A 230,686-nucleotide genomic window follows, 5' to 3' on the forward strand; every position below is an offset into this window, starting at 1 on the left:
CTATGCCTACGTGCGGCGATACTTGCAGCCCTATCCATACGAGCCAACAATTCACCTCCAAAAAGATTGTTCAAGGGGTTGGTTTCTCCGGGAAGGACCATATCGGTCATCACAGTTTTGGAATCCTTCGGGTTTTTAGGCGCCATACTTTTTTTGGCAAAGATAAATCAGTGGATAGACTTAATCGAAGAGGGAACAGGATTATTTTTCCGAGAGCAACCAGGCATCTCTGGATTCTGTATTTCTTATTTTTCGAAGAAAGGTAAGAGCTTCCTTTGGGTCTTCAAAACTGGAATAGCAAACTTGGTGGAGGCCATATTTGTTCACTCCTAAATAACGTGCGTTGTAACCTTTTTTCTTCAATTGGGCCACCTTTTTCTCAGCATTTTCCTCAATTCGGAAGGCTCCTGCAACAACATGATGTTTACCTTGCGACTTTTTGTTCAATGTAAGATTGACTGATGGAAGTTCGATGGGTTTTCCACTAAAAAAGGTAGCTTCTTGAATCCTCTGTGAAACCACTTTTTGTGCTTCTTCTTGAGCAACAACCTGTTTGTTTTGAAAACCCTCATACGCTCTAAAACCAGTGAAACCAGCAGAAATCATCAACAGGATAACCGCAGCATAGGACAACCATGGTCTAAATGAAGTGCTTTCCCTTTTCTCGGGGGTAATAATGAATGGGATGTTGTTTTCAAGCTCTTCTACTTCTTCTTTTAGGATTTCGCGTTGTATTGGGATAGCGCTTACTGAGGCCATACCAAATGAAGAAGTGAGATAGTTGGTCTTGTTTTCAGGTTGAAACTGTATTTTCCCTCCAGCACTTAGCCATAATTTTCCAACACCAAACAATTCAATTTGTTCCCCATTGCTCATTCTATCCTTCCAATCTTGCCCCACGGATTCAATTTCTCCCAAAAGGGAATCATAATCCAGTTTTTTCTCTTTGGCTATATGGGAAACTAAAACACCATCGTTGGTGGTCAATTGAGAATTAAAGGAAACCGTTTTTAAGGGTGGAATCAATCGGTTGGATGAAGAATCAATTTCTGCAGATTTTGTGTGGGCCAGAAAGGCACCAAAACCAGGTACGATCACACAATTGTAATCAAACAACAAACTTGATATGTACCCCTCAATACGCATTCCCGCAAATATTAAAAAAAAACTAAAAGAGGAAAATAAGGCTTATCACTTTTTATTAACATCTAAAAAACCGTAATTTCGGAAACATCCCAAATCTAAAATTAAGTGACTGAAAACGAAATAATTGCACTCCTTCGTTTGCAATCTGCCCGAAACGTTGGCAATATAACTGCAAAGAAACTTATTGCCCATTGTGGAAGCCCAAAAGCTGTTTTTTACGATAAAATAAAGCAACTTTCCCGTTTGCATGGAGTCGGGCACACTATTGTAAAAGAGCTTTCCGATATAAAACACCTACATAAAGCCGAAAAAGAATTACAGTTTATTCAAAAGGAGAATATTCATATCACCTATTTTGAAGATGAGGACTATCCCCACTTTTTAAAGCATTGTGTGGATGCCCCGATAGCTCTTTTCAGCAAAGGAAAAATCAACTGGGATAGAAGAAGAATTATAAGTGTTGTTGGCACTCGAAATATCACTAGTTATGGAAAAGCCTTCTGCGAACAATTCATTTCAGGTATTGCCCCTTTGGACCCAATCATCGTAAGTGGGTTTGCATATGGGGTGGATATCACCATTCAAAAATTGGCTGTTGAGCATGGTTTGCAAACTATAGGTTGTTTGGCACATGGATTAAATCAAATGTATCCAAAAAACCACCTCAAATATGCCAAGAAGGTTATGGAAAATGGAGGCTTTGTTACTGAGTTTTGGAGCAGTAGTAACCCGGATAGGGAGAATTTCTTGAAACGGAATCGAATTATCGCTGGAATCAGTGAGGCTACAATAGTGATAGAGTCTGCTGAAAAAGGAGGAAGCTTGGTTACTGCTGACCTTGCCAATGGTTATAATCGCGAGGTTTTTGCAGTTCCAGGGAGATATACCGATAAGTATAGTAAGGGTTGTAATGATCTGATACAAAAACAAAAGGCCCATATGCTCACCTCAGCAGCGGAATTGGTCTATTTTCTAGGATGGAACTGGGAAGAAACAAATCAGAAATCACCATCTTCGGCCCAGAAGCAACTTTTTGTGGAATTGGAACCTACCGAACAATCCATTTACGACTTTCTACAATCTAAAGGGAAACAAGAACTGGATTCAGTGGCACTGGAATGCCAATTGCCCATTTTCAAGGCTTCGTCCACCCTTTTGGCCATGGAAATGAAGGGCGTTGTTCGGAATCTACCTGGAAAATTATTCGAAGCGATTTAATACCCTACTTTTTCTCTTACTCTTTGTAATACTTCACTAGCTACTTTCTTGGCTTTTTCCGCTCCAATTGCTAACGCTTCATCAATCTCGTTCAAATGCTCCATGTAGTAGGCAAACTTTTCTCGAGGTTCTTCAAATTTTTTCACAATCACTTCGTACAAAGCTTGTTTTGCATGCCCATACCCATAATTTCCTGCAAGATAGTTGGCACTCATTTCTTCAATTTGTTCCTCAGAGGCCAATACTTTGTATAATGCAAAAACATTGTCTTTGCTTGGGTCCTTTGGCTCTTCCATGGGAGTGCTGTCCGTGACAATGCCCATAACCTGTTTGCGCAGTTTTTTGTCAGTTTGGAAGATATCGATAATATTTCCCTTGCTCTTGCTCATTTTTTGTCCATCCGTGCCAGGAACATACATGGTTTCCTGTTGAACTTTGGCCTGTGGAAACACGAAAGTTTCTCCCATTTGATGATGAAACCGTGAGGCAACGTCTCGGGTCATTTCCAAATGCTGTAGTTGGTCTTTGCCTACAGGTACGATATCCGCATCGTACAACAAAATATCTGCAGCCATCAACATAGGATAGTTGAACAAACCTGCATTTACATCTTCAAGACGGTCTGCCTTATCTTTAAACGAGTGTGCCAGAGTAAGACGCTGATAGGGAAAAAAGCAACTCAGGTACCAGGCTAGTTCCGTTACCTGCGGCACATCACTCTGTCTGTAAAAAACCGTTTCTTCAATATCCAAACCGAATGCCAACCAAGCTGCTGCTGTGGCGTAGGTGTTTTCACGAAGTTGTTTCCCATCCTTTATCTGAGTAAGAGAATGCATATCTGCAATAAATAGGAAAGACTCGTTGTTTGGGTCCTTTGCCATTTGAATAGCTGGCATTATAGCTCCCAAAATATTTCCCAAATGTGGTGTTCCCGTACTTTGAACCCCTGTTAAAATTCGCGCCATGCTTTTGTTTTGTGAAGCGACAAAGGTAAAAGAATTCAAAAAATATAAAGTGATATCATTACATTTGAAACGGTGCTGAAACTACTAAAAAATATAGGTCATGTCTTGTATCGAATATGGTTCTATTTTTTGGTTGCTATCTTGATTTTTCTTTTCCTTCCTCTACTTTTAGCTACTACGTTTTCAGAAAGGACATACCCTCAGTTTTTTTGGTTGGCCAGAAATTTTTGGGCAAGGCCCATTATTTATGGAATGGGTTGTTTGCCAAGAATTGAATATCAAGAAAAATTGGAAAAGGGCAAGAGCTATATGTTGGTTGCTAATCATACTAGCATGCTAGACATTATGTTGATGCTTCTCGTGAGTCAAAACCCCTTTGTTTTTGTAGGAAAAAAAGAGTTGGTAAAAATACCGGTCTTTGGTTTTTTTTATAAACGTGTGTGCATCATGGTTGATAGAGATGATGTGAAAAGCAGAACAGGAGTGTATCGTCGCGCCCAACGAAGACTAAATCAGGGCTTAAGTATTTGTATTTTTCCGGAGGGAGGTGTTCCAGATGAATCCGTATTACTCGACACCTTCAAAGACGGAGCTTTTAAAATGGCTATTGCGCATAAGATTCCGGTTGTCCCCATTGTTTTCTTGGATAACAAAAAACGATTTTCTTTCACCTTTCTAAGCGGGGGTCCAGGTAGAATGCGAGCCAAAATGCTTCATTTTTTTAATACCGATAAGCTAAACGAAGAAGATAAGAAAAAGTTGAATGAAGAAGTTAGACAAGGAATTTTGAGTGAACTTGAGGAGGCAACTCGCTAGTCGGAAATTAGGTTTGGTAGCCTAACCGTAATTTCACCGATTTCTTTGCCTTTGTTTTTTGAAGAGGTAATCTCTTTTTTGATGTTGTAATTTTTTGCCGCATTCAGTAAATCAATTTGATCTTCCCACTTCATTACATGGGTTCTATACTTAGGCTTGTATTCGACTGCCGATATGATGGCATCGTGGATATATTGTATTTTCAGATGGACATATAATTCGGAAATCGTAAAGGCGACGTTCAATTTTTCATTTTTGTGCTGATTGTACATTGCAAATTCAATGAGATTTTCAAATAGAGTGAGTGTAACTGAAGCAGGAATAACGGCGTTCAGTTTTTTTGAATCCTCATCTACTGTGATTTCATATTCAAACTGGTTGTCATATCGAAGCATCTGCAGTTTGAGATACCAATTCAGCATCTCTATTTCATCTTTCAATGAAACAGTGTCCAATTCGAGATACTTTAAATTAAAGCGAAGAAGCTTACTAAATAGGGAAAGATAATCCAATGCAGACTTTTTATTCTCAGAAGTCACGAAATACTGAATGGCGTTAATAACGTTGAAAACAAAATGAGGATGAAGCTGGGAGTTTAGGGCCTTCAACTTCAGCTCAACCATTTCCTCCTTTATCCTCAGAAGATTTTGTTGTTTTTCAATAAGCGCAACATTGGCCCTAACACTCTTGATTTTTATAGCACAAATGGAAGCTATAACAGAAAGCATTTTAAGGTGCTGCTCATTGAAAAAGGATTTTTCTGGATGTTCACAGTCTATTACACCGTATATTACTTTTTCGTAACTAATGGGAACACATATTTCGGAAAGCCTTAAAGCATCATCCACTATATAACGTGAATCTATTGACGTATCCGAAACAATCTCCGGAACCCCGGTCAAAGCCACAGTTCCCGTTATCCCTTCACCTAAGGGAATTTTAACAGGATTATGGAGTTTTTGGTCCCTAGGATTCTTTGGACCGTAAGCGGATTTTTGTACCAGCAGATTGTTCTTTTCATCAACTAAGTAAATGACACAGTCCACAAAACCTAGTTTCGAAATACAATTCTTTGCTAAATCCCAAAGAATGTCTTCCTCGTTTTCTTTTCCCATTAAGGACTTGGAAAAGTAAACAAGGATATCCTCGAAGCTCTCAGTTTCCAAAATTATTGATGATTAGGTTGCACAGTCAATTTACTAAAAAATTGATGTATAGGGATTCAAAAACGAAAACACCCCACCATAACAGGTGGGGCGCTTAGTGATTGTCTAAAGGGACAATCTTCCTAACCAACTTCTTTAATGCCTAAAACTTTAAGCTGACGCCACTGTAAACACCAACAGAGAATGGTCTGAATGGCCCTGCGGTCTCTGAAAAGGTGTTCAGCTGATATTTAAACATAGGTTCTAGATTTAATTGCACTTTTGGAGAAACTTTGTAGTTGAAGCCTAAACCTACATTGGTGCTAAAATTGATGGAATTGGCATTGTTAGCCTCTCCTACTTCGGTGACCAATTCATCAGACTCCAATAAAATGGTATCGTCCACAAGGAATAGGGAACTGAACCCGCCAATAATATCAACTCCAAATTTTTTATCAATAAGGGCATAGTTAAGCTCCAAAGGAACTTCTATATATCCTAGCTGCTGCACCATTTCTCCACTCAAGGCAGAAGTCTCATTGGATTGTATTTCGGAGAAATTATCCACAGCTGCCCTGTCAGGAACACTTTTACTGCTTTGAATCACTAAATTCCTGGATGTTTCTGTATAATTAATATTATCAATAAGCTCATTGGTAGAACCCTCCAAAGAGGAAGAGAACAAAACTTCGTTGGTATCATAACCGTAATCCACCCGATGTACTCCAGACCTGACCTTTAAGCGTTTTCCCAAATTATAAGTCACGGTGAGCCCATAACTTAAATTTACATTGCCTGATTTGGAATTAGAACTAAAATTGGAATGTATTGGCGAGCCTTCTCCTGTTCCTGTAAAGTACACAGGTGCTACGGAAGGACCTACTGCCCATTTGCTCTCTCTATTTTCAGCTAAAAGCTCTTCTTCATCCTCAGCATTTTTTTCAGCAATAGCATCATAAATGGATTTTTTCTCGGGCAACTCTTTTTCAACTTTCTTTTCAATGTCTGCCTGTGCCACTTCACTTTCTTGGCTATTCAAACTTTCTTTACCATCCTTTTCAAGTATACCCAAGCTTTCCTCTTCTTGCATTTGTTTATCTACTGCAACCACCGCATCTTGGGTTTTGTTTTCAGGATCATCCAAGATTTGATTAACGGGATTTTGCGTATTGTTAGCTTCAGAAGTCGAATTAGTGTTTTGGGCAACTGCGGTTTCCAAACTGGAACTGGGGTTTGATTGTTCCTTGCCCTCAGTCACTTTAGCTTCCTTAACAGATTCATCGGAACTCGCAAGACCGTTTGAGTTGGATTTGTTCAAATTAAGATTTGAGGAACCTTCTTCATCTTCACTTACAGATTCATTTACAGAATCTCCTTCTTCCGAAGCAACTGTTGTCTGAGGAGAATTCTTTATTGAATCAATGACTTTGGTTTCAGGAAGAGATTCGTCTTTGTTTTCTGTATCAACAACCTGAATTTGGTTGTTATTATCCGTTTCTTTTGAGCTATCCAAGGGATTGATGGCAAAGAACAAAATGGCAAAGAGTGCAGCGACACCACCCAATTGCCACCAAATGGGAATGACCCGTTTTTTGTTTTTCTTTTTGTCCAACGTGGCCTCAATAGACTTCCAGACGTTATCGTCTGGAGACTCATGAAAGTCCTGGAAAGTATCCTTGAACAATTGCTCTAAATTCTTTTTCCCCATTCTTAAATCATTTAAGCAATGTTTATATTTTCTTTTCTAATTTTTTCTCTCAAAATCATTTTGGCTCTAGCCAAGTTTGATTTTGACGTTCCAGTGGATGTCCCCAACATCTCACTGATTTCCTTATGACTGTAACCGTCCAGTACATATAGGTTGAATGTGATTCTGTATTTATTGGGAAGTTGTTGTATATGACTCAATAGTGCAGATAAGCTCACATCCAACTCCTCCGTATCCAATTCCATCGAATCCTCACTAATGTTCTCCGAAACCACATCCATAAACTGTTCTTTTCTATATTTCTGAAGAACCGTATTTACGGTAACACGCTTAATCCAACCTTCAAAAGAACCTTTAAAATTGTACTGTCCAATTTTGTCAAAAATGGTGATGAAACTGTCGTGCAAATTGTCTTCAGCTTCAATTTTATTTCTAGAATACTTAAGGCACATACCGAAAAGAATACCGGAATATTTCCGGTATAATTCAGCCTGGGCCTTACGTTTTCCGTTTTTACAGTTATGTATTAGTTCCTCAAGATCCAAATGTTGGTCAATTTTGGATTATTGATGTTGTCAATTTGTGTCTTCCACCACAGGTACTGTATATTCAATAAAAGCGGCATCTCCAGATTCATTCTCTCCAGTGTAGAACCTAAATGTATAGGTTCCAGTAAAGATAACATTGAATTCAAAGCTGGCGGTTACTTCTTCCGCCAACTGTGTGCAAGTCTCGTTATCAGTAATTACGGAACCGATAACAGTAACATTCCTTTGTGTTTCGGCCACCGTAGCTACATCAAACCCCTCAAAAAAAGTACAGCTATCCGGTCGTAGATAAGTGACTTCTACTGTGTAGGTCTGATTAAGTTGGAAAGATTCAGGAAGGCTTGCCTCCACTACAGAAAGTGTGGTAAAATGAAAGTTTGGGCCATCATCACTCAAATCACATGAAGAGAATGACAATAACAAAAAACCCAAAAGACATCCTAATACTACCTTTTTCATCATTAAAATCTTTGTTTTATAGATGTTAAAGGAGAACAAGGGTTGCGTTTTGTTCCCTATGGTTTAGAGAAAGCAGTAAAAACTATGAATTTACAGTGGCAATTGCCTCTTTGATTTTTCCTTCCAGTTCTTCCGAAAGTTCCGGATTATCTACCAAAAGTGCCTTTACGGCATCTCTACCTTGCCCAAGTTTAGTATCGCCGTAGCTGAACCATGAACCGCTTTTTTTCACAATTTCATAAGCTACACCCAAGTCTAAGACCTCACCTACCTTGGATACTCCTTCTCCATACATAATGTCAAATTCTGCAGTTTTAAAAGGTGGAGCCACTTTGTTTTTCACCACCTTAACTCGGGTCTTGTTCCCCTGTACGTTTCCATCGGTATCTTTGATTTGGGTAGATCTTCGGATATCCAATCGGACGGAAGCATAAAACTTGAGTGCATTACCTCCGGTTGTAGTTTCCGGATTGCCGAACATTACTCCAATTTTCTCTCTCAACTGATTGATAAAAATCACGGTACAGTTGGTCTTGCTAATTGTTGATGTAAGCTTACGAAGTGCTTGGGACATTAGTCTTGCATGAAGCCCCATCTTTGAATCCCCCATCTCTCCCTCAATTTCACTTTTTGGGGTAAGAGCTGCTACAGAATCTACAATAACAATATCAATTGCTCCAGAGCGAATAAGGTTATCGGCAATTTCCAGTGCCTGTTCCCCATGGTCAGGCTGCGAAATGATTAGATTGTCAATATCCACTCCAAGTTTTTGGGCATAAAACCTATCAAAAGCATGTTCTGCATCAATAAAAGCGGCAATTCCACCATTTTTTTGGGCTTCCGCAATGGCATGTAGCGTAAGGGTAGTTTTACCTGAAGATTCTGGGCCATAAATTTCAATGACACGACCTCTGGGATAACCTCCCACGCCTAAAGCGATGTCCAAACCTAAAGATCCCGATGGAATTACTTCTACATCTTCTACAACACTATCTCCCATCTTCATAACGGCACCCTTTCCATAGGTTTTGTCCAACTTGTCAAGGGTTAGTTTAAGTGCTTTAAGTTTCGCTTCTTTTTCGCTGCTCATTGTTCTCGTATTTGACGAGCTAAATTACCATTTCTTTTTTCATGGACAATGGAGACGCAACCTTTTTGAATTTAAAACATCTTTAGTGTACTAACTCGAATAAACAATATAACGAAGACTTACTTCGGGCAGCACATTTTGAACCGCAACTGGGAAATTTGCGCTATGAAAAGAAACCATGTGTAGAGACTCCTTAGCATTATTTAGGGAGTCTTTTTTCTTTTATACCTTTGCCCTCACTTTGTAACATCTCTTTAACTTAAATTATTAGTATAGCATGCAACTGTACAATACGTTAAGTGCAAGGGAGAGAGAGAAACTCATAGAAGACGCCGGTAAGGATAGGCTTACCATCTCTTTCTACCAATATGCGCATATAGGAAACACCCAGATTTTTAGAAACCACTTATTCATCCAATGGAATGACTTGGACGTTCTCGGGCGGATTTATGTGGCTCATGAAGGAATTAACGCGCAACTTTCGGTGCCCGCAGAAAACTTTCAAGCGTTCAAGGCACATTTGGATAGCATCTCTTTTTTGGAGAACGTGAGGTTGAATATTGCCATTGAACAGGATAACAAATCCTTTCTGAAGTTAAAGGTTAAGGTCCGAAACAAAATTGTGGCGGATGGCCTAAACGATGACACCTTTGATGTTACCAACAAGGGTATCCATGTTGGCGCTTCGGAATTCAACAATTTGATTGAAGACCCTAATGTGGTTTTAGTGGATATGCGGAATCATTATGAAAGTGAGATAGGGCATTTTAAAAATGCCGTAACCCCAGATGTGGATACCTTCCGGGATTCTTTGGACATTATTGAAAACGATTTGGCGGAGCACAAGGAAGATAAAAAACTGGTTATGTATTGCACAGGTGGAATCCGTTGTGAGAAGGCCAGCGCCTATTACAAACACAAAGGATTCAAAAATGTATACCAGCTCGAAGGGGGGATTATCGAATATACGCGTCAGGTGAAAGAGCAGAACTTAGAGAATAAATTTTTGGGAAAAAACTTCGTGTTTGACCACAGACGAGGAGAACGTATTTCCGATGATGTGATTTCCAATTGTCACCAATGTGGAAAACCATGTGATACTCATGTAAACTGTGCCAATGAAGCATGTCACCTTCTTTTTATTCAATGTGAAGAGTGTGCAAAAGCCATGAACAATTGCTGTTCAACAGATTGTATGGAAGTTCATGCATTACCTTACGAAGAACAAAAGGCGCTGAGAAAAGGAAAACACGCAAGCAATAAAATATTTAGAAAAGGACGTTCAGAGGCCCTGATTTACAAGAAATAACATTTCCATGCTGTGTCAAATTGTCCTATATTTACATGAAATATTTTTATGAACCCTTTTTAAAGAAGCTTGTTAAGTTTCTTTAAATCCAGATATTAAATATGGCGTGTAGCAGTTGTTCAACCGGTAAGGATGGACAACCGCGTGGCTGCAAGAACAACGGAACTTGTGGCACTGATGGTTGTAACAAGCTTACAGTTTTTGATTGGCTTTCCAATATGTCGTTGCCCAACGGACAAAAACCTTTTGAGTTCGTTGAGGTGCGTTTCAAGAACAGCAGAAAAGAGTTTTTTAGGAATGTAGATAACCTTCCTTTGGTTATTGGTGATATTGTGGCCACCCAAGCAAAGTCTGGCCATGATGTGGGAATGGTGACTTTGACCGGCGAGTTGGTTCGGGTGCAAATGAAGAAAAAAAAGGTAGACCCTGAGGATAAGAACTTACCTAAAATCTATCGAAAGGCTTCCCAACGCGATATTGATATTTGGCAAAAATGTCGGGATAAAGAAGAAGAAATTAAGAAGCGCTCCCGGGAAATCGCCATTTCTTTAAAGCTTCAAATGAAGTTGAGCGATGTAGAGTTTCAAGGTGATGGTTCCAAAGCAACATTCTATTACACTGCTGAAGATAGAGTTGATTTTCGACAATTGATAAAGGATATGGCCAAAGCCTTTGGCATCCGAATTGAGATGCGCCAAATTGGGTATCGACAGGAAGCACAGCGATTAGGAGGAATCGGCTCTTGTGGAAGAGAACTCTGTTGCTCAACCTGGCTCACCGACTTTAGATCGGTAAGTACGGCATCTGCAAGGTATCAGCAATTAGCGTTGAATCCACAGAAATTAGCAGGACAGTGCGGTAAGCTGAAGTGCTGTTTGAACTACGAGTTGGACATGTATTTGGAGGCATTGAAAGATTTCCCATCTCAGGACAGTAAACTTCAAACCAAAAAGGGAATTGCCTTTTGTCAAAAAGCAGACATCTTCAAAGAAACTCTTTGGTTTTCTTATAAGGATGACCCAGCTACTTGGCATGCCTTGCATAAAGAACAGGTACATGAAATTTTGGAACTCAACAAGAAAAACCAAAAAATCGCCAGTCTAGAGGAATATGCCCAAGATAATGTGAGCGAAGAGAAGCTGGTATTTGAAAACGTTGTTGGTCAAGACAGTCTTACTCGGTTTGATAGGCCCAAAAAGAAGAAAAAGAGAAGTAAAAAGAATAGAAAAAGCAAACCCAAAGCCCCTTCCAATGCTTAATCGAATTCTAATTTGTCTTTGTTTGCTGCTTAGTTTGGTCTCTTGTAACTCTAAACTGGAGTTTTCAAAATTTGAAACTTTAAAAGAAGGGAGCTGGGCTATGGACAGACCCGTGAATTTTGAGTTTTCTGATTTGGATTCTTTGCAAACACACAATATGTACATAAACATCAGAAATGATAATAATTTCGAGTTTAGCAATCTTTTCCTCATTACGGAGTTAGAATATCCAGATGGTAATACACAGAAGGATACCTTGGAATATGCTATGGCGAAACCTACTGGAGAATGGCTAGGGAAGGGACTTGGAAGTGTCAAGGAAAGCAAATTATGGTATAGGGAAGGCATCGTTTTTCCGGATTCTGGCGTATATAAAGTAAAAGTTACCCATGCCATGAGAAAAAATGGGGATATCGATGGCATCCCCGTTTTGGAAGGCATTACAGATATAGGTCTGGAAATTGAAAAAATCTCCCAATAAAATGGCGAAAAAAACAAAGAAAAATCAACCACAAGGCTTTGGAAAGTACATCAAGTGGTTCTGGATTCTTTTTGGGGCCGGAATGTTTGCAGTACTCTTACTGTTCTTGTTGGCTTCATGGGGTGCATTTGGCACCATGCCCACCTTTGAGCATTTGGAAAATCCAAATACCAACCTGGCCACTGAAATAATCTCCTCAGATGGAGAGACTCTGGGAAAGTTTTATTTGGATGACAATAGAACACCGGTGCCTTTTAGCGAACTTCCAGAAAACCTGGTCAACGCATTGGTGGCCACTGAAGATGCCCGTTATTTTGAACATTCTGGTATCGACGCCAGAGGGACGATAAGAGCGGTAGCTTTTTTAGGAAGTAAAGGTGGTGCCAGTACAATATCTCAGCAACTATCCAAATTGCTCTTTACCAAAAAACCTTCTGGAGGTTTTGGAAGAATAGTACAGAAAATCAAGGAATGGGTGATTGCCACCCGTCTTGAAAGACAATACACCAAAGAGGAGATTGTTCAAATGTATCTGAACCAATATGATTTTGGGTATGCAGCTGATGGTATACGTTCGGCAGCCCGGATTTATTTTGGCAAGGAACCCAACGAGTTAAAAACAGAGGAATCTGCTGTGTTGGTAGGGATGTTGAAAAACTCTTCCCTGTACAATCCTATTCGAAGAGAAGAACTCGTATTAAATAGAAGGAATACGGTTTTGGGGCAAATGGCCAAATACGGGTACATCACTGAAATGGAAAAAGATTCTTTGCAGGCATTGGAAATGGATTTGAATTTTAGTCCAGAGTCACACCGTGAAGGACTGGCCACCTATTTTAGAATGTACCTGCAGCGTTACTTGAACAAATGGATTGACGAAAATCCAAAGCCTGATGGAGAAAAGTATAACATTTATCTGGACGGATTAAAGGTGTACACCACCGTGGATTCAAGAATGCAGAAAAACGCAGAAGATGCTGTTCAAGAACACATGAAACGACTTCAAGCCGAGTTTTTTCATCAGAACACACCGGACAGAAATCCAACAGCTCCTTTCTTGGAACTGGAATCTTTCGAGATTGATAATATAATGGAAAGGGCCATGAAAGTTTCTGCGCGATGGAAGGCTATGAAACGGCAGGGCGTATCTGAAAATGAAATTCGAGCTTCATTCCGCAAAAAAACGGAAATGACCGTTTTTGATTGGAACAGTGATTCCTTCGAAAAAGACACCATAATGACCCCTATGGATTCTATCCGGTATTACAAGACCTTTTTGCGTACCGCAATGATGTCCATGGAACCCCAAACTGGTCATGTTAAAGCCTGGGTTGGAGGAATAGACTATAAGCACTTTCAATATGACAATGTGATTCAAGGGGCAAGACAGGCAGGGTCAACATTCAAGCCTTTTGTGTATGCAGCCGCTATTGACCAGCTGAGGTATTCTCCTTGTGATTCTCTGCCAGATAATCAATATTGTATAGAACCGCTTAAGCATGGTAACCCAGAGGCATGGTGCCCTAAAAATTCGGACGGTAAATATTCTGGTGAAAACTTGACATTAAAAAAGGCTTTAGCAAACTCCATTAATACAATTACCGCGCAGTTAATTGATAAAGTGGGTCCATCATCAGTAGCTAGTATTGCCAAAAACATGGGATTAACACGAGAAATTCCGGAAGTCCCATCAATAGCTTTGGGAACACCGGATTTTAATGTGTATGAAATGGTGGGGGCCTATGGCACTTTTGCGAATCAAGGGGTTTATGTGAAGCCGGTAATGGTAACCAGAATTGAAGATAAAAATGGAACGGTGCTTTATGAATATATGCCGGAGACCAAGGATGTTCTGAGCAAGGATGTTGCCTATGCTATGGTCAATCTTATGGAAGGGGTAACACGATATGGCTCTGGAGGAAGACTAAGACATTCCTTTGCTAAAAATCAAAGTGTGTACAAAGAGATAATCACAGGATATCCCTATGAGCTCACCAATCCAATCGCAGGAAAAACGGGAACTACTCAGAACCAGAGTGATGGTTGGTTTATGGGCATGGTGCCAAACTTGGTGACAGGAGTTTGGGTTGGTGGCGAAGACAGAGCTGCGCATTTTTCTAGATTGGCTTATGGACAGGGGGCATCGATGGCTTTACCTATTTGGGCGCTGTATATGAAGAAGAATTACGCGAACGAAGAACTAGGAGTTTCCCAAGGCGAGTTCGAAGAACCGGAGGATTTATCAATAAATGTGGACTGCACCAAGGTCTTGGAAGAAATCCAAAAAGAACTGGATACCGAGGACGATCTTGAACTGGATTTCTAGTTATATCAGCTAAAAAACTTGAGCCCTAAGAAACTTTAATCTTGGGGCTTTTTTATTTATATCGTATTTTGAAAAACCTTTAAAAAGAAATGGAAATATGATAAAAAAAACAGTCCCAAATGTTGAGGAAGCCTTGAAAGGGGTAGCAAATGGAATGACATTTATGCTGGGGGGCTTTGGCCTCTGTGGCATCCCCGAAAATGCCATTGCGGAGTTGGTAAAACTGGGCGTAAAGGATATTACATGCATTTCAAACAATGCCGGGGTTGATGATTTTGGATTGGGATTGTTGCTACATAATAAACAAATCAAAAAAATGGTGTCTTCCTATGTGGGCGAAAACGACGAATTTGAGAGACAAATGCTTAGTGGAGAGCTGGAGGTGGAATTAACCCCTCAAGGTACATTGGCAGAAAAATGTAGAGCGGCTCAAGCAGGATTTCCTGCATTCTACACACCTGCGGGGTATGGAACGGAGGTCGCAGAAGGAAAGGAAACCCGAGAGTTTGATGGGAAGATGTATGTATTGGAGCCAGCATTTAAGGCGGATTTTTCTTTTGTAAAGGCCTGGAAAGGTGATGAGGCAGGGAACCTTATTTTCAAAGGAACAGCAAGAAACTTTAATCCTTGTATGTGCGGAGCGGCCAAAATTACGGTGGCAGAAGTGGAAGAACTGCTTCCAGCAGGTAGTTTGGACCCCAATGAAATCCATATACCGGGAATATTTGTGCAACGTATTTTTCAAGGAGAGCACTACGAAAAACGAATTGAACAACGAACCGTTAGGGCCAAAGCATAAAATATGTTAGATAAAAACGGAATAGCACAGCGTATTGCAAAAGAAGTAAAGGACGGATATTATGTCAATTTAGGGATTGGCATACCCACTTTGGTGGCGAATTTTGTACGAGAGGACATTAGTGTGGAGTTTCAAAGCGAGAACGGCGTTTTGGGCATGGGTCCTTTCCCTTTCGAAGGAGAGGAAGATGCAGACATCATCAATGCGGGGAAGCAGACCATAACCACCTTGCCAGGGGCTTCTTTTTTTGATTCTGCATTAAGTTTTGGAATGATTCGTGGCCAACATGTGGACCTTACCATCTTGGGAGCCATGGAAGTTGCAGAGAATGGTGACATTGCCAATTGGAAGATACCTGGCAAAATGGTAAAAGGTATGGGAGGTGCTATGGATTTGGTGGCCTCCGCAGAAAACATCATTGTAGCCATGATGCACACCAACAAGGCGGGAAAATCAAAACTGCTTAAAAGATGTACCTTGCCTTTAACTGGTGTGGGATGTGTGAAAAAGATAGTTACAAATTTGGCCGTTCTGGAAGTCACTCCGGATGGTTTTAAACTCTTGGAGCGTGCACCTGGAATAAGCACCCAAGAAATCGAAAGGGCAACGGAAGGAAACCTGATTATTGAAGGAAATATACCAGAAATGGTGCTATAAGGGCCTTAACACCGTTCACAACAAAAACTTTGGGTTACACAACATTCATTTCGTTAGGAAAAAAACAAAAAATACCTTTGAATTGTTCGATTTTTTCGACAAATTGTAATCCTAAATTTTTACCATGGCATCCAAATTAAACACCACTGCAACGGAAGACACTGTACAAGTGTACCGAAACGATTTTCTAACCGGTTTTGTGTTATTGATAAGAAAGCTTTTTATGCTTTAAGAACTGAACTAGATAAGAAATTTTGAAGCTGACTGTAGAGTCGGCTTTTTTTTTGCATTATTTTGAGGTCTATGGAGCTTGAACTTAGAAAATGTAACCTATCCGATTTGGAAATGCTTTTGTGGATTTCAAAAAAGACTTTTGAAGACACATTTGAAACAGATAATGATCCCCATGAGTTTCGTAAATATGTAGCACATGCCTTTACCCGGAAAAAATTGAAAAATGAACTTCAGAACAAAGCTTCGGATTTCTATTTTGTATTGGAAAAAGATGAGTTGGTCGGATATTTAAAATTGAATCAAGCTGGAGCACAAACTGATGTAAAAGATAAGAATTCAATAGAATTGGAACGTATTTATGTTCTGGTAGAACACCAAGGTAAAAAGTTCGGACGTTGGATGCTCGATAAGGCAATCCAATTATCTAAGGACCAAAAAGGGGTTTATTTTATGTGGTTAGGGGTTTGGGAACATAATACCAAGGCTATTCGGTTTTACGAAAGAAATGGCTTCCACAAGTTTGGAGAGCATTCATTTTTTATGGGAAAAGACGAACAAACAGACTGGTTGATGCGATTAGATTTTGAGTAATCCATCCAAAAACAAAATATCGCCATCTGCTTGAAGTTTTAAGGCTATCGAATTTTCAAATGCGGTATGAATGAGCAGGGAAATGGCCTTCGCATTGGTCTTTGTTAGACTATTCGTTCTATAGACAACGTCTCTAATTGTGGAAAAGCTAACGTTTACTCTTGAGGCGATGTTGGCGTAATCATTCTTGGTAACATTTCTACGAAGAATGGTGGAAAGTTGTTCGCTAATGGGTTTTCCGTAGTCTTCTTTGGAAAAAATAGCATCGCTTTTAATAACTAGATCAAGTTTTTTGATTGAACCCATATTGATGTTTTAGTGGTTTATCAATTCATATGTTGGGGTCAAATCCTAGTTTTCTATATTTGGTCTGTAACCCAATTACAGAAATGTAAGGTCTAGCTGCGCAGAATCAAATATATGAAAATAATTGCGGATTCTATAGAATATGCAGATAATTAAAGAGTTTAGAAAAAAGAAGGGGGCGACCCAAACAGATTTGGCAAAAGCGGTAGGGGTAAGTCTCCGTACCATCCAGACGTATGAACAGGAAAACGCAAATATTCCAACGAAAAATCTAAATAAAATTGCGGCTTTTTTTGATTTAAACGTCGCGGATTTATACATCCACAAAATAAATGACGAAGAGGCCACTTATGCTAAACGAAAGCCATTTGATCATTTTGGAAGTAGGTGCTATCCTTTAGATTTTGGTAAATACTTTGTTGTAGTACCATTGCTCTTAGCCGAAATCCAGCCCGAATATGTAAAGAACGTAGAGGATCAAGAGAATGCCAAGGGTAAAATGAAGTCAGGTTTTGTAGTGGAAACGCTATCTGAAAGTTCATATAAAGCATTCGAAATTACCGGAGATTCTATGGATGATGGGACTATTGATTCCATCCCGAACAAATCCATTGTTCTTGGTGTGGAGTATTCCAAGAAGGAGATATTCAAAGAACCGGAATCCTTCATTGATACCGTTATGGTATTGGTATTGCCCGAAAGAATTACTTGTAAAAAAATCATTGGGGTTGATATGAATCAAAAAACAATAAGTTGTACCCATTTAAATGGTTCTCCCGAGTTTAGTGATTTTGAGTTACCGATAAGTAATGTGCAGCAGCTCTTTAAGGTGGTCAAAAAGCAGCTTTAATGTCACTTAAATGATCCAATACTTCGTCTAGACATTCACTAAGATGTTTTTTGACATCATTTTCCCAAAAACGAAAAACGGTATAGCCCATCTGTTTTAATTGTTCATTCACTTCTAGGTCCCTTTGGATGTTCCGTTCTATTTTTGGAATCCAGAACTCTCTATTACTTTTTATCTTATGTTTTCTCTCATCCCAGTTATGTCCATGCCAGAATTCGCCATCGATAAAAATCACAGTTTTGTATTTTTTTAAAGCGATATCAGGTTTCCCTATTAACTTTTTATAATCAATACGGTATCTGTATCCTGCCTCCCAAAGGGCCTTTCTAAATAGTAACTCAGGTTTGGTATTCTTTCCACGAATCTTGCTCATAATTTTAGAACGCTCAGGTGTAGTGTAAAACCCAGATTCCTCATTGAAACGAGGAACTTTAATACGCTCTTTGGAATTATAATCGGCCATCGGAAAGATTTAAAAATAGTTGAACTTTAGGGGTTGTCTGGTAGAGCAAAGGCAATAATCTTGTTTCCTTTTGGGGTTCCCAGTTTTTCTCCCCCACAAGCCAAGGCTATATATTGTTTGTTGTTTACCTGATAGGTGGCAGGCGTAGCAAAAGAGGCAGCTGGTAATTTATACTGCCATAGCAGTTTTCCATTATGACGATCAAATATCCTGAAAAAACCATCTTTGGTTCCAGCTATAAAAAGGAGGCCATTTTCAGTTATAATGGGTCCTCCATAACTTTCACATCCTGTATGTTCTCCTGTTTTATTTTCCAGTCCGGGAGTATCCCCAAGGGTAATGGACCATACATAGTCTCCAGTGTTCATATTGATGGCATGTAAGGTTCCCCATGGAGGGTCAATTGCCGGAAGGCCATTGCTGTCCAAGAATTTGGTATAGCCCAAATGGCGATAAGGCAGTTTTGGGTATTCATCCCTATTGTTTGAAGTAACCTCCATCTTATCTGGTTCATCATACAGGAAAGCAATAAGACCATCTACTTCCTCATCACTTAGCTGCGGAAAACCAACCATCATGCCCTTTCCTTTTTGGATGATTTGTTTTGTTTCCAATTCTGATAGTTTTGTTTTAAGCCCAACTAGGGAGGGATACCCACTTTGAATAGCACCTTCGCGATTTCGCTGATGGCATACACTACAATATTTGGCATACAGACTTTTTCCTGTAATGGCATCGTTTTCAGCTGGAGTTAGTGAATCTTTACCCATTCGCAGTATAAATGGCATTTCATTGGAGTTGACATAAAGTATTCCGTTTTCGGGGTCTACACCTGCACCTCCCCATTCTGCGCCTCCATCGTACCCAGGAAGCAGCAAAACTGGGTCAAGCGAAGGCGGCGCATAAACAGCATTGTTGGCTTGCTCCAGCATCCTTTTGAGTTCTTCTTTGTTTGGCGCAAAAGGGCTAATGTTTTCTAAGGAGATTTCATTGGATTGCCTAGCAAAAGGTTTGGGCTTTACTGGAAATGGTTGGGTAGGCCATGTTTCTTCGCCTGTTAAAGAGGATTGGGGAACTTTACGTTCCTCAACATTAAATAGGGGTTCACCCGTTAATCTATTAAAAGCAAAAACATATCCTTGTTTGGTTACTTGAACAACGGCAGGTATCGATTTTCCATTATTGCTTAACATCATCAAATTGGGAGGAGCAGGTGGGTCGCGGTCCCAAACATCATGATGTGTAAATTGGAAGTGCCATAGGAGGTTACCAGTGTTTACATCCAAGGCTAATAAAGAATTGGCATAAAGATTTTCTCCTTTTCGAATGCCTCCGTAAAAATCTGGGGCAGCAGAACCCGTAGGAACATAAAGAATTTCGTTTTCAGCATCAAGGGCCATTCCAGCCCAGTTATTGGCTCCACCTACGTGTCCTTTTTGAATTGACTCTTCATCTTTCCAGGTTTTGTATGCGGGATCTTCAGGTAAGGGAATGGTATGGAAGACCCAGGCTAGAGCACCGGTCTCCACATTAAGGGCCATAAGGTTACCGGGAGCAGCGCCGATATCTTCCGAAACACGCAAGGGCATGATAATCTTATCCTCGTGGATGATACCTGGAGTATTGGATATGACAAATTTCTCTTTGGCTGAATCTGGAAGTCCTGACCTCAAATCTATGGAACCCTTATTCCCGAAGGAAGAAATAGGCTCTCCGGTTAGGGCATTAAGTGCCCAAAGTTGTGAGCCTCGAGTAAATAAAATCCGTTTGTCCTCTCCTTTTGACCAATAGGTTACCCCTCTGCTTGTAGAATGCCAAGCTTCCAATTTTTCACCAAATTGCCAGACCTGTTCTCCAGTCGCTGCATGTAACGCCACAACGCGTAAAGCTGCCGTAACACCATAAAGCAGGGTATCCACAACAATTGGATTCATTTGCATCTGTCCAAAATCTTCAGATTCGTATTCCCAGGCTATTTTTAAGGAGGAAACGTTTGTCGAATCGATTTCGTTAAGTGTGGTAAAGTGAGTGTTGGCTTTATCACCGAGATACGTGCTCCATGTCTCGTATGTAGATGTTTCCTTTTGTTTTGAACAACCAGCAATAAAAGCCAACGAAAGTAGGAGTGGCAAAAGCAAGCCTCTTATGAGAGGACGATGAATAAGCATAAAGTGTTTTGGTTTAGTATGTAAGATAAAAAAAACCCAAACTCCATTTGGAATTTGGGCTTTGTTATTTGAACTCCTGGATTACAGGAATAAATGTTATCCTTTCACACTAGCAGAAAGATACTCCCGATTCATACGGGCGATATTCTCTAAGGAAATTCCTTTAGGACACTCCACTTCACAAGCACCTGTGTTGGTACAGTTGCCAAATCCTTCCAAGTCCATTTGGCGAACCATATTCTGTACACGTTCTGCAGCTTCTACTTGTCCTTGAGGTAGCAAAGCGAATTGAGAAACCTTAGCTGAGGTAAATAGCATAGCACTGGCATTTTTACATGCGGCGACACAAGCACCACAGCCAATACAAGTCGCTGCATTAAACGACTTATCAGCCATTTCTTTTTCAATAGGGATGGCATTTGCATCTACAGGTCTACCTGAAGTGTTCACAGAAATGTAACCACCAGCTTGTTGAATTCTATCAAAAGCGCTTCGGTCAACAATGAGGTCCTTGATGATAGGAAAAGCTGTGGCTCTCCATGGCTCAATTACAATTTCATCCCCATCGTTAAAACTTCGCATGTGCAATTGACATACGGTAATTCTTGAATCCGGTCCATGAGGTTGTCCATTAATCATTAATGAACAAGTACCACAAATACCTTCGCGACAATCGTGGTCAAATTCAACCGGTTCTTCACCTTTTGAAATCAATTCCTCATTCAATATATCCAGCATTTCAAGAAAGGACATGTCGCTTTCCACACCATCTAGAGTGTAGTCCACCATGGAACCTTTGGAATCTGCATTCTTTTGGCGCCAAATTTTTAAATATAGTTTCATAGCAATTTATTTATAAGACCTTGTCTTTACTTTAATGTTTTCATATTTCAAATCTTCCTTATGCAACTTGGACTTACTAGGTTCTCCTGTATATTCCCAAGCAGAAACAAATTTGAAGTTTTCGTCATCACGCAGCGCTTCACCCTCTTCGGTTTGATATTCCTCTCTAAAGTGTCCACCACAGGATTCATTACGCTCAAGCGCATCCATAGCGAAAAGTTCACCAAGCTCTAAGAAATCAGCTACTCTACCTGCTTTTTCAAGCTCTTGATTTTTGGAATATGCAGTTCCTGGAATTTTTACGTTTTCCCAGAAATCTTTACGTAATTCCGCAATCTCTTTCATGGCCTCTTTCAACTCTTTTTCGTTTCTGGACATACCACATTTGTTCCACATGATTTTACCCAGTTTTTTATGATAATAATCTACCGAGTGGATGCCACTTCCAGACATTAACTTTTCAATACGCTCACGAACTGCTTTTTCGGCTTCATCAAATTCAGTAGTTTCGGTAGAAATTGGTCCGGTACGGATATCATCAGAAAGGTAATCTCCAATGGTGTATGGCAAAACAAAATAACCATCCGCCAAACCTTGCATCAATGCAGATGCCCCCAATCGGTTTGCACCGTGGTCGCTAAAGTTGGCTTCACCAGCTGCATAACAACCTGGGATAGTAGTTTGTAGGTTGTAATCCACCCAAAGACCACCCATGGTATAGTGAACCGCTGGATAAATCTTCATTGGAGTTTTATATGGATTCTCATCCACGATTTTTTCATACATCTGGAAAAGGTTCCCGTATTTTGCTTCTACGATTTCCTCTCCTAGTTTTCGTACGGTAGCATCATCAGGATTTTTCATCCCTGAGGTTAACGCTTTTTCACGGCCGTAACGCATGATGGCCGCATCAAAATCTAGATAAACCGCTTCACCGGTTTTGTTCACACCGTAGCCAGCATCGCAACGTTCTTTGGCAGCTCTTGAAGCCACATCACGAGGTACCAAGTTTCCGAAAGCTGGGTAACGTCTTTCCAGATAGTAATCTCTGTCCTCTTCGGCAATCTCGGTGGGTTTAAGTTTCCCAGCTCTAATCGCTTCAGCATCTTCTATTTTAGCAGGCACCCAAATTCTTCCATCGTTACGAAGTGACTCTGACATCAAAGTCAACTTAGATTGATGGTCTCCTGAAACCGGAATACAAGTTGGGTGAATCTGAGTAAAACAAGGATTCGCAAAATATGCTCCTTTTCGGTGCGCCCTCCAGGCAGCCATCACGTTTGCTCCCATACAATAGGTGGATAAGAAGAACAAGTTTCCATAACCGCCTGTGGCCAAAACTACGGCGTGAGCGGAATGTCTTTCAATCTCACCGCTTACCAAATCCCTAGCTATTATTCCACGGGCTTTGCCATCGACAAGAACCAAATCCAACATTTCGTGACGTGTATAGGATTTGATTTTTCCTCTTTGAATTTGACGGTTCATGGCGGAATAAGCTCCTAAAAGCAACTGCTGTCCCGTTTGTCCTTTGGCATAGAACGTTCTGGAAACCAAAACCCCTCCAAAGGAACGATTATCCAGGAGGCCTCCATATTCGCGCGCAAAAGGAACACCTTGTGCTACACATTGGTCAATAATATTAGTGGAAACTTCGGCTAATCGATGCACATTAGCTTCACGGGAGCGATAATCCCCACCTTTAATTGTGTCATAAAACAGGCGATAAACACTATCGCCATCTCCTTGATAATTCTTTGCTGCATTTACTCCACCTTGAGCTGCAATGGAGTGTGCTCGTCTGGGAGAATCTTGATAGCAAAATGTTTTCACATTATAACCAAGTTCTGCTAAAGTAGCAGCGGCAGAACCTCCTGCCAAACCTGTGCCCACTACAATGATATCAATGTTTCTTTTGTTGGCAGGGTTCACCAAGTCTATTTCATTCTTATGTTTGGTCCATTTGTCCGCTAAGGGACCAGAGGGAACCTTTGAATCCAATTTGCCCATGATTAATGTGTTAATGGGTTAAGGTGGTGAAACAAGGCTATAAAAACGAAGCCCAATGGAATAGCCACCGAAAATATTTTAGTAAATGTTTTGATTCCTTCAGAGTACTTATTGTTGACTCCCATGGTTTGGAAGGATGAAGAAAAGCCATGCCATAAGTGAAGACTTAACAGCACAAAGGAGATCACGTAGAGAACGGTCCTCCAAAATGGTTCGAATTTATGTACGGTCTCTTCATGATATCTTGTTGGCATTTCAGGGTTGACCTCTACATATTTGTAGACCATTTCCGGTACCCAAAAATCATAAAAGTGAAGTGCTAGAAAAGCGAGTACCACCAAACCTGAGTAAATCATATTTCTTGAAACCCATGAAGCATTGGCGCTACCTTTGAATTTGGCATATCCTATGTTTCGTGCCTTTTTGTTTTGGATTTCCAAGGCAAACCCCATCACAAAGTGAATGATTACCCCAGCAATCAAAATAGGTTGTAAAAGATATTGTACCAAAGGGTTGTATCCCATAAAATGGGACCAGGTGTTAAAGGTTTCGGGATCAATGACAGAAGTAATGTTGATGACGAAATGCTGCGTTAAGAAAACAACCAAAAAAAGACCCGAAAGTGCCATCACTACTTTACGGGCTATCGAAGATTTTACAAATCCACTCATTAGTGCTGATTTTACAGTCAAATTTACGGCACGGATGAGTTTTTAACAAGTTTTCAACTTTTCAAAGCAGCTAATTTAGAATCAATATAAACGGATTGTTAGGATAAAAAAGTAGGTTGAGCATTTTAAGTGGGATTTAAAAAAAAGGGGAACTTTTTGGTTTGGACCATTTGAAGACCAATTAATCTTCTATGTTGAACAAATCCGCAATTTCTTCGTACGACATTTTGGAGTAGTCGTACTCCGAAGATTTGGAGGTTATTATGATTCCTCCACCGTCATCGTCAGGTTGTCCACCAGGAATTAGGACATAGCGATAATCTTCAATAACAGGAGACCCTACATTACTACCATCCAGGGATGCAATGGTAAGCCGAATGTTTCCAACCCCATTAATTCTAAAGCCATGGTTATCGTTGACAATGACCTGTGGCAAAGGAAAAATTTCGGGAGATGGAATTACAATGTTCCTACCAAAAACTAAAACTGTTCCTTGATCTATAATTTCTTGGGTAAGGCCTGGGGCTGATAAATCGACACCAGCTGCTGGATCAGTGATATTGGCATCAAACTCAGAATCAATCCAATTAGAGTAAATTACATTGGCTGTTCCAGTTTCTCCCTGTTCTCCCTGTGCACCGTCGGCTCCATCTGCACCGTCGGCTCCATCAGCTCCAGCGGGCCCCGCTACTCCTTGTTCACCTTGAGGACCCTGAGGACCTGCTGGCCCAGTTTCGCCGTCCTCTGCGGAGCATGAGGTCAAAAAGAAGACCCCAAGGAATAAGATTGTTATTCCATAAATTACATTTGCTTTTGTTTGCATAACAGATTTAAATTTAAAATTGAAAGGGTAAAGCTAAAATGCATGATAAAGAGCCCATCATGCTGGGTTATATGATGAGGGAACTACTTTGTATTGAACAGGTTAAAGTGTATACATTGCTTTTCTTGGCCAATAAAACTCCAAATGCACTCTATAAGTTAAAAAAGCGGTTTATACACTGTAGTGAACCATCCATAAGAAAATAGGATCTGGAGGTTAAAAGCTGATGTAATTTGCTGAAAAGTATAACCCCATGATAAAAGCAGTCATTGTAGATGATGAATCTGGAGCAATCAATGGACTTACTTATGAATTGCAGAAGTTTCCAGATAAAATACGCGTTGTGGACACCTTCTCTTCAGCAATCGATGCTATATCTGGAATTAACTACCTAAAACCAGATTGTGTTTTTCTTGATATAGAAATGCCTGAAATGAATGGCTTTTCCCTATTGCAAAAACTGACCTATCGAGACTTTGCCATTGTATTCACCACAGCTTATGATCAGTATGCCATAAAAGCATTTAAGGAAAGCGCTCTTGACTATCTACTAAAACCTGTGGATGAAGAAGACATAAGGTCCATTATTGTAAAATTGGAAAAGCAAAACCTATCCAGTAGTTTTCATAATCGGTTTCAGGAAACCCTTGATGCATTCACTAAATCCAATGCGAAACAAATGGTTCAATTTCCTGTGAATGGAAAAATACTATTTGCAAAAACTGATGAGATAGTCTACTGCGAGTCAGATGGGAATTATACCAACATCTTTTTGGATTCTTCAAAGAGTTTTTGTGTTTCCAAAAAATTAAAGGAAGTAGAGGCATTACTTCCTGAGCGTACCTTTTTTAGAGTTCACAACTCTTTTGTTATAAACACCTTGAAAGTTGTAGAGTATATAAGAGCGGAAGGGTATGTGGTATTATCGAACGACAAAAAAATCTCGGTATCTCGAATAAAGAAAGATGCGTTTTTACGAAAAATGGTTCATTGCTAGCGCCTTATGAAGGGTAGTGCAACTATACTGCAATTTTTAGAAAACAGTAGTGAGAACGGATTGGGCTTTATGGTGGTGGTGGTCCTTTTTTATCTTTTTATATTTTTTCTGATACAATATTTTCAGCATAAAAAACTCTTTTTTCTTCTTTACAGTCTGTACACACTGGTAAGCGGCATAGGTCTTCTCAGATACATAAAGGGTGTCTTTTTTACTGGATTTTTTGAATCTGATTCGGGAAGGAGTTTCTCTATGTGGATTCATTACCCTACTCAGCTATTGGGCACACTTCTCTTTACATATTTCATTATCCATATTATGAGACTCAAAGAGAAACATCCTAAAGCAATACGAATTATTGGGTATTACTATTTAATTGTTTCCCCTGTATACTTAATGCTCTATGGGTTACAGATGGCAAACCCCAGATCCTATTTGATAGATTATTTTCATGGAATGGTCTACATCCCAACGGGTTATATCATATTCTTTTGGGTGTTTCACATGGTATACAAGCAGAAAATGATGATAAAAAAATACATTTTCACAGGAATGTTTGTGTTGGGGACCACCTATCTGCTGTTGTTCATTTCCACCATCAAAAACGTTAGGGTCAACGACCAATACCTCTACATTCTCTATCTAGGTATTTTAGTGGAAAGCCTCCTATTTGCCTTGGCCATCGGTTTGGAACAAAAGCTTGTCTACATGGAAAATGATGAGATTCAGAAAAAGTATATTTCCCAATTGGAGGAGAATCAGATTATTACGGATAGTATGAATAGAACACTTTCCGAAGAACTGGAACAAACCAAATCCAACGTTGTTGAACTTACCGCCGAAGCCCATAGGGAACGCACGGAGAAACTTACCATAGCATTTGAAAACAAATTCTCCCAATTAAAATTGGATGCACTTCGTAGTCAAATGAGTCCTCACTTTATTTTTAATGCAATCAACTCCATAAAATCCTATTTTATTGAAAATGATAGGGAAAAGGCGATATATTTTCTCACCAAGTTTTCAAAGTTGATACGAAATATTTTAGAGAGCTCAAGAAAGGAACAAATTTCGCTTGAGGAAGAATTGGACATCTTGAAAGTTTACGTAGAAATTGAAAATAATAGATTCAAGAATGATATTCATTTTAAAATTGAAGTAGAGGAAGACCTTCGGATAAATAAGATTATGGTCCCTCCCCTTTTTTTGCAACCCTTTGTGGAAAATGCAATTTGGCATGGTCTTTTGACTAAAAAAGGAGAAAAAAATCTCACTATTAGAATCCATAAAAACAGCGATTCAAAAATGATAAAAATTGAAATTGAGGACAATGGTATAGGTAGGGAGGCAGTCAAACTGCGCAACACCAAAAACGTTTTAAGAAAAGAATCTTTAGGGTTATCCTTGACCAAAGACCGAATGGAACTGTTTAGCAAAAAATTGGGAAAGCCACTCACGTACTGCATAAAAGACCTCTACAGTGCCGTTGACAAAAAAGCGACCGGCACTTTAGTAGAAGTAAACATTCCAAGAGCAGCTTAAATTTCAATGATTATTTACTCCCTTCACACCAAATGGATAGTAAACTCTTGCGAGGTTTAATTTTTTTAAGCGATATTACAATAGTTTAAGATTAGGGTTCCGTTCCAATGGACATTGCAATTTTATCGGTCAGCTTAAATGTGCATTCTACTCGTAGAATTGTGGAAGAGGCCCAAAAAGCTGGCCACTATGTTGAATTGATAGACCATACAAAATGTTCTGTCAAATTAGGCGAGGGCAAGCCTCAAATTTACTTAGGTGAGGAAAATGTAACAGACGAGTTCGATGCCATTATCCCGCGCATTGGAGCAAAAGTTACCCGACATGGTGCCGCAATAGTGAAGCAATTTGAGATGAACCATGTTTTTAGCACAGCAAGGTCTTTGGGGATTACCCGTGCTAGAAATAAGGTTAGAACATTACAAATTATGGCCCGAAAAGGCATTCCTATACCCCAAACCCTTTTTTCCATTAATCCAGACAACATCGAGGAACAGATTAGGCTGTTGGGAGGTCCCCCCGTGATCATTAAACTTCAGGAAGGAACACATGGGTTGGGTGTGATTTTGGCGGAAACCAGAAAATCGGCAAAGTCAATTATAGATACGCTCTATAAAATGGATACCAGTATTCTGCTCCAGCAATTTATTGAAGAAGCGGAAGGAGAGGATATTCGATTAATTGTTGTGGGGAATAAAGTAGTTGCGAGCATGAAGCGAAAAAGCGATATAGACGAGTTTAGGTCAAATGTCCATCGAGGTGCCGATACAGAAGCAATCACACCTACATCCAAAGAAATATACATTGCATTAAATGCAACAAAATATCTAGGACTTGGGGTTGCCGGGGTAGATTTGATCAGGTCAAAAAAGGGCCCTCTTTTGTTGGAGGTAAACGCTTCGCCCGGATTAAAAGGAATAGAGGCAGCTACAAACGTCAATGTGGCAAAACATATAATTCAGTTTGTTGAAAGAAATGCACTCAGAAAAAGAAAATAAGACTATTGTAATCAACGACAACACTATCGCTCGTGGTGAAAACAAGTTGGTACAGATAAAGATTGCTCGACTCCCCACAGGCACATTGATAGATATTCCTGTTCATGTTTTCAACTCGAAGAAACCGGGTCCCACTGTCCTGGTTCAGGCCGGATTACATGGTGACGAAATCAATGGTGTTGAAACCTTAAGGCGTATGTTGGAGCAGAACATGTTTCAAGTAAAACGAGGGGCGGCTATTGTGGTACCCATTTTAAATGTGTTTGGGTTTATTCATTTTTCAAGGGATGTACCTGACGGAAAGGATGTAAATCGCAGTTTTCCGGGAAGCAGAACAGGTTCTTTGGCAAGCAGGATTGCACATAACTATACCACTCAAATATTGCCTCATGTAGATTTTGCCATTGACTTGCACACGGGAGGAGCGCAACGGAACAATTATCCACAAGTACGCTATACCGAAGCGGATGAAAACAGTAAGTCATTAGCAGAAATGTTCAATGCCCCATATTATTTTCCTTCGCGACTAATTGCGGGAACGTTTAGAAAGGTCACATTTAAAATGGGGATTCCCACTATTGTCTTTGAGGGAGGGGAAAGCATGCGGTTTGATGAGGGTGCCATCGTTGCTGGAATGGAAGGAATTCAAAGGGTGTTGGCCATGCACAAAATGCTTCCAAAAGAAGCCAAACCAAAAAAGAGACAATCCAAACAATTGGAAAAACGAAGATGGATTAGAGCACCTAGGTCCGGTATGTTTGTCCCATCAATCACGAATGGTGCTTACGTAAGCAAAGGACAAGAGTTAGGTGTAATTACGGACACTTTTGCCAAAAAAAACAGAAAAATCAGTGCTCCTTTTGAAGGGTATATTTTTTGTGTGAACCACCAAGCGGTGGTCAATCAAGGTGACGCACTTTTTCACCTAGGGCGCTAGGCGTAATTACCCTGTTGGGACGTGGTTTGTTCTTCAATTTTTGACAGACTCCAATCAATGGCCTCTTCCAAATCCGAAAACTGTTTGATATTATTCCTAAAGAACATGCGCTCCATGACCAAACTAGCAAAACTTCCATGAGTGCTGCCTACCACAGAGTAGAGATTGAGTTGATGTCTATTGAAATAAAACTTTCTCCAATCTGCGGGAACTACTGAGTAATGGTTCACCCTATTGGAAATATAAGCAATAGGTTTATCACGCCCAATGACCTCATAAGCAGCCTCCACTGCTTTCGTTGCCATTTCCCAACCAAAAAGTACGCCTTCGTTGATTTCCGAAATCACTAGATTGTCGAAGAAATAAAAAACACCAAATTCGTATTCTCTGATTTCTCGAATGTTTTTAAAGAATTCTATTTCTCTTACCCGTTTCATTATTTTCAACCGATGAAAAGTAGAACCCCAATTAGTGGGGGAGACTCAAAAGTAAGAAAACTAGAATACCAAACCCATTTTATCAGTCAGATATTGGGGAAGTTATTGTTAAATTTTATGATTTTTATCAAAATGTATTATGGAAAACACCCATTTTCGATATAGAAAAACCATAATTACCTTTCCATATTGCTCAATTGAATCCCTAAAGCCTTGGTTGAAAGTTGAACTTCAATCAATGAAAGAATCAAAGAGACCATTAAGAAGACCAAACTGATACCAAAAACGATATTGGCCCAAACCATGAGTTCAACATAGATTAAGAACATGGTGATGGCGGCAAGCAAAAAACTGATAATGGCCGTTGCCTGCATGTTTTTGATAATATCCAGCCTTTTTCTAAGTGAATCGATTTGTCTTTTCAAAGGGGAATCTTCAGTTTCCACAAACTGTTTGTGCAACTGACGAATAAGACCGGCAATGGCCAAGTATCTGGCATTGTACGCCAACATGGTCAGGGAGATTGCCGGAAAAAGAAGGGCAGGGATGCTAAGACTTAATTCCACTATTCAATTTTAAATTCAATTTTTTCGTTGCTTCCATTACCTGAAAAAACAGCCATATAGGTTCCTTTGGGTAAATAGGTTTTGCCATTTTTGGATTCTTCCAATTTCATTTTGTTCTTTTTTAAGAAGTTGCTCTTTCCTTTTTTGGAAAAGGCCAAATCATATGACAAAATGTTGATTCCCTTATCCGCTTCGATAGTTGTAGAACTTACTTCTATGCCGTTCAAGGTTTGTATGCTGGCATCGAAGGGACCCGCAGTTGAAGTATAAAAGTGTATATCCAATCCAGGAGTACTTGGTTTTATCCAAGAACTCCAAGCATTGCCCCAATTTTTGGAATGTTTTATGTCCTTCACTTCAAAAACGGTCAACTTTACGTCCATGACTTGTGAAGTGACTTTTTGTAAAGACGAAATATCAGCTTTATAGATACTTCTTCCATGAGTGCCGACTAAAAGATGGTTGGCTTCTGGCTGAATCACCAAATCATGTACGGCCACATTGGGCATCTCGTTTTGCATCAACTCCCAAGATTCACCACGATTGAATGACACATAGAGGCCATTATCTGTACCGGCAAAAATCAAATTTTCATTTTTTGTGTCTTCTACCAAGGTATTAACTGGAGATGCTGGAATGTTGGACGAAATGTTCTTCCACGATTTTCCATAATCCTCACTTACATATATATAAGGTGTAAAATCATCCCATCGATATCCGTTGAGCGCAACATAGACTCTTTCTTTTTTATGCTTGGAGGCTGTGACCTCGCTTACCCATAAATCTTTGGGAAGGGTGTTGGACACATTCTCCCAGTCAGCGCCTCCGCTTTTGGAAACATGAACCAACCCGTCATCACTTCCCACGTAAAGCAATCCAAACGCAAAAGGTGATTCAGAGATGGTGGTCAATGTGCCATAGGCCACATTCCCCTTTTTGCCACCTTGGGTCAAGTCTTGAGAGATGGCCTCCCAATCATCACCTTGGTTGAGAGAACGGTGCAGTTTGTTTCCACCCAAATACAAAATATCTTGATTATGTTCTGAAAGCAGAATAGGGGTTTGCCAATTGAATCGATACGGTGATTCCCCTAACTCGTGTTTGGGTTGGATGTATTTTCGCTTTCCATTTTCGAGATTCAGGCGGTAGTAGTTGCCAAATTGAAATCCAGTGTAGACTATGTTCGAGTTTCGGCTATCGATTTGAACCTGCATACCATCACCTCCCATAATCATCTCCCAAGGATTTTTCCCAGTCTGGTGCCAGCGACTGTCTTCCGTATTGTTATGAGCTCCTTTCCAGACCCCATTGTCCTGAAGCCCTCCGTACACATTGTATGGTTTTTCATGGTCAATATTTATAGCATAGAACTGTCCTACTTTGGGCGAGTTGTTCTTCATCCAATTTCCGCCATCATTATAAGTGATATTGACTCCGCCATCGTTTCCATTTATCAAATGTCCTGGTCTATTGGGGTTAATCCAGAGTGCATGGTGATCTGCATGCACGTTTTCCTTGCTTATGGAAGTGTATGTTTTTCCACCATCATCAGATTTTATCAATGGAACACCAGCTAGGTAAATTCTATCCTTGTTGCTCGGGTCCACTCGTATTTGGGCAAAATAGTATCCATAGCTATAAAAAAGGTCATCAATGTAATTCTCGTTCATTTTTTTCCAAGTCATACCGGCATCATCGCTTCGGTACACTTCGGCACCGATGACCGGGGTATCAAAAAGCAGTGAATTTGCATTTTCCAAGTACTTTGCTAAATCTATGGGTTGCACCGCACCACTTCGAACCATTTGTTTTACATTTTCGGCGCGATACTTTTCTTGAAAACCATTGTTTTTCAGATAATCATTGAGTTTTTTATCATCCAAGGCCAAAAAAGCATCTCGGTTCATGGATTTGAAATCCTCTTTGGTAAGCTCATCCTTTTTTTCCTCTTCTTTTTTCTCCCTTCGGAACTGACTATCGTGTACCGCGTAAACGGTATTATCATCAAAAACGGCCAAACCGATTCTTCCGACACCATCACCTGTGGGGAAACCACTTTCAGTTGCTGAAACCAAATTCCATGTACTCCCCCCATCTGTACTTTTATAGATACCTGAAGCGGTTCCATTCCCTGAGAAGTTCCATGCTTTTCGGTCCTTTTGCCAAGCCGCGGCATATTGAATACTAAAGTTATTTGGGGAGTGGGCCACATCTATGATTCCCGTGGCATCGTCAACAAAGAGAGTGCGTTGCCATGTTTTTCCACCGTCTGTAGTTTTGTAAACGCCGCGTTCCTCATTTAGCGAATATAAATGCCCGGTAACTCCTACTACCAATTCGTTGGGATTTTGAGGATTGATTAAAATGCGACCAATATGATGGGAATCTGGAAGGCCCATATTTTCCCACGTTTTTCCTCCATCTGAAGATTTCAAGATTCCAATTCCGGCGTAAGAAGAGCGTGAGGAATTGTTTTCTCCGGTACCCACCCAAAGGTTTCCGTTGGTCCAATCCACAGCAATATCACCTATATTTTGAGTTTCCGAAGTATCCATAATGGGAGTAAAGGAAATCCCGTTGTTTTTTGTATGCCATAGACCACCTGAGGCATAGGCCACATAAAACTCTGTAGGGTCATTTGGATTTACTTCAAGGTCTACCACTCTTCCGCTCATTACCGAAGGGCCAATGTTTTTTAAGGCAACATTCTTCACCAAGGAGGTCTGGTTCATTTTGGTTTTTTCTTTCAGCGCATCCATAACCACATTGGCAGGTGTTGCTGGTTTTTGGGCCACGGAAATTTGAAAAACAAGAAAGAGTAACGGAAGTAATAGAGGTCTCATTAAGTGTTATTTTATTTTAGGTGGTTGAAGGTATGAATTTGTCTTCGGTAACGCAATTGGCTACATTTGATAAAACCGTGTTTTTCAAATGAAATATCATCCAATAGAGAATCAGCTCTTTATAAAGAACCGCAAAAAATTCATGGCAAAGATGCAGCCCAAAAGTATCGCTGTGTTCAATTCCAACGATATTTATCCCATAAGTGCGGATAGCACTATGCCCTTTGAACAGCATCGGGATATTTTTTATCTGAGTGGGGCTGACCAAGAAGAAACCATACTCTTGCTTTTTCCAGATGCTATGGATAAAAAACACCGTGAGGTTTTGTTTGTTCGCGAAACGAATGAGCATATCGCAGTTTGGGAAGGGGCCAAGTTGACCAAAGAACAAGCAACTAAGGTTTCAGGGATTGAAACAATATATTGGTTATCTGATTTTGACAAGGTCTTTTTTGATTTAATGACCGAAGCTGACGTTGTTTATTTCAATACAAATGAGCACTATAGACAAGCGGTGCAGACCCAAACTCGCGAGGACCGATTTATTGTAAAATGTAAAAAAGATTTTCCTGCACACCAGTGGGCAAAGAGCAATCCAATTTTGCAACAAATTAGAGGGGTAAAAGAGCCGGAAGAAATCAAACTTATGCAGCGAGCTTGTGACATCACTGAAAAAGGATTTCGAAGAATTTTGGAATTCACTAAGCCCGGGGTTTGGGAATACGAAATGGAAGCTGAATACTTGCATGAGTTTATTCGGAATCGCTCTAAAGGATTCGCATATACCCCTATCATTGCTGCCGGGAACAACGCCAATGTACTTCATTATATAGAAAACAATCAACAGGTGAAGGATGGCGATTTGATTTTGATGGATGTGGGAGCTGAATATGCCAACTACTCCAGTGATATGACCCGCACCATTCCTGCAAACGGACGATTTACTGACCGACAAAAAGAGGTTTATAATGCAGTACTTCGCGTGAAAAATGAGGCTACAAAAATCTTGGTGCCCGGTACTATTTGGGCTGAGTACCACAAAGAAGTGGGTAAGGTCATGACCTCTGAATTATTGGGTTTGGGACTTTTGGATAAAGCCGATATTCAAAATGAAAACAAAGATTGGCCAGCTTACAAAAAGTATTTTATGCACGGTACTAGTCATCATATTGGGTTGGATACCCATGATTATGGAGAACTGAAAACCCCTATGAAACCGAACATGGTCTTTACCGTTGAACCTGGTATTTATGTTCCTGACGAAGGCTTTGGAATCCGCATTGAAGATGATGTAGTAATTCAAGAAAATGGAGCGGCACTAAACCTAATGAAGAACATCCCAATCGAAGTAGAGGAGATTGAAGCATTGATGAATGCATGATGCATCCGCTACGAAAACATATTGAGGAGCTGATTGATCTCACCGATGAGGAATTTGAGTTTGTTCTACAACATTTTGAACCCGTTAAAAAACGAAAACACCAACATATCGTTCAGGAAGGGGATTTTGTAAGGAAGGAATATTGGGTAGTTAAGGGATGTTTGAAGAGTTGTTTTTTTGATGATGAAGGAAAGGAACACATTCTACAGTTCGGAATGGAAAATTGGTGGATTACGGATTATGAATCCTTTATAAAGAAAACCAAATCCGAAATCAATATTGATTGCATTGAGGACAGTGACCTGCTTTACATAACGTATGAAAATCGGGAGAGGTTGACGGCCCAAATGCACAAAATGGAACGGTTTTGGGCCAAAAAAAGCAAATATGGCAGAATAGCACTTCAAAAGAGAATTCTTTCCCTCTTAAAAAATTCGGCCAAAGAACGCTATGACCTACTCCTTGAAGAATACCCCCAACTTTTTCAACGCGTACCCAAAAAATTAATAGCCGCTTATCTAGGAGTTTCAAGGGAAACTTTGAGCAGATTATCTTCCTAACAAACGTCTTTCTTACTGCTCATGTGATGTATGTCACACAGAATCTGTGACATAGCTCCTTTCTGGCCATAGGCCAACCCCAGACCTTTGTCTTATGTAACATTTAAAATTTAAAAAGATGCCATACATCAACATTAAGGTTACTGACGAAGGGGTAACCAAAACACAGAAAAAAGAATTGATTGAAGGGGTAACACAGGTATTGGTGAATGTTTTGGACAAAGATCCACAGACCACCCATATTGTTATCGATGAGGTCCCCAAAGAAAATTGGGGTTACAACGGAAAGCAGTACACAGGAACAAAAAAACAGCAATCATGAAAAACAAAACAGCAATTATTACAGGTGCCTCTACAGGCATAGGGAAAGAAACGGCCAAATACTTTTTGGAGCGGGGCTACAATGTGGTGATGAACTCATCGAGTGAGGCCAACCTTAAAAAGGCATTTGAGGATTTGGGTGCTCCCTCAAATGCGGCATATGTTCCGGGAGATATCAGCGAACGTAAAACGGCACAGCAGCTAGTGAATTTGGCTTTGGAAAGGTTTGGCAGCATAGATGTATTGATTAACAACGCAGGCGTATTTTCACCCAAACCTTTTTTGGAAGTTACGAAGGAAGATTTGGAGCGTTTCTGGAAAATTAATTTGTTGGGAACCTATATTACTTCACAAGAAGTTATTCCGCAGATGGTAAAGCAGCAGGCAGGTGCTATCATTAACATTGGTACTGTATTGGTGGATCACGCTATAGGCGGATTCCCAGCTACCGCACCACTTACCAGTAAGGGTGCAGTCCATGCGTTTACACGGCAGTTGGCTGCTGAGTTTGGGAAGGATAACATCAAAGTGAACACCATTGCTCCCGGAATCATCAGAAGTCCGTTGCAAGGTAAAATGGGCATTGAAAATGCAGATAGTTTATCTGGACTTCATTTGCTCAACCGAATAGGCGAGGCAGAAGAGGTGGCAGAGGCAGCCTACTATTTGGCCACAGCTGATTTTGTGACCGGAGAGACCATAAATATTGCGGGAGGACATACCGTAGGACATTCAATCTAAAAAATATGAAGATGTACAAGGAAAACAGAGAAGCTATAGAACAATTGATCACCGATTATTTTGAAGGGATTTTCAATGGTGAGGTAGATAAGCTTGAAAGAAGTTTCCATGATGATGTGCACCTTTATGGGGACATTAAGGGAGTGGACTATCTAAAAAGCAAGTACGACTACCTTGAAGGTGTCAAAAATAGAAAAAGCCCTAAGGCGCTAGGAGAAGAATTCAACATGAGCATTGTAGGACTTGATGTTTTGGGGAAAGTGGCCATGGCCAAATTGCATGTTCCTTTTTCGGGGTACAATTATTACGATTATCTATCCTTTGCCAAGATTGATGGACAATGGATTATTGTCAACAAGGTGTTTACCCACGTAGAATAGATGAACTTTTTTCTAAAATTCAAAGCGGTCTGGAGTATTCCAGACCGCTTTGCTAATTTGTGGTCTTGATGGATATTGTCTAAACTATCCATTGCTATCGAGAGAGGGAAAACAGCAATATACCTTATGACCAAAAGAAATGTCCCGTTTTCGAGGAATTGTCAACGGTTATTTGATGTTTTAATCAAAAGGAACAAGCGCTTCAGCGTTATTTACAAGCACCAAAACATCAAAATTGAAAATGAATTTTTTAAGACTCTCCGAGAACTGTTTTCCATAGGATTTTTCGCGTAAGGGCTCTAGATGTACTACTACATATTTCTTACTGTAATCAGGCATGAGTTCTTGTAACTCTTTTGGTAATTGGTTTGTGTTGTCGAATTTCTTTACCGGATTTTCGGCAAAAGGATTTCCCTGAAGTTCTTCTCCAGAGATTCCTGCAACCATAAAGTGAAGCGAACGCATGTCGTTGAAAGCAGCGAGTTCGGAGACATAGTTGGAGACATCATAAATCTGCATCATACTTAACCCTCGAGTAGCATGGGTAGCACCAAGTTTAAAAACCACCTTGGGTGTAGCATTAGTCTTTAATGCTTCTTTATAGTAGGCATTAAAGTTCGACTTCATCAATTCACCACGGACATTATTGTTTTTATAGTATTCTTTAGAATAATAATACCCATAGATTTCTTTGGTCTTTTTCAGTTGCTCAAGAATTTCCGTTTCTTCTGGATTGCGATTTGTTGCCATCAAACTGTCATGAAGCTCATCAGTATAACTATTGATGAACATATCCTGAAAAGATTTGTTTTCAAGTGATTTGGCGTATGCCTTTTCGGCTCTATCTCTTAAATCTTGTGTTGCAGTTTTAAGTGATGCGTTGGTGGTATTTCTTGTTAGATGATCAAAGCTCAACCTGAACTGAGCCATAAACGTCTGATCAATTCCCCATAGGTACCCTCCCTTTGAAAGCACATTGGTAAAAAGATCATAGTCTGAAGCATTGTTATAAAAAGGAATGGCCAGGGGAAATTTTTGATATAGGGTTTGAGCGGATTTTAGGGGTTCCTTTGAAGAGGCCATTTCTTCAATTTTCTTGGCTACCAAAGCATCGGTTTCTATGCAAAGGATATTAAAACCATCTTTGTGAACAAGGTCAAAGATTGCATTGGTGAAGGAACCAACTTCCTTTATACCATGCTGCTCCCCGATCAATATGAATTGATTGTTAGGGCTTACCGTATTTATAAACCCAACAAATTGCTTGTCCGTCAGGGCATCCACCTCGAAAATGTGTTTTTTTAAAGGAGAATCTGTTTGGGCAATCATAAGATTTGCGAAAAACAAAACTGATAAAAAACGAAGTTTCATAGTATATGGTTTGCTTTCAAAGTTAGATGCCCAAGAGGGGGTTGTCACTACCGTATTTCATGAAGTCGAAAATTACCGGCATGAAACCCGAAGAAACCTTCAACAGCACCGATTTTAGACTGATAAAGCCTTGTTAAATAAGGCTTTCCAAGAAAAAAATTTAACCTTGAATGCCAACGAATGGCTACATTTAAGTGAAATCTGAAGAAAGCAGGTCCGATATGCAGGCACAAAAACTAAAATGGCATATGAGGCTAGCCATTGCTCTAGTGACCTCATCAATTTTGTTTTTGATGATATGGGTTTTTTCGCAGTTCAGGGAACCCCCAGGGTTCAACATTTTGATGAATACCTTACTGGTTTTTATGGCTTTTGTTTGTTTAGAAAGTATTAGAGTTACGCAAAGAAGTATATCGAAATGGAATCTTGAAAGCATTCCTTACGTTAAGAACATATTGGTTTTTGTGCTTCCAGTTCTAGTGGGAACCTTGGTCTATTCTGTTCTGTTTTATTTCTTTAAGTGGTTTGATTATTATCTTCTCGGCAGCGAACCCCCTCTACCACCCCATATGATTTCGGCAGGTTTGATAGGTTTGGTGCTCTCCCTGATTTTCGGACTCGTTCTTTGGGTGGTTACATGGAAAGACTCGTACTATAATGCCCTTATTAAAACTGAGACCTATAGGACAGAGATGATAAATGCGAACCTTCATACACTTCGTAACCAAATGGACCCTCATTTTTTGTTCAATAATTTCAATACCGTTTACTATTTGATTGATGAGAACCCCAGCGTGGCCAAAAAGTTTCTAAAGAATGTTTCCAATATCTATCGTCATGTTCTGAATCATTCCAATGAAAACCTGATAGAGGCGAAGGAGGAATATGAAGTAATGCTACAACATGTTGAGGTGCTAAAGGAGCGTTTTGGTCGGGCCCTTGAATTGAAAAATGAAGTCAACGGAAATCATCTAAAGGAAAAGCATCTTCCTCCTTTGGTATTGCATGAATTGGTGGAAAATGTAGTGAAGCACAATCGAATTGATGATGAAAACCATATTGTTCTGAAGCTTATGTCGACCCCGGACAACTTGATGCTTTCCAACAATAGAAATCCGAAAAAGGTAGCATACAGCACTAAGAATGGATTGCGCAATATAATTGCACGTTATGATCTTTTGACCGAATCCAAGGTATTGGTGGAAAAGGATGTTGATTGCTTTCAAGTGAAAATCCCCTTAATTGTTGCGGGCCATGAAAGCTAAAGTCATTATTGTAGAAGATGAGCCTAAGGCACAAAAACACCTAGAGAATCTTTTAGGTTTGTCTGGCTTTGATATTGTCGTAGAGGCACGTTTGTCAAGTGTGGAGTCGGCAGTAAAATGGCTGGAAGAAAATTCACATCCCGACATCTTGTTTTTAGATATTCATTTGTCTGACGGTATTTCTTTCGAGATTATGGAAAAAACAAGCCTCGAAGCCCCTATAATTTTTACGACCGCCTATGATGAATATGCAATAAAAGCGTTTAAGACAACAGGGATTGACTACTTACTTAAGCCATTGACCCATAAAGATGTCAATGAAGCGCTGGTGAAATTCTTTCGAACCAAGAATCAGTATTTTAAAGAGTGGATGGCAAAAAGCATGGAGTTAAAAAAGTACTTTCCAAATACTGCTTCACACAGCAATAAAGACCGGTTTCTGTTAAGGTCAGGGAATGAGATGCTGCCCTTTCATGTAGATGAGATTGCTTACTTTTTTAGAAGCGAAATTGTATTTGCCAAGACCTATGAGGGCTCCCAATTCTCAATCAATACATCATTGAATCAATTAGAAACTGCCCTTGATCCCAACAAATTTGTGCGGTTGAACAGACAACTTTTGACCAACATCGAAGCTATCGCGAAAATAAAACCGGGTAAAGGAGGTCAACTACTTGTAGAACTAAATCCGCAATACCACGAAACCGTTATTGTGAGTCAAGAACGCGCCAGTTGGCTTAAGAATCTGTTGGGTCAGATTTGATACATTTCAATAGTGCAAATACAGGTGTAACAATTTAATAAGAATCCAATCCTTTAGTAGTAATTAAAAAAACTGACAATGACCACTAAATTCAAAATACTCCTCTTTTTAGTAATTACAATCAATCTGTCTTGTAGCAATAACGAAACGAAATCCAATAAGAACAGTACAGATGTCATTCAATTGGTTTCCGATTCCTATGGTGCTCCTGTCTTTCTAAATGACAATAGGATTGAAAAAATAAAAGGAATCACAGATACACTACAGAAATTATTTAACGACCACTCGATTGAAAAGAAAATTCCTGGAATAGCCTATGGTATTGTCGTAGATGACACTCTGCTTATAGCTTCCACAACTGGAGTACTGAATATAGAGAATAAGAATCCAGTTAAACTGAACTCCTCTTTTCGTATAGCGTCCATGACAAAAAGCTTTACCGCAATGGCAATATTGAAACTAAGGGATGAAGGTTTGTTATCACTTAATGACCCTGTAAAGGATTTTATTCCTGAGTTGGAAGAGTTGCATTATTTAACAAGCGACTCCCCAATAATAGATATAGAAAACCTTTTAACGATGACGGCCGGATTTCCTGAGGACAATCCCTGGGGCGACCGTCAACTTGCACTGTCGGATGAAGCATTTACGGACCTTTTAGCCGATGGATTGTCAATGTCCAAGATACCATCGCATCAATATGAGTACAGTAATACTGGTTATGCCATGCTGGGACGAATTATCACAGTGGTCTCGGGAATGTCTTATCAAGAATATATTAGAAAGCAAATATTGCTTCCCTTGGGAATGAACAATACATATTGGGAATATTCAAATGTGCCTGATGGACAACTGGCAAATGGGTATAGATGGGAAGATGAAAAATGGAAAGAAGAACCCATACTACATGATGGCTCTTACGGGGCAATGGGTGGGCTGATAACATCAATAGAGGATTTTAGCAAATATGTCAGTTTCCACCTATCGGCATGGCCCGCGAGAAGTGAGAAAGAAAAAGGGCCTTTAAAACGGAGTACCCTTAGAGAAATGCATACGCCCCAATTCAATTTCCTAAATTCATGGAGCAGAGACTGGAATGGTGAAGCATGCGCCAGTATGATAGGCTATGGGTACGGGCTCGGAATTTCCATGGATTGTAAACGAATAACCCGTGTTTCCCACGGAGGGGCCTTACCCGGCTTTGGAAGCAACTATGCTTTTTTTCCAAAGTACGGTATTGGTCTTATGGCCTTTGGAAATCTAACTTATACCAGACCAATTCCCTATGATAAGATTGAGAAGTTACTTTTCGAAACTTTGGACTTAGAGGCCCGTACTCTTCCAACATCCAATATTTTGAGACAACGAAAAAATGAAATCGCAGATTTACTAAATAAGGATGAGTTTAGTTTTGAAAAAGACATTTTTGCAGAAAACCTCTTTTTGGATAGGTCTGAGGAAAAGCACAGGAAAGAAATCCAAGAAATATTGGATAAGGCCGGAGCAATTGAAAGTATTCAAAAATTACGACCAAGAAATCAATTGCGGGGAGATTTTAAAATACAATGTCAACATGGTGAGATTGATATTTTCTTCACTCTTACTCCGGAAAAAACGCCAATGATACAACGGTTAGATGTTTCATTTAAAGCTAATAACCAATAGGACGTATCAAAGAAATACACTTACGAAGACATATGTGCCTAACAGTATATAATTTAAAACTGGTAAGGGACGGTTTAAGAGACCGATAAGTGCAATACTAAACTATTTTCTTTTTCCAAAATTTCCAATTATAAAAACCACCATGGCTGGCACTACCCAACCCATATGAAAATTCTTTAAAGGAATCCAAGAAGTAAAGGGTGCTATTGCATCGCCATATCCGATGCTTCCCAAAAAATCTGGGACACTAAATAGTATGGTAATCAATACCACCCAACGGAACACTTTCCGTGAGGTGTATTTAACGGGTATAGCATTTAGCAATATCAAAACAATGGTTATGGGATAAATGAACATAAGTGCAGGTAGGGCTACGGCGATAATATATCCTACATTGAACTGCCCCATCAAAACTCCGAGTACACACCCAAGTATCGCGGTAGCCGTGTACGCTTTTTGCGATTCACCAAAACGACCTTTGATAAAATCTGCGGTTCCCGTAACAATACCCACTGCTGTTGTAAAACACGCTAAACTTACCAAAACAGTCAAAAATCCGTGCGCCACATTTCCCAAAGTGGCTAAACTGATACCACGCAATAAGGCGGTTCGCGAAATATCTGCCTCAAAGTTATCTTGAAACAAAGCTCCGGTAAACATCAATCCTGCATAAATAAGAAAAAGACCTAATCCGGCCAGAATTCCAGCCTTGGCAATTAATCGTTTCTTAGCCTCATAGTCTGCTTGTTTGTGTTTAAGATTGATGGAAATTATGATAACACCACCTACCACAACAGCACCTATGGCATCAAAGGTTTGGTAGCCTTCCAATATGGCATAAGAAAAAGGGCTATCAAATGTAGAAGGACCAAAAGAAAGGTCAAGGGTAACGGTTGCAATTCCCAATACCAAGAGTAATACAAATAAGATAGCAGGGGTAAGGAACTTTCCAATAATATCCAGAATCTTGGAGCGATTGATTACAAACACAAAGACCAATGCAAAGTAAACCAGACTGGTAATCAAAGAGGAAGTATCAGAAACAGGTTGGATAGCCATTTCGTGGGTTACCGAAGCGGTTCTAGGAGAGGGAAGGGCAATGGAAATGGCATAAACAATGTAACAGTATACTAAGCTGAATGTTGGCGAAACTTTTTCCGCAAAATTGAACATGGTACCTTGCAGTTTGGAATGAGCTACAATTCCAAGAATAGGAATTAACACGGCGGAAAGGCAAAACCCCAGGGCGACCAGCCACCACAGTTCTCCAGCTTTGAAACCAAGTTGAGGGGGTAGAATCAAGTTTCCGGCACCAAAAAAAAGAGAGAAAAGAGCAAAGGCTACTACAGCAATGGATTTTTTGTCCATACAGTGTTGATAATTTTTTGTGAAAGTAAATCAAATTGTTAACTTTCAAACATGTAGTTAGACGACGATTTTAAGCTATTGGCCGAGTATTGTGTATTTCATCGAAAAAACACCTTTTGGATTTTTTTCACAAAATAAAAAGTTATCAACAATCGTTGCACTATTATAAACCCAACAAAAACGAAAAACGTACCATAACTAATCAGCAACTAGCGATCCCAAATCGCGAAGCCTGCCCCCAAAATCCGACTTATGAAAAAAACCACTACCCAACATGGCAAAAAATTCTCTTCTTTCTTCTGCAATCTTTTTGGACATCATTATGTGGTTTCCAAAAAAGTAACAGAGCATATAAAAGAGTACAAATGTCTTCATTGTGCAAAACAAGTTACCACAGATGTAAGTGGGAGCCTGTCCCTGCTTACTCCTCAAATGCAGGAAATCAATAATACCTTAGAAGACATGTATCAAAAAAGAAAGAACAGAACAGTGCAGAGCGTCGCTTAATCCTGTTTACTCTTTATAAGAACAATTTTCGGATTTATTCCCGGAGATTAAGAAGGCGTCATTATTTGCAGTCGCGTGCCCCAAGACTGTTGAGTTGGAAATGCCCTTGGTTTTCGGGATTTTTTTATTTCTACTATTCCGAAAAAGAATTCCAACCCTGGGCTTGAATCGGGATTTTCGTATTGGCCCGAGTTACTAAATGAGCCCCTTCTTTCTTTTCCGTCATATGCCCGATTACCGTTAAATCTGGATTGCCTTTTATTTTGTCAAAGTCCTTTTGGTCAATGGTGAAGAGCAATTCATATTCTTCACCCCCGCTTAAAGCAATCATGGTGGAGTCCATTTTAAATTCTTCCGCGGTGGAAATTACCGTCGGGTCCAACGGAATCTTATCCTCAAAAAGATTACAGCCTACCTCACTTTGTTCACATAAATGCAAAATCTCTGACGAAAGACCATCGCTGATGTCAATCATGGCAGTAGGTTTCACGTCCAATTTTTCCAATAGCGCTATAATATCCTTACGGGCCTCGGGTTTCAATTGGCGTTCCACAATATATTGATAGGGTTCAAGATCGGGTTGGCTGGCAGGATTTACCTTGAAGACTTCCTTTTCGCGTTCCAAAACCTGAAGACCTAAATAAGGTCCTCCCAAATCACCACTCACCACGAGCAGGTCGTTAGGTTTTGCACCTTTTCGGTATATAATGTCTTTTTCTTCGGCAACACCGATGGCAGTAACACTGATGAGCATTCCTTTGGTAGATGAAGTTGTGTCGCCTCCAACCAAATCCACTTCATATAACTTACAAGCCATGGCCACACCGGCATAGAATTCTTCTAAGGCTTCAAGACCAAATCGATTGGATACCGCTACCGAAACCGTTATCTGTGTTGCCTTTGCATTCATGGCGTATATGTCGGATAGATTTACAATTACCGACTTGTACCCTAAGTGCTTGAGCGGAACATAGCTCAAATCAAAATGGACCCCTTCTACCAAAAGATCAGTGGAAATTACTGTCTTGAGCCCCTTGAAATCCAAAACAGCAGCATCATCACCAATCCCCTTTAGCGAAGAGTCGTGTATCAACTCAAAGTGTTGGGTCAAATGTTTTATTAAGGCAAATTCGCCTAGTGACTCCAGTGAGGTCCGTTGGGTATTTTTATCTTCAAGCATTGGGCAAAAGTAAACAGGAATGTAATAAGTTGTATCTTTAAGTAAACTTGAACCAGTAATGAAACAGCTCAGATGCTTACCCCATTTGCTGTACCTTCTTTTTATAGTTTGGGCATGTTCTTCAGATGACTCTAATTTTGGTGACCCCGGCTCAAATCAAAATCCTCCCCCGACTACAGGAGGTGATGAACCAGATATTGGGGACGGTGCTGTAAATCGTGGATTTGCCCCTTGTGAAGGTGGGAGTGCCGACATATATTCTTGCGATGGATATGACCTATTGCTTCAAATTAACCCTGCGGCTTTTGGAGCTGGAAGAGCGAATGATATTTGGGGCTGGACGGATACTACCACAAGTAGGGAATATGCTCTGTTGGGACTTGATAACGGGACCGCATTTATCGATATTACGGATACCGAAAATCCCGTCTACTTGGGAAAGATGCTCACAGCAACGACGGAAAGCATTTGGAGAGATCTAAAGGTTTATCAAGATTTTGTCTATGTCGTCGCAGAATCCGCAATGCACGGAATGCAAGTTTTTGATTTAAAACGTCTGAGAAATGTCCCCAACCCACCCGTTGTTTTCGAAGCAGATGCCAGATATACCCTTATTGGGAATTGCCACAACGTGGTAATCAATGAAGAAATGGGATTTGCTTATCCTGTAGGTACAGCAAGAAATGACGCATTTAATGGGGGTGTTCATTTTGTGGATATTCAGAATCCAACCGCCCCAAATGGAGTTGGGGGATATGCTGATGATGGATATACCCATGATGCCCAGGTTGTTACCTATAATGGACCGGATACGGATTATACAGGAAGAGAGATTTTTGTCGGTTCAAATGAAGATCAAATCGTTATTGTTGACATAACCGACAAGGCTAGCCCTTCACGGATAGAGACTCTGACGTATCCCAATATTGGGTATACTCATCAAGGCTGGTTTACTGAAGATCATCGTTTTTTTATTTTGGGAGATGAGCTGGATGAAACGGATTTTGGATTTAATTCCCGCACCTTGGTTTTTGATTTTGCGGATTTGGATAATCCCCAATTGCATATGACGTATTTGGGACCTACAGGAGCCATTGACCATAATGGATATGTTTTAGGGAACCAGTTTTTCTTGGCCAACTATACTGCAGGGGTTCGGATTTTGGATATTTCCCAAATAGAAAATGAGGTAATTACCGAAGAAGCTTTTTTTGATACCTTTCCTCAAAGCAATGTTGCACAATTTAATGGGGTTTGGAGTGTGTACCCTTATTTTCAGAGCGGGAAGATTATCTTAAGTGATACCAATTCTGGCCTGTTTGTTATTCAAAGTTCAAACTAGAAGATAATGAGAAGAATTTTTTTGTTCTTAATGATTTTGGTACTTGGGGCTTGTAATGATTCTGACGATAATGGAACAACAGTGGTGCCTGTTGAATTTTTAGGCGAATTAGACTGGGTCAAAAGTTTTGGAGGTTCGGGCGAGGATACTGCGCAATCCGTAATTCAAACTTCGGATGGTGGGTATGCCGTTCTAGGATATACCAATAGTACAGATGGAGACCTAGTAGAAAAGGCATTAAATGTAAATGATTATTGGCTGCTCAAGTTTGACTTGGATGGGAATCTGGAGTGGCATAAAACCTACGGAGGAAGCAAAGATGATAGGGGTCAGTCCGTCATCCAAACAAACGATAGAGGCTACGCTATTGTGGGCTACGCCATGAGTGACGATGGAGATGGAAGTAATAATGAAGGTTTCCATGACAATTGGATTTTGAGATTGGATGCCTCTGGAAACATTCTTTGGGAAAAGAGTTTTGGTTTTTCCGGTCATGATCATTCCTATGATGTCGTACAGACTTCGGATGGTGGTTTTTTCTTTTCCGGTTTTTTGGATGTAACCTCTTCAGGGGGAGAAGGGAATACGGGTAAAAATCCTTATTTAACAAGACACGGTGTTGGTGAGTTTTGGGGCACGCGACTGGATGCCAATGGGGACTTGATTTGGAGGCGGTACTTTGGTGGAACCAATAACGACCGTTCTTTTGGCGTGGTTGAAGCAAATGATGGAGGACTGGTTATGGTAGGCGCTTCGGAAAGTGACGATTTTGATATTTCCAATTCGAAAGGAAGCTACGACTTTTGGGTAGTTAAAGTGACTGCCAAGGGAGAAATGCTTTGGGAGAAATCATTTGGTGGAACAGGAATAGACAAAGCCTATGCCATCGTAAAAACTCAGGACAACGCCTACGCCATAGTTGGAAATACCTTCAGCATTGACACGGATATCTCGAAAAACAATGGTGAATCTGATGTTTGGCTGATAAAGGTTTCAGATATGGGAGAGTTACTTTGGGAGAAAACTTTTGGAGGGACTGCATTTGACGCTGCTCGTGGGCTAGGGAATACTTCGGATGGAGGTTTTGTTATAGCGGGAAATTCCAAAAGCTTGGATGGTAATGCCACCCAAAATATGGGAGAAAACGATCTTTGGATTATCAAAACCGATTCTGAAGGGAATGTTCTTTTTGAAAAATCCTTTGGAGGTGCCGATTTGGATTTTGGATTTGATGCCCTTGAGGACAAAAGTGGAAACTTAGTGCTGGTGGGCGAATCTTCAACCGCATTTTCACCCGAAATGGAACACCAAGGTTCCACAGACCTTGTAATTTTAAGAATAAAATAGCTGCTTACTCTGAAGCTTTCCCACTAATTGTTGCCAAAGCACCGGAAATTTTTTCAGCTATAGGGTCTTTGTCGGTTATGCCATGGCGCTTCAATAAATACTCAGGGTCATTATAGGTCAAAAACACTTTTCCGTCTGCTTCCCATATCAAAATCTTCTGGGGCAAATCAATGGCGATTGTTCTTGATGATTGCATTAATGGAGTGCCCAATTTGGGATTGCCGAATAGAATAAGTTTGGTTTTTGGTAGTTCTAAATCCACTCTTTTTGCGTTGCCAGTATGGTCCACTTCAGCTAGAATTCCAATATTCGGATTCGCATCCAAAGTCTTTTTGATGATTTCATAGGTGGACTCAAAGGAGTGATTGCTTGTTACTTGTATTAGTCCGTTGTTTGTTTCTTGACCGCTCATTTTACTTAAAATTAGTATTGAAAATAGGAGAACAAAGTTTCTCATGGGATATAAGTTAAAACCGTTTCAATTTGTTTAAAGATTGAATATTCATTGTAAAACAAAGCAGTAGTCGTAGAAAATAGAGAAACCTTATTGAAAGATTCGTTATTATAATGTTAGGAAACCTTGTAGAACCCTACTTATACAGTATATTTGTAAGCTATTTAGAATGAATCCAAGCGATTATGATTAAAGTTTCGGAAACAGCAAAGCGGAAAGTTGTAGCACTTATGACCGAAGAAGGTTTTGATTCAGACACGGATTTTGTTCGTGTAGGAGTCAAAAGCGGAGGTTGTAGTGGCTTATCATATGAACTAAAATTTGACAAAGCAGTCGGAGATACGGATAAATTGTTCGAGGACAATCAAGTGCGTATCATCGTGGACAAAAAGAGTTTCCTGTACCTAGTGGGTACCACTTTGGAGTATTCAGGAGGCCTTAATGGAAAAGGTTTTGTGTTCAATAATCCCAATGCCCAGCGCACTTGTGGATGTGGCGAGAGTTTTTCACTATAAAATGTTGATTGATTTCAATCGATTGACAAACAAATAAAACATGGCTTACACAGAAGAAGAGTTAAAAAAAGAACTGGAAACCAAAGAATACGAGTATGGTTTCTACACAGATATAGAATCCGATACCTTCCCCAAAGGTTTGAACGAAGAAATCGTCGTCGGAATTTCCAAGAAAAAAGAGGAGCCTGAATGGATGACAGAATGGCGTCTTGAAGCGTTTCGTGTTTGGAAGGAAATGGAAGAACCGGAATGGGCGAATGTCCATTATGAAAAACCCAACTTCCAGGATATATCCTATTATTCTGCTCCCAACAAGAAGCCAAAATATAACAGTTTGGATGAGGTAGACCCTGAGCTCTTGGAGACCTTCAAGAAACTGGGTATTTCCTTGGATGAACAGAAAAAGTTGGCGGGCGTTGCCGTTGACATTGTTATGGATTCCGTATCCGTGGCCACAACCTTCAAGAAGACATTGGCGGAAAAAGGAATTATTTTCTGTTCCATTTCTGAAGCCATTCAAGAGCATCCAGAACTGGTAAAAAAATATATTGGGACAGTTGTTCCACAAAAAGATAACTTTTATGCTGCCTTGAATTCAGCGGTTTTCTCTGATGGATCGTTCTGTTATATTCCAAAAGGAGTGAGATGCCCTATGGAGCTGTCCACTTATTTCCGTATCAATCAGGCGGGGACGGGACAGTTTGAAAGGACTCTTGTAATTGCTGACGAAGGAAGCTACGTGAGTTATTTGGAAGGTTGCACAGCTCCTTCGAGGGATGAAAACCAACTACATGCTGCGGTGGTTGAGCTTATTGCCTTGGATGATGCAGAAATAAAATATTCTACGGTGCAAAACTGGTTCCCTGGAGACAAGGAAGGAAAAGGAGGCGTTTTCAATTTTGTGACAAAACGAGGCCTTTGCGAGAAGAATGCCAAAATTTCGTGGACGCAAGTAGAAACAGGTTCCGCAGTAACCTGGAAATATCCTTCGTGTGTGTTGAAGGGTGACAATTCAATTGGTGAATTCTATTCCATTGCGGTCACGAACAATTTCCAGCAAGCGGATACAGGTACTAAAATGATTCACTTGGGTAAGAATACCAAGAGTACTATAATTTCAAAAGGTATTTCTGCAGGACAATCCCAAAACAGTTATCGTGGACTGGTTCAGGTGAACAGCAGGGCGGAAAATGCTCGTAATTTCTCGCAGTGCGATTCCTTATTGATGGGTAATCGTTGTGGTGCGCACACTTTCCCCTATATCGAGACTAAAAATAAATCGGCCCAAATAGAACATGAGGCGACCACCAGTAAAATTGGTGAGGACCAAATTTTCTATTGCAATCAAAGGGGCATCGACACGGAGAAGGCCATTGCACTTATTGTAAATGGCTTTAGCAAGGAAGTACTCAACAAATTACCTATGGAATTTGCTGTAGAGGCACAAAAACTATTGGAAATAAGCCTTGAAGGTTCAGTAGGATAATTAAAAAAACAGGTAAAATCAGCATCTCAATAGAGTTGCCAATCATAGAACAATGTTAGAAATAAAAGATTTACACGCAAGCATAGAGGATAAGAAAATCCTTAAGGGAATCAATTTAGAGGTGAATCCAGGTGAAGTGCACGCCATCATGGGACCAAACGGTTCAGGTAAAAGTACTTTGGCTTCGGTAATTGCAGGAAAAGAAGAGTTTGAAATAAAGAAAGGAAGCATTTCTTTGGATGGAGAAGATTTAGAAGAATTGGCCCCAGAAGAAAGAGCACACAACGGTATATTCATGTCATTTCAATACCCTGTGGAGATTCCAGGAGTTTCGGTCACAAACTTTATCAAAACTGCCATAAACGAATCCAGAAAAGCGAGAGGTTTAGAGGACATGCCCGCCAATGAGATGTTGAAGCTTATCCGTGAAAAGTCTGAACTTTTGGAAATAGACCGCAAGTTTTTGTCCCGTTCGCTGAACGAAGGTTTTTCTGGAGGTGAGAAAAAGCGTAACGAAATCTTCCAAATGGCCATGATGGAACCCAAGTTGGCCATTTTGGATGAAACGGATTCTGGATTGGATATAGATGCCCTTCGCATCGTGGCCAATGGAGTCAACAAATTGCGTAGCAAGGATAACGCTATTATAGTTATTACACATTACCAAAGATTGTTGGAATACATCGTTCCAGACTACGTACATGTTTTGCATGATGGAAAAATAGTGAAGTCAGGTTCAAAAGAACTGGCTCTTGAATTGGAAGAGAAAGGGTACGATTGGCTAAAACAAGAAGCCGTTTTATAGGAAAAAGATGGATTTAAAAGATAAATTACTCTCTTCTTTTTTAGCCTTTGAAAGTAATGTGGATTTGGATAACCCAGTCCATGAGGTTCGTTCGGAGGCCATAAAGAATTTTGAGAACAAAGGCTTTCCTTCCAAGAGGGAAGAAGCTTGGAAATACACATCCTTAAACAATCTTCAAAAGATAGATTTCAGCATTTTTCCCAAACAGGAAACTGCATTGGAATACAAGGATATCAAGAAATATTTCATTCATGAAATAGATACCTATAAGATTGTATTCATTGATGGAGTATACAGCTCCTACCTTTCCGAAACCACACATGACGGGGTTGATGTTTGTTTGATGAGTGCAGCGCTTACCAAACCTCAATACCGTCAGGTTATTGACGTCTACTTTAATAAAGTAGCTTCAAAAGATGAGTCTTTGACCAGTTTGAATACCGCTTTTAGCAAGGAAGGTGCGTATATCTATATTCCAAAAAATAAAATGCCCAAAAAGCCTATTCAAATTTTACACTTGGCCACTGGGAATGAGGCAGCTTTGTTGTTGCAACCTAGAAATTTGGTCATTGCAGAAGAGAATGCAGAGGTTCAAGTTATTGAGCGTCACCAGAGCTTAACAGGGAATGAGGTTCTTACCAATTCGGTTACCGAAATATTTGCTGCCCAGGATGCGATTGTGGATTATTACAAGGTTCAGAATGATGTGAGTACAGCATCATTGATTGACAACACGTATATCTCCCAGAAAGATAAAAGTGTAGTTCGTGTACATACTTTCTCGTTTGGAGGAAAACTGACCCGAAATAACCTGAACTTTTATCAAAACGGGGAGCGAATCGACTCTACCTTGAAGGGAGTGACCATTTTGGGTGAAAAACAGCATGTAGATCATCATACCTTGGTACACCACGCGCAGCCCAACTGTGAAAGTCACCAGGATTATAAAGGCATTTTTGGAGAGCAGTCAACGGGAGTCTTCAATGGTAAAATCATTGTGGACAAAATTGCTCAAAAGACCAACGCTTTTCAGCAGAATAACAATGTTTTGATTAGCGATAGGGCAACGGTGAACACCAAACCGCAGTTGGAAATCTTCGCGGATGATGTTAAGTGTTCCCACGGCTGTACAGTAGGTCAGTTGGATGAAGAAGCTCTTTTCTATTTGCAATCCCGAGGAATCCCAAAGAAAGAAGCTCAAGCTTTATTGATGTATGCTTTTGCCAATAATGTATTGGAAAGTGTACGTATCCCTGAATTAAAAACTCGTATCAATACGTTGATTGCGAATAAATTAGGGGTAAACCTTGGGTTCGACCTGTAATCCGTAAATTTTAGAGCTATGGGAATGGTGCGGACGAGTTTGGATGTAGCTACTATCAGAAAGGATTTCCCAATTCTAAATAGGGAGGTAAATGGAAGGCCTTTGGTCTATTTGGACAATGCGGCCACTTCCCAGACTCCTCAACAAGTCATTGATGTTATTGTGGACTACTACCATAACTACAATGCCAATATTCATAGGGGAGTGCATGCGCTTTCGCAAGAAGCTACAGATGCTTACGAGGAAGCAAGACAAAAAATCCAAAAGCATTTTAATATTGCCAAAGCCGATGAAGTAATATTCACTTCCGGGACGACACATGCCATCAATTTGGTCGCCAACGGTTTCTCTTCGTTCCTAAAGACAGGAGATGAGATTCTGGTATCGGCTATGGAGCACCATTCGAATATTGTTCCCTGGCAGATGTTGGCTGAAAGAACTGGGGCGGTATTAAAAGTTATCCCAATGAACCAGAATGGGGAGTTGGTCATGGAACAGTTTCATGAATTGCTTTCTGAAAAGACCCAATTGGTTTTCTGTAACCATATTTCCAATGCTTTGGGAACCATCAATCCTATTAAGGAAATTATTGATGCATCGCATGAGGTAGGTGCTGCTGTTTTGATAGATGGTGCTCAGGCTGCTCCTCATATTAAAGCGGATATGCAGGCTTTGGATGTTGATTTTTATACCGTTTCAGCACACAAGTTATGTGGGCCAACAGGAGTGGGTATGCTTTATGGTAAGGAGGAATGGCTGAAAAAACTGCCACCCTATCAAGGTGGTGGTGAGATGATTGCCGAAGTAACCTTTGAAAAAACTACCTATGCAGATTTACCTCATAAGTTTGAAGCTGGGACTCCGAATATTGCTGGTGGTATAGCCTTTGGGGCTGCTTTAGACTATCTGAACCAAATTGGTCTGGAAGCCATAGCACAGTATGAAGAAGAACTGTTGAAGTATGCTACCAAAAAGCTTTTGGACATTGAAGGATTAAAAATCTACGGTACTGCTGAAAAGAAAACCTCGGTGATATCATTCAATATTAAAGGGATACACCCTTATGATATTGGTACAATTCTGGACAAGTTAGGGATCGCAGTGCGTACGGGTCACCATTGCGCACAACCCATTATGGATTTTTACCAAATCCCAGGCACGGTGCGAGCCAGTTTCAGTTTTTATAACACTAAGGAAGAAGTGGATACACTCGTGGAAGGGGTTAAAAGGGCCAGAAACATGTTGCTCTAAAGTGGAGTTATCTTTCCCTTAAAAGATTGATTCGCTCTTACTCGAGTTGTACTTTTGAACAAAACTTATAAATGGGCATAGCAGAAATTCAAGAAGAAATTATAGATGAGTTTTCCATGTTTGATGACTGGATGCAACGGTACGAGTACATGATTGAGCTTGGCAAATCACTTCCTCTAATCGATGAAGCTTACAAGACTGATGATAATATCATCAAAGGATGTCAAAGCAAGGTTTGGGTACATGCCGAATTGGACGAAGACAAGCTTGTTTTTACTGCGGATAGTGATGCTATTATTACCAAAGGCATTATTGCCATTTTGATACGTGCTTTTAGTCACCAAAAGCCACAGGATATTATTGATGCCAACACCGATTTTATTGATGAAATCGGATTAAAGGAACATTTATCCCCAACTAGGGCCAATGGGTTGGTAAGTATGATAAAGCAGCTGAAATTGTATGCCATTGCCTATCAAACCCAGTTAAACTGAGAAGAAAAATGAGCGAAGAAATTGTAATAGATACCCAAGAATTGGGCGAAAAAATTGTCAAGGTCCTTAAAACTATTTATGACCCAGAAATTCCTGTGGATATTTATGAATTGGGACTTATTTATGACGTTTTCGTAAATGAGGATAATGATGTTAAGATTCTAATGACCTTAACATCTCCTAATTGCCCCGTGGCAGAAACTTTACCTGTTGAGGTTGAGGAAAAGGTAAAATCTTTGGATGTTCTTAATGATGTAGAGGTCGAGATTACTTTTGACCCACCTTGGACCCAAGATTTGATGAGCGAGGAAGCGAAGTTGGAACTTGGACTTTTGTAAAGTCATTCCGAACTTGTTTCGGAATCCGTTTAATTAAAAAGATTCCTGTTTTCACAGGAATGACAATATGGAAGAAGAAATAATAAATAGAGTAGCCCAAAGCAAATTAATCACCTTTGACCTTGAAGAACTTTATCAAGAGGGGGAACGTGTAACCCTCGATATCTCCCAATGGCTTTATGAAGGGTTAATTTTGCGGGAAAAAGAGTTCCGTGCGCAATTGGAAGAAATGGATTGGACCACCTATCAGGATAAATATGTGGCGCTTACCTGTTCTTCGGATGCCATTGTACCCGGATGGGCCTTTATGTTGGTAACCTCCAAATTGGCTCCCTTTGCCAAAAAAGTGGTTCAAGGTAATTTGGAAACCTTGGAAACTACTCTATATCAAGAACAGCTTACCCAGTATAACTTTTCTGATTTTAAGGATAAGCCTATTATAATAAAAGGTTGCGCTAATAAACCTGTTCCTCAAAATGCTTATCTCATGGCCATTACCAAAATTCAACAACTAGCCAAAAGCGTTATGTATGGGGAGGCTTGCTCCGCTGTGCCTCTTTTCAAAAAGAAATAGTCTTCTGACCTGTTATTTCCTGGAATGATTAATTGATGTTCGATTAAATAGTCGTTAAAGTAAGGCATGTAGGCAAAAACTGTATTTTACGTGTGACATTTTTTATTTTTGGGGTCTTAACACTAAACTCCATACTATGAAACACATTTTATTTACTTGTTTGCTATGCCTGTCCCTAGTTCCCGTATTTGGGCAAAAGACAGCTGAGGAAATTAAAGCTGAAATGGGACCAAAAAAGGATTCAATTGCCGCAATTCAGGGTAGAGTCAATGCCCTTCAAGCCGAACTGGATGCCCTACCAGGTTGGAAAATTGGCGCTTTTGGAACCATAGGCGGAAGCATTTCAGAGTTCAATAACTGGTTTGCCCAAGGGATTCCCAACAACTCTTCGGGGAATATTGGGTTCACCGTAAATGCCTTTGCCAATCTGCAGCAGGAAAAGTTCTTTTGGCGCAATGCAGCCAATGTCAATTTGGCTTGGGTAAAACTGGATGATGAGGACGACCCCACCGACGACAGTGGCTTTCGTGAGGCAACGGATGTCTTTAATATCTCTTCGCTTTATGGAAGAAAGTTGAGTGAAAAGTTTGCGATATCGGCCTTGGCCGAATACCGGACTACGCTTTTGAGCAATGTGAACAATCCAGGGTATTTGGATTTAGGTATTGGTGCCACCTGGACGCCCATTCCCGATTTGGTTGTTGTGATTCATCCTCTTAACTACAACTTTGTATTCAGTGATGAGGATACCATCTTTGAATCGTCTGCCGGTGCAAAAATTGTTGCAGACTATACCCGAAAAATTGGTGCAATCAGTTTTAAGAGTAATCTATCCATGTTCCAAAGTTATGAGGATGGTGATTTAAGTAACTGGACCTGGACCAATTCTTTTGCTTACACATTATGGAAAGTGATTGGTGTAGGATTTGATTTTGGACTGAGAAACAACCGACAGGAAACCTTGAACTTTGTTCAGAATTTGGCACCCACTCCTGACCCGGATGCCACGTTCGACTCCATTGATAATGAGCTACAAACGTATTGGACATTGGGTCTAAGCTATACCTTTTAATTGAAACAAAATAAAAAGAAAAGCCCTCCTTTTGGAGGGCTTTTTATGTGGGGCGAATTTGGGGTTTTAAGCTTTTTATACCACAGTCTAAAGTAGGTTAAGCGTATGGAAGACTTGCGGCAACACTATCACTTAAAAACAATATGAAAATAGTTTTTCTGTGGTTTGTGCTTAAATTTTTGTTGTGAACCGCAAGAAAGTTGTGGTGGGAGAACCTAGAGCGGGTCGTTCGTCGAAGAAGTGAACCGATGGCCTGAATTAAGAATGGTACTCATCCAAATGCTCTGGATATAAAAAATTATTATACGGGAATCGGGTCACATGGATATCACGAACTTCCTGGTACACCCGTTTTCTAAATTCATCCAGATTTTCTTTGTTCAGAGCTGAAATAAAAAGGGCTCGGTCTCCAATTTTGTTGAACCATGTTTTTTTCCATTCCTCTAAAGTGAAATGTGATGAGTTTCGCTCTGTGACCAAGTCGTCTTCAGGAATGGTTTCCGGGATATACTGGTCGATTTTATTGAAGACCATTATGGCTTTCTTATCAGAACTTCCGATTTCATCCAAAATTTGATTTACGGAAGCAATGTGCTCCTCAAAATTAGGATGGGAAATATCCACCACATGAAGCAGTAGGTCTGCTTCGCGAACTTCATCCAAGGTGCTCTTAAAACTTTCTACCAATTGTGTGGGTAACTTTCGGATGAATCCTACAGTATCACTCAATAAAAAAGGTAGGTTTCCAATCACAACTTTACGTACCGTGGTATCCAAAGTGGCAAAAAGCTTGTTTTCGGCAAAGACCTCACTCTTGCTAATAACATTCATTAAGGTAGATTTCCCCACGTTGGTATATCCTACCAAAGCAACTCTAACCAAGGCACCACGATTGCCACGCTGGGTTTCCATTTGACGGTCAATTTTTACCAGCTTCTTTTTAAGAAGTGCAATGCGGTCCCTAACAATACGACGGTCCGTTTCTATCTCGGTTTCCCCAGGACCGCGCATACCTATACCCCCTCGTTGCCGTTCCAAGTGTGTCCAAAGGCCAGTAAGGCGTGGCAACAAATACTCATATTGCGCCAGTTCTACTTGGGTTCTTGCATAGCTAGTTTGGGCTCTCTGGGCAAAAATGTCCAAAATGAGACTGGTACGGTCCAGGATTTTACAACGCAAAAGCTTTTCAATGTTGTTTTGCTGTGCAGGGGAAAGCTCATCATCAAATATGACTGAACCAATTTCGTTGTCCTTTACATATTGTTGTACCTCTTCCATTTTCCCGCTACCGATATAGGTTTTTGGATTCGGGGTCTCTACCCGTTGCACAAAGCGCTTGGACACCTCGCCGCCTGCTGTGTAGGTCAAAAACTCCAACTCATCCAAATACTCCCGTACCTTTTCTTCATTTTGGTTCTGATTGATGACCCCAATCAGTACCGCCTTTTCATACGCAATGGCCTTTTTTTCTAGCATAAGTCGTGGTAAAGTGCAAATCTACGTAATGTTTTGAAAGCGTTTTTTGTATTTTGTGATGAATAACTTCAAGCTTAACCCCAACATTTTGGAAGACCATTTTACCCTTGCATTCTATAATCTGGAGAATTTTTTTGATACGAAAGATGATGCCTATGTACTTGATGATGATTTCACTCCCGAAGGTTTTAAAAAATGGGATGAATCCAAGTTTCGAAGGAAAACCAAAAAATTGGCAAAAACTATTTCTAGGATAGGGGAAGGAGACAGTACTCTGCATCCCATTTTGGTCGGTATGGCCGAAGTAGAGAACAAAACGGTTATCAATGAATTGCTTTCCACTAAATCCCTAAAGGATTTAGACTACGCTTATGTACACTTCAACTCACCTGACGAACGAGGAATCGATACCGCTTTGGTATATGACCCAAAACACTTTTCAGTAATTGAAGCTGAGACCATTCCCTTATTGGTAGATAATGGTAATGGGGAACGTGATTTAACGCGAGACATATTATATGTGCATGGCAAATTACATGAGGAGGAGGTTCATGTATTTGTGAATCATTGGCCCTCAAGAAGGGATGGAGCTGAGAAAACAAGCCCTAAAAGAATAAAGGCCGCCGATACAATCATTCAGAAATTGGCAAGTATTCCGGAAGAGAATCCTAATTGTATCATTATGGGCGATTTCAATGACGACCCAAAATCAGAAAGTATCCAACGCTTAATGGACACCGGTAAGTTCATCAATCCCATGCAATCCTTATTATCTCCAAATTCGGGAAGCGCCAATTACAAAGGAGAATGGAGTTTATTTGATCAAATATTACTATCGCATAGCTTTTTGAACTTTGAAAAGGGGACCCACAGTTTTAAAAAAGCTAAGATTTTCGCGCCTAAATTTCTAAAAGAGTGGAAAGGAAAATATAAAGGGAATCCGTTTAGAACGTATGCGGGGAAGAAGTATTTGGGCGGCTATAGCGATCATTTTCCAGTATATGTAGTTTTAAAAGAAAATTAGAAGAAGGAAAAATACTACACAACACTATTTAAAACTTTCACAACAGCCCATCGAAAAAATCTATGTAATTCGTCGAAATAAAAAGGTTTTTTAACGATGATTCCTGCCACATAAAATAGTATTGTAGTCCAAATCTTACTCAACCACGATTATGGACTTTAAAATACCTACTTGGGCAACTAGGCTTTTTACACCGACTCTTCTACTCTTTTTTGGAGTGTTTTCCAGTTTTGGGCAAACCATTTTAGAGAGGCAAGAAATTCTTTTGGAATACAATCAACAAAAAATCACTTCTCTTATTTCAGAATTTGAAGAAGAAGCAAAGAATACAGCTTTGCGATTGGATGAAGTGAGCAAGACGACCCGCTGGAACAAAACGGAGAAATTAAGGGATGGAACCGAAGTCTCTTTAAACGATGTTGGCGAAGATGGCACACTGTTGTACTACACTACCCTAAATGACCCAACCAACCAGGTTTCAAGAGCGCAATCCCTATATTCTAATGGTACTTTAAATCTAGGTTTGGATGGAAGTGGAATGCAGGTTGGGGTTTGGGATAGTGGTATCGCCTTAAATTCCCATCAAGAGTTTGATACAAGAGCAAGTGCTGGAGACACCTCGCAAGAAGTGAGTCCGCATGCTACATTGGTCACGGGTAATATCATTTCTTCTGGGATGAAGCCAAAAGCAAGAGGCGTTGCATTTGGGGCAGAAGCCGTTACACATAATTGGACTAGAGATAAGATTGAGGTTGCGGAAGCAGCAGCTTCAGGCTTGCTTTTAAGTAACCATTCGTACGGGATTAAATCGGATCGTGTACCTGATTGGTATTTTGGGGCCTACATCAAAGTTTCACAAGATTGGGATAAAATCATGTATAATGCGCCCTACTATTTGATGGTCAATGCAGCTGGGAATTCACAAAGATCACAAGACAATGCATCACCAATTTATGGCAAAACGGCTGACGGATTTGATTTATTGCTAGGATTTACAACTTCAAAAAATGCATTAACGGTCGCAGGCGCAAATACCAAGCTAAATGGGAAGGGCGAGTTGTTGGAAGCCGAAGTTGCTGCCTATAGTAGCTTAGGACCTATTGATGATGGTAGAATCAAACCGGATTTAGCAGGCGATGGATCATCCATTTTTTCTACAACTTCACAAAGTAATTCCAGTTACGGAACCTCAACAGGAACTTCAATGGCAGCTCCTGGAGTAACGGGGTCTTTACTTCTACTTCAACAATATCATAATGAGCTTTTTGGTCATTTCATGAAGTCGGCCACCCTAAAGGGTCTTGCAATACACACTGCTGACGATGTTGGAACCCCTGGACCGGATTACAAAATGGGATGGGGTGTGCTTAATGCAAAAACTGCTGCAGAGACACTTCAGAATGAAGGATTCACAACTTTGATTGATGAAAGCCAATTAATGCAGGGAGAAACCTATTCGTTAGAAGTAGAAGCTTTGGGTACCGAAGATTTAATTATATCGGTTTCTTGGACAGATGTTGAAGGACAGTACATCAATAGAGGGGATCTCAACAGTACTACAAAAGCTTTGGTAAACGATTTAGATATTCGAGTGATACAGAACAATGAGACGAATTTACCCTGGAAGCTAAATCCTCATCGAGCGAATGATACAGCGACAAAAGCTGATAATTCGGTTGATCCCTTTGAGCGAGTCGATATTAAAAATGCAAAGGGATCGTATACCATTGTCATCAGTCATAAAGGAGAATTGAAAAATGGCTTTCAAGATTTTTCTTTGATTGTGTCTGGAGCAAAAATCTCAAACTGCTCGCTTCGAGCTCCTGAAAATATCGAGTTAGGTTCTTTGAATGAGGATTCATTGGTTGTTAATTGGTCAGAAGCAGAAGAAACCCTTTTTGAAGTTCGATACAAATCCAGTTCAGAAGCGAGTTGGAAATCTGATTTGATTACAGAAAACAACATTCAACTAGCTAACCTTATCATTGGCGAGGATTATGAGATTAAAGTTCGTACGATATGCACCGAAAGCAAAACTTCTGAGTTTTCTGAAGTGCTACGATTTACTTTTAATGGGACAGAGACCCAGATTTTGGAAAATGAAACTTTCAGTTTCAGTGGCTCACTGGGGATTAGTGTGTACCCTAATCCAGCGGTAAATGAATTGAAAATCGATGGTGAATTGTCTCAAGACGCGGTGTATTCCATTGTAACTTCATCTGGAACTATTGTTAAGAAAGGAAGCGCTGTTGAAAAAGTATCTGTCACAGATTTATCCTCCGGACTGTACATTCTGGTTGTACAAGACTATTCAGGCATACAAAGCACCAAGTTTTACAAGAATTAGTAACTCTTAGTTGAAAAAAGTTGGGGATTTTCAATCCCTGTTATAGAACCTTTTCGATTTCCTGTTCACTTAAAAGCTCTTCATTTCTGAGTCGTAAAAAAACTTGCGCCGTGGTAACTACATCCAATTCACAGTAGGAAACGATTCGGTCTAAATCATTATCTACGTAATAGACCGATTGAACCATGCTCCCGTCCATATCCTCTTTGGGCGAAGGAATACCTAGTACATGCGCCAGTAATTTTAAAGAAGTATAATGTTTATAATCCCCAAATTTCCAGAGCTCCATAGTATCCAAATGTGATACTTCCCAAGGCTTTTTACCAAACAAATCCAATTTGTAAGGAAGATTTAGGCCGTTGATTACCATCCTACGAGCAATATAAGGGAAGTCAAACTCCTTTCCGTTGTGCGCGCAAAGTAGGTGCTTAGCTTGGCTAAAATGCTCTTGAAGTAGCTGTTTAAATCTTTTAAGCAATTCCACTTCATCTCCATGGAAGGAAGTGACCCTAAAGCTCCGCGCATCATTTTTCAAATGGAAATAACCAACCGAAATGCAGATGATTTTTCCAAATTCGGCCCAAATACCGGCTCGTTCATAAAAGTCTTCAGGGGTTATTTCATCTTTTCGTTGGTATTGGGTTTTTTGTGCCCATAGGTCTTGGACACTTTCTTCCAAGGCAGAAAAATTGGGATGTTGGGGTACAGTTTCAATATCCAAAAACAGGATATGTTCAAGATTAAGTTTATAAAGCATGATTTGGAATTTTTATGGGCTGGAAGATATAAATTTTAGGAGATTTCTCACAGTTCCCTCACCAGTTCGGGACAAGGCTCGAAACGACTTTGGATTGTGCAAACTAAAAAAGTGAAGTCTGTTTTACAGGGCTTTCGTGCTCTAATAACCACTTTTTTCGGGAAAGTCCGCCGGCATAGCCAACCAAATCACCATTGCTTCCTATAACTCGATGACATGGAACCACTATCCAAAGCGGATTTTTTCCGTTGGCGGCAGCTACAGCTCTAATTGCTTTTACATCTCCAAGCTGTTTGGAAAGCTCAAGGTACGATATGGTTTTTCCGAAAGGGATGTTTTGGAGCTTTTCCCATACTTTTTTCTGAAAATCTGTTCCCTCAGGATTTAGTTTTAGAGTAAAATGTTGGCGTTTCCCCTCAAAATATTCTTGAAATTGATACACAGCATCCTCCAAAACCTCAGGAATTATACCTTTTGGTTTTTCTTCATCAAGAACACTAACATTGCATAGGCCATTTTCATCGCCTTTTATCTCCGCAAAACCTATAGGTGTCTCAATATAAGCGGTTTCCATTACTCAATTTCACTTTCTTCTTCAATAATTCCTAAACGCTTCGCTCGAGTTTCCCAGTTCTTTCTAGCCAATACTTGGAGGTCTTCCACATTGTCACTTTCGTCCATTATCTCCAAACCTAATAGAGTTTCGATTACATCTTCCATAGTTACCAGACCACTAACCGAACCATACTCATCCACAACCAAGGAAATATGGTCTCGTTGCTCCACAAACTTTTCAAAAAGCTCAGGAATGGGTTTGTTTCTTCGAGTTACCAATATCTCTCGCTTTAGAGTCGCCAGCGTCTCTTTTCCTTTTTTATTGATTATGGCTTCCAGCATTTCATCCTTAAGGACAAAGCCGGTGATATTGTCCGCTCGGTCCTTAAAAATTGGGATACGGGAGAAGCGTAAGGGTCTATTGTTTTCAAAGAATTCTTGAATGCTAGTATCTTCAGAGGCTATCTTCATAACGGTTCTTGGGGTCATGACGTCCTTAGCTTGAATTTCATCAAAAGTCAATAGGTTTTTTATCACCTTGGACTCAGATTCTTGAAAAACCCCTTCTTCTTCAGCGATATCGGTCATTGCCGTAAAATCTTCTCGGCTAAGTACGCTGCCATGGTGTCCTTTTCCGCCTACAAGCCTAGTAAACAATTGTAACAACCATAACAAACCTGTATACTTAAGAATCAACACCATAATTTTTAAGGACTTGGCTGTAAAATTGGCCAACTGTTTCCAATAAGTAGCGCCTATGGTTTTGGGAATAATCTCGGATGCCACTAAAATCAAAATCGTCATTATAGTTGACACGACACCGACCATCAAATCCTCAGTAAATTCCACACCAAAAATGGAACGGGTTTGGGTCCCATAAAGCTCGGCATAAGCCACCTTTGCTTGAACTCCAACCAAAATGGCACCTACTGTGTGGGCAATGGTATTTAGGGTGAGGATGGCAATAAGAGGTTTGTCCACATCTTTTTTTAATCCCTCCAATTGAATCGCGTATTCTTTGCCTTCTTGTTTTTTTACGTTGATGAAAGTTGGGGTTATGCTCAATAGCACCGCCTCCAAAATAGAGCATAAAAAAGAAAAGAAAATTGAAATGAAAGCGTAAAAGAGTAAAAGTCCCATAGTATTAAGTGCTTTTTAAAAGTAGGGATATTTTTTTTGAACTACCCCAACAATCGTACGACATCCTTGGCAAAATAACTTGCAACTATATTGGCCCCCGCCCTTTTTAAGGCAATAAGTTGTTCCATCATTACCGTATCATGGTCCAACCAACCTTTTTCAGCAGCTGCTTTGAGCATCGCATATTCTCCTGAAACCTGATAGACAGCAACGGGTACATCCACTTCGTTTTTAATCTCTCGAACAATGTCCAAATAGGGAAGTCCAGGTTTGACCATTACAATATCGGCACCCTCATCTACATCCATTTGGGTTTCCCTAATGGCTTCAAACCGGTTGGCTGGGTCCATTTGATAGGTTTTTTTGTCCTTGGGTACATTTTCAATATCGACAGGTGCAGAATCCAGAGCATCCCTGAACGGTCCGTAAAAAGCACTGGCATATTTGGCTGAATAACTCATTATCCCCGTATTCTGAAAGCCCTCTTCTTCCAAAGCCTCGCGGATGGTAAGGATTCTCCCATCCATCATATCGCTGGGAGCGACAAAATCTGCACCAGCTTGTGCATGGGAAACACTCATTTCGGCCAAAACCTCACTGGTTTCGTCATTCAAAATCTCTCCTGCTGCAACTATTCCGTCATGTCCATAAGAAGAATACGGGTCCAACGCCACATCTGTCATAACCAACATATCAGGGCACGCGTCTTTTACTGTTTTAATGGCTCGTTGCATTAATCCCTCGGGATTCAACGCCTCGGTTCCTTGATTATCCTTCAAACCATCAGGAACTTTTACAAAAAGTAGAACAGCGCATAATCCCATTTGCCATAAATCCTTAACTTCAGTATGAAGCAAATCCAGGCTCATCCTGTGATAGTTGGGCATGGATGGAATTTCTTCTTTAATCCCTTTTCCTTCCACCACAAATAAGGGCACTAAAAAATCATCTGGGGTAATTATTGTTTCACGAACCAACCTGCGAACGGATTCGTTTTGACGGAGTCTTCTATTTCTGATTAATGGATACATAGGTTATAATTCTATTTCGCCAACCAAATAAGGTACGGCTCGTCCTGATATTTTTACTCGGTTTCCCAAATCTTCGCACTTCAAATCACCTCCGCGATGAGAAAGCTGCTTTGCGGAAAGTATCTCTTTTCCCAACTTCTTTGACCAATACGGAGTCATTGTGGTATGGGCCGAACCTGTGACTGGATCTTCAGGGATACCACACTTTGGGGCGAAAAAACGAGAAACAAAATCCACTTCGTCTCCGGGAGCCGTGGCAATTACACCTCTGCAGTCTATTTGATCTAAAAGGAAATAATTTGGATTTAAGCTTTCAATTTCCTTCTGCGAACCATAAACCAACATGTAATCCGTTTTTCCTTTGAAAGTTTCTAGAGGAGATTGACCAATAGCTTGATTGATAGCACTAACCGATTCTATTTTCGCAATTTCATCCGTGGGAAAATCAAGTGAAATAAGGCCACTACCAGCATTAGTAACTATCAGTTCGCCACTTCTTGGCGAGTAAAACCGAATGGTATTTTCTTGATGATCATAGTAATTGAACAAAACGTAAGCCGTGGCAAGAGTAGCATGTCCGCATAGGTCCACTTCGGTTTCTGGAGTAAACCAACGGAGGGTGTAGCTGCCATTTTCAAGAACTGTGAAAGCGGTTTCGGCCAAATTGTTTTCTTCGGCAATACTCTGCATTATATCATCGGGCAACCATTCATCCATAACACAAACAGCAGCAGGATTACCCTTGAATAAATCGGATGCAAAAGCATCTATTTGATAGATTTTTTGTTTCATATCGTGTTATTTACAAAACTACAGATTAAACCCATTCTTTTGGTTCCTGCAAAACCTGAATCAATTTTTCTTCTTCGCTTCCTTTTTCAGGATGATGATCATAACGCCATTGCACGTGTGGGGGCAAACTCATAAGGATGCTTTCTATTCTTCCATTGGTTTTTAAACCGAATAAAGTGCCTTTATCATGAACCAAATTAAATTCCACATAACGACCTCTTCGTATTTCCTGCCAATCCCTATGTCTTTCTTTATGACCCATACTTTTTCTACGTTCAACAATAGGTACATAAGCTTCCAAAAAGCTATCTCCAACTTCCATGACAAACCTATACCAATCCTCTATGGTCTTTTCTTCCGATGCTTTGCAATAATCAAAAAATAGACCACCAACCCCTCTGGCTTCATTTCTATGACTGTTCCAGAAGTATTCGTCACACTTTTTTTTGTAGGCTGGATAAAACTCTGAATCATGTGCGTCGCATGCACGTTTACAGATTGTATGAAAATGTCTGGCATCTTCATCAAAAAGATAATAGGGAGTCAAATCTTGTCCACCACCAAACCACTGGTCCACAATAACACCTGTTATGTCATACATCTCAAAATATCGCCAATTGGCGTGAACCGTAGGAACCATAGGACTCTTTGGATGGATAACCAGACTGAGTCCACAAGCGAAAAAATCCACATCATCCACACCAAAATACTGTTGCATGCTTTTGGGCAGTGGTCCGTGAACCGCTGAAATGTTCACACCGCCTTTTTCAAATACATCACCATTTTCAATAACTCGAGTCCTTCCACCGCCACCTTCAGGTCGTTTCCAAATATCTTCTTGGAAAGTGGCCTTGCCATCAACTTTTTCCAATTTGGATGTTATGCCATCTTGAAGGTTCTGAATGTATTTGTAAAACTGGTCTTTCATTTTGTATCGATTATGTGTACTAAACTCATTTGACTCGGGTCAATCTCTTTTTCAGATTTGACAAGCTTTGAATCTTTTGTCATGTCAATAAGGATGGCAACTATTTTTTCCTGCGAAGCAGAGGCATGATTTAAAAATAGATGGCGTCCTATCGAGTTGTTGTGTAAATCCATTGCTCGGGCCAAAGGGCTGTTTACAAACGCTTCCTCATGCCAATCCGTGGCTTTTTTTGCCCAACTATTCAATTTGTCCTTATTGGAACTCCAACGCAAACAAAAACGGGCAATCAAAATATTCCAGAGCGCATGTCTAAAAGCGTTGGCAGGGCCATTTTCATAGTGGGCCTTTCCAAAATACTCAGTTGACAATTTCAAACACTTTTTTGTTGCGGAAATCGTAGGGATAACAAAAAGAGGATGCGTAACGGCAAGAATAAAAACTCGCCAGATATTTTTGGCACCTACATTTCGTAAAGCCCTAGCTATGTTCACTCCTGATATTCCTTTACAGTTTCAATAAAGGCTTGAGCGTTTTCCAAGGGAATATTGGGTAAAATTCCGTGACCTAAATTCACTATGTACTTGTCCTTGCCAAACTCATTGATCATTTGGTGAACCATTCTTTTGATTGTCTCAGGTGGAGATAGTAAACGGGCAGGGTCAAAATTTCCCTGTAGGGTGATGTTCCCCCCCGTTAGATAGCGAGCATTCATTGGAGAACATGTCCAATCCACTCCCACTGCAGAAGCGCCAGAGTTGGCCATTTCCTTGAGGGCAAACCAGCATCCTTTTCCAAAAACGATTACAGGGGCATCTTCTTTTAAGGCATCAACAATTTGCTGAATATATTTCCATGAGAATTCTTGATAATCCACAGGGGACAACATTCCACCCCAAGAGTCAAATACTTGTACCGCATTTACCCCTGCTTTCACTTTGGCCTTTAAATATGCAATGGTTGTATCTGTTATCTTTTGGAGTAATGCGTGAGCGGCTTCGGGTTGGGTAAAACAAAATCCTCGAGCTTTATCGAAGCTTTTGCTTCCTTGTCCTTCAACGCAATAACAAAGAATGGTCCAAGGAGACCCTGCAAAACCAATTAAAGGAATTTCATCTTCCAATTTTTCTTTAGTCATTTTAATGGCATCCAACACATAACCCAAAGCAGATTCTACCTCAGGAACTATAACGCTATCCAAATCAGAACCCTTTCTGATGGGATTAGGTAGATAAGGACCAAAGTTGGGTTTCATTTGAACCTCAATGTTCATAGCCTGTGGGATCACCAGAATATCACTGAAAAGAATCGCGGCGTCCATTCCATAACGGCGAATGGGCTGCACGGTAATTTCCGAAGCCAATTCGGGAGTTTGACAACGTGTGAAAAAATCGTACTTCTCCTTTAATTCCATAAATTCCGGCAGGTATCTTCCTGCTTGCCGCATCATCCATACAGGAGGTCTGTCCACAGTTTCTCCCTTAAGGGCCCTTAGAAATAAATCGTTTTTTATCATTTTCTTTTAAAGTGTTTAACGACCTGCACCAATACATTTTCCACCGTAGGCTTATTGGCTATGATAATATTGTCACTGTACTTTTTTGCTTCTTGAGCGGTAGTTTCTCCAATACAGAAAAGAGGGGTTTTTGGCAAGCTATTTAATCTTAAAAAGCTTTTTATGCCACTTGGGCTATAAAAAAGATAGCCGTCAAAATTTGTGTTGAAATTCTTTTCTTTCAATAAGGTGTTGTATCCTTGAATTTCTTGATACTGAACGTTATATTTTGAAAGTAGGTCTGGAATATCATTTCGCCTTAAATTTCCAGAAATAAAAATAAACCGATTGGTCTTATATTTTGAAATTATTAAACTTCCTAATAATGAAGCGCTTAAAGTCATTTCTGCAACTAAAAATCCTGAATCTTCAAGAAATCGTTTGGTTTTCTCTCCAACACAATAAAAACGAAATACATTCTTAGGTTGGTTATTGGTGTTAGCGTTGAATGCTTTCAAAAACGACTTTGCTCCGTTCTTGCTTGTAACGATAACATGGGTGGAATAATTTGGAATTTCAAAATCCAGCAATGAAATATTTAGGGCATCATATTCCACAAATCCAATTCCTGAATTTAGTAGTAATTCCTTTTGTGGGAGAGTCAATATTCTAGTGGATAGCACTGTTTTCATCTCTAATGGCCTGCATTAAGGCATCTCCACCTTTATTTAAAATATCCTTTGCGCAATTTTTCCCAAAATCTTCGATGTCATCTAGGGATATCGACTTTTCTATTTCGAGTTTTTGTTTACCATCCAAAGAAAAAAGAACCCCTTTAAAGGCCAAAGTACTATCTTGAATTTGAGCCAAAGCACCTATAGGTGCGGTACAGCCACCTTCGAGTGTGCGCAAAAACTCCCGTTCTACTTTAGTTTCCATCTCGGAAGGAGCATGATTGATTTGGGACAGGATTTGTCGGCAATGGGTGTCTTTTTCCAAAGTCACAACTACCATGGCGCCTTGCGCTGGAGCAGGAATCATCCAATCGAGAATTACGGCATCTTTTGGCATTAATTTGATACGCTCCAAACCCGCTTGTGCGAAGATAGCACCTTGCCAATCGTTTTCAATAAGTTTCAATAAACGGGTGTTTACATTACCTCGTAAATCAACCACATTATGGTTCGGGTATTTATGGAGCCATTGCGCTTTTCTTCGTAAACTCCCCGTAGCGATGGTAAAGCTATTCTCGTGGTTTTCTAAAAAATCGGCTCCTTTATGTACCAAAATATCATGAGCAACCGCACGCTCTAGAACGGCACTTTGCACGATGCCTTTAGGCAATTGCGTAGGTACATCTTTCATGGAATGGACCGCTATGTCAATCTGACCCTTTAAAAGAGCAACGTCTAAAGTTTTGGTAAAAATTCCCGTAATCCCCAATTCATAAAGCGGCTTATCCAAAACTTGATCACCGGTTGAGGTAATGGGTACCAAGATAGTGTCATGGCCAAGAGCCTCTAGTTTGGCTTGTACAGTTTTTGCCTGCCAAAGGGCCAATTCGCTTTCGCGAGTACCAATTCTTATGATTTTACCCATTCAGAATCAATTTCTAATTGAAATATTTCTTGGATTAGGGCTAAGCTGTTCTCTGGGTCGGACTCTGATTTTCGCAGATGATTGGCAAATTGTTTGGTGATTTTTTGAATAATGCGATCAGAGATGATTTCAGCCTGATTTTGATCAAAATCGTTCAATTTTTTGGAATGAAAATCAATTTCCTCTGCCTTCATGACCTTTAGTTTCTCTTTTAAGGCATTGATGACAGGAGCAAATTTGCGAGATTCCAACCATTTTAGAAAATCACTTTTGACGTGGGAAATGATTTCCTCCGCATGGGGGATAAACTCTTTTCTTCTTTCCAAAGTCTCGTCCGTTACTTGGGATAACTGGTCCAAATGAACCAAGGATACATTTTCCAAGTCAAGAACATCATCCGAAACATTTTTAGGAACGGATAAGTCCAAAATGAGCAAAGGTTTCTTTGGGTGAATCAAGGCCTTTGACACTGTTGGTAATTGTGCTCCTGTGGCAACCACCAAAACATCCGCTTTTCTGATTTCAGGTTGGAGCTCAGCATAATCCTTAACAGTCAATTTAAATTTGCCCGCTACAGCCTCCGCCTTTTGACGTGTTCTATTGATTAAGGTGATATGGGAATTTTCAGAATGCTTTATAAGATTCTCGCAGGTATTCCTTCCAATTTTGCCGGTTCCAAAAAGGAGAATGTTCTTTTCAGAGATATTTGGAACGTTGTCCAAGATGTATCTGACCGATGCAAATGCCACCGAGGTGGCTCCGGAAGAAAGCTCGGTTTCGTTTTTAATGCGTTTGCTGGCTTGAATCACCGAATTGCACAACCTTTCCAAAAAAGGATTGGTCATATCATGTTTTTTGGCTCTGTAGAATCCTTGTTTAATCTGACTTATGATTTCGAAATCACCCAAAATCTGACTGTCCAACCCAGTGCCTACCTTAAAAAGATGACTTATGGCGTTGTGATTCTTGTAGATATATGCGACTTCCTGAAATTCTTCTACAGTGCCCTGGGTTTGGTCACAAAGAATTTTGATAAGTTGATAAGGATGTTGGGCAAAGCCGAAGAGTTCTGTACGGTTACAGGTAGAAATTGCCAATAATCCATCGGTTCCTTGTGCCTTGGCATTTTTCATTATCTCATCTATGGCTGGAACATCCAAGCTGAATTTACCACGGGTGTGGGCATCCGCTTTTTTGTAGCTTAACCCTATGGCGTAGAAAGAGCTATGTTTGGAAACGTGATAATTTCTCATACCTGAGTAAAACTCGCCACAAAAATATATGGTGTATATTTGAAAAAATAACGCTGAAAGAACTAATAATAACAGTTCCTGTTCAATTCATTCCTTTTTCCGCTGAAAATTTTGGAAGTATAATAATTAAGGGCTTTTTAAAGAATTATTGAATTAATTTAGAGTGATTCTAAATAGATTTTCAAAGTAAAAATACTATATCGTTAAAATGAAAAATGTCGCTAAAGGTACCTATGAGGAAATCTTGATTGAAGATGGATTTTATGTCCTGAAAATTCAAAATGAGACCGAAGATAAAGCCTTGGTGGAAAGGGAGATAGACAGTTCTTTCATCCAATTTCATTTTTGTTTGAAAGGGAGTTCCCAGTTTTTGTTCAATCAAGGAAATTATCACTTGGAAGTGAATGAAGAAAACTCATTGTTGCTCTACAATACCCAAAAGGATTTACCCTTAAACTTGATAATGCAGCCAAATTCGTGGTTATTATCCGTGGTTATGACCATTCGAAAGTTTCATTCCCTTTTTTCCAGTGAAGCCGGATACATTCCTTTTCTCAGCGATGAATTTGCTGAAAAGAAATATTACTCCCAAGAAGTGGTCTCGCCAGCGATAGCCGTTGTATTGAGCCAGTTGATGAGCTACAACCTCCATCCTTTCATGAAAGAACTTTATGTAAAGGGAAAAGTGTATGAGCTTATTTCGCTATACTTCAATAAAGCTCAAGATGCAGATTTGGAACAGTGTCCTTTTTTGGCCGATGAAGATAATGTTCGACGTATAAAAATGGCGAAGGAAATCATCATAGCGCGCATGTCGGAACCTCCAACACTGGCAGAACTTTCGGAAGAAATTGGATTAAGCTTGAAAAAACTCAAAGAAGGTTTCAAACAGATTTATGGAGACTCTGTTTTTGGTTTTCTGTTCGATTATAAAATGGATTACGCCAGGAAAATGTTGGAAACGGGCAAGCATAATGTAAACGAAGTGGGATTAAAGGTGGGCTATAGCACGGCGAGTCATTTCATTGCTTCCTTTAAAAAGAAGTATGGAACCACGCCTAAAAAATATTTATCTTCATCAGTCTAAACCTAATTCTGATGAAACAGGCTTCCATTTTTTTTGCATTTCTTTTTGTTCTTTCTCTTTTTGTAACTGCTCAAAACAATCCAGAGAATGATGGGGATCAAGGTATAAAAACACCAGATTTTGTGCTTGCTTTTACAAAAACCACCGGATATCGGCATAAATCTATCGAAAAGGGGGTCCATACATTACGGCAGTTGGGAAGGAAAAACAATTTCATCGTTCTTCAAACGGAGACTTCGGAAGATTTTAACGCACAAAACTTAAAAAATTACAAACTGGTTGTTTTTTTGAGCACTACCCAAGATGTCTTGAACAATCAACAACAAAGGGTATTTGAAAACTATATCAAATCAGGAGGTAGTTTCTTGGGAATTCATGCAGCTGCCGACACGGAATACGATTGGGCGTGGTATGGCAAATTGGTCGGGGGTTATTTTGAAAGTCATCCTAACGACCCCAATGTACGTAGTGCGAAGATTGATGTACTTTCCAAAGAACACGCTTCAACCGCACATTTAGATGATTCTTGGAGCAGAAACGATGAATGGTACAATTACAAAAACATTAATCCTAATATTTCTGTGCTGCTAAACTTGGATGAGACCAGCTATGAAGGGGGAACTAATGGTGAAAATCATCCTATAGCCTGGTACCATGAATTTGATGGAGGAAGGGCCTACTATACGGGAGGTGGCCATACGGAAGAATCCTTTGATGAACCTGATTTTAGACAACACCTATTGGGCGCTATTTTATGGTGTTTGGGAAGAGAGTAGGGTAGGTCTTGCTACAATTATTCCGGTATTGCTTTTTATTTTTTTGAGATAGTCCACCAAGGGTTCTTTGGTAATGGTAACGCTTCCTGAAGTTGAAGCGTGAAGTAAATGGACTCTACCATCAACTCGAATGGCGAATCCGGTATGGGTCACATCCAAACCCTTAATGGAAGTTGCCAAGGCAATGATATCGCCATCTTGGATATGTGCTTCTTGGGCTTCAATTTGATTTTGAGGCAAAATGCATAGCGATTCTTTTGCCAAGTCCGATTCAACTTTAAGTATATTTTCATAATTGGTGTCATCAGCCAGAAAAGGGTAAAGATTCCTGTGTGTACCCATAAAATTGATGGGTTTTTGAATGATTTCACCTCCAAGTTCAGGAGTGATGTCTTCTACCAGACCAATAGATTCGTTATTTCTTATCCAATCCGTAAAGTAGTGCAAACGAGAGGAGTACCCATTCATTTCTCCATTTCTATACCGAACGGTTTCTAATTTTTTTGCAAAATCTAGAAACAAATGCTTATCTCCTTTAATTTGAAGACCAAAAGCCAAAACATTTTCCACAAAAGTGGTGCAATCCAATCCTCTCAAATTAATGACCAAGGTTTCCTTTGTTCCAACTTCCAAAGTTTTTTCCACATAAGGAGTACCCAAAAAGGATTTCCCAATGGCCACTATGCTGTCGCCAAGAGATGAGGTTCGGATATGCTTTATCTGATTCAACTTCTTTTCAAAAAGGATGGAATCTTCAGTGGCACATGTAATTTGGCCCATCAATGGGTTTAAAAAGAGACCGGACAAAAGAAGGAAAAAACAAAAACGGACCATATTCAAGTTGCAATGAAAGCTAAATTAAAGTTATCTATGGAATTATAAGGAAACTAATTCACCCTTTCCCATACATTTTGAGCTTCAAGCCCTATTTTTGCGGGACAATACAAAAATTGATTTTCTTGCTATGAAAGGTGTATTATTGGTCAATTTGGGATCACCGGATAGTCCCACTCCAAAGGATGTTAAACCCTATTTGGATGAATTTCTGATGGACGAACGGGTTATTGATGTTCCCAAACTATTTAGAAATCTGCTAGTAAGGGGCATAATTCTTCAAACAAGACCAAAAAAGTCAGCAGAAGCCTACTCCAAGATATGGTGGGATGAGGGTTCTCCACTTATCGTAATTTCTGAACGATTTACTGAAAAAGTTCGTAAACATACCAAAATGCCTGTCGCCTTGGGCATGCGTTATGGCTCAATGAGTATCAAAAATGCATTGCAAGAGTTAAAGGATAAAGGAGTGGATGAGGTATTGCTGGTGCCGCTTTATCCGCACTACGCCATGTCTTCTTATGAGACAGTGGTTGTAAAAGCTATGGAAGTGCAGCAAACATTTTTTCCTGAAATGCACTTGACCACGCTTCCCGCATTTTATAAAAACTCAGATTACATCAAAGTGTTGAGCGAAAGTATTGCTGAAGGATTGAAGGATTTTGAATATGACCATATTCTGTTTTCCTATCACGGTATCCCAGAAAGACATATCCGGAAATCTGACCCAACAAAATTCCATTGTAAAATAGATGGAAATTGTTGTAAGGTAAATTCAGTGGCGCACCATACCTGTTACAGACACCAGTGTTATGATACTACGGAGTTGGTAAAAGAACATCTGGATTTACCTGAAGATAAAGTCAGTTCTTCGTTTCAATCCCGCTTGGCGGGTGATCCGTGGTTGAAACCATACACCGATTTTGAGTTTGAACGTCTGGCTAAAGAAGGCAAAAAAAGACTTGCGGTCATTACTCCGGCATTTGTAAGTGACTGCCTGGAAACTCTAGAAGAAATTGCCATGGAAGGCAAAGAGCAGTTTGAAGAAGCTGGAGGGGAACACTACATACACATACCATGTTTGAACGATAGTGATGCTTGGGTATCCCTTATGGCCCAGTGGGTCAACGAATGGGAGGCCAAGAAAACGTTGCCCGTTTAGATGGCAAAAGTCTCATCAGAACAACTAGGAACAGAACCGATTGGAAGATTGCTTATTAAGCAGGCCGTTCCTGCTTCCATAGGTATCTTGGTCATGTCCTTAAACGTTCTGGTGGACTCCATTTTTGTCGGGAATTGGATAGGTTCCATTGCCATTGCGGCCATTAACGTAGTACTCCCTGTTTCCTTTTTTATTGCCGCTTTAGGTATGGCAATCGGCATTGGAGGTTCAAGTATTATTTCCCGCGCTTTGGGTTCTGGCGATAAGGGAAAAGCACTTCAGACTTTTGGAAATCAAATTACCCTAACCTTGATGGTAACTATTTCCATGGTCGTTCTTGGGTTGTGTTTTGTCAATGAGCTGATTCCAGCATTCGGAGGCAAGGGTAGCATTTTTGAACCCGCAAAAATCTATTATACCATTGTGCTTTACGGAGTACCTTTTCTTGCACTCTGTATGATGGGCAATACCGTAATTCGAGCGGAAGGAAAACCCAAGTTTGCCATGATAGCGATGATAATCCCTTCTGTCGGTAATTTGCTCATGGACTACATTTTCATCTATATATTTGATTGGGGAATGCACGGAGCCGCTTGGGCCACAACCACGGGTTATTTGCTTTGTTTTGCATACATATTCTACTTCTTTCTTTCTAAAAATTCAGAACTTAAAATTGGACTTTCACATTTTGTGTTAAAGAGTAATATTTTAAGGGAGATTGGATCTTTGGGATTTGTTACTTTGGCACGACAGGCGGTCACCAGTATCATTTATTTGTTGTTGAACAACATCCTTTTCAATTTGGGAGGCGAAGCACTGGTTGCGATTTACGGCATTATAGGAAGAATGCTGATGTTTGCTTTATTCCCAGTTTTTGGTGTAACCCAAGGGTTTCTTCCCATTGCTGGATTTAATTACGGGGCTGCTCAATATGATCGGGTTAAAGAATCTATCTATACAGCAATAAAATATGCCGCGTTGGTTGCAAGTATAGTGTTCGTTGGGCTTATGGTTTTTCCAGAGTTTTTAACGAATCTCTTTTTAAGTGATAGATTAGATTTGCCCGAGGAAGAAATTCGTACCAACGCATTTGTCATGCGACATGCACCAACTGCTATGCGTTTGGTATTTGCCGCCACTCCGATCATAGCGCTCCAACTGATTGGGGCAGCCTATTTTCAGGCAGTGGGCAAAGCGGTGCCCGCTTTACTGCTGACACTCACACGCCAAGGCTTCTTTTTCATTCCTTTGATTCTCTTACTACCTAATTTTTTAGGAGAACTTGGAGTTTGGTTTTCCTTTCCAATTGCAGATGTTTTGTCGACCATAGTAACCGGATTATATCTGCGAAATGAAATTAAAACCAATTTGGAAATTAACTAACCTCATTCTTTACTCGGGCATCAGGGTAGCTGCTTTGCTGATAATTTTCCATTGACCTTCCAATTTTTTCAGCAGAAAAATATCTATGAAATGCATTCCTCTAGCAGGAATCCTAATCTCAGCTTTGGCCATGGCAATGTTATTGGATTTGTCGATGGTCAAAATCTTTCCTTCTCTACCATTGAATTTTCCTTTTTCCCTTCTTTTGAATAAATCGGCATACTCCTTTGGGGACAGCACCCATAATTCTTGGTCTTTTTTGGACAAGAACAGCTCAGCTTCTTCATAAAAGGCAGACTCTATCTGTTCGGTATTGTTGTATGAAGAACCATCCAAATAGTCTTGAAGTGTTTTTCGTATGCTTTCTTCTTCAGACTGGGCATGTAAAGAGAGAGACATTGCTGAAAGGATAAAGATTAAAACTCTTGTTTTCATAATTTAGAGTTTATATTGTTTTTTGATTTCGATTATTTTTCCGTTGTCTTCGTCCGTAAGGATATACAATTTGCCGTCTGGACTCTGTCTTGCCTTTCTAATACGAACCCTATCATCCAAAAAAAGCTCTTCTGCACTTTTTATAGTTTCGTTATCAATTTGAAACCGCCATAAACTTCCTCTTGAAAGCCCAGGGACAATTAGATTGTTTTTCCACTGTGGGAATTCGGTTCCAGTGTAAAAAGTTAGTCCGGTAGGAGCTACAGTATGCTGCCAAAACCAAACAGGTGGGGTGAAATCTACACCTTCAAGTTTTGGAGGGGTATAATCCGAACTTCTTAATTTTCCAGAAGTCACATTGGGCCAACCATAATTGGCGCCAGGGTGAAGAATATTGATTTCATCTCCTTGAATGGTACCATGCTCGCTGAACCAAATTGTGTTGGTATCAGGTTGGACCGTAATTCCTTGAGCGGCCCTAATACCCATGGCATATATGCCAGGAATGGCATTTGGACCCAAATCGGGATTGTCATCTGGAATGCTTCCATCCGGATTGATTCGGTATATTTTTCCTCGTTTATCAGTGACATCCTGTGCAATTGGGAGAGGTGGTTCATCCCGTTCCCAAAACAATCGTTCTCCTATGGTGACATATAATTTATCATCTGCCCCAAAAGTCATGCCTCCGCCGTAGTGATAGTATTCCCTCGTGTATGGAGCAGCTTCAATCAAAGTTTCATGGTTAATCAATGAGTCGTTGTTGAGTTGGGCTCGTACTACTTTAGTCGTGGTTCCAAAATCCTTTTTGGCCGCGTACGATATATATACCCACTTGTTTTTTTTAAAATTTGGGTCTACCAAGACTTCAAATATTCCTGAATTATCTCCAAAATGGATTGCACGGATACTGTCTGTCAAATCACTTGGGAACCCCTTTACGGTTCGTTTTTCTTTTGTTGAAAGATTTACGCTCAAAAGGTTTCCATCCTTTTCTGAGACCAAAGCTTCATTGTTGGAGATGAAAGCGATGCTCCAGGGGTGATTTAGGCTATCCAAAACCACTTCCTTAATGGGATGGAAAGGTTGGAATTCTTCAGCAACCGATTTTTTATGATTTTCGGCGCACCCAATGCAAAGTAGGATAATGGGAAAAATCAATTTGTTCATTTTTGGAAGTTTTCCCCAAATGACCTCAAAACAGTCCAGTTACTCTTTAAAAAACATGATTTTTAAAACGAAAAAGTTCACACTTTTCCGAACTCTCTCCGATATTGGGATGGTGTGCGTTTTGTTTTGGCCTTAAAGGCTAGATTAAACGAAGTGATATTCCCAAAACCACAATCGTAGGCTACTGCAATGATTTTCTCATTTCTGTAATTTGGATCTATCAATAAAGACTTTGCTTTCTCCACTCGATGACTCGCCACAAAGTCGGAGAAATTCTTTTCTTCATTTTCATTGATTGCCTGTGACAATTTTCGAGGAGACACCTTCAAGCGTTCAGAGACACTTTCGAGAGATAGGGAATTGTCCAGATAGATTTCTTCTTCTGAAAACAGCTGTTTTAACGACTCCATTAGGAGTTTGGATGTAGATTTATCCAAGGTCGAAGAATTATATTTTCCCAATTGAAAGGCATGTTTTTGAAGAAAGAGGAAAGAGAAGACATAAATCAGCAAAGAGAAAAATAGAGCACCCCCAATGTAGAAAGAAAATAAACCTGCCAAATGGCCCATATAAAACAACCATATCAAAGCGGTTCCAATGACCAGATTTCTAAACCAATTGCCTAGTTGTTTTCTAATTTCAGTTCGGTTTCCAACAAGCAAACCAAAAGAAAGAAAAACGTAAACCGCCAAATGGGAAAAAACCAAAATGTAAATTACATATGATATTGGGTTTGCATTGTTGGGTATAACTGTTGAAAATGTGACAAAAAGGATGAAAGGCAAAAAATGAAGAACATCTTTTGATAAGAAGTCTTTTTTGGATAAAAGCAAAGCTTTTCCATAAAACCATAAAGAGGGTCCGGTAAGCAATATTCCGGAAAGGCCCAAATTGCGTTGCCAGGGCTCCAAATCCAAATAAACGTTAAGCACAGACTTGCCGATTCTGATAGTGAGTCCTAATATGGCAAGACCCAAAAAAAGATTGGCTCTTCTACTTCCTTTATTTAATGTGAAAAGGTAAAACGAAAGGAACAAGGCTTGTACAATTCCCAAGCAACTTAAAGCCAATATTACCATATCCTTGCTCATACATCAAAAATAGGAAGAAGAGGACAAATGGAAATCTATGTCATTTTAAGTTGTTACTTTTAACAAAAGACCTTTAACTAATGAAATTTTCACATTGGAGTTTTGGCATTTTTTTATTGATTTCAATAGGATGTACTGAGAAAAAGCAAATGGAAGAAACCTATTCTTTGTTCGTGGGCACCTATACAAATGGTGAGAGTGAAGGAATCTACAAATTGGATTTTAACCCCAGTTCTGGAAGTTTGGATAGTATTCAACTCATGGCCAAATTACCTAATCCTTCTTTTTTGACCTTCTCGTCTGATAAGCAATACCTCTATGCAGTTCAGGAAACCGCAGATTTTGACAGTTTAGGTGGAGGTGTGACTTCCTTCGTTTTGGAAAATGGACAATTGAAAGCACTTAATAGTAAAGGTACAGGCGGAGCCCATCCATGTCACGTGGCCTTTTCCAAAATGAACCAAATAGCGGTGTCCAATTACACAGGCGGTAATTTTGCGGTTTTCGATGTAGAATCAGATGGAAGTCTGGGTAAAAGACAACTCATTGACCATAAGGTTTTGGACACCACAAAAGCTTCACATGTGCATAAGGCCCATTTTAATGAAGATGGACTATTTACCTCCGATTTGGGGTTGGATGGAATTAAAAGATATTACGAAAAGGACAACATATGGGAATCCGGGCATCAAGCATCCATTGACCTTCCCGAAGGGGCGGGGCCAAGACACTTTGTATTTAATACCGATAGGTCTTTTCTGTATGTCATCAATGAGTTGAACGCTACGATTACTGTTTTCCAACGGGACGATGAAGGCAGTTTCAATCCGATTCAAACGGAAGATACTTTAGCTCCTGACTGGGAAGGGGGCAAGTCATGCGCCGATATTCATTTATCTCCAGATGGAAGATTTCTATATGGGTCAAATCGTGGAGAGAATACCATAGTTATTTTTTCTATTGATGATAGCACCGGAAAAATTACTTTGGTAGGGCGTGAATCCGTTCGTGGGGATTGGCCCCGTAATTTTACAATTGACCCCAGTGGAAACTTTTTGTTGGTAGCCAATGAGCGAAGTAACAATATTACCGTTTTTGAACGCAACACGGAGAAAGGTACACTAAGGTTTTTGAATGAAACCAAACTGTCAAGCCCAGTCTGCCTAGAGTTTATGAACGATTAATTTATAGTTCTTCAATTTTGAAGGGTCTATAATCATATTGGTTTGTTGATTTAGCATGTCCATTTGTGAGTCGGAAAGAAAATAGATTTTGTCCTCAACCAAGTCAAAAGTGGTAGGGATATCCGTAGGGTTTTCAAAATCCATTAATTTTTCATGTGTGATTATCTCCGTTTTTTCGTCGTTCAGGTAATATTGATAAATACCATTCTCACTTATATCCCTTCTTGAGTTTACAATGGCAATCAAGCTGTTTTTGTAAAATTTCATCCCGTCAATTCCCTTGTGATTATTAGGTTCGTTGATCAATGTTTGACTGGCAATATCCAAAATGCGAATTCCGCTCGTATAGGTGGCAAAGTAGAGATATCTGTTATCGTTTGAGATGGTTATTCCATTGGTATGCTTTATTGCCTCATTGGAGTAAAAAACCTCTAGGCTATTTTTGGATTCATTGATGGTATAGATGTTTTCCGATTCTGAATCAGAAATGAAAACCTTCCCATTGTGGTCAATGGCAATATCATTTAGATAGATGAATTTAGAATTGTTCAACGTATAGGATTTGATAAGGTCACCTGAAATGATGTCCAATAAAATAAGAATGGATTTATTGTTCTCTTTTGTAAGGGTATTGCCCAATGCGTAGAGTATATCTCTCTTAATCGTCATTCCAAATCCGGATAAATAACCGTGTTCATTGGATTGAATAAAACTAGTAGCATTCTCACCATCAAGATTGCTTTGTACAATTTTATTGTGTTTAAGACTGTTTATAAAAAGTTTTCCTGATTTGGAATCCACAGCAATCCCTTCGGGAATGAGGTCTTTTTCAAATGACAGTGTTATTGTTTTTTGATACGGTTGTGCGCTGACCAGACAGGTCATTAGAAGAAAGGTCCATAGAAAAAGCCTCATTCCAAATTAATTCAAATTACATCTATAAAATATAAAGTACCATTGGTCAATTCCTACTAAATAAAGGGACAGGGGTTTCATTTGAATCATCTTTGGCGAACCAGGTCATGATATGCTTTTGAGGCCACCTTCTAATTAGGGTATCTGCCTTTTTATCATACCAAACGGCATCAAAATCCCCTTTGGTAGTGAGTACTACACGCCATTCCTTTTGTAGTAAAGAAACATCTTCATAGCTGGCGTTCAAGCCGTCCCAATCAATTCCTGAAAGCACCTGAGGGTCTAAGTGGGCCATGACCTCTTTTTCACTTAAAACGGCCAACCAAATAGGTTTGGATAAATGCTCTATGGACAAATCTTCGCGTTTTGCACCCCAACCGATTTTTATGTCTGCCCCACCTCGAATGGCAGCCATTAATGCGTCTTTGCTACCTTCCAAAACAGCACCTTCCTTATCCGTTTTAAGAACGACCTTCCAACTATTGTTGGTTGAAGGATTTGGTGAACATCCAAAAAGCAAAAACAATAGGACAATACTTATTAGTCTTTTCATGACTCGAATTTTTGATGTGAACCTGTACAAGTTACGGAAAGACTTAGTTAGAAAAAGCAACAAGTTCGATTCTTTTCTTGGGAGACTACCCAAAAAAGAACTCATGTAAAAACCGTCCAGGAGCTAGGGTAAAACCTCCGGCAATACCAATGGCCCCGATATAGAGCAAAACCATCTTTCGCTGATGGGCCTTTATCTTGCCTTTTTTAATGGCAGTATAGGCCGTGGGAACTGTCCACAAGGTTAGAAAACTGAATAAATGTATCCATCCGAAATGGTTTAAGAATCTTCCCCCAACATCAGCAGGCATAAAAAGGGTAAGAATGGCTGTAATTAACATGAGAAACATATATATTTTGCCCAAACTTTTGTGGATAGAAGTCCCTTTTTTACCTAAAAGACCATAGGCTCCAAGAAAAATACAGGGTGCTACGGTAATAAGGTGGGCATACATTAAAGTTTCATAGCCCATGGTTAGCTTTTTGATACTAATATGATTATACCAATAATGACTAGACTAAAAAGAATAGTGAAAAAAATCTTCCAAAAACTGTACGGTCTTGTTCCCGAAATAGAACCATTTTCTCCATTTACAAAAAAATTATACTCTTTGCCATTGTATCGATAGGAACTCACGTAAACGGGAAGTAGAATATGTTTGAAGGTTTCTTCACTAAGCTGCATATTCATATGACTAATTCGCTGTGTGTCTCCACCAATATCTTGTCTACACCATCTTTTGGCAATTTGTTCTGCTTCCCCTTTTGCTGCCAAATGGCCTTGTTTTAATGGAATGGTATATTTTTCTGTAACAAACCCACGAAGAAAACTACTGTTGAAGGGTTGAAGTAATTGTAGATTCCACCTAGCAATTTTTGATGGAACACGACCTTTTCGTTGTTTGGAAGCTTCCACCAAAGTGTCATCTACAAAACCCGAAACCTGACCAGAGGCTGGGTACCACCTAGTTTTTCTAACCCTTTGGGTCACCATTTTACCTTGTGAATTACGCACTCTTTTGGTTTCGTAATAATACTCTCCTCTTTGACCCCTGTATGTAGCGCTTAATTGCGCATCAAAAGTCCAATAAGGTAGATATAGTCCTTTGGTGAACTGTGGGTCCAAAGCAGCTTTTTTAAGGTTATTTGGAGCAAACCATAGCCTTTGCACCCAGCGTTTAAAAATTTGATATGATTTCTGTTGGTCTACCTGAAAAGGGAGCACCGCGCCTGGCAAAATCCACTCTTCTTTATACTGGTCTTCCAAAACCAAGGGCATACTGCAATACACACAATGAAGAGATTTATAGTTTTCTTCAACATGCTGATTGGCACCACAATTTTTACAATGCAACATGCTGATTTCCTCACTATGGCGTTGTGCACCCATTTCACTCAAGTAAGGGTAAAGTTCCAGTTCTTCGAATCCGTTTGGGTCTACTGAAATAGTTTCTTGATGACCACAGTACTCGCAACTAACGTTTGTAGTGCCGGGCTTGTATTTTAATTCGGCACCGCAGTTAATGCAGGACTTTTTGAGCTCAGTTTTTTGAATGGACTCTTCCAAATGAATATGAAAACAATTACTAGTATCTAGTTGCTGGGTAAAGGTGGGGGTGTGCTTCCTCCTAAAAATGATTTCAGTTCCTCTACTTCTTGCAAAGCTGACCAATTAGACATCCCTTGTTTCCAAACCAAACTTTCACGATTAATGGTTCTATTGGCAAAAAGTGCTTTAAGCTGATCAAACGAAACCGGTCCTTGTTGAGTGCCATTTACCGCATAAAAGTATTGAACTTGAACGGGCATTGGTGGAGGAACGGGTGTTTGAGCTTGCTGCATTTGCGGTTGTCCTCCCATTTGTGGACTCATCATTCCTCCCATTTGTTGGGCAAGTACAAATCCCATTCCCATTCCCATTCCTGCACCAGCAGTTCCGCCTTCATTTTTGGCAGCGGCCTCAATTGCTTTGGCAGTTTTGAATTTTGTCAACTTATCTAAATCCAACTTATCTATTCTACTGTATTCAAAGATTTCTTTCTTTAAATCTTCAGGCATGGACACATTTTCGATGTAGAATTTCTCCAATGAGATACCCACACTTTCGAACTCGGGGGCCATTACCTCCCTGCAGGTATCCGAAAGTTCAGACGTGTTGGCTGCATACAGTTCTATGGGCAAATTAGCCTCACCTACAGTATCGGTAAAACGAGTAGCAATCAAACTCTTTAAATGCTCATTGATTTCATAATTGGTAAAATTGCTATCTGTACCAACGATGTCCACAATAAACTTTCCAGCATCTGAAATTCGAAAAGCATAGGTTCCAAAAGCTCTTATCTCCACCAATCCAAATCGTTCATCACTTAAGGTAATTGGACTTTTTGTTCCCCATTTCTCATCGGTGAACAGGTGTGTGTTCACAAAATACACTTCGGCCTTGAAAGGAGAATTGAATCCATATTTCCAACCCTTGAGAGTTGCTAAAATGGGTAAGTTCTGTGTGGTTAGGTCATAAGTTCCTGGTTCAAAAACATCAGCAAGTTGCCCTTCATTCACAAAGACTGCCGTTTGTCCTTCGCGGACAATAAGCTTAGCTCCGTTTTTAATTTCATTTTGATATCGTTCAAAGCGATGTGCAATGGTATCATCCGTGTAGTCAAGCCACTCAACAATATCGATAAACTCATTACTGAGCTTCTCCTTAATTTTTCCAAAAATATCCATGGTTATGTGTTTTCGAGTTTTGATTAAAGCTAGTAAAAAAGTATGTAGCCTTTTCTAAATTTGTTTAAAATAGAGACAAGTTGTTACATTTTACAATTATAAAATTCCATGAAGGAAATATTATGCATGTTATTTGGAATTTTACTCTTAGGGGTGAGCAGCTGTAAGCCTGAAAAATCTGAAACGGCAGCGCAAGCAAAACCTGAAGAAGAGAAAATTGAAATCATTGAATTGACCTTGGACCAAGCTAATACTTTGGCAACATTACCTATTGCTTGTGTAACCCAAGAATATCCTAATAAATTGGGTCACGTTTTGGGGAGTGAAGAGGATTTAGGGACACCAAAAAAACACCATCCTGCCTTTTATGGTTGTTTTGATTGGCATTCTGCAGTACATGGGCATTGGTCAATGGTTAGATTGCTCAAATCTTTTCCCAATTTGAAGGAGGCGGAAAGAATCAGAAATATTCTTTCTGAGAATCTGTCACAAGAAAACATAGCTATTGAAGTTGCCTATTTTGATAATGTGCATAATAGAAACTATGAGCGCACTTATGGATGGGCTTGGCTTCTCAAACTTGCCGAAGAACTGCATAGTTTTGATGACCCATTAGCAAGGGAATTGGAAAAAAATTTACTGCCCTTAACCGAGCTGATAACTCGAAAATTTATGGACTATTTACCTAAGTTGCAATATCCGGTGCGAGTGGGGACACATACCAATACTGCTTTCGGACTTGCATTTGCTTGGGATTACGCAGAAGCTTTACAAAATCAGGGACTAAAAGAAGCGATTCTTAATCGGTCTTTGGCATTTTATAAAGGAGATGCGGGATGTCCTCTGAGTTGGGAGCCAAGCGGTGCAGATTTTTTATCTCCATGTTTCGAAGAATTGGATTTAATGCGAAGGATTTTAAGTAAAGAAGATTTTTTAAGTTGGATGGACAGTTTTATGCCTGTTTTGAAGCAGGGAGACTTTAGTTTATCCGAAGCGGTTGTTGGAGACCGTGAGGATGGTCAGCTTGTTCATTTAGATGGGTTGAATTTCAGTAGGGCATGGGTGTTATATGGTTTGGCGAAGCAATATCCTCAAGAGTTTGGCCATCTCTTGCCATTGGCACATAAGCATTTTGCGTATTCTTTTCCAAACTTAATAGGGGACGACTATGAAGGAGGTCATTGGTTAGGTTCCTTTGCCATTTATGCCCTGGGCGAACGTTGATGATTTTTGTAACAGTTTGAATTTGGTTAGGTAATTTTAGGGTCTATGGATAGAAATGTATTAGGGTCTGAACTAAAGGCCTGTTGTTTTGAACCAAAAACAGGATATTATCGTGACGGTTTTTGCAAGACAGGGGCAGAGGATATAGGGACACACGTGGTTTGCGCAATAATGACCAATGAATTCTTGGAGTTCACACGAAGTAGGGGCAATGATTTGATAACCCCTATTCCCTATTATCAATTTCCTGGTATAAAGGCTGGTGACAAATGGTGTCTTTGCGTTTCGCGTTGGAAGGAAGCGTATTTGGAAGGTTTGGCGCCATCGGTTATACTGGAAGCAACACATGAAAAAACTTTGGATTACGTCACCTTCGAGGAACTACTGGAGCATAAGTATTTGGAAGAATGAGAACCTAGTTAGGATTTACACGGTATGTAATTTTCCTATTTGTAATTACAGTTGACCTTACATTTAGTGTAACATCACCCTCATCACAAAGAACGCTGTTATCTACAAATTCCATACTACATAGGGATGGAGAAGAAGAGCCTGAACCATCCATGCGTTCACCAATTACAATATCCGAAGCCAAACTGGTGTCCAAAGGAGAGTTTGGTGGGGCTACTGTATATACCGTTGTTGTTCCGTTGGCGGTATAAGATACCTCACCCGTGGTTTCGTCATAGGCAACTGTGTAAGGGTTATTGCCGCCCAAGAAATTGCCGAAGTCCTGTGTAAATGTTTCTGTAAGTCCAGTAGATGAGTTAATAACATCAATTTCCAGACCCATTTCGTTGGGCCGAAAATGATATATGCGAAAGTTGCCCGCAGTCACTATGTCGGCTTGACTTTCTTGATCTTGATATTCAAATGAAACAGCAAAACTGGTGAAATCGAAAATACCGCTCGAATTTGGAACCACAATATCAAAACCCGCAGAGCCACCTGCCCCAGAAGGGAAATGGATGCCGCAACCTATTTGTGCCGCATTTGGATTGACCGATGTAGCATTGGGACCAATGGTGGCATCGGTAATCGTGGGAGTATCAAAATCAAATCTCGAAACGACCACGCTAGGTGTTCCATCGTCACATACCCTATAGGTGAAATTGTCCGTACCTGTAAAACCGGAGTTCGGGATATAGGTAAAACTTCCATCCGAATTCAAGGTCAAGGAGCCGGAAGATGGTCCAACCACAGGATTGGTCTGTACGCTCATAGTAGCATTACCGTTAGCGTCACTGTCATTGGAAAGAACCCCGCTTGAGGCAGCAACTACTAAATTGGTATTGACTCCCAGAATGTAGGAATCGTCAATGGCGATTGGAGCCGATTTTTGCCCAAATATTCCAGTAATGGACAAAGCACAGATTGAAAGTAAAAGATAGAATGGTCTAACCCCTTGATTCAAAGCAACATATTTCTTAAACCTAAAATTATGATGGGATGGCCAAAATGGTAAATATTTGTTGTGATTTTAGGGATTATCGGGGCAAACGAAGGAAAACAAGTGTTGTTTAATGGTTTCTTTAGGTTTTTATCAGTAAAATACTCATTTTGAACCCTACCCAACCTCATGGTTTTTCATTACATTTAGTACGACTAATTCAACACGAAACGAAAATGAAAACTCGCTTTATTCAAGCCAGTATGGTTTTGCTGGCGCTGCTTCTATTGCCTTTCACCACAGATGCACAAAGAAGAAGAAAATCCACAAGTCCATCACCAGAATATCCTTCAGAACTCTATTCCAGTTTGGAATACCGTTTGGTAGGCCCCTTTAGGGGTGGTCGCTCCGCCGCAGTTACTGGAGTACCTGGAGAACCCAATCTGTTTTACTTTGGAGCCACAGGTGGAGGTGTCTGGAAAACCCTGGATGGAGGGCGTAGTTGGAAAAACATTTCTGACGGTTATTTTGGCGGAAGTATTGGAGCAGTGGAAGTAGCCAAAAGTGACCCCAATGTAATTTATGTTGGTGGAGGTGAAAAAACGCTTCGGGGGAATGTTTCCAGTGGTTACGGAGTTTGGAAAACTGAAGATGCGGGAAAGACTTGGCAAAAAGCAGGGCTTGAAAAAAGCAGACATGTACCAAGGATTCGGGTGCACCCAACCGACTACAATACGGTATATGCAGCAGTCCTTGGGAACATTTATAAACCCACAAGAGAACGCGGAGTATATAAAAGTACAGATGGTGGAAAAAGTTGGAGACAAGTTCTTTTTGTGAACGACCAATCTGGGGCCGTTGATTTGACTTTCGACCCAAATAACCCTCGCATTCTATATGCTTCAACTTGGCGAGCGCAGCGAACTCCATATTCCCTGAGCAGTGGTGGAGATGGTTCTGCCCTTTGGAAAAGTACCGATAGCGGTGAAACATGGACCGAAATATCCAAAAATGAAGGTTTCCCAAAGGACACTCTTGGGATAATGGGAGTTTCGGTTTCCCCAGTGAATTCAGAAAGAGTGTTTGCCATTGTTGAGAACAAGGAAAAAGGAGGTCTTTATCGGTCAGATGATGGTGGCAAAAAATGGACTCAAGTAAATAGTGAAAGAAAATTGCGTCAGCGTGCTTGGTATTACACTAGAGTGTATGCAGATACCGAAGATGAAGATGTAGTTTATGTAATGAATGTGCGCTACCATAAAAGCACTGACGGAGGTAAAACTTTTAACACATTCAATGCGCCTCATGGAGACCATCATGATTTGTGGATTGCTCCAGAAAATTCAAAACGGATGATCATTGGAGATGATGGTGGTGCCCAGGTGAGCTATGATGGCGGGGAAACCTGGAGTACCTATTACAACCAACCTACCGCACAGTTTTATAGGGTAACCACGGACAATGCTTTCCCATATCGCATTTATGTTGCCCAACAAGATAACAGCACGGTTCGGATTAATCACCGCTCCAATGGTGGAAGCATCGGAGAGGACGACTGGGAACCTACAGCAGGTGGGGAAAGTGCCCATATTGCTGTAGACCCAACCAACAACGATATTGTGTATGGAGGAAGCTACGGAGGTTTCTTGACAAGGGTAAACCATAAAAACAAAACGGTTCGTGGCATCAATGTTTGGCCAGACAATCCGATGGGTTATGGCGCTGAGGGAATGAAATATCGTTTCCAATGGAATTTCCCGATTATTTTTAGCAAACATGACCCTAAAAAGCTGTACACCTTCTCCAATCATGTGCACATGAGCACTAACGAAGGACAGAGCTGGGATTTGCTGAGTGGGGATTTGACAAGAAATGACCCGTCTAAACTGGTGTCCAGTGGTGGTCCTATTACTCAAGACAATACGGGAGTTGAATACTACTGTACCATTTTCGCTGCCAATGAAAGTCCTTTAAAAGAAGGATTGATGTGGGTCGGTAGTGATGATGGATTGATTCATATCACACAAGATGGTGGACAAAATTGGGAGGATATCACCCCAACAGGAATGCCAGAATGGATGATGATAAATAGCATAGAACCTTCCAATTTTGATGAGGGAACATGCTATGTTGCTGGAACACGATATAAGTTGGGGGATTTTCAGCCCTATCTGTATAAGACCACAGATTATGGAAAAACTTGGACTAAAATCACCAACGGAATAGAAAGTGAGCACTTTACCCGGGTAGTTCGCGAAGACCCCAAGCAAAAAGGGTTGCTCTATGCAGGTACCGAAACTGGAATGTACATTTCATTCAATGATGGTCAAAGTTGGGAAAAGTTCCAATTGAATTTGCCCATAGTTCCTATTACTGATTTGACCATCAAAGAAAATAATCTGGTGGTTGCAACACAAGGACGTTCTGTTTGGATTATTGATGACCTTACTGTGCTTCATCAATTGGAAGCATCATCAAAATCAGCGAGCACTAAACTTTTTGCTCCAAAAGATTCGTATCGAACAAAAGGAAGAGCGGCAAAAAAACCTAGTTTGACAGAAGGACAAAATCATCCGAACGGTGTGGTCAGCCATTTCTACTTGAAGAATTATTCCGAAAAGGATACGATTCAACTGACTTATTTAAGTAAATCAGGAGATACTTTATCCAATTTCAGTACACATGCTAAGGATAAAAAGAAAAAACTTGAAGCCAAAAAAGGAGGGAATACCCATGTCTGGGATACCCGAGGCAAGGGAGCCGAGCTTTTGAAAGGCATGATTCTTTGGGCAGCCAGTTTAAATGGTGCCAAAGCGGTTCCTGGGGACTATCAAGTTTCTTTAAATGTGAATGGGGTCACAGAATCTCAATCCTTTAAAATCTTGCCTGATCCGAGGGCCGAAGTTTCTGTTTCGGATATGCAAAAACAGTATGATTTTATCACAGATATTAATACCACTATTGATAAAGCACATCAATCCATCAAAAAGATTCGAAAGATCAATGAAAAATTGGACGCATTTACCAAACAGTATAAGGACAATGACACCACAAAAGAGCTAGTGGAAAAGGCCAAGAAAATGAAAGAAGGATTCAGTGAGGTGGAAAAAGCACTATATCAAACCAAAAACCGCAGCAATCAAGACCCTCTTAATTTTCCAATTAAATTGACCAATAAGTTAGGTCATTTGAATCGTCTGGTTAGTATAGATGATTTCCCTCCAACGGCTCAGGATATTGCAGTGAAGAATGAAATGACTACAAAAATCAATACGCAATTAACTGCTTTTGATAAGTTGGTGGATGAAGAGATGAAGGCTTTTAATGCGGAGTTTAACCAACTTGGTTTGGAGTATTTAAGTATAGAAGAATAACCAACACTATGAAAAATATAATGTATTTGGTAGCCCTGGTTCTTGGGGCTACTTCTTTTGCACAAACCGCTGAAGAATATTTTAAACCTGTAAAGTACAGAAACATCGGCCCTTTCAGAGGTGGACGTTCTGTCTCTGCCACTGGGGTTGTGGGCGATCCAATGACCTATTATATGGGCATAACTGGTGGCGGTGTTTGGAAAACTACTGATGCTGGTCAACATTGGAACAATATTTCCGATGGTTTTTTTGAAATGGGTTCAGTTGGAGCTGTTGCCGTCTCTCAATCCAGTTCCAACATTGTTTATGTGGGAATGGGAGAACATGCCCCAAGAGGTGTCATGACTTCGTATGGAGATGGGGTCTATAAATCGATAGATGCCGGAAAAACTTGGGAGCACATAGGTCTAAAAGAAACGCAGCATATTGCTAGGATTGTGATTCACCCAAACAATCCGGATGTTGTATTTGTAGCCGCTCAAGGAGCACTATATGGGCCAAATCAAGAACGTGGAATTTTTAAATCTGTTGATGGCGGGAAAACATGGAAAAACGTCTTGTTTGTGAATAATTTAACCGGATGTTCTGAACTTTCCATGGATGCCAATTTCCCCGATATACTTTATGCCACAATGTGGGAACATCAGCGCAAACCTGAAGTTGTAATAAGTGGAGGTGAAGGTAGTGGGGTTTACAAATCAGTCGATGGTGGGGAAACTTGGAAAAAGATTGAAAAAGGACTTCCCAAAGAAAAAGGAAAGATGGCCATTTCCGTAAGTCCGGCCAATTCCAATAAAGTGTATGCACTTGTGGAAAGTGATTCAAATGCGGACAAAGGTGGGCTTTTTGTTTCCAATAATGCAGGAGAGAGCTGGAGCATGGTAAGTGGGGATAATCGTTTGACGCAAAGAGCTTGGTACTATACAGAAGTGTTTACGGACCCTAACAATGAAAATGTGGTCTACGTATTGAGTGCTCCGGCCCTTCGTTCCATTGATGGTGGTAAGACATGGAGTAGACTTTCGGGCACTCATGGCGATTATCATGACCTATGGATCAATCCTGATAACTCAAACAATATGGTTATCGCAAATGACGGAGGTGCTGCCATTAGTTTCAATTACGGAAAAAGCTGGTCAACCCAGGCCATAATGCCTACGGCTCAATTCTATCGTATTAATGCGGACAACCTTTTCCCATATAATATTTATGGAGGTCAGCAGGATAACACTTCGGTAAAGATTGCCAGCCTTTCTGTAGGGAGACGAAATATTAGTAGGGAAGATTGGAGCTATTCCGCAGGAGGTGAGAGTGCTTTCTTAGCATTTGACCCCGATAACCCTAGATACGTTATGGGTGGCAGCTATTTGGGGACCATCAATTTATTGGATACCCACACCAAGGCCTCTACCAAAGTTATGGCTTCCCCTATTCAATATTTAGGGCGTGCCGCAAGGGATATGAAATACCTCTACAATTGGAATGCACCCATTATTTGGTCAAAGCATGAACCTGGCACCTTTTATCATTGCGCACAATTGGTACTTCGAACTAGGGATAATGGAGTGACATGGGAAGAAATCTCTCCGGATTTGACACGAGACCAGGACGACAAGCAAGGAAAAGGAGGCAGACCCTATACCAATGAGGCCGTAGGTGCAGAAAATTATGGAACCATAGCCTACATGATAGAATCACCTCATGAAAAGGGAGTGTTCTATACAGGGAGCGATGATGGATTGGTGCACGTTACTAAGAATGGAGGGGAAACCTGGGAGAATGTCACTCCAAAAGGCCTTCAAGAATGTTTGGTGAATGCGATAGAGATATCCCCTCATGACCCAGCAACGGTTTACATTGCAACAACACGTTATAAGTTCAATGATTATACTCCCGCTATCTACAAATCCACCAATTATGGAAAAAGTTGGACCAACATCAGCTCTGGAATTCCAGGCGGTTCATTTACCAGAGTGGTTCGCGAGGACAAGGATAGAAGGAATCTATTGTACGCCGGAACAGAAAAAGGAATGTACATTTCTTGGAATGGAGGCCAAAATTGGGAATCGTTCCAATTGAATCTTCCCAAAACCCCAGTATTGGATTTAACGGTCCACCAAGGGGATTTAATCGTGGCTACTTCGGGTCGTTCTTTTTGGATTCTGGATGATTTAGGATTGCTTAAAGGTTATGATGAACCTCGGAAAGCGGCAAAGCTGTATGAGCCTGAACCAGCCTATAACGGATTTTGGGGAAGCGCATTGAGTGGTAATTCTGCCAAATTTAAAGGTAGTCAAGCTTTTACTGGAGTAAATCCGGCCAATGGATTGGTATTGTATTATGAGTTGCCCAAAATGGATTCTACCGAAATTAGCATGGAGATTTTTGATGCTAACGGAAAACTGGTCAATTCATTTTCATCAAAAAAGGATGCATCCTATAAACGATATGATGGTGGGCCCCCACCTGCACCTAAGCTTTACAAAAAAGAAGGACTCAATCGTTTTGTGTGGAATATGGGGCACAAAATAATGCCTGGGGTGAAGGACACCTATATTGAAGCAAACTATAGAGGGCATCGTGCTATTCCGGGTACCTATACGATTAAGCTCAAAGTTGACAACACCGTTTTGGAAACAAAGGGGATAATCAAGGAGCTACCAAAATACAATATCAAACCAGAGCAATATGAAGCGTTTGATGTTTTCATGACGGAAACTGAGGCCAACTTGACCGAAATGCATAACATGGTTAATACACTTCATAACGCCAAAAATCAATTGAAACAGGTCCTGAAAAAGGTAAAGGATGAATCAATCAAGAAGGAAGGCAAGGCATTAGCGGATGAGCTTGATATTTGGGACAAGGAAATGGTACAGCGGAAATCAAAGGCTTATGATGATGTGGAGAATTTTCCAAATAAGTTTACTGCGGAATACATGTATTTGATAAATGCGACAGATAGCTCAATTCCGAGAGTAAACCAATCCTCAATAGACCGAAGAAATGAGTTGGAAGAGCAATGGAAAGGATTTAAACAAAGAGGAAAAGCATTTGAAAATGTAAAGATTCCAGCCTTTAACAAAAGGCTATGGGAAGCTGGAGTTGGAGCTATACAGCTTTGAAAGCACAATACGTTTTTTGGATAAAGGTAAAAGGTCTTGCTTCTCAACTTCTTACCTTTATCCCTTAACTCCTTTTACCTATAAGTGGAATATTACAATTACATAAAAGCCCTGCATCTTATTTTTGTGGTAACCTGGTTTGCTGGGCTTTTTTACATTCCGCGCTTGTTCATTTATCACATTGAGGCGTGGGGAAAACCATCACCCGAAAAGGAAATCCTTACCAATCAACTAAAGTTGATGACTAAGAGGCTTTGGTATATCATCACATGGCCGTCCGCTGTATTGTGTACCCTATTCGCCATTTGGTTGTTGTATTTGATGCCGGGATGGCTTCAGCAAGGATGGATGCACGTGAAGTTGGCATTTGTTCTGCTACTATTTATCTATCATGGTAAATGCCATCAAATCTTCAGACAATTACAACGGGATGAGGTGAAATATACCTCTCGTTTCATGCGTATTTGGAACGAAGGGGCCACGCTGATTCTTTTTGCCGTGGTTTTTTTGGTCATTTTGAAAAATGCATTCAATTGGATTTATGGAGTGATTGGAATTTTTGTATTGGCCATTCTTCTCATGTTGGGGATTCGATTGTATAAACGGATACGGGAGAAAAACCCAAACGCTTAATGTTTTCAAATACCAATTTTCAATTTCCAAACTTCAAGAAAGAGATAAGGAAAATTGGAATTTGTATTTTGGAGTTTGAGCAAACTTTGGTGTGATTATTGCGTAATTTTATCTCAAATCCAAAACGAATTGTTCAAAAAGTTATCCCTACGCTCGCGCATCTTTGTCACCATGATTCTATTGGTGCTTATTGCCTCCGTTCTCATTGCTGGGGTAACCGTATATCAATATAGAGAACAGAGTAGGGATTATCACGAACAGCGGTTACAACGTAAGGAAGAACAGATTCTTCAGAGTATTTCCTATACGCTTCGTGAAACCACTTATACGCCTACTTCAGAAAATCTGCAGTACATTTTTATGGATGAAATTTACAAGATTGCAGATGTGCAAAATGTAAACTTCAATATCTACGATTTGGAGGGAACTTTAATCAAAAGTTCAAGGCCTAGCTTCGAGGCTGACTCCATTTCCAATTGCCTAGATGCGGAAATATTGAATAATTTATTGGTTAGTAGCGATAGACGCCATGTCGAGGAGAAAATTGCGGTTGGGGGTAAGTTTAAGGCTTCGTATTCCTATATCACGGACAATAAATTTAAACCAATTGGCATCATGAATCTTCCATATTTTGAGGATAATTCCTTTAGCAATATGGAGTTGAGGGAATTCCTTTTTCGTTTGGCCGGGGTTTATGTGCTCATGTTGTTGTCTGCAATTATCTTGGCCTATTTTATCTCAAAATACATTACCAGGTCATTGCAGACCCTTGCCGATAAGATGAACCAGACCGATTTAACCAGACGAAACGAAAAGATTTATATAGAAGATACTAGTGAAGAAATAAAAAAGTTAGTGGATTCATACAACAGTAAAATTGATGAACTTGAGGAGAGTGCAACCAAGCTGGCGCGAAGCGAAAGAGAACAGGCATGGCGGGAAATGGCCAAACAAGTGGCACACGAAATTAAAAACCCTTTGACCCCAATGCGTTTATCAGTACAAAGCTTTCTTCGCAAATTTGACCCTAAGGATGCAGACGCATCAGTGAAGGTCAAGGAGTTTTCAGATTCCATGATTCAGCAGATAGACACGATGAGCAACATAGCCTCTGCATTCTCCAATTTTGCCAAAATGCCCGCACAACAGAATGAAACTTTAAATGTGGTTAATATTGTAAAATTGGCTTTGGATATTTTTAATGAGGATTATATCCATTTTATTTGTGATGAGGAAGAAATAGTGGCCAAATTGGACAGAACGCAACTGATTCGTGTTGTTACCAATTTGGTTATGAATGCTACACAGGCAATGAACGACGTGGAATCCCCTAGAATTCTAGTTACTGTTGTTTCTGAAGAGGAAAAGGTAAAGATTTCAGTGGCGGATAACGGAATTGGCATAGCCGATGAGGTTAAGGAAAAAATATTTGAACCTAAATTTACCACAAAGACTAGCGGTATGGGGCTTGGTCTGGGTATGGTAAAAAACATAGTGGAAAATTATAAGGGAACCATCGATTTTACCTCACAGGTAGGAAAGGGAACAGTGTTTTCTGTTAGATTTCCAAAAGCTTCTAAAAACTCTTGAAACAACAACCCAAATGAATTACGAGAACATTTACATTGAAGAAGACAATCAAATCGCGACAATAACCATCAACCGTCCAAAAAAACTTAATGCACTCAACAAACAGACCATTGCCGAGTTACATGAGGCATTTAAGGAATTGGATGAAGATAAAGACACTAAGGTCATCATCGTTACTGGAAGTGGGGAAAAAGCCTTTGTGGCGGGAGCTGATATTTCGGAGTTTGCCGACTTCTCCGTGGAACAAGGAGGGGAATTGGCGGCTAAGGGGCAAGAATTGCTTTTCAGCTTTGTTGAAAATTTATCTACACCGGTGATAGCAGCAGTAAACGGCTTTGCATTGGGTGGAGGACTAGAGCTAGCCATGTCATGTCACTTTAGGGTTGCCAGTACCAATGCCAAAATGGGGTTGCCCGAGGTTTCTTTGGGTGTTATACCCGGTTATGGTGGAACTCAAAGACTACCACAACTTATAGGAAAGGGTAGGGCCATGGAATTGATAATGACGGCTGGAATGATGGATGCTTCCAAAGCATTGGAATGCGGATTAGTCAATTATATGGTTCCTCAGGAAGAACTTTTGCCGTTATGTGTTAAGATTGCGAGCAAGATATCGAATAATTCCTCTGTGGCCATTAAATACGCAATAAATGCGGTAAATGCGGGTTATAGCTATGATACGGACGGTTATGCCGTTGAAATCGATGCGTTCGGAACCTGTTTTGGAACTGATGATTTTAAAGAAGGTACTTCTGCCTTTTTGGAAAAACGCAAAGCTGATTTCCCTGGGTCATAGCCGTTGGTTCAACCAAACCGGACTATGATGAGAAATACAATACTTTTCTTTTGCGTTGTTATTTTTGGTGCTTGGGTTTCCGCACAGAAAATGCCTGTTTCCTATGATTTTGGCGAGAAATTTGGGGATAGATATCGATATTCCAACTTGCTGACGATTGACAATGATGGAAACGGTGGATATATTCTGGTCCGGGCCTACTTTCAAGGACTTATTTTAAAACCCAAAGGTTATTTTATTGAGCATTACAACAGCGATCTTGAGTTGGTGGATGAGTTCAACTATAAGTTAAAGGGAAGGAATTTTGTGGATGGCTTCCTGAAAGATGGAAAAATCAATCTACTCTTTTTGGACTATAACTATGAACGTGGACAATATGAATATTGGGTACATCAAAGTCCTATAAATGGATTTGATTTTACTTCCAAAAGATTATTGTCACTGTCATCTGAAGCAGTTAACAACCCTGTGGGAAAGAACTACTACAATCGAAACTTCTCTAAAGGATTTACGACAGCCATCCTTTTTAACAAGGAAAAAACTGGCTTTGTCATTAGTACGCACCATAAAAAAGGAAAGCAGAACAAACATATCATCCATTTGTATGATACCAACTTGAACAAGCGCTTTGAGCATGACTTTTCCTATGGGGTTGAAGAGAAAAATTATGCATTTGAGAATTTGGCTATATCCGAGGATTTGGAAACGGCCTATATAGTGGGTAAGGCCTATTTTAAAAAGAAACGTTTTCGGGTAGAGGAAAGAAGATTCCAGTATGAGCTTATCAAAGTTTCCAAGAACGGAAGTCAAATACAATCTTTTGATGATCCTGGAAAATATTCAGAGGCACTTTATCCAATAGTTTTTCAAGACAGACTGGTCTGTACAGGATTTTATGCCGATAGAAAAGACAATAGATACAATGGGGTTGCCTTTTTTGACGTAAATCCAATCTCATTGGAAATTAAATCTAAAAAATACAATCCATTTTCGCAGCAGTTTATGGAAGACAAGTTTGGTAGGGAAGATGACAAGGTGATAAAGAACTTGGTTTTTAAGAGTGTAGAAGTAAGTCCGAACAACGAGATATTCTTTAACGCTGAGGAATACTTTGTAACCAATAGTCTTCAGTCCACAGGAGCAGGCCAACGTGTAAAAATAGAGCGCTTTCACCATAATGATATTGTAAGTGCCAAATTGGACAGCGACGGAAATTCTGTCTGGATACGAAATATCAACAAGGCCGAAGTTACCCAAGGTGATGGAGCCTATGCTTCCTACAGCTCTTATATTAAAGATGGAAAAACCTATTTCTTCATTTGCACCGCAGCGGAAAACCCGCAATTAATCAATAATGAGCGCTTGATTTTTAAACAAGGCTTAAGCAGAAATCGCAACGTGTTTCTTATTTCCTTGGATGAGGCCGGAAAAATGGACTACGAGAAAATCATAGACGACAAGGAAGCCCGTTTGCCTCTCATGGTTTCCAAGCCTTTAAAGAATGCTGACCACAGCAATATGCTTTTCTATGCCAAAAGAGGAACAAAAAAGCAGTTGGTGAAAGTCTCGTTTCTGTAGTTTAACGCAACATTTTCTAAGGTCGTACATCTTCTACAAAACGACCTGTTATGATAAACAAATTTTTTTACGTAGCCTTTGCCCTTTTGGGGTGTACTATATTGTTGGCATGCAACAATGACGATTCAGATTCTATTGAAAATAGATTAACTGGGCAATGGAGTATTGTGGCCATAAGTATTTCAGACAGCCCCATAGGCCCCGTTATAGAGCCAGAAGACGGCGAGGTAATATCGGTGACCTTTATGAAGAACGGAGAATTTTCGGGTAATACCTCTATAAACTCCTTCGGCGGAAGAGGTACTACAAACAATGATACTTTACGAATCAATGAATTGGTATCCACGGATGCATTGGACACTTTTTTTGGTCAAGCTTTCTACGACGCAATGTCAGAGAGTAACAATGAAAATCAACAGGCGTCGGTGTTTACTATGATTTTTGTCGATGAAAACACATTGAACTTGATTTATAATGAATTCAAGTTTTTGAGTTTAGAACGTATGTAGTTATTGGATAAATTCCATAAATTTGGAATAAATCCAATAAATTGAATTCAGACAACCTACAAAAAGGCCGTGGCGCCCAAAAAAATACACCCAACAGGTTTCTACAGCATGTGTATGAAATGCGGGAAGATTTTTTGGAATTCTGTCGCTTAGAAGGAGAAGAACCCGAGAATACGAAGACGGAGTACCTTCCCATATTTCCCAAAACCATTGTCAACAAAGTGGATAGCCCAGATGTTGGCATGTCCTATTCGCTGAATCCCTACCAGGGGTGTGAGCATGGTTGCATTTACTGTTATGCACGCAATGCCCATGAATATTGGGGATATAGTGCTGGTCTTGATTTTGAGCGAAAGATTTTGGTGAAGAAATCAGCTCCAGAATTGTTGGAAGCGAAACTTAAAAGCAAACGTTGGAAAGCTCAAACCATCGTAATGTCTGGCAACACGGATTGCTATCAACCTGCTGAAAAAAAGTTTGAAATCACCAGAGCTTGCCTAAAGGTCTTTTTAAAGTATCGACATCCAGTGGGCATCATCACAAAAAACGCGTTGATTCTTAGGGATTTGGATATTCTAAGGGAGTTGAATGCCCATCAATTGGTCGGGGTTAACATCTCGGTCACCTCACTTTCGGAAAAAACCCGAAGAAAACTGGAGCCAAGAACGGCGTCCATCAAAAAAAGACTGAACACCATCAAAGTACTGTCAGAGCATAAAATTCCTGTAAACGCCATGTTGGCTCCTATGATTCCTGGAATAAACAGCCACGAGTTATTGAAATTGGCTAAGGCAACCTCAGATAATGGAGCTGTCTCTTTTGCCTTTACAGTAGTTAGACTAAATGGTGCTATTGGGCAAATCTTCACGGACTGGATTAAAAAGGCTATGCCGGATAGGGCCGATAAAGTACTGCATTTGATTCAAGAATGTCATGCTGGAAGCATCAATGACAGTAGATTTGGACTACGTAACCGAGGTGAAGGCCATGTGGCCAAACAGATTCATGATATGGCCAACTTGGCCAGAAAAAAGTATTTTCAAGACAAGCAGTTTCCTGCGCTTAGAAAAGATTTACACGCTGAATATAAAGACGGACAAATGAAATTGTTTTAGTGACAGTTTTTTAAATAAATTTAGAGGACTGTCCAATTTGTCTACTCGCTTTCGTCAATATGATGAAACAAAGTATAAACCGGTCCATTCAAGGATGGACGAAAAATTTAGACCAATGAGTAATTTTTTGTATTTGTTTAGAGGCGGGGACGAAGCCTATGCGAAACTGTCCCAAGAGGAAAAACAGGCCCATATGGAAGTTTGGGGAAAGTGGATGGGAGGCCTCCAAGAAAAAGGCCATCTATTGGACGGTCTCCCATTGGATGGGGATGGAAGAGTAGTGCATAATGGAGGAGAACTCGTTACCAATGGCCCACATGCTGAGGGAGCTGAATTGGTTGGAGGGTATTTGATTATTTCCGCAAAGAGCTTGGACGAAGCTACTGAGATTTCCAGAAGCTGTCCTATTTTCGATTATGAGGGAAGTACAGTAGAGGTAAGACAAATATTGGACATGGAAGATCATGTATGACCTTCCCAATACCTAACCTTTTAGATTATGCTGGGAAACACGGTTAATAAGGCCATTTGTTTTTCAGCATAACATTTGTTCCAAAATGACCAACAGCAACCTAAACCATACCATAGACCATCTTTTTCGTAATGAATATGGAAAGCTCATATCATTACTTACCCATAAATATGGCGTTTCCTTTTTGGAGCAAATTGAAGACGCCGCACAAGACACCTTTTTAAAAGCAATGCAGGTTTGGGGATATCAATCTATTCCGGATAATCCTACCGCATGGTTGTTTAGGGTAGCACAGAACAGACTTATCGATGTGCTTCGCAGAGATAAGAAATCGGATTTGATGGGGGATAAGCCTTTTCCAAAGGAAAAAACGAACAAGGAAAGTAAAGTTATATTGGAAGATGCGCTTGAGGATAGCCAGTTGAATATGATTTTTGCCTGTTGTCACCCTACACTTTCCCAAGAATATCAGATTGTTTTGAGCCTTAAACTGATGGGGGGATTCAGTAACAAAGAACTTGCGGATGCTTTATTGAAAAAAGAAGATGCTATTGCGAAATCCTTTACTCGGGCAAAAAAACAGTTTCGGGAAAAGGTACAGTTCCTTCAGATTCCGGTACAGATGGGTTTGCAATCTCGATTGTTCCAGGTACTCCGTGTTATCTATTTGTTGTTTTCTGAAGGATATGCTGCCACTACTGGAGCGCAACTTTTAAAAAGGGATATTTGTTATGAGGCGCTTAGGCTGGCGTTGTTGTTACGTAAAAATAAATATTGTTTTCACCCAAATCTGGAAGCTTTGATCGCTTTGATGTGTTTCCACGTTTCCCGTTTTGAAGCGAGGTTGGACAAAGAAGGGAACCTGGTGTCTTTAGAACATCATGATAGAAGTCTGTACGACCAAGAATTGATTCAAATTGGGATTTATCATTTGCAGCAGGCAGGCACAAAAGACCAAACCCCATCCCACTATCATTTGGAAGCTGCCCGTTCTTACTACCATTGTACTGCATTATCTTTCAGCGAAACGGATTGGAAAAATATTCTGTATTTGTACGATGTACAGCTTAAACAACAATACTCCCCAATGGTTGCTCTAAATAGAATTGTTCCTTTTGGAAAGGTGCATGGTCCCAAAGCTGCGTTAAAAGAATTAAGGCTTTTGGAACAGCAAACCGATTTCTCAAATTCAGGCCTTTTTTATGCAATATGGGCAGAGCTTCTTAAAGAGGACAATGATGTAACCTTTGAAACTTTTTTGAAAAAGGCAATAGCACTATCCGAAAATGATTTGGTAAAACAACATTTGATGAAAAAGTTGAGATAGTCTTAAGATTAGCCTAAGCCCCATCCTTCTCTGTATTCTCTACTTACCCACTCGTTGGCCTTGTCATAATTGGTAATCTTCATGTTGGCACCATCCCATTGAAGTTTTCGGCGGCCTGGATATACAAATCCTTTCCTGCCAGGTCGTATTTCCTCCATTACCTTATATTGATAGGCCTTTACTGCTAGGTTGCCCATAAGAACGGATTCGGTCAAAGGACCTGATTTGGAAAAATCTGATGAGGCCTTTGAATTACCCAAACAAGCATCTACCCAGTTTTTGATATGCCCATTCATACCCTCCTCAATTCTTGGCAAAGTAGGTTGCGGTTCGTTAAAAATACCCATCAAACTGGAAGGTAGAAGCCTAGCATTACGCGAATAGGTATCACAAACTATGATCCCTTTGCTTCCATAGATTACAGAACCTCCCCCACGATCTCCAACTGTTTCACCATCCTTTAACTCATCAGGTAGATCGGGCATTATTCCGCCATCATACCAATTCAGAGCTATATTGCCATGTTCGACATGCTCAAATTTCAAATGGATTTTAGATGAAGGAGGACATGAGGCACTGTAATCAGCCTCAACAAAATCGTCTACCCAAACAGTAGTGCAACTCGCCTCGGCTTCTTTTGGATAGCCCAAATCCAAAACAGAAAAAGGAGTTTCCATAATATGACATCCCATATCACCAAGAGCTCCTGTACCAAAATCCCACCAACCTCGCCATTTGAACGGTAAATAGGCCTCATTATAGGGTCGCATGGATGCTGGCCCCAACCAAAGATCCCAATCCAGCCCTTTCGGAATTCGTTCTTTGGTGGTTGGCATAGGGACACCCTGAGGCCATACGGGCCTATTGGTCCAACAATCAACAGTATGAACTTTTCCGATGAGCCCAGCTTTCACCCATTCTTTGGCTTTTCTACTTCCTTCACTCGATGCACCTTGGTTCCCCATTTGCGTTACTATGCCATTTTCTGCAGCCACTTGGGTCATCAATCGTGCTTCACGTATGTTGTGTGTCAACGGTTTCTCCACGTAAGCATGTTTTTTGGCCCTCATGAACGGAAGTGAAATTACTGCGTGGGTATGGTCTGGAGTAGCGACCATAATTGCATCGATATCATCTAAATGCGAATCATATACTTTGCGAAAATCCTTAAATCGTTTTACATCTGGGAAAAGCTGATAGGTGCCTTTGGCCCTTCTGTCATCTACATCACATAATGCCACAAATTTCACTTTTTGGGTAGCGGCCAAACCTTCAATCACACCTCTACCACGACCGCCTACTCCAAAGGCGGCTACGTATAGCGTATCGCTTGGAGCAACATGGTTTTTGCCCAATACAAAACTTGGAACAATAGTAAAAGCAGCAGAAGCTGCCGAAGCATTTTTAAGGAATTTGCGTCTTTGCATGGTATGGTTCTTTGGAGGAAATTAAGATACGAAAAAGAACCAAGTATACACTCCCCGTTCTTAGAATCATTATGCTGGAAAAAAAACTATAAATTCTAAATGTTGATGAAGCAGAAGGCTTAGGGATTCCACTCTTTATAGAACCTGTCCAGAAAATCAAGCATAAATTGATGCCGTTCCTTGGCCATTTTCTTGCCCGTTTTGGTGTTCATTTTATCCTTGAGCAAAAGCAGCTTTTCATAAAAATGATTGATTGTGGGAGCGTTGGACTTTTTGTATTCCTCTTTGGTCATGTTCAGATTAGGGGAAATCTCAGGATTGTATAGTTCTCGTTTTTTGAATCCCCCATAATTGAAGGTCCTGGCAATGCCAATGGCGCCAATTGCATCCAATCTATCTGCATCTTGCACCACCTTGAATTCGTTGGATGAAAAAGAAGGGTTTCCATCCAAACTGTTTTTGTATGACATGTATCGGATTATGTTGGAAACATGTTCTATGGTTTGCTCGTCTACATCTATGGACTTCAGAAATTTGGTGGCCATTTCAGGACCGATTTCTTCGTTGCCATCGTGAAATTTAGGGTCTGCGATATCGTGAAGCAGCGCAGCCAATTCTACAGTAAGAGAATCCACTTTCTCTTCCAAGGCAATTTTTTTTGCAGTTTTGAAAACGCGTTCTATGTGAAACCAATCATGTCCGCCTTCAGCTCCATTCAATGTTTCCTTAACGTATGAAATGGTCTTGTCTATGAACTGCTCTCGATTCATTAAGGTTTGTTTATGCCCTTTTTAATTAGGGTTTCGGTTTCATTGATCAAGAACTCTGAATCATCATTGTTTTGAATAGGTTGATGCACTTCAAATGTAAGATGGCTTCCCAAACCCATCGGAAACTTTCCATACCTTAAGAGCTTCCAAGAATTGTTTATACTTATTGGTACAATCCAAGCAGATGGAGCATTGGCCATTAGTACCTTAAGTCCAGTGGTATGGAATTTTTTGGGTGACCCATCTCGACTACGTGTACCCTCCGGAAAAATAACCGCGCTACGATGATGTTTTTCAATATATTTTCCCAATTTCTCAAGCTGTTCTACGGATTGCTTCGCGTCCTTCCTATTGATAAGTACGGAACCCCCATGTCTCAAATTGAAGGATACACTTGGAATCCCTTTTCCCAATTCAATCTTGCTCACAAATTTGGGATGATACTCTCGCATATGCCAAATTATAGGAGGAATATCATACATGCTCTGGTGATTGGAAACTATGATCAAGGGAACGTTTTTGGGGATGTCATATTGGTTCTTGAAGGTATATCGGGTGCCTAGGATGTTGGTACATCGCATAAGGAACCAATTCAGGATAGAAACACTTCGTTTGTGCATTTCATAACCAAATACTCTAAGACAAAACCACTGTATTGGATGAAAAACGACCAATGTAAGCCCGAAAAGAATAAAAAAGAAAACCGTCAGGGGATAAGAAAGTAGCTTTTTCACTTTTGGATTAGGTTAGGTGTAAAAATAAAAAAACCACCCGTTGAGGTGGTTCTTTCCATTGATTTTTTAAACCAACTAGCAGAATTCGTTATAAGCTTCCATCAAGTTGTCGGCAATCAGTTCTGCGGGTCTTCCCTCAATATGGTGTCTTTCAATCATGTGTACCAATTCACCATCCTTGAATAAGGCCATACTAGGTGAAGAGGGTGGAAAAGGAACCATAAGGTTTCTTGCCGTATCAACAGCTTCGGTATCAACACCAGCAAAAACAGTAACTAAATTGTCAGGTGTTTTTGAGTTCTGGAGGCTTAGTTTGGCACCAGGTCTTGCATTGGCCGCAGCGCAACCACAAACCGAATTTACAACCACTAAAGTGGTACCTTCTTGCTTTAAAGCCTCTTCTACGGCCTCACTTGTATATAGTTCTTGGAACCCGGCGGTAGCTAAGTCCGCTCTCATTGGTTTTACTAATTCTTCGGGATACATAGTCTTATTTTTTATTCGAATTTCAAAGATAGGGGTTTTGTCGGTTTTTTTCACGGCCCTTAACATGGAGTAAAGAATTCTTACTGGTCAAAAAACTATCTTTGCCCCTTACTCGGTTTGGAATGATTAAATGGGTTGCAGCCTTTTTGGGATATTTTGTACTTCGGTTTCCGGGAGCTATTCTTGGCTTCTTGATTGGAAGTTTTTTAGACAATTTGAATGGAGGGGGGTCGCGTGATGCAAGAACCATTTTTAGGGAGTATACCCAACCCAATGTCTCCCCGGCGGATTTTGAACTGAATCTGCTTTCGCTCTGCTCAATCATCATCAAGGCAGATGGACAGGTAAGCCAAAAGGAACTGGATTATGTACGTCAGTATTTTTTGAGTACTTATGGAAAGGAAAAGGCCAATGCTATTTTTAGAACATTCAATGAGGTCATTAAGAAGAGGGAGATTTCTGCACAGCGCATTTGTTCCTATCTAACTCAGCGAACCAGGTACGAGGTTCGTTTACAATTGCTCCACTTTCTTTTTGGGATTGCCCAAGCTGATGGTCAAATCAGCAAGGCAGAAGTAAACAAGTTAAGGGAAATAGCAGGTTATTTAAGGCTAGGAGCCCATGATTTTGAGAGTATCATGGCGATGTTCATAAAATCGGCTGACAACTCGTACAAGATTTTGGAAATCGATAAGAACGCTTCGGATGATGAAGTAAAAAAAGCCTATAGAAAGATGGCTAAAAAGTACCACCCCGATCGTGTGGTAACCGAAGATGAAGCAATTAAAAGGGGAGCTGAAGAAAAATTTAAGGAAGTGCAAAAGGCCTACGAAACTATTCAAAGAGAAAGAGGGATTTCTTAACTTAGGCAATTCTTGAGTTTTTAACTCTTGATATTTATTAACCCCCAATCTTTAAACTATGCAGGAATTTTGGTTTTATGTCAACTTGGGCTTCAAGCATGTCCTTGATTTCGGAGCTTATGACCATATTTTATTCTTGGCCGCCTTGGCTACCCCATTTACTTTTAAGCATTGGAAGAGAGTCATAATTTTGGCTACGATTTTTACCATTGCACATTGTACTTCCTTGGCTCTTTCTGCTTTTGATGTCCTAACGGTTGATGTAGGACTAATCGAATTTCTAATTCCTGTTACCATCTTTCTCACCGCCCTTCTTAACCTGATTTATGTGAACAGGGATGCTGTGAATATTGGAATGTACCTACATAGTTTGGCCACGGCATTTTTTGGATTGATACATGGATTTGGTTTTTCCAATTACTTCAAACTTTTAATGGCCGAGGAAGAAGATAAGGTTACACCTCTTTTGGGTTTTGCTACGGGGATTGAATTTTCCCAAATTGCCATTATCTTGGTTGTTTTGGGTCTAGCATTCTTAATGCAAAGCATTTTCAAAGTGAAACGAAAGTATTTTATCACTTTTCTATCCGTTTTAATCATGGCTATTACAATACCTTTATTGATTGCAACGTTCCCCAAATAAGGGATTGTTAAATTTCATCGAATAAGATTGTAAGGGTCTTTCAAAGCAGGTATCTTTAAATCAATAGTAACTTCTGGAATCTATGAAGGAAAGCAAACAACTGAAGTACGATAAGGCATATCTGCGTATGGCCAAAGAATGGGGTAAGCTTTCCTATTGCAAAAGAAAACAGGTCGGTGCTATTATAGTCAAAGACCGAATGATTATTTCGGACGGATATAATGGAACGCCTACGGGATTTGAAAACTTTTGTGAGGATGAAGAGGGGTATACCAAGTGGTATGTTTTACATGCTGAGGCTAATGCTATTCTCAAAGTAGCGGCTTCAACCCAGTCTTGTGAAGGGGCCACTTTGTACATCACCCTTTCTCCATGTCGTGAATGCAGCAAGCTTATCCATCAGTCTGGCATAAAACGTGTAGTTTACAGTACGGCTTATAAGGATGATTCGGGATTGAGATTTTTGGAACGAGCAGGAGTGGTTATTGAACATATACCACTTGTTGAAGAAATGGTTTAGGATCCACTAGAGTAAATTAGTTAATGGAAAAAAAGTTCAACTATATATGGCCTACCTTACTTGCTTTGGCAGTGGCCATTGGTATTTTTATAGGAGGGAAACTTCACTTTGATGATACTCCGGAGAAACTCTTCTCCACCAATTCAAAAAAGGATAAGCTTAATCGGCTTATTGATTATATCGATTACGAATATGTTGACGAAATTGATACCGATAGCATAGTTGACGTAACAGTTAACAATATTCTTGGAAAACTGGATCCTCATTCGGTTTACATCCCTAGAAGTGAGATGCAGGAAGTATCTGAAAACATGAAGGGGGATTTTGTGGGTATTGGGATTAGCTTTTACATGTATCGAGATACCATTACGGTAATACGAACAATAAAAAATGGCCCGAGCTATATCAGTGGTATAAAACCCGGAGATCGCATCCTAATGGCAAACAATGATACTCTTTTTGGTAAGCGTATAGCCAACAATGAAATTGTTTCCAGGCTTAAGGGGAAGGCAGGCACCAAGGTTGATTTGAAAGTATATAGAAAATCTGAGGACAAGTTGATGGCCATGACGGTTACTCGTGACCGTGTGCCGATTAAAAGTGTAGAGTCCTATTACATGCTTACGCGAGATATGGGCTTTATCAAAATCAATCGGTTTGCGGAATCTACATTTGATGAGTTCAAGGATGCCCTCAGAAAGTTGAAATTGCGAGGGGCGCAAAAATTGGTTCTGGACCTCAGGGATAATCCGGGAGGATATTTGGGCATCGCAGAAAAACTAGCCGATGAATTTTTGGTGGATGATAAACTCATCCTGTTTACAAAAAACAAAAAAGGAAGAGTAAAGAAAGCATATGCCACCAAAAAAGGAGATTTTGAGGACAAGCCAGTTTACGTACTGATCAATGAACGTTCCGCATCAGCTAGCGAAATTATTGCTGGAGCACTTCAGGATAATGATGTGGGCACCATAGTTGGGAGACGCTCCTTTGGAAAAGGATTGGTGCAAAGGGAGATGGATTTGGGTGATGGGTCCGCTGTCCGTTTGACCGTTTCCCGCTATTACACCCCGACAGGGCGCTCTATTCAAAAATCGTATAAGAACGGGAATAAGGATTATTACCAGAAGTTTATCGATAGGTACCGAAGCGGAGAACTTGTTTCTGTAGACAGCATCAAAGTGGCGGACTCACTAAAATTTAGAACCCCGAAGGGTAAAATTGTCTATGGCGGTGGGGGTATTATACCTGATGTATTTGTTCCTATTGGTAGTAATGAAGAAGAGGCGATTGAAAGCATGGACGATACCTACGAATTCTTTTCACGATTTGTGTTCGAGCATTTGGAAAAGGACAGAAAACAGTACGAAGGCTATACTAGGAACCAATTTTTGGACGACTTCCAAGTAGATGACATTCTATTTGATGAGTTCATTCAATTCGTGCTGAATAGAAAAATCAAGTTGGATTTTTACGCACAGGAAGAAAAAATCAAAGATTATCTAAAGGCTAATATCGCCGAACAGATTTTTTCTCCCAATGTAGCTGCACAAATAAAGGGAGAGCACGACCAAATGCTTCAAAAAGTTAAGGAATTGGATGCTGAATCTCTATACGACAAGAAGGAAATAGGTGCACTCGACCCAAAGAATTAGTCTTCTTTGATTTTTTTGTCAATCTTCTTCGAGGTCATATATATCAACAATAATACAATGGCACACAATGGAGCCAGAACACCTATCAAGGCAATGGTGCTTTCTCCTTGAAAAGGGTCTGAAAAATCCACTAGGGTAACATTATATGATATAAGGCCTACAGCCATTAGAATCAAGAAAACCGTCAGTACTTTATTCATTTCGAATCTGGGTGTTATTGCGTCAATAAGAGGTTAATGTTCGTGGCAAAAAGCTTCACTGAAATCGCCAAAAGAATAACCCCGAAGACTTTTCTAATTATATTAAGTCCATTTTTTCCCAAAAGACGTTCAATCTTAGAACTAGACTTTAATACAATATATACAAAGATAATGTTTAGTATTATGGCCACTACAATATTTTCCACGGCGTACTCAGCTCGCAAAGAGAGAATGGAAGTCATGGTTCCCGCGCCTGCAATAATTGGAAAGGCAATGGGCACTATGGAAGCACTTTCAGGTTCATCATCTCTATAGAGGGTAATTCCCAAAATCATTTCTATGGCCAAAAAGAAGATGACAAAAGCACCTGCCACGGCAAAAGAATTTACGTCGATACCAATCAAGTTCAAGATGCTTTCCCCAACAAAAAGAAAGGCTACCATAATAAAAGCCGCCACAATGGATGCTTTTTCCGATTGAATATGCCCAACCTTTTTTCGTAGGGATATTATAATGGGGATACTTCCCAAAATATCGATCACAGCAAAAAGAACCATAGTTGCGGTAACAATCTGTTTTATGTCAAAATTCATGGTCGCAAAAATTAAGTCTGCAAATTTACGAGTAAAAAGCACTTTTAGATGCCATAAATAGGTGCAGAAAACTTCAATTTTCTAGTTTGGATTATTTTTGATAAAAAATTCGTGTTTTATCATGTTCCAAATAGGCAATACCATAGTTTCTGAAGATATCATGGACAACGATTTTGTCTGCAATCTGAATGCTTGTAAAGGCGCTTGTTGCGTAGATGGTGAATATGGCGCGCCTTTGGAGGATGAGGAAACCAAGACTCTATCTGATATTTTTGAAAAGATCAAACCCTACTTAAGGCCAGAAGGAATTAAGGCAATAGAAGAACAAGGAACCTTTGTAAAAGGGGAAGACGGTGAATGGGAGACTCCATTGGTGGATAAAAGTGAATGTGCTTACGTGGTTTTTTCAGATACGGGTATTGCCAAGTGCGGTCTGGAAGAAGCTTACAATGCTGGGGTGACAGAATGGAAAAAGCCTATCTCCTGCCATTTGTACCCCATTCGTACTCGTGAATACACAGAATTTACTGCTGTAAATTACCACAAATGGGAGATTTGCGACCCAGCTTGTAGCTTGGGTAAGGAATTGGAGGTTCCCATATATAAATTTGTCAAAGAAGCGTTGGTCCGAAAGTTTGGTGAAGCATGGTATCAAGAACTGGAACTTGTGGCGGCGGAACGTGCTAAACTGTAGGAATTTCCAAAATGACCTTGGTACCTTTGGGTTGTCCCCCATCGTCAAAAAGGTCTACAATATGCACATCGAACTTGTTCTGGTAGTCTTTTGCGAAATTGGCCAAACGCTCTTTGGTAATCCGAATACCAACTGATTTTCTTTTTAAAACCCTTTTTTCCTTGTTGGTTTGAGCTGCGGTCCTTCCTATACCGTTGTCTACAATTTCAATGTTGATATGATGCTCTCCTTTCTTTTTAATGTTCAAATGAATCATTTTTTCGCCCTCTTTAGGAGAAAGTCCATGCCATAAGGAATTTTCCAAAAAAGGCTGAAGGGTGAGTGAAGGAATTTTAATACTGTCTGGGCAGATATCCTTATCTATGGTGATATTGAAATCAATTTCGTTGGAGAATCTTATGTTCTCTATGTTCATATAGAGTTCTACAGTTTCCAGTTCTTCGGATAGAGGAATCTCCTTTACCGATGAAGCTTCAAGTATTTTTCGAACGAGCTTTGAGAACTTGTTTAGGTAGTGAACGGCATTTTTTTGCTCGTTGTTGATGATATAGAGCTTAATGGAGTTTAGGGAGTTGAACAAAAAGTGAGGATTCATCTGACTACGCAGTATATTTTGCTCCAGACTCAAAACACGTTTTTCGTTTTTACTTTGGTACTGCCTGTATAAAATGTATAGAATGGAAGATATTAGCCCAACAATAAGAGAGCTGACCAATAAAGTAGTTTGATTTTTTCTAAGACGAAGGCGAACAATCTCATTCTCTTTAGCAAGAACAGAAATCTCATTGGTCTTTTTTTCAGCTTCATAGCGAACAATTATATCCGTCATATAACGCAAGTTAGTTGCGTTGCTGATTTGGGTTTCATAATCATCCGCACGCTTATAATACTCGTAGGCCTTTTGATAGTTGCCCTTGGCTAGCTGATAATCTGATAGTTTTTGATACCCGTAGAGTACATTGCTTGGCATGTTATGGTTTTGGGCCATAGCAATGCCTTCGTTGATAAATGCTTCGGCTTTATCATAATTGCCCAAGACAGTATGTGCCCATCCTGTATTGATAAAAATCGCTGATGTTATAAAGTAATCTCCAATATTCTTGGAGGTCTCATGAAGGGGCTCCAAAAGTACGAGAGCGGCATGGGGCATGTTTTGTTTCATGTAGATTTGGGCCAAACTATTTTTACAAATGGTACGTCCATAGTCTGAATCAATCTCTTCATTATAGGCCAGGGATTTTCTGTAGTTTTCCAGTGCGCCTTCCAAATCCCCTTTAAGCTCTAAACAATCCCCTATATTTTGATGGTTAATGGCCAGACCTAACTTGTTCCCCAAATCCCCTTCAAGCTTTAAAGCTCTTTTGAATTGTGTTATCGCCAAATCATATTGATTTAGACTCTTATATAAGTGGCCAATGGAGTTTAAGGAAATATTTATATGTCGTTGTATATGATGGGATGGGTTTTGAACGGCTTCAGCCAGTGCAAGGGCCCGTTGATGATGATCCAGACCGGTTTTTATGGCATCTGTTCTGCGATATACCACACCCAGCATGTTTAGACTGAGCACTTTGAATTCGGTATTGTTTATTCCTTCAGATATCTCCAGCGCTTCTTGGTGCAGGTCCGCCGCTTTCTTGAATTGGGAAGTATTCCGATACCTAGCTCCTAATTGATTGAGTCCATAGGCTTCTCCTTCCTTGTAATTTTCCTCATTACAACGAATGGAAAAATAACGCATTAGTGTAGTATCCTCTCGAACCGTTTTCAGTTCAGAATTCAGCTTCAGATAAGTTTTTGGCTTTAGTTTCACCAACGTTTCCGTCTTGTTTTTGAAATCCTGAGGGATAGTTTGTGAACGGACATGGGAAGTGGACCAAAAAAAAACTTGGGTCAGGAAAAAGGCTTTTAGGGTTAGCCGAAATGATTTGGTATTGTTCAACAAATAAATAATAGTCTCCTCTTGCTTTTACAGCAAATCCAAAAAATCGGATTTTTTCTGCCGTGAGACGGGTATTTTGTGATTGGATTCCAATACTACGTACCCATCCGTTTTTAGAAATTCCTTTATCTTGTTGAGGTTGATTATGTATGAATTATGTATCCTAAAAAAACTATGATTTGGCAAAAGAGCATTTACCTCTTTCAGTTTTTTTGTCAACAGTATCTTCTGCCCATCGCTTAAATAAATGGTACTGTAATTCCCATCAGATTCGGCATAAAGAATATCATCACTATGTAAAAATACCAATTTACCATCAGTATTGATTGTTATTTTCTTGCTTGGTGATTCAGCATTGAAGTTCAGAAGGATTTTTTCCAGTTTTTCTGCCGTGTAATTTCTGGCGTTGAACTTTTTGATTTTGGAAATGGTAACTTTCAAATCATCTGAATCTATTGGTTTCAACAAGTAGTCAATCGCTTCATTTTTTAAAGCTTGCAGCGCATATTGATTATAAGCTGTTGTAATGACCACAGGAAAATTCTTGTTCTTGAGGGTTTTTATAAACTGGAATCCATCCATCGCCGGCATTTCAATATCCAAAAACAGACAGTCCGGTGTATTGCGCTCCAAATAGTTCAAAGCTTCGTGGGCATCAGTGAAAGAAGCTATGATATCTACCTCGTCACTCAAATTGGTCAACTCCCAGCTTAAACTTTGGAGTGCTTTGACTTCATCGTCTACGATTACTGCTTCTAACATGGGTCGGGGTTATTGCTTATAATCAAATGTATAATATTCTGTTTAATCATTTTAAAATTATGTGCTAATGGACATTTTATGCTTATAAATGGAGCAAAACGCAGCATAAGGGGAAATCATAGGTTTTTTCCTTCAATTTATGGACATTTTCTTTTCACACTTTCATTGCTCTATGGTTAAACAAAGCCATTTATACAATAATCCGTGTCGTCCATACATACCAAGAGCAGAACTTTGATTTGTATTTCTACTTTAGCTTCCATAACCTCACCAAACAGATATGAAAAAGTGTATAATTCTCTTTTTAATTCTAGTTGTAACGTTAATTCTAGCTTCAATATCCGAACAACAAGAATTGAAGATTGAACCAGAATGGAAGGAATTGGCGGTTAAAGAGTAGAATCGCATTTCAAAATAAGATCTTTGATATTACCAGAAAACGTACGGCCAAAGCAACCAACCTCATGAGTGGAACTGCTTAAAAAATCACTTCTTGATTTTTTCAACGTTCAAATTTGGTTTTAGGTTTTGGGGGAACTACCTAAAAACTATAAAGAGAAGGCTTGAAAGATTGAGAACGGCCGTACACTTTGGTAATTGAACATATAAGTAAACACGTTAAGCAATTTTCATAAGTAAGTTAGACCAAAGAAGTATATTCATTTATACTCTTTGGTCTTTTTTTTATTGTTCAAGTCTGGTCAAAAAATATGTACAACTGTTGATTTTCACGAAGCCAACAAACATCACTTGCGAACCTAGATTTCAACAAGTTGTGTTAAAAACTTTGGCTTCTATTTCCTAAAACAAACTTTACAATCTGATCACATTTTTGAATCTTTGTTAGCCCTATTCGCAGGGAGATTTTCGTCCAGTATTACTAATTTTTATTAAGAAACTATGTCAGCAGCAGTAGAACCTATTTTGCAAGAAAATGAAGACCGATTTGTTATTTTCCCAATTCAACACCATGATTTATGGGACTGGTACAAAAAATGTGAGGCTTGTTTTTGGACTGCTGAGGAGATAGACCTTCATCAAGATTTGACGGACTGGAACACCAAATTGAGTGATGACGAGCGTTACTTCATCAAGCACATCTTGGCCTTTTTTGCTGCGTCCGATGGTATAGTTAATGAGAACTTGGCCGAAAACTTCGTGAACGAAGTTCAATATTCCGAAGCCAAGTTTTTCTATGGTTTTCAGATAATGATGGAGAACATCCATTCTGAAACATATTCCTTGTTGATTGATACATACGTGAAAGATGAAAAGGAAAAAGGCATTTTATTCAAGGCCATTGAAAATTTCCCGGCCATCAAAAAGAAAGCGGATTGGGCTTTGAGATGGATTGATTCTCCAAGTTTTGCAGAACGCCTTATTGCTTTTGCAGCGGTAGAAGGAATTTTCTTTTCAGGAGCCTTTTGTTCCATTTTCTGGTTGAAGAAAAGAGGTCTTATGCCAGGACTTACCTTCTCCAACGAACTGATTTCAAGGGACGAAGGAATGCATTGTGATTATGCTGTGCATTTACACAACAATCACTTGATAAATAAAGTGCCAAAAGAGCGTATCACCGAAATTATAGTTGATGCACTAAACATTGAAAGGGAATTTATAACCGAATCCCTTCCAGTGAGCCTTATCGGGATGAACGCAAAATTGATGACGCAATATTTAGAATTTGTAACGGACAGACTTCTAGTAGAATTGCAGTGCGAGAAAGTCTACAATGCTACTAATCCGTTCGATTTTATGGACATGATTTCTCTTCAAGGAAAAACCAATTTCTTTGAAAAAAGAGTTTCAGAATATCAGAAAGCAGGTGTTCTTAATAAAGAGAAGGACGCCGATTCACAGAAAATAAGCTTTGATGCTGATTTTTAGATAACCCACCAAAAAAAGCCCTCGGTCGCCCATCGAGGGTTTTTATGATCTTAACCTCAAGTGTTAAAAATTTAACACAAAAACGTTCTTTGGTAAAACCAATTAAGTATCATTATTAAAAATAATCGTAGCGCATGTATGTAGTAAAAAGAGATGGAAGAAAAGAGCCGATGATGTTCGATAAAATCACGGCCAGAGTTAGAAAACTTTGTTATGGCCTCAATGGTCTTGTGGACCCCGTTAAGGTTGCCATGAGGGTGATTGAGGGATTGTATGATGGCGTGACCACATCGGAATTGGACAATTTGGCTGCCGAGATAGCGGCAACAATGACCACAACACACCCCGATTATGCAAAGTTAGCGGCGCGCATTTCCGTTTCCAACCTGCATAAGAACACCAAAAAATCTTTCTCGGAAACTATGAAAGATTTATATGAGTATGTAAATCCACGAACTGGTAAAAAGGCTCCTCTTTTGTCAGACGAGGTTTATAAGGTAATTTCTGAGAATGCGGAGACCTTGGATTCCACTATTATTTACAACCGTGATTTTGGCTACGATTATTTCGGTTTTAAAACACTGGAACGTTCATACCTGCTAAAACTGAACGGCAAGATCGCGGAACGTCCGCAACACATGCTCATGAGAGTAGCTGTGGGCATCCATTTGGAAGACTTGGATGCGGCCATTGAGACCTACGAGCTGATGTCCAAGAAGTACTTTACGCATGCTACTCCTACACTTTTTAATTCTGGCACTCCAAAACCCCAAATGTCATCCTGCTTTCTATTGACCATGAAAGATGATAGTATAGATGGTATTTACGATACTCTGAAGCAAACTGCCAAGATTTCCCAATCTGCAGGAGGGATTGGTCTATCCATTCATAATATCAGGGCTACTGGGTCGTATATTGCGGGAACAAATGGAACTTCCAACGGAATCGTGCCAATGTTACGAGTATTTAATGATACTGCCCGCTACGTAGATCAAGGAGGAGGAAAACGAAAGGGAAGTTTTGCCATTTACGTGGAGCCGTGGCATGCGGATATTTTTGACTTTCTGGATTTAAAGAAAAATCATGGAAAGGAAGAAATGAGAGCACGGGATTTATTCTATGCCATGTGGATTCCAGATTTGTTTATGAAAAGAGTAGAGGCAGATGCAGAATGGACCCTGATGTGTCCAAACGAGTGCCCAGACCTTTTCAATACCCATAGTGAGGATTTTGATACATTGTACCTTAAGTACGAGTCGGAAGGAAAGGGAAGGAAGACCATTAAGGCAAGGGAGTTATGGGAGAAAATCCTTGAATCTCAAATAGAAACTGGGACACCTTATATGTTGTATAAGGATGCTGCCAATAGAAAGAGCAACCAGAAGAATCTGGGAACTATTCGTTCTTCCAACTTGTGCACAGAGATTTTGGAATATACCTCGCCAGATGAAGTAGCTGTTTGTAATCTGGCTTCCATTGCATTGCCGATGTTCGTAAAGAACGGGAAGTTTGATCACAAGGAACTGTTTAAGGTAACAAAAAGAGTTACCAAAAACCTGAACAGGGTTATTGACCGTAACTACTACCCAGTTAAAGAAGCAGAAAACTCCAATATGCGACACAGACCAATCGGTTTGGGAGTTCAAGGACTGGCTGATGCTTTTATCATGCTCAGATTACCTTTTACCAGTGATGAGGCAAAACAATTGAATCAAGATATTTTTGAGACCCTGTACTTCGCAGCTGTCACAGCTTCCATGGAACAAGCCAAAGAAGAAGGACCGTATTCCAGCTACGAGGGCTCCCCAATCTCAAAAGGAGAATTCCAGCACAATCTTTGGGGAATTAAAGATGAGGAGCTTTCTGGAAGATGGGATTGGGCCAAGCTTAGAAAAGATGTTTTGAAAAATGGTGTGAGAAATTCCCTTTTGGTAGCGCCAATGCCTACAGCTTCCACCTCTCAAATTTTAGGTAACAACGAATGCTTCGAACCTTATACTTCCAACATTTACACCCGAAGAGTATTGTCTGGGGAATTTATTGTGGTGAACAAGCACCTTTTGGAAGATTTGGTGAAACTGGGTCTTTGGAATGAGAATTTGAAGCAAGAATTGATGCGTGCCAACGGTTCAATTCAACATATCGACGTAATTCCAGAGGATATCAAGGAACTGTACCAGACAGTTTGGGAACTTAGTATGAAAGATATTATAGACATGAGCCGTCAACGCGGATATTTCATCGACCAGAGCCAGTCGTTGAACCTGTTCATGGAGAACGCCAACTATGCTAAACTTACTTCCATGCACTTTTATGCTTGGAAGAGTGGTCTGAAGACAGGAATGTATTACTTGAGAACGAAAGCGGCTGTAGATGCCATTAAATTCACTTTGGATAACACGAAAAAGAAAGAAGTTCCGGTTAGTGTGGCAGCGGAAGCAGAAGTAACCGCAGCTACCGCGAAAGGAGCTGAGACTATTCAGGTGGAGACTACTCCGGTAAGTCAACAGGAAGTGGACATTCAGCCAATGTCACCTGAAGAAATGAAAGAGATGATTGCACGCGCCAAAGAAGGCCAAGCTGATGATGATTGCTTAATGTGCGGTTCATAGTTTATACTGAACTTATCAGTATGTGATAGTGTTTATTGATCAAAGCGCCTCGGAAAGTTTTACCCCAAGAAACAAACTTCTGAGGTGTTTTTATGTTCAGGCATAAAAAATGGCCTTCATATGAAGGCCATTTTTGTATTAAGAAGAATATCAATTTATTATAAGGACCATGCTTTTCCTTCAGTAAGTGCCTCGATAGTATCACAGGGCACATATTGGCCTGGAATAGGCAGATAGGCCAAGACCTGCTCACCAACAAACTCGGAGTTTTTATAGGCCCAAATGGAAATGTCCCTAATTGAGTTGGCAAACATATATCGGGCAATCTCATCGTCCAATACAGCACTACCATTTTGCTCAATGGCCATAAAATACTCTCCTATAGCCTTATTATGGGCTTCTTCCACATCTTTGGTGCGCTTTTTTAAATAGGTGCTCAAAGCCGGAGTGAAGTCCTCTTCATTTAATTCTGCCAAGCTTTCTTTTTGAGCATCAGAAAGAACTTTGCCAAAAAACTTGTCCATTCCCAAATTTAAAAAATCCTGATGTTCCGGAGGTAATACCTCTTTCGCAAACTGATCTATAAAGACATGAACATTGACTTCAGTTGCAGAAGGAGTATCCGTTTTTGGGAGGATGATATCCACCAAGGTATGAATGGCAACGCCCTCATCCTTAGTCAAAAAATTAGGTGTCCAGTCCAGAACTTTTTTGGAGTTGCAACTTTGAACCAATCCTATTAAAGTGGGAGCCGCTACCGTATACCCGAAGGCCATTCCCATATTTTTAAGTGCTGTTCTTCTTTCCATCAGATATTTCCTTTTTTAAGTTCTTTTACAGCATGGTCTACTGCTCTTGCGGTAAATGCCATATATGTCAAAGATGGATTTACACAGCTGGCCGATGTCATAAATGCTCCATCCGTAACATACACATTTTTACAAGCATGCACTTGATTAAATCCATTCAGTACTGAGGTCTTCGGGTTGCGACCCATTCGCGCCGTACCCATTTCATGGATACCAAGTCCAAGAGCATAGGTTTCGTCATAGGTCTCTATATCCCTTGCCCCTGATTTCTCCAACATAGCGGCAGCCTGTTCCTGCATATCTTTTCGCATTTCAAGCTCGTTTTCCTTAATCTCGGCATCAAAGGTTACAGTAGGAAGGCCCCATTGATCTTTTTTCTCATAATCAAGGGTCATCTTATTTTCATGATATGGAAGAATTTCTCCGAAGCCTAACATATTCATGGTCCAACCTCCTGGCTTTAGAATACCTTCTTTCAACTCTTTTCCAAAAGAAGCTTCGGCAACCAAATCTTCATAATTACCTCTTCCAGCTCCCCCTTGGTAACCGTATCCTCTGGTAAAATTCTTCATATCACTTGAACCTCCTAAATTTCGGAATCTAGGAACATAAATGCCATTCGGTTTTCTGCCTTTATAATATTTGTCTTCAAATCCATCCATTTTTCCTTGGGCTCCAGCTTTAAAATGATGGTCCATTAAATTATGGCCCAATTCTCCGCTATCGTTGCCCAATCCATCTGGGAAACGGTCCGATTTGGATTGCATGAGTATTGAAGTTGATGCCACCGCTGAGGCGCACAAGAAAATCACTTTAGCCTTAAATTCATATTCCTCTTTGGTGAGCCGATCTATAACTTTTACTCCAGTAGCTTTTTTAGTATTTGGATCATAAATGACTTCGTGAACAATGGAGTCAGGTCTTAATGTCATATTTCCGGTCCTTTCCGCAGCAGGCAAAGTCGAGGAAACACTACTGAAATAAGCTCCAAAGGGACATCCTCGGACACAACGGTTTCTAAACTGACAACGTACTCGACCATCTCCCTCAAAACGTTTGTCACTATTTATATGAGCAACTCTTCCTGCTGTTATCACTCGGCCATCAAAGTGCTCTGCAACTTTTCCACGAACAAAATCTTCCACACAGTTGAGCTCCATCATGGGCTCAAATTTGCCATCAGGAAGTTGGGGAAGTCCCAACAACTCACCAGATACCCCAATGTATGACTCTACTTTATCGTACCATGGAGCTATGTCCTTATACCGAACGGGCCAATCCACAGCAACACCTTCTTTAGCATTCGCCTCAAAGTCCATTTCACTCCAACGGTAACTGTGACGCCCCCACATGATGGAACGTCCACCTACATGATATCCTCGCATCCAATCGAAGCGCTTAACTTCATTATAGGGATGTTCCAAATCGTTTACAAACCAATGTTGGGAATCTTTCCTGACAGTATATCCGGTTCTGGCTTGTTTTTCCTGTTTTGCAAGATCTTCCAAGGTAGCCTCTCCTGCATTTGGAAAGTCCCATGGGTCCATATTAGCAGTGGGATAATCCTCCCTGTGTTTTACCATTCTTCCACGCTCCAGCACCAAAGTCTTCAATCCATTTTCGCAGAGTTCTTTTGCTGCCCAGCCTCCGCTAATCCCAGTTCCTACGACAATGGCATCATAAGATTCCTGTTCTTCATTGTAATAAAACTTACTCATGTATTCCGAATTGTTTATTTTATAAATGTATTAATTATTAAATTAATTTTCTACATTTAAACCCTATGTTTATTGAGAATATGATACTATAACGTTGTAGTTTTTCTATTCCTTTAAATAATCAATAATCAAGCTATAATGAAGAGAAGAAGTTTTGTTCAAGGTACCCTTCAAGCTGGGGTTGCCTTATCGGTTTTTGGACTACATTCCTGTAAGCCCAAGCAAAAAGAGAAAGAAGTCATGAAAACGGAAGAAGAGAAAAAGACTTCACCGGTATTAAAACTGTCTTTGGCTCAATGGTCCATTCATAGAATGATAAATGAAGAAGGAATGGATCCGTATTTGTTTGCCGAAAAAGCAAAGGAGTGGGGTTTTACTGGCTTGGAGTACGTAAATCAGCTGTACGAGAACGAACCCAATACCAAAGGTTTTTCGGAAGAGGCTATGGGATACTTCGTGAAAAGATCCAAAGCCGAAAGCGAAAAGCACGGTTTGGAAAACTTGATTATTATGATTGACCATGAGGGGGACCTTTCCGCTGCTGATGAGAATGAAAGAAAAGAGGCAGTGGAAAACCATTTTAAGTGGGTAGATGCAGCTGCTGAACTAGGATGTCATTCAGTTAGAGTGAATCTAATGGGGAGCAAAGTAGCGGAAGAATGGACTGCTGCTTCTGTAGATGGGCTCACCCAATTATCCAATTACGCCAAAACCAAAAATATCAATGTGATTGTTGAGAACCACGGAGGTTTTTCTTCAAATGCGCAGATGCTGGTAGAGGTCATTGAAAAGGTAGGTCTACCCAATTGTGGCACACTGCCGGATTTTGGAAACTTCTGTGTAAAACGGGAGGATGGTTCTTATTTTTCCTCACCTTGTATTGAGGAATATGATAGATACAAAGGTATTGAGGAGCTAATGCCTTATGCGAAAGCCGTTAGTGCTAAATCGCACGATTTTGATGAACAAGGAAATGAAACCCATACAGATTATTCCAAAATGATGAATATTGTTAACGAAGCTGGGTATTCTGGATATGTTGGTGTGGAATATGAAGGAGATGTTTTGGGAGAAAAGGAAGGTATTTTAGCAACTAAAGAACTACTTTTAAAGGTAACGGGGCAATCCATGTGAAACACTCCAAATAAGGATGAAGGGATTTTTACAACAGCTTTTTGATTACAATTTTTACTGTAACAAACAATTGATGGACCAATTTGGACAAATGGACAAGTTGCCCAAAAAAAGCGTTAAGTTATTCAGTCATGTTTTGAGTGCGCATCATATTTGGAATCATAGGATACTTGAAAAGGTGCCCGAATTTGAGGTTTGGCAAAAACACGATGCAAAGGAGTGGTATGATATTCATTACGATAACCAAAGAACATCATTTGAGATTATTACCAATTCTGAAGATTTTGGCAGAAGGATAGACTATACTACCACTGAAGGAAGAGCATATTCCAATGAATTAAAGGATATCCTTTTTCACATCATCAATCACGCTACACACCACCGCGGGCAAATTTTAATGGATATGCGATCTTCCAAAATAGAGCCCATACCCATGGATTACATTTTTTACAAGAGATAATAAATCAACTAACGCAATATTTATATGAATTCAATAGCAAAATTTCAGCTGTCCTTTATGATGTTTCTTGAGTTTTTCATTTGGGGAGGATGGTTTGTCACCATGGGTATTTATCTGCCGAATACCTTAAATGCAAGTGGGGTTGAAATTGCAAGTGCTTACTCTAGTCAATCTTGGGGAGCCATAATCGCTCCATTCATTATAGGACTGATATGCGACCGATATTTTAACGCGGAAAAAGTTTTGGGAATATTGCATTTGATTGGGGCGTTCATCATGTATCAATTGGCAAACGCTTCAGATATTTCTGTTTTCATCCCTTATGTCTACGGATATATGATTGCTTACATGCCTACTTTGGCCTTGGTAAACTCTGTGGCATTCAACCAAATGAAGGACCCCTCCAAAGAGTTTGCTTTTGTTCGTGTATTTGGAACCATAGGTTGGATAGTTGCCGGACTCGCTATTAGTTTCTTTGGATGGGACAGTGAAGCGGGGGTACAAGAAGGATTGTTGAAAAATACCTTTTTAATGGTTGCGGGAGCATCGGCCTTATTGGGAGTGTTCAGTTTTACTTTACCTAAAACCCCACCAAAAACTTCCAAGGATGACAAAGTAACAGTTTCTGATATTCTTGGACTGGAAGCCTTAAAGCTCTTAAAGAATAGAAACTTTCTGATATTTTTTATAGCCTCCGTATTAATATGTATTCCTTTGGCTTTTTACTATCAGCACGCGGGACAGTTTTTAGGGGAAATTGGGGTCGCGAATCCAGCAGGTAAAATGACTATTGGGCAGGTTTCTGAGGTTCTTTTTATGCTGCTATTGCCTTTCTTTTTCAAAAAGTTTGGTTTTAAGATGACTATTTTGGCGGGTATGCTGGCATGGACCATTAGGTATCTACTTTTCGCTTTCGGAGACGCTGGTGAGCTTGCCTTTATGTTGATTATCGGGATAGCGCTCCATGGTATCTGCTATGATTTCTTTTTCGTATCGGGTCAGATTTATACAGATTCCAAAGCTGGGGAAAAGTACAAAAGTGCGGCTCAAGGTTTAATAACATTGGCGACTTACGGTGTGGGTATGCTTATTGGTTTCTGGGTTGCTGGGAAGATAACAGATTCTTATCTGGTTTCTGAAAATGTACATGAATGGACCAATATTTGGACATTCCCAGCTATTTTTGCCTTTGTGGTCTTGATACTTTTCATGCTACTGTTCAAAAACGAAAAAATAGAATATAAAGATTGATCATATGCCTAAAAGAATTAAGCTTGGAATACTAGGAGGAGGGGGTGATTCCTTGATTGGTGTACTGCACCGAGTAGCTGCTTACATCAATGATAATTATGAAATCACCGGAGGGGTATTCAATGCCAATCATGAAGAAAGCTTAGCATTTGCCAAGGAGATTGATATTCCCACAAATCGAATTTATGCAGATTTGGATGCGTTGATTGAAGCTGAGCTCAAGCTCCCAGAAGAAGAACGTATTCAGGTGTGCTCTGTACTTACACCCAACTTCCTTCATTTTCCTATGGCCAAAAAGTTGTTGGAAAATGGTTTTCATGTCATTTGTGAAAAACCAATGACGACCAATTATGAAGAAGCAAAAATCCTGCAAGAAACTTTGGCCAAAGCTAAAAAGGTATTTGCAGTGACCCACACGTATACGGGCTATCCTATGGTTCGCCAAATGCGTGAAATGATAAAGGCTGGAGAGTTGGGCAAAATCCATAAAGTGGATGCTAGATATTACCAGGGATGGATTAATGGTATTATTCATGATAAAGAAAAACGATCCACTGTTTGGCGATTGGATCCTAAGAAGGCAGGAATCAGTTCGTGTATGGGAGATATTGGAGTCCATGCCTTTAATATGATTGAGTTTACCACCAGCCTTCAGGTAAAATCCCTTCTTTGCGACTTCAATTATCTCTATGATGACAATCAAATGGATGTGGATGGCACGGTTTTAATACGAATGGATAAACATGTTAAGGGGGTAATTCGAAGCAGTCAGGTTGCGACTGGAGAAGAAAATGGATTGGCTATTGCCATTTATGGTGATAAAGCAGCCTTTAGATGGGAACAGGAAAATCCAAATTATCTCTACAAGTTGAGCGATACGGAACCTTTGCAGGTGTACAAACCAGGGCATGCCTATAATTCCGAATTGTCTTTGGACGGGACTAAACTTCCTCCAGGGCACCCAGAGGGAATATTTGATGCGATGGCCAATATTTATTTAGGGGTGGCCAAAGCCATTAGAGGAGAAGCCTACAATGATGGCGAATTTCCAACAATGTTGGATGGCGTTCGAGGTCTAAATTTTATCGAAAGCACCGTTGAATCAAACAAGCAAGGAAATATTTGGGTAGATCTGGATTGAGAAATACGGTTATAGGGTGAGACCAAAGAGGCTATTTAGAACAAGTGAAAGTCGTCATTCTGAATTCATTTCAGAATCTTACTATTATGAATACAAATGTTCAAGAGAACCTGAAACAAGTTCAGGTTGACAAAACCATACTTTTTTGAAAGGGTTTTTTATTTTGAATACAGTTTTTCAAACTGCTCGAACACCACAATCATACTCTCTCTGGGTTTTCTGCCAAATTCGGCGAGTTCCCGAGTATAATAATCCCAGTGCACTTTTTTCCAGTACGCTAGACTTTTATCTCCCTCACCTTCCATTCTGGCATGTTCTTCTCGAATGGCAAAATAAGGGATGAGTTTAACTCCGGTAGTGCGAATAACTGTTTTGGCCTTTCCATTCCAATCCGTGACAATAGCAAGATCACCTATTTTGGGAAGTGGTTCCTTTCTCAATTGTAAACCCAGAAGGGAGTGTGAAGAAGCACGTTTTACTTCTTTGTTAACCAACTCTGAACAGACATTGGCATCTTTTTCATTGTCGCAAAAGTGTATGACTTTTGGAACGTTTTCTGAAACGTCATTTGGTTTAGCATTCAAAAAGTCGGTCCACAATTCTTGAGCAGAAGCATTTTCCATGAAAGTTAAAATTTTGAAACGGATAAAATTTGGGTTGATTATGTTAAAGGTCCTAAGATAACCATTTGAAGTTTTAAGAAACAACACTGGGAAACAAAATTTCATATGTCCTGGGAGTCTTTTAATTCTAATCGAATACCTATATTTATATTTCCTGACAAATAATCGTATAACAATCTAATTTCCTGAGCAGAGAATCCAACAAGCCTCTGATTTTTAATTTAACCAACATGAAAACAATAAAAGGACCTGCCGTATTTCTTGCCCAATTTGTGGATAGTGAACCACCATTCAATAGTTTGGATGGTCTTTGTAAATGGGCTTCCGATTTAGGGTACAAAGGAATTCAAATTCCTACTTGGGAATCGTTCCTTATCGATTTGGATAAGGCAGCAGAAAGTCAGGACTACTGTGACGAGCTCAAAGGAAAAATCAATTCGTATGGGTTGGAGATTACGGAACTTTCCACGCACTTGCAGGGGCAATTGGTAGCTGTACATCCCGCTTACGATATCATGTTCGACAATTTTGCGCCGGACCACTTGAAGGGAAAGCCTAAGGAAAGAACCCAGTGGGCCATTGAAACGGTAAAAAAAGCGGCTACGGCAAGTAGAAGATTGGGTATTGGGGCGCATGCCACATTCTCTGGGGCATTGCTTTGGCATACGGCACATCCATGGCCACAAAGACCTCCAGGGCTGGTAGAAATGGGGTTTGAGGAATTGGCAAAACGTTGGATGCCTATTTTAAATCACTTTGACGAAGAAGGTGTGGATGTTTGTTATGAAATACATCCTGGTGAGGATTTGCATGATGGTGATACTTTTGAGCGCTTCTTGGAAGCTACCGGCAATCACAAACGAGTCAATATATTATATGATCCCAGTCATTTTGTTTTACAGCAACTGGACTACATCACTTACATTGATCATTATCATGAATTCATTAAGTCGTTCCACGTAAAGGATTCCGAGTTTAACCCCACGGGCAAAAAAGGAGCTTTTGGTGGATACAACGATTGGGGTGACAGAGCAGGCCGTTATCGTTCTTTGGGCGATGGACAAATAGACTTCAAGACCATTTTCTCCAAATTGACTCAATATGGCTGTGATGTTTGGGCGGTTATGGAATGGGAATGTTGCATTAAGAGTCCGGAGCAAGGCGCCCGAGAAGGAGCTAAATTTATCGCTGATCACATCATTGAGGCCACTACCAAAACCTTCGATGATTTCGCAGGTGCGGACACAGATACGGATAAGCTTAAAAGAATACTTGGATTATGAAGAAATTAAGCCTTTTGTTGTTACTAACTTTGACCTTTGCGTGTAAGGAAAAACCGAAGGAAGAACCTACAGAAGAACCGGAAATGTCTATAACTTCTACAGAAAAAGAGTCGGAATGGACCGTTTTATTTGATGGTACTTCATGGGACGGATGGCATGTGTACTCAGGGAGGGAAATAGAGGAAGCATGGTCACTCCAAGATGGGGCAATGCTCCTAAATAAGATTACCGAAGCTCGTAAAGATGGGGAACGGTTCAATATGGTAACCGATAAGGAGTATACCAATTTTGTGCTTTCCATTGAATGGATGGTGAACAGCGGAGCTAATAGTGGTATCATGTGGGGAGTGGTCGAAGATGAAAAATACAATGAACCCTATATCACAGGACCCGAAATACAAGTGTTGGATAACACTTCACATCCAGATGCAAAGAATGGCACAACTCATCAAGCTGGAGCTCTTTACGATATGGTATCTCCAACTCAAGATGTTGTGAAACCCGTCGGGGAATGGAATCATTACCTGATTACCGTGAATCACGATACCAATGTAGGAAATGTGGTATTGAACGGAACAAAGATTACCGAATTTCCAGTAAATGGAGAAGCATGGGACGCCATGGTGGCCAAGTCAAAGTTTGCTACCTGGGAAGTTTTTGGAAAATCTAAAACCGGAAAAATTGTTTTGCAAGATCATGGAGAACCCATTGTAATAGGGTATAGAAATATTAAGATTAAAGAATTATAAGATGTCCAAACAAGTATTCACTTTTTTTACTGCATTGATTTTGACTACTGGTTTTGTAATGGGTCAAGAAAAAGAACCCACTACGCCAGAAGCGACAGAATTTTATGAACCTGTACCTCCAAAAGTTGTTCCTGGTAAGAACGGGGCACCTCCCAGTGACGCCATTGTCCTTTTTGATGGAAGCGATTTTGATGAATGGATCAGTTCCGAGGATAGCACTGCGGTCAAGTGGCATTTGAACAAGGATGGCAGTATGACCGTGAAGGACAAAACGGGAAATATTCAAACCAAAAGGAATTTTGGGAGCTTTCAGTTGCATTTGGAATGGAAATCCCCTGCAGAAATCCAAAGGGAAGGACAGAATAGGGCGAACAGCGGAGTATTTATACAACAACGGTATGAAGTTCAGATTTTGGACAATAATGATAATCCAACCTACGTGAATGGTCAAGTAGGGTCCGTTTATAAACAGGGCGTTCCATTGGCCATGGCATCCGTACCCACAGGAGAGTGGAACAGTTACGATATTATTTTCCACGCTCCAAAGTTTTCTAAAGGAGGCAATATTAAGAAACCTGCAACAGTAACCGTAATCCATAATGGAGTATTGGTCCAAGACCATTTTATAATTGAGGGAACCATTAAGTACATTGGCTGGCCCAAATATGAAGCACATGGGAAAGCTCCTCTGATGTTACAAGATCATAGAGACAACAGCAGAGTGAGTTATCGCAATATTTGGCTAAGAGAATTGAAGTAAAAACTTCAATGTTCGCAGGCGCCAATTCTTGTCTTAGGCCCTTCGCTATTTTGGTTACCTTTGTCAAAATTCAATACTCCACATGATTCAATCCATGACCGGCTTTGGAAAGCACGTGGTACAGCTTCCTTCCAAAAAAATTACCGTAGAAATAAAATCCCTGAACAGTAAAAATCTGGATATTAACGCCAGAATTCCTCAATTGTATAGGGAAAAGGAACTGGAGCTAAGGAAAATGATTGCCGATAGCCTTTCAAGGGGCAAGGTAGACCTTGGGCTTTATGTAGAAATCACCGGTGAAGAGACCACTTCAGAAATCAATACAGGGGTGGTAAAAAAGTATATGGAGCAGTTGGGGTCCATAACTGAGGGAGAACCTATCAAGCTTTTGGAATTGGCTCTGCGCATGCCCGACACCCTTCGTAGTGATAAGGATGATTTGGATGAAGAGGAATACGTTTCAATCAAGGAAGCCATGAAAGAAGCACTTTTAAAGATAAAGAGCTTTCGCGAAAAGGAAGGTAGTGTTTTGGAGGCCGACTTTAAGCTTCGATTGAAGACCTTGGGCAATCTTCTCGATGATATAAAAGAAATTGACCCAGAACGTTTGAATACCATTAGGGAACGTTTAAATAGGGCACTGTCGGAGCTAAAAGTTGAAGTGGATGCCAATCGATTTGAACAGGAGCTCATCTATTATCTTGAGAAATACGACATTACAGAAGAGAAAGTGCGCTTGGCCAACCATTTGGAATATTTTGATTCGACACTGAGTTCTGGAGATTCCAATGGAAAAAAATTGGGCTTTATTGCGCAAGAAATAGGAAGGGAAATCAATACCATAGGCTCAAAAGCAAACTATGCTCCCATGCAACAATTGGTGGTGCAAATGAAAGATGAGCTTGAGAAAATCAAGGAACAAATGCTAAATGTACTATGAGCAAGGGCGGAAAACTCATTATTTTTTCGGCACCTTCAGGCAGTGGAAAAACTACCATTGTAAGATACCTCTTAAAACAACCAGAACTAAATTTGGCCTTTTCCGTTTCGGCCACTTCCCGACCTCCAAGAGGGGAAGAGAAAGATGGGGTCAATTATTACTTCATATCCACCAAGGAGTTCAAACAACACATCAGGAATGATGATTTTTTGGAATGGGAAGAAGTCTATCGAGATAATTTTTACGGCACGCTTAAAAGTGAAGTCGAACGTCTTTGGGCCGAAGGGAAGAATGTGATTTTTGATATTGATGTGGTTGGGGGATTGCGAATCAAGAAAAAGTTTCCCAAGGAGACATTGGCCGTTTTTGTAAAACCGCCAAGTGTGGATGAATTGAAAATACGACTTAAAAAGCGGAGTACTGAGAGCGAGGACAAAATCAATATGAGGGTAGCTAAAGCCTCGGTGGAATTAGCAACAGCTCCCCAATTTGATAAAGTCATCAAAAACTACGACTTGGAAAAAGCTTTGGAGGAATCCCATAAGTTGGTAGCCGAATTTGTGGAGGCCCAATCGGAAGAAGATTAAATGGTATGAAACGAATCGGATTGTTTTTTGGAACTTTCAATCCTATTCATATAGGTCATTTGGTCTTGGCTAATCATATGGTAGAATTCTCGGATTTGGATGAGGTCTGGTTCGTGATTACCCCACAAAGTCCTTTTAAAACCAATCAATCCTTGTTGGACAACCACCATCGCTACCAAATGGTGTATGAGGCTGTGGAAGATTATCCAAAACTAAAACCCAGTAAAATAGAATTTGACCTCCCACAACCTAATTATACCGTCAATACTTTGACACATTTATACGAACAATATGGAGATTCACACGAGTTTGCCTTAATAATGGGGGAGGATAATCTTAAGGGATTTCATAAATGGAAGAATTATGAAGTTATTCTGGAGAATCATACCATTTACGTGTATCCCAGAATATCTGATGGCAAAGCAGTGGCGGAATTAATGAAACATCCCAAGATACATCGAATAGATGCCCCAATCATGGAGATTTCATCTTCCTTTATTCGAAAAGAACATGGTTTGGGCAAAAATGTTCGACCCCTACTTCCAGACCGGGTATGGAAGTATATGGATGAGATGAACTTTTATAGATAGTTTTATTCTGCTTTTGAGAGAATATCCGTCCCAAGATATGTATCATCAGAATTGTAATACCATGCGCGGGTCTTGGGCATTTTTATACCATTGATTTCTTCTATATCCTTCAATAAGATGTATTCGCCATCTCCTTTCTGCTCATCATGGTAAAACTGATAGACTTCCATCGCAAAAGTGATTGGATCAAAATAGAAGTACCAAATATCATCACCCACATCTTTATCATAATTGACCTTTAGCACCAGATATTCCTTACCCTTGAAAACTTTTCTTTCAACTGTATTGTCCAAGTTTGTGCCGGGGTCTTTAAGTTTCATGGGAAGGCCATACAAGTATGTATAGTAGTTTTTCATTAAACGGCCACGCTCACATGTCAATCGATATTTTTTTCTATCATCATCAGAAACCGTATCACTCCCGTTCAAAGAAGTGGTACAGTTCTCTTTTTCGAATCGATAAGCATATCGCACCCCGTCTTTTTCCACTTCCAATTCAAAAAATTCCTTGGGGATATTCAAATGAATTGAACTTTTTCTATCACTTGATTTTGGAGTCTCCATCACTACATGGAAAGTAGTATTGAAACCCTTCCATTGGTTATTTGGGTCATGATAGCTGATTGCCTTGTCCAATAGTTGGGTAGCCGTAATGTCTTGGGAAAACGTTTGTATTGCCCCAAGAAAGAGTAGAGCAATTGCAATATGACGCATAGTTTTTGAATTTAGTTCTGTCTTTGAACGCGAGCAGGTTCCACAGTGCTATCGTGTTCGCTATAATAAAGCTCCAGTAACTTTAAGGTAGATTTGACCAAGTCTTTGCTTTCAGTAAGAAGGGAAAAATACAAAGTGGTATTCTTTGGGCTTGATTCTTCCGTTCTAGTTCGGGCCACCTGTTTTTCCAACTTGTCCGAAACCATATTGAAGAGCTCTTCGCGTTGTCTCAGAATGGATTCTATCTCCTCAAAATTTCTAGATTGAAAAATCTCTTGTGTGTTACTAAAGAGGTCCTCTAGAGTGATATCCAATTCCTTAAGCTCCTTGATTTGGGTATATTTTAATTTCTTATGGTTGTTATGCACATGCTTGTGACCTAGTGTGGAAATATATTCCAAGGATTGTGATATGTCCTGCAAAAGCCCCAAAAGGTTTATGTAAAAGTTACTGGCACCACCTACGCTGGACTCGTCTAGATTTTTGATAAAATAGAAAACATTGTTCTTCAAGTCCTCTATTTCTCGCGACATTTTCTCGACCCCTTTTCGATTCTTTTTCAACATTTCTATGTCATGCTTGGCAAGACCATTTATGGAATTGGTATATATTCTGTTGCTACGCTTTATCATATTGCCGATGTTATCGGCACTTTCTTCAATAACCCCTTGTATAGAACTACTCTCCGCTCTCCTTAAGCTATCCTCAGCTTTGATTACCTTGGTCTTTCTATTATGGGACATGTAGTTTCGAAGCAAAATGAATGCCGTAGCCACAAGTAGAAGTATTAAGGAAACAAGTTTGCCCAAGTGCAAAAGGTAGGCAATGATAGCCGCAGCGGTAAAAGCACATAGAGCTGTGAAAAACCAACCCCCAATTACATTCAATACACCAGCAACCCGATACACTGCACTTTCTGCACCCCACGCCCTATCGGCCAACGAAGTTCCCATCGCCACCATGAAAGTCACATAAGTTGTGGAAAGTGGTAGTTTCATAGAAGTTGCTATGGATATGAGTACACTGGCCACCATGAGGTTCACCGATGCCCTGACCATATCAAAAGCAGGCATATCCTGAACCTTGCTTTTAGGTACATATTCGTAAGGAACCGTAAATTGTTTATCGGTTATTTTCCGGATGGATGGAGGAATAATCTTGACTAAATTTTCCGAAGCCGCTATACTGAATTTTACAATTTGTCTAGAAAGAAAATTAGGCTGAAAGCGTTCCTCACCTTCATCTTGTCTAGCTAAATCAACACTGGTTTTTACAACACTTTTCGCCTTTGATGAGAACCAAAGGGTCACCACCATAATTCCCCCGGACAATAGGAGTAGTAGGGTAGGCGTACGAACAGCTGCAGCCAAACCACTCATTCCAAATTGAGAAGGGTCTATACCTGATACACTCCAATCTTGGAAGGACTGCAGGGCCGCAATAGGGACACCAATGAAGTTTACCAAATCGTTTCCTGCAAAGGCCATAGCCAAAGCAAAAGTCCCAAGACCTATAACTATTCTGTAAATATTCTTATTGAAAAAATGGGCCAGAACCCATGATAGAAGGGTCCAAACAATGAAATTGATTAAAGTGAACAAACCTGTTCGGCTAGCAGCAAAGTCAGTCAAGGCCCCGTTGAACAAATCAGCACTTTTCAAACCCTTTACCAATATAAAATATTCGATGGCAGAAATGGCCAGACCGCCAAAGACGGCCTCTACCCATTTGGATTTATTCTTATAATCAAAAGAGATAAGTAAACGGGAAACAAATTGCACTATGGCCCCTATAGTGAAAGCTATAAAGACAGAAAGCAGAATTCCGAAGATTATCTGTGCCGCCTTATCCGTATTAATGTATGCCCCCAAGTCAGAGAAGCCCCCATCTATCTTTATAATTTTAATCAAGGAAATGGCAACAGAAGCGCCCAATAATTCAAAAACAATGGATACTGTGGTTGAGGTGGGCATTCCAAGCGTGTTGAAAAAATCCAACAGCAGGATGTCCGTTATCATGACTGCCATAAAAATGAACATGATTTCTGCAAACACAAATTCCCCTGGATTGAAAATACCTTTTCTGGCAACTTCCATCATTCCACTGGAAGACATTGCACCAAAGGCGATACCCACACTGGCCACTATCATAATGGTACGGAATGAAATGGCCTTGGACCCAATTGCGGAATTCAAAAAATTAACGGCATCGTTGCTTACCCCCACAACTAAATCAGTTATGGCCAATACGGCAAGGGCAATTACCATGAAAATGTAGATGTTTTCCCCCATCCTAAACTTGAAATATGGCAAAAATGCCACTATATATCTGGACAAAGGTTAATAAAATGTTACCAAATACTTCCAGGAATCATGGATTTATTTTACTGTGACCCTAGCACATTTATCTTTTAATATATCTTCGCCAAAATTCAAAGAATCTATGGATTGGGAACGATTGCTCTCTTTAAAGCGGTATGGGGATACTGTTAAGCGAGAAAGGAAGAATCAAGATGAAACGCGTTTAGGGTTTGAAGTGGATTATGACCGAATCATTTTTTCATCTCCTTTTCGAAGTCTTCAGGATAAAACGCAAGTTATTCCGCTACCTATATCTGTTGGCTCCAAAAGAAACTTTGTACATACTCGATTGACCCATAGTCTTGAGGTATCCGTTGTGGGGCGTAGTCTGGGGAGGTCGGCTGGGAAACAGATACTCGACAAATATCCAAAACTGAGCAATCAATTGGGTTATCAAGTAAACGATTTTGGTGCCATTGTGGCCGCTGCGGCTCTGGCACATGACATTGGAAACCCACCTTTTGGGCATAGTGGCGAAAAGGCCATTGGTAATTTTTTCGAAAATGGAAAAGGGAAGCAGTATAAAGATGTATTGAGTGCAGAGGAGTTTCAGGATTTGGTAGATTTTGAGGGTAATGCCAATGGTTTCAAGCTATTGACAGAATCCAAAGGAGGAGTGGCAGGAGGACTGAGACTAAGCTATGGAACCTTGGGCGCCTTTATGAAATATCCCAAGGCATCCTTGCCTAAAAGACCATCCAAGCATATTGCCGATAAAAAATTTGGTTTTTTTCAAAGTGACAGGGGCTTTTTTTCAGAAGTTGCCGATGAACTCGGATTGGCCAGAAACCCAAATAACCCTGGAGTTGGCTTCTACCGGCATCCTCTGACTTATTTGGTAGAGGCTGCAGATGATATTTGCTATACCATTATAGACTTTGAGGATGGGATTAATTTGGGGCTTATATCGGAAGAGTACGCCCTTGAATATTTAATCAACTTGGTAAAGGAAAATATCAGCACCAAAAAGTACAATGAAATGCCCCACGCGAGTGACAGGTTAAGTTATTTAAGGGCCTTGGCTATAAGCACACTAATTTCTGATGCTGTCTCGGTCTTTAATGATAATCAGGAAGAAATTCTTCAGGGAACTTTTGATTCGGCACTTTTGGATAGGGGAAGGTATCAGGCCCAAATGGATGACATCATCAAAATAAGTATTGAAAGGATATATCAATCTTCTGAAGTTATAGATAAGGAAATCGCCGGGTATCGAATTCTTCAAGATCTATTGGAGGTCTTTACTGATGCCTTGATAAACAAACAGAACGGTAGCGATTCCAATTACGATAACCTTCTAATAAAAAGTCTACCGGAAAAGTATAGGGCCGTTGACGGTTCAGTTTACAGTATTCTTTTGGACACCTGTAGTTTTATTGCAGGTCTATCAGATAGTGCTGCGGTACATCTGCACAACAAAATTACAGGTCAGCACATCTAAAAGGCGTAGGTAAGGCCGACTCCTAGTAATTGTTTAAACTGTATTCTGGGTTCTCCTGGGTTGATAACGGTTCCATCATCCGCCAATTCTTCATCAAAGCGTATGTCATCATCGTAGATAAGATGAGTGCCAATATTGGCATTGATGTATTTGTTCACCTTTAGGTTAAAGTTGACTTCCCAATCAATATCCACGTTGCCAAAACGTCGCGTGTAATCCGTGTACAAACTCAGTCTATGGTTCATTAATACATTTTTAAAGACCTCTTTCTCCCAAGTGTTGGTGATTAAAAATCCAACCTCTGTAAAGACTCTTTCCCCTTCTTCCACTCCAAAAGCACCTTGGTTGGATAGGGTTTCATCCAAAACAAAGGTTGCCTTTAAGGAGATAGGAGACATGAAAAAATTGAATTTGTCTTCTTCAACAATGAAAGCTGTACCGGCACTCAGAAACAAATACCCGGGGGCCATAAACCTGGAAATTGGGGTTGTCCTGTCGGGATAATTAAATCCATTTGAAAATTGTGTGTTCAATGAAGCGTTGACCGAATAATACCAGTTGGTTATAGTGTCTTTTCGAAAGCTGAAAGTAGATGTCAGTCTAATTTGGTCGTCGGTCTTTCTCAGTTGTCGGCCTTCTTGAGCATTAAGTCCATATCTTAAACGGAGCTCATTTTTCCAATCAAGGTATCTGAACTTGTAATTCCGAATGAATCGCATGTTAGCAAGGGCGGAGACCGAGTTTTCACCTCCTGCATTCCAATTCACAAAAGCAACTTCATTGATGTTCAACCCAAATTCATGACCTTTTTCCCAAAAGGATTGAGGTACAAAACGTTTGAATTTTTTGTTTAAAGTTTTGGTGCGATTCAGAAAGGTAACTGGGCTTGTCAGTTTTGCACTCCTTGGTACGTAGAGCAGTTTCACTTCCTTGATTCGGACTGCTTGAAAGCTTTCGGTACTGTCGCTATCCCTTTCAAACACACGTAAAGGATTTACCTGGGCGGAGACAGAGACGAATGAAAAAAAACACAAAGCAACAACGAACGGGAGTCGTGTCATAAGGCTGATTTTATTTTTTCTCGTAGCGAATTTATATCAATTCCAGCTAACTCATGGGTTTCCATCATGGTACCATGTTCAATAAAACGGTCGGGCACTCCAAAAATGGTAATGGATTTTTGAATACCATTTGCACTGGCAAACTCCAATACTGCCGAACCAAAACCGCCAGTTTGGCAACCATCTTCCACGGTAATAACGCTATCATATTGTTCGAAAATGGAAAGTAGCAATTCGGAATCCAAAGGCTTTACAAACCTCATATTGTAGTGCCCCACAATTCCATCTGAATCTAGATCTTCTAAAATCTGAATAACGGAATTACCAATATGCCCAATGGAAAGTACAGCTAACTTGGACCCACTTCTCAGGCATTGTGCCTTGCCAATAGGGATGGCTTCAAATGGAGTTTTCGAATCCATTGTTACCCCCCTTCCCCTAGGATATCTTATGGCTATAGGTCCGGACAGACTTCTTTGAACCGTGAACATTATGTTTCGGAGCTCCTTTTCATTTAGGGGAGCAAAAATTGTCATATTGGGGATACAACGCAGATAAGCCATGTCAAAAACCCCATGATGTGTTGGCCCATCCTGTCCCACCAGTCCAGCCCTATCCAAACAAAATATTACCGGAATGTTTTGAAGGGCGACATCATGGATTATTTGGTCGTAGGCCCGTTGCAAAAAGGTGGAATAAATGTTGCAAAAAGGAACGAGTCCTTCGGTGGCCATACCTGCCGCCAAGGTCACTGCATGCTGTTCAGCAATTCCCACATCAAAGGCTCTTTCAGGAATAGCCTCCATCATAAATTTCATTGAACTTCCGGTAGGCATTGCCGGGGTGATACCAACAATATTTTCATTTTGTTCTGCCAATTCTACCAAGGTATGTCCAAAGACATCCTGGTACTTTGGAGGTTGATCTTGCTGAGTGTTTTTCAAACGTTCTCCTGTAGAGGCATCAAACTTTCCAGGAGCATGATAGACAACTTGGTTTTCTTCGGCTTTCTTGAGTCCTTTTCCCTTGGTAGTTATAATATGAAGCAGTCGAGGTCCTTTTATGCTTTTTAACCTTTCCAGCTGGGTAACCAGCAAATCCAAATCATGACCATCAATAGGTCCGGAATAATTAAGATTCAAGCATTCAAAAAGATTTTCATCCTTTGCAGTTCCCTTTTTAACGTTGGTCAAGTACTTCTTAAAAGCTCCAATACTGGGGTCAATGCCAATGGCATTATCATTTAACACTATAAGTACATTGGTGTCTGTTACTCCCAGATGATTGAGGCCTTCAAAAGCCATTCCACTTGCAATGGAGGCGTCTCCTACTACTGCAATATGCTGTTTTTCCAATTTGTTCTGTAACTGGGATGCCATGGCCATTCCCAAAATGGCTGAAATTGCCGTAGAGCTATGGCCCGTGCCAAAATCATCAAATTCACTTTCACTGCGTTTAGGAAAACCACTGATACCCCCCAATTGGCGGTTGGTATCGAAAATCTCTTTTCTCCCAGTCAAGATTTTATGGCCGTAAGCCTGATGTCCTACGTCCCAAATCAATTTATCTTCTGGAGTGTTGAATACATAATGCAGGGCAATGGTTAATTCCACTACACCTAAGCTGGCTCCCAAGTGTCCTTCTTTGGCGGCCACAATTTTTATGATGAAATCACGTAGTTCTTGAGCCAAAAATGGAAGTTGTTCTTTACCTAATTTTTTAAGGTCTTGGGGCGAGTTGATATGTGCTAAAAGTGATTCCAAAGGGTTAAAAAACAAAAATACCCATTATCCATAAATTGATTTGTTTTAGATTCGCTTGAAAGAATAAAAACTTGGACTTTGGAGAATCCATTTGACGATACCTATTTTATGAAGAAAGCGCTTCAGGAAGCCGAGCTTGCTTTTGAAATGGGCGAAGTTCCTGTGGGGGCAGTGGTTGTAATCGACAATAGAATAATAGGAAGGGGCCACAATCTGGTAGAGCGCCTAAAGGATGTTACAGCGCATGCGGAAATGCAAGCCATAACGGCAGCGTCCAATTTTTTAGGGGGAAAGTATCTTCACAATTGTACTTTATATGTTACTCTTGAGCCATGCCAAATGTGCGCAGGGGCATTGTATTGGAGTCAAATATCCAAGGTGGTTTATGGCGCGGCGGATTTGGAACGAGGCTTTAATGTAATGGGCACCCAGTTGCACCCCAAAACAGAGATTTTTGGCGGTGTCCTGGAAAATGAAGCTTCTGAACTTTTGAAACGCTTTTTTATTCAACGAAGAAATTTAAATTAACTCCAAGATGTTTTTTATCCCTGGCCAGATATCTTGAAAAGATAAAACCTAAATTCTCAGATGAACCGTAAGTGGCATAGTTTAAAACCTCTGATGCCTTATCCCCATAAAAGAAGTTGAATAGAAGTGAATAATCTTGGGAATCTTGATTTTGGGAATAAAAATCCTTTGCATCCTTTAAATCAATATGTAAATCTTTACCCTTATAATCTATTTTGGAAGCAACATAGGTTTCTTGACTAACATGATCTTTTAAGCTTTTTGGTTTCCCGTGTTGTGTCCAGTAAAAGGTTCGAAATAGATATTCTTTGGTCCTATTGATTATAATGTCCTTTGTTAATTGCTCACTTGTCCAAATATGGGGCGTGCAGAAATTTCGTTTGATTAGCGGTTCAATCAAGAACTTACTGGAAAAATCCACAGTGGCTCTATTGGACCATGCCCCTCCTACATCATCTACCAGATTTAAGGTTACTTCGATTTCCTTGAGAGGTTGGTCGCGCAGTTCTTCATTAACCTCCTTAATGGCTTCTTCCATCAGTTGTTCTGCCCCAAGTTTTTTGAGTTCTCTTATTTTATCCAACACAAAACCTTTTCCCATGGGATTGTATCCTGCAATAGGCAGGTGCATATCACCTTTTTGCGAACCTTGAAGTAAGGTAAGATATGCTTCGAATCTTGCGCGATCCCTCGGTAATTTATAGAGGGATTCCATTTGATTCAATATGGGGAGTAAAACGAACACAACTATCAAAATACTTAAAAACAAGACATGAAAAAACCCTGATGCACGCATCAGGGTATACTTAATCAAGAATACAATATATTATCCGATTACTTGCACCTGTGCAGCAACCACACCTTTTCTTCCTTCTTCTTCTGAATATTCTACCTTGTCCCCGTCTTTAAGCTCTACGCCATTCAACGCAGTAACATGGACGAAAATGTCGCGACCCGTCTCGTCGTTGGTAATGAATCCATAACCTTTGGATTCATTGAAAAATTTTACTGTACCAGTCATTAAAAAAAAATAATTGTTAAAACGCGAAGGTATGCTATTAAAATGGTAAGTAAAGCTATTACGCTTTAAATCTTTGGAAAATTATGGCTTCCTCTTGTTACGAGCCTCATTTTCTTGCATTTTTTTAATGTTTTCTTGATTTAACATGTAGTCTTTCATTTTTTTACCCCTACTTTCTTTGATGAGAAAAAGGGGCATAGCCACCAAAAATAGACCAACCGTACCTGCTCCAATGAACTTATTGCCTCGAATCTCATCTTCGGATTTAATATTAAATCCATAGATTATCGATGCAAAGGAGAGTATCACAATCCCCAGTATTAAATACCTCATTTTTGACTTCATTGGGAAAAGTTAATCAGTTTTCTTCGATACGCCGTTAAGAGTTTGGATTTTGAAATGAAACCTACATATTTCCCGTTCTTGATTACTGGGAGGTTCCAAGCCCCACTATCTTGAAACTTTTTCATGACCTGTTTCATAGAGTCGCTTTCCTGAAAGATATGTTCTGGTGGCGCATGCATCAAGTTTTTTACGAATATTTTATCATACTGTTCGGTGTCGAACATAATTTCCCGTATATCATCCAAAAGAATGATGCCCATAAGTCTGTTTTCTTCATCCAACACGGGAAAAATATTGCGTTTGGATTGGGAAACAGATTGATGTAGCATTTCTCCCAAAGACATTTCTGGTTTTACGGTCTTGAAATTCTTTTCGATAACATCGTCCACCTCCATAAGATTGAGCACCATTTGGTCTTTATTATGGGTCAATAGTGCACCTATTTTGGCCAACTCCTTAGTGTAAATGGTATAATCCAATGCGTTTTTGGTCATTAAATACGAGATGGAAGCGGTAATCATTAGAGGCACAAAAAGCTGGTATCCACCCGTTATTTCTGCAATGAGGAATATTGCTGTGAGAGGTGCATGGATTACCCCAGCTATCAATCCGGCCATTCCAATTAGGGTGAAGTTACTTTCTGATACTTCCCAACCAAGTCCTAAATTATTGATGATTTTGGCCACTACGTTCCCTAAGGCACTTCCCATAACCATAGTTGGGATAAAAACCCCACCAGCTCCACCAGCCGCGAAGGTAGTGGTCATGGCAACCGCCTTGAACAAAGTAATACCGAAAAGCAGGGCAATGACCACCCAGATATTCTCAGTATAAGCATCAAAAGGAGTTCTTCCCAAGGCCATCAAATGGTTACCATCCAAAAGACTATTTATAAAACCAAAACCTTCCCCATATAAGGGAGGAATAGCGTAAAGCATAATCCCAATTGCTATTCCACCTACCAAAAGACGGTATTTTGGACTTTTAAAAGGTTCAAACCATTTTAAGATTTGAAAATACATCTTGGTAAAGTAAATGGAGGCAAAGGCGGTGCCTACCCCCAAAAGAATATAAAACAATGTATCGCCAAGCTGAAAACCTTCGGTCAATGAAAAACTAAAAAGCACTTCATTACCTAAAAAGAAATAAGAGGTCAGTACTGCAGAAATGGATGCCAACAGCAAGGGTAGAAGAGAAGACATGGCCAAATCCAGAGAAAATACTTCCATTGCAAAAATAACTGCGGCAACAGGAGATTGAAATATGGAAGAAATAGCCCCTGCGGAAGCACAAGCTACCAATAAAGACCTTGTTTTTGCATCAATATGAAACAATTGGGCAAGATTGGAACTCAGGGCAGCTCCAGACTTCACAGCGGGCCCAAGTAAACCTACTGAACCCCCAAAACCTACGGTAAGCGGAGCTGCTATCAAAGGTGTATAGATGTCTTTTACAGGCAATAGCCCTCTCTTCTTGGACAATGAAAAAATAATGGAAGAAACCGCATGTTGTAATGGATGTTTATGAACAAACTTGACATAAAGAAATACCAAGGCCAAGCCCACGATGGGCAGAATAAAATAAAGTTGGTTTTCGGAAAAAATAATACCCTCCTTTAATAGGGATTGAATGAGATATGTCGTGTTTTTAAGTGTAACAGCAACTAGACCTGCCAAAAACCCCACAATTAAGCTGGTAACATGCACAAATGTTTTATTGGAGACATGTTTATATCTCCATTTTAAGAAGCGGGTCAGTAATCTTTTGACTTTACTGTCCATCAAGAGGTTATTGAATAAAAGTATTAAAAAAATCCCGCGATTTGCGGGATTGTTACTTTGTTATATATCCAATTTCAAATGGAGCTCTTTTAGTTGATTTTCATCTATTGAAGCGGGTGCATCAATCATTACGTCCCGGCCACTATTGTTTTTGGGGAAAGCAATAAAATCACGAATGGTTTCCTGTCCACCCAAAATAGCCACCAATCGGTCCAAACCAAAAGCGATTCCTCCGTGGGGTGGCGCACCATATTGGAAGGCATCCATCAAAAACCCAAACTGATTTCTTGCTTCTTCTGGAGTAAAACCAAGATGTTTAAACATAGTGGACTGCACCTCCTTATCATGGATACGAATGGAACCTCCACCGATTTCGTTGCCGTTCAACACCAAATCGTAGGCATTGGCCCGAACCGCCCCAGGTTCTGTGTTCAGCAATTCCAATTGACCGGGTTTTGGTGACGTAAATGGATGGTGCATGGCATGATAATTACCTGTTTCTTCATCCAATTCCAACAATGGAAAATCGATTACCCAGAGCGGGGCAAATTCATCAGGTTTTCTCAAGCCCATGCGCTCGGCCAATTCCATACGCAAAGCACTGAGCTGTGCACGGGTCTCGTTGGTGTTTCCAGAAAGAACACAAATCAGATCTCCAGCTTTAGCTCCGGTAATCTTGGCCCATTGCGCTAGATCCTCTTGGTCGTAAAACTTATCTACAGAAGATTTGAAGGAACCATCTTCATTGCATTTAACATAGACCATGCCTTTGGCTCCCACTTGAGGACGTTTTACCCAATCAATTAGCTTGTCGATTTCTTTTCGAGTATAGGATGCAGCGCCAGGAACGGCAATACCTACTACCAATTCAGCAGAATTGAATACGTTGAAATCCTTGTGTTGTGCCACCGAATTCAACTCCCCAAACTCCATCCCAAAGCGAATATCAGGTTTGTCGTTACCGTACCTTCTCATGGCCTCGTCAAAAGTCATTCTAGGGAAATTGCCAGAATCTATTCCATGGATTTCTTTGAGAAGGTGTTTGGTCAATCCTTCAAAAGTGTTCAAAATATCCTCTTGTTCCACAAAGGCCATTTCACAGTCAATCTGGGTAAACTCAGGTTGACGGTCGGCTCTTAAATCCTCGTCCCTAAAACATTTTACAATCTGAAAGTACTTGTCCATTCCACCCACCATCAACAATTGTTTGAAGGTTTGAGGGGATTGAGGCAAAGCATAAAACTGCCCTTCGTTCATCCTGCTGGGAACCAAAAAATCTCGAGCACCTTCAGGAGTGGATTTTATAAGGTATGGCGTCTCTACTTCTATAAAACCTTGGTCGGACAGATATTTTCTCACCTCCATGGTTACTTTATGCCTAAAGATGAGGTTGTTTTTTACCGGATTTCTTCGAATGTCCAGATAACGGTATTTCATGCGAATATCCTCTCCGCCATCAGTATCGTCTTCAATGGTAAAGGGAGGAAGTTCAGAAGGATTCAGGATTTGAAGCTCATTCACCAATACTTCAATATCTCCCGTAGGAATATTGGGATTCTTTGAAGCTCTTTCAATAACGTTTCCCTTGATTTGAATCACAGTTTCCCTGCCCAACTCCCTGGCACCTTCCAAAAGCGCCTTGGACGAACGGTCTTCGTCAAACACTAATTGTGTAATTCCATACCTATCCCTTAAATCTACCCAAACCACAAATCCTTTGTCGCGTACTTTATGTACCCAACCGCTTAATGTAACAACGGAATCTATATCCGTTGAACGAAGCGCTCCACAAGTCGTATTTCTGAACATAAATTGATAATGAACGGCAAATTTAAAAGGAATGGTGTGATTTACTACCAGTTATACAGATTTTATATCGGATTGTCCATTTGGGAAGCATATGCACTGGGATTTTCCTGAATTTAGCTAGAAACAATAAAAAAACTTTTGATTAACATAAAATTTACATAGTATTTATGGAGGCCAATGGTAAAAAGAATCGACGATTTGTTTATCAAATTAAAATTTATAAAATATGTAAACAATTGATATGCAAATATTTAACGATTTAAAGTTAATTTAATGTAAATTAATTGTTACTCAAAAGTGTATTTAATGTAAAATAATAACTACTTTTACAGCGTTATTGATACTGAAAATAATTTAAAACCCATATAGATGAAGCAATCGATATTACTCTTGATGATGGTGTTTTCGGTCTGTATGTATGCTCAAAGCACAGAACCGACTTTGGAAAAAGTGGGAAAAATGGTAAAGGCTACATATTTTCACGAAAACGGTAACATAGCCCAAACTGGCTATATGTTGAAAGGTAAGTTGCATGGACAATGGTTTATGTATACGGATAATGGAAAGAAAATCGCTTCCGGTAAATACGACAATGGAAAAAGAGCTGGGAAATGGTTCTTTTGGGAAGGTGAGATTTTGAAGGAAGTGGATTATTTGGACAACCGAATTGTTGGTGTAAAAAACTGGAACAAGTCTGAAATTGTTTCGGTAGATTTTTAACTTATTTGTCCTTAAAAAAAGCCCGGCCAATTGGCCGGGCTTTTTTTGTTATAGATACTAGTTGCATTAGGCGGCAATATCCAATACCTCTTTTTTGGTTTCTTCCTTCTTTACTCTATTTTTTCTAATTCGAACCTTAACACGATACACTATGCTGAACAAGATTGGTACAACAATAAGCGTAAGGAATGTGGCTACGAAAAGTCCGTAAATTACCGTCCAGGCCAAGGGTCCCCAAAAAATCACGTTATCTCCACCAAAGTAAATGTTGGGATTAAACTCACTAAACAGTGTAAAGAAATTGATATTGAATCCTGTAGCTAATGGAATAAGTCCTAAAATAGTAGTAATTGCCGTCAACAATACCGGGCGAAGCCTAGCTTTACCACCTTTGACAACCGCTTCCATAAAATCATTTGGTTCCAACAGATCATCGTCATCCAATTCCAATTCCACCTTTTTACGATCTATCAAAAGTTGGGTATAATCCAACAACACCACTCCGTTGTTCACCACGATACCTGCCAAAGAAATGATTCCCATCATGGTCATCATGATTACGAATGCACTTCCAGTGGCTACGATACCTCCAAAAACTCCTATCAAACTTAAGAAGATGGCCAGCATGATAATACCTGGTTTGGAAATGGAGTTGAACTGGAAAATCAGGATAAAGAAAATCAACCCAAGACCTGTAAAGAAAGCTCCCATCAAGAATGCCATTTGCTTGTTCTGTTCTTCAATTTGTCCAGTATAGTCGACCTTGATATTTGAAGGAAGTTCGGTAAAGCCTTCCATTTCATCCTGAATTTTACTGACAATCGCACCAGCATCTGTATATCCGGGTGCTAATGCAGAATAAACGGTCACAACACGTTTTACATCCCTATGTTTAATAGCACTAAAACCAGAACTGTTCACTTGTTGGGCCACGGCGGAGACAGGAACCTCTTTGATTTGTCCAGAAGATTGATCCCTAAATGTGATTCTTTGATTGAAAATAGCACTGGTGTTATATCTGTTTTCTTCATTGAATCTTACATAAATATCATAGTCTTCACCATCCTCTTTGTAAATGCCGGCCTTGGCTCCAAAAATGGAGTTTCGTAATTGTTGACCTACTTGGCCCGTTGCCACACCCAATTCTCCAGCTTTTTTACGGTCTACCGCCACAAGCATGGAAGGTTTGGATTTGTTTACATCAATCTTTAGCTCATCAATACCGGGAATGTTTTTGGAATTGATGAAGTTCCTCATCTTTTCCGCGGAAACAATAAGCTCTGAATAGTCGTCCCCTTCCAATTCTATATTGATAGGGTATCCTGCAGGAGGACCAACCGCATCCTTTTCCACTGAAATGGCAACCCCTGGATAGATGTCTTTAAGAGCCTCTTGAACTTTTTTAAGTAGTTCATTACTGTCCGCTCCCTCTCTGAACTTGTACTCCCGCATGGTAGCGGTAATTTTACCTCGATGAGGCATTTCTGCGGAAGAACCTCCATCTGTTTGAGGATTTCCTGCTCCTTCACCCACCTGTGATACAGCACTTTCCGTTAGGAAATTGAAATCTCCATGCAGATATGCTTCTTCATTGATAATATCATACACTCGCTTCTCAACATCTTTGGTAATGGCATCTGTCTTTTTGATGTCCGTACCTTCTGGATATTCGATATAGACGATAATCTGGTTGGGTGTGTTGTCAGGGAAGAACTCAACCTTAGTACGCTGACTTCCTACGGATGCCCCAAAGCCCATAAAAGCTAGGAATAATAGAGCAAAGGTCCCGATTGCAATGAATATGGGTCTTCTCCCGGCCAAAGCCCTGCGCAATGTCTTTTCGTAAAACCTTTCCCATTTCGGAAGAATTCTGTTTTGGAAACTGTTCGCCCAATTCCTGAGGAACAATCTATAAATCCAGAGAAGAATGGAGGTCAATACCATAAGGCTTCCCAAAGCTCTATAACTTCCCCCTACAATCATGATAACCAAACCAATTCCACCAACTATGGATGTAATGCGTATGATCTGTTTCAGAGGCATATCCTTGTCTTCCGTGGTCATGTATCGTGATACCAGAACAGAGTTAAAGAAAATAGCAACAAATAGGGATGAGCCTAGAACTACTGATAGCGTTACAGGGAAGTAAATCATAAATTGACCCATTACTCCTGGCCAAAGGCCTAGAGGTACGAATGCCGCCACAGTAGTCAAGGTAGATATAATGATAGGAAATGCGATTTCCCCGATACCTTTTTTAGCTGCTTCTATTCGGGACATACCCTCTTTGTCCATCAAACGATATACGTTTTCGACAACCACAATACCATTATCCACCAACATACCTAATCCCATAATCAGACCAAAAAGAATCATGGTATTCATGGTGTAGCCCAAAGTGCTCAAAATCATTAACGACATGAACATGGACATGGGGATTGCGAAACCTACAAACAGGGCATTTTTGAACCCTAAGAAGAACATCAATACCGTTACAACTAGGATAATACCAAAGATGATATTGTTCACCAAATCATCAACTTGTCCAATGGTCTTGGAAGATTGGTCATTGGCTATAGTTATTTGAAGGTCTTGCGGAAATACATTTTGTCTGGCATCTTCAACCATAACTTGAATTTGCTCTGCTGCGGCCACCATGTTTTTACCAGCTCGTTTTTTAACGTCCAGCATCACTACGGGATGTCCAAACTCTCTGGCGTAGGTGGTCTTGTCCTCTTCCTTGAAAGATACCTGTGCAATATCTTTCAAATAAATAGGTTCGTTATTTTCAGATTTTACCACAAAGTTTTCCAGCTCGTTGGGCTCATCAATTTCGCCAACAATACGAATCGTTCTACGTTGGCCACTAGTAATCAAGTTCCCTGCAGAAGTGGTCATGTTTTCCCTGCTAATCGTATTGATAACATCGTCAAAACTAACCTTTGCGGCCATCATTTTATAGATATCCACTGCAACCTCTACTTCTTTTTCTTGGGCACCACGGATATCCACTTGCTTGATTTCCTGCAGACTTTCAATTTCATCTTCTAGGTATTCCCCATATTCTTTGAGTTTTTCCACTGGATAATCCCCCGAGATGTTGATGTTCAGGATGGGAATTTCTTCGGACATACTCAAATCGAAAACCGTTGGTTCCACCTTAGCTCCATTAAAAGTGGGCCAGTCTTCTCCTGCAGTTTGGGAGTCCACCTCATCTTTTACTTTTTGCTTGGCAGCTTCAACGGAAATGCTCTCATCGAACTCTACAATAATCATGGAATAGTCCTCTTGTGATGTAGAGGTAATTTCTATGACGTTGCTCACCGTTTTCAGCTCGTCTTCCAAGGGGTCGGTAATCAATTTTTCAATATCCTCAGCAGTGTTCCCTGGATAAAGCGAACTGATATAGATTTTCGTTTCCTTGATTTCAGGGAAATTCTCACGGGGCATGCTGAAATAGGCCGAACCTCCCAAAAAGAGGATAACGGCAATCAGAACATACATCGTCGTCTTGTTGTCAATAGCCCAGGAAGCCAGTCTAAACTCCTTGTTTACTTTTTTCTTTTTCTCATCCATAATGCTAAGTTTTGACTATTCTACAGTTAGGATTTTTACTTTTTGTCCATCCTTCACACTTCGGGCACCTTCATCAATAACACCATCTCCATTTTCAATTCCCGATATCACTTCAACCAAGTCTCCTTGGGTCTTTCCAGTTTTGATAACCGCTTTCTTGGCAATAGCATCCGAAGAAGTTGAATCTGAACCCACGAGATACACATATTGCTCACCTTCCGCATTTTCAGAAACAATGCTTTGTGGAATCAAGATAGCAGATTCATTGGTATAATCATTGATCATCACCTTGGCCGTAAGGTTGGGCTTTATTTTACCATTTTTGCTAGGTACGGGAATCTCCGCTGTAAACGAACGGTTGCCCGGTTTAATAAAGTTGCCTGTCTGTCTAACTTTGGTGGTAACACTGTCGCCAGTTACTGGAAAATATACCCGTACGTTTTTTCCTGGGGTAACATTGGGCAAATGACTTTCGGGAACATCTACTTGAATGTACATGTTTGAAAGGTTCACAATTCTGAAAACCTCAGAACCTGCACCGGGACTTACCACAGTGCCTTGGTCTTTGATTACATCATCAATGATTCCAGAGAAAGGTGCTCTTATCGATGATTTTGCCACCTGGCTTTGCATTTGGTTCACTACACTTTCTTGAGCTTCGTAAGCTGTTTTTGCTTCCAAGTATTGAATTTCAGAACCTATATTTTGCTCCCATAGTCTTTTTTGACGGTCAAATGTAGTTTTGGCCAAAGCGGCTTGTGTCTTCATTTGTGCCAATTGGCTCGACAATCCACCGTCGTCAATGGAAGCCAGTAACTGACCTTTTGAGACTTTCTGTCCTTCTTTGACATACACCCTATACAAGGTTCCAGAAATTTCAGGATAGATAAGAACATTTTGTTTCGTTGTCACATCGCCCTGAAGCTCAAGATAATGGTCAAAGTTTTCCGTTTTTGCCTCAATTGTGGTCACCAGAGGTAACTTTGCACTATCATCAAGAAGGGCAATAACGGAATCCAGCTTGTAGATGTCCATTTCCAATTCTTTTTGCTGAGAGGCAATTTCGTTTCTCTTTTCGCGAATGGCAGTTAAATCCTTACCATCAAGTACAGTTTGTAAATCTGTTCCACCACCACCGCCACATGAATAGAGGGTGATTGCTGTAAGAACTAATAGGGATATTCTTTTCATGATTGTATGGTTTTGTTTTTTGATCATTTATTAATTATGGTTTCCAATTCTGTTTTCCTATTGATGACATCCACCATGGACTGTAAAAATTCTTGTTGGGTGGAATACAATTGGGTTTGGGCCTGCCGCAACTCAAAACTGGTAGCCAAGCCTTCGGTATACTTTATCTGATTTTTGTTTTCAATACGTTCGGCTAGCTTTAAATTCTCCTTGGAAGTGTCATATTCCTCAATGGAGAGAATATAATCGCTCTTGGCGCTTTCCAGTTGGAGTCTGATCTGTTCTTCAGCCTCCATTAGTTCAGTTTTTGCTTTTTCCAGTGCAATTTTGGCTCGTTGGGTACTTGCACTCCTTTTTAATGAACTAAAGATTGGGATATCAAGGTCGAAACCAAGTATGGAATTTTCAAACCACTGTTGTCCTCGGTCCAAAAAGTTAAAACTATCACTAAAGGAATTTGCACCATAGTTCACAAAAGCATTGAGTGTAGGCAAAGCCCTGCTCTTGGCCAATTTAAGTTCGTAGAACCGTTGCTCGTTCAAATTAAGGGCCAACTTATAGTCTACGTTGTTTTCAATGTTGAATTCGGTATCCAAAATGGTTGGTGTAATCTGTTTTTGGGTTAAATCTTCCAAACTTTCTGAAAGCTCGGTAGGATTTTCTATAGGCAGCCCCATCATAAGGTTAAGCATCTGAAGAGTAATCTTTTCCAATCTTTTAGCATTTTTCAATTGGTTCTCCACAGAGGACAGGGTGATTTGTAGTTGATCTACACTTTCTTCATCCCCCAGGCCATTTTCATAGATACGTTTGGTTTCATAAAGATTCTTTTCCAAAGTCGCCATGTTGCGTTCTGAAATTAGAACACTTTCCTGTGCCAATAGCACGTTGCCATAAGCTTCAACTACAGATTTCCTAACATCTAGAGCCGTCTTTTCCTTATTATTTTGGCTAAAGCTCAAAAAAGCCTTAGTTGCCTGTACACCTACTATATAAGAACCATCAAAAATTTGTTGGGTTAAGGTAGCAGTAGCGGTTGCGGTTTGCGGCGGCGCGAAAATTATGGGAACAAAAACATCTGGATCCTGTACTACCCCAGGAGGTAAAAACTCCGGTGGAACAAGAATTGAAGGGAACTGGTTTATGGGTTGTATCAACTGGTTTTGATAACTAACCGTACCAGAAATCTGTGGAAGCCCATCCGCAATGGTTTCCCATTTTTGCTTTTGGGCATCAACGATATCCCTTTCTGCATTTATTGCGCTGTAGTTATGCTCTAAGGCATAAGCTATGGCTTCATCCAACGAGAAAGTATTTGGTTTTTCCTGACTTGATAAAAGGAATGGCAGACTTAAAATAAGACTGATAATGATTGTTCGCATTTATTCTTGGTTTGAATTGATGATTGAGTTTAATATTTTTCTTCCTTTGGGAGTCACTACTCCTCTTAAATGATATTCCAAAAAGTCATCCTCTAATTGGGTGTTGGAGAAAATGGTCATAGGAAATAAATCGTTGTCCTTAATACTGATTACCCCGCTAAAGTAGATTCGAGCCACAAACTCTACATTGAGGTTAGCTCGATAAATACCCATTTCAACACCTCTTTTGATGTTGTCCAATACACAGTCTTGCATCATCTCGAATTGTTTTTTCTTCAGTGAATCATGAAGTTTCGGATAGTACTTTTGCAATTGATACTGCGGCGAAGATTTTTCACCTTTTAAGTGATGCATGGCAAATCGCTTTATCTCGTACAATTCTTCGATAGGGTTTTTTTTAAGCGCCACTATCTCATCAATACCATTTGAGATAAACCAAAACAAATCCATGGTTGTCTCTTCCACCAATTTGGTTTTATTGTCAAAATGGGAATAAATGGTCTTTTTGGAGATACCCATTTCTTGGGCTAAATCATCCATAGTAACACTTTTAAATCCCAGATTGAGAAAAAGTTCCGTTGCTTTATGTAAAATTTGCTCTCTCATTTGAGGGGTCAAATGTAATCTGGAAACTATAGAAACAAAAAAAGTTTCCAAAGTTTTACATTTTTTTAACGTTATCGCATCTATTGTTTTACCGCGACCAACCAACTATAAATTGACGAATGGGAGAATCTTTTTTGGACTGAGTTGTTTTTTTTGACCTTGAACTCCAGAAAAATACTCTGGAGCGATTGCCATATCGTTCTTTAATGATGTTACTTTTCCTATTCTTGTTCATTTTTACTTTCATTTTCAATTCGCTCAACATAAGCTGTGTAGGCTTTTTCACCTTCTTCTTTCCAGAAATTGTCATAATGTTTCCAGTCGGCAAATTCCTTTCTGGATTTGCACCAATCTTCCATTTTACGCTTGCGTTCTTTTTTCATGCTCTTTCCTTTTGAAGAATGGTTACCCATTCCGAACAATATTTTTGCCAGCACCAACAAACCTATTGCTTGCCAATAACCAATAGTGGTAAGACCGAATATTGTGGGCATCAGCCAGTTCCATAGCCACATAATCACAAATCCTATTAAAAAGGCAAATAGGATTGCAATAAGGATCATAAAGAATACCTTAAATCCTTTTTTTACATATTTTTTGACTTCCATTTCGTACTTTGTTTCAGCTTCCATTTCAATATTTTTAAAAATTATTTTTTTGTTTTTCCAAGGTTTTGGCCAGAATTGATAATGCTCTGTGTCTTCTTGACATAAGTGTTCCTGAAGAAATATTGGTTTGCATGGTTATTTCCCGATATGTGTAACCTTCAAAATCCACAGCAATAATAATATCCTTATATTCTGGTTTAAGCTCCCGTATAGCATCTCGCAAAGCCTTTTCAAGCTCTGGTGTATAAGAATTGTCCGCCTTGTCGTAGAACAATTCTGCAAACTCTTGCCAACGATGTTCCATATCATCACTTGTATATGTATTTGTTTTCTTTGAGCGCATCAAATCGATAATTCGATTTCTGACCGCATTGTACACAAAACCTGCAACGTTGGAAATTGGTGTTGCATCCACAGGCCTTGAAAATATGCTCACCGCCACATCCTGAACAATATCCTCAGCATCCCGATCGGTTGAATCCTCAACCCTGGACCTTACGTAAGCTCTCAACGAATGATATTCTTCGTTGAAAAAAGTGGTTAACCTATTTTGATCGCTTTCTTGCGGAGATGACATTGGTTGATTGTTCAAATCTTCTATCTATAAAGACGAAGGTTCTCAAAACTATTGCGTTTTGGAATAAACTTTTTTCAATTCTTAGGTTTCTTGTACTTCCTAGCTTGTATTTTTGAAGAATGACTGAGCAAAAGAAAATAGGTGAATTTAGAGATAAAGTATTGGCTCACTTGGACGCGCGGTTCACCACAAAAGCGCCAGAAACCCTCTACGAACCCATTTCATATATTCTGGGACTGGGCGGAAAGCGGATGCGACCCGTATTGACCTTAATGGCAGTAGATGTTTTTAATGGTAAGATTGAAGATGCCTTGGATGCGGCATTGGCCATAGAGGTTTTCCATAACTTTTCCTTGGTTCATGATGATATTATGGATGATGCCCCTTTACGAAGGGGGAAAGTCACGGTGCACGAAAAGTGGAACATCAATACCGGAATACTTTCTGGTGATGCTATGCTCATAAAATCGTATCAGTTTTTTGAAGGTTATGAACCTGATATGTTTAAAAAGCTCGTTTCCTTGTTTAGCAAGACTGCGATAGAGGTTTGTGAAGGGCAACAATACGATGTGGATTTCGAGATAAGAAATGATGTTGCTATTCCGGAGTATCTTAAAATGATAGAATACAAAACAGCGGTTTTGGTTGCTGCATCCTTAAAAATGGGTGCTATCATTGCAAATGCATCACATTCGGATGCTGATGCCATATATGAGTTTGGAAGAAGTTTGGGTATCGCTTTCCAGTTACAAGATGACTATTTGGATGCTTTTGGAGACCCTAAAACCTTTGGGAAGCAAGTAGGAGGGGATATTATCGAGAACAAAAAAACAATATTGTACTTGAAGGCTCTTGAATTTGCCTCATCGGATGATAAAATGGAATTGGAAAGACTATTTTCAGAAAAACCGGAAGATCCCGAAGCGAAAATCAAGAGAACGAAAGAGATTTTCCAGAAAACGGGTTCGGTTGCATTTCTCAAAAAGGAAATAGAAAATTACACGGACAGTGCGTTTGAGAGTTTGGAAAAAATTTCGGCACCGGAAGAAAACAAAATGCTCCTAAAAGAGTTTGGGAAACAGCTTATGGACCGCACCATCTAAAAAATACGCGCCAATAGGGCCCTTATAAATGGTATTGGTTTAGGAGCAGCCATCATGCGAATGTCTTCCCAAATAGTGGTTTCATTGTCCAGAAATTTAAGAATTAAACTTGCCGGTCTTTTCTTGAAAAGAGACTCGAAGATAGATTGTCCCAAATGATTGTTTTTCGCTAAAACATCCAACAAAAGCATATCGTAAAACAAGAACTTGTCCTTTTTGTAAAAACGGGACAAAGGCTTATTCCGCCTTAGATGGGCCGTAAGCTTTTTTACTTTTTTGCTGGTTGAATAAAAGGTGAATCCCGTACTGGGTTTGGCCCAGCCACCTGCAATACCAATATACATATGTGAATCCGTGTTCTTCTTATGAAAAGGATAAGCGGTCATGGGAATACTTCCCTGCTCTTTTTCTGTTATAGTGTAAAGCACATCCTTGTAATGCTCATCCAAATAGGCCACAATGGCATCTTCATATTCTTCCTTTTTGAGCAAATGTTCGGAAAACAAAGTGTATTCAAACAACGCTTCAGTTTCGGAAAAAGGAAGTACATACATAAAACGTGTATTACCTTTTTGTGGAATGGAAAAATCCATAAAAGTTGCCTCATCAACCTTAAAAACAGGTTTTTGAGTCTTTATAAACCAACCAATAAAATGTTGCTGAAGCACAGGATATTTTTTCTGGTCATATAAGGATTCATAAGAGAAAATGCTGTTAAAAACCTTCTCACAAGCATATTTTTTGTCCTTGCCCACTACCTCCATACCGTTTTTAAGTTCATTTACAGCGGTGACTTCATCTGTAGTTCTAGTGATGTTGGGATGCTTCTGTATTTGTTTGTTATAATGGGAATAAAAATCCATGGCGCGTATCATCTTATAAGAATAGGGCGCAATGGAGGTGGATAAACATAGCTTGTCACCCGCGAAGTAAATTTTGGACCAACTTTTTTCAAGTAGATGGTCAAAGATGCCATCTCCAGTCTCCCAAAAACACCAGGTACGGTCATTTTTGGTCTTTACCTCTTTATCTATAACCAAAATGGATTTGGAAGCAAAAAAATCATCAGACCCTAAAGCATCTGCCAAAAGCAATCCGGAAGCACCTGCACCTATGATGATATAGTCGTAATGGGACATTGCTCAAAAATACGAATTAAAGAAGCTAAAGTTAAATGTGGATTTGAGGAGTCTTAATCCACTTCTTTTTGCTTAAAAATGAGTAAATTAAAGGAAAAATCAGCTTATGGGATTAAGAAATGTAGGACTACTTACCTTATTGTTTTTTTTGTTTTACGCATGTTCCGATGACGACACTTCAGGAGACACAAATCCTGATTTGGATTCAGACGTAATTAGGTCCATTAATGTGCGATTGAACCCAACGGGATATGCTCCTTTGAATGCTTTGATCGATTTGGAAACCTTAGAAGCGGTTTCTGTTGAAATAACTGTTGTGGGCCGTGAGGGTAGCACCTCAAATATTACTAGAAGTTTCCCAGGAACAGCAACATCTTTTGAACTTGAAGTATTTGGACTATATGCCAATTACAACAATACGTTGGAACTGACTTTATTTGACGGCTCCGGAGTTGTTTTGGAAAATCGGGAGGTAACCGTGGAAACCCCTCCGTTGATTGCCGATATGCCGCAAATTTCCATTGATGTTCCCACAAATACCTCAGAACTGGAGTTCAATCTGGTTAATTATTTTGGGTTTAGTCAAAATTTTAGACCCCAACGCCCTTTCATTTTCGACCAGTTTGGAGATATTCGATGGTATTTGAATTTTACAAGTCACCCAGAGCTTTCAGATTTGTTTTTTGATAATGGAATGACCCAACTTCGCAATGGGAACTTTTTGTTTGGAAACGCCGCCACCCGGTCCATTTACGAAATAGACCTTTTTGGAAGGATTGTGGATTCGTGGAGTTTGCAGGGGAACGGTTTTCATCATCATGTTATAGAAAAACCTGACGGGAACCTCTTGGTAACGATTAACGACGCGAGTAAGTCGACTGTTGAAGATGTGGTCATTGAAATAGATAGGGCCACGGGAGAGTTCATAAATACATGGGATTTAAACAACTCCTTGGATAACTCACGTAGGGGATGGCCCACAGATTTAGCCGACCTTAATGAGGACTGGTTTCATGCCAACGCGCTTGAGTACAGTGCTGAAGATGATGAGATAATTGTGTCGGGTAGAACACAGGGAGTAGTTAAATTAAATCAACAAAATGAGGTCAGTTATATTTTGGCCCCACACAGGGATTGGAATACTTCTGGTGACGGAACTGATTTAGCCCAGTTTTTATTGACCCCGCTGGATGCAAATGACCAACCTATTACGGATTTGGATGTTCTGGATGGAACCGTAAACCATCCGGATTTTGAATGGTCATGGTACCAACATTCCCCAATATTGATGCCTAATGGCAACCTTATGATTTTTGATAATGGGGATAATAGAAATTATATCAACGCTGGCCCGTACAGTAGGGCAGTAGAGTACGAAATTGATGAACAGAATAAAACCATAAAACAGGTTTGGTCCTACGGTAAGGAACGCGGTTCTGAAACCTATGCGCGAATTGTTTCGAAGGTCAGCTATTTATCGGATAAAAACTCCGTTTTGTTTACACCAGGTTCTTCGGTTAGTGGGGGAGTTCCAGCGGGAAAAGTAATTGAGGTTGATTATGGTACAAAATCGGTACTTTTCGAAGCAACCATTAATCCGCCCAATACGATTTTCAATATCAGTTTTCATAATGTGCTTCGGGTTTCTTTATTGGATTGACCTGGAAATAGCGTTTTATTACTGACTGCTAAGGATTCCATTCAACTTTTTGGGAGACAGATACTCAAAATATCGCGCAATAATCTCAAATCTTTCATTGAAGACTATTATGGCTGGGAGCGAAAAAGGACGGTTTTCTCGAGAGGCCAGGAGTAGGGGAATTTGATGTGTAGGATTTCTTTTTTTGCCAACTTCTTTATTTGTATAGATATCACCACCAAAAGCAATGGTTTCTGTAGTCTCGGCATTCATCTTAACGGCATAATACTCCGAATTGAGCAAAGAAATTGCCTTTTTATCCTTAAATGCTGCTTTGTCCATTTTCTTACAATAAGCGCACCAGTCTGCATAAAAATCAATGAAGACTTTTTTTGGTTTTATTGCTAGGGAGTCTTCCAATTGTTCAAAACTGAGCCATTGAATTTCCTCTTCTTGTGCTACAGCTTCAAGAGGAGACAAAAGCGTAATCAAAAAAAACAGTGTCCCAAAGGGAAGAAAAGTTTTTTTCATATGTGATATTGTGTATTTCAAACTACAACATTTATCAATGAAGCTTTCCAAATTTTAGGCCAAAAAAGAAGGCACGAGGGGCATCAGGACCATAGATATAATCAGAATCCCGTCCTGGACCTATATCAAAATCATCCTGAAAGCTATTAAAAATATTAGTCACTCCGCCAGAGACCGTACCCATAAAAGAGTCACTAAAATCGAAATGGGTTTCCAACTTAATGTTCATATCAAAAAATGAACCTGAATCGTTTAGCTCCAAAAATCCATTATCACTGATTACTCTTGGAACGGTCATATTACCCGTATAGGTTCCCGTAACATCTATATTAAACTTTTCATTGGGAATCCATGTGGTGTTCAAATAGCCATAAAAATTGGGCACGCGAACGAATTCATCGATAACGATATCATTTTCTCCGGGTGTTCCGTCACTTTCAAATAATAGTTGAGGTTCATCCCATTCGGTTTGCTGTAAAGTACCACCCAATTGAAAACGCCATTCTGGATTTGGAGATAGCCCTAACTCAAAATTAGAGCCATAAACACGAGCTCCTTCACCGTTTCTTACTTCCTCTATAATTGAACCATTTTCTAAAACCGCACCGGTACTCACCAAAGTGAAAGGGTCTTCCAAACTGGTGTAAAATCCTTCCAATAGGAAATCAAATTGTAATAGATTCTTGGTTTTGGAATAATTCAATGAACCTGTAAATGCATTTGAAAATTCAGTATCCAAGTCCTCTGATAAGATGACGAATTGCGGTTCACCGCCTACACTGGAAATATGAAGGTCTTCATTAAAAGTTTGTGGGGCCCGAAAACCTCTAGCATAGCCTCCTCGAAGACGCAACTCCTCCGTGAGTTTGTAGGATAAAGTAATTCTCGGTGAGAGCGCAGTTTGGTTTAGGTCCAAGTCCCTTTCAATACCTCCCACAGAATAATCTCCGATTACATTGACATTATCCAAACGGGCTCCCAATAAAGCGGAAAATGTATCCGAAGGTTTCCATTCGTATTGGGCATAACCCCCCAAGGTGTTTACATTTTGGTCTACGAGTCTATTATATCCAGGTATTTGGTCTTCCGTAGTGCTATAGTTAAACTCTGCTCCTGCAGTGAGCACATCATTATTTTGAAACGTCTTGGTTATTTGTAGACCATTGACCCAAGCCAAATCTTTGGTGGTGCCAAAAGCATTATTGGCCAACAAACTGTCTTGTCTGGTTCTTCCACCGCCCAGTCCTCCGTAAAAACTATCGCGATTGGTATAGGAGGCCGAAGTATAAACCTGCGTTTGTTGTGTGCCATCTTTGCTACTTATTTCATAATCTGCGCCACCAATAAAGGTATCATGGTCCAATTCTTCTGTAATATCGGTAAATTGGGGAGCCAGCTCCAATCGGTCTCCTCCTCTTCGATATTCTCGAATGGCGTTTAAGTTCACGGAAATACGACTCCTATCCGTCGGTTTTAAAAAGGCCTTTGCTCCAACTGTAGTATTGCGTAGTTCCACCAGTTCCGTAAATCCATCATCATTGGCATCATATGCTTGTCGGTTTCGATAAGTACCAAAAAGCGTAACACCACTATTAAGATCATCAGCAACAATGGAACTGTTGAAATTAACGATTCGGTCAAGGGCGTCACCATCAATAATGGCGAGGTTGCTTCCTATTTCCCAGGTGTTTAAAATAGGGTCTTTGGTAATTATGTTTACGGTTCCCGCGATGGCATTGGACCCGTAAAGTGCGGAACCACCACTACGAACCACCTCTACACGTTCAATAATATTAGTAGGAATCTGCTCCAAACCATAAACCCCCAAAAGAGAAGTGAAAATGGGTCGGCTATTCAAAAGTATTTGGGTGTAGGCACCATCCAAGCCATTTAATCTTACCTGTGTAAAACCACAGTTTTGGCAGTTGGTCTCTACACGAACTCCTGGAGCAAAATTAAGTCCCTCGGCTACGGTAATAGATTGGGTGGCCGTGAGTAATCGTGGTTTTAAAGAGGAGACCACCACAGGAGCACTTCTACGTTCCACACGGTTTCGAGTGGCACTGATTACCACCTCGTCCAATCCTAAAACATCCTCAATTAATGTGAAATCAACGGTCAGAGATGAACGTTGAGAAATGGTCAGTTCTTTATTTTGGGAACGGTACCCTTGTGATTGGGCAACCAAGATGATTTCACCCTCAGCAATTTGAAGTTGATAAGTGCCATCTACATCTGTGGTCGTACCAATGTTTTTGCCTTTCACGAAAACACTTACAAACGGTATGGGTTCTCCATTGGATGATACCGTCCCTGAAATGGTAACCGTTTGTGCGGATAAAAAGGTGCATGACATTGCCACAAGAAAAAAGACGAGATGTTTCAAGGATTAATTATTTAGAATTAGACCAAACAAAAGTATGTAAATGCAACTAAGTCGCAAAGAGAAAAAAAGAAATATTTAAATAAATTTTTAGACAAATCTAAAAATTGGTTTTGACAAATAAAAATGTATTTTTGAAAAAACTTTGTATGACTCGTTCCGAGGAGAATTATATAAAGATTATCTTCCATCTGGGTGGAAATACATCTACCCTCATCTCCACCAATGCCATTGCCGAACAGATGGCAACGAAACCTTCTTCTGTTACTGATATGTCCAAAAAACTTGCGGAGAAAGGATTGCTGCATTATAAAAGGTATCAGGGTGTTACGTTAACTGAGTTAGGTGTAAAAGTGGCGCTTTCCATCATTCGAAAACATCGACTTTGGGAAGTGTTCTTGGTTGAAAAATTGGATTTTACCTGGGATGAGGTCCATGAAGTTGCCGAACAGTTGGAACATATAAAAAGTGAAAAGCTAATTGACCAAATTGATGCCTTGCTGGGTTACCCCAAATACGACCCTCATGGTGACCCCATTCCCAGCAAGGATGGTGAGTTTTTGGAACGGGACAAACAACTTTTGAGCGATATGCCCAAACAGAGTATAGGGGTTTGTGTAGGTGTAAAAGATACTTCTACCCCTTTTTTAAAGTTTCTTGACAAGAACCAAATTGCGTTGGGAAACACCATAAAAGTGCTGGACATTGAGGACTTTGACCAGTCGCTTTCCATTTTAATAAACAACAAAAAATTGAACATATCACATCAGATTGCATCCAATCTTTATGTGAAAAAGCAAAACTAATGGAACAAATAATCAACTATTTTGAAAGTATCAATCCAATTCTGGCGGCTTTGTACGCCACGCTTTTCACTTGGGGCCTTACGGCGGTTGGCGCTGGATTGGTCTTTTTCTTTAAAAGCGCAAATCGGGCTTTATTGGATGGAATGCTAGGTTTTACTGGAGGGGTAATGGTAGCAGCAAGCTTCTGGAGTCTATTGGCACCTGGAATTGAAATGAGTCCCGGAGAAGGTTTTACTAAAGTGATTCCTGCGGCCATCGGATTCCTGCTGGGTGCGGCCTTTATTTTTGGTTTGGATAAGATACTCCCCCACCTACATATTAACTTTCGTGAAGAAGAAGCCGAAGGGGTAAAAACGCCTTGGCGTAGAACGACCTTGCTTACTTTGGCAATTACATTGCACAACATTCCTGAAGGTTTGGCCGTTGGCGTTCTTTTTGGTGGAGTGGCCGCAGGTTTTGATGGTGCCAGTATTGGTGGTGCCGTGGCCTTGGCACTGGGGATAGGATTACAGAACTTTCCAGAAGGGTTTGCAGTGGCTATGCCTTTGCGTAGACATGGATTGAGCCGTTGGAAGAGTTGGTTGTACGGACAGGCATCCGCTATTGTGGAACCGATTGCTGGAGTATTGGGAGCTTGGGCCGTACTCACTTTTGAACCCTTATTACCCTATGCGCTGTCATTCGCTGCCGGTGCCATGATTTTTGTGGTGGTAGAAGAAGTAATTCCAGAAACACAAAGGGATAAGTATACTGACATTGCCACTCTTGGGTTCATTGGCGGATTTATTATTATGATGACCTTGGATGTGGGGTTGGGGTAATGATAACTACCTTTATACCATGAAAAGACTATTATACCTCCTACTCCTGCTTTTGGGAGTTCAATTACAGGCACAAACGGTAGCTGATTTTCAAAAAGAAATCGATGAATCTGTTTGGAAACCATTTCAACAAGCCTTTGAAGCTTTAGATGGTGAAGCGCTAAATGCAACCTATGCCGAAGAAGTACTGCGGGTAACTCCTCAAGGAATTGATACTCAGAATGCATTTAAGGAAGCAAATCTGAAACGTTTTGAACAAAACAAAGCCGATGGTATTTCCATTGCTTTGGATTTCTGGTTTGATAGTCGTCATACCAATGGTGCTGCTTCCTACGAAGTAGGCTTTTACCGCATTGGATTTATGGATGAAGCTGGCAAGACCAACTACAGTTATGGACAATTTCATATCGTAATCCAAAAACAAAAAGGGGAGTGGAAGATTACCCAAGATTGGGATACTACCACCATTAACGGGAAAACGATTAGCGCAGAAGATTTTGCCAAGAAAGAACCAATACGGTTTTAAGCGCGTAACTCTTCGAGCAGCAAGCCAAAATCGTATTGTAGGTCTTCGTGAAGGGCGGCTATCTTTTTCTCTATAAAAAGCAATTGTCTTTCATAGAGATTCATCAAGGTGACATTCCTTCGGATGGAAGGCTGAAAGTCCTTTAGCTTTTCGCAGAAATATATCAGGAGTTCCACCTCGGTTTCTTTGTTACCAGAATAGCGAATGAACTTTTTAAGTGTCCTTAGAATCTTTCGAACACTTTTTTTGATGTAGAAAAAACTGTTGGTATTGATTAAAGAGAACTGTTCATCCATTTCAGATTTCACATGTTCAATATATCCTGCTTCGTTGTCCGCTTCAAAAAGCAGATAGGTAAGTAATTCCTTGTTTTCTTTTTTGAATCGGGCTAAACGCAAGCAGAGCTGAAGAATCTCATCGTCCGACCTGTATTGCAGTTCTTTTTTTAATTGTGCTATCGTAGCCGTTTTCATTTTGGGAATGTATTTAGACGGCTATCAATTGTTCTAGAAAGTCTCCGACAAAATAGGAGACAACCGCGGCAATTCCGCCCAATACCAAAGTCTCCAAAATACCCTTGATTATAGACGTCTGATTCACATAGGTCTTTAACCAACCAACAATAATAAATCCAAGGCCGGTTAAAACGGATGCAATCAAGAACAGGTTTTTGTCCAAAGGCGAAACATAATCCACCACGTAAATAACTAGAGGAATTAGGCCTATCAAAATGAAGGAAATATAGGTGGTCGCCCCAATCCAAAATGGGGAACGGTCTTCTTTTACCATTTCCAGTTCTTCTTTCATCATGGTATTTACCCAAATCTCCCTATCATTGGTAATCACCTCTACCACCTTGTCCAATAACTCTCCTTCAAATCCTTTGGCCGCATAAATCTCCTTGATTTCCTCTTTTTCAACATCAGGAAGATTTTCAATCTCCCAATATTCCACCTGCTTATGTTTATTGTAATTGTCCTGTTCTGATTTTGTGGAGAGATAAGCGCCTACTGACATTGCAAAACCATCTGCTAACAGGTTCGCGAAACCCAGAATAATGATGATAGAACTGTCCAATCCAGCACCCACAGAACCTGCAACTACGGCAAAAGTGGTTACACACCCGTCAATGCCTCCATAAACGAATTCTCCAAGGTATTTTTCAAAGCGCTTGAACATACCTGAGTTTTGATGGAGCTGATTTTCGCTATGTGGGACGGTATTCATTTGGTTGGATTATTGACGAAGATAAGAAGCTCCATTGACATCTATAATGGTCCCCGAAGTGTATTCGGCCCCTTCCGAAGCCAAAAACAAAATAGCATGCGCTACTTCTTCGGGTTGTGCCATCCGTTGAAAAGGGGATTCACGTAGCAAGTTTTCCCGTTCAGCAGGTGTTAAGGTTACCGCAGCCATTTCGGTTTCTGTAAACCCCGGTGCTACGACACCAATATAAATATTGTAAGGCGCTAATTTTTTTGCCAAAGATTGGCTCATGGCATTTAATGCAGCCTTGCTTGCCCCATAGGCCGGCTTAGTGGGTTCGCCTCGAAAAGACCCTCGCGAAGAAACATTAACAATTCTACCTCCTCCTGTTTTAATCATAGACTGGGAGGCCCAGTAACTCATGTTGGCTACTGCAAAAAGATTGGTCCTGAAGGTTTCTTCCCATGCATGGGTCCAATGGTCAAAGTCTACCTTATCGATTTCATGAAAAATAGAAATCCCCGCGTTGTTTACCAGTATATCGATTTGTCCAAAAGCCTTAACAAAATCATCAATCAATTCTTCACAATTCTCTTTTTGGGAAATGTCTTTTTGAAAGATTTGATGCCCCTCACCTTGTAACTCGGCAAGAGTTTTCTGAGCCTCTTTAACATTGCTTCTGAAATTAATACCAACCTTGGCTCCTTTTTGGGCAAAGGCAATCGCGGTGGCTTTTCCTATTCCTCTAGAACCACCGGTAACAAGCACGGTTTTGTTGGTAAAATCCACTAGCAAACACGTAAAGGTTGAACTTACTTTTTAACTCGAATCGGATAAGCAGGAGTCACGACATTTTTAGGTGGATTTTCGTCTAACTGCTTCATAATAATTTCAATGGCTTTTTCCAATTGGGGATCATGGCCTTTAATGACCAATTCAGGAAGTTGCTCCACATCCACATCCGGAGCAACACCTTCATTTTCTACCCTAAACCCTTTTTCAGAGTAGAAAGCAAGATTGGGTGCGGTAACCACACCTCCATCAATGAATTCAGGATACCCTAGAATTCCTACCAGTCCACCCCAAGTGCGCTTGCCTACAAGAGTTCCCATTTCGAACCGACGGAACATCCATGGTAGATAATCCCCACCAGAACCTGCGGTTTCATCAATAATCATCACTTTAGGTCCTTGAATTGACGCACTGGGCGATTTTAAATCTTTTCCATATCTAAAATTCCAATGTGCTTGTAAAGGCCGCTTTAGAATATCGATGTAATAATCCGCCAACAATCCACCTCCATTGAAGCGCTCATCAATGATTATGGCTTTTTTATTGGCCTGAGGAAAGAAATAGCGCTTAAAGTATTCGAACCCCGCACCTGCGGTATTGGGAACATATACATAAGCTACTTGACCGTCGGTCGCTTCGTGCACCTTCTTCATATTTCCTTCCACCCAATCCCGATTTCGAATGGCCCATTCCGTTCGTAGTGGAGTGACTTGATAGCTTTTTGCATTGCTTCCATCTGGGTTTGAACTTACTTCTAGGTCGACCAGGGTATTGGCTGTATTTTCAAAAAAGCTGTAAATGTTGTCAGTGCCTGAAACGTTTTTGCCATTTACAGAAATGATATAGTCACCTTCAGAAACCCCAACACCTGGTTCTGTCAATGGAGACCTTAAATCTGGAGTCCAGTTTAATCCACCATAAATTTTACTGATTTGATAGCGATTGTTCTTGATTATATAGTCAGCCCCTAAAAGTCCGCCTGGAATACTTTTTGGATCGTTCAATGCATCTCCGTCGCTTCCGAAACGGTGGTGTCCTACTGCCAATTCGCTGAACATCCAGCGCATGACCCTGTAAAGATCATCTTTACAAGAAGCATGGGCGACAAAGGGCTCATATTTGGTCTTCATAGCATTCCAATCTGCACCATGCATACCTGGATCATAGAAGTAATCTCGATTTACCCGCCATGCTTCATTGAATATATTTTTCCATTCCTCCTTAGGATTTATTTTGATGGATATGGCATCTAAGTTCAAAGGGCCGTTTTCTGACTTTTTACCTATATCCGATACAAACCAAGCTCCGCCACTATTATAGAACATCTTCTTTCCACCACTAGCAACTTCATAGTAGTCCGTTTCAAAAAGCTCTTCTTCTTTTCTTTCTTCAAAACTGAACTTACTTAAATAGGATCCTGAATCATCTGAAGTTATATAGTATACCTCTCCCTCTTTTACGGAATTTAATTCACTATAATCACCAGCATCGATGGGTAAAGCAATCATTCTATTTTGAATACCAGCCCAATCAACTTTTAGAATCTTGGGTGTGGGCGTATCTTTTTTACCTTTTTTGGAAGAATTTTCTTTTGCAGGTTCCTCCTTCTTTTCTTCTCCATTTTCCTCATCATTTTCTCTCTTCAATGGCGAAACCACCTCTTTTTGAAGGGTAATAGCGTACATGGAATATGTAGATTCCTTATCAATATTGGATTGGTCAAACCAATTTACCACGGGGCCGGCATCGGTTGAAGCCAATAAATAAATATACTTACCGCTAGGATCAAAAGTGGGTTCTACCACATCTGATAGGCCGTCCGTTAGTTCATAGGACTTGTTTTCAGATAGTGAGTAAAGAAATGCTTTTTCAAATTGGGTGTTCGTGATTTTAGTGTAGGCAATCCAATTGGAATCGAAAGACCAATCACTGAATTTTTCCCTTAAATCTCCGGGAATGAATAAATCGTCTTGGTCTATTTTAACGGTTTTGGATGTGGCTATTGTGGTTACGTACAAATTTCTTCCATTATCTACATAGCTTACTTTTTTACTATCGGGAGACCAGTGAATATTTCCATAAAACCCAGTTCCCGTCATGTCTACTTTCTTAGTGGTTCCACTTGAAACATTTTGGATGTGCATAGCGTACTCACCCGATGCATCTGAAAAATAGGCGATAGATTTTCCATCGGGGGACCATGAAGGAAATTTTTCGTGTACTCCAGGGGTCTCGGTAATGTTTTTGGGATCACCTTTTTTTGCAGGCACGGTAACAATATCCCCACGGAAATCCAAAACCACCCTAGCTCCGGACGGTGAAATGTTTCCTGACCTTACATATTGTGAGCCAGATACAAAGCGCTCTCGCAGTTCCAATAGGTCGGTGGCAATATTGATGGTTAATTTTTTATCGTTTCCTGAAGCAATATCGTAGATGTGCAGAGTTCCGGCATGCTCATAAATAACCGAGTTTTTGTAAACCTTGGCATTAATAACAGGGAAGTCTTTAAAATCCGTATGCTTTTTTACCGCTTTAGTAGAAATATTATAGCTGAACAGGTTGAACTCACCATCGCGGTCGCTCCTAAAAACCACATTATTACCAGCCCATTGCGGTTGGGTATCGTTACTCCCTCCATCAGGCTTTGGGATTTCAACTACTTTATGGTCGCTGGTATTGTATACCCAAATTCTTGAAGCACTTCCACCGCGGTAATGCTTCCATTGTCTAAAAGCATCAAAGATGGTGGTATACGCAATATGCTGTCCATCATCTGAATACGAAGCCCAAAATGCATTGGGAATTTCCAATTGGGAAGTGGCCCCGCCATCTATTGAAACAGTATATAGTTGAAAGTATCGATTCGTATGGGAATTTCTACGGGATGCGAAAAGTATGCTTTTCCCATCAGGCGAAAAATCTCGAATCAAATCTCGATATGGATGCCAGGTCAATCTTTTTGGAATTCCTCCTGTAGATGGAACTATATATACATCAACATTGCCATCATACTCAGCATTAAAGGCAATCATGCTCCCATCGGGCGAAAAAATAGGGTTGGATTCAATGCCTTCATCAATGGTAAGACGCTTAGGATTGGAACCATCACGATTGGCAATCCATAGGTCTTCAGCGTAGACAAAAGCAATTTGTGTATCGCTGAGGGCAGGTTGTTGCATTAATTTAGTTTCGGTTTGGGCATGCCCCGAGGCGATTTGAAAATAGGCAAATACGAATAGGAGTTGGGTTATGAAAAATCTTTTCATTTTCTCTAGTGTTGATGATTTTTGAAACGTGATTGAAGATACAGGATCGCTTTCAAAAAAACAGAATAAAGCTATATTTTTTCGAGCTCTAAATCTATACTTTGCTTCAACTCTTCGGCCCTTTCCTTTATGGCGTTCCACCTAACAATTTGCTCCTGGTTTCCTCCAAATTTCAGTAGTACCATTTTCCAATATTCCCTGTTTTGGGCAAGCGTATTTGCATCGAGACTTTTCAGGGTGGATATATCCTCTAAATTAAGTCCAAGCATTGCAAGACCTTCTTGATTGAGGTAAACATGCTCAACCAACAAAGGGGTAATGTACTCATCAGTGATTTGTCTTGTTGTACCATCGGTATATGTTTCCTTGGCATTTCTGTAATAGTTGAAAATGTCCTGTCTCAATGCCTCATTCTGCACAAAACTCATTTTACCAGAGGATACGGCTTCATCAAAAATGCCACTATTGCTTTTGAAGTATTGGTCAAAAACAAACTCGTACGACCGTCTGATAAAACTTCCTTTATCAATGCTTTCAGGGTTTTTTAAAAGCTGAACAAGGCTGTCCAATCGTTTAAGCCTTTCACGAGACAGTTTGGTATTGTTTTCAATTTGCTGAATATCCAATTCCACATCATTTGAAAGGTTGGACAATAGTAATCGTTCTTGCTTTCTTTGCTTGCTCTGTTCGCTATAGTTATTGATTTGAAGGGCAATCAGAATCCCTATGACGACCAAAATAATCTCCCCGATGGCATAAAGAAGATAACTGGAGAACTTTTTCTCGGAAAGAAGCCCTTTTCTAATTCTTCGGAATACTTTAAGCATGGTTGGGTGGGTTTCCTGATAAATATAGCAAGTTATCATACAAATTACATAGGATAAGAAATGTTGTTGAGAACGATGCTTTCCATTACCTTTAGAAATCTTAAAAATTAAGACCATGAGAGCACTTCTTTGTCTGTTATCCGCAATGTTGGCGATGCAATTTTCAGTTGCCCAAAAACCTAACTTTTCATATTTGGATGTATTTGATCTTCAGTATGTATCCGACCCACAAATATCTCCAAATGGAGAATGGGTGGTATATCGAAGAATGAGTTTTGATATCATGAAAGACCGTTCGGTGGGGAATCTTTGGTTGGTTAAAAGTGATGGCGGCCAACATCAAAAACTGACTACTCGCGAAGTGAATGAAAGCAGCGCAAGGTGGTCACCCAATGGAGATAGGATTGCCTTTTCCAGCAGTACGGAAAATGGTTCTGAAATATATATGTATTGGGTAGCCAATGGAAAGGTAGCTAAATTAACCCAGCTTCCTTTTGGCCCAAGTTCGTTGACCTGGTCCCCGGATGGAAAATCTCTGGCATTTTCCATGAATGTACCCCAAGCCCCTCCCGTAAGTGCCAAAATTCCAAAAAAACCGAAAGGAGCCAAATGGGCCGATGCCCCTAGGATTACGGACAGGGTTTACCATGAGGCTGATGGCCGAGGATACATCAAGCCTGGGTTCAACCATATTTTTAAGGTTTCGGCAGAAGGTGGGGCCATAAGACAGCTTACCTCTGGGGACTATCACCATAGAGGAACTTTGTCATGGAGCGTTGATGGGAGCAAGATTTATTTTTCCGCCAATCGAGTGCCCGATTGGGAATATCGTTTTCGAAATAGTGAAGTCTATTCCGTAGATGCAGAGAGTGGAACCATTGAAGCTTTAACCGAAAGGGATGGGCCAGATTATTCCCCAAAGGTATCCCCAAACGGAAAATATATTGCCTACTTGGGGTACGAGGACAAGTATGAAGCCTTCCAAACTAGGAAGTTGCATATTATGAACTCAGATGGTTCTGGAAAACGTATGGTTTCCGGAAATCTGGACCGAACCATCTCCAATATCCAATGGGATGCTAAAAGTGCTGGGCTTTACATTTCCTATGATGACAAAGGCAATGGGAAAGTGGGACATATTTCCTTGGATGGGGAAGTATCTAAATTAGCAGATAACGTTGGAGGAACTTCTTTGGGCAGACCGTATGGGGGAGGTTCTTTTACAGTTTCAAAAAACGGCACAATTGCTTTTACCCAGTCTAGGCCCAACTATCCGGCTGAGTTGGCAACCATAGGAGGTAAAAGTAAGACAGCTCGGAAAGTTACTGCCTTGAATCAACCCTTATTGGAATACAGAACCTTGGGTGAGGTTGAGGAAGTTTGGTATAAATCTTCCTATGATGGACGCGATATTCAGGGATGGGTGGTATACCCTCCAAATTATGATAAAAACAAAAAATATCCTTTTATGGTTGAAAACCATGGGGGTCCCATTTTGAATTACGGGGACCGTTTTTCCGCTGAGATGCAGTTATATGCTTCAGCAGGATATGTCGTTTTTTATCCAAATCCAAGAGGAAGCACAAGTTACGGTGAAGAATTTGGAAACTTGCTTCTCAACAATTACCCAGGTCAGGATTATAATGATGTGATGGACGGAGTGGACCATTGCATTAAAATGGGAATAGCTCATGAAGACCAACTTTTTGTAACTGGAGGTAGTGCAGGTGGAATTATGAGTGCTTGGATGATAGGAAAAAACAATCGCTTTGAGGCAGCTGTTGTGGCCAAACCCGTGATGAATTGGATTAGTAAAACCTTGGTGGCGGATAATTACTTTGGATATGCCAATACGAGATATCCTGGTCAACCTTGGGAAAATTTTGAAGGGTACTGGAAATTTTCACCAATATCCCTCGTTGGTAATATAGAGACACCAACAATGGTGATGGTTGGAATGAACGATTTGCGAACTCCGCCGAGTGAAGCAAAACAATTGTACCATGCCTTGAAGCTGCGAAAAATTGAAACAGTTTTGGTGGAGATTCCAGGCGCAAGTCATGGAATAGCCAGTAGGCCAAGTAACTTGATTACCAAAATAGCGAACACGGTCGCTTGGTTTGATAAATACAGGACCGATATAGAAAATGAGTAATAAGAAAAGACATTGGTTATGGAACGTACTGATCGTTCTTACCCTTGTTTTTTGTGCATCTGCTTTTGTGATGCATTATAAGAATTGGCATTCCATTGAGGAGGGAGAGCTAAGTATTACCTCCGGGATTTATCACTTAAAGATTCCCATTTCAGAGATTGATAGTATCTCTTTTGTGAAGAGAATCCCAGAAATGGAGCGCTCCCATGGCTTTTCCTGGATGGAAAAAGAAAAAGGGGTCTTTCAGGATTCCCTAACCCAATCCAAAGTGTACGTTTTTGTAGATGATTTAAGGCAACAAAAAATACGCTTGGTGCATAATGATTCACTAAAAGTATTTCTGAATTTCAGTGATAGTTTACTGACACAAAAAGTATATGGGGATTTAAATGAAAAACTAGTGCTTAAATTCGAACAACAGAAGTAATTTTGGCATTGTATATGTGTTTATCCTACTTAGTAATTCAATATTCATGAGAACCCTTTTGTTGTTTTTCTTGCTTCTTCCGGTTTTTGCTATTTCACAACATACTCTTTCCGTGACGGTATACAATGTACCCTCTTCCGAAGGAAAGGTAAGTGTGGCCATGTATGATTCCGCTTCTTCTTTTTTGAAATTTGAAGAGGTGGCCAAGAGTGGAAGTACTTCTGCCAAAGAGGGAATGATAACATTGACATTTGAGGATGTGCCAGAAGGCGAATATGCCATTGCACTATTTCATGATAAAAACGGTAACAATGCCTTGGACACCAATTGGCTAGGGATTCCAAAGGAAAAAGTAGCATTCTCAAAAGCAAAAATGCGAACCTTTGGCCCACCAAAGTATGAAGATTGTGCCTTTAAAATTACTTCAGATGATAAAATAAGTATCTATTTTTAGGTATGGTCTCCAGTGAACTTGTCCAATTTTTTGGCGCAGTGTACGGGCTTCTAGCGGTGATTTTTGGTGCTTTTGGAGCACATGCCCTAAAAAAGAAATTGACCCAGGAACAACTTCAAAGTTTTGAAACCGGGGTCAAATATCAGATGTATCATGCCATTCTTTTGGTATCCCTAGGATTTTTCCTAGACTTTGGCGAAGCACTTCAAAATTATATGGTGTTTTGCTTCATACTTGGAACCTTTCTGTTCTCATTCAGTATTTATGGCTTGGTTTTAAGCTCTTCAGCAGGAAGAAAACTTAAATTCCTTGGACCGATAACCCCACTGGGAGGCCTTTTATTGGTTCTAGGTTGGGTGTTGCTTCTACTTCAAATATTATAACCTCAGATACATATTACCATTAATGGTATTGAGCCGAAGGGTATTGGTGGCGTTGGCGACACTTGCCATAACTTTTTGACCAACATGTCTGTCAGTTACTTGCAAGTTCATTTTTTCATCTGCATAGATTTGTCCGTGAATGGTCTCCGCCATTAAATTGGATTTCCCGACAGATAAATCAATTTCTCCATTAATCGTCTTTAGGTCCAAATCCCCTTCGTATTTTTTGATTTCAATGTCGCCGTTTATCAAATCAGCGGTAAAATTCCCATCAATGATTTCTGCGTTTAAGCTACCGTTTATACTTTCTACCCTAAATGTGGCATTTTTGGGGACATAGAGCACATAGTTGAACTCATACATATCATCCGTATAATAATATCGTTTTCTTCCGCTTTGTTCCCTTTCCTTGTGAAAGGCTTTAAATACTTGCTTTGCTTCAGATGATATGGAAACATAACCGTTGCTTTCATTTACATCCAAGGAGTATAGGTCAAGATATTTTCCTTGATCCGTTTGAATATCCGCTTTAAAATATATAGTGGACTTATCCCAGGTCTTTACTTCTATTTCCGATGCAAACTTTACCTCAAGACTAATGGTCTGTCCAGTATAGTTGATGTTTTTTTCAATGATTTTCTGACCTTTTACGGTAAGGGCCAATAATGTCGTGGCCAAAAAGAGGATGTTTGTTTTCATGATTGTTCGTTTTTTGGTGCAATAAGCTTTCTTACAAGTACTTTCTTAATAGGGAAATCATTTCCTCGTCATTAGAGGCAAGAGCATGGTACATAGGGTTTTCATCTCCAGGAGCCTCTAGTTTTGGGTCTGCCCCGTTCTTCAACAAAAGTTCCGCTACCTTTTGGTGTCCATTCTTTGCAGCCTGTATCAATGCGGTGCCATCTCCAATTACTATGGCATTGACTTTAGCTCCATTTTCAATAAGATAGTTTACAACCGCATAATTGCCTTCTCTTGCTGCAATCAAAAGTGCTGTGCCATCACCAGAAAGCTCTTTGTTAATAATAGCTCCTTGTTTTATCAAATAGTCTACAAGTGCTACGTTGTCATTTAGTGCAGCGGCCATCAAAGGGGTTTCGTCTCCTTTAACATGGAATTTTACATCTGCACCTGAAGCTATCAATTGCTTTACAATTTTTAGATTTCCCATTCTTCCTGCCAAAACTAGAGGTGTTCTGGGGTCACTGTTCCATCTGCACATACAATTAGGGTCAGTAGTTTCAAGGAGTTGCGCAACCTTGGTTGAATCATTTTTCTCAATGGCAGCAAGCAAAGATTTACAAGAATCATTGTCTGTACTATTTACTTGTGATAGCCCAATAGAGAATCCAAATAAAGTGAATACTATTAAAAAAAAGGCTTTGTTTTTTTTCATGACTGTTCGTTGTTTGATTGTTATTTTTTTCTCAGGTAAATGTTCCCATTGGTGGACTTAAGGGAAATGTTCACCCCTCCATTGTTGATGCTAGCTTTTACGCTTTTTCTGGAGTACGACTTCAACCCTTCTTTTTCTTCCCGCTTTAAATCGAAATTGCTATAGATTTCGCCGTTTGTAGAGCTTAAGGACAGTTGGGCAGGCGTATTGGATGGCATTGAGACATCGACCGCGCCGTTTGTTGTATAAATCGAAATTGGAGAGTCTTGAGTAACCGTGTTGAAAAAGACGTCTATGTCGCCATTCAGTGCATTTGCCGTAACCGGACCGTTCACATTTCGGAGATCTACACTTCCATTTAGACGAGCATTTGCTTCAACTTCTCCAGAGAAACCGTCCACATCGATATCTCCGTTCCAGGTACTTTTTACCGAAACGTTTTGGTCTTTGGGAAGAAAGATTCGTGCAGTTTCATTCTTCCTGAGATTTTTTACAAGAAGTGTGTTGCCATCCTGCACCACATAAAAACCAACATCGGTATTGTCTTCTCCTCCTTCTCCAACCAGTCTAAGCCCTTTGGCCCTTTCTGATACTTCCGAGTTACTATTGGCCTTGATTAGAAGCTCATTTTTACTATGGGTTCTGACTATAATGTCAGATTTGGATTCGATTTTTACCCACTCCACACCACTTAAGGACTTGGTGTAACCGTCCTGCGCTTGGCTGAAATTGGCCATCAAACACGCCGCTAAAAGAATAATTGAATTTTTCATGATTTTCGTTTTTTGATATTTATATAATTTTTGGTAATCCTGTCTTTATCTGTTCTTTGATGAAAGGTTGTGTATCCTCCTGCTCAAGCAATCGCTGCATGGGGCCAATGGCTTTCTTTTCCTGCATCTGTACCAACACTTGAATGATTACAATTTGTATACTGGGATTTTTTTCCTTGCTTAAGGCTTCCATAAATACTTCTTTAACTTTCTCAGAGGAAGAGAATCTCGAAAGTGCTTCAAAAGCCGTCAATCTTACATTATCATTTTCATCATTGAGCATGCGTTTGGCTAAAGCATCGACTACAGCGTCATCTGGATTGGGGATTTCTTCAATATAATTTACCCCTTGGATACGCTTACTGGCCGATTGATTTTCCATCAATGAAAGCATTACGGTTTGCTTCATTTGTAGGGTTTCATTTTCTAGCGAGGCAATATTTCCATCTACCTTTTTTTGCTGAAAAACACTTCCAATCTGGAACGAGGTTACCAGAAGCGCTATGCTGGCCGCAATCTTAAGCACATTGGATGCCCAAGACGACTTTTTCTCTTTTGATTCCAAAGGAATTACCTTGCCAGACTTACTTTTTTCAGCTTCCAAAGCTTCTTCAAACTGCATTCTAAGGCTATTTGAAGGAACTGTGGTCTCCTCTTTTTCGAAGGCCTCAAAAAGTGTCTTCATCTCTTCCAACTCTTTCCTTCCTTCTTCTGATCGGGCCAAATAGGCTTCCAATTCAACTCTATCTTTTTCGGAGATGGTGTTGTCCAGATACTCGGGCAACAACTCATCGATACGGTCTCTTTTCATGACTATATGGTTTCCAAATACATTTGTTTTACTTTTTTCAATACTCTGCATACTCTGGTCTTAACCGCTCCCGGGGTACTTCCCACGATTTCGGCCAGTTCCTCATATTTGACCTCTTTAAATCGGTTCAGGATAATCAATTCCCTGTCCGAAGGGTCCAATTGGTTCAACACATTCTGTAAATGCGAATAATCTTCTTGGGCCGTGATGTTTTCTGACTCCACCGGTTTGTATTCCAACACTTCTATATCATCATGATTATGCTGATTTCTGGTGAAGTGTGTTTTCAGGCTGTTTCTGGCTATGGTGAACAACCAAGAAACATACGAACCGTTTTTATAGGTGCCACGATACTTTATCACTTTATAAAAAACATCCTGTGTAAGATCTTCACTCAACATTCGGTCGCCAGACATTTTGTACAAAAAATTATAGACGTGTTTGTGATGTCTATCAAAAAGTAGTTTTAATAAATCCAGATTTCCCTGGGCTACTTTTTGCATGATGATTTCGTCTGTCAAGGTCTCCAAAAGTTGGTTTTTGTTAGTCTTCTACTCTGTATAGTCAGAAAAAAAGAAAAGGTTACAGCGGGCGCAAAAAAAAAATAAAATTAAAGCTGCCAGCCTGGTATTTCTATTGTTTTTTACTCCATTCCAGGATTTCAAGATAGAGCTGGCTCATGGAAATTGCTGGATTTTCTTTGTAAAGAGCCATCAATTGACGGTTAAATTCCTTAAAATGGATAAAACCCCTTGAGGTTTCCATTTGATTTTCCATAATATCAAGAAATTCAGATACTTCATCTTCGGTGAAAAAGTCCATACAGTAAAGAGAGAATACACCCCAAGTCATGTATTCATTGAAAACGGCATATCTGTTTTTGTAGTTCCTATTGAACTTATCACGTCTTACCCATTTATCTAAATCCTGAAAAGCCATGTCTATTTCACCGACCATAGTGTCTGAAACTGGATTGACAAAATTGTGGTCAATCTCGGTAAATACCACCCGAGATGATTTCATTTCGTTGATGGCATTGGAATATTTAGGATTTCTTCGGGAGGGCATAACAAACATGGCGGACAATTTGAAACCATTGTCCTCAAACTTCTGTGCACTATGTGCTCCACCGGATAGTGGGGAGAAGTAAACGACATAGCTACCATATGTAAATCCAAATTTATCCTCCAACCATTGCTGCATTTGACCAATAGGATTTAAAGTTTTGTAAGTTTCAACAAGTTCTTTGTAATAAGACTGGTGATTCTTAAAGAATAACCTGAAGTTGGATGTTTCTGCAAAATCTTCAAAAACCTTCTTGTTTTCAATGAAAGGATTTTTGGGGCTTTGAAATCCCATATTGTGAATAATCCCATCATCCGTTATCTTATTCTTTGCATTGAAAAAATATCCGCAGGCGTTCATTTTTAATGCATAATAATACCAATAACCATCCTCATCATATAGTTCTGGAATATTCTCATTTATCAATTTAATGGCATCATGTTCCTTGTAAGGTTGAAAGTATTCCACAACTTCTTTATGGTAGGGGGTATTCATCTGGGTCATATTACTATCAATACTACCAACATCCGAGATGGCTACCATAATTTTGGCCAACTCATGAACTTCGGGAATTTCCACTCTTAGCTTTCCTCTGTTGGCTTTTATGTATTCTTTACTGAATGTTACATTTCTTGGTACACCCACAAGCTGCGTAATGGCTGGTTCCATTCCAAGAGCTTCTATCTGAAAGTTGATGGTATCATGTAATCTGATATGAAAAACAGCCGTGTCAATGTCTGAGGTAAACACCACTTTGGTTGGATTTCCATTTTTGGTGTCTACATGCATTCTGTCTGGTTTTAGATCGGGATCAACTCCCCAAATCCGATTTGAGCCATTTCCAATCTTATAGTTGACTTGATTTTGATTGGATTTTAAGACTTTGTTTTGATTCTCTTTTTTTTGTTCTTGGCAAGCTAGAAGAGTTACTAAGCCTAGAATAAGGCAACTTACTTTATGTTTCATTTTATAAAGGTTTGGTTTACCTTATATAACCGAGAATTACAAAAAGGTTACGAAGAAGAATATCTTTTTCAAAACAAAATGCAATGCATTTTGGGTGATGGTGAAACATTAACACCCACAGTCGTCCTGCCCACAGGACTTTGAACTTGCTTTTTTGGAGCCCACCAAGGATTTGGGAAGAAAAAACTTCCATACCAAATACCCTATGGCAGTAGCAAGGATTAAATAGGCCAATATGTTTTGCAATAACTCCATATTATTTTAAAAGTTGGAAGGCCATTAAAGCAACAAGGTACGCAAAAGTGCTCATAAATAGAAGCTGGAGCAATGGCCATTTCCAAGAATTGGTCTCTTTTTTAACAACGGCAAGTGTGCTCATACACTGCATGGCAAAGGCATAAAATAGCATTAAAGAAATACCGGATGCTAAATTGAACAATGGTTTCTTTCCCGATTCGTCCAGTTCAGCTGCCATTCTATTCTTAATTGTGTCTTCTTGATCACTACCAACACTATAAATTGTTGCCAAAGTCCCTACAAATACCTCACGGGCTGCAAAGGAGGTCAATACCGCGATTCCAATTTTCCAATCGTAGCCCAATGGTTTAACCAGAGGTTCTATGGCTTTCCCTGCGCAACCCATATAGGAATGTTCCAAGCGATAACTGGCCACTTCCTGTTGCATAGCACTTTCTGTAAGGATTTTGGTCATGACTCGAACAGAATCTTGAATAGCACGAATACTTACGGCTTTTTCTCCACCAGTGATGCTCAATGGGGTACTCTTTACATATAAATCAATATTGTTTTTGATATAGTTTTTACTGTATGGTGAGAGCCCTTGTTTTTCGATTCGCTCAGAAACAATGGTCTCGGCATTTTTAAAATCCTCCGAATATCCGTTTGAGCCCAAGAACCAGAGAATTATTGCAATGGCCAAAATGATTTTACCCGCACCTACCACAAAACTTTTGGTCTTTTCCAAAACTGTATACCCTACATTCTTAACAAGAGGCAGACGATACGTAGGCATTTCTGCAATAAATAGGGTACGGCTTTTTATTTTCAGAACCCTGTTCAAAACCATCGCCGAAAAGATGGCCATACCAAACCCCAAAAGATAGAGTAACATCAAGGTGAGTGCCTGATAACTTAGCCCCAAGAAACTTCCCTCAGGGATTACCAAGGCGATGAGTATCAAATAGACAGGTAACCTTGCGGAACAAGTGGTAAAAGGCGTAACCAAAATAGTGATTAGACGTTCCTTCCAACTTTCAATGGTACGGGTGGCCATAACTGCTGGAATAGCACACGCGGTTCCAGAAATTAAAGGAACCACGCTTTTTCCACTCAAACCGAAGGGGCGCATCAATCTATCCATTAAAAATACCACGCGGCTCATATAACCACTTTCCTCCAAGAGCGAGATAAACAGGAATAAGAAGGCAATTTGTGGTATAAAAACGGCAATACCACCAATTCCTGCAATGACTCCCTCTGCCAACAGGTCTGTTAAGATTCCCGAAGGGAGCGTATTTTTTAGCCAATCACTAACTAAAGAAAACTGTTCGTCAATAAAATCACTGGGATAAGTGCTCCATTCAAAAATCGCTTGGAAAATCAGCAATAAAATCAAAAAGAAAATAACGTACCCAAATATTTTATGGGTCAGAATCTTATCCAAATTAGCCCTTAAACCAGTGGCAGCCTGCAAATCTACTTTGTAGGTGTCTTTTAAGGTGGCGTTGATAAACTGATAGCGAAGTACAGTTTCTCGATGTTGGAGTTTTTTAAGATCTTCCTTGGATTTGGTGGAAAAGGAAGTCGCATCCTGAATACGTTTCTTTTCGATTGGCATGAAATTGACATCCTGAGTAATAACCAGCCATAGTTTATATATGTCTTCCTTTGGGAAAGCTTGCTTCAACCTTGCAAAATATTCTGGAGCTATTCTGGAAGTATCTAGATTGGGTTGTGCCAATAAGCTTCTGTAATTGGCAATTAATTCTTTGACGTAGGTTACACCCTTGCCAGTTCGTGTGCTTACTAAAGCAATTTTGGTGTCCAGTTTTTTTTCCATGGCCTCGATGTCCACAGAAATACCTTTTCTGGACATTCGGTCCGCCATGTTGATGACTAGGATAGTAGGTATGCGAAGGTCTTTTATTTGTGTAAACAACAAAAGATTCCGTTTTAGATTTTCCACATCGGTAATTACTACAGCTACATCTGGATAATCTTTGTCGTTTTTATTAAGAAGAACCTCTACTACCACACTTTCATCTAAAGATGTGGTATTGAGACTGTAGGTTCCGGGGAGGTCCAAAATATGGGCTTTGACACCTCTGGGCAGTTTGCAAATACCTTGCTTTTTTTCAACAGTAATGCCTGGGTAGTTACCCACTTTCTGCTTAAGCCCCGTAAGCTGATTAAAAATTGAAGTCTTTCCTGTATTGGGATTTCCAATCAGGGCCACATTGATGCTTTTGCTCATAAGGAAGGCTTGTTATCTACTATACTCACAGGAATATGATTGGCCAAAACGCGCCTAATGGCTATATGCGTTCCACTAAGATTGATGTAGATAGGGTCTTTGAGAGGTGCCACTTGTACCAATTCAACTTCATTCCCAGGAAGGCAACCCAGCTCCAACAACTTAATGGGTAACACGGCATCATCAAATTCCGTGATAATACCCTTTTGTCCGGGTTGTAAATCAGCAACTGTGGCCACTAAATTTATTTAGATTCATTTTAAGTTAGGCAAAAGTAAAGAAAAAGGAAAGAAGGAGGGGTTAAAAAGAATAGAAAACGCCAATGGTTCAATCAATCCGCATAGCTGGCTTTCAAAATCTCTAAATCGTTCAAAAGCTTTTCGATCTCTTCGGAATTTGTTCCATCATAGAAGCCTCGTATTCTTCGTTCCTTGTCCACCAAAATGAAGTTTTCTGTATGAATCATATCATAGGGCCCTCCATCTCCATCGGTTTTCACAGCCAAATAGGACTTTCTGGCCAGCTCATAAATCTGTTTTTTATCTCCGGTTACCAGATTCCATTTACTGTCCACCACCCCTTTTTCCAAAGCATATTTTTTGAGCTGGGCCACCGAATCAATATCAGGTGTTACTGAGTGGGAGAGCAAGAGAACATCAGAATCATCTAAAATAGAACCCTGTATGTGCGCCATGTTTTTAGTCATTATGGGGCATATAGTTGGGCAAGTGGTAAAGAAGAAATCGGCCACATAAATTTTATCCGCATAATCTCTTTGGGTAATGGAATTTCCATTTTGATTGGTCAACTCAAAATCTGCAATGGTATGGTACTTTTTCTTGTAGTGCAGTGTGCTGTCCACCAGTTCTTGACTTACCATGGAGGGTTGGTAAATCGGTAATTTTTGCTCTGGCTGGAGCGCATTGTAAAAAAGGTATACAATTACGACTGACAAACCAAGAAGAACTGCTCCAAAAAACTTGTATTTTGAAAAGAAAGAACCCATATCACAAAATTACTACCGGTCAAGGAAATCCTCAAAACAAAAGGACGGTTTGGGTGCTAAAACTTTCTTAAATGCTTTCATTGATTAAAATGATCTTTTTGTTAAAAGTGCTAAAACCTTACTTTTGTGGCCTTATTGATAGATTTGATTTGAATGGGTCTTTTTATACAGATAGTAATGTTCGTGGCAATTATCTCCATTTTGGTGATTTTGCACGAGCTTGGGCATTTTCTTCCCGCAAAATACTTTAAGACTAAGGTTGAAAAATTCTACTTGTTTTTTGACGTCAAGTTTTCGCTTTTCAAAAAGAAGATAGGCGATACGGTATACGGTATTGGATGGCTTCCTTTGGGAGGGTATGTGAAGATTGCTGGCATGATAGATGAGAGCATGGACACCGAGCAGATGAAGGAGGAACCCAAACCATGGGAGTTTCGTAGTAAGCCAGCTTGGCAGAGATTGATAATTATGTTGGGGGGCGTTACAGTTAACTTTCTTTTAGCGTGGATAATTTACACCTTTCTACTGTTCAATAATGGAGATACTTATATACCTTCCAAAAACCTAAAGTATGGTATCCAAGTCGATTCTATTGGCGAAACCCTCGGACTGAGGACAGGGGACCGAATTCTTGCCGTGGATGGGAAGGAATCCAAACGTTTCAACGAAGCAGTTTTGGACATTATATTAGGAGATGAGGTCACCGTAAACCGGGACGGACAGGAATTGACAATTCCATTAACGGATGAAGGAAAGCGAATTGTCTTCCAGTCTCAAGGGAGAAATTTCATGTTATATAGGTCAAAACCCGTGATTGCGGTAGTTGCAGACTCATCAATTGCTAAAGAAGCTGGAATAGAAGTAGGAGATGAAATCCTCGGAGTAAATGGAGAAAGAGTTGCTTATTGGGATGAGGTTGTTGATAAAATAAGAAGTTCTGCGAACCAAAATCTTGAAATCCTTCTTGACCGTCAAGGTACGCAGCAAACTATTGGTCTTACAGTACCCGAAGAAGCAAGAATTGGAATTGGGGTAAACTATGAGGACCTAAGTGTTACCGATTCGTTTTCGTTTTTGCAGGCTATTCCTGCAGGTTTTACCAGGACAATCAAAGTTTTAACGGATCAAGTGCGCCAATTCAAGGTCATTTTTAACTCGAACACAGGAGCCTATAAGCAGGTAAAGGGCCCTATAGGTATTGTTGAGCTTATGCCAACTACTTGGAACTGGGGTTTCTTTTGGAGCTTTTTGGCCATGTTTTCCGTTTGGCTCGCCTTTGTGAATCTATTGCCCATTCCAGCGTTGGATGGTGGGCATGTTATGTTCTTGCTCTATGAGATAGTAAGTGGAAGGCCTCCCAGCCAAAAGGTTTTGGAACGAGGACAAATAGTAGGTTTCATCTTGCTCATGGGTCTCATGGCTGTGATTTTTGGTAATGATATCTGGAATATCATCAAAAGATTTATTTAGGTGATTTTTTGCTTGTAGTCTTTTAAAGAAACTGCTATATTTGCACCCGCTTAAGGAAAATTATTCCTCCTTAGCTCAGTTGGTTAGAGCATCTGACTGTTAATCAGAGGGTCCTTGGTTCGAGCCCAAGAGGGGGAGCAGTGATAGCCCGACAGGTATTGTACTTGTTGGGTTTTTTATTTTTTATGCTTTTGTTTATTCTACTTATTGAAAAGTTGGCTGCAACAACCAAGGGATTAAAGCATAATCAGATGTTTGAATAATGGAAAAGAGCTAAGGCAGAATTGGGAAAAGGAATTTGTTTGTATGGACCAAACTTCGGAAAACCAGTCTGATAATTATACCAATCCTAAGTTGATATGATCAATTCAAATACAAACTTAGATAACGGCTTTGTTAGTTTTTAAACAAGGTGGCTACAATTGTTTCCGCTGCCACTTCGCTTCCCTTTAGGGAAGGATGAAAACCGTCTGAACCATAATAGGAATAATCGTTCGTACTGTCAAAATGCTTTTTCCAGACTTTCCCCACGGGGCAAATTCTTGCGTTGATTGCTTTTGCTGCATCTTCATGGTTTTTAACTACAGCATCAAACGTGGAGTAGTAGGATTGGGATGGCCATACCATAAAAAATACTAGTTCGCCTTGGTTAGTTTCACAGAGATTCTTGAAACGTCTCCCATAATCGAACAGGACCTCTCTTCCATAACTCTGGGAGGAAGGTCCTTGCTGTATTAGAACAAAATCATATTTTCCTTTTTTTATCATCTTTTGTGCCTTACCATCTTCCCAATGGTCGATAAGTGCATAGTTAGGATATGCAATCATATCAACCTCTAATTGAATACCTTTTTGCTTTACTTCTTCCTTTACCAGTTCCGGTAAATTATTGGAAAATGTAAGGCTATTGCCAATAAACAAAACTTTGGCATGCTTGGAGTTTGCTCCTGCTTTTTGGGATGATACAGCAATCAAGGAAAGTGTAAAAATCAATAAACAGATACCCTTTTTCATGTTACGCGAAAAGTTGATACTCAAGATAGACTATTTGTTCCTATAAGTGGTTACGCAAAGGTTTTTTACAATTTGGAGTCACCTTTATATGGAATGTTTTTATCAGGATAGAGCGAGGACAAGGGAAAACCATTTAGGCGTAGGTCACTTATAGTAAGGGTATGCAATGTCCGTTCGGGTTTTTTCAACTTGTTCAATTGTATATATAGTTTTCTAGGATATGTAATACCATTTTCATTTTTGTTCAGCCCATCAAAACGGATGGACCCAAATACACTCCGAGGTACGGGGAGGTACATTCCCCGAACAGTATAGCTAGCAAAAGAAAGGTCACCGGATTCCCTATCTATGTACAATACGTATTGGTCATGCTCTTTATGAGGTTTCAGTTTATCCCAAGTAGCAAAAACTAAATCGTAGGTTTTGTTCTCAAACTCTTGGACTCCTGCATATTTTAGGATTGGAGCGTTCCTCAAGCGCAGTGGAAGCTCAAAAAAATACTGAATCGCTGGTAAGGTAAAAGAGATGCTTTTTTTTCTTCGGAAGCTTACCTTTCCCTCTTCATTTATCTTGTAGCTCTTAAAAGACTGAACACCAAAGATGGTTTTATTTCGTGTTTTGAGATAATTGAATTGCCCGTCAAAAGAGGAGGGTCTGAAGCGCATTTGCATCAGTTCGTTGTCCTTGGGAAAAGGATTGGCGATTGCATATAGCCCTTTCCAGTCGTCTGTGGCTTTAAATGAATAGTTTTTCGAAGCTTCAAGTATATCCAAGCGATACTTTTTGATGACACCATCCAAAAGTTGTACTGCCTTGTCTTCCCGATTGGGTAAATCTGGGTTTAGTTCAGAAGTTCGTAAATCAGCAATTTTGCAGCTTTGAACAACAAGCACAACGATAAGGCTAACTAGTAAAAGAAATCTTTGCTTCATGGTAAAAGAGTCGATTGGTTGGTTAACCCATTACTCGTATTTTCTGTATATACTTGAAAAACCCAAAAGAGCATAAATAGACTTATTATTTTGTTTAACAATTATTAAAAAAATATAAACAAATTGTATTTTTGTTTCTGAGTATTACTACAACAATTGAATTAGGCGATATGAACAGTACGAATACGATAAAAACTGGGATTGATACGAGAGAGTTTAAGCCAATCTCTGTATATGACATAAGTATCAAATCCTTGAATGGTTCTACAGTTGATTTGAGTCAATTTAAGGGTAAGCACATATTGTTTGTAAATGTTGCCTCAGCCTGTGGATTTACTCCTCAATATAGGGAGCTGCAGCAGTTAAGTGATAATTACAGTGAAAAACTTGTTGTAATAGGGCTGCCTTGCAATCAGTTCGGCAAACAAGAGCCAGGTGATGCAGATGAAATTCAGCAGTTTTGCGAACTTAATTTTGGAGTCACTTTTTTGCTTACTGAGAAAATCAATGTAAAGGGAATCAACCAGCACCCACTTTATACTTGGCTAACCAATAAAAATTTGAATGGAAAGAAAAACTCGAGTGTAAAATGGAATTTTCAAAAGTATTTGGTTAACCAGGAAGGAAAGTTAGTAGACTATTTTTTGTCTTTTACAAAACCAACAAGCTCAAAAATTACTAGGTATTTGCGATGAAACTTTGTCTATTTCGCCTTTTGGTGGATTTTGGATTGCTAGTACTGATTTGGATGGTTCAGTTGATAGTCTATCCAAGTTTCACCCATTTTTCAAAAGAAAATTTGGTTGAATGGCATGTGAAATACACTGCGGCCATGGGGTATATAGTAGGTCCCTTAATGTTGATCCAATTGGGTATTTATCTAATGATTTCAATCGGTGAACCCACTTTCTTCAGCATTGTAGGCTCTATTTTGGTATTGGCAATATGGGTAACTACTTTTTTTCAGTTTGTTCCCAAGCACAAGTTAATTTCTGAAGGTAAAGTGAATAATGCTTTACTGAACGAATTGGTAAGAACGAATTGGATTCGGACTACGCTTTGGTCTTTACTTTTCGTTGTAAGCTGTATTTCTTGCCTGTGAGTCTAGCCGATTTCCGAAGTAGTAATTCTGGAAAACAAATTGTTCCTCTAAAGATTTTCTATCTGTTTCATTATCTGTTCGGCTTCGTAGGTTTTCTCATCACTTAGTTTCCTGTTGGTTGTGGAAAGTGTATGAGCTTCTTTTAAAAGCTTGGCATATTTTTCTTGCAATTTCTCTTTTTCTGATTTTTTCTTGAACAGACCAAACATTTCTAACTGATTTAAGGGTTTTTGGGAATCGTGAGCAATATAAAAAGGGACGCTCCAACATGCTCCGCACTCAAAATGAATCCAACTTTCAATTCCATCTCACAGCAATTTTGAGAAGTGCAGTTTATTCGGAAACGCCCCATCTTTTTTTAGACCAAAGGGTTACCCTTTAGTCTTTTATCTATTTTTTTCTTTTTGATGGTAATCCGTTTCATCGCCTCCATTAATTTGGAGTCTTTTGTCTTCTTATAAATTTCATTAATGGATAGTACTAAATCCTTGGCTTCCCTGGATGCCTTTACCCTATCGCTTGTTGACATGTGGCTCATAGGCCTCTTTTCAAACTCTTCCGCTCTTAGCAATAAATCCATTTTGTTTAATAAAATTTATAAATACATAAACAAAGATAAGAATTGAGTATTTAGGTTGCGGCAAATAGATGCTATTAGCATTTTTTTAACAAAAGGAATATTTTCAAAATGAGAAACGGTAAAAGAGTACCATATTTCAAACCTTTTTTCAATTTCCTTAGAAAAGACGCAATTATTACCCCAAAATTTAAGAATTCCTTTATTTTAGGATGAGGTGTTCGTATTTTTAGGTGTTCAAATTTTACGAATATGAAAAAAATAGTGGTTTTATTTTTTGTTCTTTCGATTTTTGGATGCTCTTCACTAAGAAATACTCAAAAAGTAGCAGTAAGTGAAGAAAAGGGCAAACATATATTGCCTCCTAACACAGCTTCCAATAAATATTCTAAAATTAGACAGGGAGGTAACTAGTAATTTAAGAAAAAGCGCCCTTTAGGCGCCTTTCTTATTTAACTTCCTGCATCTGTCGAATTTGTGTTAGAATGACTTTTTTAGGGGTAAAGGGTAGCATCTTCATCATGATTTTTTGTGATGTTGTCAAACCGGAGATTACGTCCATCTTACCCTCTAGCATTCCTTTGTACCCATCCTTTGCAACACTTTTCGCGGAAACCGGTTTATCGAAAAGATTGGTTTTGTCCATACCGGACGTTCTCGCAAATTCGGTTTCGGTGGCGCCGGGCATCAAATTGGTTACTGTGACCTCGGTGTCATGTAATTCTTCTGCTAAAGCATTACTGAAATACGTGACATAGGCCTTTGTTGCAAAATAAACCGCCTGAAGTGGTCCAGGCATAAAACTGGCTGTAGAAGAAACGTTAAGAATCTTTCCGCTATTTCGTTTGACCATTTCCGGTAGGTATAATCGGGTCAATGCCGTCAAAGCTGTAATGTTGAGGTTAATCATTGCCAAATCCTTCTCCCAAGGACGTTCATGAAATTTTCCATGGCCGCCAAAACCAGCATTATTGATAAGGTAATCAACTTGGATACCGGCTTCGCTAAGCTCGTCATGGATTTCTTCTGGGGAGTTGGGTAGGGTAAGGTCTTTCGCAATGATTTTTACTTCAACTTGCTCTTGGGACTCAAGCTCGGATTTTAGCATTTCCAACTTGTCCTCGCTTCTGGCTACAAGAACCAAGTCGGCTCCAGTTTTTGCGTGACAGTACGCCAATTCTTTACCTATTCCGCTGGATGCTCCAGTTATTAAAGCTACTTTTTTCATAATGTGTGAGTACTTACTTATTAATTGTTCCAAATTTTTTTAAACGTCATACTTTTTCAGCAAAAAGTCCTTAAGAGGAATTTGGGTCTCAATACCATCCCTTAGAATTCCACCCAGTATACTTTCTCCAATGTGGTGAAGGGTTTGTGCCTCTTTACAGGGTTCCTTATAGTTTAGTTCTTCAAAAGCCCAGGCCATTTTTTCTAAAAGGGGCCGCACTTTGTCTGCTCCAGAAATCTCCAATTCCCATTTGAGTTTAAATTGAAGTTTCCAAAAATGATATTCACTTTCTTTTAATCGAAATGGAAGAGTAATAGTTTCTCGAATGGTCTTTTTTGGGTCCTCTTCGGAAACAATATGGGAATACAACAGAGTTGCACGTTCATAGGCTTGATTCAAAATAGCGTCAAGTAGACCCTTTTTGTTACCAAAGTGTCTAAATATTAAACCCTCGGAAACATTGGCCTCCTTGGCAATCTTGCTTGTTGAGACAGCATTGTATCCATGAATCGCAAACAACTCCAGAGCTGCATTTAGAATTTTCTCTTGCTTATCCGTCATAAAAGTGAGTAATCACTTGCAAATATATATCATTTTTTTAAATCGAGATAGTACTACATTTGTTTTGTGGAAAGTAATTTGAAAGAAAGCTTTGGAATTTATTTTGAACCAGCTCTAATTATGGAAATAGAGCAGGTGGGCATATCCAGTTCATTTCACTCCGGGGATAAAATCATTGAAATAGGACAATATATTAAAGGAATGCCACTATTACTTTCTGGGGCTATCAAAATTTTAAGGGAAGATGATAATGGTGATGAGTTGTTGCTCTACTATTTGGAACCTGGAGATACGTGCAGTATGACTATGGCCTGCTGCTTTGGCGATACAAAAAGTGAGATTCGGGCCATTGCTGAAACAGATGTGGAGCTTATTATGATTCCCGTTCGTAAAATGGAAGAATGGATATCCAAATACCGCTCTTGGCGCAATTTCGTTTTTGAAAGCTATCACAACCGTTTGAATGAGCTGTTGCTTACAGTAGATGGAATCGCATTTAAGAATTTGGACCAACGTTTGGTGGATTATCTTAAAAAAAAGGCAGAAATCACAAAGGACCGGAATGTTAAAAACACCCATCAAGAGATTGCCTACGATTTGCATACATCTCGGGTAGTCATTTCCAGATTACTCAAGAAATTGGAGGGATTGGGTAAAATTGAACTGCACCGAAACCACATCTCCATTATTGACCTATAGCTTTTGCAACCTGGGTTACTAAGGGTTCCAGTATTGCTGATTACCTTTGTGCCTATGCTCAAGCGCTTTTTTCCCATACTGGATTGGCTGCCCAATTACAAAAAGGAATATCTGCAAGGTGATTTTTCGGCAGGACTCACTGTCGGAATTATGCTTATTCCCCAAGGTATGGCATATGCGCTCATCGCCGGACTTCCTCCAGTATATGGACTCTATGCCGCTTTAGTTCCAAATTTGGTCTACGCCTTAACAGGCTCTAGTAGAAAACTGGCTGTTGGCCCTGTGGCGTTGGATTCCCTTATTGTTGCTTCAGGTTTGGCGGCCATGAAATTGGCCACTACCCAAGAATATATTGCCATGGCTTTGTTTCTTGCTCTATTTGTTGGTCTTTTTCAATTGGCTATGGGCTTTTTTAAAATGGGCTTTTTGGCCAATTTTTTATCACGTCCTGTGGTCAGTGGATTTACATCGGCTGCGGCATTGGTCATAGCGGTAAGTCAGCTGAAATACATTTTGGGATTGGACATCCGAGCCCTAGGGACTCTGGAAACGGTTGTTGAAATTGGCCAGAAGGTAAGTGAAACCAATTTTTTGGATTTAGGAATAGGTGTAGCGGCCATTGTTCTGATTCTTTTTTTTAAGTGGCTGCACAAAAAACTACCTGCGGCCATGCTGGTTGTTGTTCTGTCAATTTTTGGGATTTATTTCTTTACTGAACAGATAGGCCAAGTCTCCTTGGTTGGAGATATTCCAAAGGGATTACCCTCATTTTTTTTGCACAAGGGTGATTCCATGCAGTGGGTTTCAGCATTTCCCATAGCATTGACTTTGGCCTTCATCTCATTTGCGGAAGCTATGACCATGGCAAAAGCGGTAGAAGAAAAAAGCAATGAATATTATACCGATGCCAATCAAGAACTTAGAGCGTTGGGCTTTTCTAATATAGTAGGTTCCTTTTTTCAGTCATATTCTGCCAATGCAGGTCTTTCAAGAACTGCGGTAAATGTGAACGAGGGAGCAAAAACAGGTTTGTCTTCCATAGTAAGTGCCATTGTGGTAGGACTCACATTGCTTTTTCTTACCCCAATTTTTAGTTTTTTACCAAGAGCGGTATTGGGAGCTATTATATTGGTGGCTATTTATGGTTTGATAGATTTCAAATTGCCCGTTGAACTTTTCAAACAAAGAAAAGATGAGTTTGTACTGCTTGCCCTGACTTTTTTGACGACCCTTTTAATTGGAATCACCCAAGGTATCATTTTCGGGGTTGTTTTCTCTTTGGTTTTGTTGGTAAATCGAATATCAAGACCACATATTGCGGTTTTAGGAAGAATTAAGGGAACAGATTATTTTAGGAATGTGGAACGTTTTGAGGAAGAAGCAGAGTCTTTTCCCAACATATTGATTTTACGTTTCGATGCTCAACTCTTCTTTGGAAACAAGGACTATTTCAAGAGGCAGCTGCTTTACCAAATTAAAAAGAAGCAACCGGGCCTAGAGTACGTCATTCTAAATGCAGAAGCGATTAACTACATAGATAGCAGTGCTATCGCTTCACTTCACCAAATCATTGGTGAACTTCGTGGACAAGGTATTCAATTTCTTATTGCAGGGGCCATCGGGCCAACTCGAGACATATTTTACAGCAGCGGATTAATTGAAATTCTTGGGCAGGAAAACCTTTTTGTGCGTACCCAAGAAGCGGTTGATTACTGTAAAAGCCTTAAAACGAAAAATAGCATACAACAGAAAATAGCATTACAATCAAAAACCAAGATGAATATGTGACTTTGGTCACAGTACAGCACTTTTGGCTGTCTTATCTTTGAAAGCAAATTAAAGAACTATGAAGATTGAACAAATATATACTGGATGTCTGGCTCAGGGAGCCTACTATATTGAAAGCGAAGGAGAAGTCGCCATTATTGACCCTCTCAGGGAAGTTACTCCTTATTTGGAGCGGGCAAAGAAAGACAATGCACAGATAAAGTACATTTTTGAAACCCATTTCCATGCCGATTTTGTAAGTGGGCACGTTACACTTTCCAAAGAAACGGGAGCTCATATAGTATATGGTCCTAATGCCAATCCAAGTTTTGAGGCCATTACCGCGAAGGATGGGGAAGAATTTCAACTGGGTAATATAACCTTGGTTGTATTACATACACCAGGACATACCATGGAAAGCACAACCTACCTTCTGAGGGATGAAAGTGGGAAGGACCATGCCATTTTTAGTGGGGATACCCTTTTCCTTGGAGATGTCGGTCGCCCAGATTTAGCTCAGAAAGCCGCAAACATGACGCAAGAAGAGTTAGCAGGAACCTTATTTGATAGTCTGCGCACCAAAATAATGCCTTTGGCGGATGATATTATCGTTTACCCGGCCCATGGAGCGGGTTCTGCATGCGGCAAGAACATGATGAAGGAAACTGTCGATACTTTGGGAAATCAAAAGAAGATGAACTACGCCTTGCGAGCGGACATGACCCGCGAAGAGTTCATTAAAGAGGTTACGGACGGTCTTTTACCACCTCCTCAATATTTTCCCTTGAACGTAAAAATGAACAAAGAAGGTTATGATGATATAGATGAGGTTTTGGAAAGGGGTACGGTAGCTTTGAGTCCAGAAGCTTTTGAAGTAGCCGCCAATGAAACCGGTGCCGTGGTTCTAGATGTAAGACATCAAGATGATTTCGCGAAAGCTCATATTCCGCGTTCCATCTTTATCGGTTTGAATGGAAGCTTTGCACCATGGGTGGGCGCTTTGATTGCCGACGTGAAACAACCTATTCTTTTAATTACGCCTGAGGGAAAAGAAGAGGAAACCATCACGCGATTGTCTCGGGTGGGATTCGATGGAACCATTGGATACTTAAAAGGAGGAATTGAAGCGTGGACCAAGGCCGGTTTTGAAGTGGATACTGTGAAAAGTATAGATGCTTCAACATTTGCTAAAGAGTTTGATAAAGAATCCTTGGTTTTTGATGTACGAAAAGAACCTGAATTCAATGCTCAACATGTAGCGGATGCGAAGCTCACCCCATTGGATTTTATAAATGATCATTTGGCTGAATACCCGTCGGAAGGGACATTTTACATCCATTGTGCCGGGGGATATCGAAGCATGATTGCAGCCTCAATTCTTAAGAGTAGAGGAATACACAACCTTATTGACATAGCCGGTGGATTTGGAGCTATTGCAAAAACCGAGATTCCCACAACTGATTTTGCATGCCCTAGCAATACCAATTAAGCCTATCCAAATCACAAATGATCGGTCTCCGTATTTCATTGATTGCTGTCCTCACTTTTTGTCTTTCCTGTAATTCGGGTTCAGAGAAGAAAGTGAGGCAGATTGAGCTTGAACATATAGTTGATAACGTATTGGGCAAGGATGTACAATTTGTTGATGTTCGCACACCAAAGGAATACAAAGACGGGCATATTGATGATGCCGTCAACTTCAATATCAAGGATAGGCTAGCGTTCTTGGAACAAATAGAATCCTTAAGCAAGGAAAAGCCCGTTTATTTGTATTGCAAAAGTGGAGTAAGAAGCAAAAAAGCGGCAGAATTGTTAAAAAAGGAAGGTTTCTCCATAGTTTTCGACTATTCAGGAGGATATGATGATTGGAAAGAAAACAAAAATTAAAAATGGCAAAGTTTAGTGATATTATTTCGGATGATAGGCCAGTTCTCGTGGACTTTTTTGCAGAATGGTGTGGACCCTGTAAGATGATGGCGCCGATACTTGAAGAGGTTAAATCAAAAATAGGGGATAGTGCTAAAATTGTAAAAATCGATGTCGACAAGAACCCGAAACTAGCTGCACAATATCAAGTAAGGGGTGTTCCCACGCTTATCATTTTCAAAGAGGGGCAACCGGTTTGGAGGCAATCCGGAGTGGTACAGGCCCAGTCTTTGGAGCACGAGCTAAAAAATGTGGGGTAATTGTTTTATTTTTTTCGGAACCCGTAAATCAACTGCCCCCAAAAGTTTTTAGGAACTTTTTCCTCTCCAGGAAATCCCAAGGGTATCGTACCACTGTCCTCTGGGATATGATGGGTTCCAAAAATATAATCCCAAAGGCTCATGCTGATTCCAAAGTTTACACCGTACTTTCCTTCGGGGAGGGTGTAGGAGTGGTGATATAGATGCATTACGGGATTGTTGAGAACGTATTTCAGTGGACCATAAGTCAGTTTTATATTGGCATGATTCAAGTGGCCAATGGCTATGGCGGCAAAGTGCACTATAAATGCCTGTTCCGGCTCAAATCCTCCCAAAAGCATTACTCCAAAAGTTTTAAGGGGTTTGTATAGAAGGTTCTCCATCCAATGGTAGCGGAGATGCGCCGCAAACCCCAACTCTTTGACACTGTGGTGAATTTTATGGAATTGCCAGAGTACAGGAAACTTATGCAGACAGATATGGGTAAACCACTGTACAAAATCCAACAAAACAAAAAACACAACCAACTGGCCCCAGCTTGGTAAAGATGAAGTATCAATCAAAGCAAAACTTTTGGCGGTAATGCCTATTTGTCCAAAAAGCACTTCTAGCATTTTGTAAAACCCGCTTATGACTATGGCAAAAATGAAAAAGTTAAAAAACATGTAGAATGCATCCAGCCAAAAGTCTTTTCGAAAAATAGATTGGTTTTTACGCCAAGGAAAGAGAATTTCCAATCCCCAAACCAAAAGTGAGATTAGGATAAGTCCCCAAAAGTAATTGGAGGACCAAGGTACTTGGAAAATGATGGATTTCCAGGTCCAACTTAGGGTGCCTGCAAATCCCTGCCATAGTGCCTCCAAGTAATTTTCCATGTGCTATGGATTTATTTAAAGGTTCAATATAATTCAAAATTAATGCTTCAAGTGTAACATCTGTTACCAAAAATACCCTTTGGTAGATGTAGTTTTGAATATGAAATTGAAAGTGTGGCATAAACTGCTGATTGTCTGCTTACTTTGTTCAGCTATAGCGGTTTTAATAGCACTTCTGATACATCTGTTTAAATAATTATTGTTATGAAAAAGAATATGGGAGGATTGGACCGTGTCGTCCGTTTTATTGTGGCCGCAATTATTGCGGTACTATACTTTACAGGAACCATTAGTGGTATTTTTGCCTACGTACTCTTGGTATTGGGCGTGATTTTTGTCCTTACTTCATTTGTTAGTTTTTGCCCCTTATATGCGCTGGTTGGATTAAATACCTGTAAAGCAAAAAAGTAGACATATCTTGAACTTGGGTTATACCTTTTGATTCATTTTTAGCGAAAAACATGGAATTTATTTTGAGCCCATGGCCTTGGTATATTTCGGGGCCATTAATTGCGTTGGTACTTTTCCTGCTCACTATGATGGGAAAACGTTTTGGGATGTCATCCAATCTAAGAACAATGTGCACTCTCTGTGGTGCGGATAAACATGCAGAGTTCTTCAAGTTTGATTGGAAGGCACAAAGATGGAACCTGTTGGTTGTAGTTGGTGTGGTCATTGGCGGTTTTATAGGCCATTTCTTCCTTTCCAATGGCGATGAGGTAGCAATTAGCAAGAATACAATAGACCGGTTAAAAGATTTGGGTTTTAATGGAGCGGGAAAAGAGTATTTGCCAACTGAACTGTTTGGAGCTGAAGTCTTTTCAGACCCTAAAATGCTTTTTTTCTTGGTTGTTGGTGGATTTCTTGTAGGTTTTGGTGCTCGCTATGCCGGTGGTTGTACTTCGGGTCATGCCATATCTGGATTAAGCAATCTGCAATTACCTTCACTAATCGCGGTCATCGGGTTTTTTATTGGTGGGTTGTTTATGGTTCATGTTTTATTCCCAATTATTTTTTGAAATGAGAGCAATAGTGTATTTATTCATAGGTGTTTTTTTCGGGATTGTACTTTTTAAGTCCGAAGCGGCATCTTGGTTCAGAATATTCGAAATGTTTCAGTTCCAGTCCTTTCATATGTATGGGATAATAGGTTCGGCTTTGGCTTTGGGGATTTTGCAAAACCAACTTATCAAGAGATTTGGGGTGAAGTCATTTTTTGGAGAGACTATTACATTTTCTCCCAAAGACCCAGGTTTCAAGAGGTATATGTTTGGAGGAATCTTGTTTGGATTGGGGTGGGCCCTTGCAGGGGCATGTCCTGGACCCATGTACACCTTGGTTGGAGCCGGATATTGGTCTGTTTTACTGGTCTTGACGGCTGCTCTGGCAGGAACTTATGTTTACGGAATTTTGAGAAGCAAACTGCCCCACTAGTAAATTTGTCTGATTTTACTACAAAATGACGAGTTTTCCTTGCGGATTCCATGGAAGGTTCTAGTTTTGGTCTTGACATTTTCAAAGACCCCGCATGCCTCTTACTATTTGCATAATAGATGATGATTTGGTCTCGCAGTTTGCGACGCGATATTGTGTGCAACAATTTTTCAAGGATTTTGATATAGTAACCTGCGATAGCGGGGAAGAAGGTCTTTCTTTTTGTTCTCAATATTTTGAAGAAAACAACAAGCTTCCTGATATCATATTTCTGGATTTGGTGATGGCGGGTATTGATGGCTGGACTTTTTTAGAGTTGCTGAAACAACAACATCGTAACAAAAAGTTGCCAAAAGTCTATGTGCTCTCCGCTTTTGCTAAATCGAGTGACCGTGAAATTGCAAAAGCACACCCACTAATTTCCGGATACTTTGATAAGCCCCTTTCACGCATTCATTTACAGGGAATTTTTGTAAACGAGAAATGATATCTATATTTAGTTTTACAGGTCATTGCATCACTTATAAAAAGATTTATTTTTGCAATCCGCTTTTAGGGATGGCCCCGTAGTTCAATGGATAGAATAGAAGTTTCCTAAACTTTAGATGCAAGTTCGATTCTTGCCGGGGCTACTTTTACAGTTTTAAAGGAGCTCACAAAAAATCAAAAAATATTGATTTTCAATGTTTTACGAATTTTTGACTTCAAATGACATCTTTTGAAACCATCTATTCGAGTTCACAAATCGTCAACATTTTTTTCCAAATGTTTTCGTATTTGGAAATCGATTAGGTTCAAAGTGTTAAACGATTGACCTTTTGGTGATTTGACTTTCGTCCTAAACTAAGTTTAATTAAAAGACGAACGTCATGCGGACTCTCTCTACATTTTCCATCCTATTCTGGGTATATACCAAAAGATCTAAGAATAATCAAGCACCGATTTACGCCAGAATAACGGTAAACAAGAAAAAACTCAATATTAGCCTTAAGCGACAGGTGGAAACTCGTCTTTGGAACAACCAAAAACAACGAATCAAAGGTACAAGTGAAAAAGCGAGAAAAATAAACCAATATTTAGATGAAGTATACACAAAATTGTTTCAGTGCTATCAAGAACTTGGGTCAGAAAATAAATCTATAACGCCTCAAACCATAAAGTCGAGGTATACAGGTGATGATAAAATTGGGCGTTACACTTTACGGGACATTATTGAGTACCACAATACAAGTATGTTCGAAAAACTCCATGGAAATACTTCTAGACTTTACCTGACCAGTCAAAAATATATTCTGCTATTTGTCAAGAAAAAGTATAAGGTAGATGATTTAGAACTTTTCAGTCTTGACTATAAATTCGTACTAAATTTTGAAAACTTTCTAAGGAATTATAGTCCGCGGCATTATAAAAAACGAATTGGTAACAAGGCTGTGATGAAGCATATTCAAAGGCTACGTAGAATGGTGTCTTTGGCCCATCAACTGGAATGGATTGACCGCGACCCATTTGTGAAATTCAAGCAAAAATTGACCCCGACTCATAGAGGTTTTCTGACTCCTGAGGAATTGAAACGCATAGAAGAGCTACAAGTTAAATCGACTAGATTAAAATTGGTGAAGGATTTGTTCGTGTTCAGTTGTTATACAGGAATAAGCTATATAGATGTAATGCTATTAACAAATGAAAGTTTGGTGCCAGGGTTAGATAAATCAAACTGGATAATGACAAAACGGCAAAAGACAAGAAACCAAGTCAAAATTCCATTGCTTTCCAAAGCTTCAGAGATAATTGAACGATACAGGCATGATAAAAGATCTTTGATTAACGGTACACTTTTCCCAAGAATATCGAATCAAAAAATTAATGCCTATTTGAAAGAAGTTGCGAATCTTGCCAAGGTAAGAAAGAATCTTACCTTTCATATGGCTCGGCATACCTTTGCCACCACGGTGACCCTTACCAATGGGGTCCCTATTGAGACCATTTCTAAAATGCTAGGTCATCGTAAACTGACCACTACGCAGATATATGTCAAAGTACTAGAAAAAAAAGTTTGTGATGACATGCAGTTTCTAAGGGAAAAACTAGAACAGTCCTAAAAAACCTTCTGTTTCCGTCACCGATATACCCACAACGGACGGATTGAAAAACTCAGGTCCTTTCGGTTCAATGTGCAGTCATCGGATACTATTAAACAAGGTAACCGATATTGATAGGGAACTAAATACTTGGATTCAGAAACTTATTAAAAGTCAATTTAAACTGGCTATAACACGCTCCGCAAAGTTTGCCACATAACGGCGCTACCCCAACACACTACTCAACTTAAACATGGGCAAGTACATAGACACCAAAATAACCCCTACAAAAAGACCAATGACTACAATGATGATAGGCTCCAAAAGCGTGGACAACAGTTTTGATTTCTGCTGAACTTCAAGCGCATATTGTTGATTCAACTTCTCGAAGATATACTCCGTTTGGTTGGTCTCTTCGGCCACTTTGATCAAAGAGGCCATCCGATTCCCAAAAATGTCGTTGCCTTTAATACTCTCATGAAGGCTTATCCCTTTCATAATTTTTCCTTCCATTTCGGCTAAGGCATCTCGCAAGGGGTAAAAACGGATCATACGTTTAGCCATTTGGATACTGTGTAACAGCGGTACTTTTGATGCGGTCAACAAAGCCACCGCTTGGGTAAACTGCGCCAAAAACACCATTTTGATAAAGCTCCCAACAAAAGGAATCCGTAGTAATAGTTGATCTTTTTTACGTTGTACTTTTTCAGATTTCATCCATAACTTTCGGGTAATGATGGGGAAGACTATAGCCAATAGAAGGAGCAGGCCATAATCCCTAATAAAATTGGAAGTCCCAATAATCCATAAGGTAATTGCGGGCAAATCAACCTGGTTTTGTTTGAAGATATCTTCAAACATGGGCACCACCATCCGTAACATAAATACCTCCACCAAAATTGCCGTGCCCAAAATAATAATAGGATAGGTCATGGCGTTTATCAAACTCCTCTGTTGCTCGTTTTTTCTTTTGAAGAACTGTCCCAGTTCTTCCATAATTCTGGAAAGGTTACCACTTTCCTCCCCTATTTGAACAGCATAGTATTCGTATTCGGTGAAGGCTTTCCGCGCTTGTAAGATTTCAGAAAAGCTTTGGCCAGCGTCCAAATCGCTGAGCATAGTTGTAAAAAACTGCTTTAATTTTTCCTTCTTTTGATTCCCACCCAGAAGTTCCAAGGACTCCCTAAGGTGTATGCCCGCCTTTAGCAGCACGGCCAATTCATTATAAAAATCTTCTTTCTTTTTATTATTGAAAAATTGGCCAAAAAGGGTAATCTCTTTTTTCAATAACTCGTCCCAAGCAATTGCAGTCGTACTTTTCGTAGCCTTGTCCAGTATCGTTTGTTCCAGTTTGAATCCCATTTATTGATTGATATAGGTGGTTGCCGCATTTCGCTTATAAACAAAAAGCTGTTTGCTTCCTATGGCTTTGCTGAGGTGTATTTCTAGGGCATCAATCTCCCCTTCCGACTGTTCTTGGCCCATGAGGAAAATTGATTTCTTTGCTATTTCCAATTGAAAAGTATCTCTGGCAATGATGAGCTTATTTCCACTGAATTCATAGACCACTTCATCAAGGCCGTTACTGCATACCATTTCGTTCCTTACAGCGTCATACCAGACCACATCGCTTTGGTTAAAATCGTACCATAGACGCTGTTGCAACAGATTAAATTCAGTATGGCTTTCATAATTACCAGCAATACTCTTGAAATGCTGTTGTACCAGCTGCAATACTGTAAATACCATTCCTAGGATGATGCTGGTCAACAAAAGGACCACCATCATTTCGCTTAAGGTAAACGCCTTTATTTTTCCCCCTGCCCTCATTGCTTTATAACTAGTTCTAGATTTGCTGTTGTGTGCCTTGCCCTATAAATGAGCTGCGTATGCTGGTGCCAACGCTTACTGTTCACTTCAATAGTCCAATCGCCCCGTCGTGTTTGATAGGGGATTTCCAGCAGGCCGTTTTGGTAATTGTATTGCAGATGAAGTAGTTCTTGCCGAATGTTGTTTTGGTCCTGTCTCATGCTATTGGCGAACAAGTTGTTCAAAATCATGCTCGAAGCCATAAAAACCAGCACTATCAAAACCGTTGCCACCAGGGTTTCCATTAAGGTGGAGGCGGGTATTTTTTTTAGTAGAGCCATTTCATGATCTGGTTCATTTGTTTATTTTCATAAAGCAGGCCCCCATAACCCACAGGCAATTGTAAAGCATCTATCTTTCCGTTGAACAAATGGTTTTGATAACTGTTCCCATTTTCCAGCGCTATAAAGGCCTGGGTGTGTACCGTTCCGTAAATACTTCCCTTGAGTTCTAAATTACCCATACAGTGGATTTCGCCTGTAAGTTGCGCACTTTCCGCTATTGTAATATGGGGTTGATAGGTGGTTTCCGCTGATGGTGACCCATGGTAGACCAGCATTCCCCTAAAGTCCGTATCGGGACCTATGTCAATATTCGCTTGGGTAAGCTGGTTTTGCGGTTGCCCTTTATGTACCAACAGCACACTGGGGTATTGCAGTATACAGGATGGACCTACGGAGATTGATCTTGATGCCAAGGCTTGAAGGTTTCCTTGAAAACCCCTTTTTATGACAATTTCTGGGGCAATCAAAACCACATCCTGCAATTGGCAGTTAGCTTCAACACTGATTTTTTGGGTGGCCCAAATCATGATATGGCCCGAAAGCCTTGCCCTTTCTAAACGTATGTTTGCCCCTCTAAGGACTTTTAAGGGGTTTTTAAAACTGTTTTTAAGCACTAGGTTCTTTTTCAAATCAAAAGGTTCACCATCAGGGATGTGTTGTTGGGAGCTCAACTGGACAATTTGGGTTTGCACGCCATCAACGAGAAAGGGCAGTTTATCCCTGCTTTGCTGTTGTTTTCCATAAATCAATTGGGGTCTATTGTAACCATAACCTCTAATGTTTCCTGGCTTAATCCCCAGCTTGGGCAAATAGCCATCCCCGATTATCTTAGCGTTTCCTGCAATGACCATGGGTCTTTGCTTGTCTTGCAGGTACAAGGCGGTGTGTTCCGTCGGGGTAACCCCGGTAAAGGCCCATTTTTCAAATTTGATCTTTCCTTTTTTGGCGATGGCTTTTCGCAAGGGCAGCACCCCCCAATAGCCGTGGCTTACTTCAACAGATATCCCAAAATCGTTCCGCAGGGGTATTTTAAGGGTTTCCCCTACGGCCATACTTTTAGTAAAAGCAAACTGCATGCCTTGATCGGCAGCTTTGATCAAATCTATGGTTAGGTCCGTCTTTTTCACAAAGAGGTCATGAGTATGCGCCAATAACAAAAAACAAAGCAATAGTACTGCAATAAGGGTACTGACAAACGATACCAATTGTAAGGCTCCGGCTTTTATCTTTGTTAGTATCTTCATTCTTTAAGGATATGGGTTTCTGTATGGCCGGCATAGGTCACTTTGATTCTTTCTTTGGTGCCCGATACCACGGTAACCCCGTCTATGGATTTGCCTTTTTCAAAAATGTATTGTTGATTGTCTACCCACACAAAAAAGAGGCGTGATTTGGAACCGTTTTGGGCTACCGATCCGTGGTACGCAATGCTACGTTTTGGTGCTATAGGGGACTTCTTTTTAGGTGTTTTCGCCTTTTTCTTGGTTTTGGGCAGGGTCCCTAAAAAAGGATCGCGATAGTTGGCATTGATAGAAAAAGTATCTCTTTTTTTTAGGGTAAGGGGTTGTTCTAAAGCTACTGTTTTTGTGGGACTTTGGACCTCTTCCGATGGCCCCAAGGTAGCTATGATACGAAAACCAAGGATGCCCCAAATGGCCAATACCACCAACAACAACAGGTAGGTCTTTTTCTTGTTTTTCATAGTACTCTTCTGTACAATTATCGGTTTACCTCAAAAGCGCTTAGGGCAAACTCGGTTTCAAAACCGCTGTTAAAGGCCTTTACCCGCCATTCGTAACTATTATTGGGAAGTCGGGTCGTTAAACGGGTACCCACAAAGGTGGTATCTATCGGTAGAATCGTATCTACAGTTAATTGGGCCGCATTCCCAAAGCTGGGTTGGGCTACCTGTACCACGTACCCCTCCGCATCGCTGAGGCCTTCCCAACTCAGACGTACGATACTGTCCGTAACAATGCTCCCATTTACAGGTGCCAAAATTTGGACTTGCTGTTCCGAAATGTTGGGTACTTCCAAAAGTTCTTCACAGGCCAACAAAGCAGCAATCCCAAAAAATAAGGTCAAGGCTCTTTTCATATCAAAATTTTAGATAAGCACGTTCTCGTTCCGTTTTTCCAGCTTTTTTATGGCTGCCCTTAGCGCAACGCTTCCCATATTCAACTAGATGTACCACCTGTTTTTGTAAACGATGGTCCTCTGCCCAACAAAAGGATAGGGTTTCCGATCCAAAAATTTGAAGTTCTTCAAAGTAGCGGTACTGTTCCTTGTTCTCCAACATCAGGCTGAAGTAGAATTTGCCCAAATCATCTTGGGCTAAAAACACATGGGTTGCGTTTAAAAAAACCCTTAAGTTTTCATCCGTCGCTGTGAAGTCAATAGCCGAAATCAAGGCATGATTACTATCATGAACGATATAATCGCATAGAGCCTTATTCTCTGGGGCGTTCAATATTTGGGTGATGTCCACCAAATCCACCAGCTGCAACCGAACGTACTTTGGGGATATGGGTAAACTATCATTGTACGGAACCGTATTGGCCTTTCGGGCATGCTTTAGGTAGTTGCGATACTTTCCATAACTGCCTTTGTTAAAAGGTAGCTCAACCACTTTTATGGGTAAGGGCTTCTTTAGGTACAATTGCCCTATCTCCTGTGTTTGTGTGGATAGCCATTGGCTCCCTTGCACCACCACGGTGCCTAATACCGGGTGTTTACTTTTTTGTTGTTGAATTTCGGTTTTTATACCCGTACACGAATAGAGTACGGCCAAGGCCATAATCACCCAGGTCCATTTACCTGTATTTTTCCCCATTGTTGTGCTTTAGTATTGATGTCACTGGCAAAGGGAATGTTACCATTCCCTAGCAGAAAATGCTAACCTTTTTTTGGAGAACCGGCTGCCCAAACTACCTGGATGCTTTTGATTTTTGATATAAAAACCCCCCGATAGCAATCAACACCATTAAAAAAATGAGCCCAAAAAGGAAATAGTCGGGCGCTCCTAAATCAATAGGTGCGTTATCCCCTAACACATAAAAACTGCCCCAGTAGAACGGATTGGCCCTATTGATATCCGCGGTCTGTAGATAGCAGAGTTTGGCCTGTTGTAAAGCCTCGGATTTCCGCATGCCCTTTTTCAGGTTACGGTAGAACGATTTCATAATTCCCGGGGCCACCCTGTCCGAGACCTCCCAGCTGCTAAGCAGTAGACTTTTGGTACCCGCATATTGGAAGGCGTTGCCCAAACTCATCACCCCTTCACCCGAGGCAATCTTTCCCGTCCCCGTATTGCAGGCACTCAATACGGCCAGGTCGGCTGGGAGATTCAATGCAAACAGTTCATGACTGTAGAGAAAATTGTCCTCCAGAGTATCCTTGGTATTGGTAAAATAGAGCTTAGAGTTCTCGGGATGTTCATGGTCCACTTCGCCGTGGAGCGCTAGATGCAAGATTGCATACTGCCCGGCCTTGGCCTTAAAATTGGATTCCACGGCCTGGGAACCATAAAAATATTCACCGTCAACAATTTCAGAAATGGCCCTAATCTCCTTACGGGTGCCGGGAAGATCTCCCCCTATGTCCCTAAAAGCAGATAAACGAATCGGATCAGTGGTAGCAGCCCCTATGGAATCCGAGAACGAGAATGCAAGGCATTCCGACCTGTATCTCTCCTTTTGATATGTATCCCCGAACAGCAAGGTGGCCGAGTTGGCATAGCTAACGGCATAATCCTTTAAGAGATAAGGAAGGACTTTAGGGTCCTTGGAGTCTATATCTCCCGTGAGGAGTAGCTCGAAGTTAACATTCCATAAGAGACCGTCCGGGACTATAATCAGCTCATTACCCCGCAATTCCCTGGCTATCGGCGCCAACAACACAGAATATAGTTCATGGCCCATTCTTTTGTACGTTCCTATGTTTTTAAGCGCTATGGCCTCATTAAAGGCACCTATACTTTGGCCCAAATCTTTAATGATCAGTTCCTTTACCTGAAAACCATTTTTAGTGATTACAAAAACATAGGCCACACTTTCCAATACCACATATTCCAATAAGGAAGTGTTGCTATTCAATCGCTGCTGAATTTGGGGTACTGACAAAATATCTGTATCATATTTAAACTTAAAATAGTTTGGATAATCCGAAGCTATAGTGGTAATCAACGAATCATATGCTCGATTTGTATAGAAAAGTTTGTCTTTAAAGGTATTGCTTACTTTTTCTCCTTGCTCCATAAAACGGTCATTATTGGTTGCGTTGGCCATCTTGGAACTGTAAAATGCCTGTTTTACCTTTAATTCATGTTCTACTTCCAGAATTTCGTTGGGCAGGCCTGCGAAAACTTTCTTATCATCATTTAGTAGTTCCTTTAGAATATTGGATTTGCTCTTCTCGGCAAAATAAAAAGTGTTCAATAGGCTTTCGCCTTTCCGATTGTCCAATAGATTTGCGGCTATCGCGTCTTGATATAGCTCCTGAATTTGTTCGGAAAAACTTATTTTATCTTTAAAAGCACTTATATCCCCGCGCATTTGACCCACAATACTATCTGCATTCCGGAACAATGCCAGACTTTTTTTTAATGCTTTCCTGTTTTTATCCCTTTTATACGTTTCCAAATAACAGGTCGCACTTTTCTTATACACCTTTAGGTACATTTTATTATTGGCATGGGTATCCCCATTACTGGAATTCTGCAATTCTTTCAAGGCTTTGTTATACAACCGATGTGCATTCCCGATTTGATTTTTGGTCATATAAAAATCCCCGATGGAAAGAAGGTCCGTAACACGTTTGGGATTCCCTTGGAGAAATAGTTTACTATTTATTTCCAATGATTTATACCAGTGCACGAGGGCCAAAGAGTCATTGCCCATATTTTGATAATTCTCGGCAAGGCCTTCATGGACACCAGAAAGTCTTCTATGACCCTCCGGGTATTTCTTTCCATATATTTCCAATGCCTTTAATAAGTAATCCTTAGCTACATCAAAACTTCCTTCGGAGCTATGGAAGGTTCCCAAATAATCATAGGCGGAAGCCGATTTTTCATCATCTTCCCCAACGGTAGCGATACAAACCTTTAATGCCCGTAAAGCATATTCAATGGCTAAATCAATATTACCCAGTTCATAATGTAAAAGTGATAAATCCTTTAGTAAGGTGTTTGCTGCAAAATGGTCTTTACCATGTATGCCTTGCCAAATGGAGAGTGCTTTTTCTGCATACTCCAGTCCCAAGATAGGCTGGTTGAGTTCATGATATACTGCAGCAATGTTTGTATAAACATTGGCCAAGAAAGGATGCTTGTTCCCGAGTATAGGTTTTGCTATCGCCTCTGCTTTATTGAGATAGGTTATGGATTCTTTATATGTAAACATAGACTTGGCCAGTAGCCCAAGGTTCATATAATCATTGGCTACCGTTAGATGGTTTTCCCCATGGATTTTTCGATTCATTGAAAGGGCCTTTTTATGATAATCACCGGCCGCCTCATAGCTCCCTAATCTAAAATGGGAATTGGCAACATTGGTGTATACCATTGATTTTAAATCATCGTAATCCGTGCCTTTTTCTTTGACCGACCTCAGCACTTTTTCAGCATACCGGATAGCCTTTGTGTACTGACCCTGAACGTTGGAAAGATATATCATATTATTAATGGCCTTGGCCAAGGCCATTTCTTCGTCCGGTAATTGTTGAAAAACGGAAATGGCCTTTTTTAAATAGGCTTCGGACTTTTCCAAGTCCCCAAATTTAAGTTCGTAATAATAGGAAAGCAGGTCGTACCCCCGCCCTTCCTCATAGGTGGGTCCCTCCACATTTGCCTCAAGGATTTTTAGGCCTTTTTGTAAAGGGGCGTACATTTTATCATATTCGTTGGTATTGGTATAACAAGTGGCTTCGGTATTATAGCATTGGGCCGCCCTTCTCCATAAGTGCACCGATGTATAACGCTTTCCTGCATCCGCATAGATCCTTGCTGCTTTTTTGAATTCCCTGCTTTTAAAAAGTGTGTCTGCCTCCGATTTTAACTGAAAGATGGATAGCGTATCTTTTGTGACTTGGGAAACGGTGGTATTGCTTTGTAGGAATATAAAAAGACAGCATAAAAGCAGTTGGGTAGGGGTTGGTTTCATTTGGTGTAGTAATTTCTATCTAAAATAGACCTTGCTTGGGGATTTCCCAAACATATTTGATACGCTGTTCCGGTTGGAATAAAGAAGTATCCTCCAACTCAGAGTTTGGAAGTGTTAGCTGTTGAAACAGAAAAACCACGACACTACTGTCGTGGTTTGTATGCTTACTCTTGCTCTTTTCCACTAGTTACAAACTAGCGGTAGCGGGGGGGGGGAGCGGTGATTCTTAAAAATCTAGAATTTTATCTTTAATTTTTTCGAGGTCACTCCTGAGTAATGATATATTAGTGTCAAGCTTTTTTCTGCTTACCATCTCCTCTATTAGGTCCATTTTATCGCCGATAGATTTCATCAAAAATATATATCTGTCTTCTTCATTTTTATCAAAAAAATTCTCATCGTCAACAATTATCGGCACACCTATTGATTTTTCCTTTTTCCGAAAAGGTTCGACCTCCTTTAGGTTTTTCCTTAAATAAGGTATTGGATTGATGTAAAACTGAAACAGAATCAGTTCTAAATCATTGCCATAATCCTTATGTCTCAAAATTTTTAATGAATGAAAAATACCGTTTTCACCCCAAACATATTTTCTGAATTCTTCACCTTTTAATTCGGCCAAATCTTTTATAACTTGACTATCATCATAATAAACGGAAGGTCCAGAGGCAAAACAACCAAGAATACTGGGTATATTAGTCATATATCAATGCATGTTTTTGTTTAAAGGTCCTCTTAATATTTGATTCATGTGATATTCAAAATCGTATGCGGCTCGTCTATTTGGGAATAATTGTGTATTTCTCATATGCTTACCAAACATAAATGATTTTGTATATCTTAATTCAGGTATAGGTTGCGAAGTTATACCATTTTTAAGAAAAGTTCCAGTGTCATCATATAGTTGATAAAACCAGGTTGGCTTTGGACTTGCCAATGAGTTTCCATGGATTTTTATCGGCTGCATTGGATATCTCGGCGTATAGCTGAATGCCTTAACAGTAGAAAGCCTTGTAAAATATGATGAAGGATTTGCATACAAAAAAGCTTCTCCCACAGTTGAAGTATAAGCCAAGAATATCCCTAATTTCTCTAATGTCCTTCTATTCTGTTCCTCCCATGTCCATTGGGAAACCAAAGTATTATAACTAGACCCATGTTCAATCTCCCATCCTTCCCTACTGTAACCGTGTTCCTTCTGATACATCTGTGGTGAACCACTATAGCCATATCTTTCTGTTTCCGTTGTCCATCCCCCACTTCTAGTCCTAGTTGCTCCATTTGGGGTTATTGTGACACCATCCAGAGCATTTACATATTCTTCACCATTACCTGTCACTAGTCCAGGACCACTATATTCAGTGGGACAACAATCTCCATTGCCTCCTCCTGCGTTGGAACTTATACTATGATCCCATTCAGGTTTGTTTTCCTTGGCGCGCTCAACGTCAGAACGGAATGGATAATCATTCTCAGAATGGAGGAGGTAAGTTTTCTGCGAATCGGCCCCGCTTGGATCTGCCCAAAAAGCAGGATTATTATCAAATGCCGTATACGTAGACTGTCCATAATGTACTACGGGGTCAATGGCAATAAACCTACCAATAGTTGGATCGTATTGCCTTAAGTCCATTTCATAAAGGTTAAGTCCAAATGATTCCTCGAATTCGACACTATTGTATTTCCATTTTTGTGCTATATCATTTCCAAGCGCGGTATCCCCTCCAGAATTATAGCCTTTATGTTTAACTCCAAAAGGATAATGGTTACTCTCCTCGATAATCGTAGGAATACCAGGAATACTGGGATTATCAGTATAAGAAATTCTAACATTGCCAACATTATCAACGTACTGGTATACATATCGCCAGTTGTCACCATCGGGGGATATATAACCCTCTGGTTGACCAAAGAACTGTATTGATGTAGTAGTCGCATTCCCCGAGTAAACATACCCATTGGCATATTCTATTATTGTACCATTGCTTACTGTCTTTTTCAGTTTCATACCATCAGCATCGTATACGTAGTTTATAACACCACCATTATTGAAGCTGACTTTTACAGGTAAATTCAAATGGTTGTGAGTTATGCTTATGATACCCTTGTTATCGTCTTTAGTCATGTTACCATTGGCATCATAGGTATAATCATCATTAGTATCTGCCGTGGTATTCACGGCATCATCCTTAAAGCCAAATTGGTCTACGATTGCACCGTCGGCCACCTTCATCAATTGGTTACCCGTGTAACTGTAGCTTAAATCATCCATGGTCCCAAAATGGGCATTGTTACTCCATTGGGGCAAGGTTACAACGGGTCCTTGTCTTTGCAGGGTCGTAATATTACCGTTCTTGTCATATTGAACCCCAGAGAGACCAAAACGACCCATACTATCTGTGGCACCGATAATGCGGTTTAGAGCATCGTACGTATAATCGTAAGTCTTCAGAGAACTGTCCGTATTTTGGGTTTGCCACTGCGTCTTGGCTATATTTCCATTATATAAGGCATTAGGGCCTTCATTGTAGGCAATCCTAAAAGCAAAAAGGTCTTCCGTATTTTTGATCAGGGTGGCGTCTGTATCATTGGTATCGTTGATGCCCGTAAGCCAGCCCCGTACATTGTACGTATAATTCACCGTTTGTAAAGGGGTAGTCGCATCTGCAGTACCCCCCACTTTTTTGCTTTCCAGTTGGCCCAGCTCATCATAACCGTTCTCTGCAATAAGCTGTGCCTCAAAGTTCCCTTGTATGGAGAGAACTACAGCACCGCTCAAGGTGGTGGTTGGGCTTACGGTTATGCTAGTGGAGGCGGTTTGGTCCGTAGTCACCGTACTTCCTTGCAAACTAAGATTTACAGGCACAGCACCTGCATTGCAATTATATCCCAAGGTGGCATCTCCCACACATTGGGTCTGTTTTAACAAACGGCCTTGGTGATCATAGGTAAAATTATCCAAGGTAACTATGGTTTCACCATTTCGGCTATGTTCCGTACGGGACTGCAGCACCCTTCCTACAAAATCCAACTTGCTTTCCACAATGTCTTCGGTCCCCAAATATGTATTATTGGTTTTAGCATAAATAGGTCTCCCCTTTCCGTCATAATAGGAAGCTGTGGTAATCCATTTATCCGTACCAATATCCAATACCTTCACTCTACTTCCAGTAGTTAAACCGTGGGTCATACTGGAGCTGCCTAAATCAAAGGCAGAAACACTATGGGTGCTATTAAAACTATAGTCATCGTAATAGTTTATGGTTAGTACTTCGGTAACCGTACCTACGGGATATGCGGTATTGGCATAGCCTACCGTAATCCCACCATTCGTGTAGGCATTATTTTTAGCTACCCAGGTAACTCCGCTTAGAGCGTCTACCTCATCCTGTATGTCCGGTCTATCTCGTCCGTCAACGGCTTTACCGGTATAGGCAACCCTACCAAAGGCATCGTATTTGGTAAAAAGCCATTCCCCTGTAAGCCTCTGATTGACATCTTGGGTCATAATGGGTTGGTCTGCATTATTGTACACAATGTATTCCTTGGCCTTGCCCGGTAGTTGCTTTTCCACCAAACGGTTGCGTTGATCGTATACGTAGCGATAGCCCAAATCGGCAAGATTGCCATTGATTCCAGCTATACTAGTGGAAGTGGCTTCCATAAGGGGTGGTAATACGAAGCTCAGGTTTCCATGGTCATCGTATACATAATAGGTATCGTGTGGTTGGTTGTTGTTGTAGGTGCGTTTTAATACCACCTGTCCCTGTTTATTGGTAAACTCCACTGTGGTATGATCATTTCCCGAGGAATGATTTTCATCCTTGGTGGTATTCTTTGCGAGTTCTCCAGCAGGATATTCCGCAATAGAACTGGGTTCGACCAAAGCGGGAACATAGGTATCTCCAGAGCGGGTAAGGTTCACCTCAAACTGACGTACATTGTCGGTTGTGGTATTGGTATTGTACTCCAATTCTATTTCGTGGCCGTTGCCCATGGCCCAATCGTTACCTGGCGCCGCTTGTTTGTATACTCGGCTCAGCGGGGAATTCTCCAAATCTTTCTCTGAATACGGATTGGTGGTATTTTCATATTTGGGTACGTTATACCAGGAATTGATACTGCTTACCATACCCGTTTTCAAACTTCCTATGCTTCCTTGGCCTGTAACATAAGGCAAGTATTCCTTAATTGAGCGGCCATAGTCATCATATTCCATATGGGTTACTATGTCCTGTTTTTGCGGGGAGGTATCCATACCTATTTGTTGGATGGGTCGACCAACACCATCAAAATATGTGATTTGCTGAATTAGATCATCATTGGCCGTAAAGAAGTTCGTAGCTGTGGCCAAACTATCTTGATACTGGCGGGTGTAAACGTAATTGTTACCACTTATGCTAAGCGTTACATCTGGATCTGTGCCCAAGTCGGGACCATCATCAACCACTGGGTTACAGTTATTGCTGAAATCCATGATGGTGGGGCAGTTATCCCCATTATTGGCTACAAAACCTGGTGGGGGACTGCATAGTAAATCTGTTGTTGGAACTGCAGGATCTCCCAAACCATCGTTATCTGCATCTTCATACCATACCCTAAGTACGGTCAATGATGGATTACTATCATCACAATCATTTTCAGGCAGGACTGTAGTAGTATATCCCACTCCGGGATTGGTGCAACTCTGTATTGTTGCCCCTGCTACGGCGTGTCCATCATTGTCAGAGTCCAAATACCAAGTAGCACCTTGGTTTATGGTAAACGATACTGGAACGGCATCGCTCCAACAAGGACCATTTTTTTGTTTGGAACGCAGATAATACACAGAACCACTGGTTAGTGTGATTGTTTTGTCTGAGTTCCCGGTACTTTCGTCCGTAGGTGTGCTTTGCCAATAGTAAGTATACAATACGTTATTAGGGTCTGGACGCGTTAAGGTGACTTGCCCACAGACCGAAGTATCTGCTGTGGGAGCTGGTGGTGGCGGACCCGGTGCAGAAACACTATACGTTACTCCAACTGGCGGCCCCCAGCAATTGCCGGTATTTGTCCTTGCCTTAAGAAAAATCTGAACGTTAGTCCCTTGGGTAAAGGTCCGTGTTTTTTCAGAATGATCTGTACTGAATCCAAATTCCGAATCCTGCCAAAAATAGGTGAGACCATTGGGTGGGTCAGCTCTGGTAACTGTTGCAACTCCACAGCTACCTCCTATTTCAATAAATGGCGGTTCCACAGGGTTGTTTTCATCCGTAGTACCGTCGCAATTGTTATCCTTTCCATCACCACAAACCTCAGATCGGTCTGGATTAATAAATTGATCATTATCATCACAATCCCCTGTACGTGTGGCTGTATAGTTGCCTTGTGGGTATGAGGCATAGATAGATGCACCACCACCCCAAGTATCAGCATCCGCATCACGATAAAAGGTTTGCCCTGTTGTATTGGTAATGTTACGATCGTTATCATTTAAGTCATCACTATTTGAGACGTAACCTGAAGGTTGGGTACAAGCGCGCATGCTTGTATTTCCACCATACCCATCTCCATCTGAATCCACATACCACAAAGGACCTTGGTCTATGGTATAGTTAATAGTGGTTGCCGTGCTCCAACAGGGACCATTTTTTTGTTTGGAACGCAGATAATACGTTGAACCACTTGTAAGTGTGATTGTTTTACTTGAATTCCCGGTACTTGTTGCGGTTGCAGAGCTTTGCCAATAAAAGATATGGTTTACATCAGGGTCAGGTCGTGTAAGCGTTACCCTACCACATACTGATGTGTTCACTGTTGGGGTCGCGGGCGCAGGACCAGGCGCGGAAACACTGTAGGTCGCTCCAACTGGTGGGCCCCAACAACCTTGATCGTTTCTCCCCCTTAGAAAAATCTGTACGTTGTATCCTGTTGTAAACGTTCTTGTCTTTTGAGAATTGGCTGTACTGTATCCAAATTCTGAATTTTGCCAATAGTAGGTTACACCACTTGGGGGATCTGTTCTAGTAACCGTTGCATAACCACAACCACCTCCAGTTTGAATGAACGGGGGTGCTGCGACACTATTTTCATCGGTTTGACTGTTACAATTGTTATCTTTTCCATCGCCGCAAACCTCTGGTCTACCTGGGTTTATGTAGTAATCGTTATCATTACAATCACCACCTCGTGTAGCCGTGTACTGTCCTTGTGGATAAGAGGCATAGATAGGATTTCCTGCACCCCAACCATCTCCGTCATTATCTCTATAAAAAGCAATACTTTGGGCTGAAAGAGTACTTCCCACCAACAGTAATACTATAGTCAATAAACTAATTTTTGTTTTCATTATTTTTTGGTTTTGGTGGTTTTAATTGGAAGTTTTATAACTATACTCGTTATCAGACAAGATTTTATCTTGTGCATCCCGTACTGTTTTTAATCTTTGGGAGCTATCATACTCATAGGTAGTAGTGTAGCCGCGGGGGTCCGTCATGCTTGATATGCCCACCCCCTGTTTATAAGTGTACGTGGTAATCATGGAATCTGGAAGTCCGGTCCGAAGACTGTTTTCGTCCGCAGTACTTAAACCACCCAAACCAGAGTTGAAATCGGTGGTTTCTAGAATCTGATCAATTTGAGAACGTAGTGCATTTTGGATTTTTGCTACAGGGTATGTTTGTCCATATCCCCAGATATAAGAGACTGGGGTACCGTCGTTGAGGGTATACTGCAAGAGGTTACCATAGTTATCATACAAGTCATAGCTAACGCGGTCTTCCAAGGTCCCGTCTTCCTTTTTTGTAACCACCTTTCTTGGATTGTGTTTGTTTGATGTAGCATTCAATGGACCGTACTGTGTAATCTGTTCTCCCAAAAGTGTATTTTCATTATACTGTTTGAGTTGTATGGGAATTGCCCTTCTATTTGCTGCAATCAAATAGCTCATATTGGGACTAGTGGCTTGCATGGGGTAAAAGGTTTCGGTACTTACACTCTCTCCTTTGCTGTTCGTGGTTGTAGTCTTTGTAGGCCAAAAATGCTGAGAAGGCCAGATGCTGTTTTTTTCATTGTAATCATTGGTCACCACGGTTCTAACCTCTTTGGGGCTGGCTGAATCTTCATCAAAAAATTGTGTAGTTTCCGTACTCTCCAATAAGGCGACTCTTTGATACATGGGATAAATGGCATAATTAGAGATGGGTGCGGTCGAAGCTCCACTGTAATAGACCTTTACACAGTCTTGAATATCAAATTCATGGGTGGAGTAGTTATAAATGCTTTCGCTGACCTTGTTATCATTACTATTGTAGATTGCTTCACGGAGTACTTTTCCGTTGAGATGTGCATTTGAATTCGGGGTAAGACCTAAATAATAGACATCTTCGTACTCAACGAACCTATCGTCCCCAACACCTTCCAAGTAGTTAGGCCATCCTTGAACTGGAACAATACCTATATATCGTAGCACAGCCAAGTTGCGTTCATTGTAATGCACACAAAGTTTACTTCCCAACGCAATCCCATTTTCATCCACCTGCTTTTCGGTTACGACGGTATACCCAATATGATTGCCAGGTCCGTTATTGTAGCTAAAAGAAGTCATGTTGACTTGAGTCCCATTATACCCTTCAGGCGTATAGTCCACAAAGCCATTTTTGGAATGGAAAATCAACTCATCCATGAGCTTACCCGAAGACCTGAAACTATTTTCGGTTACGGTCTCGCGATAGTCATATTCCCTTCTAGATATAAAGCCATTGTCAGCATCGTAGTCCGAAATGCTCTTTAATCGAGATCCTCCTACTTCATATTCCACAAAAGAAAGGTCTTCTCCCGGGGGAATATCAAAAATGTGGGCGTTTTGAATGTTATATGAAAAACCTCCTGCTGAAGCATTGGGATACGTATTTAGAACGTAAGTGCCGTTTGGCAGTTCTACTCCCTGGGTATCAGTGAATTCAGAATCAAAAGGCATGCCCGACCTTGGAAACAATCCATAAGTGTCAAGAGGGTTGTTTACATTTGTTATTATAAAATGATCAAAAGAGATGCCTCCGTTCAAACTACAATCCCCACTACCCTGACCATATTGACCACATGAAATTGTAGCGGTCATTTCAAAATTATTTCCTGGAACCGTTTCAGCTCCCACAATGGTAAAAGGCACTCCCAAAGTAACGCTTGCACCTCCTTGTTTTTGAAGTTCTGCCCTTTCCAAATATTGATAATTGTATGCGTAAAATGTTGAATTTTGGTGGTTGGGATTAAGTGAGTTGGCTCTTGCCTTTCTTACACTAGCTCTATTTCCTTCATATTCAAACTGGGTATATCCTTTAGTAGGGTGATATACTTTTTTCAATAAGCCGACTTTGCCATAATCAAAATTGCTGCTTCGGGTAGCCCCTTCAAGAATAAAATATTTATCAGGAAACTGTCCATTGCCAGAGGACCCTCTAACGTATCGACCAAAACTGGGTATTCGAAGGTTTTTATTGTTCTCCCTATTCGTTTCCCCATTGTAGAATCCCCAAAAATCTTGGGATGGGGAATCCTTGGCAGGTAGACTATTCTCATAATAATAGTCAAAAACATATTCCCTGTCATCTATGGAAACCCTATCCAGTTTCAGACGTAGATATTTCTCAGGCTCGACATCATTAACCATTGGTGCATTGAAATAGGTATACTCAAAATCCACCTGTTTTATGGTTTGATTTGCTTTATTCTTCACTATAATATTGGAAAGACATCGCTGATTAGTAGCATATGCCGGGTCTATCGATGCATTGGGAAGTGCATTCGTTGCACCGGTAAGGTTATAATGAATTTCCCAATTGTACAAATCTTCTCTTGGCGCCAAGTTGAATATGACCTCACCAAAATCTCCATAAATACGTTTCAAATATTTGGTTTTCATCATAGTAATGTTACAGCCAACCGAATATGCGTCACCCTCATTGCCATTATGGTCAACAACTATGAAATCATTTACTGAATTGGGGTTCACAACTGAGCTATGGGTATAGCTCGGATAAGTAAAGTATACACCATCCTCATATTCAAAGTGGAGATTGCGTCCAAAAGGAGTTTCTATCCTATCAATGTGGAATGACATGATAGCATTAGCTACTTTGCTTAAATCAATAGGGATTACGCCCACTTGATCTCTGGCGAATTCCTCATCTTGTATGTTCGGGGAGCCTACTCCTGTATAGTAAGGTCGTTCCTGAGAACGGTAAGGATCTGAACGCTCCTTAGATGCAAAGTAATATGTGAACCCATTGGCATCCACAATCTCAAACCTCTCATCATTCAAATAATATCGAATAATCAACTCGGCATTGTCATGATTGATACCTGACACATAACTGCTAGCACCATCCCATTTGTTAAGTGTAAATGAATAACTTCTCCCAAAAAGACTTACCGTGAAAAGGTCAGGTTCCAAATCCAGTGCTATTCTATCATAACTTAATGATTCCGAAATCATTACCGAATCATTGTAGGATAATCTAGCATTATGAGCGCTGGAATTTACATTTACAGTGGGAGTGAAAATATACCCTCTGCTGTCTAGGACAGGAGTGGAACTAGCCAAATTGAGAAAGTCATTGTATCCATTTATCTTTCTAGAGATTACTGCATTTGCCGCTAAATTCCATCCAAGACCGACCCAAGTTGCTTCTTGGGTAACTCGTATACCCCCTGTATTATAGGTAAGGTCAAGGGGAATGGATAGACCGTCAAAATCTATACTGTGTAAAGGAATGTTAACATTTGCTGTGCCCGTATATTTATCCACCGGTAAGTTTCCGAATGTACCTAGTTGTGATACTTCAGGACTTGAGGGGATACGTTCTACATAATGGTCCGGATTGATAAGTCCGTATTCAACAGACTGGGCATGCATAAAATGCCCCATTAGCATCAATAAACAAAATGAAAAAAGCTTCGAGTTCATATTTTATTGGTTATTTAGGTTGTTCTTTGCTTTCCAATTCTTCTAGTCTAATCTTAAAAGCATCATTCTCTTTTTTGAGTTCGAGTATGTACAGTGTCAGTTCCTCTATTTTCTCCAGTAAGAGTTTATTCATTTCACCCAATTCTACACCCATCTCCTCCACTTCTGTTGCTGAAGGAATATTGGGTAGATGCCCTTTTTCAGTGATATGTTTTTGGATTTCTTCTAAAGAAGGAAGTTCATAATCATCTCTAAAGACATAATCGGGCCAATTGTCTTGGTCCACCCGTACCTCACGGGTACGTATCTTGCCCTCAACGGCCATTTTATACCCTGAGGGAACAGAACTTCGACCTACTGCAACACTGCCGGTGTAACTTGCCACTGCGTTATCTTCTGACCAAACAGAACCACTGCCAGAATTCCCTCCACTACCTGAACTTGGGTCGGTTGTCACCGAAACGATATTGCTGTCACCACTTTCATTCCCAGCAGCATCAAGCGCTCGTATTTTAAATTGATAGGTTGTGGAAGCCGAAAGACCCACTACTTGGTAGGAGGATACATTCCCAAGAGTGGTCTCTAAAATATTGTCTTTATACATTTTGTAACCGGTTACTCCCACATTATCAGTAGCGCCGGACCAAGAGAGGTCTATTGTAGTTTCAGATTGACCGGTACTGGACAAAGTGGGTGTCGTGGGAGATTGTGAATCAGAGTTTCCGTTGGGGCCGTTCAGTAGTTCTTGAATGCTGGGTTCCTGTCCGTTTACCTCATATACGGTTGGTTTAAAAAGAATGAGTTCATCCACGCTGTTGAAACCTTGCCAATAATACGCCCTATGTTTTGCCGAAACACTATTCGAACTGGATTTAAAATCATCTATGTTGGATACGATGTTTCCATTGACATCATAGACTTTTCCTTGGTCCATAGCACCGGAATAACCGCTATGATGTATGTAACTTACGAACAGGTACCAAGTGTTAAGACTTTGAATTGCATCACCTCCATTAAAAATGGGATTGGAACTTGTTGATCCATTGGATGCTATAGCAGTATGATTTCCGCTTGAATCGTATATGTAGGTTCCAAAAACTTCAGATCCATCAGGTGAGTTCAATTTTTTCATCCACACGGTCAGTCTATAAGTTTTTGTATGATCTATGGTAAAGGCATCCGAAAACCAGCCTCCACTGGAACCTCCAGTACCCTCTGTGATGCATCTCCACAACACGGACTGGTCGCCAAAGGGATCTAATCCCAATGACCTAACGCTTTCTGCATCAGTCCCATATTTTGGAAAACCCGCGACAGACCCGGTACCAATACTCCATGTAGAGTCATCTAGTAAGTTAGTTTGTCCGAAACCGATAGAACAACTGAGGGCAGTAAAGAAAACTATTAGCTTTTTCATTTCTCATTTTTTAATTGATTGATTTCTTTTTTCAATTGAATCATATGGAGAGTCAACTCTTCGATTTTCTGTAATAGTAGTTTGTTCATCTCACCGAGTTCTATACCGTTCGCTCCAACTTCTTTAGCTGATGGAACGTTGGGCAAATGCCCATTTTCAGTAATATGTTTCTGGATTTGTTCTAAAGAAAGAAGGTCATAATCATCCTTAAAAACATAATCTGGCCAGTTGTCCTGGTCCACCCGTACCTCTCTAGTACGTATCTTGCCCTCAACAGCTAGTTTATATCCCGATGGCACAGTATTGCGGCCGACGGCAACGTTTCCAGTGTAACTTGCCACCGAACCCGTTTCTGACCATACTGTGCTACCTGAACCCCCACCGCCATTGGAATCGGTATCGGTCGTAACAGAAACGATATTGCTATCACCACTTTCATTCCCAGCTGCATCAAGTGCTCGTATTTTGAATTGATAGGCTGTGGAAGCCGAAAGACCTGTTACTTGGTAGAAGGATACATTCCCGAGAGTGGTTTCCAAAACATTGTCTTTGTACAATCTGTATCCAGTTACACCAACGTTATCGGTGGCTCCTGACAAAGAGAAGTCTGCTGTGGTATCAGTTTGGCCTGTGCTGGACAAAGTGGGTGCCGTGGGGGGCTGGGTGTCGGCATTGGTATTGGGGGTGATTGAAACATTGTCTATTAGTACGGCCTCACCAATAGCCGAAGGGGCACCGGCATATACCTTTATAGTGGCAGTGGTGCCACTTGCAGTCAAGATAAACTCATATCGGTTCCAATCTGAACCTGTTATATCAACTCCACTAAAATCGCTGAAGCCGTCCCAAGACCAAAAACCAGCATCTGGGCTCAGCGTCTTGGCATATATGACTATTTTGTACTGGGTATTGGTCGTTGTGGAAAAGGAATATTTTCCCCGACTTGCTCCACTTCCTACAGTTTGAATTCGTAGAGCATATGAGCCTTCGTAAACATCAGAGGTTTCAACAGATACCGATGTAACATTGACATTATGCGGAACCCATCCGGTTATGGCATTGGATTCATTGGTAATGCTGGCCGCATTACTTTGATTATGTATTTCTTGGGCATAGTTCATCCCAGTTAGAAGGGACAATAAGACGAACACTGTTGATTTAAAGCTTTTCATTCATTTATGGTTTTTTAGGGTTTACAGTCCTTTTTTCAATTGATTTCTCCATTTCTAATTCTTCGATTCGTTTTTGCTGCATGAGAATATAAAGTGTTAACTCCTCAATCTTCTCCAAGAGCAATCGGTCCATCTTACCCAATTCTATACCATGGGCTTCAACTTGTTTGGCAGAGGGCATATTGGGCAAGTGCCCTTTTTCAGTGATATGTTTTTGGATTTCTTCTAAAGAAGGAAGGCCATAATCGTCCTCAAAGACATAATCTGGCCAATTCTCCTGGTCCACGCGGACTTCGCGGGCGCGCAGGTTACCATCCACAGCTAGCTTGTATCCGTTAGGGACGCTCGTTCGGCCTATAGCCACGTCTCCATTATTGTAGTAAATATCATTGCCACTACCAGCACTCCAATCAGCATCCCCTGCTGGTGGATTACCGCTCCCTGCTATATTCGTAGTGGCGCTATCAGAGGCTGAAGTACTGTTTCCAGCTGCATCACCAACAGCAAGGGTAAATGTATAATTGGTAGCGGCACTCAAACCCGTAACCGTGGTGTTTCCACTATTGGTAGTAATGGGTATATTGCCATCACTATAGGTAATGCTTCTGGAAGTTATGCCCACATTGTCCGAGGTATTCCAGCTTAGTGCAATAGCATCTTCTCCTTGCGCGGTAGCAAAAAAAGCAGCAATTACAGGGGATTCCGTATCCTGTGATGGGGATTGGGCTTCAAAGGTTATTGTAAAAACATCATCCCCTAAAAGCGTTCCATTTCCCCCTGACTGCGAGTAATAGCCTATGGTAAATGTAATTGGGGCACCCAAATAATTGGGCAGTGTTGTCCAAGGATTGTAGTCTCCACCAGTATCCCCTCTGTATGCGTATGGTGTAATACTTTCAATTTGGTCTTCGGCGATGTCGGTGTTGAACACCACACTCCCAACCGAAGTTGGGGGTGCCACATCCAATGTAATGTTAGAACCCACCACATCTAAATAGTACGTGCCATTATTGGCAACAGTTGCTACTGGTGTATCGGTATCGGAATTGATTATCGTAATCGTACCGTAATTTATTTGTGCATTCGCCTGAAAACACATCAAGAAAAATGCTGTTACTGCAAATAGCTTAAATTTCCCCTCATTTCTTCGTTGGAAGCGAGATGCCAAATTTGGAGGGTTTTGTCTTTTACATAATCGGGATAAGGGTAACGGTAGTCGGTTGCTCATTTGTTTGTTTTATAGTGTCCTAAATAGTATCGTGGAATACGATACAGGTGGTATTCTTTGCTTGATGTCCCTAGACAAACTATTGTTACCTTTTCTTAGGATTTTTTCCATATTTCCAATTCCTAAATCCAATTTTAGGACCATCCCAACAATGAAACCTAGCCCTACTAACACACACTATGAGAATGCTTACCTATATTCTAAATGTATTGTAACTTATTAATTGTCAATATTTTATGATTATTCGTTTTAAAATAGACCCATATGTTTCCCTCAGTCGTTAAAACTTTTTGGGCATTGGAATATCCTATAGAAAAAGTACGCTCCCCTTTGTTTGCAGCCTGTTGTTTAAACTGCTGTGGCAAGAATGATTTTTGGAAGTAAAGGGCTACTTTGCCAAAAGAATAAAAGAAAATCATTGTCGTTATTAATCTGGGGGCAGCTATGGATGAAATGCCTATAACATAGGGGTTCCTAAGGGAAAGTATTATTTTAGCAGGTTTATAAAATGTTGTAGCAACGGGTAACAATCGCAAGGTTGCCTACATTAACTTATGAGCACAAAAAAAAGGACTGAAGAATTAAAAGGTTTTTTAGCTGGGGATTCACGAACATTACGTGATATCTACAGCAACCATTACCCTAAAGTTCAAGGTTTTATCTTAAAAAATTCCGGCTCTGAACAAGAGGCCAAGGATATTTTCCAAGATGCCTTGGTATTGACCTACCAAAAACTAAAGTCTGGTTCTTTGCGCTTAGAATGTTCTTTGGCAACCTATATTTTTGCAGTGAGCAGAAATATGTGGATGAATTCGCTTAGAAAAAGGAAGAGGACCTTACAATTGGACCAGAAACCGGAAATTTCTGAAGATCTTGAAAAAAGTATCCTTGCGGAAATTGAAAAAAGGGAGCGTTTTTCCCTTTATCACAAGCATTTTTTGAAATTGAGCGGTCAATGTCAAGAATTACTTCGTAACTTCTTTTTGGGCAAAAAAATGGATGAAATCGCTTCACTTATGAGCTACAGTGTGGCTTATACGAGAAAGAAAAAGTTCGAATGCAAGGAAAAATTACTTAAAATGATTGAGCTAGACCCTGTTTATACGGAACTAAGTTCAAAAAAACGCAAAATCCAATAGCGATGAGCAAGTATACGCCTGAACTTTTTGATTTGATTGAAGCGTATTTGAGCGACAGTCTCGATCCCACTTCGAAATTGGAATTTGAAGAATCCCTAAGAAGGGACCCTGGCTTACAGGAAGCGTTGGAAAAGCATCGAACCCTGCACGAATCCATGTCCAATATGGATGCCGTAGATTTTAGAAAGAAGCTTATTAAAATTGAGGGTGAGCTTTCGGATGTTAAAACCAAGCGCCTAAAAGGTAGCTGGTTCAATTGGCAAGTTGCTGCCACCGTGTTGGTCATTATAAGCTTAGGTGCCTTTTTCCTTTATCAAAACGCAACCCAAGAACAGCTTCTCTTTGATACCTACTTTACCGTATACCCTTTGGATGATGTAGTGCGGGGCAATGAAGAAGCGCATGTAAAACTGGCTTATGAAAACTACGCCAAGGAAGATTATGAAGGAGCTATCCCTGCTTTGGAAAAGCTTATAGCCGAAACCCCTGGGAAGCATCATCTAAGAATGTATTTGGGTAATGCGTACCTAAAGCAGGGGGAAGTCCAAAAAGCGCTAGGCGAATTCAAACAACTTACCAAGGTACCTGCCTATGAGGAACAAGCCAATTGGTATATGGCCTTATGTTACTTAAAAATAGATGACAAGGACAAGACCATTTTACTATTGAAAGACCTCATTGCTTACGATGGTATTTATAAAAGCAAAGCCAAGGACTTATATGATGATTTATTAAAGCAAAAAAGTCCGGACGACTTCTAGTTTACCAATTGAACTAGGGTGTTCGGAAAACCAAAAAAAATGATGAACACCTTACTCAAGAAGAAAGTCCCAGCCCTCAATCTCCAAGAGACCTTAATAGTACTGGCCATTATTGGCATCCTGCTCTTATTGGCACTTCCCAATTTAATGCCCTTGATATCCAAGGCGAAAAGTATTGAGGCACAAACGCAACTAAAGGCGATTTACAATTCGCAGACCACGCACCGTTACATGTACAGTAAGTTCACTGCCGATATTGCTGAACTTGATTTTGTGCCCCCAAAAACCGTAAAAGAAAACGGTACCGCTAATTATGTCTACGTAATCATTTCGGCAAATGATGTTTCGTTCAAGGCGCGGGCCGAGGCTGTCACTGATTTTGATGGTGATGGCATCCTTAATGTTTGGGAAATTGATGAAAACGGGAATCCAAAACAGATTACCAAAGATTGATTATGGTACTTCAACTTTTTACCATGTTGGGCATTACGGTCATTGTTTTTCAGGACCTCAAGCAAAGAATGGTACATTGGGTGCTTTTTCCATTGCTTGGTGTGTTCTTAGCGGCGCTTTACCTAAGACAAACCTCCTTTATCAACTATGCAGCCAATGTTGGGTCCAACATTATCCTGGTTTGCGCCCTCATTTTCTTATTGTGGGTTTACACCAAAATACTTAGAAGGCAAGATTTTTTGAACGCCAGCTTAGGGTTAGGGGATATTCTTTTTCTGTGCGCTTTTGCACTGGGATTTCCCACCGTTACCTTTATTGTGCTTTTGGCTTTTAGCCTATGTTTTTCAGTTTTGGCATTTGTTGTACTCAACTACTTTGTCAATGCTAAAACGGTTCCCTTAGCTGGCTTCATGGGCCTTTTCCTATTAGGCATACTACTGCTATCCAACATTCCCGGTCTTATTTCACTATACCATATCTAGCCATGAAAGAAGGAACCTATCACATACCCACACATCTACAACAGCAAATTTCATCGGAACAGGCGTTTCACTACCGCATCGTTCCAGTTGGCGAAAACGAAGATTCCCTTGTCTTAAAAACAGATACAGCTTCCTTGGACACACTATTGACCGAGCTTAACATTATCCTTGAAAAGCCAGTAACATTACAAGCTTGTGAGACGAAAGAGCTGCAGAAATATTTATTTACCAATTATCGGCTACAGGCCACTAATGAAAATGCCAGCTTAAGCTACACTAAAGATTTCCTGGAAAAAATATTGTTGACTGGGAAGAGCATTGGAAGTAGTGATATTCATTTTGAACCTTATGAAGAGCGCTGCCGTATCCGTTTTCGCCTAGATGGGAAACTAATCGAACGCTATAGCATTCCCATGCTGGATTACCCTACCATGGTCAATAAAATCAAAATTCGTGCTAACCTGGACATTGCCGAAAAACGATTGCCACAGGACGGGCGTATTACAGTAAAATCGTATACCGATGAATTTGATATCCGGGTATCTTCCCTCCCCACTTTGCATGGAGAAAAGCTGGTGCTCCGGATTTTAAGCAGGGATACCGGAAAGATTGCATTGGAGCAACTTGGTTTTTCTAAAACCGAATTGGAACGGTACCAGGAGGGTATCAAAAAACCAAACGGTATTGTGTTGATATCCGGACCAACCGGCTCAGGAAAGACCACCACCCTCTATGCCACCTTGAAAACCTTGAATAATGAAAAAACCAATATCGTTACTATTGAAGACCCTATAGAATACACTTTAGAGGGTGTCAACCAAGTACAGCTAAAGGAAAATATAGGCCTCGACTTTGCCAGTTCGCTCAAAACATTTCTACGTCAAGATCCCGATGTCATCATGGTAGGGGAAATTCGAGATGTTAACACGGCCAATATGGCCATAAGAGCAGCCTTAACCGGGCATTTGGTGCTCTCTACCATACATACCAACTCGGCATGGGCCACTATTTCTAGATTGGTGGATATGGGTGTACCGCCCTTTTTAATAGCCAATACCTTGAACATGAGTGTGGCTCAGCGTTTGGTGCGAAAGCTCTGCAATGCCTGCAAACAAGAAAAGCCCATTGCCCGGGAATTTTTTCCAAAGAACTTTAAAACTCCCCCATCGATAAAAAAGCACTTTGTGCCCACAGGGTGCGATGCCTGCCACCATACTGGTTATTCTGGCAGAAAAGCCATTTATGAAATCGTACCCATAACCAAAACATTGTACGGCCCCATTATAGCCAATGAATTGCAGATTGATGAATACTTGATCAAGGAACAAATTGCCACCTTGAAGAAAAATGCCATTGCCATGGTAGAACAGGGAATAACATCCATTGAAGAAGTCTATACCCTTTTGACAAACTAAACAATGAAACGATATTTAGTACTTATACCGCTATTGCTTCTTTTTCTCAGTGCAAATTCACAAGAGGAAAGGATACGATCATTACGTAACAATCTAGAAGCCCTGGCGATGGATAATCCGGCCTATAACGAAACCCTAAAACTAGAGGTCAACGTAAGCAGCGTAAGCTTACCCAATTTCTTGATGGCCGTATCCAAGGTTCACCAATTGAACTTAAGTGTAAGTAACGACATTGCTAACATCACTATCATAAACAATTTTTCCAATGTAACGATCAGTGATCTATTGCTGTTCCTTTGCAAAGAATACAATCTGACCATTGACTTTACAGGTAGTATCCTTGCCATCAAGAGTTATCGCCCAACCCCAGTAACACCAGTTGAAAAAGTAGTTCAGATCGGTTATGACCCAAATTCTGGACTTATTTCAATGGATATCGGGAATGACCCTTTGGAAAAAGTGTTCAGAAAAATTATTGAAGTATCGGGTAAGAACCTCCTTTATAGTAACGGTCTAAAAGATCGACCACTCAACATCCTTTTGAACGATGTCCCCTTTGATACGGCCATGGCAAAATTGGCTGACATCAATGGTTTGGTCCACTCCAAATCAAGAGACGGATTTTATCTTTTCAGTTCACTTGAAAACGGCGATCAAAGTGCCAATCGCAACATAGGGATGGGCCCTGGTACACGCTATGAAGTCTTGGATACCATAAATAGAATTCTGAATATCAACTTACAGAATTCCCCAGTAGCTGAGATTATTGATAATCTAGCGCAAGATTTAAATTTGGATGTGTATACGGCTACCCCATTGGAGCAGGCAGGAACCATTACTTTTAACGCAAAGGGCATTTATTTTGATGATCTATTGGCTCATATTTTTGAAAGTCAGGAAACTGCTTTACCAAGTGTACCCCAAGAAACCCTACCATCAAATGGCAGGGCCAGAACAAGTCAAATTCCTAGGGTTGGTGCAACTTCCACAAACTTTACCTTTAAAAAGGAGAACAATATCTACTTCTTTGGTACGGCGGATCAATTGAGTCTGCGAAATGTGGAAATTATTCAAATGATGTACCGCTCTGTGGAACTCTTGGGCGACCCAACCTATGGCTCTGGGGGTGGTAGGACTGCGGGCAGAACTGCCCGAAGCGACATCAATTTTTTTGGGAACAATCAAAACCAATTTGGGCAAGCCGGCGGTTTACCCCAAGGTAACCTAAATAGAAGAACCTTGAATACGCAAGGGAATTTCAGTTTCAGAAATTCTCAAGATGGCGCACAGGCCCTTGTGGATATATTTCCTGATGAAATAAAATCACAATTGGATATCAAGGTAGACTTTGAGCTGAATAGTTTTATTGTCAGCGGTCCTGCAGCCAACGTGCAACGTTTTAAAGGTTTTCTTAAGGAAATTGACCGCCCGGTACCTGTGGTGCTCATTGAAGTGATGATTTTGGAGGTAAGAAAATCGGCCACTCTGGAAACCGGTATCAGTTTGGGAATTGGGGATGCGCCGGTTAGTACCAGAGGGAACCTTTTCCCATCTGCCGATATTACTTTAGGGGCAAATACTGTCAACCGGATCATAGGCGGTTTTGATGGTTTTGGCTCTTTTAATATAGGCAAGGTAGTACCTAATTTTTTTGCTACCATTAGGGCATTGGAGAATAATGGCAATCTCAAAATACGTTCTACGCCAAAGTTGTCCACCTTAAATGGGCATCGTGCTACCTTGTCCATTGGGGAAACCACCTATTATGTTATCACCAACCAAAACTTTTTTGGTTCCCAAATTCCCACGGCTTCAGAAATACGAAATTTCGCTCCTGTAGACGCCGAACTGTCCTTGAGTATACGACCCTTTGTTTCGGGTGATGGACAGGTAACACTTGACATCAACGTTGTTCAATCGGATTTTAGTGAAGATCGTATCGAAGACGAGGCCCCCCCAGATCTTACTTCACGGGAGTTCAGTTCCATTATACGCATGCAGAACCAAGATTTGGCCATTTTAGGCGGATTGGAAGAAAAGATAAAAAACGACACTGGTTCCGGGGTACCCCTTTTGGCCAGGATACCCGTAATCAAATGGTTGTTTAGTAGAAGGCAACGAGAGGATACCAAACAAAAACTGACCGTTCTTATTAAACCCACAGTAATCTATTAGATGCTTAAAAAAATAGTGAGACATATCACCGAGGGGAATCTGTACCAAGGTCTGGAAGTTCATACCCAAGAAAGCCAGGAAAGCTACGCACTTCTAAACATGCGCTATAACAAAGAAGAGCTTCACCCCTTGGATTCCGTGATCGGTAAAACCTTGGAGGAACTTTTACCCCATATTGAGAAGAGCGCCCCGGTATTGGTAACCTTTAATTCGGCCCAGGTACTTAAAAAGCATATTGTGGCGGACACAAACAACAACCCGGAACGCCTGTTGAACCAGGCTTTTCCAAATCTGGAGCTTGATAATTTTTATTACCAAGTCACCCAAGCCGGTTCAAATGCCATTGTCAGTATCAGTAAGAAAGTAGCTATTGATGGTTACCTGGCCCAATTGAAGGAAAGGGGGATCGTACCCATTCAAATCGCCTTAGGCCTATCCCATATGGATGTTCTTGCGAACTATGTTGAGGGAACCTTAATGGGTTCCAATTTTGAGGTGCACTACCAACGGGGCAATTTGGTAGCTTTTAAAGCCAAAACAAATACGGCTGCCCAAGAAGTGGAAATCGGAAACCTTGCTTTACTGCCAACCCAACTGCTCTGCTTTGCACAAATAGTGGCCTACTTGAATTCAAAACCGAAAAGCAGCAACCTCCAATTGATTAATGGGCAACTTGGCGACACTTTCAAAAATGCTAGAATTTTTGATTTTGGAATCAAAGGAGCTTTGGGTCTTTTTTTAGTGGTCCTGCTCGGAAATTTCTTAATTTTCAATCACTATCATACTGCAAATCAGCAGCTGGAATCGAGTTTGCCCAATGTGGACCTACAGGACCTCACCCTTAAACAATTACAACAGCGGGTCACATCCAAGGAGGAGCGACTTCAATTGATTGCCAAATCCAAAAACTCCAGAACATCGCTATATTTTGATAAGCTTGCTATGGATATCCCATCTTCTGTGCAATTACAAGCCATGCATTTTCAACCGTTACGCTTTCCCGTTCGTAAAGATAAACCCATCGAACTACAGGAACATTCCCTTCAAATAGCGGGGATCACTAACGATAAAAACACCTTTACCCTATGGGCAGACCATCTGGAAATGCAAGATTGGATTCGCAGGGTAGACATATTGGATTACGAATACGTTTCCAATTCCTCTGCCAGTTTTACCTTAAACCTTATGCTTAATGAAGCTGAATAAGAAGAATAAATTCTTGATTTTTGGGGTTTTGGCTATGATTTTTGCGAGCTATAAAATTGCGTTGGAAAAAACACTCTTGGCAAAAAAGGAATACAACCAGCAAATGCAAAAGCAGTCCGCCATGTCCAATCTTCCACAACAGCTATCCCTGTTAAGCCAAAAAGAAAGGAATTTAGATCAACAATTGCTTGAATTCAATCTGGAGAACACTTCCATGCAGAGCAACCTTTTTAAATTTTTAAACCTGCAGGCAGTAAAAGAACAAGTGGCGATCATTGATTTTAAATTACCCCATATACGGAAAACCGAAAATGAAGAGATTTTAACCCATATCTTTATCCTCCAAGGTGGGTATACCGCTATCCTCAAAACACTGCATGCTCTAGAAAGCAAAAGTGGTTTTGGCAGCATTTCCCATGTTGGTTTTGAAAAAAAGAGAGATTACCGCTCCAAAAGGACCTACCTACAGGCCGAGGTGTTTTTGGAGCAGTCAAGCAGTAGAAATTAGATTTAAGTTTACGGTAAGATTCGTTTTGGGGATTAACAAAGCTCGCATCAAATGCGGGCTTTGTTTTTATAGATAGCTTAAACTTATAAGGCCATTCCCCAGCAACAATTAGATGAAAGTGCCCAAATCCGAACGTTTCTCGGGAAACCTTTACTTAAGTCATTAGAGTTCCAAGAACCAGCCAAATAACCGTGCTACTAAAAAAACTAGATATCAGGTTTTTTGTTTTCGTATTCATAGTCTAGCTGATTGATTGTAGTTTAGATTAATTGCAATATGTTTTGTCAAGAGTAAGAATCTTTGAAAATCAGCATGATATACATCCAAATATTTTTATGAAACCTAAGGATTTAATTAAAAGTCTCGGTTTTGCCCTTTAATATCCCCAAGATTTGTCATCACAAATCTTAATTAGATTTCAACGGTAATCATTGTCATATAGCAATATTTGCATTTTTCAATATTCATATTTTTGAAACTCAAAAAGACACAGGAAATGTTTACGGAACTTGAAGGATTTATAAAATCAGTGGATGAAGTTGACAAGAAGACACTTGATGAAATTACAAATCGCTTTCAGCCTTTAAGGACCGTGAGAAATGAGATGCTCTGTAACATTGGTCAAGTATGTAATCATTTCTACTTTATCAGCAAGGGTTGTCTGAGACTTTATGAGATTGATGACAAAGGCAACGAAATAACTGGATACTTTGCTTTGGAAAAAAGTATCATTTCGGCCAATACAAGTTTTATGCTGCAAAAACCTTCACGTGACTGTTTGGTTTCCCTGGAGCCATCCGAGCTGTTAGCAATTAAGAGAAAAGACTTTTACGAATTAGTGGATACCATTCCCGTTTTCGCCAAAATGTACCATCAATTCATTGAGTTTGCTTTCATCCACTCACAGATGCGAATCTATAGTTTTTTGGGCATGGAAGGTATAGACAAGCTGAAATGGGTCATGGAACATGAACCAAAGCTCTTATCCAGAATCTCAAGCAAAGCCGTAGCCTCATACTTGGGGATGACCAATTCTACGTTGAGCAAACTAAGAGCAAAGTTGTAGTCCCTTATCCCTATTTTATTTCTTGATCGCCACCTTCTATATCATTTGATAGGCAGAAGTTTATTGGTCTTAGAATGTTTATCTGAAAAATTGACCTTTCAAAATCCTGAAAAGCATTGTCTTAGGACAACATTCAACGTTTAAAGACAGTAGATTTTTGTGGTGTTGTATGGACAACGAAGTTCGCAACCTAAACAAATGTATATGCCTTTAACATTAACATTGACCGAGGGCGTTTTGCCTTCAGGAACAGAGAAAGAAGCAGTAAAACAAATTACAGATTCCTTATTGAGAACACATGGGTTGGCTGGAAACACGGTGATGACACCCAACGTAACTGCCAATGTGCACATCGTACCCAAAGGGTTTTCCTTTTCTGGGGGAAATGACTTCAGCGGAGTATGGGTCGAATGGAAAGTGCCGTCATTTGCCCTATCCGACGAAGCTGTTATCAAAGAACATTTTGCAGAGGTAACTGAAATCATTTTTAAGCTTTCAGGCAAATCACAGCCAAAGGACAACATTTATGTAAATGTAGTCCATGCAGTTGACGGTGCTTGGAACCTTGACGGTGTGGCAATGACCAATGAAGAATTGCTCAGTGCCATTTCCATGGGATAAATTGCAATTCGTACCTATTCTTACAACACTCCTCCTTTTGGGATGGGGTGTTTTTTTTGATACCTACTATTACTTTCCAAATGGTCACGAATTATATAAAAAATGAAGACCATGGTTCCAAAAACGTTGTCATTTGACAACTTTTAAAAGAGTCTTCCGGTCCAACTTTGTACCCAGATTTAAACAACAATTAATACATAAACAATGAAAAATTCAATTAAGACATTTTTATTGATACATGGTGCATGGGAAGGAGCATGGTCGTGGGAGCAGACAACGGAGAACCTTGAAAAAAAAGGTCACAAGGTTATCGCTATCGATTTACCCGGGCATGGTAATGATAACACTGATGTTTCCAAGATTACTCTAGCAGTATATACAAATCGTGTTAAAAAGGAATTGGTCAACATAGGCAAGCCGGTGATTCTTGTTGGGCACAGTTTTGCCGGTTTTATAATATCACAAGTAGCCGAAGAAATGCCAGATAGTATAGAAAAACTAATATACGTTGCATCGGCCCTTCCTTATGATGGAAAAACAGCGGTGGAAGTCTTCGAAGAAGATGAGGAAAGTGAGTTTCTTGAAAACCTAGTTTTTTCTGATGATAAGAGTACGGCTACAATGAGTAGAGAGACCATTTTAAAGGTAATATTTACCGGTGCCACAGAAGAACAGATTGACCAAGTGCTCCCCAAGCTGGTCGAGCAAGCGACCAAACCATTTTTTGAGAAAGTAATCTTATCTGATTCAAATTTCGGCAGGGTCCAAAAAGCATATGTGGAAACTACACAGGATAAGGTGATTTCACTGAAGGCACAAAGATTGGGACAAGAAAGGCTCGGAATAAATGAATCAGTGACATTGGAACGTGGGCATGTGCCATTGGAGACCGCGCCCCAAGAACTGGCCAATGCCCTGGGCAGCCTTGCAAATTCTATAAAAAGGATTTGAAACAATATCAGATTGGGACCATGCTCCAGAAATTGAAAAAGCTATGGTTCCGATTCAACTTAAAAAATACCTAGATGAAAACAATTTTGTTTATTGTGACCAGCACTAATTCAACTGGTACGGGAAGATATCCTACGGGATACGAATTTTCAGAAGTAGCCAATCCCTATTTATATTTCATCGATAGCGGTTTTGCTGTTGATTTTGCAAGCATTCTTGGGGGTGAGCCACCATTCGTTGGGTATGACGAATCTCACAAACAGAGCAAGAGATTCAAAAATAGTAACGGGTTTAAGCGCTTGAATTGCAGTCAAAAGCTGTCCGATATCAATCCTGATGCTTATAATGCAATATTCTTTCCCGGTGGTCTTGGCCCAATGACGGATATGGTCTTTGACCCACATGTAAAGGAAATCATAAAAATGTTTTACGAAAGTGGGCGCCCTATCGGTGCGGTATGTCATGGCCCGGTGGCCTTGTTAAATGTCACCTTATCAGATGGAGGTAATTTGTTGCAGGGGAAAAAAATAAATGCCTTCACAAGGGAAGAAGAGATGTTGGACAATCACATGCTTGGCGATGTAATTCCTTTTATGCTCGAAGATGAATTGGTAAAGCAGGGTGCAATCTTTAGCCACACCAGACCATTTGAACCATTTTCGATTGTAGATGGGCACTTGGTTACAGGTCAAAATCCAGCTTCAGCTACACAGGTCGCTAGTAAAATGGTTCAACTATTGGACTAAAAGACCCTAACGTCGGTACATCACTCTTTTGGTTTTAGAAAATTTCCACGGAGCGGAAAGACAAATTCCTTTAAGAATGTGATTTGAATCAATTGAAATTAGTGATTTAAGTCCTTAGTGCTCAACCTGAGAGTCACAACCTTTGTATGGTATTTTCATCGCCCATTTCCGAAAATCCTTGCGGATTTTCAGTTTAATATGTGTTTGCCAAGGCAAGTAACCACTAAGTTACTTATAGGCAAGATTCTGTTGTTTGTAAATACATCAATTGAAATTGTAACAATTTTTTTTATACGTAGTCTTGAAATAAAATAGAAAAATGAATAAGGTACTTGTAATACTTGCTCTTTTCATTAATTCTCTATGTTTTTCACAAAGAATTATTGAAACAAAAACTAAATACGTAAATCCGGAATTTGAAACCGAAACTAAAAATGCTAAAGCTTTAGTGACAGACTTGATGAAAGAAAAATCCATTCCTGGTCTTTCTATTACCGTGGCCAGTAAGAACAAAATCCTATGGTCTGAAGGATTTGGACTTGCAGATTTGGAAAATAAAACCCCTATCAAATTGAATTCAAAATTCAGAATTGGAAGTATTTCTAAATCACTTACATCGATAGCTCTAGGCAAGCTGATTGAAAAGGGGAAAATCAATTTAAGCGATACAGTGCAAAAGTTGGTCCCTTATTTTCCAAAGAAAAAATATCAAATTACTATTCAAGAACTTGCATCCCATACTTCCGGAATTCGGAACTATAATTACAAAAATGGAGAATATTTTAGTAATGTCCACTACAACACCATAAAAGAGAGTATTGACATTTTCAAGGAAGATTCCCTATTGTTTGAACCAAAAACAAAGTATGGTTATTCTACATATGGCTATGTATTATTGAGTGCTGCCATTGAGGAAGTAGCGGGACAGAACTTTCTTGATTACATGCAGAACAACGTTTTTGAACCCATGGGAATGTACAGTACAGTGCCGGATCTTAATGATAAAATCATAGACAACAGAGTTCAGTTTTATCAACTTCGAGATGGTACAATTATAAATGCAAGTTATATCGATAACTCTAATAAATGGGCAGGAGGAGGATTTCTCTCGTCATCATTGGATTTGGCAAAAATGTCCCAACATCTTTTAAGAAAAGATATAATCAATAAAAGGACTATTGAACTATTGTGGACCCCTACCCAATTAGCTGATGGCGAGAGAACAAATTACTGTTTAGGCTGGCGCAGGGATGTCACCGAATCAGGAAATATATATATACATCATGGGGGAAGTTCCGTTGGAGGACGTTCTTTTTTGCTTATTTATCCAAAGGATGAAATAATAGTATCCATTACTTGCAATCTATTTACAAGATTTAATGAATCACTGGCGCTAGAAATAGCTGAAAAGTTTAAAAAATAACTACCCGCAACACCTTATATAAGTTATGGCGGTTCAGATGATAAAAACGAAGGTTCAATCATAAATCAGACTACTATATAAACTTGGACAAAGATTGTTGGTATATATCCAGGATATACCCTAGGGTAGTTTTGATAATAGGATTATCGGGTAATTCAACTTTTCATCGTCAAGGCCATTAGTGTTGGGCAGTTTTTTAGACCTCTTTTCAAGTATTGGCCTGACGGTTTGTGTTTTCAGGGAAACCTTGTTGAATTTAGATTTCCACACCTTTGATTTTATCTCCCAGTCCAGTATTACTGACCGAAACCGTTATATATTCATCAGACTGACACCGAATCGCCCTCATTGAATTTCAACACCCTTTCATCTTTCAACGCATAAAGCTTGGAAATAGGTTCTTTGTAAAGGCTGAATGACTTATGGTGTACGGGGAGGATTCTTTTTGGATTGATGAGCTCGGTTATGTCCATTAATGTTTCAGCGGTGAACGTGTAGGGTCCTCCGAACCTGTCCAATCCGCCACCGCCAACATTAGGTATAAGAATGTCCACTGTTCTTCCTTCAAGCGAACGCTTTACTTTGCTATGGTTTACGGTGTCGCCAGTGACATAAACAGACAATGAACTTGCTGGTTTCTCAATATCCAACCAATAGCCATTCACTCCGCCCGCAAGTTTGGACGCCAGGAAATTGCTCGCATGAACGCATGGAATAGCTTCTATGGTAACCTTTACATCTTCCTTCACAAAGGTTGCTTTGGCTCCCCATTTCATGTATTCCGTATTTCTGTGATAGATGAGACGCAACCAAGATTTGAGGTTTTTGTGGGCATATACCTTTGTATGTGGATTGATTTGGACCACTCCATAGCTGTCAATATGGTCTTCATGCCGATGGGTCAAAAGCCAGAAGTCGATGTCTTCGAAATCCTTACCTCCATAGTGTGGTTCGGACCTCCTCTTGGCCCTAAAATATTTGTGGTCCTGTACCGTGTTGATGGGGCACAAAACGGGATCGCAGGCAATTTTCAGATTATCAATTTGAATGACCCACGTGGGAGCCCCGACCCATTTAAAGTGAATATCAAAATCTTTCATATAGTTATCTTGGTAATTTTAAATAAGTTAGTTACTTTACGTAACCAATATTAAGTTTTATATATTTAATAATCAACTAGTTATCAATCTGTTACTTAGTTATTTATAGATAATTATTGTTGAAAATCAAGTGATTATGCTCAAAAAAAATATACAGAAATATTTTATGGACACACAGCCCTATCTAAAACGGGGCTACTGCCCAACCAAGGATGTGTTGGCTTCCATCACGGACAAATGGAGCATGCACTGCATCCTAAATCTCGGGTATTACGAAAAGATGAGATTTGGGGAGCTAAAAAGAAATATCGACGGAATATCCCCGCGCATGCTATCGGTCACCTTAAAGCGACTTGAGGCTTTTGAAATTGTGAATAGGGAGGAATTCCCTGAAATTCCGCCTAGAGTGGAATATTCATTGAGTGTTTACGGGGAGGGACTGGCATCCAAATTGGTCCAGTTATCATCATGGGTTTTAAAAAGGATGGAGGAAAAAAATCTATTGATAAATATAAGCGCGGTTGAAAATTATAATAGCAAAAACCAATAGTCCAAATTGCACCTCGCGCAATCAATGCTTGGGGTTCAATCACTAGCCATATATTCCTAATATTGATAAATACCTACTGCCCTCTTAGTAGCATATAAAGTAACTGAATGGAAATAAAAGTAGCAAAAATAGAAGACCTCGGACAAATATTGGATTTGCAAAAAGCCTGCTACTTAGAAGAAGCAGAATTATATGATGATTTCGAAATTCCACCTTTAACTCAGACCTTACATTCTATAAAAACCGATTTTGAAAAAGAAAAATTTTTAAAGATTGAATCTGATGGAAAAATTATTGGTTCTGTACGAGGATTTTTAGAAAAGGAAACTTGTAAAATTGGAAGATTGATAGTGGATGAAAATTTTCGAAACAAAGGGTTGGGGAGACTATTGATGAAAGAGATTGAATCCAAATTTGATTCTGCGGAACGCTTTGAATTATTTACAGGTCATAAAAGTGGTAGAAACTTATCACTGTACAATAAACTTGGATATTCTGAATTCCAGAAAAAGAGGATAAATGAAAAATTAGAATTGATTTTTCTTGAAAAAAGGAATTATAAAACTGCAAATAACAATGTTTAACCCAATTTTGGCGGATTCTACTACGTTGGAATCCACTCGGAATTGCTAAAGTCAGTGCCTACCCAAAAAACTATCTTTTATCCCATAAATGACAGTTATAACTAAGCGTTTGCAATTAGTATCAAAAATGCATGTTGAGACGTATTTTAGCTTTTATCAATATCACTAAAAATGACACATAAAGCATCTTCACCAAACTTAAATTCTATGACTTGGTTAAATGAACCTGACAAGTGGAAAGTGTCAGAGGGTAAATTAGAAATGTTTGTTACTCCACAATCGGACTATTGGCGTGAAACACACTATGGATTTACCGTAGACGATGGGCCATTTTATTATACATCAAGAGGTGGAGAGTTTGAGGCAATGTTAAAAATAACAGGAGAATATAAAACCCGCTTTGACCAAATGGGGATGATGATACGAATTGATGAAAAGCAATGGATTAAAACCGGAATTGAATATGTTGACGGTAAATACAATTACAGTACTGTTGTTACTAACCATCAGAGTAGTTGGAGTGTTATTCAATTGTCAGAAAAACCAAAGTCGGTATGGATTAAGGTTATCAGGAGACTAAATGCGGTGGAAATATTTTATTCTTTGGATGGAACCAATTATACAATGAGTAACCTTAGCTACCTTAAGGGTAATGTTCCCCTAAAGGTAG

221 protein-coding genes and 2 tRNA genes (2 of these 223 running past the window's edge) are annotated in these 230,686 nt (G+C 40.2%); 114 read left to right on the plus strand and 109 right to left on the minus strand.

The genetic code is table 11. The annotated features are described in order from the left end of the window. Both CLV81_RS04880 and CLV81_RS04885 read right to left on the minus strand, forming a co-directional pair. A protein-coding gene (locus tag CLV81_RS04880) for an acyl-CoA thioesterase (protein WP_106143919.1) crosses the window boundary here: on the minus strand, nucleotides 1-146 show its 5' portion. 367 nt of this gene lie to the left of the window's left edge; only the first 146 of its 513 coding nucleotides appear in the window; it begins with the start codon at nucleotides 144-146; its stop codon lies off the left edge, out of view. 55 nt (nucleotides 147-201) lie between these two features. After that, complete coding sequence (locus tag CLV81_RS04885) at nucleotides 202-1,146, minus strand: HU domain-containing protein (RefSeq protein ID WP_106143920.1); 945 nt, start codon at nucleotides 1,144-1,146, stop codon at nucleotides 202-204. A 105-nt stretch (nucleotides 1,147-1,251) separates the two neighbouring features. On the opposite strand from CLV81_RS04885, the gene dprA reads away from it, so the two are divergent. Further along, nucleotides 1,252-2,364, plus strand: coding sequence for a DNA-processing protein DprA (gene dprA, locus CLV81_RS04890; RefSeq protein WP_106143921.1), 1,113 nt, complete (start codon nucleotides 1,252-1,254; stop codon nucleotides 2,362-2,364). On the opposite strand, the gene trpS is transcribed toward dprA, so the two are convergent. Beyond that, a complete protein-coding gene (trpS, locus tag CLV81_RS04895) occupies nucleotides 2,361-3,329 on the minus strand; it encodes a tryptophan--tRNA ligase (protein WP_106143922.1) in 969 nt (322 codons plus the stop codon). The genes dprA and trpS overlap by 4 nt on opposite strands. Before the next feature lie 72 nt (nucleotides 3,330-3,401). Here trpS and CLV81_RS04900 point away from each other — a divergent pair, with 72 nt between their 5' ends. Further along, nucleotides 3,402-4,145, plus strand: coding sequence for a lysophospholipid acyltransferase family protein (locus tag CLV81_RS04900; RefSeq protein ID WP_106143923.1), 744 nt, complete (start codon nucleotides 3,402-3,404; stop codon nucleotides 4,143-4,145). Here CLV81_RS04900 and CLV81_RS04905 read toward each other — a convergent pair. The 5 genes from CLV81_RS04905 to recA all read right to left on the minus strand — a co-directional run bounded on the left by CLV81_RS04905 (nucleotide 4,142) and on the right by recA (nucleotide 9,095). Then, complete coding sequence (locus tag CLV81_RS04905) at nucleotides 4,142-5,311, minus strand: histidine kinase (RefSeq protein ID WP_245911921.1); 1,170 nt, start codon at nucleotides 5,309-5,311, stop codon at nucleotides 4,142-4,144. The genes CLV81_RS04900 and CLV81_RS04905 overlap by 4 nt on opposite strands. Nucleotides 5,312-5,453: 142 nt before the next feature. Next, nucleotides 5,454-6,998, minus strand: a complete 1,545-nt coding sequence (locus tag CLV81_RS04910) for a hypothetical protein (RefSeq protein WP_106143924.1) — start codon at nucleotides 6,996-6,998, stop codon at nucleotides 5,454-5,456. Nucleotides 6,999-7,009: 11 nt separating this feature from the next. Beyond that, nucleotides 7,010-7,543 (minus strand): RNA polymerase sigma factor, encoded by a 534-nt coding sequence (locus CLV81_RS04915; protein ID WP_106143925.1) that lies wholly within the window; start codon nucleotides 7,541-7,543, stop codon nucleotides 7,010-7,012. A gap of 30 nt (nucleotides 7,544-7,573) precedes the next feature. Next, entirely contained in the window at nucleotides 7,574-8,008 is a 435-nt protein-coding gene (locus tag CLV81_RS04920; RefSeq protein WP_245911922.1) for a hypothetical protein, read from the minus strand. A 79-nt stretch (nucleotides 8,009-8,087) separates the two neighbouring features. Next, a complete protein-coding gene (gene recA, locus CLV81_RS04925) occupies nucleotides 8,088-9,095 on the minus strand; it encodes a recombinase RecA (RefSeq protein ID WP_106143926.1) in 1,008 nt (335 codons plus the stop codon). A 277-nt stretch (nucleotides 9,096-9,372) separates the two neighbouring features. Here recA and trhO point away from each other — a divergent pair, with 277 nt between their 5' ends. From trhO to CLV81_RS04960, 7 genes are all read left to right on the plus strand, one after another. Continuing rightward, the gene (gene trhO, locus CLV81_RS04930; protein WP_106143927.1) at nucleotides 9,373-10,404 is read left to right on the plus strand and encodes an oxygen-dependent tRNA uridine(34) hydroxylase TrhO; all 1,032 of its coding nucleotides are present in this window, start codon (nucleotides 9,373-9,375) and stop codon (nucleotides 10,402-10,404) included. A gap of 101 nt (nucleotides 10,405-10,505) precedes the next feature. Next, the gene (locus CLV81_RS04935) at nucleotides 10,506-11,663 is read left to right on the plus strand and encodes a PSP1 domain-containing protein (RefSeq protein WP_106143928.1); all 1,158 of its coding nucleotides are present in this window, start codon (nucleotides 10,506-10,508) and stop codon (nucleotides 11,661-11,663) included. After that, a complete protein-coding gene (locus CLV81_RS04940) occupies nucleotides 11,656-12,144 on the plus strand; it encodes a gliding motility lipoprotein GldH (RefSeq protein WP_106143929.1) in 489 nt (162 codons plus the stop codon). Before CLV81_RS04935 ends, CLV81_RS04940 begins: the two co-directional genes overlap by 8 nt. A 1-nt stretch (nucleotide 12,145) precedes the next feature. Further along, nucleotides 12,146-14,470 carry a penicillin-binding protein 1A gene (locus tag CLV81_RS04945; RefSeq protein ID WP_106144912.1) on the plus strand — a complete coding sequence of 775 codons (2,325 nt, stop codon included), beginning with the start codon at nucleotides 12,146-12,148 and terminating at the stop codon, nucleotides 14,468-14,470. Nucleotides 14,471-14,567: 97 nt separating this feature from the next. Beyond that, nucleotides 14,568-15,269, plus strand: coding sequence for a CoA transferase subunit A (locus CLV81_RS04950; protein WP_106143930.1), 702 nt, complete (start codon nucleotides 14,568-14,570; stop codon nucleotides 15,267-15,269). A 3-nt stretch (nucleotides 15,270-15,272) separates the two neighbouring features. Next, on the plus strand, nucleotides 15,273-15,926 hold the full coding sequence (locus CLV81_RS04955) for a CoA transferase subunit B (protein ID WP_106143931.1): 654 nt from the start codon (nucleotides 15,273-15,275) through the stop codon (nucleotides 15,924-15,926). Nucleotides 15,927-16,229: 303 nt separating this feature from the next. Continuing rightward, nucleotides 16,230-16,751: a GNAT family N-acetyltransferase gene (locus CLV81_RS04960; protein WP_106143932.1), complete on the plus strand. Its 522-nt coding sequence runs from the start codon at nucleotides 16,230-16,232 to the stop codon at nucleotides 16,749-16,751. Here CLV81_RS04960 and CLV81_RS04965 read toward each other — a convergent pair. Then, complete coding sequence (locus tag CLV81_RS04965; RefSeq protein ID WP_106143933.1) at nucleotides 16,737-17,057, minus strand: hypothetical protein; 321 nt, start codon at nucleotides 17,055-17,057, stop codon at nucleotides 16,737-16,739. The genes CLV81_RS04960 and CLV81_RS04965 overlap by 15 nt on opposite strands. Nucleotides 17,058-17,199: 142 nt before the next feature. Here CLV81_RS04965 and CLV81_RS04970 point away from each other — a divergent pair, with 142 nt between their 5' ends. Then, on the plus strand, nucleotides 17,200-17,907 hold the full coding sequence (locus CLV81_RS04970) for an XRE family transcriptional regulator (protein ID WP_106143934.1): 708 nt from the start codon (nucleotides 17,200-17,202) through the stop codon (nucleotides 17,905-17,907). Here CLV81_RS04970 and CLV81_RS04975 read toward each other — a convergent pair. From CLV81_RS04975 to CLV81_RS20525, 6 genes are all read right to left on the minus strand, one after another. Next, nucleotides 17,891-18,370 carry a very short patch repair endonuclease gene (locus CLV81_RS04975; protein WP_106143935.1) on the minus strand — a complete coding sequence of 160 codons (480 nt, stop codon included), beginning with the start codon at nucleotides 18,368-18,370 and terminating at the stop codon, nucleotides 17,891-17,893. The two genes, CLV81_RS04970 and CLV81_RS04975, sit on opposite strands and share 17 nt — an antisense overlap. A 26-nt stretch (nucleotides 18,371-18,396) precedes the next feature. Continuing rightward, entirely contained in the window at nucleotides 18,397-20,538 is a 2,142-nt protein-coding gene (locus CLV81_RS04980; RefSeq protein WP_106143936.1) for an outer membrane protein assembly factor BamB family protein, read from the minus strand. A gap of 96 nt (nucleotides 20,539-20,634) precedes the next feature. Further along, complete coding sequence (locus CLV81_RS04985; RefSeq protein ID WP_106143937.1) at nucleotides 20,635-21,381, minus strand: succinate dehydrogenase/fumarate reductase iron-sulfur subunit; 747 nt, start codon at nucleotides 21,379-21,381, stop codon at nucleotides 20,635-20,637. A 6-nt stretch (nucleotides 21,382-21,387) separates the two neighbouring features. After that, on the minus strand, nucleotides 21,388-23,391 hold the full coding sequence (locus CLV81_RS04990; RefSeq protein WP_106143938.1) for a fumarate reductase/succinate dehydrogenase flavoprotein subunit: 2,004 nt from the start codon (nucleotides 23,389-23,391) through the stop codon (nucleotides 21,388-21,390). 2 nt (nucleotides 23,392-23,393) lie between these two features. Then, nucleotides 23,394-24,062 (minus strand): succinate dehydrogenase cytochrome b subunit, encoded by a 669-nt coding sequence (locus CLV81_RS04995; protein ID WP_106143939.1) that lies wholly within the window; start codon nucleotides 24,060-24,062, stop codon nucleotides 23,394-23,396. Nucleotides 24,063-24,243: 181 nt separating this feature from the next. Next, nucleotides 24,244-24,885 carry a hypothetical protein gene (locus CLV81_RS20525; protein ID WP_106143940.1) on the minus strand — a complete coding sequence of 214 codons (642 nt, stop codon included), beginning with the start codon at nucleotides 24,883-24,885 and terminating at the stop codon, nucleotides 24,244-24,246. Between the two features lie 253 nt (nucleotides 24,886-25,138). Here CLV81_RS20525 and CLV81_RS05005 point away from each other — a divergent pair, with 253 nt between their 5' ends. From CLV81_RS05005 to CLV81_RS05020, 4 genes are all read left to right on the plus strand, one after another. Further along, on the plus strand, nucleotides 25,139-25,882 hold the full coding sequence (locus CLV81_RS05005) for a LytR/AlgR family response regulator transcription factor (protein ID WP_106143941.1): 744 nt from the start codon (nucleotides 25,139-25,141) through the stop codon (nucleotides 25,880-25,882). 6 nt (nucleotides 25,883-25,888) lie between these two features. Further along, on the plus strand, nucleotides 25,889-27,424 hold the full coding sequence (locus CLV81_RS05010) for a sensor histidine kinase (RefSeq protein ID WP_106143942.1): 1,536 nt from the start codon (nucleotides 25,889-25,891) through the stop codon (nucleotides 27,422-27,424). 107 nt (nucleotides 27,425-27,531) lie between these two features. Beyond that, the gene (locus tag CLV81_RS05015) at nucleotides 27,532-28,422 is read left to right on the plus strand and encodes a RimK family alpha-L-glutamate ligase (RefSeq protein WP_106143943.1); all 891 of its coding nucleotides are present in this window, start codon (nucleotides 27,532-27,534) and stop codon (nucleotides 28,420-28,422) included. Further along, on the plus strand, nucleotides 28,400-29,359 hold the full coding sequence (locus tag CLV81_RS05020; protein WP_106143944.1) for a succinylglutamate desuccinylase/aspartoacylase family protein: 960 nt from the start codon (nucleotides 28,400-28,402) through the stop codon (nucleotides 29,357-29,359). The genes CLV81_RS05015 and CLV81_RS05020 overlap by 23 nt, the downstream gene beginning before the upstream one ends. Here CLV81_RS05020 and CLV81_RS05025 read toward each other — a convergent pair. From CLV81_RS05025 to CLV81_RS05035, 3 genes are all read right to left on the minus strand, one after another. Then, the gene (locus CLV81_RS05025; protein ID WP_106143945.1) at nucleotides 29,356-29,796 is read right to left on the minus strand and encodes a hypothetical protein; all 441 of its coding nucleotides are present in this window, start codon (nucleotides 29,794-29,796) and stop codon (nucleotides 29,356-29,358) included. The two genes, CLV81_RS05020 and CLV81_RS05025, sit on opposite strands and share 4 nt — an antisense overlap. Before the next feature lie 176 nt (nucleotides 29,797-29,972). Beyond that, the gene (locus tag CLV81_RS05030; protein ID WP_106143946.1) at nucleotides 29,973-30,362 is read right to left on the minus strand and encodes a DUF2721 domain-containing protein; all 390 of its coding nucleotides are present in this window, start codon (nucleotides 30,360-30,362) and stop codon (nucleotides 29,973-29,975) included. Next, on the minus strand, nucleotides 30,362-33,205 hold the full coding sequence (locus CLV81_RS05035) for a VPS10 domain-containing protein (protein WP_106143947.1): 2,844 nt from the start codon (nucleotides 33,203-33,205) through the stop codon (nucleotides 30,362-30,364). The genes CLV81_RS05030 and CLV81_RS05035 overlap by 1 nt, the downstream gene beginning before the upstream one ends. Nucleotides 33,206-33,293: 88 nt before the next feature. Here CLV81_RS05035 and CLV81_RS05040 point away from each other — a divergent pair, with 88 nt between their 5' ends. The 5 genes from CLV81_RS05040 to CLV81_RS05060 all read left to right on the plus strand — a co-directional run bounded on the left by CLV81_RS05040 (nucleotide 33,294) and on the right by CLV81_RS05060 (nucleotide 36,588). After that, the gene (locus tag CLV81_RS05040) at nucleotides 33,294-34,586 is read left to right on the plus strand and encodes an aminopeptidase P N-terminal domain-containing protein (RefSeq protein ID WP_106143948.1); all 1,293 of its coding nucleotides are present in this window, start codon (nucleotides 33,294-33,296) and stop codon (nucleotides 34,584-34,586) included. Continuing rightward, nucleotides 34,583-35,146, plus strand: coding sequence for a Crp/Fnr family transcriptional regulator (locus CLV81_RS05045; RefSeq protein ID WP_106143949.1), 564 nt, complete (start codon nucleotides 34,583-34,585; stop codon nucleotides 35,144-35,146). The genes CLV81_RS05040 and CLV81_RS05045 overlap by 4 nt, the downstream gene beginning before the upstream one ends. Before the next feature lie 118 nt (nucleotides 35,147-35,264). Continuing rightward, entirely contained in the window at nucleotides 35,265-35,468 is a 204-nt protein-coding gene (locus CLV81_RS05050; protein ID WP_106143950.1) for a tautomerase family protein, read from the plus strand. Then, a complete protein-coding gene (locus CLV81_RS05055; protein ID WP_106143951.1) occupies nucleotides 35,465-36,208 on the plus strand; it encodes an SDR family NAD(P)-dependent oxidoreductase in 744 nt (247 codons plus the stop codon). The genes CLV81_RS05050 and CLV81_RS05055 overlap by 4 nt, the downstream gene beginning before the upstream one ends. Before the next feature lie 5 nt (nucleotides 36,209-36,213). Continuing rightward, nucleotides 36,214-36,588, plus strand: coding sequence for a nuclear transport factor 2 family protein (locus tag CLV81_RS05060; RefSeq protein WP_211297986.1), 375 nt, complete (start codon nucleotides 36,214-36,216; stop codon nucleotides 36,586-36,588). Between the two features lie 180 nt (nucleotides 36,589-36,768). On the opposite strand, the gene CLV81_RS05065 is transcribed toward CLV81_RS05060, so the two are convergent. After that, nucleotides 36,769-37,959, minus strand: a complete 1,191-nt coding sequence (locus CLV81_RS05065) for a hypothetical protein (RefSeq protein ID WP_106143953.1) — start codon at nucleotides 37,957-37,959, stop codon at nucleotides 36,769-36,771. A 248-nt stretch (nucleotides 37,960-38,207) separates the two neighbouring features. Here CLV81_RS05065 and CLV81_RS05070 point away from each other — a divergent pair, with 248 nt between their 5' ends. From CLV81_RS05070 to CLV81_RS05080, 3 genes are all read left to right on the plus strand, one after another. Continuing rightward, entirely contained in the window at nucleotides 38,208-39,224 is a 1,017-nt protein-coding gene (locus CLV81_RS05070) for a sensor histidine kinase (RefSeq protein ID WP_158259074.1), read from the plus strand. Continuing rightward, nucleotides 39,214-39,987, plus strand: a complete 774-nt coding sequence (locus CLV81_RS05075; protein ID WP_106143955.1) for a LytR/AlgR family response regulator transcription factor — start codon at nucleotides 39,214-39,216, stop codon at nucleotides 39,985-39,987. Before CLV81_RS05070 ends, CLV81_RS05075 begins: the two co-directional genes overlap by 11 nt. Before the next feature lie 78 nt (nucleotides 39,988-40,065). After that, entirely contained in the window at nucleotides 40,066-41,652 is a 1,587-nt protein-coding gene (locus tag CLV81_RS05080; RefSeq protein ID WP_106143956.1) for a serine hydrolase domain-containing protein, read from the plus strand. Nucleotides 41,653-41,754: 102 nt separating this feature from the next. Here CLV81_RS05080 and brnQ read toward each other — a convergent pair whose 3' ends face one another. Then, a complete protein-coding gene (gene brnQ / locus CLV81_RS05085; RefSeq protein ID WP_106143957.1) occupies nucleotides 41,755-43,020 on the minus strand; it encodes a branched-chain amino acid transport system II carrier protein in 1,266 nt (421 codons plus the stop codon). Nucleotides 43,021-43,272: 252 nt separating this feature from the next. Between brnQ and CLV81_RS05090 the strand changes: the two genes are divergently transcribed. Beyond that, nucleotides 43,273-43,527, plus strand: a complete 255-nt coding sequence (locus CLV81_RS05090) for a hypothetical protein (protein WP_106143958.1) — start codon at nucleotides 43,273-43,275, stop codon at nucleotides 43,525-43,527. Nucleotides 43,528-43,660: 133 nt separating this feature from the next. Here the strand turns inward: CLV81_RS05090 and thiL are convergent, their stop codons facing one another. Beyond that, a complete protein-coding gene (thiL, locus tag CLV81_RS05095; RefSeq protein WP_106143959.1) occupies nucleotides 43,661-44,707 on the minus strand; it encodes a thiamine-phosphate kinase in 1,047 nt (348 codons plus the stop codon). Between the two features lie 58 nt (nucleotides 44,708-44,765). On the opposite strand from thiL, the gene CLV81_RS05100 reads away from it, so the two are divergent. Then, nucleotides 44,766-46,049, plus strand: a complete 1,284-nt coding sequence (locus CLV81_RS05100) for a choice-of-anchor B family protein (RefSeq protein ID WP_106143960.1) — start codon at nucleotides 44,766-44,768, stop codon at nucleotides 46,047-46,049. Nucleotides 46,050-46,055: 6 nt separating this feature from the next. Continuing rightward, nucleotides 46,056-47,396 carry a hypothetical protein gene (locus CLV81_RS05105; protein WP_106143961.1) on the plus strand — a complete coding sequence of 447 codons (1,341 nt, stop codon included), beginning with the start codon at nucleotides 46,056-46,058 and terminating at the stop codon, nucleotides 47,394-47,396. Nucleotides 47,397-47,400: 4 nt separating this feature from the next. On the opposite strand, the gene CLV81_RS05110 is transcribed toward CLV81_RS05105, so the two are convergent. Then, nucleotides 47,401-47,808, minus strand: a complete 408-nt coding sequence (locus CLV81_RS05110; RefSeq protein WP_245911924.1) for a DUF302 domain-containing protein — start codon at nucleotides 47,806-47,808, stop codon at nucleotides 47,401-47,403. A 227-nt stretch (nucleotides 47,809-48,035) separates the two neighbouring features. Here CLV81_RS05110 and CLV81_RS05115 point away from each other — a divergent pair, with 227 nt between their 5' ends. From CLV81_RS05115 to CLV81_RS05155, 9 genes are all read left to right on the plus strand, one after another. Continuing rightward, nucleotides 48,036-48,365, plus strand: a complete 330-nt coding sequence (locus CLV81_RS05115) for a HesB/IscA family protein (protein ID WP_106143963.1) — start codon at nucleotides 48,036-48,038, stop codon at nucleotides 48,363-48,365. A gap of 40 nt (nucleotides 48,366-48,405) precedes the next feature. Further along, the gene (sufB, locus tag CLV81_RS05120; RefSeq protein WP_106143964.1) at nucleotides 48,406-49,851 is read left to right on the plus strand and encodes a Fe-S cluster assembly protein SufB; all 1,446 of its coding nucleotides are present in this window, start codon (nucleotides 48,406-48,408) and stop codon (nucleotides 49,849-49,851) included. Between the two features lie 52 nt (nucleotides 49,852-49,903). Further along, nucleotides 49,904-50,656, plus strand: coding sequence for a Fe-S cluster assembly ATPase SufC (gene sufC / locus CLV81_RS05125; protein WP_106143965.1), 753 nt, complete (start codon nucleotides 49,904-49,906; stop codon nucleotides 50,654-50,656). Between the two features lie 7 nt (nucleotides 50,657-50,663). Next, nucleotides 50,664-51,980 carry a Fe-S cluster assembly protein SufD gene (sufD, locus tag CLV81_RS05130; protein ID WP_106143966.1) on the plus strand — a complete coding sequence of 439 codons (1,317 nt, stop codon included), beginning with the start codon at nucleotides 50,664-50,666 and terminating at the stop codon, nucleotides 51,978-51,980. A 24-nt stretch (nucleotides 51,981-52,004) separates the two neighbouring features. After that, a complete protein-coding gene (locus CLV81_RS05135; RefSeq protein ID WP_106144913.1) occupies nucleotides 52,005-53,231 on the plus strand; it encodes an aminotransferase class V-fold PLP-dependent enzyme in 1,227 nt (408 codons plus the stop codon). A gap of 71 nt (nucleotides 53,232-53,302) precedes the next feature. Further along, nucleotides 53,303-53,725 (plus strand): SufE family protein, encoded by a 423-nt coding sequence (locus CLV81_RS05140; protein ID WP_106143967.1) that lies wholly within the window; start codon nucleotides 53,303-53,305, stop codon nucleotides 53,723-53,725. Between the two features lie 8 nt (nucleotides 53,726-53,733). Next, nucleotides 53,734-54,063 carry a DUF59 domain-containing protein gene (locus CLV81_RS05145; RefSeq protein ID WP_106143968.1) on the plus strand — a complete coding sequence of 110 codons (330 nt, stop codon included), beginning with the start codon at nucleotides 53,734-53,736 and terminating at the stop codon, nucleotides 54,061-54,063. Between the two features lie 67 nt (nucleotides 54,064-54,130). Continuing rightward, nucleotides 54,131-54,637: a DUF2480 family protein gene (locus tag CLV81_RS05150; protein WP_106143969.1), complete on the plus strand. Its 507-nt coding sequence runs from the start codon at nucleotides 54,131-54,133 to the stop codon at nucleotides 54,635-54,637. 136 nt (nucleotides 54,638-54,773) lie between these two features. Continuing rightward, nucleotides 54,774-55,709 carry a DUF3078 domain-containing protein gene (locus CLV81_RS05155; RefSeq protein WP_106143970.1) on the plus strand — a complete coding sequence of 312 codons (936 nt, stop codon included), beginning with the start codon at nucleotides 54,774-54,776 and terminating at the stop codon, nucleotides 55,707-55,709. Between the two features lie 258 nt (nucleotides 55,710-55,967). On the opposite strand, the gene hflX is transcribed toward CLV81_RS05155, so the two are convergent. Further along, on the minus strand, nucleotides 55,968-57,185 hold the full coding sequence (hflX, locus tag CLV81_RS05160) for a GTPase HflX (protein ID WP_106143971.1): 1,218 nt from the start codon (nucleotides 57,183-57,185) through the stop codon (nucleotides 55,968-55,970). Between the two features lie 58 nt (nucleotides 57,186-57,243). Here hflX and CLV81_RS05165 point away from each other — a divergent pair, with 58 nt between their 5' ends. Together CLV81_RS05165 and CLV81_RS05170 are read left to right on the plus strand one after the other, a co-directional pair. Continuing rightward, nucleotides 57,244-58,209: an endonuclease/exonuclease/phosphatase family protein gene (locus tag CLV81_RS05165; RefSeq protein WP_106143972.1), complete on the plus strand. Its 966-nt coding sequence runs from the start codon at nucleotides 57,244-57,246 to the stop codon at nucleotides 58,207-58,209. 151 nt (nucleotides 58,210-58,360) lie between these two features. After that, the gene (locus tag CLV81_RS05170; RefSeq protein ID WP_106143973.1) at nucleotides 58,361-60,556 is read left to right on the plus strand and encodes a S8 family serine peptidase; all 2,196 of its coding nucleotides are present in this window, start codon (nucleotides 58,361-58,363) and stop codon (nucleotides 60,554-60,556) included. 40 nt (nucleotides 60,557-60,596) lie between these two features. On the opposite strand, the gene CLV81_RS05175 is transcribed toward CLV81_RS05170, so the two are convergent. The 11 genes from CLV81_RS05175 to hemA form a co-directional block, all read right to left on the minus strand. Beyond that, complete coding sequence (locus CLV81_RS05175; protein WP_106143974.1) at nucleotides 60,597-61,313, minus strand: 3'-5' exonuclease; 717 nt, start codon at nucleotides 61,311-61,313, stop codon at nucleotides 60,597-60,599. Between the two features lie 103 nt (nucleotides 61,314-61,416). Then, nucleotides 61,417-61,887 (minus strand): methylated-DNA--[protein]-cysteine S-methyltransferase, encoded by a 471-nt coding sequence (locus CLV81_RS05180; protein WP_106143975.1) that lies wholly within the window; start codon nucleotides 61,885-61,887, stop codon nucleotides 61,417-61,419. Continuing rightward, entirely contained in the window at nucleotides 61,887-63,008 is a 1,122-nt protein-coding gene (locus CLV81_RS05185; RefSeq protein WP_106143976.1) for a CNNM domain-containing protein, read from the minus strand. The genes CLV81_RS05180 and CLV81_RS05185 overlap by 1 nt, the downstream gene beginning before the upstream one ends. 41 nt (nucleotides 63,009-63,049) lie before the next feature. Beyond that, nucleotides 63,050-64,039, minus strand: coding sequence for a porphobilinogen synthase (hemB, locus tag CLV81_RS05190; protein WP_106143977.1), 990 nt, complete (start codon nucleotides 64,037-64,039; stop codon nucleotides 63,050-63,052). Nucleotides 64,040-64,042: 3 nt separating this feature from the next. Next, nucleotides 64,043-64,831 (minus strand): PhzF family phenazine biosynthesis protein, encoded by a 789-nt coding sequence (locus tag CLV81_RS05195; protein ID WP_106143978.1) that lies wholly within the window; start codon nucleotides 64,829-64,831, stop codon nucleotides 64,043-64,045. A gap of 25 nt (nucleotides 64,832-64,856) precedes the next feature. Further along, the gene (hemF, locus tag CLV81_RS05200; protein WP_106143979.1) at nucleotides 64,857-65,759 is read right to left on the minus strand and encodes an oxygen-dependent coproporphyrinogen oxidase; all 903 of its coding nucleotides are present in this window, start codon (nucleotides 65,757-65,759) and stop codon (nucleotides 64,857-64,859) included. Beyond that, nucleotides 65,756-66,250, minus strand: coding sequence for a DUF6973 domain-containing protein (locus tag CLV81_RS05205; RefSeq protein ID WP_106143980.1), 495 nt, complete (start codon nucleotides 66,248-66,250; stop codon nucleotides 65,756-65,758). Before CLV81_RS05205 ends, hemF begins: the two co-directional genes overlap by 4 nt. Further along, nucleotides 66,247-67,272 (minus strand): uroporphyrinogen decarboxylase, encoded by a 1,026-nt coding sequence (gene hemE / locus CLV81_RS05210; RefSeq protein WP_106143981.1) that lies wholly within the window; start codon nucleotides 67,270-67,272, stop codon nucleotides 66,247-66,249. The genes CLV81_RS05205 and hemE overlap by 4 nt, the downstream gene beginning before the upstream one ends. Further along, entirely contained in the window at nucleotides 67,269-67,943 is a 675-nt protein-coding gene (locus CLV81_RS05215; RefSeq protein ID WP_106143982.1) for a uroporphyrinogen-III synthase, read from the minus strand. The genes hemE and CLV81_RS05215 overlap by 4 nt, the downstream gene beginning before the upstream one ends. Continuing rightward, entirely contained in the window at nucleotides 67,921-68,850 is a 930-nt protein-coding gene (gene hemC, locus CLV81_RS05220) for a hydroxymethylbilane synthase (RefSeq protein WP_106143983.1), read from the minus strand. Before hemC ends, CLV81_RS05215 begins: the two co-directional genes overlap by 23 nt. Continuing rightward, nucleotides 68,835-70,103 (minus strand): glutamyl-tRNA reductase, encoded by a 1,269-nt coding sequence (gene hemA / locus CLV81_RS05225; protein WP_106143984.1) that lies wholly within the window; start codon nucleotides 70,101-70,103, stop codon nucleotides 68,835-68,837. The genes hemC and hemA overlap by 16 nt, the downstream gene beginning before the upstream one ends. Nucleotides 70,104-70,311: 208 nt before the next feature. Here hemA and CLV81_RS05230 point away from each other — a divergent pair, with 208 nt between their 5' ends. Continuing rightward, nucleotides 70,312-71,190: a helix-turn-helix transcriptional regulator gene (locus CLV81_RS05230; protein WP_106143985.1), complete on the plus strand. Its 879-nt coding sequence runs from the start codon at nucleotides 70,312-70,314 to the stop codon at nucleotides 71,188-71,190. A gap of 11 nt (nucleotides 71,191-71,201) precedes the next feature. Then, the gene (locus tag CLV81_RS05235; protein WP_106143986.1) at nucleotides 71,202-71,966 is read left to right on the plus strand and encodes a ThuA domain-containing protein; all 765 of its coding nucleotides are present in this window, start codon (nucleotides 71,202-71,204) and stop codon (nucleotides 71,964-71,966) included. On the opposite strand, the gene CLV81_RS05240 is transcribed toward CLV81_RS05235, so the two are convergent. Then, a complete protein-coding gene (locus CLV81_RS05240; RefSeq protein ID WP_245911925.1) occupies nucleotides 71,943-72,746 on the minus strand; it encodes an N-acetylmuramoyl-L-alanine amidase-like domain-containing protein in 804 nt (267 codons plus the stop codon). The genes CLV81_RS05235 and CLV81_RS05240 overlap by 24 nt on opposite strands. A 184-nt stretch (nucleotides 72,747-72,930) precedes the next feature. Between CLV81_RS05240 and hemH the strand changes: the two genes are divergently transcribed. Both hemH and CLV81_RS05250 read left to right on the plus strand, forming a co-directional pair. After that, entirely contained in the window at nucleotides 72,931-73,962 is a 1,032-nt protein-coding gene (hemH, locus tag CLV81_RS05245; RefSeq protein WP_106144914.1) for a ferrochelatase, read from the plus strand. Further along, nucleotides 73,963-75,345 (plus strand): MATE family efflux transporter, encoded by a 1,383-nt coding sequence (locus tag CLV81_RS05250; protein WP_106143988.1) that lies wholly within the window; start codon nucleotides 73,963-73,965, stop codon nucleotides 75,343-75,345. It abuts the gene before it with no gap. A 9-nt stretch (nucleotides 75,346-75,354) separates the two neighbouring features. Here the strand turns inward: CLV81_RS05250 and CLV81_RS05255 are convergent, their stop codons facing one another. From CLV81_RS05255 to CLV81_RS05265, 3 genes are all read right to left on the minus strand, one after another. Further along, nucleotides 75,355-75,780: a nuclear transport factor 2 family protein gene (locus CLV81_RS05255; protein WP_106143989.1), complete on the minus strand. Its 426-nt coding sequence runs from the start codon at nucleotides 75,778-75,780 to the stop codon at nucleotides 75,355-75,357. A 3-nt stretch (nucleotides 75,781-75,783) separates the two neighbouring features. Continuing rightward, nucleotides 75,784-76,950 carry a PQQ-dependent sugar dehydrogenase gene (locus CLV81_RS05260; RefSeq protein ID WP_106143990.1) on the minus strand — a complete coding sequence of 389 codons (1,167 nt, stop codon included), beginning with the start codon at nucleotides 76,948-76,950 and terminating at the stop codon, nucleotides 75,784-75,786. Between the two features lie 77 nt (nucleotides 76,951-77,027). Next, entirely contained in the window at nucleotides 77,028-78,041 is a 1,014-nt protein-coding gene (locus CLV81_RS05265; RefSeq protein ID WP_106143991.1) for a helix-turn-helix domain-containing protein, read from the minus strand. 80 nt (nucleotides 78,042-78,121) lie between these two features. Here CLV81_RS05265 and CLV81_RS05270 point away from each other — a divergent pair, with 80 nt between their 5' ends. Further along, a complete protein-coding gene (locus tag CLV81_RS05270; RefSeq protein ID WP_106143992.1) occupies nucleotides 78,122-79,225 on the plus strand; it encodes a lactonase family protein in 1,104 nt (367 codons plus the stop codon). Here CLV81_RS05270 and CLV81_RS05275 read toward each other — a convergent pair. From CLV81_RS05275 to CLV81_RS05295, 5 genes are all read right to left on the minus strand, one after another. Beyond that, the gene (locus CLV81_RS05275) at nucleotides 79,205-80,140 is read right to left on the minus strand and encodes an SMP-30/gluconolactonase/LRE family protein (RefSeq protein WP_106143993.1); all 936 of its coding nucleotides are present in this window, start codon (nucleotides 80,138-80,140) and stop codon (nucleotides 79,205-79,207) included. The two genes, CLV81_RS05270 and CLV81_RS05275, sit on opposite strands and share 21 nt — an antisense overlap. 46 nt (nucleotides 80,141-80,186) lie before the next feature. Beyond that, nucleotides 80,187-80,693 (minus strand): hypothetical protein, encoded by a 507-nt coding sequence (locus CLV81_RS05280; RefSeq protein WP_146129828.1) that lies wholly within the window; start codon nucleotides 80,691-80,693, stop codon nucleotides 80,187-80,189. Between the two features lie 85 nt (nucleotides 80,694-80,778). Then, on the minus strand, nucleotides 80,779-81,165 hold the full coding sequence (locus tag CLV81_RS05285) for a DUF2306 domain-containing protein (protein WP_106143995.1): 387 nt from the start codon (nucleotides 81,163-81,165) through the stop codon (nucleotides 80,779-80,781). Between the two features lie 2 nt (nucleotides 81,166-81,167). Then, on the minus strand, nucleotides 81,168-82,259 hold the full coding sequence (locus tag CLV81_RS05290) for a TFIIB-type zinc ribbon-containing protein (RefSeq protein WP_106143996.1): 1,092 nt from the start codon (nucleotides 82,257-82,259) through the stop codon (nucleotides 81,168-81,170). Nucleotides 82,260-82,285: 26 nt separating this feature from the next. Further along, the gene (locus CLV81_RS05295) at nucleotides 82,286-83,419 is read right to left on the minus strand and encodes an SPFH domain-containing protein (RefSeq protein WP_106143997.1); all 1,134 of its coding nucleotides are present in this window, start codon (nucleotides 83,417-83,419) and stop codon (nucleotides 82,286-82,288) included. 108 nt (nucleotides 83,420-83,527) lie between these two features. Here CLV81_RS05295 and CLV81_RS05300 point away from each other — a divergent pair, with 108 nt between their 5' ends. Both CLV81_RS05300 and CLV81_RS05305 read left to right on the plus strand, forming a co-directional pair. Continuing rightward, nucleotides 83,528-84,643 carry a DUF2891 domain-containing protein gene (locus CLV81_RS05300; RefSeq protein ID WP_106143998.1) on the plus strand — a complete coding sequence of 372 codons (1,116 nt, stop codon included), beginning with the start codon at nucleotides 83,528-83,530 and terminating at the stop codon, nucleotides 84,641-84,643. A 45-nt stretch (nucleotides 84,644-84,688) separates the two neighbouring features. Further along, entirely contained in the window at nucleotides 84,689-85,054 is a 366-nt protein-coding gene (locus CLV81_RS05305) for a DUF2237 family protein (protein ID WP_106143999.1), read from the plus strand. A 4-nt stretch (nucleotides 85,055-85,058) separates the two neighbouring features. Here the strand turns inward: CLV81_RS05305 and CLV81_RS05310 are convergent, their stop codons facing one another. Then, on the minus strand, nucleotides 85,059-86,057 hold the full coding sequence (locus CLV81_RS05310) for an Ig-like domain-containing protein (protein WP_106144000.1): 999 nt from the start codon (nucleotides 86,055-86,057) through the stop codon (nucleotides 85,059-85,061). A gap of 212 nt (nucleotides 86,058-86,269) precedes the next feature. Here CLV81_RS05310 and CLV81_RS05315 point away from each other — a divergent pair, with 212 nt between their 5' ends. The 10 genes from CLV81_RS05315 to CLV81_RS05360 all read left to right on the plus strand — a co-directional run bounded on the left by CLV81_RS05315 (nucleotide 86,270) and on the right by CLV81_RS05360 (nucleotide 100,552). Then, entirely contained in the window at nucleotides 86,270-89,407 is a 3,138-nt protein-coding gene (locus CLV81_RS05315; protein WP_106144001.1) for a VPS10 domain-containing protein, read from the plus strand. Nucleotides 89,408-89,415: 8 nt separating this feature from the next. Further along, nucleotides 89,416-92,532 carry a beta propeller repeat protein gene (locus CLV81_RS05320; RefSeq protein WP_106144002.1) on the plus strand — a complete coding sequence of 1,039 codons (3,117 nt, stop codon included), beginning with the start codon at nucleotides 89,416-89,418 and terminating at the stop codon, nucleotides 92,530-92,532. An 84-nt stretch (nucleotides 92,533-92,616) separates the two neighbouring features. Next, on the plus strand, nucleotides 92,617-93,165 hold the full coding sequence (locus tag CLV81_RS05325) for a CopD family protein (protein WP_106144003.1): 549 nt from the start codon (nucleotides 92,617-92,619) through the stop codon (nucleotides 93,163-93,165). 171 nt (nucleotides 93,166-93,336) lie between these two features. After that, entirely contained in the window at nucleotides 93,337-94,755 is a 1,419-nt protein-coding gene (locus CLV81_RS05330; protein WP_106144004.1) for a sensor histidine kinase, read from the plus strand. A gap of 13 nt (nucleotides 94,756-94,768) precedes the next feature. Beyond that, nucleotides 94,769-95,551, plus strand: a complete 783-nt coding sequence (locus tag CLV81_RS05335; protein ID WP_106144005.1) for an enoyl-CoA hydratase/isomerase family protein — start codon at nucleotides 94,769-94,771, stop codon at nucleotides 95,549-95,551. A 24-nt stretch (nucleotides 95,552-95,575) separates the two neighbouring features. Continuing rightward, entirely contained in the window at nucleotides 95,576-97,129 is a 1,554-nt protein-coding gene (locus tag CLV81_RS05340) for a hypothetical protein (RefSeq protein ID WP_245911926.1), read from the plus strand. 50 nt (nucleotides 97,130-97,179) lie between these two features. After that, nucleotides 97,180-97,638 carry an META domain-containing protein gene (locus CLV81_RS05345; protein ID WP_106144007.1) on the plus strand — a complete coding sequence of 153 codons (459 nt, stop codon included), beginning with the start codon at nucleotides 97,180-97,182 and terminating at the stop codon, nucleotides 97,636-97,638. Between the two features lie 41 nt (nucleotides 97,639-97,679). Next, a complete protein-coding gene (locus tag CLV81_RS05350; protein ID WP_146129830.1) occupies nucleotides 97,680-98,753 on the plus strand; it encodes a PA0069 family radical SAM protein in 1,074 nt (357 codons plus the stop codon). A 115-nt stretch (nucleotides 98,754-98,868) separates the two neighbouring features. Then, the gene (locus CLV81_RS05355) at nucleotides 98,869-99,225 is read left to right on the plus strand and encodes a YciI family protein (protein WP_106144008.1); all 357 of its coding nucleotides are present in this window, start codon (nucleotides 98,869-98,871) and stop codon (nucleotides 99,223-99,225) included. Between the two features lie 85 nt (nucleotides 99,226-99,310). Next, entirely contained in the window at nucleotides 99,311-100,552 is a 1,242-nt protein-coding gene (locus tag CLV81_RS05360; protein ID WP_106144009.1) for an RNA polymerase sigma factor, read from the plus strand. 8 nt (nucleotides 100,553-100,560) lie between these two features. Here CLV81_RS05360 and CLV81_RS05365 read toward each other — a convergent pair whose 3' ends face one another. From CLV81_RS05365 to CLV81_RS05380, 4 genes are all read right to left on the minus strand, one after another. After that, on the minus strand, nucleotides 100,561-101,979 hold the full coding sequence (locus CLV81_RS05365) for a Gfo/Idh/MocA family protein (protein WP_106144010.1): 1,419 nt from the start codon (nucleotides 101,977-101,979) through the stop codon (nucleotides 100,561-100,563). 119 nt (nucleotides 101,980-102,098) lie between these two features. Continuing rightward, on the minus strand, nucleotides 102,099-102,749 hold the full coding sequence (locus tag CLV81_RS05370) for an HD domain-containing protein (RefSeq protein WP_106144011.1): 651 nt from the start codon (nucleotides 102,747-102,749) through the stop codon (nucleotides 102,099-102,101). Then, the gene (locus tag CLV81_RS05375) at nucleotides 102,749-103,483 is read right to left on the minus strand and encodes a lysophospholipid acyltransferase family protein (protein ID WP_106144012.1); all 735 of its coding nucleotides are present in this window, start codon (nucleotides 103,481-103,483) and stop codon (nucleotides 102,749-102,751) included. The genes CLV81_RS05370 and CLV81_RS05375 overlap by 1 nt, the downstream gene beginning before the upstream one ends. Nucleotides 103,484-103,558: 75 nt before the next feature. Continuing rightward, entirely contained in the window at nucleotides 103,559-103,969 is a 411-nt protein-coding gene (locus tag CLV81_RS05380; protein ID WP_106144916.1) for a BrxA/BrxB family bacilliredoxin, read from the minus strand. A gap of 122 nt (nucleotides 103,970-104,091) precedes the next feature. Here CLV81_RS05380 and CLV81_RS05385 point away from each other — a divergent pair, with 122 nt between their 5' ends. The 4 genes from CLV81_RS05385 (at nucleotide 104,092) to CLV81_RS05400 (ending at nucleotide 107,650) form a co-directional block, all read left to right on the plus strand. After that, a complete protein-coding gene (locus CLV81_RS05385; protein WP_106144013.1) occupies nucleotides 104,092-104,832 on the plus strand; it encodes a tellurite resistance TerB family protein in 741 nt (246 codons plus the stop codon). A 58-nt stretch (nucleotides 104,833-104,890) separates the two neighbouring features. After that, a complete protein-coding gene (locus CLV81_RS05390; RefSeq protein WP_106144014.1) occupies nucleotides 104,891-105,475 on the plus strand; it encodes a HupE/UreJ family protein in 585 nt (194 codons plus the stop codon). Nucleotides 105,476-105,557: 82 nt separating this feature from the next. After that, on the plus strand, nucleotides 105,558-105,995 hold the full coding sequence (locus CLV81_RS05395) for a deoxycytidylate deaminase (RefSeq protein WP_106144015.1): 438 nt from the start codon (nucleotides 105,558-105,560) through the stop codon (nucleotides 105,993-105,995). 23 nt (nucleotides 105,996-106,018) lie between these two features. Then, a complete protein-coding gene (locus tag CLV81_RS05400) occupies nucleotides 106,019-107,650 on the plus strand; it encodes a S41 family peptidase (protein ID WP_106144016.1) in 1,632 nt (543 codons plus the stop codon). On the opposite strand, the gene CLV81_RS05405 is transcribed toward CLV81_RS05400, so the two are convergent. Together CLV81_RS05405 and CLV81_RS05410 are read right to left on the minus strand one after the other, a co-directional pair. Then, nucleotides 107,647-107,850, minus strand: a complete 204-nt coding sequence (locus CLV81_RS05405; protein ID WP_106144017.1) for a hypothetical protein — start codon at nucleotides 107,848-107,850, stop codon at nucleotides 107,647-107,649. The two genes, CLV81_RS05400 and CLV81_RS05405, sit on opposite strands and share 4 nt — an antisense overlap. A gap of 14 nt (nucleotides 107,851-107,864) precedes the next feature. Further along, complete coding sequence (locus CLV81_RS05410; protein ID WP_106144018.1) at nucleotides 107,865-108,443, minus strand: MarC family protein; 579 nt, start codon at nucleotides 108,441-108,443, stop codon at nucleotides 107,865-107,867. Nucleotides 108,444-108,564: 121 nt separating this feature from the next. Here CLV81_RS05410 and CLV81_RS05415 point away from each other — a divergent pair, with 121 nt between their 5' ends. Next, entirely contained in the window at nucleotides 108,565-109,137 is a 573-nt protein-coding gene (locus CLV81_RS05415) for a DUF3109 family protein (protein ID WP_106144019.1), read from the plus strand. On the opposite strand, the gene CLV81_RS05420 is transcribed toward CLV81_RS05415, so the two are convergent. Together CLV81_RS05420 and CLV81_RS05425 are read right to left on the minus strand one after the other, a co-directional pair. Further along, nucleotides 109,127-110,950, minus strand: coding sequence for a tetratricopeptide repeat-containing sensor histidine kinase (locus tag CLV81_RS05420; RefSeq protein ID WP_245911928.1), 1,824 nt, complete (start codon nucleotides 110,948-110,950; stop codon nucleotides 109,127-109,129). The two genes, CLV81_RS05415 and CLV81_RS05420, sit on opposite strands and share 11 nt — an antisense overlap. Nucleotides 110,951-111,106: 156 nt before the next feature. Further along, on the minus strand, nucleotides 111,107-111,841 hold the full coding sequence (locus CLV81_RS05425) for a LytR/AlgR family response regulator transcription factor (RefSeq protein ID WP_106144021.1): 735 nt from the start codon (nucleotides 111,839-111,841) through the stop codon (nucleotides 111,107-111,109). 900 nt (nucleotides 111,842-112,741) lie between these two features. Between CLV81_RS05425 and CLV81_RS05430 the strand changes: the two genes are divergently transcribed. Together CLV81_RS05430 and CLV81_RS05435 are read left to right on the plus strand one after the other, a co-directional pair. After that, complete coding sequence (locus CLV81_RS05430; protein ID WP_106144022.1) at nucleotides 112,742-113,728, plus strand: ribonucleotide-diphosphate reductase subunit beta; 987 nt, start codon at nucleotides 112,742-112,744, stop codon at nucleotides 113,726-113,728. 134 nt (nucleotides 113,729-113,862) lie between these two features. Beyond that, nucleotides 113,863-116,340, plus strand: a complete 2,478-nt coding sequence (locus tag CLV81_RS05435) for a ribonucleoside-diphosphate reductase subunit alpha (RefSeq protein WP_106144023.1) — start codon at nucleotides 113,863-113,865, stop codon at nucleotides 116,338-116,340. A gap of 158 nt (nucleotides 116,341-116,498) precedes the next feature. Here CLV81_RS05435 and CLV81_RS05440 read toward each other — a convergent pair whose 3' ends face one another. After that, a complete protein-coding gene (locus CLV81_RS05440) occupies nucleotides 116,499-117,149 on the minus strand; it encodes a gluconate 2-dehydrogenase subunit 3 family protein (RefSeq protein ID WP_106144024.1) in 651 nt (216 codons plus the stop codon). Then, nucleotides 117,149-118,867 carry a GMC oxidoreductase gene (locus CLV81_RS05445; protein WP_106144025.1) on the minus strand — a complete coding sequence of 573 codons (1,719 nt, stop codon included), beginning with the start codon at nucleotides 118,865-118,867 and terminating at the stop codon, nucleotides 117,149-117,151. Before CLV81_RS05445 ends, CLV81_RS05440 begins: the two co-directional genes overlap by 1 nt. Before the next feature lie 138 nt (nucleotides 118,868-119,005). On the opposite strand from CLV81_RS05445, the gene CLV81_RS05450 reads away from it, so the two are divergent. From CLV81_RS05450 to CLV81_RS05465, 4 genes are read left to right on the plus strand one after another with little or no spacing between them, the layout of a single operon-like run. Further along, nucleotides 119,006-120,001: a sugar phosphate isomerase/epimerase family protein gene (locus CLV81_RS05450; RefSeq protein WP_106144026.1), complete on the plus strand. Its 996-nt coding sequence runs from the start codon at nucleotides 119,006-119,008 to the stop codon at nucleotides 119,999-120,001. Nucleotides 120,002-120,017: 16 nt separating this feature from the next. Next, the gene (locus CLV81_RS05455) at nucleotides 120,018-120,461 is read left to right on the plus strand and encodes a DinB family protein (protein ID WP_106144027.1); all 444 of its coding nucleotides are present in this window, start codon (nucleotides 120,018-120,020) and stop codon (nucleotides 120,459-120,461) included. Nucleotides 120,462-120,485: 24 nt separating this feature from the next. Further along, entirely contained in the window at nucleotides 120,486-121,712 is a 1,227-nt protein-coding gene (locus tag CLV81_RS05460; protein ID WP_106144028.1) for a nucleoside permease, read from the plus strand. A gap of 4 nt (nucleotides 121,713-121,716) precedes the next feature. Next, a complete protein-coding gene (locus tag CLV81_RS05465; protein ID WP_106144029.1) occupies nucleotides 121,717-122,853 on the plus strand; it encodes a Gfo/Idh/MocA family protein in 1,137 nt (378 codons plus the stop codon). A gap of 158 nt (nucleotides 122,854-123,011) precedes the next feature. Here the strand turns inward: CLV81_RS05465 and CLV81_RS05470 are convergent, their stop codons facing one another. After that, nucleotides 123,012-123,476, minus strand: a complete 465-nt coding sequence (locus CLV81_RS05470; protein WP_106144917.1) for an ASCH domain-containing protein — start codon at nucleotides 123,474-123,476, stop codon at nucleotides 123,012-123,014. 230 nt (nucleotides 123,477-123,706) lie between these two features. Between CLV81_RS05470 and CLV81_RS05475 the strand changes: the two genes are divergently transcribed. From CLV81_RS05475 to nadD, 6 genes are all read left to right on the plus strand, one after another. After that, nucleotides 123,707-124,759, plus strand: coding sequence for a sugar phosphate isomerase/epimerase family protein (locus CLV81_RS05475; protein WP_106144030.1), 1,053 nt, complete (start codon nucleotides 123,707-123,709; stop codon nucleotides 124,757-124,759). Then, complete coding sequence (locus tag CLV81_RS05480) at nucleotides 124,756-125,508, plus strand: 3-keto-disaccharide hydrolase (RefSeq protein ID WP_106144031.1); 753 nt, start codon at nucleotides 124,756-124,758, stop codon at nucleotides 125,506-125,508. Before CLV81_RS05475 ends, CLV81_RS05480 begins: the two co-directional genes overlap by 4 nt. A gap of 58 nt (nucleotides 125,509-125,566) precedes the next feature. After that, complete coding sequence (locus tag CLV81_RS05485) at nucleotides 125,567-126,268, plus strand: 3-keto-disaccharide hydrolase (protein WP_245911968.1); 702 nt, start codon at nucleotides 125,567-125,569, stop codon at nucleotides 126,266-126,268. A gap of 82 nt (nucleotides 126,269-126,350) precedes the next feature. Then, the gene (locus tag CLV81_RS05490) at nucleotides 126,351-127,208 is read left to right on the plus strand and encodes a YicC/YloC family endoribonuclease (protein WP_106144033.1); all 858 of its coding nucleotides are present in this window, start codon (nucleotides 126,351-126,353) and stop codon (nucleotides 127,206-127,208) included. Beyond that, nucleotides 127,205-127,795, plus strand: a complete 591-nt coding sequence (gene gmk / locus CLV81_RS05495) for a guanylate kinase (protein ID WP_106144034.1) — start codon at nucleotides 127,205-127,207, stop codon at nucleotides 127,793-127,795. The genes CLV81_RS05490 and gmk overlap by 4 nt, the downstream gene beginning before the upstream one ends. Nucleotides 127,796-127,800: 5 nt before the next feature. Next, nucleotides 127,801-128,385 (plus strand): nicotinate (nicotinamide) nucleotide adenylyltransferase, encoded by a 585-nt coding sequence (nadD, locus tag CLV81_RS05500; RefSeq protein WP_106144035.1) that lies wholly within the window; start codon nucleotides 127,801-127,803, stop codon nucleotides 128,383-128,385. 2 nt (nucleotides 128,386-128,387) lie between these two features. Here nadD and CLV81_RS05505 read toward each other — a convergent pair whose 3' ends face one another. After that, nucleotides 128,388-129,098: a DUF6503 family protein gene (locus CLV81_RS05505; protein WP_106144036.1), complete on the minus strand. Its 711-nt coding sequence runs from the start codon at nucleotides 129,096-129,098 to the stop codon at nucleotides 128,388-128,390. An 11-nt stretch (nucleotides 129,099-129,109) separates the two neighbouring features. Next, a complete protein-coding gene (locus tag CLV81_RS05510; protein ID WP_106144037.1) occupies nucleotides 129,110-131,389 on the minus strand; it encodes an inorganic phosphate transporter in 2,280 nt (759 codons plus the stop codon). A gap of 151 nt (nucleotides 131,390-131,540) precedes the next feature. Between CLV81_RS05510 and dgt the strand changes: the two genes are divergently transcribed. Further along, nucleotides 131,541-132,899, plus strand: coding sequence for a dGTP triphosphohydrolase (dgt, locus tag CLV81_RS05515; RefSeq protein WP_106144038.1), 1,359 nt, complete (start codon nucleotides 131,541-131,543; stop codon nucleotides 132,897-132,899). Here the strand turns inward: dgt and CLV81_RS05520 are convergent. Together CLV81_RS05520 and dxs are read right to left on the minus strand one after the other, a co-directional pair. Then, a complete protein-coding gene (locus CLV81_RS05520) occupies nucleotides 132,896-133,960 on the minus strand; it encodes a DUF3078 domain-containing protein (RefSeq protein WP_106144039.1) in 1,065 nt (354 codons plus the stop codon). The two genes, dgt and CLV81_RS05520, sit on opposite strands and share 4 nt — an antisense overlap. Beyond that, entirely contained in the window at nucleotides 133,957-135,723 is a 1,767-nt protein-coding gene (gene dxs / locus CLV81_RS05525) for a 1-deoxy-D-xylulose-5-phosphate synthase (RefSeq protein WP_106144918.1), read from the minus strand. The genes CLV81_RS05520 and dxs overlap by 4 nt, the downstream gene beginning before the upstream one ends. Nucleotides 135,724-135,801: 78 nt before the next feature. On the opposite strand from dxs, the gene CLV81_RS05530 reads away from it, so the two are divergent. Beyond that, the gene (locus CLV81_RS05530; RefSeq protein ID WP_106144040.1) at nucleotides 135,802-136,251 is read left to right on the plus strand and encodes a nucleoside deaminase; all 450 of its coding nucleotides are present in this window, start codon (nucleotides 135,802-135,804) and stop codon (nucleotides 136,249-136,251) included. Here the strand turns inward: CLV81_RS05530 and CLV81_RS05535 are convergent. The 5 genes from CLV81_RS05535 to aspS form a co-directional block, all read right to left on the minus strand. Further along, a complete protein-coding gene (locus CLV81_RS05535) occupies nucleotides 136,226-136,966 on the minus strand; it encodes a hypothetical protein (RefSeq protein WP_146129831.1) in 741 nt (246 codons plus the stop codon). The two genes, CLV81_RS05530 and CLV81_RS05535, sit on opposite strands and share 26 nt — an antisense overlap. A gap of 111 nt (nucleotides 136,967-137,077) precedes the next feature. Further along, complete coding sequence (locus tag CLV81_RS05540; RefSeq protein ID WP_106144042.1) at nucleotides 137,078-137,272, minus strand: cold-shock protein; 195 nt, start codon at nucleotides 137,270-137,272, stop codon at nucleotides 137,078-137,080. Between the two features lie 81 nt (nucleotides 137,273-137,353). Then, entirely contained in the window at nucleotides 137,354-137,605 is a 252-nt protein-coding gene (locus CLV81_RS05545) for a hypothetical protein (protein ID WP_245911929.1), read from the minus strand. An 8-nt stretch (nucleotides 137,606-137,613) separates the two neighbouring features. Then, on the minus strand, nucleotides 137,614-139,398 hold the full coding sequence (locus CLV81_RS05550; protein ID WP_106144044.1) for a chloride channel protein: 1,785 nt from the start codon (nucleotides 139,396-139,398) through the stop codon (nucleotides 137,614-137,616). A gap of 60 nt (nucleotides 139,399-139,458) precedes the next feature. Then, entirely contained in the window at nucleotides 139,459-141,207 is a 1,749-nt protein-coding gene (gene aspS, locus CLV81_RS05555; protein WP_106144045.1) for an aspartate--tRNA ligase, read from the minus strand. A 369-nt stretch (nucleotides 141,208-141,576) separates the two neighbouring features. On the opposite strand from aspS, the gene CLV81_RS05560 reads away from it, so the two are divergent. Next, the gene (locus tag CLV81_RS05560) at nucleotides 141,577-141,927 is read left to right on the plus strand and encodes a toxin-antitoxin system YwqK family antitoxin (RefSeq protein ID WP_106144046.1); all 351 of its coding nucleotides are present in this window, start codon (nucleotides 141,577-141,579) and stop codon (nucleotides 141,925-141,927) included. A 66-nt stretch (nucleotides 141,928-141,993) separates the two neighbouring features. Here CLV81_RS05560 and CLV81_RS05565 read toward each other — a convergent pair whose 3' ends face one another. From CLV81_RS05565 to CLV81_RS05590, 6 genes are all read right to left on the minus strand, one after another. Continuing rightward, complete coding sequence (locus CLV81_RS05565) at nucleotides 141,994-145,503, minus strand: efflux RND transporter permease subunit (RefSeq protein WP_106144047.1); 3,510 nt, start codon at nucleotides 145,501-145,503, stop codon at nucleotides 141,994-141,996. Between the two features lie 15 nt (nucleotides 145,504-145,518). Beyond that, nucleotides 145,519-146,694, minus strand: coding sequence for an efflux RND transporter periplasmic adaptor subunit (locus CLV81_RS05570; RefSeq protein WP_106144919.1), 1,176 nt, complete (start codon nucleotides 146,692-146,694; stop codon nucleotides 145,519-145,521). A gap of 23 nt (nucleotides 146,695-146,717) precedes the next feature. Next, complete coding sequence (locus CLV81_RS05575; RefSeq protein ID WP_106144048.1) at nucleotides 146,718-148,076, minus strand: TolC family protein; 1,359 nt, start codon at nucleotides 148,074-148,076, stop codon at nucleotides 146,718-146,720. Further along, nucleotides 148,077-148,682 (minus strand): TetR/AcrR family transcriptional regulator, encoded by a 606-nt coding sequence (locus tag CLV81_RS05580; protein WP_106144049.1) that lies wholly within the window; start codon nucleotides 148,680-148,682, stop codon nucleotides 148,077-148,079. Between the two features lie 221 nt (nucleotides 148,683-148,903). Beyond that, entirely contained in the window at nucleotides 148,904-149,314 is a 411-nt protein-coding gene (locus tag CLV81_RS05585; protein ID WP_106144050.1) for an Asp23/Gls24 family envelope stress response protein, read from the minus strand. Nucleotides 149,315-149,324: 10 nt separating this feature from the next. Continuing rightward, nucleotides 149,325-149,867: an RNA polymerase sigma factor gene (locus tag CLV81_RS05590; protein WP_106144051.1), complete on the minus strand. Its 543-nt coding sequence runs from the start codon at nucleotides 149,865-149,867 to the stop codon at nucleotides 149,325-149,327. Between the two features lie 119 nt (nucleotides 149,868-149,986). Here CLV81_RS05590 and CLV81_RS05595 point away from each other — a divergent pair, with 119 nt between their 5' ends. Further along, on the plus strand, nucleotides 149,987-150,970 hold the full coding sequence (locus tag CLV81_RS05595) for a polyprenyl synthetase family protein (RefSeq protein WP_106144052.1): 984 nt from the start codon (nucleotides 149,987-149,989) through the stop codon (nucleotides 150,968-150,970). On the opposite strand, the gene CLV81_RS05600 is transcribed toward CLV81_RS05595, so the two are convergent. Next, nucleotides 150,967-152,109 carry a lycopene cyclase family protein gene (locus CLV81_RS05600; RefSeq protein ID WP_106144053.1) on the minus strand — a complete coding sequence of 381 codons (1,143 nt, stop codon included), beginning with the start codon at nucleotides 152,107-152,109 and terminating at the stop codon, nucleotides 150,967-150,969. The two genes, CLV81_RS05595 and CLV81_RS05600, sit on opposite strands and share 4 nt — an antisense overlap. 106 nt (nucleotides 152,110-152,215) lie before the next feature. Here CLV81_RS05600 and CLV81_RS05605 point away from each other — a divergent pair, with 106 nt between their 5' ends. Beyond that, nucleotides 152,216-153,769, plus strand: a complete 1,554-nt coding sequence (locus tag CLV81_RS05605; protein WP_106144054.1) for an aryl-sulfate sulfotransferase — start codon at nucleotides 152,216-152,218, stop codon at nucleotides 153,767-153,769. 18 nt (nucleotides 153,770-153,787) lie between these two features. Here the strand turns inward: CLV81_RS05605 and CLV81_RS05610 are convergent, their stop codons facing one another. Both CLV81_RS05610 and CLV81_RS05615 read right to left on the minus strand, forming a co-directional pair. Further along, nucleotides 153,788-154,279 (minus strand): thioredoxin family protein, encoded by a 492-nt coding sequence (locus tag CLV81_RS05610; RefSeq protein ID WP_106144055.1) that lies wholly within the window; start codon nucleotides 154,277-154,279, stop codon nucleotides 153,788-153,790. 34 nt (nucleotides 154,280-154,313) lie between these two features. Next, a complete protein-coding gene (locus tag CLV81_RS05615; protein ID WP_245911930.1) occupies nucleotides 154,314-156,665 on the minus strand; it encodes a TonB-dependent receptor in 2,352 nt (783 codons plus the stop codon). 146 nt (nucleotides 156,666-156,811) lie between these two features. Between CLV81_RS05615 and CLV81_RS05620 the strand changes: the two genes are divergently transcribed. Genes CLV81_RS05620 through CLV81_RS05630 form a run of 3 tightly spaced genes read left to right on the plus strand, consistent with a single transcriptional unit; the run spans nucleotide 156,812 to nucleotide 158,815 of the window. Next, nucleotides 156,812-157,468, plus strand: a complete 657-nt coding sequence (locus CLV81_RS05620) for a metal-dependent transcriptional regulator (RefSeq protein WP_106144057.1) — start codon at nucleotides 156,812-156,814, stop codon at nucleotides 157,466-157,468. Next, nucleotides 157,468-158,289 (plus strand): ZIP family metal transporter, encoded by an 822-nt coding sequence (locus tag CLV81_RS05625; RefSeq protein ID WP_106144058.1) that lies wholly within the window; start codon nucleotides 157,468-157,470, stop codon nucleotides 158,287-158,289. Before CLV81_RS05620 ends, CLV81_RS05625 begins: the two co-directional genes overlap by 1 nt. 19 nt (nucleotides 158,290-158,308) lie before the next feature. Further along, a complete protein-coding gene (locus tag CLV81_RS05630) occupies nucleotides 158,309-158,815 on the plus strand; it encodes a DUF4440 domain-containing protein (RefSeq protein ID WP_158259075.1) in 507 nt (168 codons plus the stop codon). Here the strand turns inward: CLV81_RS05630 and CLV81_RS05635 are convergent. The 5 genes from CLV81_RS05635 to CLV81_RS05655 all read right to left on the minus strand — a co-directional run bounded on the left by CLV81_RS05635 (nucleotide 158,812) and on the right by CLV81_RS05655 (nucleotide 164,909). Continuing rightward, complete coding sequence (locus CLV81_RS05635) at nucleotides 158,812-159,288, minus strand: hypothetical protein (RefSeq protein WP_106144060.1); 477 nt, start codon at nucleotides 159,286-159,288, stop codon at nucleotides 158,812-158,814. The two genes, CLV81_RS05630 and CLV81_RS05635, sit on opposite strands and share 4 nt — an antisense overlap. A gap of 13 nt (nucleotides 159,289-159,301) precedes the next feature. Then, on the minus strand, nucleotides 159,302-160,042 hold the full coding sequence (locus CLV81_RS05640; protein ID WP_106144061.1) for a VIT1/CCC1 transporter family protein: 741 nt from the start codon (nucleotides 160,040-160,042) through the stop codon (nucleotides 159,302-159,304). A gap of 9 nt (nucleotides 160,043-160,051) precedes the next feature. Next, nucleotides 160,052-160,810 carry an SDR family NAD(P)-dependent oxidoreductase gene (locus CLV81_RS05645; protein WP_106144062.1) on the minus strand — a complete coding sequence of 253 codons (759 nt, stop codon included), beginning with the start codon at nucleotides 160,808-160,810 and terminating at the stop codon, nucleotides 160,052-160,054. A 23-nt stretch (nucleotides 160,811-160,833) separates the two neighbouring features. Further along, complete coding sequence (locus tag CLV81_RS05650; protein WP_106144063.1) at nucleotides 160,834-164,082, minus strand: S41 family peptidase; 3,249 nt, start codon at nucleotides 164,080-164,082, stop codon at nucleotides 160,834-160,836. Between the two features lie 71 nt (nucleotides 164,083-164,153). Beyond that, nucleotides 164,154-164,909 (minus strand): DUF6090 family protein, encoded by a 756-nt coding sequence (locus tag CLV81_RS05655; protein ID WP_146129832.1) that lies wholly within the window; start codon nucleotides 164,907-164,909, stop codon nucleotides 164,154-164,156. A gap of 115 nt (nucleotides 164,910-165,024) precedes the next feature. On the opposite strand from CLV81_RS05655, the gene CLV81_RS05660 reads away from it, so the two are divergent. Genes CLV81_RS05660 through CLV81_RS05675 form a run of 4 tightly spaced genes read left to right on the plus strand, consistent with a single transcriptional unit; the run spans nucleotide 165,025 to nucleotide 168,328 of the window. After that, entirely contained in the window at nucleotides 165,025-167,064 is a 2,040-nt protein-coding gene (locus CLV81_RS05660; protein ID WP_106144065.1) for a S9 family peptidase, read from the plus strand. Further along, nucleotides 167,057-167,491, plus strand: a complete 435-nt coding sequence (locus CLV81_RS05665; protein WP_106144066.1) for a PH domain-containing protein — start codon at nucleotides 167,057-167,059, stop codon at nucleotides 167,489-167,491. The genes CLV81_RS05660 and CLV81_RS05665 overlap by 8 nt, the downstream gene beginning before the upstream one ends. Nucleotides 167,492-167,537: 46 nt before the next feature. Continuing rightward, nucleotides 167,538-167,945 (plus strand): DUF2141 domain-containing protein, encoded by a 408-nt coding sequence (locus CLV81_RS05670; protein ID WP_106144067.1) that lies wholly within the window; start codon nucleotides 167,538-167,540, stop codon nucleotides 167,943-167,945. Nucleotides 167,946-167,947: 2 nt separating this feature from the next. Further along, a complete protein-coding gene (locus tag CLV81_RS05675) occupies nucleotides 167,948-168,328 on the plus strand; it encodes a DUF423 domain-containing protein (protein ID WP_106144068.1) in 381 nt (126 codons plus the stop codon). Here CLV81_RS05675 and CLV81_RS05680 read toward each other — a convergent pair. The 9 genes from CLV81_RS05680 to CLV81_RS05720 form a co-directional block, all read right to left on the minus strand. Next, a complete protein-coding gene (locus CLV81_RS05680) occupies nucleotides 168,323-169,027 on the minus strand; it encodes a DUF4097 family beta strand repeat-containing protein (RefSeq protein ID WP_106144069.1) in 705 nt (234 codons plus the stop codon). The two genes, CLV81_RS05675 and CLV81_RS05680, sit on opposite strands and share 6 nt — an antisense overlap. Nucleotides 169,028-169,058: 31 nt before the next feature. Next, the gene (locus tag CLV81_RS05685; protein WP_106144070.1) at nucleotides 169,059-169,724 is read right to left on the minus strand and encodes an ankyrin repeat domain-containing protein; all 666 of its coding nucleotides are present in this window, start codon (nucleotides 169,722-169,724) and stop codon (nucleotides 169,059-169,061) included. Between the two features lie 20 nt (nucleotides 169,725-169,744). Next, a complete protein-coding gene (locus CLV81_RS05690) occupies nucleotides 169,745-170,497 on the minus strand; it encodes a DUF4097 family beta strand repeat-containing protein (RefSeq protein ID WP_106144071.1) in 753 nt (250 codons plus the stop codon). 19 nt (nucleotides 170,498-170,516) lie between these two features. Further along, a complete protein-coding gene (locus tag CLV81_RS05695) occupies nucleotides 170,517-171,308 on the minus strand; it encodes a HEAT repeat domain-containing protein (RefSeq protein WP_158259076.1) in 792 nt (263 codons plus the stop codon). Nucleotides 171,309-171,310: 2 nt separating this feature from the next. After that, on the minus strand, nucleotides 171,311-171,838 hold the full coding sequence (locus tag CLV81_RS05700; RefSeq protein ID WP_146129833.1) for an RNA polymerase sigma factor: 528 nt from the start codon (nucleotides 171,836-171,838) through the stop codon (nucleotides 171,311-171,313). Nucleotides 171,839-171,941: 103 nt separating this feature from the next. Next, a complete protein-coding gene (locus tag CLV81_RS05705; RefSeq protein ID WP_106144074.1) occupies nucleotides 171,942-173,339 on the minus strand; it encodes a DUF4932 domain-containing protein in 1,398 nt (465 codons plus the stop codon). Between the two features lie 256 nt (nucleotides 173,340-173,595). Further along, nucleotides 173,596-175,833 carry a ferrous iron transport protein B gene (gene feoB / locus CLV81_RS05710; protein ID WP_106144075.1) on the minus strand — a complete coding sequence of 746 codons (2,238 nt, stop codon included), beginning with the start codon at nucleotides 175,831-175,833 and terminating at the stop codon, nucleotides 173,596-173,598. Continuing rightward, nucleotides 175,830-176,072 (minus strand): FeoA family protein, encoded by a 243-nt coding sequence (locus CLV81_RS05715; RefSeq protein ID WP_106144076.1) that lies wholly within the window; start codon nucleotides 176,070-176,072, stop codon nucleotides 175,830-175,832. The genes feoB and CLV81_RS05715 overlap by 4 nt, the downstream gene beginning before the upstream one ends. Before the next feature lie 92 nt (nucleotides 176,073-176,164). Continuing rightward, nucleotides 176,165-176,839: an SCO family protein gene (locus tag CLV81_RS05720; protein WP_106144077.1), complete on the minus strand. Its 675-nt coding sequence runs from the start codon at nucleotides 176,837-176,839 to the stop codon at nucleotides 176,165-176,167. A 153-nt stretch (nucleotides 176,840-176,992) separates the two neighbouring features. Between CLV81_RS05720 and rseP the strand changes: the two genes are divergently transcribed. The 3 genes from rseP to CLV81_RS20905 all read left to right on the plus strand — a co-directional run bounded on the left by rseP (nucleotide 176,993) and on the right by CLV81_RS20905 (nucleotide 178,672). Further along, nucleotides 176,993-178,309, plus strand: a complete 1,317-nt coding sequence (gene rseP / locus CLV81_RS05725) for an RIP metalloprotease RseP (protein ID WP_106144078.1) — start codon at nucleotides 176,993-176,995, stop codon at nucleotides 178,307-178,309. A gap of 64 nt (nucleotides 178,310-178,373) precedes the next feature. Next, nucleotides 178,374-178,447 (plus strand) — tRNA-Asn (locus tag CLV81_RS05730). A 117-nt stretch (nucleotides 178,448-178,564) separates the two neighbouring features. Continuing rightward, nucleotides 178,565-178,672 carry a DUF7009 family protein gene (locus CLV81_RS20905; RefSeq protein WP_417935410.1) on the plus strand — a complete coding sequence of 36 codons (108 nt, stop codon included), beginning with the start codon at nucleotides 178,565-178,567 and terminating at the stop codon, nucleotides 178,670-178,672. A 33-nt stretch (nucleotides 178,673-178,705) separates the two neighbouring features. Here the strand turns inward: CLV81_RS20905 and CLV81_RS05735 are convergent, their stop codons facing one another. Both CLV81_RS05735 and CLV81_RS05740 read right to left on the minus strand, forming a co-directional pair. Then, complete coding sequence (locus CLV81_RS05735) at nucleotides 178,706-179,323, minus strand: SGNH/GDSL hydrolase family protein (RefSeq protein ID WP_106144079.1); 618 nt, start codon at nucleotides 179,321-179,323, stop codon at nucleotides 178,706-178,708. A gap of 65 nt (nucleotides 179,324-179,388) precedes the next feature. Continuing rightward, nucleotides 179,389-180,255 carry a DUF6503 family protein gene (locus CLV81_RS05740; protein WP_106144080.1) on the minus strand — a complete coding sequence of 289 codons (867 nt, stop codon included), beginning with the start codon at nucleotides 180,253-180,255 and terminating at the stop codon, nucleotides 179,389-179,391. A 170-nt stretch (nucleotides 180,256-180,425) separates the two neighbouring features. Here CLV81_RS05740 and CLV81_RS05745 point away from each other — a divergent pair, with 170 nt between their 5' ends. Together CLV81_RS05745 and CLV81_RS05750 are read left to right on the plus strand one after the other, a co-directional pair. Continuing rightward, entirely contained in the window at nucleotides 180,426-180,950 is a 525-nt protein-coding gene (locus CLV81_RS05745; RefSeq protein ID WP_106144081.1) for a glutathione peroxidase, read from the plus strand. Continuing rightward, nucleotides 180,947-181,357, plus strand: a complete 411-nt coding sequence (locus CLV81_RS05750; RefSeq protein ID WP_106144082.1) for a hypothetical protein — start codon at nucleotides 180,947-180,949, stop codon at nucleotides 181,355-181,357. Before CLV81_RS05745 ends, CLV81_RS05750 begins: the two co-directional genes overlap by 4 nt. Before the next feature lie 47 nt (nucleotides 181,358-181,404). Here CLV81_RS05750 and CLV81_RS05755 read toward each other — a convergent pair whose 3' ends face one another. The 4 genes from CLV81_RS05755 to CLV81_RS05770 form a co-directional block, all read right to left on the minus strand. Then, on the minus strand, nucleotides 181,405-181,566 hold the full coding sequence (locus tag CLV81_RS05755; protein WP_106144083.1) for a Lacal_2735 family protein: 162 nt from the start codon (nucleotides 181,564-181,566) through the stop codon (nucleotides 181,405-181,407). Nucleotides 181,567-181,715: 149 nt separating this feature from the next. Next, complete coding sequence (locus CLV81_RS05760; RefSeq protein ID WP_106144084.1) at nucleotides 181,716-181,937, minus strand: hypothetical protein; 222 nt, start codon at nucleotides 181,935-181,937, stop codon at nucleotides 181,716-181,718. Nucleotides 181,938-182,382: 445 nt separating this feature from the next. Next, nucleotides 182,383-183,162 carry an SDR family NAD(P)-dependent oxidoreductase gene (locus tag CLV81_RS05765; RefSeq protein ID WP_106144085.1) on the minus strand — a complete coding sequence of 260 codons (780 nt, stop codon included), beginning with the start codon at nucleotides 183,160-183,162 and terminating at the stop codon, nucleotides 182,383-182,385. Nucleotides 183,163-183,201: 39 nt separating this feature from the next. Then, a complete protein-coding gene (locus tag CLV81_RS05770; RefSeq protein ID WP_106144086.1) occupies nucleotides 183,202-183,723 on the minus strand; it encodes a TetR/AcrR family transcriptional regulator in 522 nt (173 codons plus the stop codon). Between the two features lie 120 nt (nucleotides 183,724-183,843). On the opposite strand from CLV81_RS05770, the gene CLV81_RS05775 reads away from it, so the two are divergent. The 5 genes from CLV81_RS05775 to trxA are packed head-to-tail and all read left to right on the plus strand — an operon-like array spanning nucleotide 183,844 to nucleotide 188,375. Beyond that, on the plus strand, nucleotides 183,844-184,422 hold the full coding sequence (locus tag CLV81_RS05775; protein WP_417935411.1) for a Crp/Fnr family transcriptional regulator: 579 nt from the start codon (nucleotides 183,844-183,846) through the stop codon (nucleotides 184,420-184,422). A gap of 54 nt (nucleotides 184,423-184,476) precedes the next feature. Further along, on the plus strand, nucleotides 184,477-186,210 hold the full coding sequence (locus CLV81_RS05780) for a SulP family inorganic anion transporter (RefSeq protein WP_106144088.1): 1,734 nt from the start codon (nucleotides 184,477-184,479) through the stop codon (nucleotides 186,208-186,210). 58 nt (nucleotides 186,211-186,268) lie between these two features. After that, entirely contained in the window at nucleotides 186,269-187,678 is a 1,410-nt protein-coding gene (locus CLV81_RS05785) for an MBL fold metallo-hydrolase (protein WP_106144089.1), read from the plus strand. 17 nt (nucleotides 187,679-187,695) lie between these two features. Next, on the plus strand, nucleotides 187,696-188,076 hold the full coding sequence (locus CLV81_RS05790) for a rhodanese-like domain-containing protein (RefSeq protein ID WP_106144090.1): 381 nt from the start codon (nucleotides 187,696-187,698) through the stop codon (nucleotides 188,074-188,076). Between the two features lie 2 nt (nucleotides 188,077-188,078). Beyond that, complete coding sequence (gene trxA / locus CLV81_RS05795) at nucleotides 188,079-188,375, plus strand: thioredoxin (RefSeq protein WP_106144920.1); 297 nt, start codon at nucleotides 188,079-188,081, stop codon at nucleotides 188,373-188,375. Nucleotides 188,376-188,380: 5 nt separating this feature from the next. Here trxA and CLV81_RS05800 read toward each other — a convergent pair whose 3' ends face one another. Further along, a complete protein-coding gene (locus tag CLV81_RS05800) occupies nucleotides 188,381-189,250 on the minus strand; it encodes a sterol desaturase family protein (protein WP_106144091.1) in 870 nt (289 codons plus the stop codon). Between the two features lie 204 nt (nucleotides 189,251-189,454). Here CLV81_RS05800 and CLV81_RS05805 point away from each other — a divergent pair, with 204 nt between their 5' ends. The 6 genes from CLV81_RS05805 (at nucleotide 189,455) to CLV81_RS05830 (ending at nucleotide 192,783) form a co-directional block, all read left to right on the plus strand. Continuing rightward, nucleotides 189,455-189,661 (plus strand): YgaP family membrane protein, encoded by a 207-nt coding sequence (locus CLV81_RS05805; RefSeq protein WP_106144092.1) that lies wholly within the window; start codon nucleotides 189,455-189,457, stop codon nucleotides 189,659-189,661. A 50-nt stretch (nucleotides 189,662-189,711) separates the two neighbouring features. Next, nucleotides 189,712-190,269 carry a YeeE/YedE family protein gene (locus CLV81_RS05810; protein WP_106144093.1) on the plus strand — a complete coding sequence of 186 codons (558 nt, stop codon included), beginning with the start codon at nucleotides 189,712-189,714 and terminating at the stop codon, nucleotides 190,267-190,269. Nucleotide 190,270: 1 nt separating this feature from the next. Further along, nucleotides 190,271-190,684: a DUF6691 family protein gene (locus CLV81_RS05815; protein WP_106144921.1), complete on the plus strand. Its 414-nt coding sequence runs from the start codon at nucleotides 190,271-190,273 to the stop codon at nucleotides 190,682-190,684. Between the two features lie 94 nt (nucleotides 190,685-190,778). Next, nucleotides 190,779-191,171, plus strand: coding sequence for a response regulator (locus CLV81_RS05820; protein ID WP_106144094.1), 393 nt, complete (start codon nucleotides 190,779-190,781; stop codon nucleotides 191,169-191,171). 73 nt (nucleotides 191,172-191,244) lie between these two features. After that, nucleotides 191,245-191,316 (plus strand) — tRNA-Arg (locus CLV81_RS05825). Between the two features lie 237 nt (nucleotides 191,317-191,553). Next, nucleotides 191,554-192,783 carry a site-specific integrase gene (locus CLV81_RS05830; RefSeq protein WP_106144095.1) on the plus strand — a complete coding sequence of 410 codons (1,230 nt, stop codon included), beginning with the start codon at nucleotides 191,554-191,556 and terminating at the stop codon, nucleotides 192,781-192,783. Between the two features lie 204 nt (nucleotides 192,784-192,987). Here the strand turns inward: CLV81_RS05830 and CLV81_RS05835 are convergent, their stop codons facing one another. The 14 genes from CLV81_RS05835 to CLV81_RS05900 form a co-directional block, all read right to left on the minus strand. After that, a complete protein-coding gene (locus CLV81_RS05835) occupies nucleotides 192,988-194,124 on the minus strand; it encodes a type II secretion system F family protein (protein WP_106144096.1) in 1,137 nt (378 codons plus the stop codon). Then, on the minus strand, nucleotides 194,125-194,592 hold the full coding sequence (locus tag CLV81_RS05840; RefSeq protein ID WP_106144097.1) for a PulJ/GspJ family protein: 468 nt from the start codon (nucleotides 194,590-194,592) through the stop codon (nucleotides 194,125-194,127). After that, nucleotides 194,589-194,912, minus strand: a complete 324-nt coding sequence (locus CLV81_RS20450; RefSeq protein WP_146129834.1) for a hypothetical protein — start codon at nucleotides 194,910-194,912, stop codon at nucleotides 194,589-194,591. Before CLV81_RS20450 ends, CLV81_RS05840 begins: the two co-directional genes overlap by 4 nt. After that, entirely contained in the window at nucleotides 194,900-196,159 is a 1,260-nt protein-coding gene (locus tag CLV81_RS05850; protein WP_106144099.1) for a hypothetical protein, read from the minus strand. The genes CLV81_RS20450 and CLV81_RS05850 overlap by 13 nt, the downstream gene beginning before the upstream one ends. Beyond that, nucleotides 196,156-196,617, minus strand: a complete 462-nt coding sequence (locus CLV81_RS05855) for a hypothetical protein (protein WP_106144100.1) — start codon at nucleotides 196,615-196,617, stop codon at nucleotides 196,156-196,158. Before CLV81_RS05855 ends, CLV81_RS05850 begins: the two co-directional genes overlap by 4 nt. A gap of 17 nt (nucleotides 196,618-196,634) precedes the next feature. Then, complete coding sequence (locus CLV81_RS05860; protein WP_106144101.1) at nucleotides 196,635-197,012, minus strand: fibronectin type III domain-containing protein; 378 nt, start codon at nucleotides 197,010-197,012, stop codon at nucleotides 196,635-196,637. Nucleotide 197,013: 1 nt separating this feature from the next. Then, nucleotides 197,014-197,748, minus strand: coding sequence for a hypothetical protein (locus CLV81_RS05865; protein WP_106144102.1), 735 nt, complete (start codon nucleotides 197,746-197,748; stop codon nucleotides 197,014-197,016). Between the two features lie 94 nt (nucleotides 197,749-197,842). Beyond that, nucleotides 197,843-201,076, minus strand: a complete 3,234-nt coding sequence (locus CLV81_RS05870) for a CHAT domain-containing protein (RefSeq protein ID WP_106144103.1) — start codon at nucleotides 201,074-201,076, stop codon at nucleotides 197,843-197,845. Nucleotides 201,077-201,302: 226 nt separating this feature from the next. After that, nucleotides 201,303-201,779: a hypothetical protein gene (locus CLV81_RS05875; RefSeq protein ID WP_106144104.1), complete on the minus strand. Its 477-nt coding sequence runs from the start codon at nucleotides 201,777-201,779 to the stop codon at nucleotides 201,303-201,305. A 3-nt stretch (nucleotides 201,780-201,782) separates the two neighbouring features. Continuing rightward, on the minus strand, nucleotides 201,783-207,404 hold the full coding sequence (locus CLV81_RS05880) for a DUF6443 domain-containing protein (RefSeq protein ID WP_106144105.1): 5,622 nt from the start codon (nucleotides 207,402-207,404) through the stop codon (nucleotides 201,783-201,785). Between the two features lie 21 nt (nucleotides 207,405-207,425). Further along, nucleotides 207,426-211,019 (minus strand): RHS repeat domain-containing protein, encoded by a 3,594-nt coding sequence (locus CLV81_RS05885; protein WP_146129835.1) that lies wholly within the window; start codon nucleotides 211,017-211,019, stop codon nucleotides 207,426-207,428. A 10-nt stretch (nucleotides 211,020-211,029) separates the two neighbouring features. Continuing rightward, a complete protein-coding gene (locus CLV81_RS05890) occupies nucleotides 211,030-212,436 on the minus strand; it encodes a fibronectin type III domain-containing protein (RefSeq protein ID WP_106144107.1) in 1,407 nt (468 codons plus the stop codon). After that, a complete protein-coding gene (locus tag CLV81_RS05895) occupies nucleotides 212,433-213,608 on the minus strand; it encodes a fibronectin type III domain-containing protein (RefSeq protein WP_146129836.1) in 1,176 nt (391 codons plus the stop codon). Before CLV81_RS05895 ends, CLV81_RS05890 begins: the two co-directional genes overlap by 4 nt. A 4-nt stretch (nucleotides 213,609-213,612) precedes the next feature. Continuing rightward, entirely contained in the window at nucleotides 213,613-214,836 is a 1,224-nt protein-coding gene (locus tag CLV81_RS05900; protein WP_146129837.1) for a fibronectin type III domain-containing protein, read from the minus strand. A gap of 554 nt (nucleotides 214,837-215,390) precedes the next feature. On the opposite strand from CLV81_RS05900, the gene CLV81_RS05910 reads away from it, so the two are divergent. The 13 genes from CLV81_RS05910 (at nucleotide 215,391) to CLV81_RS05970 (ending at nucleotide 227,782) form a co-directional block, all read left to right on the plus strand. Next, complete coding sequence (locus CLV81_RS05910) at nucleotides 215,391-215,975, plus strand: RNA polymerase sigma factor (protein WP_106144111.1); 585 nt, start codon at nucleotides 215,391-215,393, stop codon at nucleotides 215,973-215,975. Between the two features lie 2 nt (nucleotides 215,976-215,977). After that, nucleotides 215,978-216,736 carry a tetratricopeptide repeat protein gene (locus CLV81_RS05915; RefSeq protein ID WP_106144112.1) on the plus strand — a complete coding sequence of 253 codons (759 nt, stop codon included), beginning with the start codon at nucleotides 215,978-215,980 and terminating at the stop codon, nucleotides 216,734-216,736. 42 nt (nucleotides 216,737-216,778) lie between these two features. Beyond that, nucleotides 216,779-217,189: a general secretion pathway protein GspG gene (locus CLV81_RS05920; RefSeq protein WP_106144922.1), complete on the plus strand. Its 411-nt coding sequence runs from the start codon at nucleotides 216,779-216,781 to the stop codon at nucleotides 217,187-217,189. Nucleotides 217,190-217,191: 2 nt separating this feature from the next. Then, nucleotides 217,192-217,671: a general secretion pathway protein gene (locus CLV81_RS05925; RefSeq protein WP_106144113.1), complete on the plus strand. Its 480-nt coding sequence runs from the start codon at nucleotides 217,192-217,194 to the stop codon at nucleotides 217,669-217,671. Nucleotides 217,672-217,673: 2 nt separating this feature from the next. Next, nucleotides 217,674-219,086, plus strand: a complete 1,413-nt coding sequence (locus CLV81_RS05930) for a GspE/PulE family protein (protein WP_106144114.1) — start codon at nucleotides 217,674-217,676, stop codon at nucleotides 219,084-219,086. Nucleotides 219,087-219,089: 3 nt separating this feature from the next. After that, nucleotides 219,090-221,261 carry a type II secretion system protein GspD gene (locus CLV81_RS05935; protein ID WP_106144115.1) on the plus strand — a complete coding sequence of 724 codons (2,172 nt, stop codon included), beginning with the start codon at nucleotides 219,090-219,092 and terminating at the stop codon, nucleotides 221,259-221,261. Then, nucleotides 221,262-222,467 carry a hypothetical protein gene (locus tag CLV81_RS05940; protein WP_106144116.1) on the plus strand — a complete coding sequence of 402 codons (1,206 nt, stop codon included), beginning with the start codon at nucleotides 221,262-221,264 and terminating at the stop codon, nucleotides 222,465-222,467. Next, nucleotides 222,454-222,975, plus strand: a complete 522-nt coding sequence (locus CLV81_RS05945) for a hypothetical protein (protein ID WP_106144117.1) — start codon at nucleotides 222,454-222,456, stop codon at nucleotides 222,973-222,975. Before CLV81_RS05940 ends, CLV81_RS05945 begins: the two co-directional genes overlap by 14 nt. 496 nt (nucleotides 222,976-223,471) lie before the next feature. Then, complete coding sequence (locus tag CLV81_RS05950) at nucleotides 223,472-224,041, plus strand: Crp/Fnr family transcriptional regulator (RefSeq protein WP_106144118.1); 570 nt, start codon at nucleotides 223,472-223,474, stop codon at nucleotides 224,039-224,041. A gap of 204 nt (nucleotides 224,042-224,245) precedes the next feature. Then, nucleotides 224,246-224,662 carry a 4-oxalocrotonate tautomerase gene (locus CLV81_RS05955; protein WP_106144923.1) on the plus strand — a complete coding sequence of 139 codons (417 nt, stop codon included), beginning with the start codon at nucleotides 224,246-224,248 and terminating at the stop codon, nucleotides 224,660-224,662. 204 nt (nucleotides 224,663-224,866) lie between these two features. After that, nucleotides 224,867-225,613 (plus strand): alpha/beta fold hydrolase, encoded by a 747-nt coding sequence (locus CLV81_RS05960; protein ID WP_106144119.1) that lies wholly within the window; start codon nucleotides 224,867-224,869, stop codon nucleotides 225,611-225,613. Nucleotides 225,614-225,687: 74 nt separating this feature from the next. Next, complete coding sequence (locus CLV81_RS05965) at nucleotides 225,688-226,359, plus strand: type 1 glutamine amidotransferase domain-containing protein (RefSeq protein ID WP_106144120.1); 672 nt, start codon at nucleotides 225,688-225,690, stop codon at nucleotides 226,357-226,359. A gap of 319 nt (nucleotides 226,360-226,678) precedes the next feature. Next, a complete protein-coding gene (locus CLV81_RS05970; protein ID WP_106144121.1) occupies nucleotides 226,679-227,782 on the plus strand; it encodes a serine hydrolase domain-containing protein in 1,104 nt (367 codons plus the stop codon). Nucleotides 227,783-228,105: 323 nt separating this feature from the next. On the opposite strand, the gene CLV81_RS05975 is transcribed toward CLV81_RS05970, so the two are convergent. Continuing rightward, nucleotides 228,106-228,882, minus strand: a complete 777-nt coding sequence (locus CLV81_RS05975) for an MBL fold metallo-hydrolase (RefSeq protein ID WP_106144122.1) — start codon at nucleotides 228,880-228,882, stop codon at nucleotides 228,106-228,108. Nucleotides 228,883-229,018: 136 nt separating this feature from the next. On the opposite strand from CLV81_RS05975, the gene CLV81_RS05980 reads away from it, so the two are divergent. The 3 genes from CLV81_RS05980 to CLV81_RS05990 form a co-directional block, all read left to right on the plus strand. After that, nucleotides 229,019-229,432, plus strand: a complete 414-nt coding sequence (locus CLV81_RS05980; protein WP_106144123.1) for a winged helix-turn-helix transcriptional regulator — start codon at nucleotides 229,019-229,021, stop codon at nucleotides 229,430-229,432. A gap of 107 nt (nucleotides 229,433-229,539) precedes the next feature. Further along, nucleotides 229,540-230,016: a GNAT family N-acetyltransferase gene (locus CLV81_RS05985; RefSeq protein WP_106144124.1), complete on the plus strand. Its 477-nt coding sequence runs from the start codon at nucleotides 229,540-229,542 to the stop codon at nucleotides 230,014-230,016. 207 nt (nucleotides 230,017-230,223) lie between these two features. Beyond that, nucleotides 230,224-230,686, plus strand: partial view of a DUF1349 domain-containing protein gene (locus tag CLV81_RS05990; protein ID WP_245911932.1) — the 5' portion only. 116 nt of this gene lie beyond the right edge of the window; 463 of the gene's 579 nt are visible here — the first part of the coding sequence; it begins with the start codon at nucleotides 230,224-230,226; its stop codon lies off the right edge, out of view.

The organism is Flagellimonas meridianipacifica (assembly GCF_003001695.1).
GTDB lineage: Bacteria > Bacteroidota > Bacteroidia > Flavobacteriales > Flavobacteriaceae > Flagellimonas > Flagellimonas meridianipacifica.

What these genes read in the sequence shown, in the direction of transcription:
- CLV81_RS05045 (WP_106143949.1), top strand. Translation starts at nt 34,583, where the DNA reads ATGATGCATCCGCTACGAAAACATATTGAGGAGCTGATTGATCTCACC.
- CLV81_RS05150 (WP_106143969.1), top strand. Translation starts at nt 54,131, where the DNA reads ATGGAAGAAGAAATAATAAATAGAGTAGCCCAAAGCAAATTAATCACC.
- brnQ (WP_106143957.1), bottom strand. Translation starts at nt 43,020, where the DNA reads ATGGACAAAAAATCCATTGCTGTAGTAGCCTTTGCTCTTTTCTCTCTT.
- CLV81_RS05300 (WP_106143998.1), top strand. Translation starts at nt 83,528, where the DNA reads ATGAAGGAAATATTATGCATGTTATTTGGAATTTTACTCTTAGGGGTG.
- CLV81_RS05115 (WP_106143963.1), top strand. Translation starts at nt 48,036, where the DNA reads ATGATTAAAGTTTCGGAAACAGCAAAGCGGAAAGTTGTAGCACTTATG.
- CLV81_RS05485 (WP_245911968.1), top strand. Translation starts at nt 125,567, where the DNA reads ATGGGTCAAGAAAAAGAACCCACTACGCCAGAAGCGACAGAATTTTAT.
- CLV81_RS05320 (WP_106144002.1), top strand. Translation starts at nt 89,416, where the DNA reads ATGAAAAATATAATGTATTTGGTAGCCCTGGTTCTTGGGGCTACTTCT.
- CLV81_RS05295 (WP_106143997.1), bottom strand. Translation starts at nt 83,419, where the DNA reads ATGGATATTTTTGGAAAAATTAAGGAGAAGCTCAGTAATGAGTTTATC.
- CLV81_RS05635 (WP_106144060.1), bottom strand. Translation starts at nt 159,288, where the DNA reads ATGAAAACGGCTACGATAGCACAATTAAAAAAAGAACTGCAATACAGG.
- CLV81_RS05910 (WP_106144111.1), top strand. Translation starts at nt 215,391, where the DNA reads ATGAGCACAAAAAAAAGGACTGAAGAATTAAAAGGTTTTTTAGCTGGG.
- CLV81_RS05940 (WP_106144116.1), top strand. Translation starts at nt 221,262, where the DNA reads ATGCTTAAAAAAATAGTGAGACATATCACCGAGGGGAATCTGTACCAA.
- CLV81_RS05790 (WP_106144090.1), top strand. Translation starts at nt 187,696, where the DNA reads ATGATCGGTCTCCGTATTTCATTGATTGCTGTCCTCACTTTTTGTCTT.
- CLV81_RS05010 (WP_106143942.1), top strand. Translation starts at nt 25,889, where the DNA reads ATGAAGGGTAGTGCAACTATACTGCAATTTTTAGAAAACAGTAGTGAG.
- CLV81_RS05395 (WP_106144015.1), top strand. Translation starts at nt 105,558, where the DNA reads ATGAAGGAAAGCAAACAACTGAAGTACGATAAGGCATATCTGCGTATG.
- CLV81_RS05705 (WP_106144074.1), bottom strand. Translation starts at nt 173,339, where the DNA reads ATGAAACATAAAGTAAGTTGCCTTATTCTAGGCTTAGTAACTCTTCTA.
- CLV81_RS05760 (WP_106144084.1), bottom strand. Translation starts at nt 181,937, where the DNA reads ATGGATTTATTGCTAAGAGCGGAAGAGTTTGAAAAGAGGCCTATGAGC.
- CLV81_RS05195 (WP_106143978.1), bottom strand. Translation starts at nt 64,831, where the DNA reads ATGAAACAAAAAATCTATCAAATAGATGCTTTTGCATCCGATTTATTC.
- CLV81_RS05805 (WP_106144092.1), top strand. Translation starts at nt 189,455, where the DNA reads ATGAAAAAGAATATGGGAGGATTGGACCGTGTCGTCCGTTTTATTGTG.
- CLV81_RS04935 (WP_106143928.1), top strand. Translation starts at nt 10,506, where the DNA reads ATGGCGTGTAGCAGTTGTTCAACCGGTAAGGATGGACAACCGCGTGGC.
- CLV81_RS05960 (WP_106144119.1), top strand. Translation starts at nt 224,867, where the DNA reads ATGAAAAATTCAATTAAGACATTTTTATTGATACATGGTGCATGGGAA.
- CLV81_RS04920 (WP_245911922.1), bottom strand. Translation starts at nt 8,008, where the DNA reads ATGATGAAAAAGGTAGTATTAGGATGTCTTTTGGGTTTTTTGTTATTG.
- CLV81_RS05900 (WP_146129837.1), bottom strand. Translation starts at nt 214,836, where the DNA reads ATGAGCAACCGACTACCGTTACCCTTATCCCGATTATGTAAAAGACAA.
- CLV81_RS05540 (WP_106144042.1), bottom strand. Translation starts at nt 137,272, where the DNA reads ATGACTGGTACAGTAAAATTTTTCAATGAATCCAAAGGTTATGGATTC.
- CLV81_RS05145 (WP_106143968.1), top strand. Translation starts at nt 53,734, where the DNA reads ATGAGCGAAGAAATTGTAATAGATACCCAAGAATTGGGCGAAAAAATT.
- CLV81_RS05745 (WP_106144081.1), top strand. Translation starts at nt 180,426, where the DNA reads ATGAACAGTACGAATACGATAAAAACTGGGATTGATACGAGAGAGTTT.
- trpS (WP_106143922.1), bottom strand. Translation starts at nt 3,329, where the DNA reads ATGGCGCGAATTTTAACAGGGGTTCAAAGTACGGGAACACCACATTTG.
- gmk (WP_106144034.1), top strand. Translation starts at nt 127,205, where the DNA reads ATGAGCAAGGGCGGAAAACTCATTATTTTTTCGGCACCTTCAGGCAGT.
- CLV81_RS04885 (WP_106143920.1), bottom strand. Translation starts at nt 1,146, where the DNA reads ATGCGTATTGAGGGGTACATATCAAGTTTGTTGTTTGATTACAATTGT.
- CLV81_RS05945 (WP_106144117.1), top strand. Translation starts at nt 222,454, where the DNA reads ATGAAGCTGAATAAGAAGAATAAATTCTTGATTTTTGGGGTTTTGGCT.
- CLV81_RS05055 (WP_106143951.1), top strand. Translation starts at nt 35,465, where the DNA reads ATGAAAAACAAAACAGCAATTATTACAGGTGCCTCTACAGGCATAGGG.
- CLV81_RS05875 (WP_106144104.1), bottom strand. Translation starts at nt 201,779, where the DNA reads ATGACTAATATACCCAGTATTCTTGGTTGTTTTGCCTCTGGACCTTCC.
- CLV81_RS05025 (WP_106143945.1), bottom strand. Translation starts at nt 29,796, where the DNA reads ATGAAACGGGTAAGAGAAATAGAATTCTTTAAAAACATTCGAGAAATC.
- CLV81_RS05970 (WP_106144121.1), top strand. Translation starts at nt 226,679, where the DNA reads ATGAATAAGGTACTTGTAATACTTGCTCTTTTCATTAATTCTCTATGT.
- CLV81_RS05750 (WP_106144082.1), top strand. Translation starts at nt 180,947, where the DNA reads ATGAAACTTTGTCTATTTCGCCTTTTGGTGGATTTTGGATTGCTAGTA.
- CLV81_RS05840 (WP_106144097.1), bottom strand. Translation starts at nt 194,592, where the DNA reads ATGAGGGCAGGGGGAAAAATAAAGGCGTTTACCTTAAGCGAAATGATG.
- CLV81_RS05080 (WP_106143956.1), top strand. Translation starts at nt 40,066, where the DNA reads ATGACCACTAAATTCAAAATACTCCTCTTTTTAGTAATTACAATCAAT.
- CLV81_RS05460 (WP_106144028.1), top strand. Translation starts at nt 120,486, where the DNA reads ATGAATTCAATAGCAAAATTTCAGCTGTCCTTTATGATGTTTCTTGAG.
- CLV81_RS05625 (WP_106144058.1), top strand. Translation starts at nt 157,468, where the DNA reads ATGGAACAAATAATCAACTATTTTGAAAGTATCAATCCAATTCTGGCG.
- CLV81_RS05850 (WP_106144099.1), bottom strand. Translation starts at nt 196,159, where the DNA reads ATGAAGATACTAACAAAGATAAAAGCCGGAGCCTTACAATTGGTATCG.
- CLV81_RS05370 (WP_106144011.1), bottom strand. Translation starts at nt 102,749, where the DNA reads ATGAATCGAGAGCAGTTCATAGACAAGACCATTTCATACGTTAAGGAA.
- CLV81_RS05630 (WP_158259075.1), top strand. Translation starts at nt 158,309, where the DNA reads ATGAAAAGACTATTATACCTCCTACTCCTGCTTTTGGGAGTTCAATTA.
- CLV81_RS05015 (WP_106143943.1), top strand. Translation starts at nt 27,532, where the DNA reads ATGGACATTGCAATTTTATCGGTCAGCTTAAATGTGCATTCTACTCGT.
- CLV81_RS05090 (WP_106143958.1), top strand. Translation starts at nt 43,273, where the DNA reads ATGAAAAAAACCACTACCCAACATGGCAAAAAATTCTCTTCTTTCTTC.
- CLV81_RS05360 (WP_106144009.1), top strand. Translation starts at nt 99,311, where the DNA reads ATGACCAACAGCAACCTAAACCATACCATAGACCATCTTTTTCGTAAT.
- CLV81_RS05965 (WP_106144120.1), top strand. Translation starts at nt 225,688, where the DNA reads ATGAAAACAATTTTGTTTATTGTGACCAGCACTAATTCAACTGGTACG.
- CLV81_RS05450 (WP_106144026.1), top strand. Translation starts at nt 119,006, where the DNA reads ATGAAGAGAAGAAGTTTTGTTCAAGGTACCCTTCAAGCTGGGGTTGCC.
- CLV81_RS05455 (WP_106144027.1), top strand. Translation starts at nt 120,018, where the DNA reads ATGAAGGGATTTTTACAACAGCTTTTTGATTACAATTTTTACTGTAAC.
- CLV81_RS05655 (WP_146129832.1), bottom strand. Translation starts at nt 164,909, where the DNA reads ATGCTTAAAGTATTCCGAAGAATTAGAAAAGGGCTTCTTTCCGAGAAA.
- aspS (WP_106144045.1), bottom strand. Translation starts at nt 141,207, where the DNA reads ATGTTCAGAAATACGACTTGTGGAGCGCTTCGTTCAACGGATATAGAT.
- hemE (WP_106143981.1), bottom strand. Translation starts at nt 67,272, where the DNA reads ATGATAAAAAACGATTTATTTCTAAGGGCCCTTAAGGGAGAAACTGTG.
- CLV81_RS05265 (WP_106143991.1), bottom strand. Translation starts at nt 78,041, where the DNA reads ATGAGCAAGGATATGGTAATATTGGCTTTAAGTTGCTTGGGAATTGTA.
- CLV81_RS05430 (WP_106144022.1), top strand. Translation starts at nt 112,742, where the DNA reads ATGTCAGCAGCAGTAGAACCTATTTTGCAAGAAAATGAAGACCGATTT.
- CLV81_RS05365 (WP_106144010.1), bottom strand. Translation starts at nt 101,979, where the DNA reads ATGCAAAGACGCAAATTCCTTAAAAATGCTTCGGCAGCTTCTGCTGCT.
- CLV81_RS05170 (WP_106143973.1), top strand. Translation starts at nt 58,361, where the DNA reads ATGGACTTTAAAATACCTACTTGGGCAACTAGGCTTTTTACACCGACT.
- CLV81_RS04950 (WP_106143930.1), top strand. Translation starts at nt 14,568, where the DNA reads ATGATAAAAAAAACAGTCCCAAATGTTGAGGAAGCCTTGAAAGGGGTA.
- CLV81_RS05135 (WP_106144913.1), top strand. Translation starts at nt 52,005, where the DNA reads ATGGTGCGGACGAGTTTGGATGTAGCTACTATCAGAAAGGATTTCCCA.
- CLV81_RS05250 (WP_106143988.1), top strand. Translation starts at nt 73,963, where the DNA reads ATGGCAAAAGTCTCATCAGAACAACTAGGAACAGAACCGATTGGAAGA.
- CLV81_RS05855 (WP_106144100.1), bottom strand. Translation starts at nt 196,617, where the DNA reads ATGAAAAACAAGAAAAAGACCTACCTGTTGTTGTTGGTGGTATTGGCC.
- CLV81_RS05595 (WP_106144052.1), top strand. Translation starts at nt 149,987, where the DNA reads ATGACTGAGCAAAAGAAAATAGGTGAATTTAGAGATAAAGTATTGGCT.
- hflX (WP_106143971.1), bottom strand. Translation starts at nt 57,185, where the DNA reads ATGCTAGAAAAAAAGGCCATTGCGTATGAAAAGGCGGTACTGATTGGG.
- CLV81_RS04965 (WP_106143933.1), bottom strand. Translation starts at nt 17,057, where the DNA reads ATGGGTTCAATCAAAAAACTTGATCTAGTTATTAAAAGCGATGCTATT.
- CLV81_RS05720 (WP_106144077.1), bottom strand. Translation starts at nt 176,839, where the DNA reads ATGGGTTCTTTCTTTTCAAAATACAAGTTTTTTGGAGCAGTTCTTCTT.
- CLV81_RS05470 (WP_106144917.1), bottom strand. Translation starts at nt 123,476, where the DNA reads ATGGAAAATGCTTCTGCTCAAGAATTGTGGACCGACTTTTTGAATGCT.
- CLV81_RS05445 (WP_106144025.1), bottom strand. Translation starts at nt 118,867, where the DNA reads ATGAGTAAGTTTTATTACAATGAAGAACAGGAATCTTATGATGCCATT.
- CLV81_RS05920 (WP_106144922.1), top strand. Translation starts at nt 216,779, where the DNA reads ATGAACACCTTACTCAAGAAGAAAGTCCCAGCCCTCAATCTCCAAGAG.
- CLV81_RS05835 (WP_106144096.1), bottom strand. Translation starts at nt 194,124, where the DNA reads ATGGGATTCAAACTGGAACAAACGATACTGGACAAGGCTACGAAAAGT.
- CLV81_RS04985 (WP_106143937.1), bottom strand. Translation starts at nt 21,381, where the DNA reads ATGAAACTATATTTAAAAATTTGGCGCCAAAAGAATGCAGATTCCAAA.
- CLV81_RS05935 (WP_106144115.1), top strand. Translation starts at nt 219,090, where the DNA reads ATGAAACGATATTTAGTACTTATACCGCTATTGCTTCTTTTTCTCAGT.
- CLV81_RS05550 (WP_106144044.1), bottom strand. Translation starts at nt 139,398, where the DNA reads ATGGACAGTAAAGTCAAAAGATTACTGACCCGCTTCTTAAAATGGAGA.
- CLV81_RS05180 (WP_106143975.1), bottom strand. Translation starts at nt 61,887, where the DNA reads ATGGAAACCGCTTATATTGAGACACCTATAGGTTTTGCGGAGATAAAA.
- CLV81_RS05585 (WP_106144050.1), bottom strand. Translation starts at nt 149,314, where the DNA reads ATGGAAGCTGAAACAAAGTACGAAATGGAAGTCAAAAAATATGTAAAA.
- CLV81_RS05075 (WP_106143955.1), top strand. Translation starts at nt 39,214, where the DNA reads ATGAAAGCTAAAGTCATTATTGTAGAAGATGAGCCTAAGGCACAAAAA.
- CLV81_RS05475 (WP_106144030.1), top strand. Translation starts at nt 123,707, where the DNA reads ATGAAAACAATAAAAGGACCTGCCGTATTTCTTGCCCAATTTGTGGAT.
- thiL (WP_106143959.1), bottom strand. Translation starts at nt 44,707, where the DNA reads ATGCTTGAAGATAAAAATACCCAACGGACCTCACTGGAGTCACTAGGC.
- feoB (WP_106144075.1), bottom strand. Translation starts at nt 175,833, where the DNA reads ATGAGCAAAAGCATCAATGTGGCCCTGATTGGAAATCCCAATACAGGA.
- sufD (WP_106143966.1), top strand. Translation starts at nt 50,664, where the DNA reads ATGGATTTAAAAGATAAATTACTCTCTTCTTTTTTAGCCTTTGAAAGT.
- CLV81_RS05260 (WP_106143990.1), bottom strand. Translation starts at nt 76,950, where the DNA reads ATGAACAAATTGATTTTTCCCATTATCCTACTTTGCATTGGGTGCGCC.
- CLV81_RS05435 (WP_106144023.1), top strand. Translation starts at nt 113,863, where the DNA reads ATGTATGTAGTAAAAAGAGATGGAAGAAAAGAGCCGATGATGTTCGAT.
- hemF (WP_106143979.1), bottom strand. Translation starts at nt 65,759, where the DNA reads ATGAAAGACCAGTTTTACAAATACATTCAGAACCTTCAAGATGGCATA.
- CLV81_RS05685 (WP_106144070.1), bottom strand. Translation starts at nt 169,724, where the DNA reads ATGAAAAAAAACAAAGCCTTTTTTTTAATAGTATTCACTTTATTTGGA.
- CLV81_RS05405 (WP_106144017.1), bottom strand. Translation starts at nt 107,850, where the DNA reads ATGAATAAAGTACTGACGGTTTTCTTGATTCTAATGGCTGTAGGCCTT.
- CLV81_RS05580 (WP_106144049.1), bottom strand. Translation starts at nt 148,682, where the DNA reads ATGAGAGAGCAAATTTTACATAAAGCAACGGAACTTTTTCTCAATCTG.
- CLV81_RS05385 (WP_106144013.1), top strand. Translation starts at nt 104,092, where the DNA reads ATGATTAAATGGGTTGCAGCCTTTTTGGGATATTTTGTACTTCGGTTT.
- CLV81_RS04955 (WP_106143931.1), top strand. Translation starts at nt 15,273, where the DNA reads ATGTTAGATAAAAACGGAATAGCACAGCGTATTGCAAAAGAAGTAAAG.
- CLV81_RS05255 (WP_106143989.1), bottom strand. Translation starts at nt 75,780, where the DNA reads ATGAAAACAAGAGTTTTAATCTTTATCCTTTCAGCAATGTCTCTCTCT.
- CLV81_RS05345 (WP_106144007.1), top strand. Translation starts at nt 97,180, where the DNA reads ATGATAAACAAATTTTTTTACGTAGCCTTTGCCCTTTTGGGGTGTACT.
- CLV81_RS05050 (WP_106143950.1), top strand. Translation starts at nt 35,265, where the DNA reads ATGCCATACATCAACATTAAGGTTACTGACGAAGGGGTAACCAAAACA.
- CLV81_RS05820 (WP_106144094.1), top strand. Translation starts at nt 190,779, where the DNA reads ATGCCTCTTACTATTTGCATAATAGATGATGATTTGGTCTCGCAGTTT.
- CLV81_RS05040 (WP_106143948.1), top strand. Translation starts at nt 33,294, where the DNA reads ATGAAATATCATCCAATAGAGAATCAGCTCTTTATAAAGAACCGCAAA.
- CLV81_RS05975 (WP_106144122.1), bottom strand. Translation starts at nt 228,882, where the DNA reads ATGAAAGATTTTGATATTCACTTTAAATGGGTCGGGGCTCCCACGTGG.
- CLV81_RS05780 (WP_106144088.1), top strand. Translation starts at nt 184,477, where the DNA reads ATGCTCAAGCGCTTTTTTCCCATACTGGATTGGCTGCCCAATTACAAA.
- CLV81_RS05490 (WP_106144033.1), top strand. Translation starts at nt 126,351, where the DNA reads ATGATTCAATCCATGACCGGCTTTGGAAAGCACGTGGTACAGCTTCCT.
- CLV81_RS05660 (WP_106144065.1), top strand. Translation starts at nt 165,025, where the DNA reads ATGAGAGCACTTCTTTGTCTGTTATCCGCAATGTTGGCGATGCAATTT.
- CLV81_RS05610 (WP_106144055.1), bottom strand. Translation starts at nt 154,279, where the DNA reads ATGAAAAAAACTTTTCTTCCCTTTGGGACACTGTTTTTTTTGATTACG.
- trxA (WP_106144920.1), top strand. Translation starts at nt 188,079, where the DNA reads ATGGCAAAGTTTAGTGATATTATTTCGGATGATAGGCCAGTTCTCGTG.
- CLV81_RS05005 (WP_106143941.1), top strand. Translation starts at nt 25,139, where the DNA reads ATGATAAAAGCAGTCATTGTAGATGATGAATCTGGAGCAATCAATGGA.
- CLV81_RS05865 (WP_106144102.1), bottom strand. Translation starts at nt 197,748, where the DNA reads ATGGGGAAAAATACAGGTAAATGGACCTGGGTGATTATGGCCTTGGCC.
- sufC (WP_106143965.1), top strand. Translation starts at nt 49,904, where the DNA reads ATGTTAGAAATAAAAGATTTACACGCAAGCATAGAGGATAAGAAAATC.
- CLV81_RS05510 (WP_106144037.1), bottom strand. Translation starts at nt 131,389, where the DNA reads ATGGGGGAAAACATCTACATTTTCATGGTAATTGCCCTTGCCGTATTG.
- CLV81_RS05800 (WP_106144091.1), bottom strand. Translation starts at nt 189,250, where the DNA reads ATGGAAAATTACTTGGAGGCACTATGGCAGGGATTTGCAGGCACCCTA.
- CLV81_RS05860 (WP_106144101.1), bottom strand. Translation starts at nt 197,012, where the DNA reads ATGAAAAGAGCCTTGACCTTATTTTTTGGGATTGCTGCTTTGTTGGCC.
- CLV81_RS05105 (WP_106143961.1), top strand. Translation starts at nt 46,056, where the DNA reads ATGAGAAGAATTTTTTTGTTCTTAATGATTTTGGTACTTGGGGCTTGT.
- rseP (WP_106144078.1), top strand. Translation starts at nt 176,993, where the DNA reads ATGGGTCTTTTTATACAGATAGTAATGTTCGTGGCAATTATCTCCATT.
- CLV81_RS05070 (WP_158259074.1), top strand. Translation starts at nt 38,208, where the DNA reads ATGAGGCTAGCCATTGCTCTAGTGACCTCATCAATTTTGTTTTTGATG.
- CLV81_RS05100 (WP_106143960.1), top strand. Translation starts at nt 44,766, where the DNA reads ATGAAACAGCTCAGATGCTTACCCCATTTGCTGTACCTTCTTTTTATA.
- CLV81_RS05915 (WP_106144112.1), top strand. Translation starts at nt 215,978, where the DNA reads ATGAGCAAGTATACGCCTGAACTTTTTGATTTGATTGAAGCGTATTTG.
- CLV81_RS05280 (WP_146129828.1), bottom strand. Translation starts at nt 80,693, where the DNA reads ATGAAAAGACTAATAAGTATTGTCCTATTGTTTTTGCTTTTTGGATGT.
- CLV81_RS05505 (WP_106144036.1), bottom strand. Translation starts at nt 129,098, where the DNA reads ATGCGTCATATTGCAATTGCTCTACTCTTTCTTGGGGCAATACAAACG.
- CLV81_RS05065 (WP_106143953.1), bottom strand. Translation starts at nt 37,959, where the DNA reads ATGAAACTTCGTTTTTTATCAGTTTTGTTTTTCGCAAATCTTATGATT.
- CLV81_RS05955 (WP_106144923.1), top strand. Translation starts at nt 224,246, where the DNA reads ATGCCTTTAACATTAACATTGACCGAGGGCGTTTTGCCTTCAGGAACA.
- CLV81_RS05275 (WP_106143993.1), bottom strand. Translation starts at nt 80,140, where the DNA reads ATGAGGCTTTTTCTATGGACCTTTCTTCTAATGACCTGTCTGGTCAGC.
- CLV81_RS05035 (WP_106143947.1), bottom strand. Translation starts at nt 33,205, where the DNA reads ATGAGACCTCTATTACTTCCGTTACTCTTTCTTGTTTTTCAAATTTCC.
- CLV81_RS05815 (WP_106144921.1), top strand. Translation starts at nt 190,271, where the DNA reads ATGAGAGCAATAGTGTATTTATTCATAGGTGTTTTTTTCGGGATTGTA.
- CLV81_RS05165 (WP_106143972.1), top strand. Translation starts at nt 57,244, where the DNA reads ATGAATAACTTCAAGCTTAACCCCAACATTTTGGAAGACCATTTTACC.
- CLV81_RS05560 (WP_106144046.1), top strand. Translation starts at nt 141,577, where the DNA reads ATGAAGCAATCGATATTACTCTTGATGATGGTGTTTTCGGTCTGTATG.
- CLV81_RS05870 (WP_106144103.1), bottom strand. Translation starts at nt 201,076, where the DNA reads ATGAAACCAACCCCTACCCAACTGCTTTTATGCTGTCTTTTTATATTC.
- CLV81_RS05440 (WP_106144024.1), bottom strand. Translation starts at nt 117,149, where the DNA reads ATGGAAAGAAGAACAGCACTTAAAAATATGGGAATGGCCTTCGGGTAT.
- CLV81_RS05880 (WP_106144105.1), bottom strand. Translation starts at nt 207,404, where the DNA reads ATGAAAACAAAAATTAGTTTATTGACTATAGTATTACTGTTGGTGGGA.
- CLV81_RS05185 (WP_106143976.1), bottom strand. Translation starts at nt 63,008, where the DNA reads ATGGGACTTTTACTCTTTTACGCTTTCATTTCAATTTTCTTTTCTTTT.
- CLV81_RS05590 (WP_106144051.1), bottom strand. Translation starts at nt 149,867, where the DNA reads ATGTCATCTCCGCAAGAAAGCGATCAAAATAGGTTAACCACTTTTTTC.
- recA (WP_106143926.1), bottom strand. Translation starts at nt 9,095, where the DNA reads ATGAGCAGCGAAAAAGAAGCGAAACTTAAAGCACTTAAACTAACCCTT.
- CLV81_RS05885 (WP_146129835.1), bottom strand. Translation starts at nt 211,019, where the DNA reads ATGAACTCGAAGCTTTTTTCATTTTGTTTATTGATGCTAATGGGGCAT.
- CLV81_RS05830 (WP_106144095.1), top strand. Translation starts at nt 191,554, where the DNA reads ATGCGGACTCTCTCTACATTTTCCATCCTATTCTGGGTATATACCAAA.
- CLV81_RS05600 (WP_106144053.1), bottom strand. Translation starts at nt 152,109, where the DNA reads ATGTCCCATTACGACTATATCATCATAGGTGCAGGTGCTTCCGGATTG.
- hemB (WP_106143977.1), bottom strand. Translation starts at nt 64,039, where the DNA reads ATGTATCCATTAATCAGAAATAGAAGACTCCGTCAAAACGAATCCGTT.
- CLV81_RS05215 (WP_106143982.1), bottom strand. Translation starts at nt 67,943, where the DNA reads ATGAAAACAGTGCTATCCACTAGAATATTGACTCTCCCACAAAAGGAA.
- CLV81_RS05740 (WP_106144080.1), bottom strand. Translation starts at nt 180,255, where the DNA reads ATGAAGCAAAGATTTCTTTTACTAGTTAGCCTTATCGTTGTGCTTGTT.
- CLV81_RS05380 (WP_106144916.1), bottom strand. Translation starts at nt 103,969, where the DNA reads ATGTATCCCGAAGAATTAGTAAAACCAATGAGAGCGGACTTAGCTACC.
- CLV81_RS05785 (WP_106144089.1), top strand. Translation starts at nt 186,269, where the DNA reads ATGAAGATTGAACAAATATATACTGGATGTCTGGCTCAGGGAGCCTAC.
- CLV81_RS05605 (WP_106144054.1), top strand. Translation starts at nt 152,216, where the DNA reads ATGGGATTAAGAAATGTAGGACTACTTACCTTATTGTTTTTTTTGTTT.
- CLV81_RS05770 (WP_106144086.1), bottom strand. Translation starts at nt 183,723, where the DNA reads ATGACGGATAAGCAAGAGAAAATTCTAAATGCAGCTCTGGAGTTGTTT.
- CLV81_RS05765 (WP_106144085.1), bottom strand. Translation starts at nt 183,162, where the DNA reads ATGAAAAAAGTAGCTTTAATAACTGGAGCATCCAGCGGAATAGGTAAA.
- CLV81_RS05465 (WP_106144029.1), top strand. Translation starts at nt 121,717, where the DNA reads ATGCCTAAAAGAATTAAGCTTGGAATACTAGGAGGAGGGGGTGATTCC.
- hemC (WP_106143983.1), bottom strand. Translation starts at nt 68,850, where the DNA reads ATGGGTAAAATCATAAGAATTGGTACTCGCGAAAGCGAATTGGCCCTT.
- CLV81_RS05810 (WP_106144093.1), top strand. Translation starts at nt 189,712, where the DNA reads ATGGAATTTATTTTGAGCCCATGGCCTTGGTATATTTCGGGGCCATTA.
- CLV81_RS05315 (WP_106144001.1), top strand. Translation starts at nt 86,270, where the DNA reads ATGAAAACTCGCTTTATTCAAGCCAGTATGGTTTTGCTGGCGCTGCTT.
- CLV81_RS04970 (WP_106143934.1), top strand. Translation starts at nt 17,200, where the DNA reads ATGCAGATAATTAAAGAGTTTAGAAAAAAGAAGGGGGCGACCCAAACA.
- CLV81_RS05925 (WP_106144113.1), top strand. Translation starts at nt 217,192, where the DNA reads ATGGTACTTCAACTTTTTACCATGTTGGGCATTACGGTCATTGTTTTT.
- trhO (WP_106143927.1), top strand. Translation starts at nt 9,373, where the DNA reads ATGCAACTGTACAATACGTTAAGTGCAAGGGAGAGAGAGAAACTCATA.
- CLV81_RS05985 (WP_106144124.1), top strand. Translation starts at nt 229,540, where the DNA reads ATGGAAATAAAAGTAGCAAAAATAGAAGACCTCGGACAAATATTGGAT.
- CLV81_RS05620 (WP_106144057.1), top strand. Translation starts at nt 156,812, where the DNA reads ATGACTCGTTCCGAGGAGAATTATATAAAGATTATCTTCCATCTGGGT.
- CLV81_RS05415 (WP_106144019.1), top strand. Translation starts at nt 108,565, where the DNA reads ATGTTCCAAATAGGCAATACCATAGTTTCTGAAGATATCATGGACAAC.
- CLV81_RS05575 (WP_106144048.1), bottom strand. Translation starts at nt 148,076, where the DNA reads ATGCGAACAATCATTATCAGTCTTATTTTAAGTCTGCCATTCCTTTTA.
- CLV81_RS05355 (WP_106144008.1), top strand. Translation starts at nt 98,869, where the DNA reads ATGAGTAATTTTTTGTATTTGTTTAGAGGCGGGGACGAAGCCTATGCG.
- CLV81_RS05535 (WP_146129831.1), bottom strand. Translation starts at nt 136,966, where the DNA reads ATGGAATCCCTCTATAAATTACCGAGGGATCGCGCAAGATTCGAAGCA.
- CLV81_RS05155 (WP_106143970.1), top strand. Translation starts at nt 54,774, where the DNA reads ATGAAACACATTTTATTTACTTGTTTGCTATGCCTGTCCCTAGTTCCC.
- CLV81_RS05390 (WP_106144014.1), top strand. Translation starts at nt 104,891, where the DNA reads ATGCAGGAATTTTGGTTTTATGTCAACTTGGGCTTCAAGCATGTCCTT.
- CLV81_RS05650 (WP_106144063.1), bottom strand. Translation starts at nt 164,082, where the DNA reads ATGAAAAGATTTTTCATAACCCAACTCCTATTCGTATTTGCCTATTTT.
- CLV81_RS20525 (WP_106143940.1), bottom strand. Translation starts at nt 24,885, where the DNA reads ATGCAAACAAAAGCAAATGTAATTTATGGAATAACAATCTTATTCCTT.
- CLV81_RS05640 (WP_106144061.1), bottom strand. Translation starts at nt 160,042, where the DNA reads ATGAATACCGTCCCACATAGCGAAAATCAGCTCCATCAAAACTCAGGT.
- CLV81_RS05755 (WP_106144083.1), bottom strand. Translation starts at nt 181,566, where the DNA reads ATGTTTGGTCTGTTCAAGAAAAAATCAGAAAAAGAGAAATTGCAAGAA.
- CLV81_RS05140 (WP_106143967.1), top strand. Translation starts at nt 53,303, where the DNA reads ATGGGCATAGCAGAAATTCAAGAAGAAATTATAGATGAGTTTTCCATG.
- CLV81_RS05285 (WP_106143995.1), bottom strand. Translation starts at nt 81,165, where the DNA reads ATGGGCTATGAAACTTTAATGTATGCCCACCTTATTACCGTAGCACCC.
- CLV81_RS05175 (WP_106143974.1), bottom strand. Translation starts at nt 61,313, where the DNA reads ATGCTTTATAAACTTAATCTTGAACATATCCTGTTTTTGGATATTGAA.
- CLV81_RS05425 (WP_106144021.1), bottom strand. Translation starts at nt 111,841, where the DNA reads ATGTTAGAAGCAGTAATCGTAGACGATGAAGTCAAAGCACTCCAAAGT.
- CLV81_RS04940 (WP_106143929.1), top strand. Translation starts at nt 11,656, where the DNA reads ATGCTTAATCGAATTCTAATTTGTCTTTGTTTGCTGCTTAGTTTGGTC.
- CLV81_RS04910 (WP_106143924.1), bottom strand. Translation starts at nt 6,998, where the DNA reads ATGGGGAAAAAGAATTTAGAGCAATTGTTCAAGGATACTTTCCAGGAC.
- CLV81_RS05680 (WP_106144069.1), bottom strand. Translation starts at nt 169,027, where the DNA reads ATGAAAACAAACATCCTCTTTTTGGCCACGACATTATTGGCCCTTACC.
- CLV81_RS05335 (WP_106144005.1), top strand. Translation starts at nt 94,769, where the DNA reads ATGAATTACGAGAACATTTACATTGAAGAAGACAATCAAATCGCGACA.
- CLV81_RS05670 (WP_106144067.1), top strand. Translation starts at nt 167,538, where the DNA reads ATGAGAACCCTTTTGTTGTTTTTCTTGCTTCTTCCGGTTTTTGCTATT.
- CLV81_RS05775 (WP_417935411.1), top strand. Translation starts at nt 183,844, where the DNA reads ATGGAAATAGAGCAGGTGGGCATATCCAGTTCATTTCACTCCGGGGAT.
- CLV81_RS05270 (WP_106143992.1), top strand. Translation starts at nt 78,122, where the DNA reads ATGAAATTTTCACATTGGAGTTTTGGCATTTTTTTATTGATTTCAATA.
- CLV81_RS05110 (WP_245911924.1), bottom strand. Translation starts at nt 47,808, where the DNA reads ATGAGCGGTCAAGAAACAAACAACGGACTAATACAAGTAACAAGCAAT.
- CLV81_RS05895 (WP_146129836.1), bottom strand. Translation starts at nt 213,608, where the DNA reads ATGAAAAGCTTTAAATCAACAGTGTTCGTCTTATTGTCCCTTCTAACT.
- CLV81_RS05230 (WP_106143985.1), top strand. Translation starts at nt 70,312, where the DNA reads ATGAAAAATGTCGCTAAAGGTACCTATGAGGAAATCTTGATTGAAGAT.
- CLV81_RS05520 (WP_106144039.1), bottom strand. Translation starts at nt 133,960, where the DNA reads ATGACACGACTCCCGTTCGTTGTTGCTTTGTGTTTTTTTTCATTCGTC.
- CLV81_RS05330 (WP_106144004.1), top strand. Translation starts at nt 93,337, where the DNA reads ATGATTCTATTGGTGCTTATTGCCTCCGTTCTCATTGCTGGGGTAACC.
- CLV81_RS04945 (WP_106144912.1), top strand. Translation starts at nt 12,146, where the DNA reads ATGGCGAAAAAAACAAAGAAAAATCAACCACAAGGCTTTGGAAAGTAC.
- hemA (WP_106143984.1), bottom strand. Translation starts at nt 70,103, where the DNA reads ATGAGAAATTATCACGTTTCCAAACATAGCTCTTTCTACGCCATAGGG.
- CLV81_RS05950 (WP_106144118.1), top strand. Translation starts at nt 223,472, where the DNA reads ATGTTTACGGAACTTGAAGGATTTATAAAATCAGTGGATGAAGTTGAC.
- CLV81_RS05235 (WP_106143986.1), top strand. Translation starts at nt 71,202, where the DNA reads ATGAAACAGGCTTCCATTTTTTTTGCATTTCTTTTTGTTCTTTCTCTT.
- CLV81_RS05020 (WP_106143944.1), top strand. Translation starts at nt 28,400, where the DNA reads ATGCACTCAGAAAAAGAAAATAAGACTATTGTAATCAACGACAACACT.
- CLV81_RS05305 (WP_106143999.1), top strand. Translation starts at nt 84,689, where the DNA reads ATGGATAGAAATGTATTAGGGTCTGAACTAAAGGCCTGTTGTTTTGAA.
- CLV81_RS05240 (WP_245911925.1), bottom strand. Translation starts at nt 72,746, where the DNA reads ATGGGCCAAATTACATGTGCCACTGAAGATTCCATCCTTTTTGAAAAG.
- CLV81_RS05930 (WP_106144114.1), top strand. Translation starts at nt 217,674, where the DNA reads ATGAAAGAAGGAACCTATCACATACCCACACATCTACAACAGCAAATT.
- CLV81_RS20450 (WP_146129834.1), bottom strand. Translation starts at nt 194,912, where the DNA reads ATGGCTCTACTAAAAAAAATACCCGCCTCCACCTTAATGGAAACCCTG.
- CLV81_RS05565 (WP_106144047.1), bottom strand. Translation starts at nt 145,503, where the DNA reads ATGGATGAGAAAAAGAAAAAAGTAAACAAGGAGTTTAGACTGGCTTCC.
- CLV81_RS05545 (WP_245911929.1), bottom strand. Translation starts at nt 137,605, where the DNA reads ATGAGGTATTTAATACTGGGGATTGTGATACTCTCCTTTGCATCGATA.
- CLV81_RS04960 (WP_106143932.1), top strand. Translation starts at nt 16,230, where the DNA reads ATGGAGCTTGAACTTAGAAAATGTAACCTATCCGATTTGGAAATGCTT.
- CLV81_RS05400 (WP_106144016.1), top strand. Translation starts at nt 106,019, where the DNA reads ATGGAAAAAAAGTTCAACTATATATGGCCTACCTTACTTGCTTTGGCA.
- CLV81_RS05570 (WP_106144919.1), bottom strand. Translation starts at nt 146,694, where the DNA reads ATGAAAAGAATATCCCTATTAGTTCTTACAGCAATCACCCTCTATTCA.
- CLV81_RS05890 (WP_106144107.1), bottom strand. Translation starts at nt 212,436, where the DNA reads ATGAAAAAGCTAATAGTTTTCTTTACTGCCCTCAGTTGTTCTATCGGT.
- CLV81_RS04975 (WP_106143935.1), bottom strand. Translation starts at nt 18,370, where the DNA reads ATGGCCGATTATAATTCCAAAGAGCGTATTAAAGTTCCTCGTTTCAAT.
- CLV81_RS05665 (WP_106144066.1), top strand. Translation starts at nt 167,057, where the DNA reads ATGAGTAATAAGAAAAGACATTGGTTATGGAACGTACTGATCGTTCTT.
- CLV81_RS05480 (WP_106144031.1), top strand. Translation starts at nt 124,756, where the DNA reads ATGAAGAAATTAAGCCTTTTGTTGTTACTAACTTTGACCTTTGCGTGT.
- CLV81_RS05060 (WP_211297986.1), top strand. Translation starts at nt 36,214, where the DNA reads ATGAAGATGTACAAGGAAAACAGAGAAGCTATAGAACAATTGATCACC.
- CLV81_RS05340 (WP_245911926.1), top strand. Translation starts at nt 95,576, where the DNA reads ATGATGAGAAATACAATACTTTTCTTTTGCGTTGTTATTTTTGGTGCT.
- nadD (WP_106144035.1), top strand. Translation starts at nt 127,801, where the DNA reads ATGAAACGAATCGGATTGTTTTTTGGAACTTTCAATCCTATTCATATA.
- sufB (WP_106143964.1), top strand. Translation starts at nt 48,406, where the DNA reads ATGGCTTACACAGAAGAAGAGTTAAAAAAAGAACTGGAAACCAAAGAA.
- CLV81_RS05690 (WP_106144071.1), bottom strand. Translation starts at nt 170,497, where the DNA reads ATGAAAAATTCAATTATTCTTTTAGCGGCGTGTTTGATGGCCAATTTC.
- CLV81_RS05695 (WP_158259076.1), bottom strand. Translation starts at nt 171,308, where the DNA reads ATGAAAAGAGACCGTATCGATGAGTTGTTGCCCGAGTATCTGGACAAC.
- CLV81_RS05980 (WP_106144123.1), top strand. Translation starts at nt 229,019, where the DNA reads ATGCTCAAAAAAAATATACAGAAATATTTTATGGACACACAGCCCTAT.
- dgt (WP_106144038.1), top strand. Translation starts at nt 131,541, where the DNA reads ATGGATTGGGAACGATTGCTCTCTTTAAAGCGGTATGGGGATACTGTT.
- CLV81_RS04980 (WP_106143936.1), bottom strand. Translation starts at nt 20,538, where the DNA reads ATGCTTATTCATCGTCCTCTCATAAGAGGCTTGCTTTTGCCACTCCTA.
- CLV81_RS05675 (WP_106144068.1), top strand. Translation starts at nt 167,948, where the DNA reads ATGGTCTCCAGTGAACTTGTCCAATTTTTTGGCGCAGTGTACGGGCTT.
- CLV81_RS05410 (WP_106144018.1), bottom strand. Translation starts at nt 108,443, where the DNA reads ATGAATTTTGACATAAAACAGATTGTTACCGCAACTATGGTTCTTTTT.
- hemH (WP_106144914.1), top strand. Translation starts at nt 72,931, where the DNA reads ATGAAAGGTGTATTATTGGTCAATTTGGGATCACCGGATAGTCCCACT.
- CLV81_RS04995 (WP_106143939.1), bottom strand. Translation starts at nt 24,062, where the DNA reads ATGAGTGGATTTGTAAAATCTTCGATAGCCCGTAAAGTAGTGATGGCA.
- CLV81_RS04990 (WP_106143938.1), bottom strand. Translation starts at nt 23,391, where the DNA reads ATGGGCAAATTGGATTCAAAGGTTCCCTCTGGTCCCTTAGCGGACAAA.
- CLV81_RS05735 (WP_106144079.1), bottom strand. Translation starts at nt 179,323, where the DNA reads ATGAAAAAGGGTATCTGTTTATTGATTTTTACACTTTCCTTGATTGCT.